This is a genomic window from Geobacillus lituanicus, assembly GCF_050994965.1.
In the GTDB taxonomy this organism is placed as follows: domain Bacteria; phylum Bacillota; class Bacilli; order Bacillales; family Anoxybacillaceae; genus Geobacillus; species Geobacillus stearothermophilus.
Map to the genome: position 1 here is coordinate 890857 of NZ_CP194773.1, position 230686 is coordinate 1121542.

Consider the following 230686-nt stretch of genomic DNA (forward strand, 5'->3'; position numbering starts at 1 on the left):
TGTCATTTGTTATGATTTTCAAGGAGACGGCCGCTTCGACCATACGACGATCGTGGTGGCGAAAGACAAAGACGGCATGCCGCTTGTAAACGCCCATACGACAAACAGCCGCATGCGTTACTGGTCGTATGAAGATTCAAGCGCCTATACGCCAAACATTCGGTATAAATTTTTTCACATCATTGACCGTAAATAAACGATGTTGCTGAGGTGAACGGAATGCCGCTTCATGTAGTACTGTACCAACCAGAAATTCCGGCTAATACCGGGAATATCGCCCGCACATGCGCGGCTACGGATACGGCGCTTCACTTGATTCGTCCGCTTGGGTTTTCAACGGATGATAAAATGTTAAAGCGCGCCGGCCTTGACTATTGGCCGTACGTCAACATTTCGTATTACGATTCGCTCGATGAACTGTTTGCCCGGTTTCCGCATGGCGAATTTTACTTTATTACGAAATTCGGCCGCCAATACTACGATTCGTTTGATTTCAGCGATACGGAAAAACATATTTTCTTTGTGTTCGGCCGTGAAACGACCGGGCTGCCGAAAGAACTGCTTGAAGCCAATATGGACCGTTGCCTGCGCATTCCGATGAACGACAAAGTCCGTTCGCTGAACTTATCCAATACGGCGGCGATTTTAGTGTACGAGGCGCTGCGCCAGCAACGGTTTCATGGGCTTTCGTAAACAAAAAAACGACCTTCGTTGCGGAGGTCGTTTTTTTGTGCCTTATTGTTTAACGCCCGGTTTGTCCTCGTAGCCGGCGGTGAAAATGGCCGTCAAAAACGCAATGATAACCCCTAACATAAGCAATGTGCGCATCGCTTTTCCTCCCTTGCAATGAAAGTGGTATGCGTTTCCCCTTTATTATAGCGAATATGGCCAAGCATGTGAATGAGAACAAGTTAGGACGGAGAGACAAAATTTTTTTTGCGGCGAATGATACGGGACATCCTCGCATAAATTGTAATAATCTTGCTGTTAGACATCCAAGGGTGAGGAGGTCCTTTATGGATATTTTACAAAAGATCGCACGGTACCGGGAAGAAGAAGAAAAGCTGAAATGGGAAGGGACGTTCGCGGAGTATTTAAAGATTTTAAAAGAAAAGCCGTGGGTGGCCCAATCGGCCCATTCGCGCGTTTATAATATGATTAAAGATGCCGGGGTCGAAGAGGTGAACGGAAGGAAACGATATAAGTTTTTTAGCCAGCACTTGTTCGGACTCGAAGAAGCGCTCGAACGGCTTATTGAAGAATACTTCCACCCAGCGGCGAAACGGTTGGATGTGCGGAAACGAATTTTGCTGCTGATGGGTCCGGTCGGCGGTGGGAAATCGACGCTCGTGACGCTTCTAAAGCGTGGCCTTGAAGAGTATTCCAAAACGGACCGCGGCGCGGTGTACGCGATTAAAGGCTGCCCGATGCACGAGGATCCGCTTCACCTCATTCCTCACCATTTGCGCGATGATTTTTACCGTGAATACGGCATTCGCATCGAAGGAGAGTTGTCACCGCTCAATATGATGCGGCTCGAGAAAGAATACGGCGGCCGTATTGAAGATGTGCTGGTGGAACGCATTTTCTTCTCGGAAAACCGTCGCGTCGGCATTGGGACGTTCAGCCCATCTGATCCGAAATCGCAGGATATTGCCGATTTAACCGGAAGCATCGATTTCTCGACGATTGCCGAATACGGTTCTGAGTCTGACCCGCGCGCCTATCGGTTTGACGGCGAACTGAACAAGGCGAACCGCGGCATTATGGAGTTTCAAGAAATGTTGAAATGCGATGAAAAGTTTCTCTGGCATTTGCTGTCGCTGACGCAGGAAGGCAATTTCAAAGCGGGACGATTTGCGTTAATCAGTGCGGATGAACTGATCGTCGCCCATACAAATGAAACGGAATACCGGTCGTTCATTGCGAACAAAAAGAATGAGGCGCTTCACTCGCGCATTATCGTGATGCCGATTCCGTACAACTTGCGCGTCTCCGAAGAAGAACGCATTTACGAAAAAATGATTCGTGAAAGCGATGTTGCCGATGTGCATATCGCCCCGCATACATTGCGGATCGCCGCTATGTTCACGATTTTGACTCGGCTGAAAGAGTCAAAGCGGCCGGATGTGGATTTATTGAAAAAAATGCGTCTATACGATGGGGAAATGATCGAAGGGTTCAACGAAGTGGACGTTGAAGAGTTGAAAAAAGAACATCCCGACGAAGGAATGAGCGGCATTGACCCTCGCTATGTCATCAACCGCATTTCGGCTTGCATCATTCGGAAAGAAGTGCCGTCGATCAACGCGCTTGATGTGCTTCGTTCGTTGAAAGAAGGGTTGGATCAGCATCCGTCGATCACGAAGGAAGACCGCGAGCGGTACTTGAACTTCATTTCGCTTGTGCGCAAAGAGTATGACGAAATCGCCAAGCAAGAAGTGCAAAAGGCGTTCGTGTACTCATATGAAGAGTCGGCGAAAACATTGATGGATAACTATTTGGACAACGTCGAGGCGTATTGCAACAAAACGAAACTGCGCGACCCGCTTACCGGAGAGGAAATGAATCCGGATGAGAAGCTGATGCGCTCGATTGAGGAACAGATCGGCATTTCGGAAAATGCGAAAAAGGCGTTCCGGGAAGAAATTTTAATCCGCATTTCCGCCTACGCACGCAAAGGGCAGCGATTTGATTACAACTCGCATGAACGGCTGCGCGAAGCGATTCAGAAAAAACTGTTCGCCGATCTTAAAGATATTGTGAAAATTACAACGTCGACGAAAACACCGGATGAGCAGCAGTTGAAAAAAATCAATGAAGTCGTCGCGCGTCTCATTGATGAATACGGGTACAACTCCACGTCGGCCAATGAATTGCTCCGCTATGTCGGCAGCTTGTTGAACCGCTAGGCATGCCTCGAGCGCCGGGGCATGCTTTTTTGCATCGATAATCGGGCTTGTCCGTCCGTTGTTCGCTTTTCTATTTTCGGCATTCATCTGTCAATTATTTTGAATTTTTGCATAGGATAAAATAAACAACTTGGCATAGTGATGGTCCGTTTTGATGACGCCAACATAAGTATATGCGGGAAAGTGAAAAGTGTGAGAACCATTTTAACAAAGGAGGGGAAAATATGAAAGGGAATTTCGTTGTATCGAAAGAAGACTGGTCCCTCCACCGCAAAGGATATGACGATCAAAAGCGGCATCAAGAAAAGGTAAAGGAAGCGATCAAAAACAATTTGCCGGATTTGATTACGGAAGAAAGCATCATTATGTCCAACGGACGCGATGTAATTAAGATTCCGATCCGCTCGCTCGATGAATACAAAATCCGCTACAACTATGAGAAAAACAAACATGTCGGCCAAGGAAACGGAGACAGCCAAGTCGGCGATGTCGTGGCCAGAGACGGAAGCGGGGAGGGGCAGGGGCCAGGGAAAGGCCAAGGGGCTGGGGATTTGCCGGGCCAAGATTATTACGAAGCTGAAGTGTCGTTGATGGAAATCGAAGAAGCTCTCTTCAGCCAACTGGAGCTGCCGAACTTGCAGCGGAAAGAATTGGATCAAAATGTCGTTCAACATATCGAATTTAACGACATTCGCCGCACCGGGTTGATGGGGAACATCGATAAAAAGCGGACGATGCTCGCCGCCTTCAAGCGCAACGCCATGAGCGGCAAACCAGGCTTTTACCCGATTTACCGCGAAGATTTAAAGTTTAAAACGTGGAACGAAGTCGTCAAGCCGGAATCGAAGGCCGTTGTCTTGGCCATGATGGACACAAGCGGCTCGATGGGCATGTGGGAAAAATACATGGCGCGCAGCTTCTTCTTCTGGATGACGCGCTTTTTGCGCACAAAATATGAAACCGTTGAGATCGCCTTTATTGCTCATCATACGGAAGCGAAAGTCGTCAGTGAGGAGGAGTTTTTCACGAAAGGGGAAAGCGGCGGGACGATTTGCTCATCCGCCTACCGCAAGGCGCTGGAACTGATCGAAACGAAGTATTCTCCGTCGCGCTACAACATTTATCCGTTCCACTTCTCCGACGGCGACAACTTGACATCAGACAATGCCCGCTGTGTGAAGCTTGTTCAAGAGCTGATGAAAGTGTCGAACATGTTTGGGTATGGGGAAGTCAACCAGTACAACCGTCATTCCACGCTCATGTCGGCGTATCGCAATATTAAGGATGAAAAGTTCCGCTATTATATTTTGAAGCAAAAATCGGATGTGTTCCACGCGATGAAAACATTTTTCCGCAAAGAAGAAAGCAAGCAGCTCGTTTGACCCTCTGGCAGCTGAAAAAAGGGGGTTTTTCTTTTTGGAAAGGGAGGGCAATCGCCCTCCCTAAAATAAGTTATTGCTTTTGCAGCGTCGCCGCCATGGCGAGCACGGCGCCAAGCACGTCTTCGTTGCGTGGAGCGTGCACGGTCAATAGCATTGGCGCTGGTTGGGCGCTGGCGATGACATGAACGGTGGCGTCGTCCGCTTGTGCAGTGTACCAAACCGCATCAGCGAACGGCTTAGGCAATCCGTTTGTTTGTTGGCGGGCGGCGTTGGCGTCAATCGCTTGGGCATGTTCTTTCGCCAGCTGCTCGTAGTTTGTTTCCCCCTCTGAAAGCAAGCGAATGCGGGCGAACGACTTACCGTGGAGCAATACATCAGCATGCGGCTCTTCGGCATCCAGCGTCCAACCGTCCAGCACGTAGAGGGAGAAATGCTGGTTGTCGCTTGTGGTCAACGTTGCTGTCCCTGTGACTGTTTGATTTCCGACTTGGTAAGACAAAGAAGTTGTTGGAAGGGAAGAAGCAGCTTCATCCCCTGTCGACCCACTTTGTCCGCTTCCTGCTTGATTTTGTTCGTCAGCAGGGGGAGTTTCTTGAGATGCTGGCTCTGTTGTTTGCGCGCTGGTGGGATTCTCGTCTGAACTTACCGTTTGTTTGGATTTCGCTTCTGTCTCTTTTGATGCAGGTGTCTCTGTACCGCAACCGGCAAGCAAGGCAGCGGTGACAGCGAGGGAAAATAACAGCTTCCCGTATCGATTCATGTCCATTCCTCCTTACGTTCCATATACCGCTCATTATACCAATTGAAACGGTGGAAACAAACAGACTCGTTTTCCTATTTTTTTCTGTTTGTTCGTTTTGGCTTGTTGTTTGGTGTGCAAGGCGACATGCGCCCCGCCCCAAATAGCAGCGACGAGTGGCGCTCCCCCATTTTACACTTAGGGAAAGAGCGTTTCATCTTCTTTACCATTGGCTGGAGACAGGAAATGTTCCGCGAAAACAAGAAGAGTTGCCCACCCGGTTAATCGTGCGGGCTATCGGGTAGGCTATAGTCGTTTCAACTGATAGCGGTTGACGGGGCGTCCGACGCCGCCGTATTGCACATCGAGTATCACTTGTCCCGTTTTCTCAAGGTATTCCAAGTAGCGGCGGGCGGTGACGCGGGCGATGCCGACGCCTTCGGCCACTTCCTCGGCGGAAACAGGGAAGCGGTGCTGGCGCAAGTAGGCGACGACTTTTTCCAACGTCACTTCGTTTAATCCTTTCGGAAGTTCAGGGAGCGAGGCGGCAGGTTGTTCAGCCGTTTGCCGTAGTGCATCGAGTTCTGCCTGGGTGAGCGATTCCTTTTCTGCAAGCGACTGGCGGAACGCCCGGTAATTTCCCAGCGCCTGTTTGAGCCGTTCAAATTTAAACGGTTTCACAATGTAATCGAAGGCGCCGTTTTGCAGGACGCGGCGCACTGTTTCAATGTCGCTCGCCGCTGTGATGGCGATGATATCAACTTCATGGCCGCGGGCGCGGATTTGCTTTACTGTTTCAAGGCCGTCTAGCTGCGGCATGTAAATATCAATCATCGCTAAATCGGGACGCAGCTCGTCGATGAGGCGGAGTCCTTCTTCACCGTTTCCGGCAAGGCCGACGACGGTGAAGCCGTCCACTTGTTCGATCATTTGCCGGTTCACTTCCTGGACCATCGGATCGTCTTCAATGAGCAGTACACGGTACATGCTTTTCCTCCTTTGCACGGATGGAGCCTGTTTACATGATGGAGAAAGACACCAGCGCTGTTTCGCTAGGCTTCCTTGCTATGTTACATGTCAAATGTGATCGTAAAGATGGTGCCTTTTCCTTCTTCTGATTGGACCTCGATTTGTCCGTTTCCTTTGTCCACGATTTGTTTGACTAAATATAAGCCGATGCCGCGGCCATCGCTCCCTTTTGTGGAGAAGCCTTCTTCAAAAATGCGGTCGAGATGTTCGCGGGCGATGCCTTGGCCGTTGTCTTCGACAGAGAGGGAGCAGACATCCTCATTTTGTTCGATGCTGACGTATACTTCCTTCTCGCGGCCGGCGACGTTGCGGAACGAATCAAATGCATTTTCGATTAAATTGCCGAGGATCACGACGAAATCATGGTGATCAAGGCGCGGTGGAAAACGGTGCAGACGGCTGTGCCGGTCGATCGTCACGCGAATGCCGAGCTCTTTGCCGCGGCGGATTTTGCTTAACAATAGCCCGGAGATGCTTTCGTCTTTGATGTTGCGGCTTAAAAACTGCGTCAGTTCTGCCTGTTCCTCTGTAACTTGGAACACGTACTCGAGCGCTTTTTCGATATGGCCGAGCTGGATGAGGCCGGCGATCGTGTGGAGCTTGTTCATGTATTCATGGTTTTGCACGCGCAGGGCATGGACAAACGCTTTCACTCCTGTCAGTTCTTCGGCCAGCCGCTTGACTTCCGTGCGGTCTTGGAAAATGGCAATGGCGCCGACTGTTTTCCCGTTGACCTTGATCGGGATGCGGTTGCTCCAGATCGTCAAGTTGCCGATTTGCAGCTCACGATTATAAATCGGTTTGTTTACCTCAAGAATTTCCGGAAGATGTGTATCCGGGATGACAGAGCGGATCGGCTGCCCGATGACATCTCCTTCGACGCCAAGCATTTGTTTCGCCCGATCGTTGAAAATCGTGATGCGTTCATCGCTGTCAATGGCGATGACGCCTTCATGCATGGCGTTGAACGCTTCCGTCCGTTCGATCAGCAGTTTGGCGATTTCATGCGGCTCGAGCTGGAACATTTGCCGCTTAATGTGGGAGGCAAGCAGCCAAGCTCCGCTTCCGCCGGCGAGCAGCGACAAAACGATCGCTATCGCAATTTCCTCTTTTACTGTGCTCATCGCTTCCCAAAATGTCGGCAGCCGGTAGGCGGCGATGACGACGCCGATTTGTTCGTGATCGCTGTTCATAATGGGGACGAAGGCGCGGATCACGGTTCCGATTTCCCCACGCGCTTTCGAGGTGTACGTATGCTCGGCAAATGCCGGCCCTTCATCGGCGCCGTGGGAAATGGTGCCGATCATTGCTGGGAGCGGGTGGGAGAGGCGAACTTTGTTCATATCGAGTACGACAATATAGTCAGCGCTGTGGATGACGCGCACCCGTTCGACGATCATGTTGACGAGCGCCCGGCTTTGCTTGTCGCCGACAATGTGGTGTTTGACTTCCGGCAGTTCAGACACTGTGCGCGCTGTCAACAAGGCGCGCTGGCTCAGTTCTTCTTCTTTTGTATGAAAAAAATCGCTGATGATAAACAAGCCGCTCAGCAGCATCGAAAAACTGACGATGACAAAAATTAAAATCGTGATTTTCCAACGGATCGGCAGCCGATTCATGGCGAGACTCCTCTTTTTTCGAAACAGTCATTATCATTTATTTTAGCATGATTCCTCTGATATGATAAAAGAGATGAAAAAATCAAGGACGAAAATGGTGTGGATGATGAGAAACAGTTGGAAATGGTGGCTGCTCCTTCTGTTCGCCGGCATCGGGTTGGCTGGATGGGCGGTGAGCCAGCAAGTCGGCCGGGAGCCGCTTGTTTATGATGATGAACAAAAGGGGCTGCAAAACCAAATTATTATTTACTTTAGCCATGTTGTTGCGGAAAACACGCCAAAAGGTTTGGCGGCGCAAAAGTTTGCCGAGCTTGTCGAACAAAAGACCGATGGCCGCGTCAAAGTTGAGGTGTTTCCGAACGGTTCGCTCTATTCGGACGGCGAGGAGCTTGATGCGCTGTTGCGCGGCGATGTGCAAATGATCGCGCCATCATTTTCAAAGGTGACAGAGCTTGTCCCCGAATGGCAAGTGCTCGATTTGCCGTTTTTGTTCCGCAACGATGACGATGTGCGCCGCGTCTTTACTGGAGAAATCGGGGCTGAGCTACTCGGAATGCTTGAGGCGAAGAAAATCAAAGGGTTGGCGCTTTGGAGCAACGGATTTAAGCAAATGATGAGCACCACCCGCCCGCTTATCGCACCTGATGACTTCCGCGGCTTGCGCTTTCGCATTATGCCGAGCGAAGTGATCGAAAAACAGTTTCGCCTGCTTGGCGGAGAACCGGTTGCTGTTTCATTTGACCGCGTTTATCAGGAGCTTGAACAGCATAAGTTTGATGGGCAGGAAAATACGATTTCTAATATTTATTCGAAAGGGTTTTACAAATTTCAACCGTATATTACAATCAGCAATCACGGGTATCTCGGGTACGCAGTCATGATGAATCAGTCATTTTGGGACAGTTTGCCGAAAGACATCCAGCAAAAAATAACTGAAGCGATGGCTGAAGCGACGCGTTGGAATTTAGAGCAGTCGAAAGAGCAAAACGAACGGGAGCTCAAGCAGCTCGAGCGGCGTGAAGATGTCTTCCTTTACCGGCTGTCGGAAGAGGAGAAACGGAAATGGGAGCAGAAGTTCGCCCCGCTGTACAACGAGTTTACGAGGCAGTTTGGTTCCGGGCTTTTTAATGAAATTAGAGGATCGTAATAGGCTTCCGCGGGCGGAAGCTTTTTTGTTTTTGAACAGCAAAAAAGGTCAAGACCAAAAAGACCAAAACGACCATTATCACCATAATATTTTGATTTTATGCTTTTTCCTTTATGATGATGTTGAAAGCGTTGTCAAGACAAAGAAAGGAGTGGGAGAAATGCGGAGCAAATTTAAAAATTTAACTGTGCAAGTCATTATCGGTATTATTTTAGGGATTATCGTCGGATTTTTATTCCCGGAATTCGGCACGAAGCTGAAAGTATTGGCCGATGGGTTTATTAAGCTGATTAAAATGGTGATTGCGCCGATCATTTTCTTCACGGTCGTCATCGGGATCGGCAATATGGGCGACTTGAAAAAAGTCGGCCGCATCGGCGGCAAGGCGCTCATTTATTTTGAAATTGTCACCACGTTTGCGTTGGCTATCGGGATTGTCGTCGTCAACCTAGTCAAACCAGGGGTCGGGTTTAACACCGATGCCGTAAAAGGCGGCGACATTTCACAATATACGAAGCAGGCGGAAGAAACGAGCCATGGGTTTGTCGACTTTGTATTAAGCATTATTCCGGATAACGTTGTTGCCGCAATGGCCAGCGGGGAGCTGCTTCCAGTGCTCTTCTTTGCCGTCTTGTTTGGACTGGCGGCGGCTGGTTTAGGGGAAAAAGCCAAACCAGTGCTTTCCCTGTTTGAGCGGATCGCTGAAATTTTCTTTGGCGTCGTCAACATGGTTATGAAAGTATCGCCGATCGCCGCATTTGGCGCGATGGCGTATACGATCGGCACGTTCGGCCTTGGCTCGCTCGTGTCGCTCGGAAAGTTGATGGGATCGGTATACATTACGATGGCGCTCTTTATTTTCGTCGTGCTCGGCGGGATTGCGAAGTTTTACGGATTTAACATCGTTAAGTTTCTTGCCTACATCAAAGAGGAGTTGTTGCTCGTTCTCGGCACGTCTTCGTCGGAATCGGCGCTGCCGCGGTTGATGGAGCGTCTCGAAAAATACGGCTGCTCGAAGTCGGTCGTTGGCCTTGTCGTTCCGACCGGGTATTCGTTTAACCTAGACGGCACATCGATTTACTTGTCGATGGCGGCGATTTTCATCGCTCAAGCATACGGCATTGACCTAACGATTTGGCAAGAGCTGACGTTGCTCGGTGTATTGATGCTTACATCAAAAGGAGCTGCAGGAGTGACGGGTTCCGGTTTCATTACGCTGGCGGCAACGTTGGCAGCGTTCCCGATGATTCCAGTTGAGGGCATTGCCTTGTTGCTCGGGGTCGACCGCTTTATGTCCGAGGCGCGGGCGATTACGAACATTATCGGCAACGCTGTGGCGACTGTGGTTGTTTCGAAAATGGAAAATGAGTTTCATCCTTCTGCTGGACAAAATCTAGCGGAAGGGAAGATGACAATCGCGAAGTGAGGAACGGGAATCTGCCCCTAAGGGCTGTATGAACAGCCTTTGGGGGCGGTTTTTTATTTTGGCAAAAAATATAGAAAAACGAGCCCCGAAACGCACTGCACATTGCAAATCGGCGGATGAAAAAAGGATGGAGCGAGACGGAGAGGGGATATTTTCCTCGTTTTTTGTGCATATATTTTGCTTTTTCCTGGCCGTTTTTCCATAATAAAGCTATACCGATGTTGGAGGGGGAAGCAGATTGAACAGTTTGCAAGACTGCGCTGTATTACATAACGGTGTGCAAATGCCGTGGGTTGGCCTTGGCGTCTACAAAGTAAAGGAGGGCGAGGAAGTAAAAAGCGCGGTGCGCACCGCGTTGGAAATTGGCTATCGCCATATTGACACGGCCGCTTTTTACGAAAACGAAGAAGGTGTCGGTCAAGCGATCCGCGAATCCGGCATTCCTCGCGAACAAGTGTTTGTGACGACGAAAGTGTGGAACACCGACCAAGGGTATGAGACAACGCTGAAGGCGTTTGACAAAAGTTTGAAAAAACTCGGGTTCGATTATGTCGACTTGTATTTGGTCCACTGGCCGGTGAAAGGGAAGTATAAAGAGACGTACAAAGCGCTGGAAAAGCTGTATAAAGACGGCTATGTGCGCGCGATCGGCGTCAGCAACTTCCAAATTCACCATTTGCAAGATGTGCTGGCTGACTGCGAAATTAAGCCGATGGTCAACCAAGTCGAGTACCATCCGCGCTTGACGCAAAAAGAGCTGCAGGCGTTTTGCCGGGAAAACGGCATCCAGCTTGAGGCATGGTCGCCGCTGATGCGCGGGGAAATTTTAACCGAACCGACAATCGTTGAAATTGGCAAAAAATACGGGAAAACGCCGGCGCAAGTCGTGTTGCGCTGGGATTTGCAGCACGGCGTCGTGACGATCCCGAAATCGGTGACGCCGGCGCGTATTAAAGAAAATGCCAACCTTTTCGATTTTTCGTTGACAGCCGAGGAAATGAAGCAAATTGATGCGTTAAACTTGAATAAACGGATTGGCGCCGATCCAGACAACTTCAACTTTTGATAAACAGGATCGGCCAAACAGCGCCCGTCGTCGGCGCTGTTTTTTCTATAAGAGAAATGAAACCAAGGTGGCATATTTGACGTATGAAATGATGAACAAGTACAATAAATAATAGTATACACAATTGGAAAAACGGAGGGTGCTGAGATGCTATTCCATCCGATGGATATTTTCATTTTTATCGCCTTCTTCATATCGCTTTGGGCGCAATGGAAGGTATCAAGGAATTTCAATGCCTGGTCTGAAGTTCCAGCCTCATCGGGGTTGACGGGGGCGGAAGTGGCGCGCATGATTTTGGACCGCCACGGCTTGCATCACGTGCCGGTTGAGGTCGTTCCGGGACGATTGTCCGACCATTACGATCCAATTTCCCGCACTGTTCGTTTGTCGGAACCTGTCTTTTACGGGCGTTCGATCGCTTCCATTTCCGTTGCCGCCCATGAGGTCGGTCATGCGGTTCAGCATCAGCAAGGGTATGCGGCGCTCGTTCTTCGCCACCGGATGTTCCCGGTTGTGAATTTGGCTTCCGGCGTGGCTCCGTTTTTACTGCTGGTTGGGTTTTTGCTCCATCAATTTTCATTGATCGGTCTCGGCATTTTGTTCTTCTCACTGGCGGTGGCGTTTCAAGTCATCACGCTGCCGGTCGAGTTTAATGCGAGCGCCCGGGCGAAACGGTTTATCTTGGCGGAAGGAATTATCGCTCCGGATGAAGTTCGCGGCGTGAACAAAGTGCTCGGCGCAGCGGCGTTGACGTATGTGGCCGCGACATTGATCGCCGTATTTGAGCTGTTGAAGTATGTGCTCATCTTTACCCAAGGGAACAATAACGAAGAGTCGTAATGCGTTGTGCCGCCTTAGGCTGTCCGCCGTTGGCGGCATGGCGAAACTTTTGCACGCAGGAGGTGTACCTGGGCGCTTCATCCGCGCTCGGAGATGAATTGGACATAGCCAGTTTGCTGTTAGTGGCGTTACTTATTGCCTGCACCGCCTTTTTTGTCGCTTCGGAATTTGCGATCGTCAAGGTGCGCAGCACGCGCATCGACCAACTTATCAATGAAGGCAATAAACGGGCGATCGCGGCGAAAAAAGTGATTTCGAACTTGGATGGCTATTTATCGGCGAACCAGCTCGGCATTACGCTCACCTCGCTTGGGCTTGGCTGGCTTGGGGAGCCGACGGTGGCGCGGATGTTGCTGCCGCTGTTTGAACGCCTCCATTTATCGGAATCCGTTTCCCACTTTTTAGCCTTTATTATTTCGTTTTCATTGATCACGTTTTTGCATGTTGTTGTCGGCGAATTAGCGCCGAAAACATTTGCTATTCATAAAGCAGAAGCGATTACGCTGTGGACAGCCAAGCCGCTCATTTGGTTTTACAGAATCATGTACCCCGTGATTTGGTCGTTAAATAACACAGCCCGATTAGTGACGCGCCTGTTTGGCCTCAGGCCGGTGGCGGAGCACGAAATTGCCCATTCTGAAGAAGAGCTGCGCCTGATTTTATCGGAAAGCTATAAAAGCGGGGAGATCAACCAATCCGAGTACCGCTATGTCAACAACATTTTCCGCTTTGACGATCGCATAGCGAAGGAAATTATGGTGCCGCGCAAAGAAATTGTCGCGCTCGACATTAACAAAAGCGTGAAGGAAAACTTGGAGATCATCCAGGAGGAAAAGTATACGCGCTATCCGGTCATTGATGGCGATAAGGACCATGTCCTCGGGCTCATTAACGTGAAGGAAGTGTTTACGGATTTCATCGCCAACCCGTCCCATGATAAACAGATCAAAGACTATATCCGCCCAATTATTCAAGTGATCGAATCGATCGCCATTCACGATTTGCTGGTCAAAATGCAAAAAGAACGCATCCATATGGCGATTTTGGTCGACGAGTACGGCGGCACATCCGGATTGGTAACAGTTGAGGATATTTTGGAAGAGATCGTCGGTGAAATCCAGGATGAGTTCGATATCGATGAAACGCCGCTCATCCAAAAAGTTGGCGATCGGTTCATTTTGGATGGCAAGGTGCTCATTAGCGAAGTGAACGACTTGTTAGGGCTTGAAATCGATGATGACGATGTCGATACAATCGGCGGCTGGGTGTTGACGAAGCATTATGACATCAAAACAGGCGATACTGTGGAAATCGACAACTATCTCTTTACGGTCAAAGAGATGGACGGCCATCACGTCAAGACGCTCGAGGTGGTGAAAAAAGAACCGGATCGAGAGGAGGAAAGCGAAACGGCGGACGTTGAAGAAGAGCAGCTGCGTTTGTAAGGCAGACGGGGAAACGTCTGCCTTTTTTGCGCCTGCCCTGGGGGCGCCTGCTTTGGCGTGCCGCGAAACGTTAACGGTGTTCTTTGCTGTCAACGGATGGAAGGGGAACGGGAAAGTCGTCCGTCGGCGCGAGGCAGACGACTTCCTCATTTGTAAACGGGTGGCGGAACGTTAGTTTAGCGGCATGCAGCGCATGGCGATGAAACACCGGCTGGCCGCCGTAAAGCGTGTCGCCGACGAGCGGATGGCCGAGATGGGCCAAATGGACGCGAATTTGGTGCGTCCGTCCGGTGTCAAGAGTAAGCTCTACAAGCGACGCAGCGGGGAACGTTTCGAGCACGCGATAGTGCGTCACCGCTTTTGCCCCCGTCTTCGAGACGCGCCGGCGCGTCGGATGATGGCGGTCGCGGCCGATCGGCGCAGAAATCGTTCCGGATTTGGCGGACAGGCGGCCGTGAACGAGGGCGATATACGTCCGCTTAATGGCGCGTTGGGCGAGCATCCGGTCGAGCGTTGCGCCGGCGAGCGGATGTTTTGCAAATAGGATGGCCCCCGATGTGTCGCGGTCGAGCCGATGAATGTGGCGCACTTTTGTCAAAATGGCCTGTGACTGCAAATAAAAGGAAACGGCATTCGCAAGCGTGCCGGTTTGCCCCGGTTCAGACGGGTGGACGTCGATGCCGGCTTCTTTGTTCACGACGAGCAAATGGTCGTCCTCCCATAAAAGCGAAAGCTCCCGGTATTCCGGAACGGTCAAGGAAGGCTCCGGCGCATACGCATGAAGCTGAAGCCGATCCCGCTCGCGCAGCACTGTCTGCCATGAGACCGCTTCGCCGTTTCGTTTGACGCCGTGTTCCATTCGCCATCGGTGGGCCAGTTTTTTGGATGCAGCCCATACATCTTTCAGGAGCTGTTCGACGGTCAAGCCGCTCCAAAAGTCCGGAATCGAACATTCAAGCCAATCGCCTTTTCTCGTCCACAAAGGTTGTCACACTCCCAATTGTTTGTTAGCTGTGGAAACACTTTCTACCCCTATCCTTGCGCGAGATATGGTACACTCATAGTATCGTCTTAGTGATGGAAAACGCAAGCATTGCGGCGAGAAAAGGTGGTATGAACATTGAAAATGATGTATGCGGCAACCCCAGAGCAAGAAAACTATATTCACTATTTGCTCAATTATTTTTACACCGATGTTTTCCCTTATTACTTCGATGATGAACAAATTCGCCAGTTTGAGGAATGGGGCATTCTTTCGCTGAACGATGACCATGTTACATATAATGGGACGATGAAAGAGGCATTCCAAATCATTTCCGCGTTGCAGTCGCTGATCACCGTCATCGAATATATCGGGGAACATGGAGAGTGCGACCAATACGAATGGCTGTTTGTCCGCAATCAAAAAATTTTGGCCCGCCATGGCATCACGTTCCCATTTCGGGCCAAGCAGTTTGCCCACAAGCGGGCGATGCCGTGCAGCATGTATGTTCCCGCTGCGAGCCAGTGGGTGATGTAGCGCAAGGGGCTGCGTCTTGTAAAAGGCGCAGCCCCTTATTTTTCTTGCATTGGCAACGAAGCAAACCATCGGCGGAACGTTTCCTCATCATGGTATCCCTCGATGCGTTTTGTCTCTTTTCCGTTTTCATAATGGACAATGGTCGGGGTTGCTTCAATATGGTATATGTCCCAACCGTCTTCAAATTCGAGCAAGTTGAACAGTTTTAAGTCGATGCCCAGCTGTTTCGTCAAAGGAACGACGATCGGGGTTGTCCGTTGGCAATGAGGGCATGTCGGACTGTAAAAGTAGACGGTGAGCGATTTGCCGGCGGAGAGTTGTCGTTGCAGCTCGGCGGGCAAAATAATGTTGCGGTAGTTCGGATCATCAAGCTGGTCAACCGTAGCCGGATGGAGCTCGCTTTTATGGTAAGGATTCTCCTTGGCCGCCTCCTTTTGTTCATATGAGGTGATGAAAGCGATGGCGGCAAACAAAGCGATAATGATTCCGCCTAACAGAAGCAGTTTTCTCAATATTTTTTCCCCTTTCTTTGCTGTTTTAGGATGGTCAGACTTAACCAACTGATGATAAGAAAAGCGGTTAGTGCCAAAAACGGGATGGTGATAAATCCGAACCAGTTAATATAGTGGCCGGTGCAAGGCACGCGGCCGCAACTTATGGCGTAATTTTGGAAAAAGGGGATTTTTTGCAAAGAATAATGATATAACGAGATGGTGCCGCCAACGATGGACAGCGCCAAACTATAACGGGCTGCGGCAAAATCTTTGCGCACGGCGGCGATTGCCAAAATGACGGTTTGCGGATACATGAAAATGCGTTGAAACCAACATAAATCGCACGGAACGAATCCGAGCACCTCGGAAAAATAAAGGCTCCCAAGCGTGGCGATGAGCGCCGTTGCCCAAGCAGCCAAAAGCATGTTTTCTTTCCATTTTTCCCTTCTCACGTGTCCACCTTCTTTCCTTGCGGGGGCCCGGCTCTTACGGCGCCCGGTTGCAAGCGCACGACTGTTTTGGCTCTGACAGTCCAGCCTAGCTCCATTATAAGGGATGGGAAGCGGCGCGTCTATTCGCGAGCGGCAAGGGATAGAACGGAAAACATTATTTTCTACCTATATCAAGCGATGAACGAGCCATACTAATCGGTGAAAGGGGAGGATCACATTGACGAACAACAGCGGAACGAAAGTGCAAGACATTATGACGAAAAACGTCGCGACCATTTCGCCGAACCAAACGGTGCAAGAAGCCGCGCAAATTATGAGCCAAAAAAATATTGGCGCGCTGCCGGTTGTGGAAAACGGGCAAGTGAAAGGGATGATCACAGACCGCGACATTACATTGCGCGTCTCGTCCCAAGGGAAAGACCCGTCGACCGTCAAAGTAGCGGATGTGATGACAAACCAAGTCGTCACCGGTGCGCCAAACATGAGCGTTCAAGACGCCGCCAATGTGATGGCGCAGCACCAAGTCCGCCGCTTGCCGATCGTCGAAAACAACCAGCTTCAAGGCATTGTCGCTTTAGGCGATATCGCGACGAACAGCGCATCGAACGAAGCGGCCGAACAGGCGCTGACGAACATTTCCGAGCCTTCGCAGCCGCAAGGGTAATGGAAGAAAAAGGATGTCCCTGTTTTCCGGGACATCCTTTTTCTTTCGGCAGGTATATTGTATGATGGTAGCGAATACATAAAAAGGGGAAATCAAGATAGGGGGGCAACTGATGGACTGGAGGCAAAAATACGAACAATGGCTTCATGCTCCGCAGCTCGATCCGGAGTTGAAGCAGCTGCTGGACCAACACCGCGACGATGAACGGTGGCTGGAAGACTGCTTTTACAAAAATCTCGAGTTTGGCACCGGCGGGATGCGCGGTGAGATTGGACCGGGAACGAACCGAATGAACATTTACACGGTTCGAAAAGCGTCGGAGGGGTTGGCGCGATACATACAGTCGTTTGGCGATGAGGCGAAGCGGCGCGGCGTTGTCATTGCCTATGATTCGCGGCATAAATCGCCGGAATTTGCCATGGAAGCCGCGAAAACGTTGGCGACGAACGGCATCCAAACGTACGTCTTTGAGGAACTGCGGCCGACGCCGGAACTGTCGTTTGCCGTCCGCCATTTGCGGGCGTTTGCCGGCATTGTGATCACCGCGAGCCATAATCCACCGGAATACAACGGCTACAAAGTCTATGGCGAAGACGGCGGACAGCTGCCGCCGGATACTGCTGATGAAGTGATCCGCTACGTCAATGGAGTTGAGAACGAGCTCGCCATTCAGGTTGATGATGAAACGACGCTAAAAGAAAAAGGACTGATCCGCATCATCGGCCCAGAAATCGACGAGGCGTATGTGAATGCGGTCAAAACGATTTCCCTTCATCCGGAGCTGGCCCGTGAAACAGCGATCAACATCGTATTTACCCCGCTTCACGGCACGTCAAACAAACCGGTGCGCCGCGCCTTGGCCGAGCTTGGTTACCAAAACGTCTTTGTCGTCAAAGAGCAGGAACAGCCGGATCCGAATTTCTCGACCGTTGCTTCGCCCAATCCGGAAGAGCATGCAGCTTTTGCCTTGGCGATGGAGCTTGGCAAACAAGTGAACGCCGATTTGTTGATTGCGACTGACCCGGACGCGGACCGGCTCGGCATCGCGGTCAAAAACGAGCAAGGGGAGTATGTCGTGTTGACCGGCAACCAAACAGGGGGACTGCTCCTCCATTACTTGCTGTCGCAGCGACAAGAAAAAGGTCTTTTGCCGAGCAACGGCGTCGTTTTAAAAACGATCGTGACATCCGAATTTGGCCGGGAAATCGCTGCATCATTTGGCCTTGAGACTGTCGATACACTCACTGGATTCAAATTTATCGGCGAAAAAATTAAGGAATATGAACAAACAGGGCAATATACGTTCCAATTCGGTTATGAGGAAAGCTACGGGTATTTGATCGGCGATTTTGCCCGCGATAAAGACGCCGTCCAGGCGGCTGTCCTCGCTGCGGAAGTATGCGCGTTTTACAAGAAGCAAGGGCTGTCGCTCTATGAAGCATTGCTGCAGCTGTTTGCCAAATACGGCTATTATCGTGAAGGGCAGCGGTCGCTGACATTAAAAGGCAAGGAAGGGGCGGAGACGATCGCCGCGATTTTAGCGTCATTCCGCCAGCATCCGCCGGTGGAAGCTGCAGGGAAAAAGGTGACCGTGATCGAGGATTATACAACGAAAGAGCGGACGAATACGCTGACTGGAGAAAAAACGGCAATCACGTTGCCGACTTCAAATGTGTTGAAATATATGCTCGAGGACGGCTCGTGGTTTTGTCTGCGTCCATCAGGGACGGAGCCGAAAATGAAGGCGTACTTCGGCGTGAAGGGGATTTCGCTGCAAGACAGCGAGGAAAAATTGGCGCGTCTTTCCGACGCGGTCATGCAACGGGTGCACGATGTGCTGCGAGCCGTTTCGCCTTCGTACATTCAATGAGAGAACAGCGGGGAGTGGGTTGAACCCATTCCCCGTTGTTTTTACGAATAGAAATACGCGTACTGCTCGACTCCCGTTTTTTGTTCGCTTACCTCAAGCGCATGGTCGATGTAGCGAAGCAAAGCCGTGAGCCGCTCTTGAATGACGGAGTAGTCATGTTCGAAATTATAGGCGTGGAGAAACTTCTCAATTTTTTTTGACAATATGTCATCAGGCGTGCGCACCATCAAGATCAGCAAATTGTCCCATTCGGAGCGATGCGTATAGTAAAGCGCCTTATCATAGTCGACGGTGTTCAAGCGGCATGCCTCCTTTATCAAGAAGGAGTCATTGTTAGTGTATGACGGTGGGGCGTTTTGTTGCCCTGTAAATGTTGCGACAGAAGGCAAAATATAAATTATAACCGAAATGAAAACGAAAAAGGAAAAATAAATGTTGCAATTTTGTGACAAGGGTAGTATCCTCAAAATAAGGGGATGATGAGAATGAACAAACGGCACGAAGGGCAAGAAATTACAAACATGTGCAAATGGATGGCCTCGGTCGGGCTGGTCGTCGGAACAGCGCTCTTTTTGCTCAGTTTTATTGCGAGCGCTTACAACAAAGACTTTTTCTTGACGATTGTCAGCCTTGGAATTATAGGGGCCTCGATGGTGATGTTTGGATTCGGTTTGTTTATGGGGCTGTTGACAGAAACGTATCACCGCGGCCCGCGCGAGAACGTATAGCGTGCATCGAGAAATGGAAAACACCGGGATTACCCCGGTGTTTTCCGCTTTTGTTGCATGTACCAATAAAGGATGGCGAAGCCAAGAGCGGCCAAAAAGATGGGAAATAAGAACGGACGGTAGGCGTGGATGTACTGCTTGACGGCCATCCAGCGGCTTCCGAAATAGGCGCCGATCGTTAAAAAGACGGCGACCCACACCATCGCCCCGCTGTAGGCAAACAAGGCAAACTTTCTCAAACGGTAGGCGTTTGTGCCGGCCCAAAAGGCGGCGAGATGCCGAACACCGGGGATGAAATAACAAATGAACAATACCGCTGGGCCAAGTTTTGAAAAAAGCGCTTTTGTTTGCTCGAGCCGTTTCTCGGTTAGATGGAATTTGGCACCGAATTTATGCAAAAACGGCAGCCCTAATGTGATGCCAAGGATATAACTGAGTGAAATGCCTGCGATCGCCCCGAACCAACAGGCGAGAAAGGCGAGCGGATACGAAAAGGCGCCGGTTGAGACGCGATAGCCGGCATACGTCAACAGCAATTCATCTGGAATCGGCAATCCGACGATGCCGAGCATGAGCGAAACCATAATGCCGACGTAGCCAAAATGTTCGATGAGATGATGCCAATATTGATGCAAACGATCACCACGCTTTATGGAAATATGTCGTGTACAACACAAATTATAACGGGCGGCAGGCCGAAATGGAAAGCACGGGCAATGATTCAATGTATCAAAACTTCTTTTCCCTCATACATTGTGGTAAGGGGAAAAGGGGGGATTTGGATGCGGCAGGACGAGCTGAAAGAGCTGGAACGGGCGATTGCGGAGATTACAGAAATCGCAGAAGGATTTGGGTTGGACTTTTACCCGATGCGCTATGAGATTTGCCCGGCTGACATTATTTATACATTTGGCGCTTATGGGATGCCGACGCGGTTTTCCCACTGGAGTTTCGGGAAACAGTTTTACAAAATGAAGCTCCATTATGACTTAGGATTAAGCAAAATTTACGAACTTGTCATTAACTCGGATCCTTGTTATGCATTTTTGCTCGATACGAATACACTGATCCAAAATAAGCTAATTGTCGCCCATGTGTTGGCCCACAGCGACTTTTTCAAAAACAACGTCCGCTTCAGCAACACGAAGCGCGATATGGTCGAGAGCATGGCGGCGACAGCAGAGCGGATCAAACATTATGAGCACCAATACGGAAAATGGGAAGTGGAAAAGTTTCTGGATGCCGTCTTAGCCATTCAGGAGCATATCGATCCGTCGCTGTTGCGGCCAAAGTTGTCATGGACGTGGGAAGATACGGAAGTGTACGAAGAGGAGGAGTCTCCGAAAACATCGACGCCGTACGACGATTTATGGTCGCTTGACGAGCGAAACAAACTGAAAACGCCGCCGCGAAAAAAACGGCGCAAGTTTCCGCCGCAACCGGAAAAAGATGTGCTATTGTTCATCGAAGAATACAGCCGCGAACTGGAGGATTGGCAACGCGACATTTTAACGATGATGCGCGAGGAAATGCTTTATTTTTGGCCGCAGCTGGAGACGAAAATCATGAACGAAGGATGGGCGACGTATTGGCATCAGCGCATTTTGCGGGAAATGGACTTAACGAGCGATGAAGCCATTGAATTCGCGAAGTTAAATGCCAACGTCGTGCAACCGTCGCGCACCGGCATTAACCCGTACTATTTAGGATTGAAAATTTTTGAAGACATTGAAGAACGGTGGAACAATCCGACCGAGGAAATGAAAAAATACGGTGTCAAGCCAGGCTCAGGACGGGCGAAAATTTTTGAAGTGCGTGAGCTTGAGTCCGATATTTCGTTTTTGCGCAACTATTTGACGAAAGAGCTGATCATGCGGGAAGATATGTACTTATTCCAAAAACAAGGGAAAGATTACAAAATTGTCGACAAGCATTGGGAACATATTCGCGACCAACTCGTCAGCATGCGGGTGAACGGCGGGTTCCCGTACATTACGGTGAACGACGGCGACTATATGCGCAATGGGGAACTGTATTTAAAGCATTGGTATGAAGGGATTGAATTGGATTTGAAATATTTGGAGAAAGTGCTGCCGTACATTTATCAGCTTTGGGGCCGGCCCGTCCATATGGAAACGGTCGTCGAAGAAAAGCCGATGTTGTTTACGTATGATGGGAAGACGGTGCATCGAAAATATTTATAATTTGAATAAAAAGCAGGGAAATCCTGCTTTTTTTGTTTGTTACGATGAATATGTGAAAAATGACACAAATTGTTCGAAATCATGGCGGATAACGTTCCCGATTTTATGAAATAATATGAAGTGGATAGTTTGTGATGGTTGTCACAATTTTTCATGATTGTCTAAGCGTCCGGGGGGATGAATATGTGGGAGCGGCACGAAAAAGCGCTTGTGTTCATTAGTTTTGCTGTCGCAGCAGTTGTCTTGCTTTCCTTGATTGGCCGCTTGTTTTCATAAGGGGGGATGACCATGACTAACTATGATCCGGTGCTGCTTAGCCGTGTTTTGACGGGATTGACGCTAACCGTCCATATTCTTTATGCCACAATCGGCGTCGGGATTCCACTGATGATTGCCATCGCCCAGTGGGTCGGGATCCGGAAAAACGATATGCATTATATTTTGCTTGCCCGCCGCTGGACGCGCGGCTTCGTCATTACCGTCGCCGTCGGCGTTGTGACCGGAACGGCGATCGGCTTGCAGCTGTCGCTTTTATGGCCGAACTTTATGCAACTGGCCGGCCAAGTGATCAGTTTGCCGCTATTTATGGAGACGTTCGCCTTCTTTTTTGAAGCCATTTTTCTCGGGATTTATTTGTATACATGGGATCGGTTTGAAAACCAGAAAAAACATTTGCTATTGCTTATTCCAGTGGCGATCGGTTCTTCCGCGTCGGCTATGTTTATTACGATGGTGAACGCGTTTATGAATACGCCGCAAGGGTTTGAGATGAAAAACGGCGAGCTCATCAATATTGACCCGATCGCCGCGATGTTCAACCCGGCGATGCCGACGAAAGTCGCCCACGTGCTGGCGACGGCGTATATGACGTCGGCGTTTGTGCTCGCTTCGATTGCGGCGTGGCATTTATGGAAGGGCAACCGTCATGTGTACCACCGCAAGGCGCTTCATTTGACGATGAAAACGGCGCTCATTTTTTCCGTAGCGAGCGCTCTTGTCGGCGACTTGTCAGGAAAGTTTTTAGCCGAATACCAGCCGGAGAAGCTGGCGGCTGCCGAATGGCATTTTGAAACGAGTTCCCATGCGCCGCTCATCTTATTTGGTACGTTGACGGAGGACGGGGAAGTGAAATACGCCCTTGAAATTCCATATGCGTTAAGCATTTTGGCGCACAACCACCCGGGGGCGGTTGTGACCGGGCTGAACGATATTCCAAAAGATGAGCGTCCACCGCTTTATATCCATTATTTGTTTGATGTCATGGTGACGATTGGTGTGTTTTTAATGATTTTATCGGCTGTTTATTGGCTCGGATCGATTTTTCGCTGGAAATGGACAGCGAAAAAATGGTTTTTTGGGCTGTTGATCGCAGGGGGGCCGTTGGCGATGATCGCCATTGAAGCCGGTTGGTATTTGGCGGAGGTCGGGCGGCAGCCGTGGATTTTGCGCGGCTATATGAAAACGGCGGAAGGGGCGACATCGTCCGCTCATGTTGATACGATGCTTGTTTTGTTTTGTCTTTTGTATATGGTGCTCGTCATTGCAAGCGCCACGGTGCTTGTCCGTATGTTTCGACGCAACCCGGTCGAACGGGAGCTGGAAGAGCGCGCCAATAACGGGGAGGTGACGCCATGACGCTCGAAGTCATCGGCATCTCGGTGTTATGGCTGTTTTTGTTCGGGTATATTATCGTTGCCTCGATTGACTTTGGGGCCGGGTTTTTCAGCGCCTACAGCCATTGGGCGAACAAACAGCATATTTTGCACCGCATCATCCAGCGCTATCTGTCGCCGGTGTGGGAAGTGACAAACGTCTTTCTCGTTTTTTTCTTTGTCGGGATCGTCGGCTTTTTTCCGAAAACGGCGTATTATTATGGCTCGGTGCTGCTCGTTCCGGCCAGCATTTCGATTGTTTTGCTCGCTATTCGCGGTTCATACTATGCGTTTCACACATACGGAGGGACGGAGCGGAACTGGTATTTGCTCGCTTACGGGCTGACGGGCTTATTGATCCCCGCTTCGCTGTCAGTCGTCTTGACGATTTCAGAAGGCGGGTTTGTCGAGAGGCGCGGAGGGGCCGTTGTGTTGGATTACGAAAAACTGTTTGCAAGTCCTTTGTCATGGAGCATCGTATTGTTAAGCGTCACAAGCGTCTTGTACATTTCCGCCGTGTTTTTGACGTATTATGCGAACGCGGCGGGGGACGAGCGGGCGCGAGAGCTGTTGCGCCGCTATGCTCTGCTTTGGAGCGGGCCGACGATGTTGTCAGCGTTGCTCATTATTTACCAACTCCGCTACCATAATCCAGAGCATTACGCCAACTTATGGCAGATGGCATGGATGTTGGTTGTTTCATTTTTGTTTTTTGCCGCCACCGTGTATTGGCTTTGGAAAAAGCAGCGGTTCGGCTGGGCGTTCATCGCGCTTTTGTTTCAATACGCGTTCGCGTTTTACGCTTACGGCATTTCGCATTACCCGTATTTGCTTTACCCGCATTTAACGATTTATGACGGGTTCACCAATGAAACGATGGCGATGGCGTTAATTGTTGCGTTTATCGCCGGGTTCTTGCTTCTCATCCCGTCTTTGTATTTGCTGATGCGCCTCTTTTTGTTCAATAAAGCGTACGTCAAAGGGAAATGGGAAGGAGGAAAAGGATGATGCAAACGTTTTTGATCATGTATGCGCCGCTGCTGATTGTTGCCCTTTCTGTCGTTGCCGCCTTTTGGGCCGGATTGAAAGATGCGCGGGTCAATGACTGAACGCGGCGGAGACAAGAATGCATAGTTTGCGGCGAATCGCCCACACTAGCGGATGACAACGAATAAAGAAAGGATGGGCGATCATGAAAGAAGTGTTGCAGCGTGTGAAAGAACAGTTGGAACAAGCGTTTGACGAACCGCGTTCGACGAGCCTTGACGGGGCGCTCCATGAGCTTGAACAATTGAAGGCGAACGCTGGGGAGAAGAGGCAAATGATTGAAGACGTCATTCGCGCTGTCACGCATGCGCGCAATGCGCGGGTCGAACTTGCCGCCGCCGGTGACGAATCGGCGACGAACGCCTTCGCCGAAGCTTACCGAGCGCTTGATCAAGCGATTGAATCGTACAGTGGCGTCGATAACGACCCGGTGTAAGACGGATGGGGATCCCTCGGTCTTCACCTGTCGGAAATATGCGGAAGGCGGATGGATTGCAAGCGTTTGGCTGATGTGTTATACTGATTAACAACAAGTAAATACAAGAAACGTTTTCTAGGGTTCCGCGGCTGTTTGGCAGCCGGCCTGTGACCGAGAGAAAACGCGCGGCGCGCCCGCGTACACGGAGGGACAAAAGCCCGGGAGGAGTATCATTTCGATATTTCCCGCGGCTTTTTTGTTTTGGAAAGGGGGAAATGATACATGGCGTGGGTATACTTATTTGTCGCCGGAGTGTTCGAAATCGTATGGGCCATTTCGCTGAAATACACGGCCGGTTTTACCCGTCTTTGGCCGTCTGTCGTCACTGTTGCGGGGATGGCGGCTAGTTTTTACTTTTTATCGATGGCAACGAAAACATTGCCGATCGGCACCGCCTATGCGGTTTGGACGGGAATCGGGGCGCTCGGAGCGGTCATCATCGGCATGCTGTTTTTAAACGAGCCGGTTAACGCGCCGCGAATTGTCTTTTTATTGTTCATTGTTGTCGGGATCATCGGTTTAAAATTCACAGCCGGACAATGAAAAAGCAGACGGGAATTGTTGCACTGTTTGAGAAGGGAGTGGAGGCGATTTTTTGCAATGGATGAAAAAATGGTATTGACAGGACGCGTGAACATTGAATATCATGAAAGTGCAAAGTGTGAATATGCTTTTATTAAAGGGGAGTAGCTTTTACAGCAAGGTCGTCAGTCCAGGGTGTACACCCTCGGCCTTGCTGGCAACGGCAACGTTGTTAGCGAGACCTTTACCTGCGGCGGTAAAGGTCTTTGTTTGTGAAAAGGCCTTTACCAAGAATGGTAAAGGTCTTTTTTCATTACCTGAAACGAAAGGGGGAAGATAATCGTAAAGGAAAATGAGCGTGGCTTCGGAAGAAGATCGTCAGAAGAATGGAGGGGAATGGCATGCGCAAGTGGTGGAAACGGCTTCGGTTCGTCGTTCACATCCGTCGGTTTCTTCCGTTTTTGTTCGAATTTTTTGTTTCGCGCGAGGTGCCAGTGCGGAAAAAGGCGGTCTCCGTCGGGTTGCTGCTGTTATATATAGCGTTGCCGTTTGACCTCATTCCCGATTGGTTAGCACTATTTGGTATTATTGATGATTTCGCCGTTTTCATGTTTATTTTGCAACAAGTTATTAAGATGGCTCCAGTTTCATTAAAGGAAAAATATAACTTATAAAGGGGGATCATTCCGTGGATTTGTTTTCTCCAGAGTTTTGGACAGCACTGCTGTCAATTATCATTATTGACCTTGTCTTGGCAGGGGATAACGCCATTGTGATTGGATTGGCAGCCCGCAATTTGCCGAAGCACCAGCAAAAAAAGGCCGTTGTCTGGGGAACCGTCGGCGCTGTTGTCATCCGGGCGCTGGCAACGATTTTCGTCGTATGGCTCCTTAAAATTCCGGGTCTCTTGCTTGTCGGCGGTGTATTTCTTGTCTGGATCGCATATAAGTTGCTCGTTGAGGAAAAAGGGCATGATGATGTTGAGGCTGGGGGAAGTTTATGGGAAGCGATTCGCACCATTATTATTGCCGACGCGTTGATGGGGCTTGACAACGTATTGGCGGTTGCCGGTGCGGCGCATGGAAGTTTTCTTCTCGTGATCCTTGGGCTGCTCATTTCCGTTCCAATCATGGTGTGGGGCAGCACGCTTATTTTAAAATGGATTGAACGCTTTCCGATTATCATTACGATTGGAGCCGGTGTTCTTGCTTGGACAGCGGCAAAAATGATCGTTGGCGAGCCGTTTTTGAAAGAGTATTTTGCCAATCCTGTGGTGAAATACGGGTTTGAGCTGCTTGTTGTTGCTGCCGTCATTACGATTGGGACAATGAAAAAAAGAAAAGCTGCCAAAGAACCGCAGCCGAAAGCCGCCAATGAATAATTGGCGGCTTTGTTCATTAAATGGCTACGGAACGGAGGGCCGCCTCCATCTTAATAAAAGAAACTGAAGCAGCCACCCGACGGCCAGCCCGGGGATGACCGACAAGATCGGCAGCCAAATCGGTCCAAAAAACACATCGCCAATCGTCACGTGCGCCGAGTACATCAAGCCGACCGTCACAAAGTAGGCGGAGAAGACAAACGGCAAAAACGAGTATGGCATCCGTCCACCGCCGGCGTCTTTAAACGCATCCCACATGGCGAAAAAGTATAAGCATGGGTAAAACATCAGCCATCCGATATCGACGATGCGGGCCGCCTCATCGGTGCGCCCGAGAAAACTGAGGCGGATGGCTTCATTGAATTGAGATTGGGTGTTAATCACAAATTCCAACGCAATAAACAAAATTCCTTTTATATACTTTTTGTTCAACAGTTGCCCAAATCCAGGCAAAGCAATGCTCCATAACAATGCTTCGATCGCCTTCACCTTCTCGAACCCTTTACTGAAATAGTAGTTGATCGTTGTTTTGTCCATTGCACCGTTAGATGGAGCTGGGGACAATCGATGGGTGCTTCATGGTCAGTTGCTGGTTAAGCCGATGGGTGCAATTACATTTTTTGCTCCAAAGACTTGTTTTATACTTTTGTGCAATAAGGAATGCGGGAAAACTCTCCTATAGAACCAAACTATACATTAGTTGAAGATGAAAAAATGTCTTTAAATTTTTCAGAATAATGAATATAATAGTGACGTAAAGAATTTTGACAAATAAAAAAGGAGGAAGCCGTGTGAAGGGGCTAAAATCGATTTTGTTATGGGGCCTGATTTCCGTCCTTGGGGCCGCCGCATTCGCTGTTTTGGCGTTAAGCCGCGGCGAGTCGGTCAACGCCATGTGGCTGATCGTCGCCGCCGTCTGCACGTATGCGGTCGCCTATCGTTTTTACAGCCGGTTTATCGCCCGCAAAGTGTTTGGGCTCGATGATAACCGGAAAACGCCGGCTGAAGTGTTTAACGACGGGAAGGACTATGTCCCAACGAACAAATGGGTGTTGTTTGGACACCATTTCGCCGCCATTGCCGGCGCCGGGCCGCTTGTCGGGCCGATTTTGGCTGCGCAAATGGGCTACTTGCCGGGAACGCTTTGGATCATCATTGGCGTTGTGCTCGGCGGGGCGGTGCAAGATTTCATCATCTTATTCGCGTCAATGCGCCGCAACGGGAAATCGCTTGGCGAAATGATCAAGGAAGAAATGGGGCCGGTGACGGGCTTTATCGCAGCGCTTGGCATTTTGGGCATTATGATTATTTTATTGGCCGTTTTGGCGCTCGTTGTCGTGAAAGCGCTTGTTGGAAGCCCGTGGGGAATGTTCACGATTGCTGCTACGATCCCGATTGCGATTTTGATGGGCATTTACATGCGCTTCATCCGTCCGGGGCGCGTTGCTGAGGCGTCGCTCGGGGGATTTGTATTATTGATTTTGTCGATCGTGGCCGGGCAATACGTTGCGGAGCATCCGACGCTCTCGGCAATGTTTACGTTAAAAGGCGAAACGATCGCGATCTTGATGATTATTTACGGTTTTGTCGCCTCGGCGCTGCCGGTGTGGCTGCTGTTGGCGCCGCGCGACTATTTGAGCACATTTTTGAAAATCGGCACGATTGTTGGACTAGCACTCGGCATTTTAGTCGTTACGCCTGATTTGCAAATGCCGGCTGTAACGAAATTTGTTGATGGAACGGGACCGGTGTTTGCCGGCGACTTGTTCCCGTTCTTGTTCATTACGATCGCCTGCGGGGCGGTGTCCGGATTCCATGCGCTCGTGTCGTCCGGCACGACGCCGAAGATGATCGAGCTGGAAAGCCATTCGCGTCCGATCGGCTACGGCGCCATGCTGATGGAATCGTTCGTTGCCGTGATGGCGATGGTCGCAGCTTGCATCTTGACGCCGGGGGTGTATTTTGCCATCAACAGCCCGGCGGCGGTAATCGGGGCGGATGTGGCGCAGGCTGCCAAAGTCATATCGTCGTGGGGGTTTACGCTCACTCCTGACATGTTGACGGAGCTGGCGAAAGATGTCGGTGAACAAACGGTGTTGTCGCGCACCGGCGGGGCGCCGACGCTGGCCATCGGGATGGCGGTCATTTTGTCGAGCGTCATTGGCGGCAAGGCATTGATGGCATTCTGGTATCACTTCGCCATCTTGTTTGAAGCGCTGTTCATCTTGACGACAATTGACGCCGGCACGCGCGTCGGCCGTTTCATGATCCAAGACATTATGGGCACGTTCTACAAGCCGCTCGGCAAAACGGATTCGCTCGTATCCAACTTGATTGCGACGACGCTTTGCGTCTCAGCTTGGGGCTACTTCTTGTATCAAGGGGTTGTCGATCCGCTCGGCGGCATTAACACGTTATGGCCATTGTTTGGCATCGCCAACCAAATGCTCGCCGGCATCGCCTTATTGTTTGCGACAACGGTCTTGTTTAAAATGGGCAAAAAGGCGTACGTTTGGGTCACGCTCGTGCCGACGACATGGCTTTTGGTCGTCACGTTGACGGCGGGATACCAAAAGCTGTTCCACGAAAACGTCAAAATCGGTTTCTTGTCGCATGCGAAAATGTTCCAAGACAGCCTGAGCCAAGGGAAAATTTTAGCGCCGGCCGCGAATGAGGCGCAAATGCGGCAAATTATTATAAACGACTACATTGATGCCACATTGTGCGCGATTTTCATGCTTGTGGTGATCGCAATGCTTATTTCCGCATTGAACATCTGGATCAAAGTGCTGCAAAACAAACATGTGCCGCTCAAAGAAGCGCCGTACGTGCCGCGCGATGGAGAAGGAGCGAAGCATTATGCCTAAATGGCTGCAAACCGTTTTGGCTTACCGCCGGCAGTTTCTCGACTTGCTTGTCGGCGTGCCAAACTATGAAAAATATGTCGAGCATATGAAAACCCATCATCCGGGCGAGCCGATCAAGTCGCGGAAAGAGTTTTTCTGCGAAGCGCAAGAGGCGCGCTATAACGCCAAAGGCGGCAAAGTATCGCGCTGCTGCTAGGAGTGGGAGGGAAGGAGGGGGTGCCCCTTCTTCCTTTTTTTCTTCAACGTCCGCATCGGGGAGATGCCCATTCAAGCTGGGACTGGGCAATAAACACGCGGGAAAAGGGGGATACATACATGCGCATTCTTGTAGTGGGAGCAGGGGCGGTTGGCGGCTATTTCGGCGGACGCCTGCTTGAAAAAGGCGTCGATGTGACATTTCTCGTCCGTGAGCGGAGAAAGCGGGAGCTTGAGGAGCGCGGGCTTGTCATCCGCAGCGTCCACGGCGATGCAGTGCTCGCGCCGAAACTGATCGCGTCCGGTGAACGGACGGAGCCGTTCGATCTTGTCGTGTTTTCAAACAAGGCGTATCACTTGGCGGGCGCCATCGCTGATGCCAAACCGTACGTCGGTGAGACAACGATGATTTTGCCGCTGTTAAACGGCATGGCCCATATGGATGTGTTGCGGGAGTCATTTGGCGATGACAAGGTGTTGGGAGGCCTTTGTTTCATCGAAACGACGTTAAACGAAAAAGGGGAAATCGTCCAAACAAGTCCGGCGCATGAAGTTCGTTTCGGCGAGTGGTCCGGCGAACGGACGGAGCGGGTTGAAGCGTTGGAATCGCTGTTTGCCGGCGCCAATGCCCGTTTCCGGCTGAGCGAACGGATCGTTTCGGACATGTGGAACAAGTATTTGTTTATTGCAACAATGTCAGGAGTGACGACGTTGTTTCGCGCTCCGATCGGGCCGATTCGTTCCGGCGAGTACGGGGGCGCCATCATCAGCCGGTTGCTTGGGGAAATCAAAATGATTATGCAAGCGCACGGCGCGCCGCTCACTGAGGAGATGGCCGAACGACAGCGCGTTCAGCTCGAACAGATCGCCCCGACGATGAAGTCATCGATGCAGCGTGATATGGAAAAAGGGCTGCCGATTGAAGCCGATCATTTGCAAGGGTATTTGCTGGAGCTAGCGAAACAGTATGACATCCACGCCCCGATGCTTGAAACCGTCTATCATAACTTGAAAATTTACGAAGCGGGCCGCACCGCTAATGAACGTTGATTATCGTTCGAATCGGCCGTTTGCCAGCATGTCGATCGTCTGGCAAACGGCTGTTGCTTTACGGGCGGCGAGTGAAAACAACAGCCTAAAAATATTCATCAATCATTTTTTCGCTAGTCTTGAAAAAGAGAGTTGTATATTGCCGTCATGTAGTGTACAGTGGATAGTGAAAACGTGTGCACAAAGGGGGAGGCAGCCTTGAAAAAAACATGGTGGAAAGAGGGCGTCGCCTATCAAATTTATCCGCGCAGCTTTATGGATGCCAACGGCGACGGCATCGGCGATCTTCGCGGCATCATCGAAAAGCTGGATTATTTGGTGGAGCTTGGAGTCGACATCGTTTGGATTTGTCCAATTTACCGGTCGCCGAACGCCGATAACGGATATGACATCAGCGATTATTATGCCATTATGGATGAGTTTGGAACGATGGATGACTTCGATGAATTGCTTGCCCAAGCCCATCGGCGCGGGTTGAAAGTCATTTTGGATTTGGTCATCAACCATACGAGTGATGAGCATCCGTGGTTTATCGAATCGCGGTCATCGCGCGACAATCCGAAGCGCGACTGGTACATTTGGCGCGACGGCAAAGACGGGCGCGAACCGAACAACTGGGAAAGCATTTTCGGCGGCTCGGCGTGGCAGTATGACGAGCGGACGGGTCAATATTATCTGCATATTTTTGATGTCAAACAGCCCGACTTGAACTGGGAAAACAGTGAGGTGCGCCAGGCGCTTTATGAGATGGTCAACTGGTGGCTGGATAAAGGTATCGACGGCTTTCGCATCGACGCGATCTCCCACATTAAGAAAAAGCCGGGTCTTCCCGATTTGCCAAACCCGAAGGGGCTGAAGTATGTACCGTCGTTTGCCGGGCATATGAACCAGCCTGGCATTATGGAATATTTAAGAGAGTTGAAAGAGCAAACGTTTGCGCGATATGACATTATGACGGTCGGCGAGGCGAACGGAGTAACGGTTGATGAGGCCGAACAATGGGTCGGGGAAGAAAACGGCGTGTTCAATATGATTTTTCAGTTTGAGCATCTAGGGCTATGGGAAAGGCGTGCGGATGGTTCCATCGATGTCCGTCGCCTAAAGCGGACGTTGACGAAATGGCAAAAAGGGCTTGAAAACCGCGGGTGGAATGCGTTGTTTTTGGAAAACCACGATTTGCCCCGCTCCGTTTCGACGTGGGGCAATGACCGCGACTATTGGGCGGAAAGCGCCAAGGCGCTCGGCGCGCTTTACTTTTTTATGCAAGGGACGCCGTTCATTTATCAGGGGCAAGAGATCGGGATGACGAACGTGCGGTTCGATGACATCCGTGATTATCGTGATGTGTCCGCTCTTCGCCTGTATGAACTCGAACGGGCGAAGGGGCGGACCCATGAGGAAGCGATGACGATCATTTGGAAAACCGGGCGCGACAACTCGCGCACCCCGATGCAATGGTCTGGTGCCTCAAACGCTGGATTCACGACAGGTACGCCATGGATCAAGGTGAACGAAAACTATCGTACGATCAATGTCGAGGCCGAGCGGCGCGATCCGAACTCGGTATGGTCGTTTTATCGACAAATGATTCAGCTTCGGAAAGCGAACGAGCTGTTTGTTTACGGAACGTACGATCTGCTTTTGGAAAACCACCCATCCATTTACGCGTACACAAGAACGCTCGGACGTGATCGCGCGCTTGTAGTCGTCAACTTGTCGGACCGCCCGTCACTTTACCGCTATGACGGCTTCCGCCTTCAGTCAAGCGATTTGGCGCTCTCGAACTACCCGGTCCGTCCGCATAAAAATGCGACGCGTTTTAAGCTGAAACCGTACGAGGCGCGCGTATACATCTGGAAAGAATAAGAAGGAATTTGCCTTTCTGTGTGGAATGAATGAATACGGAAGGGAGATGATCAACATGGGGACGGTCGATCCGATTCGCTACCCGATCGGAACGTTTCAAGCGCCGGCGCAGTTCCGGACGGAAGACGTGCAGCAGTGGATTGCCGATGTCCGCCGGCTGCCTGACGCGGTGCGGGCTGCTGTCGCCGATTTAAACGATGAGCAATTGAATACGCCATATCGCGACGGCGGCTGGACGGTGGCCCAAGTTGTCCACCATTTGGCCGATGCCAGCATGAACGCGTTTTTGCGCACGAAATGGGGATTGACGGAAGAGGCGCCGGCTGTTAAACCGTTTATCGAAAGCGAATGGGCCAAAACGGCTGATGCCCGCACATTGTCGATCGAATCGTCGCTTTTATTGCTTGACGGGCTGCATGCACGGTGGGCGACGCTGCTTGAGTCAATGACAGAAGCGGATTTTCATCGCCTTGTCCAGCCGGAAGGAGCGTTGCAGCCGATGCCGCTGTACGTATTGACCGCGCTGTATACATGGCACGGGAAGCACCATACCGCGCAAATTACATCATTGCGGGAACGGAAAGGATGGTAAAAAAGCCGCCAATTTGGCGGCTTTTTTACTCAGAAAGGGGGAAAGGAACGCATGCTGGAACTATTCGCCCCGCCGCTTCCGACATTTGTGGCTGGCGGGGAAATGACGTATCGGCCTGGACAATGTCATCCAGACCGGCGTGATATCGGTGTGTTTGATTTGCTTATCGTTATGTCAGGGCGCTTGTGTCTTGGCGAACAAGCGCAGCCATACGAAGTGGCAGCGGGGCAGTTTCTCTTTCTATATCCTGCCGGCCGCCATTATCCGACGCGCCCCTGCACGGAAGACACCCGCTTTTATTGGTTTCATTTTTTGGCGCCTGGCGGCTGGCAGCACATAGACGGGGGGGCGGAAAGAAAAAACGGGAGGGTGAAGCGGCGTCATTTGTTCGCTGAACAGCCGTTTTCGATTTACTTGCCGAAATATGGGGACGTACCGAATATCGAAGCGGTCGGCCGTCTTTGTGAGCAGCTTGTTCGCTCAATGGGAGAGACGGCGTTTTTTGCCGAATGGCGGCGCCATTTGGTTTTTCAGCAGCTGTTGCAGGAGCTATGCGCCGACCGGGCGGCTGAACCCCCTTCCCACGCCGCGGCGGTGGCTGCCGAGGCAGCAGCGTTTTTGCGAAAAAACTATCACCGGACCATTCGCTATCGCGACCTTGGCGAGGCGCTTCGCTTCCATCCGAATCATATCGCGCGCTGTATGCGGATGGTGTACGATTGCACGCCGATGGAATATTTGCAAAAGGTGAGGCTTGAGCAGGCGCGGCTTTTGCTTGTATCCAGCGATTTGACGGTTGAGCAGGTCGCGGAGCGGTGCGGATTTTCCCAGCTCGCCTATTTCAGCCGTATATTCAAGCGGCGGGAAGGAATGAGCCCGACCGAATTTCGCCGCCGCTTTACAAAAGATGGAATGTTACGATAATACAAATTCTTGTTTCGATTCCATCTATTTGTTTCGGGAATCGAAGAGTAAAATGGGGAAAGTAAATAGTTGCCCTGTTTGGAGGGGAGACGATGTGAGCGAACATTCGCCCGCAGAGTGAAAAAGCGGATGGGAAGGCAACCGGCAAGGGGAGGGGAGAGAATGTCCGTTTTCCGAAAATTAAAACCCTTTTACTTTCCGTATAAACATGACTTTATTTGGTCGTTGCTCTTGTTGCTCGTTGTTACAGGCATCACCGTGATTTATCCGATCATTTTGCAGCAGACGATCGACCGCGTCGTTTTAGGCGGCCAATATAGGCTCGTTCCGTGGATGGCGGCTGGGTTTGTCGTCATGATGGCGTTCAAGGCGTGGGCGGCGTTTGCACAGCATTATTTGGCGGATCTGTTCGGCATCAAGTCGGTGCGCGCTTTGCGCGATGCGCTGTATGAGAAACTGCAGCGCTTGCCGTTTCGTTATTACGATAACGCGAAAACAGGCGATTTAATGTCGCGTCTGACATCAGATGTGGAAGGGTTGCGCTTTTTTCTGGCATTCGGCTGTTCGGAAGCGCTTCGCTTTCTCATCATGGTCGGCGCCAGCCTGATCGTCATGCTATGCTATTCGCCGCGGCTGACGATGGTGACAGTGGCGGCGCTGCCGTTTTTGGCCGTCGCCGTCTATCGTTTTGACCGCCGGGTGCATCCGGCGTTTCGCAGCATTCGCCGGTCGTTTGCCGCTCTCAATACGAAAGTGCAAGAAAACATTAGCGGCATCCGGACGGTCAAGGCGCTCGCCAAAGAGAGGACGGAGCAGGAGCGATTTGATGACCGAAACGGCGCACTGCGCCAAAGCCAGCTTGACACTTCGCGCGTTTGGGCAAACTATTTTCCGCTTATGGAGGCGATCGGGAATATATGCGTCGTGTTGCTTCTGGCGTATGGCGGGCATTTGGTGATGGCGAATGAGCTGCGCCCAGGCGAGCTTGTCGCCTTCTACAGCTTAACATGGTATATGCTCGGCCCGATTATGCAGCTTGGGTTTACGATCAACATGTTTTCGCAGGCCAAGGCGTCGGGAGAACGGCTGTTGGAGATTTTGGAAGAAAAGGAAACAATCAACGACAGCCAGGCGGACGATTCCCTCACTGCCATTCGCGGCGAACTCGAATTTCGCAACGTGACGCTTCGCTATCGGGATGAATCGGCACCGGCGTTGCAGGACATTTCGTTTTATGCCCATCCAGGCAAAACGGTCGGGCTGATAGGGGCGACCGGGTCGGGAAAATCTAGTTTGACGCAGTTGATCCCCCGCTTTTACGAACGGAGCGCAGGAGACATTCTCATTGATGGGAGGCCGATCGAACAATATCCGCTTCGCGTGCTGCGGGCCGCCGTCGGCGTCGTCATGCAGGAAACGTTTTTGTTTTCCTCGACGGTGAAGGCGAACATTGCCTACGGGCGGCCGGAGGCGACGATGGAGGAAATTGTCGCGGCGGCGAAGCGGGCTGGGGCGCATGAATTCATTATGGAGCTGCCGGACGGGTACGAAACAGTGCTTGGCGAACGCGGCCTCGGCCTTTCCGGGGGACAGCGGCAACGGATTGCGATTGCCCGCGCCCTTTGCCAAAACCCGAGCATCCTGATTTTAGACGATGCGACGAGCGCAGTGGATATGGAAACGGAACGGCGCATTCAAGCGGCGCTTCGGGAAGCGATGAAGGGAAAAACAACGTTCATTATCGCCCACCGCATTTTGTCGCTGAAACATGCCGATGAAATTCTTGTGCTTGATGGCGGCAAAATTGCCGAACGGGGGACGCATGAGGAACTATTGCGGCACAACGGCATATATCGGCGCATTTACGATATTCAATACCGGGATCAACAGGCGGTATTGCATGAAGCGGCAAGGTAGGTGGATCGGATGAATAGGGCAGAACGACAGAAACTGGTGGCCGAACGGTTCCATTATCCGCAAGATGTGGCGATCGACAAGCCGTTCAACTGGCAGCAAATGTGGCGCTTGCTTGGCTATTTGCGGCCGTATGTCCGCAATTTGCTGCCGCTTTCATGTTTAGCGGTGATGACCGCAACGGCAGTGCGGCTCGTGCTGCCGATTTTCATCGGCGTCTATATGTTTGACCGGGCCATTAGTGAAAGAAATGAGGCGCTGTTTGCAAAGCTCATTGCCTTGATCGCCGGATTGTACATCCTTTTGTATATCGCCAACATGATGCGCATTCGTTGGATGAATATGCTCGGGCAAAACGTCATTTACGATCTGCGCCGCCATTTGTTTTCCCATGTGCAGACGTTGTCGCATCGCTTTTTTGACCAGCGTTCGGCCGGATCGATTTTAGTGCGCATTATGAACGATACAACGTCGCTGCAAGACTTGTTTACAAACGGGGTTGTCAATTTATTGACGGATGTGCTGCTGCTTGTCGGCATTGTGACGATTTTGTTTTCGCTCAATGTACCGCTTACGCTTGCTGTGATGGTCATTTTGCCGTTGATGTTTTTCATTTCGACAAACTTGCGCAAGCGCATCCGCGCCTCATGGCAACGCGTGCGCATCAAACAATCAAAGCTGAATTCTCATTTGAATGAAAGTTTGCAAGGAATGAAGGTGACGCAATCGTTCGTCCAAGAGACGGAAAACAGCGTTTACTTTCGCGGCGTCAATGAGGAAAACTTCTCGACTTGGAAAGAGGCAGTAAAGAAAAACGCCATGTTCAGCCCGTTCGTTGACATGACGATGGCGTTTGGGACGGCGATTTTAATTTGGTACGGCGCCGTGCTTATTGAGCGCGGCGACTGCACGATCGGCGAGTTTGTGTCGTTTTCCTTTTATTTAGGGATGTTTTGGGAGCCGATTTCCCGGCTTGGGCAAGTGTACAACCAAATTTTGATGGGGATGGCATCATCCGAGCGCATTTTTGAGTTTTTGGATGAACGGCCGCTCGTGAGCGAAGCGGAAGATGCCGTGCATCTTCCCGCCATGCGAGGCCGCATCGACTTTGAACAAGTGGAATTTTCGTATGACGGAAACCGGAAGGCGCTTGATGGCGTGTCGCTGACGATTCAACCAGGCGAGACCGTCGCGTTAGTCGGCCATACCGGGTCGGGAAAAACGACGATTGCCAATTTGATCGCCCGTTTTTATGACGCAACGGGCGGCATCGTCAAGGTGGACGGTTATCCGATTGGAAAAATTTCCCTTCCCAGCCTGCGGTCGCAAGTGAGCATCGTGCTGCAAGAGACGTTCATTTTTTCGGGAACGATCATGGAAAACATTCGCTTTGGCCGGCCGGAGGCGAGCGATGACGACGTGGTGGCTGCAGCGAAAGCCGTTGGCGCTCACGAATGGATTAGGAAGCTGCCCCGCGGTTACGAAACGGAGGTAGAAGAGCGCGGCAGCGTGCTTTCGGTCGGAGAGCGGCAGTTGCTGTCATTCGCCCGCACGCTGTTGGCCGATCCGAAAATTTTAATTTTGGACGAGGCGACGGCCAGCATCGATACCGAAACGGAGCTTGTCATCCAACGGGCATTGAAAACGCTGCTCAGCGGGCGGACAGCTATTATCATCGCTCACCGGTTGTCGACGATCCGTGACGCCGATCATATCATCGTCCTCGACCACGGTCGCATCGTCGAGCAAGGGGCGCACGAGGAGCTGATGAGGCGGCGCGGCGCTTACTACGAGTTGGTCAAGGCGCAATTCCAGGCGTTTGGCGCCCAATGAGAAGGATGTGGGCGGCCGCCCGCTTGCCGCTGTTGAGAGGAGCCGCCTTTGCGCGGCTTTTTTTGAAAAAACGTGCTGGAAAAACATTTTCGTTAAACGAAAGCATACAGTTATGTTATACTGACAAATATTAAGGGGCACGAAATACATATCGTACAAGGGGGATCGGTATGAATGCGCAACAAAGGCAAGTTGTTGCGGAACAAAAAGAAAAAATTTGGACGCGCAATTTTATTTTGATTTGCTTAGCCAACTTTTTCATTTTTCTTGGATTTCAAATGACGCTGCCGACACTGCCGCTGTTTGTCGAACACTTAGGCGGCAACGACCAGCTCATCGGCCTTGTCGTCGGGATTTTCACTTTTTCCGCACTTCTCGTCCGTCCGTTTGCCGGCCATGCGCTTGAGACGCGGGGACGGCGGTTTGTTTTTTTGCTTGGGCTGCTCATTTTTGTCATTTCGGTCGGTTCGTACAGTGTCATCACCAGCATGCTTCTTCTCTTTTTGATGCGCGTCGTCCAAGGAATTGGCTGGGGGTTTTCGACAACGGCGTCCGGCACAGTGGCGACGGACATCATTCCGGCCAGCCGCCGCGGGGAGGGAATGGGTTATTACGGATTGTCAGGAAACATCGCCCTCGCTTTCGGTCCGTCGCTTGGGCTTGTGCTGGCGTCTGCCATTCCGTTCAGCCATTTGTTTCTGATTTGCGCTCTGCTTGGCGTTGCTTCCGTATTGTTTGCGGCGGCCATCACCTATAAAAAAGTGGAGGGAAGGCCGCGCTATGAGACGAACAAGTGGGACCTTTACGAAAAAACGGCGCTCGTTCCGTCCGTGCTTCTCTTCTTTTTAACGGTGACGTTCGGCGGCATTGCTTCGTTTTTGCCGCTGTATACGGCGCAAAAAGGGATCGGCGGTTTGCAGCTGTATTTTTTGCTTTATGCGCTCGCCCTGATGGTGACGCGCACGTTCGCCGGCCAGCTGTATGACCGGAAAGGTCATCGGGCTGTCTTTCTTCCCGGCGCTGGGCTCATTTTGCTTGCGATGCTTATGCTCGCCTGGCTGCCGGGGGAATGGGCGTTATTGGCTGCGGCAGTGCTGTACGGTTTTGGGTTTGGCATGGTGCAGCCAGGGCTGCAGGCGTGGTCGGTGGAGCGGGCGCCTGTTCACCGGAAAGGGATGGCGAACGCGACGTTTTTCTCGTTTTTTGATTTAGGCGTCGGCATCGGAGCCATCGTCTTTGGGCAAATCAGCCATTGGTTCGGCTACCCGAGCATTTATCTAGCTGCCGCCGGTTCGGTGTTTGTTTCCATGCTCGTTTACTTGAGCGTGCTGCGCAAAGAACAACCTCTTCATCCGCGGCAAGAAAGAAACGCTTAAGGTTTGTCCTTAAGCGTTTTTCTTTAGCGCCGCGAGTGCACTTCGTAGATGGTAAATTTTAAATAGTCGCCTTCATCGGCGGCAAGCAGTTTCGGGTGGTCATAGCCGGCGCCGTTCCAGTACACTTGGCGAAGCACTTTTTTGGCGTCAAACGCTGCATCGGCGATCATCTCTTGGAACATGTGCGGGCGAACATGGTACGAACAGCTCGACGTGACGAAAAAGCCGCCGTCTTTGACGAGCTTTAATCCGTTTAAGTTAATGTCTTTATAGCCGCGCAGCGCTTTCGGGACCGCATGGGCTGATTTGGCGAACGCCGGCGGGTCGATGATGACGACATCCCACTGTTTGCCGGCTCGCACCGCTTCGCGCAAGTAATCGAATGCGTTGGCGACGACAAATTCTACATTTGTGAATCCGTTTAAGGCCGCATTTCGTTTTGCCGTCTCAATTGCATGCTCGGAAATGTCGACGGCGGTGGCATGCTTCGCTCCGTACAGGCAGGCGTTCAGCATAAATGAGCCGGTATGGGTGAAACAATCAAGCACCGTCGTCTCCGGGCCGATGAGCGGGCGGAGGGCGGCGCGGTTTTGCCGCTGGTCGAAGAAAAAGCCGGTTTTTTGCCCGTTTTCAATGTCGACAATGTATTTCACGCCGTTCTCCTCGATTTCCATCTCCGTCTCCGCTTCCCCGTACCAAAACCCTTTTTCCTGTTTGAGACCCTCAAGCTCCCGCACGGACACATCGTTGCGCAAATAAATGGCCCTTGGAGCGAACACGTCAAGCAAGCCGCGCAAAATCCACTCTTTGTGCACTTCCATCCCGAGCGCCAAAATTTGCACCACAAGCACGTCCTCATATTTATCGACGATGAGCCCCGGCAGAAAATCGGCCTCGCCGTAGACGGCGCGGCATGAACGGACGCCCGGGAGCATCCGTTCGCGATACGCCCAGGCGCGGCGGATGCGGTCGATGAAAAAGCGCTCATCGAGCTCGTCATCCGGGTTTTGCGTCAACACCCGGACGATGATTTGCGAGGCTGGATTGATGTAGCCTTTCGCCAACCAGTACCCTTGATGGTTATAGACATCGACAAAATCTCCCGGTGTGATGTCACCCTCGATACGGTCGACTTCGCTCTGAAAAATCCACGGATGGCCTTGTTCGAGCCGTTTTTTTCGCTGCCGCTTCAAGATCACTTTCGCCATCAGTTCCAACTCCCATCCGGTAATCAATCGTTGCGCTTTTATCATAGCGAATTGCGGAGCGCGGCGCAATGACAGCCGGAAAAAAAGGTTGACAACCGATGCGGCCGTGATATGATAAATGTAAAGAAAATTTCATCACGATCAGACATCCACTAGGGGGGCCTGTAAACAGGCTGAGATCAAAGTGTGACTTTGAGACCCTTAGCACCTGATCTGGGTAATGCCAGCGTAGGGAAGTGGAGGAGCTGCAGGCCGGCTTTGGCCGCATTGGAAAATCTGTATGCTCGCGCCGCTTTCTTTACGCGAATCGGTAAAGAAGGCGGCGCTTTTATTTTGGAAAAAGGGGGAATACGAATGTCGTTTGCAAGGCGCGTGCGCCAGGCGGCTGATCCGATCTGGCAGGCGAGTTTCCGTCACCCGTTTGTCAAAGAGCTTGGCGAAGGAACGTTGGATCGCGCAAAATTCCGCTATTATGTCATGCAAGATGCGTACTATTTGCGCCATTTTGCCCGCGTTCAGGCGATCGGGGCGGCGAAATCGCCGGATTTGGCGACGACGGCCCGGTTGGCGCACCATGCCCAAAGCACATGCGAAGCGGAATTGTCGCTTCATGAAACGTTTGCCGGACTGCTTGGCATCACCGAAGAGGAACGGGCTGCGTTCATGCCGGCGCCGACGGCTTACGCGTATACATCGCATATGTACCGGGCGGCGTATGAAGGGCATTTGGGCGATGTCATTGCCGCGATTTTGCCGTGCTATTGGCTGTATTACGAAATCGGTGAGCGGCTGAAAACGTGCCGGCCGAACGATCCGATTTATGAAAAGTGGATCAGTACATACAGCTCCGATTGGTTTCGCTCGCTTGTTGAGGAGCAGATCGACCGGCTTGACGCCATTGCCGCTGCCGTGACTGAGGAGGATCGGCGCCGGATGGAACAGCATTTTTTGATCAGCAGCGACTATGAGTATCAGTTTTGGGAGATGGCGTACCGACTGGAGCGGTGGCCATCGGCCGAGCTCGTGAAGAGCCGGTGAAACGGCGACAACACGAAAGGAAGAGTTTTCATGGGAACAACATCGAAAGGGTTGAAACTGGCCGATATTTTAACGACGATTGTGATTGCCGTTGTGTTCGGCGTCATTTACAAAGTGTGGGGGCCGTTGTATGAAGTGGTGAAAGTATTCGGGTTTCATGCCGATCAACTGATTTATGGCATGTGGTTTATCGCGTCGTCGCTTGCGTATTTGCTCATTCGCAAACCGGGGGTGGCGCTGCTTGCCGAGATCGCGGCTTCATCGGGCGAGTTGGTGATGGGGTCGCAGTGGGGGCTTGAGGTGTTGATTTATGGGGTTGTACAAGGGCTGTTTGCCGAGCTTGTCTTTGCGGCGTTCCGCTATCGGCGGTTTGACGTGTTTGTCGTGTCGCTCAGCGCCGTCGGCGCGACGGTCGGTTCGCTGATCATGGACTTTTACAAAGGATATATCGAGGCGCTCGCCCCGTGGAACATGGCGCTCTTTTTGCTGGCGCGTTTTGTCGGCGCCGTTCTTATCTCCGGCGTGTTCGCCGTTTCGCTGGCCAAGGCGCTTGAGAAAACCGGGGTGACGCAAATGTGGCGGCCGGCTTCCAAAGAGGACTACGATGCGCTGAACCGGTAAGGGGAATGACCGATGAAGCAAGCCATTGTCATCGAACAGCTGCGCCTGAAGTTTCCCGGGCATAGCGACTTATTGTTCCGCGATTTGTCGCTGTCCGTTGCTGCCGGGGAGAAAGTGCTTCTCCTCGGCCCGTCTGGATGCGGCAAGTCGACGCTTTTGCAAGTGATGGCCGGCATCATTCCCCACTCGATCGACGTGCCGATGAAAGCCGGGCGCCTTGAGCGGCCGGAACGATGGGGATATGTGTTTCAAGATCCGGATACGCAGTTTTGCATGCCGTATGCCGATGAGGAAATCGCGTTTGCCCTCGAAAATCGAAGTGTGCCGCGCCGCGAGATGCCCGCCCGCATCCGCTTGCTGTTGGACCAAGTCGGGTTGGCGATCGAACCGCACACCGACATTCATACGCTTTCCGGCGGGATGAAGCAGCGGTTGGCGCTCGCTTCTGTTCTTGCGCTTGAGCCGGATGTTTTGTTTTTGGATGAGCCGACGGCTTTGCTCGATGAGGAAGGGACGAAAGCCGTATGGCAGGCGGTGCGGGATGTGAGCCGGGACAAAACGGTCGTCATCGTCGAGCATAAAATCAGCCATGTTCTTGACTTCGTCGACCGGATTGTGTTGCTTGGCAGCGACGGGTGCATCATCGCCGATGGAGGAGCGAGGGAAGTATTTTCCCGATATAAGGACGTCATGACGGCGGAAGGCATTTGGCACCCGGACGTTTGGGAGGAATGCGGACCGATCGTGCGCCGGGAGGAAAGGCAGGAAGGCGAGGAGCTGATCCGCCTTCACCGTTTCCGCGGCTTTCGCGGCCGGGAGGTGAAAATCAGCGTACCGGAGGCGGTTGTGCGGGCGGGAGAATGGATCGCCGTCACCGGCCGAAACGGCGCGGGCAAAAGCACGCTTTTGCATGGGTTGATGCAACTGATTCGCACCGAAGGCGAATATACATTGTTCGGGGAGGATATCGAGCTCCGGCAGCCGCTTTACCGCCATATCGCGTTCGTGTTTCAAAATCCCGAATTTCAATTTGTCACCCATACTGTGCGCGATGAACTGGCGTATTCGCTGCGGCTTGAGGGGCGGCCTGAAGAGGAAATCAATGAGACGGTCACCCGCCTGCTCAGCGCGTTTGGCCTTGACGGAAAGGAAGAAGTGCATCCGTACCAGCTGTCAGTCGGGCAAAAACGGCGGTTGAGCGTGGCTGCTTCGATCGTCGCCGGCCAACGCCTCTTTTTGCTTGATGAGCCGACATTTGGACAGGATGCGAAAAACACGTTTGCGTTGTTGGCGATGTTGGAGTCATACCGCAGGCAAGGGGCGGCGATCATCATGGTCACCCACGACGAACAAATTGTCCGTCGTTTTGCGACGAGACGATGGGTGGTGGAAGACGGAGCGCTTGTTCGCGATGAGCGCCTCGCTGCTGTGGAGCCTGTATTGGCTGAAGGAGGAACATGGCGATGAACTGGGACATTCAGCGCCGTGAGACATGGCTTTATGAAGCGAACCCGAGTTTGAAGCTCATTGTGCTCGTCATGCTCTTTTTTGCGGTGTTGTTCATTCATAACCCGAACGTGCTCATCAATTTGTCGCTCGCCCTGTTCGTTTTGTTTTGCTTCGGCACCGGGTATCCAGCAAAGCTGCTTGTTTGGCTGTTTTTGCCGTTTTTCCTGATCTTTGTTTCCACTGCTTCATCGATGATGATGTTTGGCGAAGGGACGACAACGTGGTTTCGCTGGGGGCTCATCCACGTAACAGCGGAAAGCTTTTGGCGCGGCATGCATCTCGGATTTCGCGCCTTGGCGCTCGGGCTGTTAGGCTTGATTTTTTCCTTGACGACTCGGCCGGTGCAGCTGTTTTATTCGCTCATGCAGCAATTGAAGCTGAAACCGAAGTATGCGTACAGTTTTTTGGCGGCGGTCCGCCTGCTGCCGATCATGATTGAGGAGTTTCAAACGGTCCGGTATGCGCTGAGAGTGCGCGGCGTGCCAAACCGCGGCGGCCTTGGCAAAGTGAAGCGTTATGCCATCCCACTTTTGGCACAAAGCATCCGCCGCGCCCAGCGCATCGCCGTGGCGATGGAGGCGAAACAATTTTCCAACAGCGGCCAGCGTACGTTTTATTATGAAATCAAGTTTGGCAAATGCGATATTTGGTTTGTCGTCTTGACCGTTGCGTTGTTGGTTGCCGCTTATTATGCGGGCGTCCATTACCCGTATATTTCAGTCCATGATGTACGGTAGGCAGAAAGAAAGGGATTGTGATGGGGGCTCTTCACTTCATTTCCACCGGGCGGCAAACAGCCGACGAATTCGCGGCCATTTGTGCGCGTATCCATCCGTATGCGGATGCCATTCACATTCGCGAGAAAGAAAAAACGGCGCGCGAAGTGGCCGAGTTTGTCACCGCGCTGCTTTACGCCGGGGTGCCGCCGCAAAAAATCATCGTCAATGACCGTGTTGACGTCGCGGCCGTCTACGGTGTCGGCGGGGTGCAGATCGCGTATCACAGCTTGCCGGTGCGCGCCGTCCGCCGTTCGTTTCCGGACTTGACAGTCGGCTGTTCCGTGCACAGCCTGACGGAGGCGAAGCAGGCGGAAGAGGACGGCGCTCACTTTTGCCTGTACGGCCATATGTTTCCGACTGCCAGCAAGCCTGGATTGCCGCCGCGCAGCATCGATTCGTTGCGGGAGATGGCCGCGTCCGTCTGCATCCCGGTTATTGCGATCGGCGGCATTCATGCCGGCAACGCCTGCCGGGTGATGGAGGCCGGTGCCGCGGGAGTGGCGGTGTTATCGGCTGTCTTTTTAGCGCCTGATCCGGTTGTGGAAGCAAGACGTTTGGCGCAAATCGTGAGAGGGGAGAGGAAAAATGGGGGCACATTATGATGTCGTCGTTGTCGGCGGCGGGGTGATCGGGGCGGCGACAGCTTTTGAGCTCGCCAAACGGCGGCACCGCGTGGCGATTTTCGAAAAAGGAACAATGGCCGGCGAAGCGTCAAGCGCGGCGGCCGGTATGCTGGGGGCGCAATCGGAGTTCGCCGCGCCGAGTCCGCTCATCCCGCTCGCCCTGCAAAGCCGGGCGCTCATGCCGGCGCTCGCTGCGGAATTGCGGGAGAGAACCGGTATTGACATCGGACTTGTCGAAAAAGGGATGCTCAAAGTTGCGACGAATGCGGAAGAAGCGGAGGAGTTGCACCGCCATTATACATTTTGGAAGGAAATGGGTGAGATAGTTCACTGGCTGGCGGCAGAAGAAGCGCTTAAGCTGGAGCCGCGTCTTGCGGGCGAGGCGCTGGCCGGCGCCATGTACATTCCCGGAGACGGGCAAGTGAGCGCCCCGGATTTGGCTGCCGCTCTTGTTTCAGCCGCCGTCTCCGCCGGTGCGCATTTGTATGAGCATACGGAAGTGTTTGACATTCGTTCGGATGCCGGCGGGCATACCGTGGAAACAGCGAGCGGAACGTTCGCCGCTGCCGCTGTCGTGATCGCCTCGGGCGCCTGGGCGGCGCGTCTGGGGGCCGCGCTCGGGCTGCCGCTTTTTGTATTCCCGGTCAAGGGGGAATGCATCATGGTGCGTACGCCAACCCCGCTCGTGCAAATGACGGTGTTTGCGAAAAATGGCTGTTACATCGTGCCGAAGCGCGGCAACCGGCTGCTGATCGGTGCGACGTCCACGCCGGGGACGTACGACCGGCGCGTGTCAATCGCAGGGGTGATGAGCCTGCTTCGCCGTGCCGCCCGTCTGCTTCCAGATGTCGAACAGGCAGAATGGGTGAAGGCATGGAGCAGCATCCGACCGCAAACGAAAGACGGTTTGCCCTATATCGGCGAGCATCCAAAGCGGCGCGGGATATTTGTCGCTGCCGGCCATTACCGGAACGGCATTTTGCTTAGCCCGCTCACCGGCCGGCTGCTTGCCGACCTAGTAGAGCGGAAAGAGCCGGCGTTTGACTTGTCACCGTTTTCATTAACGCGTCACGCGGAAGAAAAGGTGGGGGTTGAATGAATTTAGTCATTAATGGCGAGAACGTTGCAGTGCCGGACGAAGTGAAAACGGTCAGCGATTTGCTCGCCCATTTTCGACTTGATCAAAAGCTGGCCATTGTCGAAGTCAATGTTCGCATTATTCAAAAGCATGAATACGCGGTGACGGCGTTGGCGGACGGCGACCGCGTCGAAATTGTTCATTTTGTAGGAGGCGGTTGAAATGCTGAAAATTGGTCCGTATGAATTCTCTTCGCGGTTGTTGCTCGGGACGGGCAAATATCCGAGCCTTGAGGTGCAAAAAGAAGCGGTGGAAGCATCCGGCGCAGAAATTTTGACCTTTGCCGTCCGGCGAATGAACATTTTTGCTCCGGAGCAGCCGAATTTTTTAGAGCAGCTTGATTTAAGCCGATATAAGCTTCTGCCCAATACCGCCGGGGCGAAAACGGCTGAGGAAGCGGTCCGCATCGCACGACTGGCCAAAGCATCGGGGCTATGTGATATGATTAAGGTAGAGGTGATCGGCTGCGACAAAACGCTTCTTCCCGACCCGGTTGAGACGTTAAAAGCAGCGGAAATGCTGCTGGAAGAAGGATTTATCGTCTTGCCGTACACGTCTGATGACGTCGTGCTCGCCAAGCGCTTGCAAGAGCTTGGCTGCCATGCCGTCATGCCGGGGGCATCGCCGATCGGGTCCGGGCAAGGCATCCTTAACCCGCTCAATTTGAGCTTTATCATCGAGCAAGCGACCGTGCCGGTGATCGTCGATGCCGGCATCGGCGGGCCGGCCGATGCGGCGCTGGCGATGGAGCTTGGCGCGGATGGGGTGCTGTTGAATACGGCCGTGTCCGGCGCAGCTGATCCCGTAAAAATGGCAAAAGCGATGAAGCTGGCGGTGGAAGCGGGACGGCTCGGTTATGAAGCCGGGCGCATCCCGAAAAAACGATACGCGTCAGCAAGCAGCCCAACGGAAGGAATGAGTGTTGTTTGAATGAACGGTATTCCCGGCAACAACTATTTGCGCCGATTGGCGAGGAAGGGCAAAAGAAAATACGGGAAAAGCACGTCGTCTTAATCGGCGCCGGAGCGCTCGGCACAGGAAACGCCGAAGCGCTCGTGCGCGCCGGCATTGGCAAACTGACGATCATTGACCGCGATTATGTCGAATGGAGCAACTTGCAGCGCCAACAGCTTTACAGCGAAGTGGATGCGAAAGAGCGGCTGCCGAAGGCGATCGCGGCCAAGCGGCGGCTCGAGCGAATCAACAGCGAGGTCAAGATCGACGCGATAGTCGGTGAGGCTGACGCCGAACAGTTGGAATCATTGGCTGTCGAACAGCGGCCCGACCTATTGATCGATGCGACGGACAACTTCGATGCGCGCATGATCATCAATGATGTTGCCTACAAATATGGCATTCCGTGGATTTACGGCGCCTGCGTCGGCAGCTATGGATTAAGTTACGCGTTTATTCCCGGACGTACCCCATGTTTATATTGCTTGCTTGAAACGGTGCCGCAAGGGGGATTGACATGCGACACGGCCGGCATTATCAGTCCGGCAGTGCAGATGGTCGTCAGTTACCAAGTGGCTGAGGCGTTGAAAGTTTTAGTCGAGGACTGGGCCGCGCTGCGCGGCAAGCTCGTTTCGTTTGATCTTTGGACGAATGAATACGCAGCGATTCGCATTGACGCGGTCAAAAGAGACGACTGTCCGACGTGCGGACATCGCCCATCTTATCCGTTTCTTTCTTATGAACATCAGACGAAGACCGCTGTGCTGTGCGGGCGCGACTCGGTGCAAATTCGCCCGTCTTCCCGGCGCCAGTACGATGTAAACGAATTGGCATCTCTTTTTCGCCGCCAAGGGCTCCGGGCCGAAGCGAATCCGTATCTCGTCTCCGTATCGCTCGGCGCCAAGCGGCTTGTCGTATTCGCCGACGGGCGCGCGCTTGTGCACGGCACAAAGGATGTGAACGAGGCGAAAACGATTTATTACCGTTATTTAGGATGAAAACGGGGACCTCTTTTTTTGAGTCCCTGTTTTTTTTTTCAGTCACAAAACTGTCAAAAAGCCGTCTTGTTTTCCCTGCTTTTCCCGCTATCCATATAGTACGATGAAGGCAAGAAGGCAAAGGGAGGGAAGATGGATGGCTGAGTGGTCCGTCACGTTGAACATCGCCTCGTTGGTAGTGCTTGTCTACTTTGTTGGCTCCTGCTGGATCGAATCGTAAAACGCGCCGGCGCACCTCGGCGCGTTTTTTGAGGTGGATTTATGGTAATATATGGAAAGTAATTCCTCCCGCTATAGTCAGCTGGCGAAAAATTTGTTATATTTAAGGTAAGGAACGGAAACGGCTGCCGATAGCCGCGCAGCCTCATTCCGCCCGATGCCGAAAGTTTTGCTTCAGCAGGCATGTTTTGGGAAAGGAATGGATATGAATAACATAGTCATGTTCCGATAGGAGTGTGAAGATTCGTTGGAAGAGTGGCCGTTAAGGTTGTTCGGGTGGTTTTTCCTCTCCCTGCTCGCCAATGCACTGGTCGCTTCAGCAGAAGCCGCGTTTTCTTCGGCAAGCAAGGCACGGTTGCGGCATTATGCGGAAGAGCATCTGCACAATAAGCGTCTCCAAGCGGTGATCGGTCAGCTTGACCGCGTGTTGTTGGCGCTTGCTGTGGCCAACCGCCTCACCAGCGTCGTGACGGTCGTGCTCTTTACGGACATTGCCGTTTCGTTGCTTGGGGAACAGATGGGCTTGTTTGCCACGCTGGCGGTGATGACAGTATTATTTGTCGTCTTCGGTGAAATTTTGCCAAAATCGATGGCGAAAGAGTACGCGGAGCCGCTCGCCATCCGGTATGCCGGCCTGGCCTATGGGCTGATGAAGCTCATGGTGCCGATTACGGCATTGTTTCAAGCCCTGAAAGAGCGTATGACCCGGCGATTCGCCAACGGGGCTGCCGTGCCGGCTGTTACGGAGGAAGATATTAAAGTGATGGTCGAGCTGAGCGAAGAAGAAGGGGTTATCGATAACAAGGAAAAAGAGCTGATTCAACGTTCGCTCGATTTTGATGAAATTTTAGTCGGAGAAATTTTTACGCCGCGCGCCGATATGGTGGCGGTCGAGGTCAACCAGCCGATTGAAGAGATTCGCGATGTATTTTTGGAGGAAAAATATTCCCGAATCCCGGTCTATGAAGGGGATATTGACAACGTAATCGGCATTTTGTCGGAAAGTGACTTTTTCAGCGAACTTGTCCAAAAGCGTGACGTGTGCGTCCGCGAGCTGTTGCGCCAGCCGCTGTTTGTCGTCGAATCGATGAAAGTGTCCGATTTGCTGCCGGAGCTGCAAAAAAGCAAAGTGCATATGGCGATCGTTGTTGACGAGTTCGGCGGCACGGCCGGCTTGATTACGCTTGAGGATATTCTTGAGCAAATCGTCGGCGAAATATGGGATGAGCATGATGAAGCGGTAAAAACCGTGCGTCAAATCGATGAACATAGTTTTGAATTCAGCGCTGAACTGCCGCTTGACGAATTTTGCGAAGTGATGAACATCGACGTGCCGGAAAGTGAATCGCATACGTTGGGCGGCTGGATTTTTGAAATGTTTGAGCGCATTCCGGCGGTCGGCGAAACGTTGCAATACGGCCCGCTGACGTTCACCGTCCGCCAAGTCGACAATCGGCGCATTCGCAAAGTGCTTGTCTCATTGAGCCAACCGCTTGCCGAGCAGGCGGGAGGCGCCTGATTCGCTCCCCGTTCCCATATGAAAGCGCCCCGGGCTGACTGCCCGGGGCGTTTGCCATCTATATGAAGTTGTTCGTTAAGGTGGTTATTGAATGTTTCCGAATTGGCCCCCAAGTTGTTGCTGAGCCATCGCTACAAGGCGTTTGGTAATTTCCCCGCCGACCGAACCGTTTGCGCGCGAAGTCGTGTCAGCGCCAAGGTTCACACCAAATTCTTGGGCGATTTCGTACTTCATTTGGTCGATTGCTTGTTGGGCACCAGCGACGAGCAGTTGGTTATTGTTGTTGTTGCGTGCCATAGTTGATCATCTCCCTTTAGAAATTTTGATGGCTGGGTTGGCTGGATTTGCACCAGCGCTGCACGCGAAGAAGCGTGCTGCCAAGCTTGGCTGAACCCAACGGCCCACCTGCTTTTGCGTTCGCCAGCGGAAGTGTTTTGGCAGGCGGCCTGTTTCGCTGGCGGTACTCATAGTTTGGAACGTTTTTTGCCCGTTATTCACTGCGATAATATGGTAATTTTTTACGTTTTATCGACGCCATCATTAGGAAATATGTAAAAGTAAGAAGCATCTTAGAGGAGGAAGCAGCATGAATGTGTGCCCGCTTTGCAACGGGCTGCGCCGGGTGACAGTGTATTGCAGCTATTGCCGGCAGCCGATGGAAGACCAAGGGAAAGTGACGGATTATTTCGATGACTACAGTCCGTACATGGATGCGGATGTGATGAAGCTTGCTGACGGTTACCCGCACACATATCGAACCCATGAATGCGTCCATCTGTTCTATTGCCCGCACTGCCGGGAGGAGGAGGTGCGGTTCATTAAAGAATAGGCTCTAGCGATGCGCTAGAGCCGAATAAGTCTATATACAAACAATGGGGGGAGCTTACTTCTCATCCGCCGCCCGGATGCGCCGCTCCGTCTCAACGTCGAAGAAATGCGCTTTGTTCAAGTCAAGCGCAAGATCGATGCGGTGGCCCGGCTTGATTTCCGTGCGGGCGTCAATGCGGGCGACAAACTCCTGGCCGCCGATGTTTGAATAAATCATCGATTCGGCGCCAAGCAGCTCAGCGACTTCAACATGCGCGGTAATTTTTGTCGTTGGCGATGCCTCCAAGAAGAGCGGCTCATCATGAATGTCTTCCGGACGGATGCCCAAAATGACTTCCTTGCCGACGTACCCTTGGCTGCGCAGCACTTTCATTTTCCCTTCTGGCACGCCGAATGTCGTCTGGCCGACGACAAACTTGCCGTCTTGCAGCGTTCCTCTAATAAAGTTCATCGCTGGCGAGCCGATAAAGCCGCCGACGAAGATGTTTTCCGGTTTCTCATACACTTCGCGCGGCGTTCCGACTTGCTGGATGACGCCGTCTTTCATGACGACGAGGCGGGTGGCCATCGTCATCGCTTCCGTTTGGTCATGGGTGACGTAAATCGTTGTCGTTTCAAGACGCTGATGGAGTTTGGCGATTTCCGAGCGCATTTGCACGCGTAATTTGGCGTCCAAGTTTGAAAGCGGTTCGTCCATTAAAAACACTTTCGCATCGCGGACGATGGCGCGTCCCAATGCTACGCGCTGCCGCTGTCCGCCGGAGAGCGCCTTCGGTTTGCGGTCCAAATATTGCTCAAGGCCGAGAATGCGAGCTGCTTCACGGACGCGTTTCTCGATTTCCGCTTTCGGGAACTTGCGCAGTTTTAAGCCGAACGCCATGTTATCATAGACGCTCATATGCGGATAAAGGGCGTAGTTTTGGAATACCATGGCAATATCGCGGTCTTTGGGCGGTACATCGTTCACTCGTTTTCCATCGATGTAGAGATCGCCTTTAGAAATTTCCTCCAGGCCTGCAATCATCCGCAATGTTGTCGACTTGCCGCAGCCGGACGGACCGACAAAGACGATGAATTCCTTATCTTGAATATGTAAGTTAAAATCTTTTACAGCCGTGACGTTGTTATCGTAAATCTTATACACATGATCCAACACGAGTTCCGCCATCACGAATCCCCCTGTATTGAAATCGTTTTCTCACACTCATATTATATAGATGAATGTGAATATTCGTAAATGGACAAGGTGCACAAAAAAAGCCGCCCGTTTTCGGCAACATGACGGGGAAGCGTCCACTGCTACGCACGGCGTTGGTGCAAAATAGCCAAATAGGCAGCCGCGGCGCCTTTAAACCGCTTGATGTCAATGCCGGTTTGCTCGGCCCATTTGTCGATCCGATATTGCAAGCTATTGCGGTGCATATATAGTTTTTTCGCCGCCATGGAGACGTTTAAATTGCACTCTAAAAATGTTTCCATGGCGCGCACTTCCTCTTCGCCCAGCCCATCGAGAAACGATAAAATTTGCCCTGTCTTGCCGTCGTCTGCTGCGCTTTCAAGGAGTGGAAGCGGAATGACGTCCTCCCATTCGTACACCGTCTGTTTCGGCCAAAAGCGCCGGGCGGCGGCAAAACATTGCTGCTCGAGAAGGAACGACTCGTACAGCTCCCCGTTCACCGGGCGAACGGGGCCGATCAGCAAATGCATCGTCGCATAAAAATCGGCGGCGAGCGCATCCGCCATTTCGGCCAGCAAGAGCGGCTCGGCCATCCGTTTTTGTTTGGCCTCAATCAGCAGCCCGCGCTTGTCTTCATTCCAAACGATCAGCACCCGCGAGGCAAATAGGTTGTGGATCGTTTCGGCAAATTCCTGTTTGTTGGCGATCGGGCGATTGACGAGAAAATGAATGAACCGGCAGTATGGGGCAGAGAGCATCGCAGGAGCGTCGGGGCGGCCGGTGGCCATCCATTGTTTCCACGCCCGTTCTTCTTCGCTTTCCGGCTCCCGCCGGCGGTTGGCTGGGGTCAATAACAGCGCCAACAGCTGCCGCTCTCGTTCCGTCAACCGCTCTTTGGCGATGCCCACCTCATCGCCCCCGGCGGTGTAAAACCATTCGTACGCCTCGGGATCGGCCGGTTGACCGTTGATGATAATGTCCCCTTTATAAAGTGATTCGAGCTCTTTTAACATCACGGCGCCCCCTTTTCTACCTTTTTTCATTCATTATAACAGAAAGGCCGATTTTCCTGGTGGACAGGAAAATCGGCTCCGTTTACTCGCCGGCGTCGTATGGCGGTTCTTCTTTGACCAGGTCGCGCGCTTCTTCGATGTTGACCTCATCGCCGCGGCCGTGCACGACGCCGCCAGCCATCCCTTCATTAATCATGCGGTCAATATCCATGTAATATTCATCGCGCCCCTCATATAAGGCGTCTTGGCGCCCCGCTTCGTTCCGCTCCATGGTTTCGCTCCTTCCTCATCGTTTTTTCCTAGTTTGTCCGAAACAGGCATAGACTATCCGCTTCGCTCATATGGATGAAAGAGGACTGGCAAGAAGGAGGGAAATAGGGTGGTTGCTGTGATCAAACAATTGCTGGAAACGACCGCTGCGGCTGAAGAAAAAGCTCGTCAGTTGGCGGCGCTTGAAGAAGACGGGCAAACATGGGAAACGTATTTCGCCGAGGTTCAGCGACAACGTCAACTTTGGCAGTATGTTCACCATTTGATGACCGGTGCAGGCTGGGGTGAGAGAAAGAAACAGCAAGAAGCGGCCAGCGCTGGCCGCTTCGAGTTGCTGCAAGCGCTGACCGCCGATGAGTGGAAAAAAGCGAAGCTGTGCCGACAAGTAAGTCAGCGTTTAAGCGGAGCCGTCCGGCAGGCGGCAGACGGTGTGCTGCAGCAGGCGCTTCGTTATAGCAAAGAATTTTTTGCTATGGCGCAAGATGAGCTAGTTCGGCAAACAGTCGATTGAGCCGCTGAAGCCGACGTGCTTCAATATCCGGCTCGTCAAAAGCCATCGGTTTGGCGTTTATTTCATAAATGTAAAGCTCCTGCTGTTTTCCGACGCCGATGTCGGCAGAAAATTCGCCGACAAGGCCGAACTGCTCGTTGAGGCGTTCGCCGCTCCAGGCGATGAGGCGCTCGAGCGCCTGTTCATCAATGCGGCTTTGAATTTCCGAATACGGAAGGATCGTTCCGCCGTGAAATACATGGGTTGTCAACGACCGAGGGCCGGCGAGGCGGACGCCGACGCCGGTGATCGTATGGCGATGGCGCTGCCAGTGGGCGAGCACGCGCAAATCGTAACGGCGCCCGTTCCATGTGTCTGTACAGGCGGCTGCTTGAACAATATAACGATGGGATTGGACAAGCGGCTCTAGCTCGTCGAGCGACCTTACCCGTTTTTGGCCGCGGGGGGATTCGCATATGGCTCCCGCCCCAGGCGAGGCGGTGAGACGGAGCAATCCGCTCCCCCTTGCCCCGTCGTCTCGTTTCAAGTAAATACAGCCGTATTGATGGAGCCAAGAGTGAATATCAGCCAACGAACGGACCGGCGCCGTTGGCAGCAGGTGAGGCCAAAGACGGCGGTCCGTCTGCAGCGCGCGGCAAACGTCCGATTTGCGGAAAAAAGAGCGGTTGACGAGCGGGATGCCATGGGAGGCAAGCCGGGCGGCTGCTGTTTGAAACGGCTCGCTCTGTTCTTCTTCCCGGCTTTTGACTCGGTTGTAGACGACGTCCGGCAACGGAGTGGACGATTCGACAAACCGTTCGAGCGCCGGGGCGAATACATAACCGGAGACCATGTTCTCGCCAATGCCGGCCGCGGTGCTGACGATGGCGATGCCGCCATCGGCATGAAGCGAGCGGATGACGGTCTCCACCCATGGTTTCCTTCCGCCAAGCAAAGCCGAAATGGATGATTCGCTCACCAATATGCCGACAAGCGGCCCGACCCGCCCGTTTTGCTCGTTGACCGCAAAGGTAAGATCGGGGAGGGAGGCGGCGGCGGCAAGCTCGCCGCGGCCGAACCGATAGAAGCCGTCCGGCCGCCTGCTCACCCATTCATTGGCGTCGCGCCGGTAACCGATCGTGATCATAGTCCAAACGCCTCTGGATCGATGATGGCCGTTTTGCTTAGATGGACCGCATAGGCAAGCGGCAGCAGCGCCGTCCGCTCATCAGCCTCCTTGAGGCCCGGGTGTTTAAAGATGGAGCGCCCCGGTTTGGAATTGGCTTCAAACATCCAAATGTTTCCCTGCTCATCTACCCCAAAATCAAAACCGATTTCGCCAATTAACGTGTCTGATGTTTCATCGAGGCAACGGCTAAGTGTCAAGGCGGCGTCGCGGAGGCGGGCGAGCACCGTTTCGCGCTTGGCGGTGTTTGGAAAAATTTCTTCCAATGTTTTGACTATGCCGCCGCTGTTCATATGGGTCGTAATGCTTTGCCGCCCGGCTATTTTGGCGGCGACGGCGCTTACTTGCCATTGGCCGTTTTCATTTTTGTTCGTATGGACGCGGAAATCTGTCGGCCGTCCGTTGATGGTGATGAGCGGGACGGCTTGCTGAATGACGTAACGATGAAGCGGGGCGTGGGCGAGCAAATGATGCCATAGCGCCATGGCGGTCGGAAACAGCGTTGTTTTCGTTTCGCCGTGTTCGTCACGAAAGCGGCATTCGTATGCATCCTTTTTTTTCACCAAATGGTAAATGCCGCGCCCGAGGCTGCCATCAGCCGGTTTCACATACGCTCCCGTATACCGGTTGAGAAACTGTTCGATCGTCTGCCGCGTGACATAGGCGGAGGTTTCCGGCAAATATGGCCGTGCGTCGCGATGGACGGCAAGCCGGCGGTACACCTCCCATTTATTGAAAAAGCGCCCGTTGAACACTGGAATGCCATAGGCGGTCTGCAGCGTTTTCGTCACGGTTTGGAACATGTCGTCATTTTCAATGCGCCGGTTCGGCAGGCGGTTGTAAATCACCGTCGGCAACGGAACCGTATGCCGTTCCCAACCGCGTTCCGTGTAAAAATAGCCGTTGACCGTTCCATGCTCCCAGTCGATATGAGGAAGGCCAAACAAGAAGGCGAACCCGCCGACTTGTTTTTCTTGCGCTAACAGTTTGGCGAAGAAAAAACTGCGCCCTCCGACCGGACGATGGGGCGACTTGGTAAATCCAGCGGTGAAAACGCCGACGAGCGGTCCGATATGGACGGCTTCGTCAGTCAAAAACACGTGCACCTTAGCGGCAAACGGGATCAACAGACGCTGGGCGACATCGCCGGCGACGATGATGCTGTCGGACGGTCCGGAAGATGAGATGATCGTGCACGGAGCGAGGAAGCTGCCAAAGGCAACGGCTGTTCGTCCGTCCGCTTTCAGTGAGGAGGGAAGGATAACTGTATTGGACTCGTTGTCATCAATGACCAATGGATAGATCATCGGTTGGCCACCTCGCTCGCCAAAAACCGGCAATACCGAAGCGGCGCTTCGTAAATATCGTTTTGCTGCTCTGGCGGAAGAAGGCTGATGATTTTCCTTCCCGGCTTGGAATTGACGTCCAAAATCCAAACCGCCCCGTTGTCAGCAACGCCGAGATCCAGACCGATTTCAAACAGCGGACCGAGTTCATTGTCCATATAAGCCGGCAACGTACGGATGATCGTGTCAATGCCATCCAGCACTAAGATGCGTTTCGAAGAAGGAAGGTGGTCGAACCAGTCAGCGAACGGGCGCATGTCTGCACCAGCACGGAGATTGGCCACCCACGTTCCAGGGCGTCCGATGCGCACAGCCCGCACCTGTTCAACCCAGCGTCCGGTTTCATCTTTTTGCAGCAGAAAGCGAAGGTCGAACGGTTCTCTTGCCTCGGTGGAGAGGGAGAGAAGCGGTTGAAGCGCATAGCCGTCCCGGCGCTGCAAGGAAGCGACGAATTGTTCAAGTTCGTTTCGGCGGGTGATCACGGCCCGCTCTTGGCCGCGCCCGTCTTGAACGGACAATGTCTTCCCTTTCTTTTGGATAATATAAATGCCGCGTCCGCCAGAGCCGTGCACCGGTTTGGCGACGATGGCTTGTTCATGGCGAAGGAGATCAAGCACGTGATCGGCGCGCTCAAGACGGACGGTCGGCGGCACATATGCCGACAACAGCGGATGGGCGGAAAGCGTCTCATAGACGCTCCACTTGCCGGGCAGGCCATAGCCTAAAAACGTGACATCCGGGCGTTGCTTCAGCCAATGCATAATCGGTTTCGCTTTTTTGGAACGGTCGTCGTGGCCGTAAAAGCAACGGTCGTACAAAAACGGCGGAATGGGAAAGACGGCATCGGTCCATTCCCCACTTTTGTCATCAAAGACGACACCGCGGACATTTTCCGTTCGCGGGTCGATCGCCAGCGGCGAAAAACGGTATATGGAAATGCCATACTGCTTGGCGCGGCGGGCTACCTCGGTGCAGTACGCGCTTTCCTGTTGCTCATCAAGGGTGACAAAACCGAGTGAAATCAATGTCGTTCACTCCTTTTCTTCCATCAATGTCAGGCAATAATCAATCACGGCTTTCGCGGATGGGCGCACCGTTTGTTGAGAAAACGTCATTTCCGCCTGTTTGGACGGTTTTGTATTCACTTCGATGATCCATGGCCGTCCATGGACGTCAATGGCCAGATCGACGCCAAACTCTCCATACAGTCCTTCCGCTTCCGAGGCGAGAACGGCAGCGGATTCCAGTGCGATTTCTTTCAGAAGCTGTTTCTGCTGGAACACGTCCGCTCTCGTATACCACTTCTGCAAGACATCATTGACTGCCATCAGTACTCCGCCGCGGGCAAGGTTCGCGACAAACTGCTCGGGAGGGGCCGCGCGGGCGACCGCTGACGTGACGCGCCAATCGTTGTGGCGGATGCGATGGCAAAGAAGGCGAAAATCGACAGGGCGGCCGTCAAGCGTTTGAAGTTCAAGGCCTTGCTGGATGATCATCGGCGTCCGGATTTGTGGCTGCAAGGCAGAAACGGCCGCGGCAACCGAGCGGTATAGCGCCGATGACGAAGAGGTGGAACGGCGGAGACAAATTCCTTCATCGGTGCATTCAATGCGGAAAATCCCCCGCCCTTGGCTTCCGTGCACAGGCTTGAGAAAGACGGACGGGAAGGCGGCGAGAAACGCCTCGAGTGAGTCTTGGCCGTCCCACAGCGCCGTTTTCGGCAAGTACGGATGCAAGTACTCATGCCGCTCCAAATAACGGTGCACCTCCCATTTATGCAAAAAGCGGCGGTTGAACATCGCCCCGTCTTCCTCGTCAAGCCGGGCGAGCAGCTGCTGAAAGGCAGGCGCATATTCAGACTTGCGGGAGTGAAGGCGGTTGTAGACGACGTTCGCCCGCGGCACGTCCCCCTTGATCCATTCGCTGCCGGTTAACCGATATCCGGTGTGCTGCAAATAGAGTGACGGCGATGTGACATAAACAAAAAGGCCGTGCGTTTCTCCATATTTTGCCAATTCCTCGCAAAAAAGGTGGATGGAGCCAAAAGAGGCCCGTTCCCGGTCTTCCTTTATTTCAGTCAATACGGCAATGGTTCGTTGGTTGATCATCGCAGTCCCTCATTTGCGCATTTGTCAGGCAAGTTCTATAATGAACAATTAGGCAAACGTTTATATCGTATCGTATGATGAGAGCCGCTGTTTGGTGACAGCGGCGCGGATGAAAGGGGAAGGCGATGGGGACGTTCATTTATTTGTCGTTTATGGTGGCGGTTGGAGCGCTTATCGGCGGGGTGACGAATTTGATCGCCATTGTCATGTTATTCCGCCCGCACGAGCCGATGTACTTGTTTGGGAAACGGCTGCCGTTTACGCCCGGCTTGATTCCAAAACGGAGGCGGGAACTGGCGGAACAGCTTGGGAAAACGGTTGTCGAGCATTTGGTGACGCCGGAAGGGCTCCGGCGCAAGCTCAACGATTCAGCCTTCATGGCGGGGGTGGTCGAGGAAGGACGGAAGTGGCTGAAACGGTGGCTGGCGCGCCGGGAGACGCCGGCGCAGTTGCTTGAGCGCCTCGGCATTCGTTCTCCGGATGAGCGTCTTGAGGCGTTGGCGGCCGGACAAGCCGCGCAGGCGTATGAGCGATGGAGCCAAACGTGGCGCACGCGGCCGATTCGCGATATACTGCCGCTTGAGTTGAAGGAAACGATGGAAGCGCGCATCGAGCAGCTGGCCGGCTACTTGGCCGACCGGGCGCTCGAGTATTTCAGCAGCGCGGAAGGAAAACAACAGCTTTCCGGCATGATCCAACGCTTTTTTCAAGAGCGGGGAATGGTCGGGGGCGTGCTGCAAATGCTGCTTGGCAATGTCAATTTAGTGGATAAAGTGCAGCCGGAAATCGGCAAATTTTTGCGCCATGCCGGCACAAGGGCGGCGATCGCCCGCCTCCTTTGGACAGAATGGAACAAATGGATCGACTATCCGCTGGCAACGGTGGAGGAGATGGTCGGACGAAGACGCATGAGCGAGGCGGTGCAGGCCGCAGCCCGCGGCCTCGTCCGGGGAAGCGGCTGGCTGCACCGCCCGCTCGCCGATCTTCTTGCGCCATATGAACAGGACGTACTCGACCGGTTCGTTCCGCAGGCGGCTGCCGCTGCTGTCCGCCTGCTCGGCGATCAGATGGAGTCGGTTGTGGCGCAGCTTGGATTGGCAGATGTCGTTCGTGATCAAGTCGAATCGTTTTCGCTCCGAAGGCTGGAGGCGATCATTTTGGCCATCGCCCGACGCGAGCTGAAGATGATCACCTATTTAGGCGCTGTGCTTGGCGCAATGATCGGCGCCGTCCAGGGCATGATCGGCCTATGGTTGTAGCAGCGAGTCATATGACCGCCGACTGGCGCATACGCTAGAACGTAAACGATATTGAAGTGGGAGGCTTCTTCTTATGTCCGAATCTCTTCGTGCGCTCGCAAGACAGCTTGAACAGGCGATCCGGGCGAGCGAGCCGTTTCAGCAGCTGAAACAGGCGTACGATCATGTCCGACACGACGACACCGCCTATCGGCTATTTGCTAACTTCCGTGACATTCAGCTTCGGCTGCACGAAAAACAAATGCGTGGAGCCGCTATTTTGCCGGATGAAATTGAACAGGCGCAAAAGGCGATGGCGCTTGCCCAGCAAAATGAGAAACTGGCCCGTCTGATGGCGCTCGAGCAGCAAATGAGCATGACGATCGCGGAAGTGCAACAAATCGCCATGAAGCCGCTTGAAGAGCTGCACCGTTCATTTATGGAAGGAAGGTAGGAAAAACACCCGGTCGGGTGTTCTTTTTTTGTCCGTTTCGTCATAGTCATAAAAATGATAAGGAATGCAAAGCCGCCCCCAGCTTGCTGGCGGCGGCAAGAGAGGTTGAGACGGACAAAAGGGGGAGACAGCCGTGTATAAGCTGTTGGCGCTCAACATTGACGGAACGATTTTAAAAAACAACGGCCGCCTGCCGCGCGAAACAAAAGAGGCGGTCGACTATGTGAAGAAAAAAGGAGTTTATGTTACGTTAATCACGAGCCGCAATTTGCTTTCCGCCCGCAAAGTGGCGAAAGCGCTGCGGCTTGATGGGATGCTCATTGCATTCCAAGGAGCGATGATTGCCAGAACGCTTGATGATAGGCTGTTTGACGCCGTGATCCCTGAGGAGCGGACGTTTAATATCGTGCAAATTTTGGAAAATTTCAACTGCAACATCCGCCTCATGCATGAGCGGTATTCGCTCGGCAATCGGAAGAAAGTGAAGAAAAACCTTGTCGTGCAAACGGTTCTCTCCTCAAGCGACCCGTTTTTCTATCCGACTCAATTTGTCGATTCACTTGGCGATGTGCTGATCGACGAACCGATCGCTGTGCCGAAAATTGATGTATATTTTGCTACAGACGAACAGAGGGATGCAGCGGCCGCTTTATTGACGAAATCGATTCCGTCCATTGATATGATTATGCAGCCAAACGGAAAAATGGAAATTGTCCCGCAAGGAGTGTCTAAACTAGCGGGGTTGCGCCGGCTGGCTCAACATATCGGCGTATCGTTGAAAGAAACGGTGATGATCGGTGACGGCCTTGACGATTTGCCGGCGATTGAAGCGGCTGGGCTCGGCGTCGCCATGGGGAACGCGCCGCTTGAGGTGAAGCGGGCGGCCGACTGGGTGACGCGTTCGAACGAACAGCTCGGCGTCGCCTACATGGTGAAAGAACATTTCCGCAAACAGCAACGGATCGAGTTTTTGCAAAAACTCAAAACGAAACAGTAAGAAGCTTGAGCGGGGAGCGAACCGTGAGCGGACAACTGGCGCTTGCCGTTTTCACGAAAATCATAAAAATGAGGCCGGAGCGAATGCCCGGCTTTTTTTTAATCTAGTTGGCCGGGTGAGAGTCATTTCCATAAAGTCGGCGGCAAAGGTGCATTCTTCCGCTTGACGAAGGAAACAGCCGTTCAGTACACTGAAAGAAGTTTGACAGAAAAGGTGATGAACGTGCGGATTGAAATTCAAGGACTGCCGAATCCGGAACGGTTTCAGCGCCCGCTTGAGGTGATGACCGAGCTGTTTTTCGAAGCGCCGGAGCTGTCGTTCGCGCCGCTTCCTGAGGCCGATATGGCCGCTATGTTTTCCGTCAAGGAAGACGGGGGCATCGCTGTTTCGGGGACGCTGCTTGACAAGACGTCGGGGCGCGTGGAGGAAGTAAGTCATGAACGCAGCACGCCGGCGGATGCTGACGGGAAAACGTACGAAAAACAGCTGAAAAACGCCGTTTTGCATGTCTATTTGACGTTGCTTGAGCGTTCTACCGGCCTCATTCAGCCGTGGGGCGTGCTGACCGGCGTCCGCCCGGTCAAGCTGCTTCATCAGCTTTTGCGCTCAGGCCTTTCGAAAGAAGAGGCGCATCGGAAGCTGGCCGAGGAGTACTTGGTGACTAAGGAGAAAATCGAACTAATGCAGGCGATCGTGGACCGCCAGCTCACGGTCGTGCCGGATTTATACGATTTGGCTCATGAAGTGAGCATTTATATCGGTATTCCGTTTTGCCCGACGAAATGCGCGTATTGCACATTTCCGGCGTACGCCATCAACGGCCGCCAAGGGTCGGTCGACGCCTTTTTGGCCGGCCTTCATTACGAAATGGAAGCAGTCGGCCGCTTTTTGCGCGAGCGCGGCATTCGCATTACGACGATCTACTACGGCGGCGGGACGCCGACGAGCATTACGGCCGACGAGATGGACCGGTTATACGCTCATATGTATGACGTATTTCCAGACGTCGACCGCGTCCGCGAAATCACGGTCGAAGCCGGGCGTCCGGATACGATTACGCCGGAGAAGATTGACGTATTGAAAAAATGGAAGATCGACCGAATCAGCATCAATCCACAGTCGTACATTCAAGAGACGTTAAAAGCGATTGGCCGCCATCATACCGTTGAAGAAACGATTGAGAAGTTCCACTTGGCGCGGCAGATGGGGATGAACAACATCAACATGGACTTAATCATCGGACTGCCGGGCGAAGGGCTTCCAGAGTTTACGTATACGCTTGAACAGACGGAACGGCTTCTGCCCGAGTCGCTGACCGTTCATACGCTGTCGTTTAAGCGGGCGTCGGAAATGACAAAGAACAAACAAAAGTACAAAGTCGCCAGCCGCGAGGAAGTGCAGGCGATGATGAAGGCGGCCCAGGAGTGGACAAAGGAGCACGGTTATGTCCCATATTACTTGTACCGACAAAAAAACATTCTCGGCAACTTGGAAAACGTCGGCTACGCCTTGCCGGGGCACGAGAGCCTATACAACATTATGATCATGGAAGAACAGCAGTCGATCATCGGCCTTGGCTGCGGGGCGTCAAGCAAATTCGTCGATCCGAAAACGCGGAACATCACCCGCCAGGCGAATCCAAAAGAGCCGAAAGTGTACAACGAACATTTCGCCGAATATACGGAAGAGAAAATCAATATATTAAAGGGAATATTTGGATAAATAACAACACCCCGGGAACAACCCCGGGGTATTTTGATTAGCGGTGAAATAAAATGAGCTTGCCGCTCGCATTGACGCAACGGTGTGTTTTGTCCCAACAGCCGCGCTCACGCAATTTTTGCTCGCCGATTTTTTTCGCTTCTTCATCATTGGCGGCTTCAAACGTTTCATCAAGCAATTTTTCCCCGTCGCGCTCAAACGCGGTCAACGTATACGTCGGCATGTCACCATCTCCTTTCTCTGAATCATCATTCATTTCTCTTTCATTTAGAGGTTGGATCGGCAAATTCCTGCTTTTATCTGAAACTTTTTTTGAGACTGCACGTTTTAATAATGTGGGTGGAAAATTTGTTTTACGTTGGGGGAATGTGGATGAGTTTAGAGATCATTGAGGTGACGAAACGGTTTGGTCAGGCGACGGCCGTCGACCATTTGACGTTGACGGTTCCAGAAGGGGAGATGTTCGGATTGCTTGGGGCGAACGGAGCGGGAAAAACGACGACCTTTCGCATGATTTTAGGCCTTCTGCTCCCGACGGAAGGGGTGATCCGTTGGCAAGGCGAACCGATTGATGACTCGAAAAGCCATCTGATCGGCTATTTGCCGGAAGAGCGCGGGTTGTACCCGAAGCTGAACGTGCAAGAGCAGCTTCTGTATTTAGGGCGGTTGCGCGGAATGAAAAAGACGGATCTTCTTCCGGAAATTGACCGCTGGCTCGAGCGCTTCCATATCCGCGATTACGCCAACAAGCGGGTGGAGGAGCTGTCGAAAGGCAACCAGCAAAAAATCCAGTTTATCGCTGCTGTGCTTCATCGACCGAAGCTATTAATCTTGGATGAGCCATTCAGTGGCCTTGATCCGGTGAACGTGGAACTGTTGAAAGAAGCGGTGCTTGATTTAAAACGGAACGGCACGACCATTGTCTTCTCGAGTCATCGGATGGAACATGTGGAAGAGCTGTGCGAACATGTCTGCATTTTGCGCCGCGGCCGCGCGGTGGTGGCGGGAGCGCTGCGTGAACTGAAACGTTCGTTTGGCAAGCAAATTCTTATCATTCAAGGAGACGGACCGTTTGAACAATTGGCGCGGTTTCCTGGTGTTTTGCAGTGGAAGCGGACGGCGGAAGGGGTGCGGCTGCAAATCGCCAATGAGGAGACGGCGCAAGCGATACTCGGTCATATAGCAGGAAAATTCGCGGTTCGTCTGTTTGCCTTGGAGGAACCGTCTCTGAATGATATCTTTATTGAAAAAGTAGGTGCGGCGTATGAATAAGTTTTTCCTTGTGGCGGTACATACGTATCAGACGAAGCTGAAGGCGAAAGCATTTTTGGTGACCACTGCCATCACTTGCCTGTTGATCATCGGGGTGGCCAACATTCAGCCGATCATTGAGTTTTTCACCGGTGATGAAAAGCCTCATGTCGCGGTCATTGACCGCACGGGATCTTTGTACGGTCCGCTTGCGAAGCAGGCAAACCATAATCAAATCGCGTTGACGAAAATTACGGATATGGAAAACGAAGCGAAAGAAGCGGTCAAAGAAGGCAAATGGGACGGATTGCTCGTCTTGTCGATGGATGCGAAAGGATTGCCGGCAGCGGTGTATTATGCCAATACGATTGTGGACAATCAGACGCCTGAGGAGTTGGAACGAGCGCTAAGCCAGCTGAAAACAGCACTTTCAGCCGCTAAACTCGGGCTGACGGATGAACAAATGGCGGAGCTTTCCAAACCGGTTCCGTTCCAAAAGGTGGCATTGGAAAAAAACGCGAAGACGGAAGAGGAGTTGAACCAAGCGCGCGCTCTTGTTTATGTCCTTCTGTTCGCGATGTATATGTTCGTTTTGATGTATGGCGGCATGATCGCGACGGAGGTGGCGACGGAAAAATCGTCGCGCGTGATGGAAATTTTAGTGTCAAGCGTCCCGCCAGTCCAACAGCTGTTTGGCAAAATCATCGGCGTTGCGCTTGTCAGCTTGACGCAATTTTTCGTGTTTTTCGCCGTCGCGTTCGCCGCGTTAAAAACGAGCGGGCAGGAAGTGTGGCGTTTCCTCGGATTGGATCACCTGCCGGCCTCGATCTTTGTGTATGCACTCGTTTTTTTCTTGCTCGGTTACCTCTTGTACGCGGTGCTGTTTGCCGTGCTCGGTTCGCTCGTCAGCCGGGTTGAGGATGTACAGCCGGCGATTATGCCGGTCATGATGCTGGTTGTCGCTGCCTTTATGATCGCCATGTTTGGCTTGAATGCCCCAGAGTCGGCGTTCGTGACCGGCGCTTCGTTCGTCCCCTTTTTCGCGCCGATGCTCATGTTTTTGCGCATCGGCCTCGTTTCCGTGCCGGGATGGGAAGTGGCGCTTTGCCTTGCGCTTTTGGCGGCGACGATTGCCTTGCTCATTTATTTTGGCGCCAAAGTGTACCGAGGCGGCGTGCTGATGTATGGACGAATGAACATTTTCAAGGATGTGAACTACCCCCACTTAATTTTCTAGCGAAAATTTGAAGTGGGGGCTTCCAAAGAAGTTTGACTGCTTCAAGCAATCCTTATTCTTTGAGGCGTGTCCACTTCGCCGCTAGAGCATAAGACACTCAGGTCTACAGCTTTACTTTTCTTTAAGATGTTTAATGCGCCATTGACATCAGCATTAATTAGTTTGCCAGACTTTGTTCGATACAAGCCGCGCTTAATACGTTTGCCGCTGAACTTATATTCTTTTGGATTGTCGGCATTATATTCAGGAATCTCATCGCCGTCAAAAAAGCTGGCTTGAGACGTATATGATTCTTCCTGTTTCAAGAATTCAATGCCGTAAAATTCACAAAGATATTCTAGTTTTTCTTTTATGTTACCGAGAGGAATATTGACAAAGTTTTGATTTGTCTTTTTTCCTAGATTCATATTGCGTTGCCATGTTTCCGCATAGCCAATGACAAGTTTGCCAATTTGATTTTCAATACAGTAGTTAATGATGTAACGGCAAGTCTTGTTGATATAATCATTCACTTTATTATTGCGATTCATAGCAAGCAAAGCCTGTTTACGAGTGGTGCCTTTGATTTTTTGCTTATCTTTTATGCTTTGAAGTCTGGCATTTTCTTTGTTAAACCATTGATTTATACTTTTTAATCTCCGCCCATCAATGATAAATGATCTGCCGTCTGATGTGACACAAGTGGCAAGATTGTTTAATCCTAAATCAATTGCCAGTGCTTTTTGGTCGTTTAATTCTCTTTGATCTTCAGGCATTTCATATTTGTACTGAATCTCAAAGAACCTGGCATGATGCTTAGGAATGATTTCAATCTGCTTAATCTTTTTGTCCAGTAACACAGGCGGAATCGTTATCGTGATAGGCTTGTGAGTCTTTTTAAATAGGCGAGAATACGGTATCGTGAATTTGTTGCCGTCTATACGAATCTGGCCAATGATCAGTGAATGAAAGCCATCTTTTTTAAGATATTTTGGAATACTGATAGCCTTGTAGTCATATTTTCCTTGTTTGGCAAGACTGATCAAACCAAAGAAAGATTTAAAGGCTTCATTGACCTTTTTTAAAATTTGCTGTGCCATGTTGCTGTTTAACAGCTTATAGTTTTCGTTAGTTTTTGCAAGATGATAATTTTTCTCATAATTAAGAAATTCCTTGTGTTCAAAATAGTATTGTCTGACATTGTACAATCCGACGTTGTACATGTTCTTGGCAATATGGCACAGTTCTCGAAGAGTCAAGTATTCTTCTTTGGTCAAACCATTTAGCTGTTGTTTGATACAAAAATACATTTTTTCACCTCCCATCTAACTATATTATACCATATTTTACTGAATCTATCCTATTTTCAGCAAAATATAGTTAAGGCGATTCATCTCCCACTTACTCCGCTTCGCTTCGTTGAAGTGGGAGTCTTCTCGCCTAATTAAGATAAAACGGGCCATTCAGCTAACAAAAAAATAAACAGTGGACGGGCCGTTTGGGCCAATGTTTCCTTGCCGTTTCGGCAAGGCTTTCTTTTTGCCCTTTGCCCGTTATGATATACTAGAAAATACGTACAGAGAAACGGAGGAGAACGAAGTGGCGAAAGGCATCATCCATTATGAGGTTGGGGAACAAGTTGATCTCTTTTTGCTCATCAAATCCGCAACGAAAGGCATCGCCAGCAATGGCAAGCCGTTCTTAACGTTGATTTTGCAAGATAAAAGCGGCGACATTGAAGCGAAACTGTGGGATGTCTCGCCAGATGATGAAGAGCGGTATGTGCCGGAGTGCATCGTCAAAGTGGCGGGAGACATCCATAACTACCGTGGCAAATTGCAGTTGCGCATCCGTTCGATCCGTCCTGCTCATCCGGGCGATGCGGTGCGCATCGATGACTTTTTGGAGACGGCTCCGCTCGGGCGCGAGGAAATGAAGGCGAAAGTGATGGAATACATATTTGCGATGGAAAATCCAAACATCCAGCGCATTACCCGCTATTTGTTGAAAAAATACGAAAAGGCGTTTTTTGAGTACCCAGCGGCGACGAAAAACCATCATGAATTCATCTCCGGACTGGCGTATCATGTCGTGTCGATGCTTGAACTCGCCAAGGCGCTCGTCCATCTCTATCCGTCGCTCAATAAAGACTTGCTTTATGCCGGCGTCATTTTGCATGACCTTGGCAAAGTGATGGAATTATCTGGTCCGGTATCGACGGTGTATACGCTGGAAGGAAATTTGCTCGGACACATTTCGATCATGGTGAGCGAGATCAGCAAGGCGGCGGAACAGCTCGGCATTCAAGGTGAGGAAGTCGTCATTTTGCAGCATCTTGTGCTCGCGCATCATGGCAAGGCGGAATGGGGCAGCCCGAAGCCGCCGCTTGTCAAAGAAGCCGAGGTGCTTCATTACATTGACAATTTGGATGCGAAAATTACGATGATCGACCGTGCGCTTGAGAAAGTAAAACCAGGTGAATTCACCGAACGCGTCTTTGCCCTTGACAATCGCTCGTTTTACAAGCCGGTGTTTTTATCTGTTTCAAAGCCAAAAAACGCGGGTAGTAAAGAGTAGGGGGCGGATCAAGGGAGGGATGGATCATGATCGAACCGATCATTGAAATCGTCCCGACATCCCAGCACGAACAGGCGAAAGAAACGTTGAGCGAACTGCGCCGACAGTGGAAGAAAGCGAAGAAGAAAACAAAGAAGAAGCGAAACGAAGCATAAGCGTTGTCCCGAGGAAAGAGGCGGTGTCCCCGCCTCTTTCTTCATGCATACAGCTGGCCGTTCACGCGTATAGTGTAGTAAGACAAGCGTACAAGGAGGGGATGGCGATGTTCAGTTTGCCATGGTGGATTTATTTGGTCGTGGCCGGCATTATTTTCAGCGGCTACATGACTGTAAAAACAGCGGCGCGCGAGCGGGAAATCGACGAGGCGTTTATAGAAAAAGAAGGCGAAATTTATATGGAGCGCATCCGTCAAGAACGGGAGCGGCGGAAGCAAGCGAAGTCCTTGCAATAGCCAAGGGCTTTCTTTTTTTGATTTTTGAAAACGCTTTTTTCAAAAAATTCTCTTTCTTTTTTTTTGAATCGTGTTAGGATAGTAATATCAACGGACTACCAGGAGGCAAAGTGAGGGATGACGATGAAACGAGCATACAACTTCAACGCCGGCCCGTCCGCGCTTCCGCTTCCGGTGCTTGAGCGGGCGCAAAAAGAGCTGCTTAATTTTCAAAACACTGGCATGTCGGTGATGGAATTAAGCCATCGAAGCAAGGAATACGAGGCGGTGCACAATGCGGCGAAAGAGCGGCTCAAGCGACTTCTAAATGTGCCGGACGGGTATGACGTTTTATTTTTGCAAGGCGGGGCGAGCTTGCAGTTTTCGATGGTACCGATGAACCTCCTCACGGAAGGGAAAATCGGCTGTTATGTGCTGACCGGGGCGTGGTCGGAGAAAGCGCTGAAAGAAGCGCAAAAAATCGGTTTGACAACGGTTGTCGCGTCGAGCAAAGAAGCGAACTACACGTATATTCCGCCGCTCGATGATGTGAAATGGCCGAAAAACGCCGCCTATGTCCATATTACGTCCAACAACACGATCTTCGGCACTCAATGGAAGGAATTTCCGGACACGCCGGTTGACCTGGTCGCGGATATGTCGAGCGATATTTTAAGCCGTCCGTTCGATGTCAGTCAATTTGCCCTCATTTACGCCGGGGCGCAGAAAAATCTCGGCCCGTCAGGAGTCACGGTTGTCATTCTCCGCAACGATTTGCTGGAGCGCATTCCGGACGGGCTGCCGACGATGCTGGATTACCGGACGCATCAGAAGAGCAATTCGCTGTACAACACGCCGCCGACGTTTGCGATTTACATGTTGTCGCTCGTGCTCGAATGGGTCGAAGAGCAAGGCGGTGTGGCGGCGATGGAAGAGCGCAACCGGCAAAAGGCGGCAGTGCTGTATGAGGCGATTGATGAAAGCGGCGGCTTTTACAAACCGCACGCCGAAAAGGGGAGCCGTTCGCTCATGAACGTCACCTTTACGCTTCCAAATGAGGAGCTGACGAAAACGTTCCTCGCCGAGGCGAAAGAACGCGGGTTTGTCGGGCTCGGCGGGCACCGATCGGTCGGCGGCTGCCGGGCGTCGATTTACAATGCGGTGCCGCTTGAGGCGTGCGAAGCGCTCGCATCGTTTATGAACGATTTTCGCCGCCGCTTTGCCTGAAACTTTCTTCTTCACTTTTGTACTGCAAAGTGATATAATAATAGAAAATTCTCGAGCATGAGAATAGATGAGGAGAGATGAGGAGAGATGAGCATGAATGCCAGAACATTAGTATCGATGGCGCTGTTAGTCGGAATCGGAGCCGTGTTGCACGCCGCCATTCCGGGGTTGTTTTTCGGAATGAAGCCGGATATGATGCTGGCGATGATGGTGTTGGCGATTTTGCTGTTTCCAAACGTCAAGGCAGCCGGTCTTGTCGGCGTCGCCACCGGGTTGATTTCCGCCATGACGACGACATTTCCGGGCGGGCAGCTGCCGAATATGATCGACAAAATCATCACGGCCTTCGTCGTCTTTGCCCTGATCTTTGCGGTGAAAAAGTACAGCCAGACCGTGGCCGGGGCGGCGGTGCTGGCGGCTGTCGGCACCGTCATTTCCGGGGCGGTGTTTTTAACCGCGGCGCTCCTTATTGTTGGGTTGCCGGGTGGAACGACCTTTTCTGCGCTGTTTGTCACGATTGTGCTGCCAACCGCGGCGTTAAATGCGGTGGCCATGGCCATTATCTATCCGATTGCGGCGTCCATTTTCCGGCGGATGAACGTCACAGCACACGTGTAAACGGCAAAAAACCCGATCATGGCTGGTCGGGTTTTTTGCTATCAAACAGGCGGAACGATGCTGGTTTGCAGCTCCTTCCCTGCCTTTATTTATTTGAAAATTCAAACAAACGCTAAGCGTAGCTGAGAAGCCAGGCGGCAAACAGACAAAGCGATGCTATTCCAATATAGCGCAAAGCTTGCTCTTTGAGCAGCGCCTTTGACGGGTACGCCCGCGCTTTCCATAAAGAAAAGAAAGTGTTTATAAAAAGACAGAAAAATACGAATCCGATTGCGGCAAGCATCCATTGTATATACATCATTGCGTTTTCCTCCTGTATGCGGCAGTCTCCTTAGGCTTATTACTATGAATATGCAAAAAAAATCATAAAAATAAATATTTTTGTCTTTATTCTTTTTTGTTTTATTGATATAATAGGAAATAAAAAATACAGTGAGGGAAAGAGTGGGTGGAACGATGAAGGGGACAGAACAGCATTATTCCGTTAAAGAGGCAATGCTATTTAGCCAACGGATCGCCCAGCTGAGCAAGGCGCTATGGAAATCGATTGAAAAAGACTGGCAGCAATGGATCAAGCCATTCGATTTGAACATTAATGAGCATCATATTTTATGGATTGCTTACCATTTTAAAGGAGCATCGATCTCAGAAATTGCCAAATTTGGTGTGATGCACGTTTCGACAGCTTTTAACTTTTCGAAAAAGCTGGAAGAAAAAGGGTTGCTTTCATTTTCCAAAAGGCAAGACGACAAGCGCAATACGTACATTGAGTTGACCGAAAAAGGCGAAGAAGTGCTGATGAAGCTGATGGAAACGTACGACCCGACGAAAAATGCGGTCTTTAATGGGGCGTTGCCGCTGCGCGAGCTGTACGGGAAGTTTCCTGAAATTTTAGAAATGATGTGCATCGTCCGCAACATTTATGGAGACGATTTTATGGAGATTTTTGAGCGGGCGTTTGAGAACATTAAGGAAGACTTTGTCGAGCAAGACGGCAAGCTCGTCAGGCGGACGGCGAAAGCGACAGAGCAGGAGAAAGAGCTGGCCAGCCAGGCTAATTGACGGTTTGAATGAGCATTTTCAGCTCGGTCATCAGCGGCACAAACAGTTGTTGGGCCAACATGGCGTCAACCGTTTGTTCGAGCGGAAGGTTCGGATGGAGCATCCCGGCAAACTGCACGAGCAGAGGGGTGAAAATCGTCAACCCTTCCGCTTTTTGCCGCTCATATTGCTCGGCGAGCTCTTGGCAAAACGATAGGAATGCGTCGACTTCTTCTTTGGTCAAATCAGCGCGGATCACAAGGGAGTAAAACGGTTTTTTCGTTTCATCGACCATTTCCAGCAACAATGACTGGTGAAATTCGAGCTTGGCCACTCGCTTTTCCAACGACTCCATACACCGTGCTCCTTTGGCTGGCATAAAGTGCAACCGTGTTTACGTATATTTTACCGGATTTGTGCGCATTCACCAATAGGGAAAATCGCTTCACCGTATTTTTCGAGAGAAAAAAGATTGATTTCCGGCGGCGGACGAGGTAAAGTTAAAGCCATGGACGGTGTTTGGTGAAGATGAGAAGGAGGGGAAGAGTTTTGGCGCTTTACTTTATCCCTCTGGCAGTGGCGGTTTTATTTTTTGTGAATCAGCTCACCCACTCGCTTTGTGCGCAGCGAGACATCCCGGAGGAGCAGCAGCCGGCGGTTTTCCGGACGATCAACGTACTGATTACGATTTTATTGATTTCTTCTTATTTTGAAGTGTTGTTTACATAACGAGGAGCCGGTGCGGCCGATCGGGAAAGAGGAAGAAAGAGGGTGCTCCCGGTTTCGGGGGACACCCTCTTTTGTTTAGTAGATGACACAGGCGCAGCCGACGATGATCAGCAAAATAAACAGCACAACGATTAACGCAAAGCCTCCGGCATAAGGTGCGCTCATCGTAACACCCCCTTTCGGCGAGAAGAAGCCTGCCGCGGCGCTTCATCTCCATCATATGTATGGCAAGCGTACATGTTATGGGCGGATGACTAAAGCGGAAAGAGGTTTTTTTTTCATTGAAAATATGGTATAGTTATTGTCGTGGCTGAAGAGGCGAGCATGTTGTTTCTTGGGCGAGCTTGGGCGCCATTCGATCTGCGCCGCTTGAAAGCGTGGGAACATTCAATCGAAAAAAGATGTAGGAGTTGTGAAGCGAATGAAAAAATGGATGATGGCCGCTGCCGTCGTTTCGCTCATGGCTTTGTCGGCCTGCAGCAACGACGGTTCGGAAGCGATTGTGGAAACGAAAAACGGCAATATTACGAAAGATGAATTTTATAATGAGATGAAAGAGCGCGTCGGCAAATCCGTCCTTCGTGATTTGATTGACGAAAAAGTGTTGAGCAAAAAATACAAGGTAACCGATGAAGAGATCGACCGCGAAATCGAACGAATCAAGGAAGCGTATGGAACGCAATATGATTTGGCCGTGCAGCAGAACGGAGAAAAAGTGATCCGTGACATGGTCAAGCTTGATTTGCTGCGGACGAAAGCGGCCGTTGAAGACATAAAAGTGACGGAGAAAGAGCTGAAGGAGTATTATGACAACTACAAGCCGAAAATTCGTGCCAGCCATATTTTGGTCAAAGATGAAAAAACAGCAAAAGAAGTAAAGGCGAAGCTTGATAAAGGCGAGGATTTCGCCAAGTTGGCCAAAGAATACTCCCAAGATCCAGGCTCGGCGTCCAACGGCGGCGATTTAGGCTGGTTTGGCCCAGGGAAAATGGTCAAGGAGTTTGAAGAAGCCGCCTATAAGCTGAAAGTCGGCGAAGTGAGCGATCCGGTGAAAACGGATTACGGCTACCATATCATTAAAGTGACGGACAAAGAAAAGAAAAAGTCGTTCAACGAAATGAAAGACGAAATTGCGTTTGAAGTCAAACGGAACAAGCTTGATCCTGCGACGATGCAGTCAAAAGTGGACAAATTGGTGAAAGATGCCGGTGTTGAGATCAAAGACAAAGATTTGCAAGATGTGATCGAGCAGCAAGGAAAACAGTAAAAAAACGGAAGCAGAACATCCCTGCTTCCGTTTTTTTATTTGTGGGCTTGACCTTTCTGCTGTTCAACAACGGGAGATCAGCCGAGCTGCTCGCGAATGGCGGCCGCGATCGCCTGCAGGTCAGCGGGCGTATAGTCGCTTGCATGCGACTTCCAGACCGCGCCAAACCCATCCCCTTTGCCGTAGCGTGGAATGAGGTGAAGATGGTAATGGAACACCGTCTGCCCCGCTTGCTCGCCATTGTTGTTCAATAAGTTGAGCCCGACGGGGGAAAACGCTTTATTCAGCGCGTTGGCGATTACCGGCACGGCGCGAAACAGACGGCCGGCTGCCTCCGGCGTAAGCGTAAAAACGTTTTCTGTATGTACTTTTGGGATGACAAGCGTATGCCCTTTCGTTACTTGGCTGATGTCCAAAAAGGCAAGCACATGCTCGTCTTCGTACACTTTCGCCGCCGGCAACTCACCGTTGACGATTTTGCAAAAAATGCAATCACTCATAGGAACGGTCACCCTTTCCTTTCGTTTTCTTCATTTTACCATAAAAAAACCGGGATGTAATCCCGCATGCGGTTACATCCCGGCTGGTGAAAAGGGGAGAGGATGATTCAATCAAATGTGCGTTTGATGAACACCCCATTTGCGACAAAGTCGTTTAGGCGTGAGCGCTTCCTTTGTTCAACGCGACCATCCCCTTTGGACAGGTTCGTTGCTTCTCAGCAACAGACAGATGGCCCTTGTTCATGAACGGTTTACAACGTCTTGCGGCTCACAACGGTGTCTTTGACGAACACCCCATTTCAGATGGATCGTTCATCAGCCTTTGCTTGGTGAATCCCCATCCCCTCTTCGCTATTTATCATGCCCGCAGAGGCAGTGTTTATGCAGGGAGGGGCAACAAACTTTTTTGGTAAAAACCGCTTCTCTTTGGTACAATGGGGGCAAAAGCCATTTCGCGGTGGAAGGGGTTAGCGGACGATGGCGCTTTTGCAAGTGGATCATATATCCGGAGGGTATACAGCGCAAAACGTGCTTGAGGATGTGACATTTTCGGTTGAGCGCGGCGAAATAGTGGCCTTGATTGGCTTGAACGGGGCCGGGAAAAGCACGACAATCAAACATATTATCGGTTTGATGGAGCCGCGCCGCGGGACGGTTTCGATCAACGGCTATACGCTCGCGGCCGAGCCGGAGGCGTACCGGAAGCAGTTTGCCTTTATTCCGGAAACGCCGGTGTTGTATGAAGAACTGACATTGGAAGAACACTTGCGTCTAGCGGCGATGGCGTACGGGTTGAGCGAGGCGGAATACGAACGCCGCCTTCCTCCCTTGCTTCGCGAGTTCCGCCTCGAGCGGCGTCTTTCTTCGTTTCCGGCCCATTTTTCCAAAGGGATGAAACAAAAAGTGATGATCGTTTGCGCCTTTTTGCTTGAACCGCCTCTTTATATGATCGACGAGCCGTTTCTTGGCCTTGATCCGCTTGCGATTCATGCGCTGCTCGAGCGGATGAATGAACAAAAGGCGAAGGGAGCCGGCATTTTGTTATCAACCCATATTTTAGCAACGGCCGAGCGGTATTGCGACTCGTTTGTCATTTTGCACCAAGGGCGCGTGAAAGCGAAAGGAACGCTTGATGACATCCGCCGCCAGTCCGGGTTGAAACATGCGACGCTTGATGAGGTGTACATTGAATTAACAAAGGATGATGCGCCATGATGGACGCCGGCAAGCTTTGGCAGGAGCGCTTTCGAGCGGAGGGGAGGCGAAGGCTCCGGTACTTGCGTTACATGTTCAATGACCATTTGCTTGTCGGCCTGTTCATCGTGTTGGGTTGGGCGGCGGTCGTGTATAAACGCTCGATCGAACAGCTCCCCCCTCATTTCCGTACCCAGCCATCGCTGCGGCGGTGTTTGGTTGGGCGGCGGCGTCAGGCTCGGTGCGCACCTTGTTTCGTGAAGCGGATATGGTGTTTTTGCTGCCGGCCGAGCGCCGGCTGCGTCCATATATTCGCCGGGCGTTTGTTTTCTCTGCAGTGTGGCACTCCTACGGCCTATGTTTGCTTCTTTTGGCGGCCGGACCGCTCCATGTCCGGTTTTCGCCGGTGCCGTGGCCGCTCTTTTTGCTCGGCATCGTCTGTTTAAAACTATGGAATTTATGGGCGAGTTGGAAGGGGAATTACATCGCTGAACCGTCGTTTCATCGTTGGAGCGCGCTTGTCCGCTTGGGCGCATCGGCGCTTGTCGTGTACTTTTGGCTGGCGGCGGCGCCGTGGCCGTTTTTCGGAACGGTCGCCGCGTTGATGGCCGCTCTTTCCGTCTGCTTATGGCGGTGGACAGAAGGGAAAACATGGAAGTGGGAGCGGCTCATCGCCGAAGAGCAGCGCGCAGCCCGATTGTTTTACCGGGTGGCCAACTTGTTCACGGACGTTCCGGAATGGCGGGAGACGGCGAAGCGGCGGCGTTGGCTCGACCCGTTGCTGGCCTTTATTCCGTACGGGCCGCGGCACGTCTTTTTCCATTTGTATGCACGCACGTTTTTGCGCGCCGGCGGGTACGCAGGGCTGTATGTGCGGCTAACCGCCATCGGATGCGTCGTGCTCGCGGCGGCCGACCATGAATATATGCGGGCGGCCACGGTGCTTTTGGTGTTGTATGCGACCGCTGTTCAATTGGCGGCGCTTCCTCATCGCCACCGTTATTCGCTATGGACGCGGCTGTACCCGCTGCCGCGGACGGAATCGCCCGCCGCTGCCATGCGGCTGTTCGCCATCTTGCTCATCGCGCAAAATACGTTGTTTCACCTTGTATTGGCTGCTGTCTCCCCCCGTTTTCTTTGGCTTGCCACTTGGGTGGGCGGAAACGCGTGGGGGATCTGGGCGGCCGGGCGCTATGGACGCCCGCGCCGGAGGGCCAACGCCGGCTATTAGCGCTTTTCGAGCCAAGGCCGGCGTCTTTCTTTTTTGAAAGGGGCGACGGAAAGCCCTTAACGTGCTGTTTCTGCTTGATGCTCTCCCAGCGCAGCGCTTCTTTTTTGTTTCACACCTTCTTTCCCGCTTCATATGCTGTAGTACACCAGCCCAGGCGCATGTCCGGCGGGCTGGGCTGGAAGTTGGGGGAAAGGGGATTGTGTATGGGTGTAGAGCTTGTGGCGCTGCACTGGATTTACTTGCTGTTTATCATGCTCATTATTGGGTTTATGATTGCCCGCAAAGATACATCGCTCGTTTGCATTGCTGGGATCTTTTTGTTGGCGGCGGTCGCTACCCATTCACTGAGCGCGGCAGTCAGCGGGGTGTTTAACAGTTTTATTTACGCCATTACCGAATTGCTGCCGCCGATTTTGATCATCTCAATCATTGTGTCGATGAGCAAAGTGTTGTCGGCGACCGGCATCAATGATGTCATGGTATCGCCGTTTGTCCGCTTGATCCGCACGCCGGCTTGGGCGTATTGGACGATCGGGATTTTGATGATGGTCATCTCCTGGTTTTTCTGGCCGTCTCCAGCCGTTGCCTTAATGGGGGCGGTGCTGTTGCCGGCAGCGGTCCGGGTGGGCTTGCCGGCGTTAGGAGCGGCGATGGCGATGAACTTGTTTGGGCATGGCATCGCGCTTTCCGGCGATTTCATCATTCAAGGGGCGCCGAAACTGACCGCCGATGCAGCCGGCCTGCCGGTTGGCGACGTCATCGCCGCTAGTGTGCCGCTCGTGTTTGTCATGGGGGCGGTCACGACCGTCACCGCGTTTTATTTGCTGCGCCGCGACATGGAGCAAGGACGTTTGGCGGTCGGCGATGCAGAAATCGCTGCTGCCACGGATTCGGCGCTCGAAAAAACGGAAGGACTGCTCGCCGAGACGGCGAAAAAATGGCTGGCGCTGTTGATTCCGGTGTTGTTTGCCCTTGACGTCATCGCGATGTTTTATTTGCGCTTGCAAGGCGGCGAGGCGACAGCCTTAGTCGGCGGAACCGCGATTTTTATTTTGATCCTCATTTCCGTTTTAGCCCACCGGCAAGAGAGCTTTGCTGAAGTGACCAATTACTTTATTGAAGGATTTCAGTTCGGATTTAAAGTGTTCGGTCCTGTCATTCCGATTGCCGCCTTTTTCTATCTTGGCGATGCCGGATTTGTAAAAATTATCGGCGACTACTTGCCGCAGGCGTCACAGGGCATTGTCAACGATTTAGGGGTCGCCTTGGCTCATGCAGTGCCGCTGAACAACGAAATCGGGGCAGTGACGCTCACGATTGTCGGGGCGATTACCGGTCTTGACGGCTCCGGGTTTTCCGGCATCTCGCTCGCTGGTTCGGTCGCCCATTTGTTTGCGGTCGCCATTGGCGGCGGGGCGGCCACGTTAACGGCGCTCGGCCAGATCGCTGCCATTTGGGTCGGCGGCGGCACGCTTGTTCCGTGGGCGCTCATCCCGGCCGCGGCCATTTGCGGCGTCGATCCGTTTGAGTTGGCGCGGCGCAACTTGATTCCGGTAGCGGTCGGTCTGGCGGTCACAACCGTTGTCGCCATGTTTCTGATCTGACGAAAAAAGCTGTCCTGTGCGGCCAGGGCAGCTTTTTTGGTATAATGGTCATAGGCTGAAAATCGGTCGATTTTTTGACAGTTTGTTTCCTTCTCTATACATAGAGCGGGGAAACCTGTATAGTGAAAAATAGATAAGCAAAAAATCGGAAACGGACAGCTCGATTGGGGAAAAGAAAGGCGGATGGAGATGACAAGACGGATCAACGATACATTTTTGCGCGCCTGCCGCGGCGAGAAAACGGATTATGTGCCGGTCTGGTACATGCGGCAAGCCGGCCGGTCGCAGCCGGAGTACCGGGCGCTGAAAGAAAAATACTCGCTGTTTGAGATTACGCATGAACCGGAGCTGTGCGCCTATGTCACGAGGCTTCCGGTCGAACAATACGGCGTTGATGCTGCGATTTTATATAAAGACATTATGACGCCGCTGCCGGCGATTGGCGTTGATGTTGAGATTCAGGGCGGCATCGGGCCGGTGATCGCCAATCCGATTCGCTCGCTTCAAGACGTCGAACGGCTCGGGGAGATCGATCCGGAACATGATGTGCCATACGTGCTGGAGACGATCCGGTTGCTTGTCAACGAGCAGCTTGACGTGCCGCTCATCGGGTTTGCTGGTGCGCCGTTTACGTTGGCGAGCTACATGATTGAAGGCGGACCATCAAAAAATTACCATAAAACAAAAGCGTTTATGTATGCGGAACCGAAGGCATGGTTTGCCTTAATGGACAAGCTCGCCGAGATGACGATCCGCTACGTGCGGTCGCAAATTCAGGCCGGGGCGAGCGCGGTGCAGATTTTTGACTCTTGGGTCGGGGCGGTGAATGCGGACGATTACCGGGCGTTTATTAAGCCGGCGATGGCGCGCATTTTTGCCGCTTTGCGCGAGGAAGGCGTGCCGCTCATTATGTTTGGCGTCGGGGCGGGCCATTTGGCGCGCGAGTGGAACGATTTGCCGCTTGACGTCATCGGCCTTGATTGGCGGCTGTCAATTCGGGAGGCGCGCCGCCAAGGCATTGTGAAAGCCATCCAAGGCAACTTGGATCCGGCGGTGTTGCTCGCTCCATGGAATGTGATCGAAGAGCGGGTGAAACGCATTTTGGACGAGGGGATGGAGCAGCCGGGCTATATTTTTAACCTGGGACATGGCATTTTCCCTGATGTGCAGCCGGCGACTTTGAAGCGGCTGACGGCTTTTATCCATGAGTATACTTCAGCAAAGTAAACGAGGTGCAACACAATGAAGAACATTGTCGGACTGCTTGTGATGGCGTACGGCACGCCGTACAAGGAAGACGATATTGAACGGTATTATACGCATATCCGCCACGGGAGGAAGCCGCCGCAGGAACAAATCGAGGATTTAAAAGCGCGCTATCAAGCCATCGGCGGCCTGTCGCCGCTGGCGAACATTACAAAAGCGCAGGCAAAGCAGCTTGAAAAACGGCTGAATGCTGTGCAAGAGGACGTGGAGTTTCGCGCGTATTTGGGATTGAAACATATCGAGCCGTTCATTGAGGACGCGGTTGAACGCATGCACGCCGACGGCATAAAAGAGGCGGTTGGCATTGTGCTGGCGCCGCATTATTCCACATTCAGCATCCGCTCGTACAACGAGCGGGCCAAAGCGGCGGCGGAAAAGCTTGGCGGCCCGGTTATTTATACGATTGACCAGTGGTATGACGAGCCGAAGTTTTTGCAATATTGGTCCGAACGAGTGAGAGCCATTTTTGATGCCATGCCGGAACAAGAGCGGGAACGGGCGGTGTTGATCGTCTCGGCCCATAGTTTGCCGGAAAAAATCATTCAAGCGGGCGACCCGTATCCAGAACAGCTCCAAGACACAGCCGAACGTATTGCCAAACAAGCCGGCGTCTCGCATTACGCCGTCGGCTGGCAAAGCGCCGGCAGCACGCCGGAGCCATGGCTCGGCCCGGATGTGCAAGATTTGACGCGCCAGCTCCATGAAGAGCACGGCTATACGTCGTTCGTTTATGCGCCGGTCGGTTTTGTTGCCGACCATTTGGAAGTGTTGTATGACAACGATATTGAATGCAAGCAAGTAACCGAAGAAATTGGCGCCCGCTATTACCGGCCGGAGATGCCGAATACCGATCCGCTGTTTATTGATGCATTGGCGACGGTCGTGTTAAAGCGGCTCGCAAAAGAAGGCGGTAAGCATGAGTGAAGGAAAACGGACGGTTGTGATTATCGGCGGCGGCATTACGGGTCTCGCGGCCGCCTACTACTTGCAAAAAGCGGCTAAAGAACAGCATCTGCCAGTGACGTGTAAACTTGTCGAGGCGACGCACCGGCTCGGCGGAAAAGTGCAGACGGTCGTTCGTGACGGTTTTGTCATTGAACGGGGGCCGGACTCGTTTTTGGCGCGGAAAACGAGCGCATTCCGCCTTGTGAAAGAAGTCGGGCTCGAACGGGAAATCGTTCATAATGCGACCGGAAAGTCGTACATTTTGGTCAATGGCAAGCTGCACCCGATTCCAGGCGGAGCGGTGATGGGCATCCCGACGCGCATCGCCCCGTTTGTGGCGACCGGGTTGTTTTCGCCGGCCGGCAAGCTGCGGGCGGCGCTCGACTTCGTGCTGCCGCCGGTGAAAACAGCCGGTGATATGCCGCTTGGCCGCTTTTTTCGCCGCCGTTTAGGCGATGAAGTGGTGGACAATTTGATCGAACCGCTGCTGTCTGGCATTTACGCCGGCGACATCGACGAAATGAGCTTAATGGCAACGTTCCCGCAGTTTTTTCAGCTGGAACAAAAATACGGCAGCCTCGTTCGCGGTGCGAAACGGACGACGCCAAAGGAACAGAAGGAGCGAAAAGGGGCATTTCAGACGTTAAAAACCGGCTTGCAGTCGCTCGTCGAAGAGGTGGAAAAGCGGCTTGAGCCAGGCAGCGTCGTCAAAGGGGCGCGCGTCGAGCGGATCGTCCGCGTCGGTTCAGCGTATCAGCTGCGGCTCAGCAATGGTGAAACGTGGGAGGCGGACAGCGTCATTGTTGCGGTGCCGCACCATGTCGTGCCGGATATGTTCGCTGATTATCCGTTTTTCGCCCCGTTTCGGTCCGTGCCGCTGACGTCGGTGGCAACGGTCGCGCTTGCTTTTCCAGAGGAAGCGATCCGTCAAGATATTGACGGAACTGGGTTTGTTGTCTCGCGCCGCAGTGATTACACGCTGACGGCGTGCACGTGGACGCACAAAAAATGGCCGCACACGGCTCCGCCCGGCAAAGCGCTGCTGCGCGGCTATGTCGGACGCCCGGGCGATGAGGAGATCGTCGATCAACCGGATGACGAGATTGTCCGCGTTGTGTTGGATGATTTAAGTAAAGTGATGAAAATTGACGGCCGGCCGGAGTTTGCCGTCATCTCCCGGTGGAAGCGGGCGATGCCGCAATATACAGTCGGGCATCGCGAGCGGCTGGCGAAAATTAAGCAACAGATGGCGGCTGAGTTGCCGGGAGTGTTTTTGGCCGGTAGCTCGTATGAAGGGCTCGGGCTGCCGGATTGCATCGACCAAGGAGAGAAGGCGGTCGGTGATGTGCTTGACTACTTGCGCCAAACGGAACAACACCAGCCGGCCGAGATGTACAGCCGCGCCCATTAGCGGGCCGCCTTGTACCGTTAGGCGGCCCGTGTATTCCGTTGTCCGGCCGCGCTGTTCCCTAGAACAAGGGGTGCCGCCGTTTCGAGAAGCTGGGCGGCGTTTTTAAGGGCTTTACGGGAAAACGGCCGCATAGTATAATGGATGCGAATTGACCAAATCGTTCATTTAGTCAAATTAAAGGATGAGGCCAATGGCAAGCGACCGTAAACGGCAAATTATCGAGGCGGCAACCCAATCGTTTGCGGCATTCGGCTACAAAGCGACGACGATGGAACAAATCGCCAAGCTCGCCAATGTCGGCAAGGGAACGATTTATACGTTTTTTAAAAGCAAAGAGGAGCTGCTTGGTGAAATCGTTTCTTCGTTGATCGTCGAAATCCAGTCAGAAGCGGAGCGGGCTATGGACCCGGCGCTGCCGTTTTCCGAAAACGTCCACCGCGCCTTATACCGCATTTTAGAGTTTCGCCAGCGCCATCAGCTGACGGCGAAGCTGCTCCAGGAAGTGCGCAGCATCGGCACCGCAGTGGTGCAGGATGTGCTGGCCAAGCTCGACCGGGCCATGGTGGAGTTCATTCGGAAAAAAATTGATGCAGCGGTGGAAAAAGGGGAAATTCGCCCGTGCAATTCGGAAATTACCGCCTTTTTAATGTTGAAAGTGTACATTGCCTTGATCGTCGATTGGGAAAAAGATCATGAGCCGCTGACAAAAGAACAGATTGCTGAGCTGTTTGCGCTTTACTTTTTGCAAGGATTATCGCAGTAGATGATCCTCTCTTTTTCCGTGAAAATAATGAATCCATGAGCGGTTATTTTCATGCTTGGGTGGCGAGTAAAAGCTTACTCATGGATGTTTTTTGTGTAAAAAAAACGCCCCGCACACGGGGGCATTAAAGCAAAAAAGGCAGGCTGCATCGGGGAACAGCCTATTGCCAGCGGGGCAGCCGGCATCGTGACGCAAGGGCAGCGTCCGCTCACCTAGTGGCGGTAAGCGGCGCCAAGGCAGTCAGAGCATGTGTTGCCGTAGCACTCGTGCTGCTCGTCGATCGTTTTGCCGCATTGCGAGCACTTTTTCGGTGGCAGGTTTTTGAAAAATTCTAACACTTTCATCAACATTGTGATCCCCTCCGTTGTCTTGGTGATTTTATTGTATTATAACACAGATAAAAATGTCAATAGGTGTTTTAAAACAAAATCAACAAAGATGAAAAAAAGGCAGCCGTCGTGTATGATGAAGACAAAATGGGTGGAAGGAGAGGAAAGGAAATGAAAGTGACAGTCATCGGCTATTGGGGAGGGTTTCCCGCCGCCAATGAAGCGACATCCGCTTATTTGTTTGAGCATGACGGGTTTCGCATGCTTGTCGACTGCGGAAGCGGGGCGCTCGCCAAGCTGCAAAACTACACGGCTGTAGAAAACTTGGATGCGGTTGTCGTCTCCCACTATCACTATGATCATATCGCCGATATCGGCCCGCTCCAATATGCGCGCCTCATTCATAAAAATGTAGGGGCGGATTTGCCGGTGCTGCCGATTTACGGCCACCAAGAAGATGAGGCGGCCTTCGCCCGCCTGACGCATAGCGGCATTACGGAAGGGATTCCTTATGACCCGGCCAAGGTGCTTGCGGTCGGTCCGTTTTCGCTTTCATTTTTGAAAACAGTCCATCCGGTTCCGTGTTATGCGATGCGCATCACTGCCGGCGGCAACACGGTCGTGTACACGGCTGATTCGAGCTACATGCCGGAATTTATACCGTTTGCAAAAGGAGCTGACTTGCTCATTTGCGAGTGCAATTTTTACGCCGGACAAAACGCGGCGCCGGCCGGCCATATGACGAGCGAGGAAGCGGCGGCCATCGCCGAGGGGGCGGGCGTTGGTGAACTATGGTTGACGCACTTGCCGCACATTGGCAGGCACGAACAGCTCGTTGAAGAAGCGGAGCGGACGTTCCGCGGCGTTATTCGCCTCGCCCGCACCGGCTTAGTGTGGGCGCAGTAGCGAAAAGCAGCGAAAAAAAAACGGCGAGGGAAGCGCTTTCGCTTGTCCTTCGCCGTTCTTTTTTTTATAATAAATTATAGTTCGAATTTTTTTACTTGAAAAATGAATGGTCATTCATTCATTTTTAAGGGGGAGATTGGATGAACTTAACGACGCGGTTGGCGCAAATCGCCAAACAACTACCGGACAAAGAAGCGTACGTGTTTATGGGGGAACGATGCACGTATCAACAATTGGACGCCGCGGTGTCGCGGTTTGCCGACGGATTGGCGCAGCTTGGCATTCGCCGGGGGGATCACATCGCCTTATTGCTTGGCAATTCGCCGCAATTTGTCATCGGCCTGTACGGGGCGCTGCGGCTCGGAGCGACCGTCATCCCGATCAATCCGATTTATACGCCGGAAGAAATTGGGTATATTTTGCTTAATGGCGACGTCAAAGCGGTAATCGGGCTCGATTTGCTCGCTCCGCTCTTTGCCGGGGCGAAGCAGCGCCTGCCTTTGCTGAAGCAGGCCATCGTTTGTGAAACGCCGCAAGGAAAGGAAAAAGGGATTTCGCTGTCCGATGAAATGAAATCGTTTGCAGAAGTGTTGGCTGCCGGCGATTCGTCGTTTGCAGGACCGGAGCTTGATGACGATGATGTCGCCGTCATTTTGTATACATCCGGAACAACCGGCAAGCCGAAAGGGGCGATGCTCACGCATAAAAACTTGTACAGCAACGCCCAAGATACGGCTGACTATTTAGGAATCGATGAACATGACCGCGTGATTGCCGCGCTGCCGATGTTCCATGTCTTTTGTCTGACCGTGGCGCTCAATGCTCCGCTTATGAACGGGGGAACGGTGCTCATTATGCCGAAATTCAGCCCGGCCGCCATGTTTGCCCTGGCCCGAGAGGAAAAGGCGACGATTTTTGCCGGCGTGCCGACGATGTACAACTTCCTTTATCAATATGAAGGAGGAACGGTCGCTGATTTGCAGACGCTTCGCCTCTGCATCTCGGGAGGAGCGTCGATGCCGGTCGCCTTGCTTGAAAATTTTGAGAAAAAGTTCAACGTCATCATTTCAGAAGGATATGGGCTTTCGGAAGCGTCTCCTGTCACTTGCTTTAATCCTCTCGATCGGCCGCGCAAGCCCGGTTCGATCGGGACAAGCATTAAAAATGTTGAGAACAAGGTCGTCAATGAATACGGTGAAGAAGTGCCTGTCGGCGAAGTCGGTGAACTTGTTGTGCGCGGCCCGAACGTCATGAAAGGGTACTACAAAATGCCGGAAGAAACGGCGGCTGCCTTGCGCGATGGCTGGCTGCACACCGGCGATTTGGCGCGTATGGATGAGGAGGGCTATTTCTACATCGTCGACCGGAAAAAAGAGATGATCATCGTCGGCGGCTACAATGTATATCCGCGTGAGGTCGAGGAAGTGCTGTACAGTCATCCGGGCGTCGTCGAAGCCGCTGTGATCGGTGTGCCGGATCCGGATTACGGCGAGGCGGTGCTGGCGTATGTCGTCGCGAAAAATCCGGAGTTGACGGAAGCAGAGCTCATTGCTTACTGCCGTGAGCGGTTGGCAAAATATAAAGTGCCGAGCGCGATTGACTTTTTGGACGAGCTGCCGAAAAATGCGACAGGAAAAATTTTGCGAAGAGCGTTAAAAGAGCGGCTCGCGTCTTCCCATGCTTGATGGTGCTGAATTTTCAGCACCTTTTCTTTTTTTTGAATAGTATATTGAAAACAAGTAGATAAATTTATATAATTTAACACATAAAAGTTTAAAAGGACTAAACTTCTCTACATAGGGGGATGGGATCATGGGCCAATCGATTCGGCGGTTCGCCGCGGTGTGTGCAGCCGGCTTTTTGTTGCTTGGCGGCTGCGGCGGCGCGAAAGAGACGGGAAGCAGCCAGGGAAGCGGCGGGAAGAGCGGGAAAGAAAAGACGTACAAAATCGGCGTGACGCAAATTGTCGAGCATCCATCGCTCGATGCGGCGCGCAAGGGATTCCAGCAGGCGTTAAAAGACAAAGGGCTGTCCGTTGAGTATGACGTGCAAATCGCCCAAGGCGACCAAAGCAACAACCAAACGATCGCCAATAATTTTGTTTCGGACGGCGTCGACTTGATTTTCGCCAACTCAACGCCAAGCGTGCAGGCGGCGCTCAATGCGACAAAAGACATTCCAATCGTGTTCACTTCGGTGACCGACCCGGTCGGCGCACAGCTCGTCCAATCGATGGAAAAGCCGGGCGGCAATGTGACGGGCACGACCGATACGCACCCGGAGGCGATTCCGAAAACGGTACAATTTATTGACAAATATATCAAGGGCAATCGTGTCGGCATGGTCTACAACGCCGGTGAACAAAACTCCGTCGCTCAAATCGAGCAGGTGAAAAAGGCGATGCAAGGAACCGATTTGCAAGTCGTTTCGGCGTCGGTATCGACCTCGGCTGAAGTGAAGCAGGCAACGGAATCGCTTGTCGGCAAAGTGGACTGCCTGTATATCATCACTGACAACACGGTGGTGTCCGCGTTGGAATCGGTCATTCAAGTGGCGAACGAGCATGACATTCCGCTGTTTGTCGGCGAGCTTGATTCTGTGAAGCGCGGCGGGTTTGCGGCGTATGGGTTCGACTATTATGACATCGGTTATGAAGCCGGGGAAATGGCGGCGCAAATTTTGCAGGACGGCAAAAAGCCGGCCGATCTGCCGGTTCAGTATCCGCAAAAATTGAAGCTTGTCATCAACAAAAAAGCCGCGCAAGAAATGGGGATTGAGCTCAATCCGGAATGGGATTCGATCGCTGAGTATATTGAATAAACGGCCGTCCCTCCTTCATTGAAGGAGGGATTTGTCACCAACAGGGGGGGTAGGCATGTCGGCAGCGATGTTTGGTTCGGTGGAAGCGGGGTTGATTTATGCGGTGATGGCGCTTGGCGTCTATTTGTCATTCCGCGTGCTGGATTTTCCGGATTTAACGGTTGACGGCAGCTTTGTCACCGGCGCTTCGGTCGCCGCGGTGCTCATCACAGGCGGAGCGGATCCGTTTGCTGCGTCGGCTGCAGCGCTTGCGGCCGGCTTTGCCGCCGGGGCGCTGACCGGGCTTTTGCATACGAAAGGGAAAATCAATCCGCTTTTATCCGGCATTTTAATGATGATTGCTTTATATTCCATCAATTTGCGCATCATGGGAAAGTCGAATGTACCGCTGTTGCAGCAAGAAACGGTCATCACGAAAATCACTGCCGCCTGGCGGCAATCCGGATTGGATGAGACGCTCAACAAGCTGTTTTCTTTCACCGGGTTTGCGCCGCGGACGTGGGCGGTGCTCGTTTCGATGGCCGTCGTCGCGCTCGTGGTGAAATGGCTGCTCGATTGGCTGTTGAAAACGGAAGTCGGAATCGCGCTGCGGGCGACCGGGGACAACAAACCGATGGTGGCCAGTTTTTCCGCCAACACCGACTGGTTGATCGTCTTCGGACTCGGGCTGTCGAATGCGTTGGTCGCCTTGTCTGGGGCGCTTGTTGCCCAGTATGGCGGATTCAGCGACGTCGGCATGGGAATCGGGATGATCGTCATCGGACTTGCGTCTGTCATCATCGGAGAGGCGCTGTTTGGCGCCCGTTCGGTTGCGCGAGCGACATGGGCGGTGATTGGCGGCGCCATTGTGTATCGGCTCATTTTGGCGCTTGCGCTGCGGGTTGAGTTTTTGGAGACGGGCGATGTAAAGTTGATCACGGCGGCGATTGTGATACTGGCGCTGATCGTCCCGAACGTGGCGGCGGCGCAAAAAGAAAAACAGAGGAAAAAACGGAAAGCAGCACAGCTTGAGAGGGGAGAGACGGTTGCTGGAGCTAAAACGAATTACAAAAGTATTTAACGAAGGAACTGCTGATGAAAAAGTCGCCTTGCGGGGGATTGATTTAACGCTGGCCCCCGGCGATTTTGTCACGGTCATCGGCAGCAACGGCGCCGGAAAGTCGACGTTGATGAATATCATTTCCGGCCGGCTGTCCCCTGATACGGGTGAAGTGTGGATCAACGGCCGCAACGTCACGGCGCTCAAAGAACATGCCCGCGCCCGCTACATCGGCCGCGTGTTTCAAGATCCGATGGCCGGCACCGCCCCCCATATGACGATCGAGGAAAATTTGGCGCTCGCTTACAACCGAACAAGACGGCGCACGCTGCGTCTTGGTGTAACAAGAGAAAAGCGAAAGTGGTTTCGGGAAACGCTGCAAACGCTCCATTTAGGGCTCGAAGACCGGCTCGCCGCTAAAGTCGGCCTTCTCTCCGGCGGGGAGCGGCAGGCGCTTTCACTGTTGATGGCCACATTCACAAAGCCGGATGTGCTTTTGCTTGATGAACATACCGCCGCCCTCGACCCGGCGCGGGCCGAGCTTGTCACCGAATTGACGAAGGAAATTGTCAGACAGCATCAGTTGACGACGCTGATGGTCACGCACAATATGGAGCAGGCGATTCGCCTTGGCAACCGGCTCATCATGATGGATGGCGGGCAAATTATTTTCACGGCCGAGGGAGAGGAAAAAGAAAAATTGACAGTCGAGCGGCTGTTGGAAGAGTTTCAGCGCATCCGCGGCAGCCGGTTTGCGAGCGACCGCGCTGTGCTCGGTTCATAAAACGAAACGAGGTGCCCCAACGTTGCGGGCGCCTCGTTTTCGGTGCAACGGAACGGGTCAAGCGGTTGGAAGCGGCTTGGTCGCCTTTTGATAGGCGGCTTGCAGCGCTTTCGTCACGTCCCCCGGTTCGCCGTTTCCGATCAATGTTTCTTCTACTTGGACGATCGGAGTGATCGCCGAGGTGGTGCTCGTCAAAAACAGTTCATCGGCTTCGGCGAGACTGCTGACGGAAAACGCCTTTTCGATGAACGGAATGCCAAGTTCAGCGCAAAATTCCTTCACTTTGGTGCGGACGATGCCGTTTAAAATCCGCTCCGTCGCTGGGTGAGTATAGACGGTTTTGTGTTTGACAAGGAAAATGTTCGATGAACTTCCCTCGGTCACGACGCCGTCGCGGTGGAGAATCGCTTCAAACGCTCCGCGCTCGACGGCTTCTTGTTTTGCAAGTACGTTCGGCAGCAAGTTCAAGCTTTTAATGCAGCAGTACTCCCAGCGGACGTCTTTGGTCAAAATCGCGCGCACGCCGCGCGCCATTTCCTCCGTTTTTCGCGCCATCGGCTGAATGTAGGCGTACAAATTCGGCCGGTTTTCGGCCGGAAATGCATGGCTGCGCGGGAAGCTCCCCCGCGTCACTTGCAAATACAAAATGGCATCTTCGCGCACATCGTTCATGCGGCGCAGCTGCTCGAGCCGCTCAGCCAACTCTTCATGGCTGAACGGAACGGCGAGGCGAATGGCCGCCGCCGAGCGGTATAGGCGGTCTAGATGTTCATGGAGCCAGATGTACGTGCCGCTGTATAGACGAACGACTTCGTAGACGCCGTCGCCAAACTGCAAGCCGCGTTCTTCCATCGGATAGGCGACTTGTTCGGAACGAAGGAAGCCGCGTTCGGTCAAAACATATGCTTTTACGGTCATGGACGTGCACTCCTTTTCTTGTGACAAATCGATCGTCAATCAATTTGATTATATCATAGAGGAAAAAAATTGTGATGGATGTTCGGGTTGCGAAACATCGTTCTTTTTTGCATAATGGAGCTATTAATCTAGCAAGACGGGGGGATGATCAGTGGAAACGACATGGGAAGCTGGCAAGATGGCGCCGTTTCGCCAAGGAGTGCAAGCGGGGGTGGCGATCGCCATTGGCTATACGCCGATTGCGCTCGCTTTTGGACTACTCGCCAAGACGACCGGGCTGACGCTTGGCGAAACGGTGCTGATGAGCCTTGTTGTCTTTGCCGGCGCTTCGCAATATATTGCCCTCAGTTTGATTGCCGCCGGCACCGGGGCGTTGGAAATCGTGTTGACGACGTTTATTTTAAATATTCGCCATTTTTTAATGTCCGCTTCCCTGAGCGAAAAAGCCGAGCCGGATGCATTTTGGAAAAAAGCGTTGTACGCCTTTGGCATCACCGATGAAACGTTTTCAGTGGCTGCGATGAAAGAGGGGACGGTCAACGCTTCGTATATGTTTGGATTGATTGCCATGGCGTACGGCAGCTGGGTGGTCAATTCCGGCATTGGGCATGCCGTAGGGGCGAGCCTGCCGGAAAGCCTGCAGGAAAGCATGGCGATCGCCTTGTACGCCATGTTTATCGGGCTGCTTGTGCCGGCGTTGAAAAAGCAACGGAAAATCGTATGGCTGGCGGGGCTGTCCGCTTTGTTTAATTCCATCGGCACGTTTGTTCTTCACTTGTCGAAAGGATGGTCGATCGTGTTGGCTACGTTGCTGTCGGCTGTCATCGTTCAATGGCTGGCGAAAGAAGGAGGAAACGGCGATGAATAGCACGATCGTCTGGATGATCATCGGCATGGGAGTCGTGACGTACTTGCCCCGCCTGCTGCCGTTTGTGCTGCTCGGCCGCATCCAGCTGCCGCCGTTTTGGCAAGGGGTGCTGAAAAACGTGCCGTATGCAGTGCTTGGGGCGCTCATTATTCCTGACGTTTTTTTCATCCAAGATGATGTTGTGTTCGGAGCCATTGGTTTTGCGGCGGCTGTCATCGCGGCTTGGTTCGGGGCCAATGTCATGGTCGTCGTTCTTGCCGCGGTTGCGGTCCTCAGTCTGTATTCGCTCGTCGTTTGAACGATGCTGTCTTTGGCAAGGGGGCAAAAGGCGCCGGATTTCCCTGGAACACACATCATCCAGAACAAACGGGGTTGACCCCATAGCCATCAAGTTAAGAAAACAGGAATAAATATATGCCTGATTTGACCATCCTTTTGAAGACCTCATAATGTCTTAGAAAGGGTGGTTTTTTTGAAGACGTCCTTATCTCTCCGAGAAGAATGGCATTGTTTTTTAGACGGATTAAGAAGCGTGTTATCGTGCGAAGAACTTGAACATATGGCCCGAGATCATCAATTTATTCAACGAAAGGGGAAATTACGCGCCCATGATTTTGTGGCACTTTGCACATTTCTCCAGGAAGGAGGCGGTCAAAAATCATTGGTGCAGCTTTGCAGTGCTCTAGCTCTCAAGCAAAACACCTTTCTGAGTGCGGAAGGGCTCAATCAACGGTTTAATGAAAAAGCGGTGAGTTTCCTCAAAGCGGTGTTTGAAAAACTGCTCATTCATCAGACTCAGGAAGCCCGTCACTTATGTCAAAGACATTCGCTGTTTCGCCGGATTCGCATTCTCGATTCCACGTCGTTTCAACTGCCTCCTGAAATCCGGGGGATTTACGAGGGATGTACGGGGCCTGGGGTGAAAATTCAGCTAGAATATGAATGGCTAGAAGGGAAGTTTCTCCATGCGGATGTCGAAGATGCCCGTCATCACGACGCCGCCTACGGAGCGTCCCTTCTATCGACCATCCAAGAGGGAGACCTTTGTTTGAAAGACTTAGGCTATTTTTCGCTTGAGGGATTGCAAGCCATTCATGACGCCGGAGCCTTTTATATTTCCCGGCTCAAACACAATGTAGGGATTTACCAAAAAGAAGGAGACCGATTTCGAAAATGGGAACCAGAGGATTTCCTTGCGGTGTTACAACCCGGAGAAACCATGGAACTGGAACATGCGTATGTCAGTGGAAAGAAAGTTCATCAACCGCGGCTCATTGTGTATCGGCTGACCGAAGAACAGGAGCGACAGAAGGAAGGACAATGGAAACAGAAGGCGAAACGAAAAGGGGCCGCGTACGTGACGCGACGCCCCCACTCAATATATGTATATATCACCAATATTCCAGCGATTTATACCTCTTTGCACGACATTCATACGCTGTATTCTCTTCGCTGGCAAATTGAAGTGGTATTTAAGACATGGAAATCCCTGTTTCACATTCATCGATTCAAACCGATGAAAGGGGCTCGCTTTCAGTGCCACCTGTATGGAACGTTGATTGCCTTATTGATCAGCTCCACTGTCATGTTTAAAATGCGGGAATGGCTCTATCGAAAACAGAAAAAGGAATTGAGCGAATATAAGGCGATGAGTATGATCAAGGAGTTCGGTATGGATTTCTTTCAAGCCTTATGGTGTTCTGAGGCGTTAGTTGTCCAACTCCTTTTAAAACTGTGTGACATCATCGCTCAACACGGAAAAAAATCAAGGCGTTATACAAAAAAGAGCGCTTTAGACATTATCGAGAGTTTGGTCATCATGCCGGTGTCATAAGAAATTCCCGCCTCATATACCATGAAAAAAACCTTCTATAGGGAAGGTGTATTTGGCATGCCTATCTTTATATATTCTCACGGTCACAGCCTCCAAAGATGAAAAGTGAAGCCTTGGAGCTACTCGCTCCAAGGCTTCACTTGATGGCTATGGGGACACCCTCTTTTTGTTGCGGCGATATTATGGCAACTCATTCATAATGGTTTCATATACGTCATCGACGTGAAACCGCGAAGTCCCCATCCCGACCTGCTCAATGACGCGGCCATCGCGGTCAAGCAAGTACGCGAGCGCTGTATGCACAATCATCCCGTTGCCCGGGTCTCGGTATTGAAAATCGAAGGCGTCGGCTGTTTTTTTTGTTTCGTCCTCGCTGCCGCGCAAAAATACCCAGCCTTGCCCGTCGCCGGTTACGCCAAACGTGCGGGCATATGTTTGCAGCTTTTCTTTCGTGTCGCGGGCCGGATCAATCGTGATGGTGATAAATTCGACATCCCGCCCAAATACACCGGCGCTTTCCAGCCGGTCGCGCAGTTTCGCCATTTGCATTGTCGTATTCGGACAAATATCCGGACAGTTTGTATAAATAAACTCAACGAGCCGCACTTTCGGCGGCAAGTCGCCGAACGCATACGGACGCCCCCAGGCAGTTTCCATTGTGACATCGTGGGGAAGGCGCGCGGCAGATGGCTTATAAACGGTAAAGTAAAAGATGCCGGCGCCGATTCCGAACAGTACGAGGCACGCTGCTATCGTATACCACTTTCTCATTCCCATCACTCCTCTATTCATGATCATACCAAAAGTACGGATAGGAAAACGGTGTTGTTTACGAACAGTTTGTGTCTATTTTCCTAATTCAAAAAAAGTTTCAAAAAAAGCTTGCATTTTTTTCTTTCTGTTATATAATAAAAACGTAAATAAAAATAATGTATTATAACAAAGAGATGGGGGAAGGAAAAATGGCGTCATTTGCTGAACGTGTCCGACAATTAGAGGAAAGCTGGAAAAATGAAGAGCGCTGGAAAGGGATCGTCCGCCCGTACAGCGCCGAAGATGTCATTAAACTGCGCGGCTCGATCGATATTGAGCATACGCTCGCTCGGCGCGGCGCAGAAAAACTATGGAAACTGCTCCATACCGAAGACTATGTCCACGCGCTTGGTGCGTTGACGGGGAATCAGGCCGTGCAACAAGTGAAAGCCGGGTTGAAAGCCATTTATTTAAGCGGATGGCAGGTGGCAGCCGACGCCAACCTCGCCGGGCAAATGTATCCGGACCAAAGCTTGTATCCGTCCAACAGTGTTCCGCACGTCGTCAAACGCATTAATCAGGCGTTGCAGCGCGCTGATCAAATTCAATATTTGGAAGGTAGTGGAGACATCGACTACTTTGTTCCGATCGTGGCTGATGCCGAGGCGGGGTTCGGCGGCCAGCTGAACGTGTTTGAGCTCATGAAAGCGATGATCGAAGCGGGAGCGGCCGGTGTCCATTTTGAAGACCAGCTGTCATCGGAGAAAAAATGCGGACATTTGGGCGGAAAGGTGCTTTTGCCGACGCAAACGGCGGTGCGCAACTTGATCGCGGCGCGGCTTGCCGCCGATGTCATGGGCGTCCCGACCGTGCTCATCGCCCGCACGGACGCCAATGCGGCCGACTTGATTACGAGCGACATTGATCCGCGCGATCAACAGTTTATTACCGGTGAACGGACGCCGGAAGGATTTTACCGCACGCGTGCAGGGCTCGATCAGGCGATCGCCCGTGGACTTGCCTATGCGCCGTACGCCGACCTTATTTGGTGCGAAACGAGCGAACCGAATTTGGAAGAAGCGCGCCGGTTTGCGGAAGCCATTCATGAAAAATTCCCTGGCAAGCTGCTGGCCTATAACTGCTCACCGTCGTTCAACTGGAAGAAAAAATTGGACGATGAAACGATCGCCAAATTCCAGCAAGAGCTCGGCAAAATGGGGTACAAGTTCCAGTTCGTTACTCTGGCTGGATTCCACGCGCTCAACTACAGCATGTTTGAACTGGCGCGCGGCTACAAAGAACGCGGCATGGCTGCATACGCCGAACTGCAGCAAGCAGAATTTGCCGCTGAAAAATATGGCTACACTGCAACGCGCCATCAACGCGAAGTCGGCACCGGCTATTTTGATGAAGTCGCCCAAGTCATCTCCGGCGGTCAAGCATCCACCGTCGCCTTGAAAGGATCGACGGAAGAGGAGCAGTTTACGACCGCTTGACGGCGGCTATTGCCGTATATCGACGGAAGCCCGGTTTGACCGGGCTTTTTTTGCGTATAAAAGGAAAAAGCTGGCGCACTCTATAGACGGAGGGAGGCGATGAAATGGAAAAGAAAAAAGATAGTCTGCCGGAGCTAATCCCTGCCGAATTCCGCGTCAGCACCGATCTCCATTTTGAACAATCGTGGATGAACGAGGAAACGTATGCAGGCGATTCGGTCGGCGAACATACGGCGCTCGAGCAAGCGAACGAGTATTTAGCAATGAAAGAAATCGGCCAGACGTTTGAAAACTCCTGACAATGCCCATGACGATCGTCATGGGATTTTTTGTGCAAAAAACCCGCTAACTTTTTTCAAAATATAGAAAAATATAACTATTAGTGGTATGATAGGAGTGGTGAGTTCGTTGAGAGGAGATGAGACGATGAAAGTAAATGAATTTATCATCCTAAACCATTTCGTCGTGAGCCGTTATACGATGGCGATTCTCCCTTATTTGTTGAACAATGACCTGTATGCAAAGGTCGTCGAGGAAGATGGCGAGTACATTGTCAAACAAACGCCCCTCGACATTATTAGACATAGCTGCGATTATTATGGCTGCAGCTTTCAAGGCAGAAAAGAGGGAACAAAGGCCGTGATCGGCATCACCCACAAAGCGCCGATCGCCATTGAACCGTCCAACGAAATTTACTTCTTTCCCACCGCTTCCCCGAAAGATTCCTGCTGTGTTTGGCTGTCGCATATGCATGTCTATCGGTATGAGCCTGCGAAATATGAGCGGACGGTTGTATACTTCCGCAACGGGAAAAGCGTTGTCCTCGATGTGTCCTGCAAATCTTTCATCAACCAATTGCACCGAACAGCCCAGCTGCGGACGAAACTGTCGGAGCGAATGGAGGCGAGAGAGCGCAAACTGCAATACATATATCGCATGCAGCAAGAAAAGCATGTGACGGAATAACCGCCATGATAAAAAAATGGGTTTTCACAAGCAAAAGTTCAAATTGCGCGGCCGAGCGTGTAAAATAAAAATATAAACGGCATTTGAATGGAGAAAGAACGATGAATATGGAAACTTTGAAACAATGGCTCACGCTCGACCACGTGCTTTCCTTGCTCGACCATTACCGTTCCTTCGGCATATTTCCCGGCATTGCGGCGACGCTGCTCGAGTCGTTTTTTCCGATTTTGCCGATGGTTGTGTTTGTGATGGCGAACGCAGCGGCATTCGGGTTGTGGAAAGGGTTTTTCATTTCTTGGATTGGCGCTTCGCTCGGCTCGCTCATCGTCTTTTGGCTGACGCGGAAGATCGGCCAGCAGCGTTTCTTTCATTTTGTCCGCCGCCATCCAAAAGTGCGCCAGTTTATGCACTGGATTGAACGGCACGGATTCGGGCCGCTGTTTTTGCTGTATTGCTTTCCTTTCACCCCGTCGGCGCTTGTCAATATCGTTGCCGGTCTGTCACGCATCAGCCGCCAGCAGTTTGTATTAGCGGTCTTGCTTGGAAAGATGATCATGATTTTTACGATCAGCTTTATCGGGTATGACTTGGTGGCGCTTGTCCGCCAGCCGTTGCGTACGGCGGCGATCGCTGTTGTTGTGCTGCTGCTTTGGTATGCGGGAAAACGAGTAGAGGCGAGATTTTCGTTGACGGAAAAACAACGCAGCGAGGAGGACGGGGAGTGACCAAACGGAAACAAGGAAAGAAGCGGGGACGCCGCTGGCCATGGCTCGCCGCTGTCGGGTTTGTCGCCATGCTCCGTTTTTTCGTTTTCAGCAATTATATGGTGGAAGGAAAGTCAATGATGCCGACGCTGCAAAGCGGCAATTTGCTGATCGTCAATAAGATCCGTTATGAAATTGCCCCGATTCATCGGTTTGATGTCGTCGTGTTTCACGCCAATCAAAAGGAAGATTACGTGAAACGGGTCATCGGGCTGCCGGGGGATCGGATCGAGTACAAAAACGATGTGCTGTATATTAACGGTCGACAGGTCGATGAACCGTATTTGCGGCCGTATAAGCAGCAACTCCTTAGCGAGAAACTGACAGGCGATTTTACCCTTGAAGAGGTGACGGGAGAAAAGCGGGTGCCGGCCGGCTGCATTTTTGTCCTTGGCGACAATCGGCTCAGCAGTTGGGACAGCCGCCATTTCGGCTTCGTCAAAATCAGCCAAGTGGTCGGCAAGGTAGACCTCCGCTATTGGCCGTTTCGGGAGATTGCTTTCCATTTTTGAGAAAATGGCGCATCGAGGTGCGGCGGCGGTTTTGCCTAAGGGAGCGGTTGCTTTCAAGGAAGGCAGTTTTTTCTTTACCAAATACGAACATATGTGCTAAAATAGAGGAGATAAAGGAAACGAATGGTGGTGATCGCCGTGTCGCTTCGCTTTTTTCTTGGACGATCGGGAAGCGGGAAGACGGCTATGTGTCTTGCGGAAATCCGCCGCAAGCTGCAGGAAGATCCGAGAGGAAAGACGATTGTTTACCTCGTTCCGGAGCAGATGACGTTTCAATGTGAATACGCCTTAATCCATACCGAGGGAGCAGGAGGAATGATCCGCGCCCAAGTGTTCAGCTTCCCCCGCCTCGCCTGGCGCGTCTTGCAGGAGACGGGAGGCATGAACCGCTACCACGTCCACGATGTCGGCGTGCAAATGATGATTCGCAAAATTATTGAACAGCGGAAACAGGAGCTTAAACTGTTTGGCCGCGCGGCGGACAAAAGCGGTTTTGTCGAGCAGCTGCATGAGATGATCGCCGAATGCAAGCGGTATTGCTTAACGCCGGACGAGCTTCGCCGCCGTGTCGAGGAGCTGGAAAGCGGGCCGAGCCGGCCGGGACGGCGCCTGCTGGCCGATAAGCTCAGCGATGTCGCGCTCGTTTATGCAGAGCTCGAGCGGAGCTTAAGCGGCCATTACCTCGATTCGGAAGATTATTTGCGCCTGCTCGCCGAACAAATCCCCCGCTCCTGCTATTTGCGCGATGCCGATGTTTATATCGACGGATTCCATCATTTTGCCCCGCAAGAATACATAGTGATTGAGCAGCTTCTTCGTCATTGCCGGCGGGTCACCGTTTGCCTGACGGTCGACCGCCCGTATGATGGTGCGATGCCGGACGAGCTCGACTTGTTTTATCTGCCGGCGCAGACGTACCGCCAGTTGCGCGAGCTTGCCTTGGCCAACGATGTTTTGCTTGAAGAGCCGGTCGTGCTCGCGGAAAACCGACGTCATCAAAGCGGGGCGCTCGCCCATCTCGAGGCGCAGTTTCATCGCCGCCCGCTGCCGCCTTACGAAGCGGAAGACGGTGCGGTCTGCCTTTATGAGGCGGCCAACCGCCGCGCAGAACTGGAAGCGGTCGCCCGGGAAATCATCCGCCTTGTCCGCGACGAAGGGGCGCGCTATCGCGACATCGCGCTCGTCATCCGCCAAACGGAGGCGTACCGCGACCTTGTGAAGACGGTGTTTTTTGATTTTGGCATCCCGTATTTTATGGATGAAAAAGAGCCGATGCACCATCATCCGCTCATTGAACTTGTGCGCGCTGCTTTGGAAACCATTTCCACAAACTGGCGGTATGAGGCGGTGTTTCGCGCTGTGAAGACGGATTTGCTCTTTCCGTTGGACGGTGACTTGGTCATGTGGCGCGAGGCAGCCGACAAACTCGAAAACTATGTTCTTGCTTATGGGATGAAGGGGGACAAATGGACGAGCGGCGAGCGCTGGCCGTATCGGCGCTACCGGGCGCTTGACGGGTTGAATGTGCCGCAGACGGATGAAGAACGGCAATTTGAGGACAAGTTGAACGAATGGCGGGAGACGCTGGCCGCCCCGCTCCGCCGCCTTGAGCGCCGTTTGCGCCGGGCTAAGGACGGGCGCGGGTATTGCACGGCGCTATATCTCTTGTTAGAAGAATTGCAGATTCCGAAAAAGCTGGAACAAATGAGCGCGCAGGCGGAAGCGGAAGGCCGCCTCGTGGAAGCGCGCCAGCATGAGCAGGTGTGGAACGCGGTCATCGATTTGCTTGACCAATACGTTGAAATGCTCGGAGCGGAACCGTTGTCGTTAGCCGAATTTGCCAAAATTATCGAGGCCGGGCTTGACCGGCTTGAGTTCTCCCTTGTGCCGCCGGCCATCGATCAAGTGATCGTCGCCCAGCTCGACCGTTCGCGCCTCATCGGCGTGAAGTATGCGTTTGTCATTGGCGTCAACGATGGCGTCATTCCGGCCAGGGCGAAAGAGGATGGGCTTATGGCGGAAATCGAACGGGAGCAGCTGCGCGAACTCGGTGTGGCGCTTGCGCCGGGGAGCCGGGAACAGCTGTTTTACGATCCGTTTTTTATCTACCTGGCGCTTGCCTGTCCAAGCGAACGGCTGTATGTTACATACCCGCTGGCCGATGGCGAAGGGAAAGCGCTCATGCCATCGCCGCTGATTAAACAATTGTCGGAGCTGTTCCCGAAGGTGAAGGTGCGCTTGTGCGGCAACGATCCGTTCGATGCCCCGGAAGAGAAGGCAGAGGCGTTTGTGACAGCGCCGCAGGCGACACAAACGTATTTGGTCAGCCAGCTGCGCGCATGGAAGCGAAACTATGGCATCGATCCGCTTTGGTGGGATGTGTACAACGTGTTCATCGCCCGCCCGGAATGGAACGAGAGGGTGCAAAAGGCGGTGTCGGCGCTGTTTTATACAAACAAAGCCGCGCCGTTGAAAAAACAATGGAGCCGGCGGTTGTACGGAAAAAAAATTCAGGCGAGCGTCTCGCGCATGGAGCAGTTTCAAAAATGCCCGTACGCCCATTTTATTTCACACGGGCTGCGCTTGAAGGAGCGAAGCATTTTCCGCCTCGAGGCGCCGGATGTCGGCCAGTTGTTCCATGCGGCCATTAAACAAATCGCCGACCGGCTGCGCGAACAGCACGTTGATTGGCGCGAACTGTCCCAACCGGATTGCGAGCGTCTGTCGGATGAAGCGGTCGAACGGCTTGCCCCCCTCATTCAACAGCAAGTGCTGTCCAGTTCGTCTCGCTATGAATATATGAAACGGAAATTAAAACACGTTGTCGCCCGCACGACCCACGTGTTGAGCGAGCATGCGCGGGCGAGCGGCTTTGTTCCGATCGGGCTCGAGCTGGCGTTTGGACCGGGCGGCGACTTGCCGCCGCTTCGCTTTCAACTTCGCGACGGGACGGTTATGGAGCTTGTCGGGCGAATCGACCGCGTTGACAAGGCAGAAAGCAGCGAAGGAGTATTTCTTCGCATCATCGATTACAAATCGAGCGCCAAAACGCTTGATTTGACGGAAGTGTATTACGGTTTGGCGTTGCAAATGCTTACCTATTTGGACATTGTGCTCACGTATGCTGAGCAACTTGTCAAACAGCCGGCGCTGCCGGCCGGGGTGCTCTATTTCCATGTCCATAATCCGATTGTGAAGGCGAAGCAGTGGCTTGACGATGAAGCGGAGATGGCGAAACAACTTCTTGAGCCGTTTCGGATGCGCGGTCTGCTGCTTGCCGATGTGGAGGCAATCCGGCTGATGGACAGTCAATTGGAAAAAGGGCAGCGGTCGCTGATTGTGCCGGTTAGGCTGACGAGCAGCGGGGCGATTCATTCGCAGTCTTCGGTCGCGAGCGCTTCTGATTTTGATGCGCTTCGCCAGCACGTCCGCCGTCTGTTTGCCGATATTGGCGGACAAATCGCTGACGGCATTGTATCGATTGCCCCGTACAAGCTGAAAAGCAAAACAGCGTGCGACTTTTGCGCCTTTAAGTCCATATGCCAATTTGACGAGGCGCTGTCCGGCAACGAATTCCGAAAGCTTGCCCCACAGACGGGGGAAGACGTGATGAAGAATATAACGAAAGGGAGGGGAGAGTCTTGAGCGTTGCGTTTCGCCCGAAGCCGGCCGGAAGCCGGTGGACGGATGAACAGTGGAAAGCCATCGTGGCCGGCGGCCGGGACGTTCTCGTCGCTGCGGCGGCCGGGTCTGGAAAAACGGCCGTTCTTGTTGAGCGAATCATCCAAAAAGTAACGGCGGAAGACGAGGCGACCGATATTGACCGCCTTCTTGTCGTCACGTTTACGAACGCTGCGGCGGCTGAGATGAAAGCAAGGATCGGCGAGGCGCTCGAGCGCGAACTCGCCAAGCGGCCGCATTCGCTCCATTTGCGGCGCCAGCTCAGCCTGCTCAACCGCGCCTCGATTTCGACGCTCCATTCGTTTTGCTTAGATGTCATCCGCAAATATTATTATTTGCTCGATCTGGATCCGTCGTTTCGCATCGCTGATGAGACAGAAATCGAACTGCTGAAAGAGGACGTCCTTGAGGAGCTGCTTGAGGAGGAATATGGAAAGGCGGATAACGAGCGCTTTTTTGCCGTCATTGATGCTTACACCGGAGACCGGAGCGATGCCGAGCTGCAAGACATGATTTTCGCGTTGCATGACTTCTCACGCTCCCACCCCGCGCCCGATGAATGGCTGAAAGGCCTTGTATCCATGTATGAGGTCGATGAACAGACGCCGCCCGAGTCGCTTTTGCCATCGCGCTATATCAACCAACATGCGGCGATGGAGCTGGCAGCGGCCAAACGGCTCATCGAAAGGGCGTTGCGTCTTGCGCAGGAACCGGGCGGGCCGCGGCCGTATGAGAAACGGCTACGCGAGGATGCCGCCGTTGTCGCTGAACTTGAAAGATGGCGGTCGCAATCGTGGGAAGGACTGTATCGTGCTTTGCAGTCGCTGGCGTTCGGCCGGCTTCCGGGCTGTCGCGGCGATGGCTATGACAAGTGGCTCGTCGATGAGGCGAAATCGCTTCGTGATCAGGCGAAGAAGAAACTGGAAGCGCTGCGCGACAACATATTTTCGCTGCCCCCGTCTGTCTGGATCCGCCATATGCGGGAGATGAAGCCGGCGGTTGAGACGATCGTTGCGCTTGTCCGCCGTTTTTCCGCTAGGTTTCAAGCCGTGAAACGTGAAAAAGGGATCGTCGACTTTTCTGATTTGGAACATTATTGTCTGCATGTTTTGCGGCAGCGCGACCCGAAAACGGGCGAATGGCGGCCATCGGCGGCCGCTTTGGAGTACCAAGCGCAGTTTGATGAAGTGCTTGTCGATGAGTATCAAGATACGAACCTTGTGCAAGAAGCGATTTTGCAGCTCGTCAAAAAAGGAAGCGAGCGGACTGGCAACTTATTTATGGTCGGCGATGTCAAGCAGTCGATTTATCGTTTTCGCCTCGCCGAGCCGATGCTGTTTTTGGACAAATACAAACGGTTTGCCGCTGATGGGGCCGCAGGGGGAATGAGAATTGATTTGGCGCGCAATTTCCGCAGCCGCGCCGAGGTGCTGGACGGCACGAACTTCCTTTTTGCACAAATCATGGGGGAAACCGTTGGGGAGATGGCGTACGATGAAGCAGCCCAGCTTAAGTATGGCGCCGATTATCCGGATGGGGCGGATACTGTTCCGGAAGTGATGATCATCAACCGGCAGCGCGCGGTGGAAGAAGAGGACGAAGAGGCGGCGGAGCTTGAGGGCTCCGAGCTGGAGGCGCGCCTAATGGCCGAGAAAATCAAAGAAATCGTGTCGCGGCCATTTTATGTGCATGACCGCTCAAGCGGGCAACCGCGGCGTGCCATGTACCGAGACATCGTTGTGCTCGTCCGTTCGATGACGAACGCCCCGCAAATGATCGAGCAGCTGCAGGCGCACGGCATTCCGGCGGCTGCCGATTTATCGTCCGGCTACTTTCAGGCGACGGAAGTTTCGGTGATGCTGTCGCTTCTGAAAGTCATTGACAACCCGCACCAAGACATTCCGCTCGCCGCTGTGCTCCGCTCGCCGCTGTTTCGCTTTGATGAAAACGAGCTGGCCATGATCCGCCTCGCCGATCCAAAAGGAACGTTTTATGAGGCGCTTCAGTTGTTCCGGCAAAAGCCGGCGGAAACGGATGAGGAGGAGGCCGCCAAGAAAAAAGCGGCCGCGTTTTTGGAGCAGCTCGGGCGCTGGCGCACGATGGCCCGCCGCCGCTCGTTGGCCGACCTCATCTGGCAGCTGTATCGCGATACACAATTTTACGATTTTGTCGGCGCGCTGCCGGGTGGAAAGCAACGGCAGGCCAATTTGCGCGCCTTGTATGATCGCGCTCGCCAATACGAATCGACGGCCTTTCGCGGGCTGTTCCGCTTTCTCCGCTTTATTGAGCGGCTGCAGGAGCGCGGCGATGATTTAGGAGCAGCCCGGCCGCTTGGTGAGCAGGAAGATGTCGTGCGGGTGATGACGATCCATAGCAGCAAAGGGCTCGAGTTTCCGGTCGTCTTTCTGGCCGGACTCGCCCGCCCGTTTTATACGCGGGATTTGCATCATCCGTACTTGCTGGATAAAGAGCTCGGCTTTGGCGCCCGTTTTGTCCACCCACAGCTGCGCATCAGCTATCCAACGCTGCCATTGCTGGCGATCCAAGTGAAAAAGCGGCTCGAGCTGCTCGCCGAGGAAATGCGCATTTTGTACGTTGCGCTGACAAGAGCGAAAGAGAAGCTTTATTTGCTCGCCGCGGTCAACGATGCCGATAAGGAGATCGAAAAATGGAAAGGCGTTGCGGGAGAACGCGAATGGCTGCTTCCCGACGATGTGCGGGCATCGGCCCGTTCCTATTTAGACTGGATCGGCCGGGCGCTCATTCGCCACCGCGACGGGCGCATTTTAGCGGGAGAGAAGGCGCCGGATGAAATCGCCTCCCATCCGTCCGTATGGCGTATTGCCATTGTGCCCGCGGCCGAGCTGCGCAGCGGCGAGGCGGCTGCCGGCCAGGCGGACGAGAGCATGCTCGCTGCGCTTGAACATGGCCGCCCTGTTCCGGCTGGCGGCGGCTGGAAAGAGGAAGCAGAGCGGCGTTTGTTATGGCGGTATCGCTATGAAAAAGGGACGATTGTGCGCGCCAAACAGTCGGTGTCGGAGCTGAAAGAGCAACGGGTGCTGTTTGGCGAGCTGGCGAGTGAATGGCCGCTGCGCCAAGGAACAGCGCCGATTTTCTCGCGGCCGCGCTTTATGCAGGAAAAAACGTTGACGCCGGCGGAAAAAGGAACCGCGCTTCATATCGTCATGCGCCATCTCGACTTGCGTGCGCCGGTCAGTGAAGCGTCCATCCGTGAGCAAATGGGTCGGCTCATCGAAAAAGAGCTGTTGTCGGCCGAGCAAGCCGAAGCGGTCGATGCGGCCGCGATCGCCGCCTTTTTCGCTACGGATATCGGCCGCCGCCTTTGCGCCGCCCGCGAGGTGCACCGGGAAGTGCCATTCAGTCTAGGGCTTCCGGCTTCCCATCTTTACGGGCATGACGGGATGGAAGACGACCGCCGGGTGCTTGTCCAAGGGGTGATTGACTGTGTGTTTGCGGATGAGCGCGGTTATGTGATGATCGACTATAAAACGGATGAGGTGACCGGCCGTTTTGCCGGCCAGAAAGAGGAGGCCGCCCGCTTTTTGCTCGGCCGCTACGGAACGCAAATGCGCCTGTATCGGCAAGCGATTGAGCAAATTTGGCGCGTGCCGGTAGCGGAGTGCTATTTGTATTCGTTTGACGGCCAATACATTATCGCGGTGGAATGACGCGGAGGGGGAAAGACGATGCGCATTTTGCATACGGCAGACTGGCATCTCGGGCGGACGCTTGAAGGCCGAAGCCGGTTGGCGGAGCAAGAGGCGTTTATCGACGAACTTGTCGAGATTGTAGCAAAAGAACAAATCGATGTCGTCTTGATGGCTGGCGATGTGTTCGATTCCGTCAATCCGCCGGCGGCGGCGGAGCAGCTGTTTTACGAGAGTTTGGCCCGACTGTCCGATAAAGGCCGGCGTCCGGTTGCGGTCATCAGCGGCAACCATGACCATCCGGACCGCATCAGCGCCGCCCGGCCGCTGCTTTCCGACTACAACATTTTCCTTTTTGGCCGCCCACAGGCGGAAGTTTGCCGAATTGACGTTCCGTCGTGCGGCGAGGCGATGATGCTTGCGCCGTTGGCGTACCCGTCTGAATCGCGGCTCGCTGAGCTATTGTCATCCGACCATAAGGAAACCGCGCTTCGCGATCGGTACGACGACCGCATCCGGGCGTTGTTCGCTGCGATGGCCGCCTCATTTGCCGATGAAACTGTCAATGTTGTGATGAGCCATCTATACGTGGCTGGCGGCCATACGTCCGATTCCGAGCGGCCGATTGAGGTGGGCGGCGCCTATACGGTGGCGGCTGCCAGTTTGCCCGGGGCGGCGCAATACGTGGCGCTCGGTCATTTGCACCGCCCGCAGGACGTCAGACGGGCGGAGACGGCGGCGCGCTACGCCGGTTCACCGCTTGCTTACAGCTTTTCCGAAGCTGGGCACACCAAGTCGGTGACGGTTGTCGACGTCCAGCCGGGCGGAAAGGCCAACGTGACGGAGATTCCGCTTGTTTCCGGAAAACCGCTTGTCCGTTGGAAGGCGACGGACGGACTTGCCCAAGTGTATCGTTGGTGCGAGGAAGGAAGAGACCGGTCGTGCTGGATCGATTTAGAGGTCCATGTAAACGAGCCGTTAACAATGGAAGAGATTCAACGGCTGCGCAAGCTTCATCAAGGGTTTATCCATATCCGCCCGGTGTTTCCGGAACGGGAGCGGGAGGCGGCGGCTGAAACAGACCGCAAACCGCTTTCCCTTGTAGAAATGTTCCGGCGTTTTTACGAACGTCAAACCGGCGGACAAACACCGGATGAAGAGCTCGTGCGCCTTTTTTTGGAATTGGCGGCCGAGGAGAAGGAAGGGGAAGGAGAAGAGGAATGAAGCCAATTTCCTTGACGATCGCCGGGCTTCATAGCTTTCGTGAAAAACAAACGATCGATTTTACGGCCCTTTGCGACGGCGGCGTATTCGGCATTTTTGGACCGACCGGAAGCGGCAAATCGACGATTTTGGATGCCATCACGCTCGCGCTGTTCGGAAGTGTCGGACGGGCGGCCAATCGGACACAAGCGATCATCAACCACGCTGAAAAGGAACTGTTCGTTTCCTTTACGTTCGAATTGGAAAATGCCGCTGGGGCAAAACGGTACACGGTGGAACGCAGTTTGAAAAGGGCGGATGAATGGCGGACGCGGAGCGCCGTCTGCCGGTTGATCGAACATCAGGCCGAGCCGGTCGTGCTCGCGGACAAGCTTTCTGATGTAGACAAGGCGGTCGTACAGCTGCTTGGTTTGACTATGGAAGATTTTACCCGCGCCGTCGTTTTGCCGCAAGGGAAGTTTGCCGAGTTTTTATCCCTCAAAGGGGCGGAGCGCCGGCAAATGCTGCAGCGCCTGTTCCATCTTGAACGATACGGTGACGAGTTGAATAAAAAGTTAAAAGAGCGGCTCGCCGCCGCGGAGCAGGAATGGCAAAAAATCGAAGCGGAAAAAGCGGGGCTCGGCGATGCTTCGAAAGCGGCGCTTGAGCAGGCAGAAGCCGAGGAGCGGGAGCTTGCAGCGCTGTTTGCCAAGCGCAAAAAAGAGCTTGAGAAAATCGAGGCAGACGTCGAACGGGCGAAGCAGCTTCGGGCGTGGCAGCAGGAAAAAGAAGCGGTTGAAGCGGAATTATCGGCATTGCGCCGGCGGGAGCCCGAAGTGCGGGCGCTTGAAGCGAAAAAAGGGCGGGCCGAGCAGGCGGAGCGCATTTGGCCGTACTGGGAGCAGTACGAACAGATGCGCCTCCTGCAGGCCGCGGCGCTGCAGCGGCAGGAGGCGGCGTTGCGACAGTTGGAGGCGGCCAAAGCCCACTATGAGGATGCCGTGCGCCGCTATGAGCAGGCGCGGCAGGAAAAAGCGCGGCGCGAGCCAGAGCTGTTGGTGCAAATGGAGCGGCTGCGGCAGGCGGAGCAGCTCGAACGGCAAATGGAAACACTCAAGGCGGAGCTCGCCGCCCTCCATGAGGAGTGGAACCGCTTGGCGGACCGGGAAAAAGCGGTGCAGCGTCAGTTCGAGGAAGCGGAGGCCTGGTACGCGCGCGGCTTGGCGCGCCAACAGGAGCTGAAAGAAGAGTTGCAGCGGCATGCCGTTGCGCTCGCTGGCAAAGACGAAATAGAGCGCGCCTGCGAAGAGAAGCGGCGCATTGAGCAAACGGCGTCCGCTCTCGCCCGCGTCGATGTGCAGCTCCAGCAAAAGGAAGCTGCCTGGCGCCAAGCCGAACGAGAGCGGGCTGAGCGGGAGCGCCGCGCCGCCGCTGCCGGCGCCCGCCTTCATCAACTGTTTCAGCTTGTTGAACAAACGCACCATTCCGTCTGCATCCGGCAACAAGATATCGAAAAGCGGCTGCATGTTTTGCGGCGACAGATCGAGGCGGAGCAGCAACGGATCGAAGAGGCACAGACGGCCGAACTGGCAGCGGTTCTGGCTGAGCGGCTCCGTCCCGGTGAACCGTGCCCGGTGTGCGGCTCGCGTGAGCACCCGCATCCGTCCGCCAGGCCGCAGACGGTAGCCTCTGGTCGGTTGTCTGAGCTCGAGCAAGAGCGGCAGCGTTGCGAACAAGATTTGCAGACACTGTTCTCATTCAAGGCGCAGCTTGAGCAGCTTGCCGCGCTGGCGGCCAGCCACGGGACACCCCCTGTTCAGGCGGCTGTCCGCCCGGCAGGCGAAACCGTCGATATGGCCGTTGAAGTCCGGGCGCTCGGGCAGGATGTCATTGAACGAAAAGAAGCGGTTTACCGGGCGTTGTCGCAGTGGAATGAGGCGGAAGCGGCGCGGCGTGAAGCGGAAAACGCCTGCCGATGGGCGGCAGCGGATATCGAAGCGCTGCAAGCGGAGAAACAGCGCCTTGAAGAGGAGAAACAGCAGCTTGAACGGCAGTGGCGCGAGGCGCATCCTTCCTTTTCACTGGAAACGATCGCGGTGGTTTACGAGCAGCTGCGCGAACAAGAGAAAATGTGGCGTGATGTACAAAAACGGCTTGAAGACAGCGTTCCATTTTTAGAAGAAAAACAAAGAGCAAAAGAACAGGCGGCTGAGGAGCGTCGCCGGCTTGAGGCGGAGCGGGTGCGCCTCGAATCGCTTATGAGCGCCAAACAGGAGCTGTGGAAAGAATATGAGCGGCAACGGCGCGAGAAGGCCGGACCTGGCCCGGCAGGTGTGCAGCTTCGGGAAGCGGAAGCCGAATGGCGCCGGCTGCAAAACGGCGAACAGCAGGCGTACGATGAATGGCAGCGCGCCCAACAGCAATACCAGGCGACAGAAAGTGAGGCGAAGGCAGCGAAGCAGGCGTGCGAGGAAGCGGCCCGCCGCGAGGAAGAAGCGCTCGCTCGCTGGCGCCGCGCCTTGGCCGGCACTGTGTTCGCTGATGCTGAAGAAGTGCGAATGTCGAGGGCGGCAAAAGCGCAATGTGATGAATGGGACGAAGCCATCCGCCTTTACTGGCGCCAGGTCGAGCAGGCTGAGCACCGCCGCGCCCAGCTGGCGGCTGTCATCGGCGAAGAAGCGGTGAGCGCTGAACAATGGGAGATGATGCAGCAAGTATACAACGAGTTGAAAGCGCACACTGAGATGATGACCGAGCAGCTTGGCGCGGTGCGCGGAAAAGTGGCGGAGCTGAGAAAAAAACATGTCCGTTTTGTTGAATTGGAGGCGAGGCAGGCAACTCTCGGCCGCCAAATTGAGCGGTACAAACAGCTGCAAACGTTGCTTCGCGGCAATAGTTTTGTCGAATTTATGGCGGAAGAGCAACTCGAACAGGTGACCATCATGGCGTCTGAGCGGCTGCAGCAGTTGACGCGCCATCGCTATGCGCTTGAGCTCGATTCGCAAGGCGGGTTTTTGATTTGCGATGATGCCAACGGGGGGGTGCGGCGGCCGGTGTCGACGCTGTCCGGCGGGGAAACGTTTTTGACATCGCTGTCGTTGGCGCTGGCGCTGTCGGCGCAAATTCAGTTGCGCGGTGAATATCCGCTCCGGTTTTTCTTTTTGGACGAGGGGTTTGGCACATTGGATGCCGAGCTGCTCGATACGGTCGTTTCTGCTTTGGAAAAGTTGCATACGCAGCAGCTGGCTGTCGGCGTCATCAGCCATGTCCAAGAGATTCGCAACCGGCTACCGCGCCGTCTCATTGTCGAGCCGGCGGAGCCGTCCGGCCCCGGCACGCGCGTCCGGCTTGAATGGATGTAACCTGTCTGTCGGGAGCAGTGCTTGGCGGATGCGTTGCCAGCGGCCGCTGCGCCGGCTGGTTAGTCCGGCCCACTGGATTGAAGGAACGGGGGGATAGGGGGCGGTCCTTGCCCCCATTTAGTTGTTGGCGGCCACGTTTTGGTCAGATACATCGGGATCAAACGCATTTGTAAAGCTGATTGCGTTGTTTGTCATGATAAAGTCGCCGGTGTTGAACCCGCCGGATCCAGCCTGCGTTTTCGTGGCGACTTTTGGTGCGATATACAAGCAGTCGCCCATTTGCACGACCGCGCCGCTGCCGACGCTGTTGATTTTGATCGGACCGACGAATGAAGGCATTACAGCTCTTCCTTTCTATATATATAAGTTGAAACTTTGTTTTACATCCAGTAGAGCGCCCGCTGCATTCTATCAAAATGACTTGTTATGAAGGAAAACAGAATCGAACAATCGGAAAATCTTTATTGCAACTTATATAGATGCAATTTGAAGATTTACCATTTGCAACTTTTACCGAGTATTTGATCGACTGTCGGGCGACCGAACAACGCCACTTCCAGACCCATTATATAGGTCTGTGAAGCAGGCGGTTGTTCGGTCCTCCGTCACGCCAAGGCGTGACGGAGGAGCCTGTGGCTTTCCCTCGACAGTCGAAAAGGGGCAAACCGTTTTTCCGTCAGGGGACATGTTAAACTTCCTCGTTTCCTCTATATATCTGCTGCTGACGGCATCGGGCCGGCCAGCTGGCGGATATGTTTGATGCGCGCTTCGCCTTCAGCGATGGAGGTTGAGCCGATGTGGACAACGGCCGAAGAGGAGATCCCTAGCACGCGGATCGACCGGACGGAAATGATCGGGGATTCGTGGAGCGTCTGTTGTGATGCAACCGGCGGCGGGGAAGACCAGCGTGGAATCGGCTTGGTAAAAATCGGGAATGTTTGTTCCCCTTCTGGCTCGAAAAACAGCTCGTATTGCCGCTGCACGGCTAAAGCGCGTGTGCGGGCGGAAATCCGTTCAGAGTCGCCGATTTGCAGCACAGAGCTAATAACCAACGTTTCGGCATGGAGCGCCTGAACGATCGATGTCCGTTTCACGATGCCCCACCCCGAGCCGGCACGAGCGGGACAAACGGGCCGATGATGAGCGATTCCGGCGGCGTATCAAACGCAGACGATAAGTTGATCACATCAGCATCGCCGATTAAAAACAGCGAGGCGCTGGCGACGGCTGTCAAGCGGATGTCCCCGACATGCACGTCGCGGTTAATGACGGTATAATTCACGTTGATTCCTCCCCTGAAGGCAAGTGTTTCAAAAACGCGTCGAGCGATTGTTCAATATCCGCTTTCACTTTTTGGAAGATCTCGTTTTCGACCGTTTCATCGCGATCGCCCGCGGGAACATAGCCTTGGTTTGCTTTCTCTTGCAAATAAAAGCGGATGCGTTCATCCGTCTGTCGGGCGATATCTTGCAAAATAAACTGCCGGTACGTATCATCAAGGCGGCGGTTGTATTGCTGCTCAAGCCGCTTCAATGTTTCTGCCGCCTCACTGTTTAAGTAGGCGGCTACTTTTTCCTGAATCGGGCGCATCAACACCGGCTCCGGCTTTGGGACGACGGTTTTCACCGGTTCGACAGCGAAATCTTCGATGGTGCCGCCGGCCCCCGGTGGGGCGATGCCGATATTGAGCGTTCCTTTGAGCGTTTCCACTTTCAGCTGGTCAAATTTGTATTCAATTCGCTCGATCGTAGTGCGCGGCTGCGATTCCAGCTCCCGCAGCCGGGCTTCGAGAACGGAAAGACGTCGTTCGAGTGTCCGTACTTTGTTTGTCTGCCATAATAAATAGCGGCGCAGTTGGACGAAATAGTCGTATATACTCATGGTGCACCATCATCCTCTCACATTCCCCTCTTACTTCAATATATGGACGGCCTGTCGTCCTCATCACTTTTTTCTCTGCATTTAGCGGGTGGCCGAATGGAGAGGAACGAGAGGAGCGGACGGCTGGGCGGCGGTGCCAAGCGGCACGGTCGCTTGCGAAGCCGGGCCAGTGAAACCGCCGGTGTTGGCAAGCGTTGACAATGCTTGGATGCTGCCGGCGCTGCCGATTTGCAAAACGGATGAGTTGGTGACGGAGCCAATCCGCAATTGATGGATGCAAATGCTTTGGCTGATGTAAACATTCAACCTCCTTCTCCTCCTTCATACGTTCCCGACGACATTTTCATCGGCGACATCGGCGTCATGCGTATTCGTATTGCTGTAATAGTTGTAGACATGAAGCCCGTCGCCGGTGTTGAACGAGCCGGCGCCGGCGAACGTTTTGGTCACGCTTTGCGGGGAAATCGCAAACACGTCGCCGATATGGAACACGCCGCTGCTTCCGATGCTATTCAGTTTCACGATTCCGACAAAAGCTGGCATGGGGCATGCTCCTTTCCCAGCTTCGCAGTTGCTGCTATAGTGTATAGGCGCAAGCCGGCTGACGTTCGCCCTAATTGTTCGCGGATTTGTTCGCGTCTATCATATCCGGATCGCCGGTGTTGGTAAAGCTGACAAATGTGTTCGTTTGCAGGAAATCACCGTTGTTGCTTCCCCCAGAGCCGGTGTGCGATTTGGACGTACTCTTTGGGGTGATTTGCAAAACATCGCCAAAATTGACCGTGCCATCTCCGCTCACATGAGTGATTTTAATCGGTCCGCTGATAAACGAAGGCACTCGCTCCTCCTCCTTTTGTTCCCATTGTTATAGCATATTGTATGAAAAAAACACGTAACTGGTTCAACGCGGGGCGGATGTCCAATCGGCGGTTAAGTTGTCAGCATATGCTAATGAGAAGGAATGGAAAGGAAGGGACAACCGATGCCAGCGATCGTCATCGGCGGGATTAAAGTAACGAGTGTAGGCGGCAACGGCACGGTGAACATGGGCGACGTGCTGCAAATCGCTCCCAAAAGCACCTCAAAGACGAATTCAGGCGCCGGCGGCGGCAATACGGGCGACTTTTTGCAGACGAATACGTTTTGCAGCGTCACGAATACGGTCGATCCGGATGTCTTGGACGCCGGGGTGAAAGGAAATAACTAGCTATTGTCGAGACGACTCCCCTAGCGTTCGTTTTTGGAAAAAAGAAGAAACCAGGTTCTTTTTTGGCGCAATGGAGTGGACTATCCAAGAAAGAGGGCTGACTTCAAAAGTCATTTTACGACTTTTGGGACGGCCCTCTTTTTCTTTATCTTAATTAGGCGAGAAGACTCCCACTTCAACGAAGCGAAGCGGAGTAAGTGGGAGATGAATCGCCTTAACTATATTTTGCTGAAAATAGGATAGATTCAGTAAAATATAGTATAACCCGTGGTGCTAGTTGAGCGTCAGCGCTCAACCAGCCCTAGTGTAACCAAGGAATAAGCCAACAAGATGCCATCGAGTGCCACTTCAAACCCGGCCATGGAATTCGCTCGAATGTCGGTGATCCGGTATTGGTCTACGAGAATCGAAAACACCGTCTCGATGACTTTGCGTTTTTTCCTGATCCATTCTTCCCATGCCTTGGATGGGCCGTGCTTTTGATTGTGTCGAGACGGTGTCCAGAACGCGGCTTGGTGTTCTTCGTACAGCTTTTCTCGAAGAGCGTGGCTGATGTACCCTTTGTCCCCAAAGTTGTAGGGATGAGGGATTTGAGTCATCACCGTTTCAGCGGCTTTGACGTCGTGGCAGGACGCTTCCGTCACGACATAGCCCATGGCCAGCCCTTGATTGGTCACTTGAAGATGCAGCTTGAAACCGTAGTACCATTGCTTTTTGGAAGCACAATACCCCATATCTGCGATCCCTCGAAATCGCTTGACGCGCTGCATTCTCACGGGATGGCACAACGGAAGAGGCAAGCTGTCGACGACCGCATAAGCATGGTGTTGGCCACGTTTCGCCAGCTCATGACGGATCCATTTGATGGCGAAACCAAGCGCTCGGCAGCGGCGGTTGTATCGGGAGCGTTCAAGAAACGAGCCGTTTGTGAACAAATTTCCCGTGACAAAACGATGCCAGGCTCGTTCGGAAGAAAAGCCCAGCAGCTTCCCCAAAAGGTGAACCGCCATGACCACTTCGTCTTCTTGCTTGACCAAGTGACGGTTGCGGCGATGAAGATACATTTGAATCAACGACAGTTGGGCAGAAACAAAACAGAAAATAGCGGCATATTGTTTTTGAAGTTTGGCTGGATCTGTAGTAAAATGAAAGTGCTCTTGCATGGGGGATCTCTCCTTTCGAATGTTGGGTGACACTTTCATTCTACTGGAGATCCGCCAGCAAGGGCTATTTTTATGCTTGATCAAGTTTATCTAGCACCACGGGTATAGAATATCTTTGTGAATTTTACGGCATTGAATTCTTGAAACAGGAAGAATCATATACGTCTCAAGCCAGCTTTTTTGACGGCGATGAGATTCCTGAATATAATGCCGACAATCCAAAAGAATATAAGTTCAGCGGCAAACGTATTAAGCGCGGCTTGTATCGAACAAAGTCTGGCAAACTAATTAATGCTGATGTCAATGGCGCATTAAACATCTTAAAGAAAAGTAAAGCTGTAGACCTAAGTGTCTTATGCTCTAGCGGCGAAGTGGACACGCCTCAAAGAATAAGGATTGCTTGAAGCAGTCAAACTTCTTTGGAAGCCCCCACTTCAAATTTTCTCTAGAAAATTAAGTGGGGGTAGTTCACCCAGGTGTACGGCATGACCGAATCGTCTCCGCTCAGCACGATTTCGCTCATTCGTCCACAGCTTGACGGACTGCCTGCCGAACAAAAGCAGCGGCTGAAAGCGAAAGCCGGCTATCCGATGATCGGCTGCGAGGTGAAAGTCGTCGACGAGAATGGAGAGGAAGTGCCGAAGAATGGACGGGCGATCGGTGAGGTGATTGTCCGCAGCCATGGCGTCATGAAAGGATATTGGAAAAACGAAGAAGCGACCGCCGCAACGATCCGCGACGGCTGGCTGTATACCGGCGATATGGCGACCGTCGATGAATACGGGCATATTGATATCGTCGACCGGAAAAAGGATATTATTATTAGCGGAGGGGAAAATATTTCGTCGATTGAAGTCGAAGGAGCGCTTTATGAGCATCCGGCTGTGCTTGAAGCGGCCGTCATCGCCGTGCCGCATGAAAAATGGGGGGAAACGCCGCATGCGTTTGTCGTCGTCCGACCAGGGGACAATGTGACAGAGGAAGAGCTGATTGCCTTCTCACGGGAAAAACTAGCCCATTTCAAAGCCATTACGGGTGTTACGTTTGTTGATGAGCTGCCGAAAACAGCCTCCGGAAAAATTCAGAAAGTACACTTGCGCCGCCAATATTGGGATGCAATCGGAAAATCGGGTCGCTATGTCAACTGATGATACAGGCATGTGTCTTCAGACGGACAGAGGAGAGCGCGCCGAATGAAATGAATAAGGCGGAGGGCGTGCCGGCAAGGCGGTAAGGCGCCGCCGATTGCGCAGACGACTAGGCAGTAGAAAGAAGGGAGAAAGCGATGATCAGATCGACCGAGCGAAACGCCGCGGCGGATGTGTTGCGTGGATTCGCCTTGCTCGGCATTTTGCTTGTCAACATGCGTTATGTTTCCTCGCCAGCGTTATACGACGAAAGCGTCAAGGGCGGTGCTTTTGACCGAGTTTTGGACGCGGTCGTCGACGTATTGTTTGAAGCGAGCGCCTATCCGTTGTTTGCGTTTTTATTCGGGTTCGGGGCGATGACCATGTTCCGCCGGATCAGCAGCCGCGGAAAGCGGCCGATTCCGATTCTGTTGCGCCGCTTCTTTCTTTTGCTTGGGATCGGCATGGTTCATGCGTTTGGCCTTTGGTTTGGCGATATTTTAATCCCCTACGCCCTCGTCGGGTTCATCATGCTTTTCTTTTTCGCCGCCCCGCCTCGTTGGTGGCGGACGGCGGCTGTCGCTGTCTTTCTTCTTTTTCACGGCCTTATGGTGCTGCTAATGGCCCTCAGCATGTGGACAGGAGGAACGAAACCAGTTGGCGGCCACGAGGCTGAGGCGGCCGCAGCGGTTCGTCATTATCAAAGCGGAACGTTTGGTGACGTGTTTTGGCAACGGTGGAACGACTGGATGTATATCAACGGCGATGGAGGGCTTTTGCTTACGGTGTTGACCGTGCTGCCGTTTTGTTTGCTTGGCGGCTATGCCGCCGACCAACGTTGGCTTGAAGCCGATCGTCACTCGCCTGCGAAGCTGCGCCGCCTGATGAGGTGGGCGCTATGTTTTGGTTTAGCACTGAAAACCATTCCGTATTGGGCTGGGGTCAACGACTTGACCATGTACATCCAAGACAGCTTTGGAGGCGCCGCATTGGCGGTGTTCTACGCGGCGGCCGCCGTGTTCGTCTGCGGGAAACGAAGTTGGCAGCGCGCTTGGCGGTGGTGGCAAGACGTTGGCAAAATGTCGCTCACTCATTATCTCGCGCAATCGCTCGTTTGCACGTCGCTGTTTTATGGTTATGGGCTTGGGTGGTACGGACGCACAAGCGCATGGCAGGAGATGTTGATTGCGTTTGCTTTGTATGCAACTCAAGTGTGGATAAGCCGCTTTTGGTTTGCGCGTTTTCATTATGGTCCGGTTGAGTGGATGTGGAGGTGGGGGACATACGGAACGCGGCCGCCGTTTCGCCGCCGGCCGGGGCAATAAAAATCCCCGCTTACTGAACGGACGGGGAAGGCGATTCCAACATTCTCGTGTGCTGCAAATATTGGTTGATCAATTGGTCAAGCTCTTGGCTGCATTCGATCGTCTCTTTGGCCGTGAACCCATACGTGAGCGCCAATTCAATCATTTGTTGTCGTTTTTCTTCAATTTGCAACAGAACCATTTCCTTCACCATCAATTGTTTGAAATGTTGGTTGAGGCATGCCGCGTCGATGCAAGACGTTTGTTGCATGACGAAAGTCGCAATCGACGCCCTAGTGGAAACTAAACATTATTATACATATCCCGACGAAAAAAGGAAGCGATTCGGGAAAATAAGTGATAAATTTCCTAATTTAGACAAAATTCTACAAAAGCAGGACTTTTTCGCCTCGATGGCGAATATCATCCTCAACGCGCCAAAATGACGAAGACGGGTGGAAGAGAAGAGTTCACGAAGCGTCCGCTACATAACAATGAAAGGGAGAGAGGCACGATGAAACTGATCACCGCACTTTTCGATGGAGAAACGTTTGTTGGAGTCGTGCCGCAAGGAGACGACCGGGCGGTTCATTTGCGCCGCGCCGAACGGGCGATGGATGGAACGGAGACGATGCCGACGACGATGGTTGAAGCGATTGCCCAAGGGGAGGAGTTTCTCGTACGGGCGCAAAAAGTGATTGACTGGGCGCTAGGCCATCCGACGCGGGAGTACGTTTATCGCCTCAACGATGTCCGTCTTTTGGCCCCGATCCCACGGCCGGCGAAAAACATTTTTTGCATTGGAAAAAACTATGTTGATCACGCGCTGGAGCTCGGCGGCGCCGATGTGCCGGAGCATTTGATCGTCTTCACGAAAGCGCCGACAACGGTCATCGGCCATGAGGAAACGATTTTGCGCCATGCCGATGTCACGGATGAAATGGACTATGAAGGGGAGCTGGCGGTGATTATCGGCAAACAAGGGCGGGCGATCCGCCGGGAAGAGGCGCTTGATTATGTGTTTGGATATACGATTATCAATGATGTGACGGCAAGAGATTTGCAGGAGCGGCACCAACAATATTTTCTCGGCAAAAGCCTGGATACATTTTGCCCGATGGGGCCATGGATTGTGCCGCGCCGTTTTGTCCCGAATCCTAATGACTTGCGCATTGAAACGCGGGTGAACGGGGAAGTGCGCCAGCGCGCGAGCACGAAACAGTTGATTTTTTCCATTGAATCGATCATCGAGACGATCTCCAAAGGCATTACGCTTGAGCCGGGCGACATCATTGCGACAGGAACGCCGGCTGGAGTCGGCAAAGGGATGAACCCGCCGCGTTTTTTGCAGACGGGTGATGTCATTGAGGTGACGGTGGAAGGCATCGGCATGTTGCGCAACAAAGTGGGAGAGTAAACGGCGAAAGTGAGGAAGCCCCCATTGATGCTCAAAAGGCGTCCTCTTGAAAGAAAGGGCGTCTTTCGTTTTCGTGAAGTTTGTCAACCGTCCGCCCGCCGTGCTATGATAGGAAGGAACAAGGAATGGTTGGAGGGATGGATGTTGACGCATGCCCATATTACGAGCTGGCTCATCACGATTGTTTTGTTTTTCCTTGCGGTGTCGATGGAGCGGCAAGGGGCGGGCAAAGCCAAGATCGTGCAAATGGTGTTGCGGCTGTTTTACATTCTCACGATCGCGACGGGGGGGCTTTTGCTGCATAGCATTGCTTCGATATCCGCGCTTTATTGGCTAAAAGCGCTTGCCGGGCTGTGGGTGATCGGAGCGATGGAAATGGTTTTAGCAGCTGTAAAAAAAGGAAAAAGCGCGGCGGCAGGATGGACGCAATGGGTCATTGCCCTTGTGGTGACGCTGTTCCTTGGACTGCTGCTGCCACTTGGTTTTGACTTATTCTAAAGCGAAGCGGCAGCCTTCTATTGGTTGCCGCTTTTGTCGAAGGCGAAAATATGATATGGTAAAACAAACAATGTTTTTTGAATTTTTCGACCTCGTTGGTCAGCGGGAGGGGGCATGATCGTTTATGCGTTGGTTCTGCTGCCGCCGTGCTGAGGAATTGGATCGTCTGTTCAGTGAGCATTGTTCTTCCTTGGACGAGCCGCAGTTTATCCAAATCGCCGGCCGCGATGTGGGTGAAGTGGATCGAATGGTTGCTGAACTGGCCTGCCGTTGGCCGCGCGCCCATATGATCGGAATGGCAGGACCTCTGCCAATGGCCGGTGGGCGAGATATTGCCGTTGGCATCGCGTCGATGCTGTCCTCCACCGTTTCATCGCTGGCGCTTCCGGCCGAGGAGTTTGATCGCCCGGACGAATTGGCGGAGCTCATTGCAGGGGCAGTCATTCACTGGGATACGGCGTTGCTTCTTCTGTTTTCTGACCGCCGTTTTGTTTTGCCGTCCTTGCTTCGCCGCTTGCCGCTTGCCAATGAACGGATGGTCATGGTCAGCTGTGCGCTTCCTGAGGGCAGTGCGTTGTTTTCGTCCGACGGACGAATTGTGAGCGGGGGCATGGCCGTTTCATTCAGTGGAACTGCGCTTCGCAGCCACTGTATGGCCCCGTTTTTATGGGAGCCTGTCGGACGATCCTTCTCCATTACGAAAAGCAGTGGCCAACAAATTGATGAGCTTGATGGACAAAAGCCGTCATGGTATTTGGAACGATATTTAGGCAAAGAATTTATGGACCGTCTGCCGCTTTCCGGAGTGGAATTCCCGTTTCTTATCGAACGAAACGGGCGCGATGTCTGCCTGCCGATTGTCGCTCTCCATTCAGACGGTTCCGTTGCCGTAAGAGGTCACGTCCATGATGGGGAAAAGGTTCGTTTTTCCTATGTTCATGCCCCGTCCCTTTACTGGAGCGCGCGCGACGCCGCCATGCATGCGGCCAAGCAATCGGCTGAGGGGATGTTCTTTTACTACAGCGCGGCGCTCAGTGGGTATACGCGTCCGCTATTTGACGGGGTTATGTCTGCTTTTGGACAGGCTGCATTCTTTCCGGCTGTCGAAGTATTCGTGAAAGACGCACATACAGCTACAGCGGTGCGGACGGCTGCGTTTGCCGCTGTGTCGCTGACGGAGACAGCGGCATCAGCGGAGAACAGTTTGTCGTCGCCATTGCCGGCGCCGCCGGAAGGAATCATGACGCTCGCCCAGCTCATGTCCACGTCCTCACGCGATATGGGGCGCCTGCATGTTCGCCTGCAAATGTCAGAGCAACGCTACAAATCGTTGTTTGAACATAACACGGACATTGTCTATTCCACAGATTTGCACGGCCGTTTGACAAGCGTCAATCCTGCCTTTGAACAAGTGCTTGGTTACAAAAAGGAAGAGATTTTGTATACGAATTCGCTCAAGTATATTCATCCGAATGATGTTCCCCGCGTCACCCGCTATTTTTACCGAGCGCTGCGGGGGAATATCCAAACGTATAACTTGGAGATTCCGACGAAATCGGGAGAACGGCTTTTGTTTCAAATGAAAAACATTCCCATCATTGTGGATGGCAAAAAGGTCGGCATTTACGGAATTGGACGCAACATTACCGAGCAAAAAAAAGCGGAAGAGAAAATCTCTTATTTAGCATATTACGACATCGATACGAACTTGCCAAATCGGACAAAGTGGATGGAATTGTTTTCTAAACAGCTGGATAAAGCCAAGCAGAAGCAGCGAACGATAGCGGTTGCTTTGATCGATTTGGACCGGTTTAAATGGATTAACGACAGCGTCGGCCATTACGCCGGAGATGACATTTTGCGCCAGCTTGTCGAGCGCATTCGCCGCGTCTTGCCGCCTAGTGCGGAGCTTGGCCGATTTCATGGCGACAAGTTTTGCTTGCTTTTTCCGCTCAAAACAGAGGCCCAGGCGGCGACGGAAGCGGCGCTCCGCATCGTGCGCGAAGTGGCGCGGCCGATTGTGTACGACGGAAAGGAATTTTTCGTTACGGCAAGCGTTGGTCTAGCGATGTTTCCAGATGATGGAGAGGACGAACATGCGCTGCTTCGGCACGCTGATATGGCGGTCAATATGGCGAAAAAAGGCGGGGGCAATCGCGTGGAGCGCTACTGCCCCGAAATGAATGCCGAAATGATGCACCGGCTTGAAATGGACGGCTATTTGCGAAAGGCGATCGAGGAAAACGAACTGTTCCTCTGCTACCAGCCGATTGTCGACGTACATACCGGCGCGGTCATCGCGACGGAAGCGCTGGTCCGTTGGCGGAATCCGAAGCTTGGGCTTGTGCGTCCGGACGAGTTTATTCCGTTGGCGGAAGAGACGGGCTTGATTCATGAAATCGGCCGTTGGGTGCTGCAAACCGCTTGCCGGCAGACAAAGCAATGGCAAAGGGAGACAGGAAACGATAAACTAGCCATTTTCGTCAACGTTTCTGCTGTGCAATTTCAGCACGAACGGTTCGTTGACGACGTGAAGCAAGCGCTCAAGCAGTCGAATTTGTTGCCATCATGTTTGCGTCTTGAACTGACTGAACATTCCATGCTCCGTCATCTATCGAGCACGATGCGCACTTTGGATGAGTTGAAGCGGCTTGGGGTCGGCATCGCCGTCGACGATTTCGGCAGCGGGTATTCTTCGTTTCATTATTTAAAGCAGCTGCCGGCGACGATTTTGAAGATTGACCGGGCGTTTATCGAACGTCTCCATACAAATGCGTCCGACGCCGCCATTGTCAAAGCAATCATCACCATGGGACGCGGGCTCGGACTGGAAACGATCGCCGAGGGAGTCGAGGCATTGGAGCAGCTCGAGCGGCTTCGCGATTTGCAATGCAGTTATGCCCAAGGATATGCGCTCTGCCCGCCGCTTGTCGCTGAGGAGATTGCCGCATACATGACCGGACGCCAGATGAATCAGTTGTAAAGATGCTTGCCCACCGCCTTGAAAAAAGGAGGCGGCAGCCTGTGGCACGAGGCGGAGACGTTCGGTCAACAGCGGGAACCCGCCCGGCCGCTTTTGTCCTCAGCCTATTTGGGCGCAAATCGCCCGTTCGCCGCTGTTGAATGTTATTTCAAATCGGTCGGCCGGCATCGGCCCGCGTTCATAGTAATGATGGACGCTGGCGATTTGCTCTGTATTGTCATAGATCATAAAATTGACGCCGGATGATTTGGCAAACAATAAGCCGTTGTAGCAGTACAGGCAGTCGTAAAGCGAAAACCCAAGATGGTTCAGCCATTGGACGTATTGAAAAAAGGACGGATTGGGAAGCGAGGCAAGCCATTGCCGGTACGCGTATGTCAGCTGTTTGCGGAAGCGGATGCGGTCGCCGTCAGTGAGGGGGAAGATGCCGAGGTCGGTCGCGATCGTGCCGTTTTCCTGCCACCGTCCGGACAGCCAATGCCCATAGCGGAACAGTTCAATCCCTTGCTGGGCCATCTCCTCGACTAACGCCGCTTCCTCTGCTTCCTCATCAAAAAACACCCATTCATTGTTGACAAACTCCGCTGTTCCTTGCACGTAAGCCCGCGGCTGTTCAGCAATGCAATGCAGGCGCTCTTCAATATTCAATGTCTCTCATCCTCCTTGTACTTCTCTTTTTTTCCACCTTTTCGTCCGTTTATTCACGTTATTGTTGACATCGGACAATTCATCGAAATGACCCGTGGTGCATAAAATGGAATCATGCCGATGCGGGGAGGGCTAGCGCCTTGGGGAAAATGGCGGCAGCCCACGAGATCCGCAAGAAAAAAGAACGGGCGATCCAAAGAACAATGCGAACAGTTCGGCGAAGAACAGTTGCCTGTCATTTTGATAAGGAAAGGATTGGTTCGTATGTGTGGCATTACTGGCTGGGTGCATTTCGGGCGCGATTTGCGCCGTGAGCGGAAAACGATTGCCGAGATGACAGAGACGCTCGCGAAACGCGGGCCGGATGATACAAATACATGGCTTGACGTCCATGCCGCGTTCGGGCATAAGCGGCTCGTTGTGGTTGACCCGGCTGGCGGCAAACAACCGATGATCCGGAACAAAAACGGACGGCGTTACACAATCGTTTACAATGGCGAGCTGTACAATACGGAAGACATCCGGAAGGAGCTGTTGCATAAAGGTTACCGGTTTGACGGCCACTCCGATACGGAAGTGCTGCTCGCCGCTTATATCGAATGGAAAGAACAATGTGTTGACTGGCTCAACGGCATTTTTGCCTTTGCCGTTTGGGATGAAGAACGGGAGCAGCTATTTATGGCGCGCGACCGGCTCGGGGTCAAACCGCTGTTTTATCGCCAAGATGCCAAGGAGCTTTTGTTCGGATCTGAGATCAAGGCGATTTTGGCCCATCCGGATGTGAAAGCGGAAGTCAATTATGAAGGCTTGGCGGAAGTATTCGGGCTGGGGCCGTCGCGCACGCCGGGGCACGGTGTGTTTGACGGCATTCGAGAGCTGCGCCCGGCACATGCGCTCACGTTCTCTCGCAGCGGGCTTCGCATTTGGCGGTATTGGAATGTCGAAAGCGACGTCCACCGCGATTCGTTCGAGGAAACGGTCGAAAAGCTGCGCTTTCTATTGACGGATGCGGTCACGCGCCAACTCGTTTCCGATGTGCCGGTCTGCACATTTCTATCCGGTGGAGTCGATTCAAGCGCCATTACAGGGATTGCCGCCAATGCTTTCGCGGCAGATGGAAAAGGGCCGCTGCACACCTACTCGATCGATTATGAAGGAAACGACCAGTATTTCAAAGCCAACGATTTTCAACCAAACACGGATGCGCCATTTATCGAACAGGTGTCAAACAAATTTCAAACGGTTCATCATCGCTGCGTGATCACGCAAGAAGAACTGTTCCGCCATTTGCATGAAGCCGTCATCGTTCGCGACGTTCCGGGCATGGCTGATGTCGATTCGTCGCTTCTTTGGTTTTGCAAACAAATTCGCGAGCAGTTTGTCGTCAGTTTGTCTGGAGAATGCGCCGATGAGATTTTTGGCGGCTACCCATGGTTTCATCGCCCGGACGATTTGGCGCGCAAAGGATTTCCATGGATGCGCTCGATTGAGGCGCGCATCGGGTTGTTAAAGGAAGAATGGCGGCAAAAGCTCCGCCTCGACGATTACGTGCAAATGCGCTATGAACAGACGATTGCCGAAGTGCCGCGCCTGGAAGGGGAAAGTGCGGAAGCAGCGAAGCGGCGCGAGCTGTTTTATTTAAATATGATTTGGTTTATGACGACGCTCCTTGACCGAAAAGACCGGATGAGCATGGGAGCAAGCTTGGAAGTGCGTGTGCCGTTTGCCGATCATCGGGTTGTGGAATATGTCTGGAATATCCCTTGGGAAATGAAAATGTACGGCGGCCGCGAAAAAGGCATTTTGCGCAAGGCGTTGGAAGGGCTGCTTCCGGAGGAGGTGCTCTATCGGAAAAAAAGCCCGTACCCGAAAACGCATCATCCATTGTATACGAAGCTGGTGAAGCAATGGCTTGAACAGCTGCTTCGCGACCGTTCTTCGATTTTACACGAGTTTTTTGACGCGGAAAAGTTGACGGCGCTCGTTGAATCGGAAGGGAAGTCATTCGAGGTGCCTTGGTTTGGACAGCTGATGACCGGTCCGCAACTGCTTGCCTACCTTGGCCAAGTGCACGTTTGGTTTGACCATTACGGCATTCATATTAAAGAATAAGAGCTGCGCTGATGCGCAGCTCTTATTTTCGTGGCGGGAGGCTTCATGCCATTTTCGCTTGCGGCGCCACCGTCTTTTTCATCCAGACGCGCGACCGCCAGCGCCGAAGCATCAACAGTCCGCGCAACCATTCGTCGGCGATGAACGACAGCCAAATGCCGACAAGGCCAAACCCAAGGGCAATGCCGAAGATGTATGCCACTGTGACCCCGACGCCCCACATCGACAAAATGCCCATATAGACCGGAAATTGCACATCTCCGGCTGCCCGCAACGAGCCGATGATGACGAGATTAAACGACCGCCCCGGCTCAAGGATGATGGTTAAAAGCAACAGTTTGCGCCCAAGCCCAATCATCGACGCGTCATCAGTAAAGAAGGAGAGCAGCGGTTCGGCGAACCAATAGGCGGCTGTAGCAAGCAACACGGACATGCCAATGGCGCTGTACAAACTTTTTAAACAACGGGCGTACGCTTCCTCATACCGCCCGGCGCCAACAAAATGGCCGACAAGGATTTGCGTCCCTTGGCTGATGGCGATGCCGAACAAAAAGACGAACATCATAATGTTTTGCGTATACACTCGTACCGTTAGCGCCTCGGCGCCCAGCCACGTAATCAAATAGGTGATCACCATTTGCGCTGTATTGTAGGAAAGGTGCTCGCCGGCTGACGGCACACCGATTTTCAATAGCGAACGAAAGTGGCGAAACGGCAGGGCGCAAAAGGCACGCGGCGCGAGTGCAATACCTGTTCGTTTGCGCAATAAGGCAACGAGCACAACAAAGCCGGCCAACCGGCTGGCTGCTGTTGAAATAGCAGCTCCTTCCGCCCCAAGAGGAGGAAGAGCAAATGAGCCGAAAATAAGGAAGTAGTTTCCGATGACATTGAGTACATTCATGCCGATCGTGACATACATCGTATCACGTGTAAAGCCGTAGCTTTTTAAGATGGCGCCGACCGTCATCATCAGCGCTTGGACGAACAAAAACCCGCCGACAATCGCCAAATAGCTGCTCCCCTCGTCAAACAGCTCAGCCGGCAGCCCCATCAGCCGCAAAATCGGCCGGCTAAACGCGGCGAGAACGGCGCTTAGCAGCAACCCAAACAGCAAATTGGCGGCAAGGGATACGCGCGACACGTCAATGGCTTCTTGCTCCCGCCGGGCGCCTAAGTATTGGGCGACAAGTACGGCGGTCGCCAAGGCAACGAAGTTGAACAGCACGATCGTTAACGCGATGATTTGGTTCGCCACCCCGACGGCGGCGACCGCATGATCCGAGTACTGGCTGAGCATAAGTGTATCAGCGTTGCCCATGACCATATAAAGCAACGTTTCAATAAAAATCGGCCACGTTAACGAGAACAGTGACCATGTTTTTGCCTCTTGGCGCATATTGAGACAACTCCTTTTTCAAATTCCGACTTGAACGATATACTCAGTTTAGCTAGTTTGCTGCATAATGGAAAGAGAAAGAAGCGATTTCACTTGCACATTTCCGACAAGGAGAGAGGGGACAATGCATTATGTTACGTTTTCGCTGCCACCGCTGCCGGTGTTTATTAAAGGGGCGGAAAGCGTATTTCCAAAAGGAAAACGGCATTTTCGCCGCACGTTTACCGTATTTGACTTGCTGTATGTGAAACAAGGCTGTTTGTATATGACGGAAAACGGGCGCGAGTTTGCCATCGGCAGCGGGCAATATTTGCTGTTGATCCCCGGCCGCGAACATTACGGACACCGCCCGTGTGAAGAGAAAACGGAGCTTGTTTGGCTGCACTTTTTGCTGCCGGACTACACGGTTGCTCCGGACTGCCCGGCGAGCCGGCAAACGGTGATGGAAAAAGAGGCGACGTACACTGAGCCAATCCAATACCGGCTTTCGATCCGTCAATATGGGGAGCTGAAACAACGGGAGCGCGCCGAACAGCTGCTCGCCCAACTTGTCGAGCCGAACGTGGAGCGGGATATGGACCGGCCGCTCCGACAGCTGCTTTTGTTTGTGGAATTTCTTTGGCACTTGCAAAAGCAGGAGCTGTCCGTCCCAAGTGCAGCGGAACAAGTCAGTGCGGCGGCGGTGGCGTACATCGAACGACATTTCAACGAGCCGATTACGCTCGAAATGCTTGCGAAAGGGCTCCGTTTTCATCCCGATTACATCACCCGCTGTATGCAAAAAACGATGGGCATGGGATTTAGCCGTTATTTGACGTATTACCGCCTGTCGAAAGCCAAGCAATGGCTTGCGGAAACGAATGAAACAGTCGAGGCGGTTGCCAAGCGGGTCGGCATTGATGATGGCGCGTATTTTTCGCGTGTATTCAAAAAGATGGAAGGGATGACCCCGACCGAATACCGGCGCATGGCTAGGCGTACATAAAACCGGCGCAGCGAACCGCTGCACCGGTTTGTGATCAAAGCAACACATGGCTGCGCCATCTTACCAGCTTTCAACTTTATAGAGCACAAACCCATACGGAGGCAAAGAGGCGCAAAGCGTTTCCGCCTCGGCCGCAAACCGCTCTCCGGTCAAGAGGTCAACAAGCCATTTTCCGCGAAGGTCGAGCGGGAGCGGAATGTCGGCGGCATCATTGCTTCGGTTGATGATGACGAGCACGGTTTCAGCGCCGTCAATTTTTTCATACACGAGATGGTTAGGGTTGTCGTCGGCGGAAAGAAAGGAGACATCTCCGCGCCGGAGCGCCCGATATTGCTTGCGAAGAGCGATCAGTTGCTTGACATGTTCATACAGTTCTTTGTTTTGCTTCTCTGGATCCCACACCATACATTTCCGGCACTCCGGATCGTTTCCGCCCGTCATGCCGATCTCATCGCCATAGTAAATGCACGGCGAACCAGTGAACGTCAGCTGGAACAAAAACAACAACTTCGCTTTGCGGACGTCGCCGCCGCAAACCGTAAGCAGCCTTGGTGTATCATGGCTGCCAAGCAAGTTGAATGCCGCTTCGTTCACCTGTTTCGGATACGAATGAAGAAGTCGGATCATGATATCGGCAAACTGGCGGGCGCTGATTTCCTCTTTCGCGAAAAAGCGAAGCGCCCCGTCCGTGAACGGGTAGTTCATGACGGCGTCAAACTGGTCGCCGCGCAACCACGGCATGGCGTCATGCCAAATCTCGCCGAGAATGTACACATCGGGCTTTAGCGCCTTCACTGCCTGCCGGAATTCGCGCCAAAATTGATGATCGATTTCGTTCGCCACATCGAGCCGCCAGCCGTCAATATCAAACTCGCGAATCCAGTACGTCGCGACATCAAGCAAGTAGCGCTTCACTTCCGGATGAGCGGTGTTGAGTTTCGGCATGTGCGGCACGAACGCAAATGTGTCGTAGTTCGGGCGCGGCTCGGTTTGGAGCGGAAACTCGCGAATATGGAACCAATCTTTATACCGAGAGGCTGCGCCGTTTTTCAACACATCTTGAAACGGGGCAAACTCATAGCCGCAATGGTTGAAGACTGCATCGAGCATGACGCGGATCCCTTTTTCATGGCAGCGCTTGACAAGTGTTTTCAACGTCTCTTTGTCCCCAAAGTGCGGGTCGATTTCAAAATAATCAGCGGTGTCGTATTTATGGTTCGACGGCGCGCGGAAAATCGGCGTCAAGTAAAGGCCGGTGATGCCAAGGTCAGCCAAGTAATCGAGATGGTCGATAATTCCTTGCAAATCCCCCCCAAAAAAACTTGTCGGCGTTGGGTCTTCGCTTCCCCACGGCCGCGCTCCTTCCGGACTGATGGCCGGGTTGCCGTTGGCGAACCGCTCAGGGAAAATTTGATACCATACGGTGTCTTTTACCCAGCCCGGCGCTTGGAACAGGTCGACCCGATGAAGAAAGGGAAAGCAAAAGTAGTAAGCGGTGTCGTCACTCGGAGCTTCATGGTAAAATCCTTTTTCCGTATAGACCAGTTGTTCGCCCCCAGCTCGAAGCACAAACCCATAGCGCAGCCGCCGATATGGCGGTCTGACCTCGGCGAACCAATAGTCAAATCGTTCGTCGCTTCCCGTTTTCTGCATCGGCATCGTTTGAAACTGCCAGGCGCCGTCTTGCCACTCGTACGGGTCGCCGTGCAACAGCTCCACCCGATCAACATCATCTTTTTTTGTCCGAAGCCGAAGATGAAGCGTTTCGCCATCATAGGCATAGGCGAAGTTGTCAGTCGGGCGGTGGTGAATGGCTTCTTTTTGCATCATCGTTCCCCCTCTTGAATCCAATTTGGGTGAAAGCAATCGTTTGCATGATAGACTTCCGTTAAACAAAGCGTACACCAATGTAAAAAAAAAAGTCAAATTTCATAGAAAATAAGCTTGTAAAATGAAAAATAGACGATATAATAGAGTTGAAAGGTGCAATCGTTTTCATCGGAGTGATTGCGATTTTAATGCGCAAACGATTTCGCTACGGTTGCACTGAAAAAGAGTCGATCAAAAGAGGAGGGAGAGCATGAAGAAAACATTGTCTTTGTTTCTCATGGCTGTGCTGCTCGTGGGCGTGCTCGCTGCCTGCGGACCGAAACGGGACATTCAACAGCCGAAAGAAAGTCAAGGAACAACCGAAAAGGCGGAAAAACCGGACAAACTAGTCGTTTGGGTGAACGACGACGAAAAGCAGAAACAAGCATTAAAAGATATTTTCCAAAAGTACACAGAAAAAACCGGAATCAAAATCGAGATGGTTGCGGTCAGCATGCTCGATCAAACGAAAAAACTAGCGCTCGACGGACCGGCTGGCAAAGGGCCGGATGTGTTCTACCAGCCGCATGACCGCATCGGCGACATTGTGCTGCAAGGATTGGCCGATCCAGTCGACCTTGGCGATGCGAAAGGCGAGTACAGTCCGACGGCCATCAACGCGGTCACCTATGACGGAAAGACGTATGGCGTGCCGATGGTCGTTGAAACATACGGCGTGTTCTACAATAAAAATTTAGTGCCGGAAGCGCCGAAAACGCTGGATGACTTGATGAAGATCGCCAAGGAAAAAACGAATGCGGCCAAAGACCAATACGGCTTTTTAATGGAAGCGACGAATTTCTATTTCGTTTATCCGTTCTTCTCCGGATACGGCGGCTATGTGTTTAAAAATGAAAACGGCAAATACGACACAAGCGACATTGGGCTCGCGAATGATGGAGCCGTCAAAGGAGCCGAGCTCGTCCAATCGTGGTTTAAAAACGGATACATTCCGAAAGAAATCAACGGCGATATTATGAACGGGCTGTTTACGAAAGGAAATGTGGCGGTTGCCATCACCGGACCATGGAACATCGCGCAGTATAAAGAAGCGTTGGGCGACAAATTAGCGACCGCACCGCTTCCGGTCTTAGACAACGGCGAGCATCCGAAATCGTTCGTCGGCGTGAAAACATGGATGTTATCAGCCTATTCGCAAAACAAAGAATGGGCGGTCGACTTCATGAAGTTTGTGACGAACGAAGAAAATTCGCTCCATTACTATGAAGTGGCAGGCGAAATGCCGGCGAACGAAAAAGCGTTGACGAATGAGAAAATTACGAACGACCCGCTGATCGCCGGTTTTGCGGAGCAAATCCAATACGGCGAGCCGATGCCGAACGTGCCGGAAATGTCGCAAGTGTGGGAGCCGATGGGCAATGCGTTGCAATTTATCGCGAAAGGCGAAAACCCGAAAGCGGTGCTCAGTGAGGCAGTGAAAACGATTCAAGATAAAATCGCTGCCAGCGGCGCTGGAAAATAACGAGTGATGTCGTGGTGGATAGGATCAGCCCTATCCACTATTCTTATCCATATGATAGGGGGGATTGGAATGCCGGAAGCAAACGTCCGCCATCGGCCGGCGGTGGCGATGGCGCTGTCTTTGTTGTTTGCCGGCCTTGGGCAGTTGTACAACCGCCGGTATGTCAAAGGCATCTTGTTCATCATCATTGAAGCTTCGTTTTTGCTGACGTTTTATAACTTTTTAAACATCGGGCTGTGGGGACTCGTCACGCTTGGCGAAATTCCGATGTTGGATCATTCGATTTTTCTCTTGATTCAAGGATTGGTTTCGGTCATCATCATCGCATTTGCGGCCGCCCTGCATATTGCGAACATCATTGATGCGCGCAACGACGCCCGCCGCCGGCAAAGGGGCGAACCGTTTCCGTCGCTGTGGGAATCGTGCCGCAACGCTTGGGATAAAGGATTTCCGTACATCTTTGTCACGCCCGGGCTTGTGATGCTGTTGTTTATCGTTGTGCTGCCGCTGTTGTTTATGGTGTCGCTCGCATTTACCGACTACAACTTGTACCACTCGCCGCCGCGGCATTTGTTGAATTGGGTTGGATTTGAAAACTTCAAAAACTTAGTCTCCATCCCGATTTGGAAAAGCACGTTTTTTAGCGTCCTCGCGTGGACAATCGTTTGGACAGTTGTCGCGACAACGATGCAAATCGCCCTTGGCCTGTTTTTGGCGTTGCTTGTCAACGACCCGCGCATCAAGTTTAAGCGGTTCATCCGCACGGTGTTGATTTTGCCGTGGGCCGTGCCATCGTTTGTCACGATTTTGGTGTTTGCGGCGATGTTCAACGACAAATTCGGCGCCATCAACCGCGAAGTGTTGAGTTTGTTTGGGGTGTCGGTCCCGTGGATGACCGATCCGTTTTGGACAAAAGTGGCGCTTATTTTGATTCAAACGTGGCTTGGCTTCCCATTCGTATTTGCGTTGTTTACCGGCGTTTTGCAAAGCATTTCCCGCGACTGGTACGAAGCGGCCGACATCGACGGAGCGACGCGCTGGCAAAAGTTCAAATCGATCACGCTGCCGCACGTCTTGTATGCGACCGCACCGCTGTTGATTATGCAATATGCCGGCAATTTCAACAACTTTAACATCATCTATTTGTTCAACGACGGCGGCCCGGCCGTGCGCGGGCAAAACGCCGGCGGAACGGACATTCTCATTTCATGGGTGTACGATTTGACGTTCACGACGAACAACTACAATATGGCAGCGGCGATCTCGCTCATCATCGGCTTGATCGTCAGCGGGTTTGCCATTTACCAGTTCCGGCGCACCCGTTCCTTTAAAGAGGAGGGGAACATTTGATGAACCGCAAATGGAAATCGCACGTGGAAGTAGCGCTTATTTATTTGTTTATCGCCTTCATGTTTGTCGTCATCGCCTATCCGCTTCTTTGGACGATCAGCATGTCGCTCAATCCAGGAACGAGCTTGTATTCGGCGTCGCTCATCCCGGAGAAGTGGTCGTTTGAGCACTATAAGTGGTTGTTTACCAGTCCGAACAGCGATTATTTGCTTTGGTATAAAAACAGCTTGTTTGTTGCGACGGTCAATGCGGTGTTGTCCGTCTTGTTTACGGCGCTCATCGCCTATGCGTTTTCGCGCTACCAATTCGTCGGGCGGAAAACGGGGCTGTATTTGTTTTTAGTGTTGCAAATGTTTCCGTCGCTCATGGCGATGGTCGCGATCTATATTTTGCTCAATATGCTCAATTTGCTCGATTCGCTTTGGGGACTCATTCTCATTTACGTCGGCGGGCAAATTCCGTTTAACGCCTGGCTGGTCAAAGGCTACTTTGACACGATCCCGCGCGAGCTGGATGAGGCGGCGCGCATCGACGGTGCCGGTCACTTCGGCGTCTTTTTCCGCATTATGCTGCCCTTAGCCAAGCCGATTTTGGCCGTTGTCGCGTTGTTCAACTTTATGGCGCCGTTCACCGACTTTTTGCTGCCGTCGATCGTGTTGCGCGACCCGGACAAATTTACATTGGCGGTCGGGCTGTTTAACTTCATCAGCGACCGGTTTGCGAACAACTTCACCCGCTTTGCCGCCGGCTCGATTTTGATTGCCGCGCCGATCGCCGTCGTCTTTTTGTTCCTGCAACGGTATTTGATTTCCGGCTTAACGGCCGGTGGCACAAAAGGGTAAGAACCGATGTCATAGAATAGTGGGCTTACCCGTTTCCGAATGAGCAAATGAATCGGGAAGGGAGGAATGGAAATGGGGAACCGGCTCTTTATGCTGCTCGTCCTTCCGTTCCTTCTTTTTTATGCCTGGCCGGTGCAGGCGGCGGAAAAAGAAGAACGGACGTGGCAAGATGAAGCGATTTATTTCATTATGGTCGACCGGTTTAACAATATGGATCCGACGAATGACAAGGGCGTCAATGTCAACGATCCGAAAGGGTATTTCGGCGGCGACTTGAAAGGAGTGACGGCGAAACTCGATTACATCAAGGAGATGGGATTTACGGCCATTTGGCTGACGCCGATTTTCGAAAACATGCCGGGCGGATACCACGGGTATTGGATCAAAGATTTTTATCGCGTCGATCCGCATTTCGGCACGCTGGATGATTTGAAGACGCTTGTCAAAGAAGCGCACAAGCGCCATATGAAAGTCATCTTGGACTTTGTCGCCAACCATGTCGGCTACGACCATCCATGGCTTCGCGACCCGGCGAAAAAAGATTGGTTCCATCCGAAAAAAGAGATTTTCGACTGGAATGATCAAACACAACTAGAAAACGGATGGGTGTATGGGCTGCCGGATTTAGCGCAGGAAAATCCAGAAGTCAAGAAATATTTAATCGATGCGGCCAAATGGTGGATCAAAGAAACGGACATTGACGGCTATCGCCTCGATACGGTGCGCCATGTGCCAAAATCATTTTGGCAGGAGTTTGCCAAAGAAGTGAAATCGGTGAAACAAGACTTTTTCCTTCTTGGCGAAGTGTGGAGCGACGATCCGCGCTATATTGCCGAGTACGGCCAATACGGCATCGACGGTTTTGTCGATTATCCGCTGTATGGCGCGGTGAAGCAGTCGCTTGCTAGGCGCGATGCATCGCTCCGGCCGTTGTATGACGTCTGGGAATACAACAAAACGTTTTACGACCGCCCGTACTTGCTCGGGACGTTTTTGGACAATCACGATAACGTGCGGTTTACGAAACTTTCGATTGACAACCGCAACAATCCGATTTCACGCATCAAGCTGGCGATGACGTATTTGTTCACCGCCCCCGGCATCCCGATCATGTATTACGGAACGGAAATCGCCATGAACGGCGGCGAAGACCCGGACAACCGCCGCTTGATGGATTTCCGCGCCGATCCGGAGATCATCGATTACTTGAAAAAAATCGGCCCGCTCCGCCAACAGCTGCCGTCTTTGCGGCGCGGCGATTTTACGCTCCTGTATGAAAAAGACGGCATGGCGGTGTGGAAACGGCAATATAAAGATGAAACAACGGTTATCGCCATCAACAACACGGGCAAAACGCAGCACGTTCACCTAACGAACGACCAGCTGCCAAAAAACAAGGAACTGCGCGGCTTTTTATTGGACGATCTCGTCCGCGGCGATGGCGACGGATACGATCTTGTGCTCGACCGCGAAACGGCGGAAGTGTACAAACTGCGGGAAAAAACAGGGATCAACGTTTCGTTTATCGCCGCCATCGTATCGGTTTGCGTGTTGTTTCTTTTGTTTTTGTATTTGGTGAAAAAACGGGCGAAGCGGATGCCGGAATAGAGGGAAAGAAGGGATCTTATGACCGTTACGATTAAAGATGTAGCGAAACGAGCGAACGTTGCGCCGTCAACCGTCTCGCGCGTCATCGCCGACAGCCCGCGCATCAGCGAGAAGACGAAACAGCGGGTGCGCGAAGCGATGAAAGAGCTCGGCTATCACCCGAACTTTATTGCTCGCAGCCTCGCGAGCCAAATGACGCAAGTGATCGGCATCGTCATGCCGAGCTCCGCCGACCAAGCGCTGCAAAACCCGTTTTTCCCGGAAGTCATCCGCGGCATCAGCAAAGCCGCCCATGAAAAGCGATATGCTTTGCAAATGTCGACCGGAGAGAAAGAGAACGACATTTACGAGCGAGTCGTGGAGATGCTGCAAGGACGGCGCGTCGATGGCGTTATTTTGCTTTACTCACGGCAAAACGATAAGCTCATGAAGTACTTGTTAAAGCATGGCTTTCCGTTCGTCGTCATCGGCAAACCGAACCAAAAAGCGGAACAAGTGACCCATGTCGACAACGACAACGTCCAGGCGGGGAAAGATGCGGCAAACTGGTTGATCGCTCGCGGGCACGAACGCATCGCGTTTGTCGGCGGCAATCCGCAATATTTGGTGACCGTCGACCGCCAAACCGGCTACGCCGCGGCCTTGCAGGAGGCGGGGCTTCCGTACCGGCCGGAATACGTCGTCCATGCAGAATTTTTGCAGGAAGGCGGCCAAGAGGCGATGAAGGAGCTTCTTTCGTTGCCTGAGCCGCCGACCGGGCTTGTCGTCGTCGATGATCTCATGGCGCTCGGCATCTTGAAAACGCTTGATGAAATGGGGCTTGGCGTCCCGGAAGATGTTTCGATCGTCAGCTTCAACAACACGCTGCTCGCCGAAATGTCGCGTCCGCCGCTCACGTCGGTTGACATCGGCATTTTTCAGCTCGGCTACGAAGCGGCGAAAAGTTTAATGGAGAAAATCACCAACCCGAATGAACCGATCAAACGCATCATCATCCCGCACCGGCTCGTGGAACGGGGGTCGTGTGCGAGGCGGTAGATCAAGGAAGCGCTATTGGGGAAAAGGTGTCCGTCGCATGGACGGGCATCTTTTTCTATTTCTACATAGAACTTAGAAGGCAGGTGAAAAACCGCTGATTCCCTTCATCAATGGGGAAACGCGTGAAAATTAGGATCGATGCAACATTTTCTAGTTGAGAAATGAGATGGAAAAGCCGTATCTAGGATTAAATCACCAGCCTCCTAGAAGGTTAATCCTTGTTTTGCGGGGAGGAGAGAGGGAATGTTCCCGTATTATCATTTAGTTATCGTTGGATCTTCCGGTCTTTTTTCATATAGAAAAAACTTACTATGACTCCGTAGAAAAGATGCCCGATTTGCCAGCAAAGGAGCGCCACGCCTGAGGTCAAGGGCGGCGTTCGCTCTGACAGCGCGGTTGTCGGATAAAGGAGCAGACCAAGCAAAAAGCAAACAATGGGAATGCGGATCAACATTTGCTTATTGGTCCACTGTTGCTTGACCGCAACATAGAAAAGGCCTACTGCCAATATGATCGATATAAGTAAATGAAAAGAAAACTCGACCGCTTCCGGAAAAGCAAAGCGATTGAAAACGGGGACATAGTCGATATTTAGAAGCAGCGTATACAGTTTGATGTTCCAATATGTCTCAAGCATTTTAAAAAACAAGCCAAGCCATATGCCTGACACCAGGCCAGCCACACTCCCTTTTATGACAAGCGAGCGACTCATGATTTCTCTCCTTTCAAACACTATATGGGCTGACGGGAAGAAGCTGTCATCAAAATGTATCGACCTTCTATCCCCCGTCCTTTGTGTGAAGGGAACTAGTCCTTTACGCATGGCTCATCTGTTTTACAGATATCGTATGATACAAATTATACAAAAAGTTTGATGACACCTTCATATCTCATGAATCAAGGAAGGCACAAGTTTTTCAAGATGTGGAGATTGGTACGTTATGTTTCTTTCGATTGATGATCCGATTTGCAAAAAATGAAGCCTCGGTCATAGACAACGTACACTCAAGGAGAGATGGGGACGATTCACAAAAGCTCAATTGGTCAGAGGCATTCTCCGTTCGCCTTTCACGGTCAAAGAAAACACCCGCCCCATTCGGGACGGGTGGAGAGAAGAGGGGCACCTTGTAAAGAAGTAGAGGAACATCGTAGCTTTATCGTACTCGTTTTTTTACAATCACGCCATATTTTTGTGAGAAAAGGTAACGCGATTTTGTTAAAAAAGTTTGGCGCCAGTGGCTGTCACGGTCAATCGCTGATGAACTTGCCGCCATTTACATGAAGCATTTGTCCGGTCATGTACGACGACTCATCGCTCGCCAAAAAGACGTAGCACGGGGCGACTTCGCACGGTTGGCCGGGACGTTTCATCGGCGTGTTGGCGCCGAATGTGGCGACTTGCTCGCTTTTGAACGTCGACGGGATGAGCGGCGTCCAAATCGGGCCTGGGGCGACGCCGTTGACGCGGATGCCTTGGCCGACGAGCGCTTTGGCGAGCGAGCGGGTGAACGCGACGATCGCGCCTTTTGTCGCCGAGTAGTCGATGAGCTGTTCGTTTCCTTCGTAGGCGGTGATCGAAGCGGTGTTAATAATCGCGCTTCCGTTTTTTAAGTGCGGGAGCGCCGCTTTCGTTAGGAAAAAGTAGCCGAATACGTTCGTGCGAAACGTTTTTTCCAGCTGCGCGGCGGTGATGTTGAGAAAATTCGGCTGCGGGTGCTGTTCAGCGGCGTTATTGACGACGATATCGAGCTTGCCGAACGCTTCGATTGTTTGTTTCACCGCTTCTTTGCAAAACGTTTCATCGCCGATGTCGCCGGCGATGGCCAAGCACCGTTTTCCTTCCTGTTCGACGAGCCGTTTCGTTTCGTCGGCATCTTCATGTTCGTTGAGATAGAGAATCGCCACATCGGCCCCTTCTTTGGCGAAATGAACCGCGACCGCGCGGCCGATGCCGCTGTCGCCGCCGCTGATGATGGCGGTTTTGTTTTTGAGCTTGCCGCTTCCTTTATAACTATCTTTGATCGTGACCGGCTGCGGGTTCATCTCCGTTTGCAGGCCGGGCTGGCGCGTCTGGTGCTGCGGGGGCAGCGTTGTTTGTTGCTTTGTGACCATGTTTGTTCCTCCTTAGCATGTATTGTCATCGTTAGTATGGGACGGAGGAGGGGAATTATGTGTGAAGAGGGGATGGACCGTGCTGTTGAATAGATCTGGAAATTTGGGAAACATGTTTTTCTCTTCTGTTTTTTCGTTTCTTGCCATAGAAGTCTTGGGGGATTAGACAATCTTTACTTTTTGATTAAGCAAAGATAAAATGATTAGCAAAGAGGGAAGGAGGATTTGTGATGAAGCCATCCTCACATGAAACGTATACGTATTACTCCACACTTTCTTCGAAACATCAAGTGACGATTCCAATGAAGATCAGAGAAGTGCTTGGGGCAGAACCGGGAGACCAAGTCGCGTTTGTTTATGGGGAAAATCAAGAGGTGACGTTAAAGGTGAAAAAGAAAGATGCGTTGCTATCTTTGTTCGGCACCATGCCGCCTAGGGGGGACAGTCGTCCGATGACATGGGAGGATATTCGCAAACAGGCGAAAGAGGAACGGATGTCCAAGAGGGAAAAGAACGAGGAGTAGATGATAGGGAGAAGAGGATGAAAGGTGTATATTTTAGATACGAACATCATCATTCGTTTTTTAACCAATGACGATGAAGAACAATCTTTGGTTGCCTATCGGGTATTTGAAAAGGCGGTCAACGGTGAATTTGCGTTCCTATTGCATCCTCTTGTCGTGGCGGAATGCTGCTGGGTGCTCGAGTCGAAACGGTACGGGTATACGAAAGGAGAAATCGCAAGTAAGCTGAAGCAAATCATGGAGGCTTCTTGTATTAAGACGATAGACAAAGAAGTTGTTGGAAAGGCATTGGACGATTACGCCCGTTGCAGTGTCGATTTTGCTGACGCGTATCTTTCGGCGCTGGCGCAGCACACTGCATCCATCCAAGGGATCATCACCTGGAACGAAAAAGATTTTCGTCGGCTTGGCGTGGAATGCTATATGCCTGAATCCATCATTTGAATCAATGATGGTTGACACTTGAACAAACATCGCGATTTTCCTAGATCGCCAATTCCTCGTCTTTTTTTGCTAAAAAACGGGAAACATCTCCGCGGCCAAGGATTGGTGCGTAAAAAGCAAACGAGCTGGCTCGCATAGTCCAGCTCGTTTCCCGCTTATAAGACATTGAAATACCGCGCTTCTGGATGGGCGAAGACGATCGCCGAAACCGATGCTTCGGGTTCCATCATATAGCCGTCGGTGAGGCGGATGCCGATGTCTTCTGGATGAAGGAGGCGGAACAGTTTCTCTTGGTCTTCCAAGTTCGGACAGGCCGGGTAGCCGAACGAGTAGCGCTGGCCTTGGTATTTGGCGGCAAAGCGCTCTTCCATCGTGAAATCCGGGTCGTCCGGGAAGCCCCAACGGTCGCGCATAATTTGATGGATTCGTTCAGCGAACCCTTCGGCAATCTCGAGCGCCAACGCTTGGATGGCATGGCTTTTCAAAAATTCGCCTTCGTCTTTCCACTGTTGGGCGAGTTCGCGGACGCCATGCCCGGCGGTGACGGCGAACAAGCCGACGTAATCCATTTCGCCGCTTTCTTTCGATTTCAAATAATCGGCGAGGCAAAGATACGGCGCCCGCGGTTGGCGCGGAAAGTCGAACATCTCGAGCACTGTTTTGCCGTCAGTCGGATCGTAAATGTAAACCCGGTTGCCGTCGCTTTGTGCAGGGAAGAAGCGGTAGACGCCGGCGGGTTGAATCCAGCCGCGTTCTTTCGCTTCGGCAACGAGTTCGTCGACGACCGCTTTTAACGCCAACGCTTTTTCGTCCCGTTCTTCAAGCAGCCGCTTCACTTTTCCTTTCAAGCCGAGGTGGTGGCCGAGCACCATTTGCCAGTTGACGTACGGCAACACATGGTCAAGCGGCACGTTTCGCAGCACGTGGCGCTCGAGGTCGGCCGGGATGTAGACGGGAACGTCGGTCGAGACGTTCGATTTGAACGCGGTGGCGACCGCCGTTGGCCGCGTCGGCTCGCTTTCGGCCGTTTCTTTTTTCTTGTAGTCAATCTCGCCCTGCTGGATTTGGTTGGCAAGGGCAAGCCCGTCCATGGCGTCTTTCGCGTACAAGACAACGCCGTCGTACTCGGGTGCGATTTTGTTTTCGGTAAATTTGCGCGTCAAGGCGGCGCCGCCGACTAAAATGGGCGTTGAGATGCCCGCTTGCCGCAAATCTTGGGCGGTGACGACCATCTGTTGAGCCGATTTGACAAGCAAGCCCGACAACCCGATGATGTCGGGCTGATGTTCGCGCACCGCTTCAATGAGTTGCTGCGGAGCGACTTTAATGCCGAGGTCGATCACCTCGTAGCCGTTGTTGCTTAAAATGATGTCGACCAAGTTTTTGCCGATGTCATGGACATCGCCTTTGACGGTGGCGAGAATGACTTTTCCTTTTGTGCTTCCTTCTTTCTTTTCCATATACGGCTCTAAAAAGGCGACGGCCGCTTTCATCACTTCCGCGCTTTGCAATACTTCGGCGACGATGAGCTGGTTGTTGTTGAACAGCCGCCCGACTTCATCCATGCCGGCCATAAGCGGACCGTTGATGATCGACAGCGGATCGGAGTAGGTCTCAAGCGCCTTCTCTAAATCGGGAATGAGCCCGTCTTTCGACCCTTCAATAACGTAGCGGGCGAGCCGCTCTTCAAGGCTCAAGTTCTCCTCAGCCGGCTTGGCGGCGGTGATTTTGCTTCGGTAAAATTCGATAAAGGCGTTTAATGTTTCATCGCTCGTGTCAAACAAAAGCGCTTCGGCCATCCGCACTTCCTCTTCCGGAATCGAGGCGAACCGCTCAAGCTTCTCAGTGTTGACGATCGCATAATCGAGCCCAGCTTGCGTGCAATGGTACAAAAAGACGGAGTTGAGCACCTCGCGCCCGGCCGGCGGCAAGCCGAACGAGACGTTGCTGATGCCGAGCATCGTCAAGCACTCCGGCAGTTGCTCTTTAATGAGGCGAATGCCTTTGATCGTTTCATTCGCCGCGCCGATGTATTGCTCATCACCGGTGCCGACCGGGAAGACGAGCGGATCGAAAATGATGTCGCGCGCCGGCACCCCGTAGCGGTTAACGAGCAAGTCATACGAACGCAAGGCAATTTCCAGCTTCCGTTCGGCGGTGACCGCCATTCCTTGTTCATCGATCGTGCCGACGACGACAGCGGCGCCGTATTTGTGCAAGAGAGGAACGACTTTCGCAAACCGCTCCTCGCCGTCTTCCAAGTTGATCGAGTTAATGATCGCTTTTCCTTGCGAGTAGGTGAGGGCGCGTTCAATGACGCGCTCGTCGGTTGAATCGATGACAAGCGGCACTTTCACTTTTTTCACGACTTCGCGGACGAACTGTTCCATGTCATGGAGTTCGTCGCGGTCTGGGTCGGCGAGGCAAATGTCGATGACATGGGCGCCGTTTTTCACTTGGGCGCGGGCGATTTCCGCCGCTTCTTCGTATTTCCCTTCGGCGATGAGGCGTTTGAATTTGCGCGAGCCGATGACGTTTGTCCGCTCGCCGACAAAGAGCGGGCGCATCGTTTCATCATAAATGAGCGCCTCGATGCCGGAGACGGCGTGGACGTCAAACGAAGACGGGATCGCCCGCGGCGGGATGCCGCGCACCGCTTCGGCGATGGCGCGGATATGGTCCGGCGTCGTGCCGCAACACCCGCCGACGATGTTGATCCATCCTTTTTCGGCAAAGCGGCGGATTTTCTCTGCCAACATCTCCGGCGTTTCATGGTAGCGGCCTTCTTCATCCGGCAGCCCGGCGTTCGGATAGCAGCTGACCGCCGTGTCCGCAAGCGAGGCGAGCGTGCGCAAATGGTCGGTCATAAACTCCGGGCCGGTCGCGCAGTTTAAGCCGACGGCGATCGGCTTCATATGGCGCACCGAGATGAAAAACGCATCGATCGCCTGCCCGGCGAGTGTCGTGCCCATCGGTTCGATCGTGCCGGAAATCATGAGCGGCACGCGGCGGCCGACCGCTTCAAACGCCTTGGAAATGCCGAGAAATCCGGCTTTTACGTTCAACGTATCTTGGCACGTCTCCAGCAACAGAAGATCGACGCCGCCCAACAGCAGCCCGCGCGCTTGTTCTTCATAGGCGGCGACGAGTTCCTCAAAGGTCGCGCCGCCTGTCACCGACAACGTCTTCGTCGTCGGCCCCATCGACCCGGCGACAAAGCGCGGCCAGTCCGGGGTGGAGAACGCCTCCGCCGCTTGTTTGGCGAGCTTGGCCGCTTCGATGTTCAGCTCAAGCGCCAAATGACCGAGGTTGTATTCATCGAGCACAATGCGCGTCGCCCCGAACGTGTTCGTTTCGATGATGTCAGCGCCCGCTTCCAAATACGCTTCGTGAATGCGGCGGATGACAGGCGGGGCGGTGAGGGTCAAATATTCGTTGCACCCTTCATACGCCTCGCCGCCAAAATCGGCGGCTGATAGGTTGGCGCTTTGGATCATCGTCCCCATCGCGCCGTCAATGACGAGAATTTTTCGCTGCAGCTGCTGTTCTAAGGTGATGTTAGCCATGAACAACCTTCCTTTCTTTGGCGGCCGCTTCTTTTTCATGGATGTAGCGGACGAGCTCGACTGTCATGTCATAGCGCAAAAACGGCGTGATCAAATAAATGCCGTTAAACAAATCAAACGCCGCGTCAATGAGCGATTTGGCGATGGCAATTCCTTCGCGCGCCGCTTCTACTGGGTCGCTGCCGCAGGCGGCCATGCGGGCGCGAATCTCGTCCGACAGAGTGATCCCCGGCACTTCATGGTGCAAAAACTCGGCGTTGCGCGCGCTCACAAGCGGCATAATGCCGATGTAGATCGGCGTGGCGAGATGTTTCGTTGTTTCGTATATTTGCACGATTTTTTCTTCCGAGTAAACCGGCTGGGTCAAGAAATAGTGGGCGCCGCATTGAATTTTTTTCTCCATTCGCTCAACCGCTTTATCCAAATGGCGGACGTTCGGATTGAAGGCCGCACCGATCGAGAAGTTCGTTTTTTGCCCAAGCGGTTTGCCCGAGTACGATAATCCCTCGTTGAATTGGCTGATCAGGCGGATGAGATCGAATGACGACACATCATACACGGACGTCGCTCCCGGGAAATCGCCGATTTTCGACGGGTCGCCGGTAATAGCGAGCACGTCGGTGATGCCGAGCGTATGCAAGCCCATCAAATGCGACTGCAGGCCGATCAAGTTGCGGTCGCGGCACGTAATATGCACGAGCGGGCGGACGCCGAGCCGCTCTTTCACGATAGTGGCGACGGCGGCGTTGCTGATGCGCGGCGTGGCAAGTGAGTTGTCAGCTAACGTCAGTGCGTCGATGCCAGCGTCATGGAGCGCTTTCGCCCCAGCGAGAAACTTGTCAATGCCGAGTTGCTTCGGCGGATCGAGTTCGACAATGACCGAGCGGCGCGTGCGGGCGAGCTCGGGAAGCGGAGTCGGCGCGGGCCGATCGGCTTGCACCGATACAGATGCCGTGCGCCGCTTCACCGTTTTTTCCGTCACCGGCGTCCGGTCGGCGAGCGCCTTTGCCATTGCCTCAATATGTTTCGGCGTCGTGCCGCAGCACCCGCCGATCAAGCGCACCCCTTGATCGCGGAACGCTTTGGCCGCCTCTTCAAAATATTCCGCGTTCGTTTCATAGACAAGCCGGCCGTCGCGGTAATCCGGGAGGCTCGCGTTCGGATACGCCGACAAAAATGCGCGATTGGGCAGGGGCACTTCCTCAAGCGACTGAATCATATAGTGCGGACCAAGCCGGCAGTTGAGCCCGACAACATCGGCCCCGAGCGCCTCCAGGCGGCTAAGGGCGTCCGCGAGCGGCGTGCCGTCTTGCAAAACGCCGACTTCATGGAGCGACACATGGGCGATAATCGGCAAGTCCGTCTCTTTGCGCGCGATGGCAAGCACCGTCTCCAACTCTTCCAAATCGTAATACGTCTCCAGCAGCACACCATCAACCCCTTCGGCAAGCAGCACAAACAGCTGCTCGCGAAACGTCCGTTTCACTTCTTCGAGCGTGACGACGCTTTTGTTTAACGTGCGCAGCCCTCCGATCGTTCCGAGCACGTACGCCCCCCCATTGGCTGCTTGCTTCGCCAGTCTTACAGCGGCGCGATTGATCGTCGGCACCTCGTCTTGCAAGCCGTAGCGCGCGAGTTTCACATAGTTGGCGCCGTATGTATTCGTCTGAATGACATCGGCGCCCGCCGCGATATACGCTTCATGAATATGAATGATTTCGTCTGGATTCGATAGATTCAATTCTTCAAAACAACGGTCGACGCCATGCGAATATAACAGCGTCCCCATCGCTCCGTCGGCGATGAGAATGCGTTGTTTCAACTCATCGAGCAGCCCCACGTTTGATTCCCCCATTTCGTTGTAGTAAAAGAAAAAAGCCTTCTAAGAAGAAGACTTTTCGTTCGCTTCTTCTTATCTTCCAGGCTGTTGCCTGTCTGGATTTAGCACCTTGGCCGCGGGCCAGGTTGCTGAGGGTTCACCGGGCCAGTCCCTCCCCCTCTCTTGATAAGAATGTCCGTATGCGGTTGTTTATTTCGTCTTGACTATTACTATATAATTTAATGTATTTTTTGAAATTATTCAATACGGTGAAGCAAGGAAATTTGAAAAAACGATCAATGAGACAGCGGCTTTCCGCATTGCGGGCAAAATTGGAAGCTGTTCTGCGGAATAGTCAGCCGCTTTTTGTTTTTTAGTCGCCGACATGGCGGAAAGCATATTTTTCCGTTGCACTTTCTACTCTCCTATGTTCTAATTAGGAATAGTGAACATCAAGAAGATGGGGGGCTGAAAGTGAACGGAGAAATCATCCGCTTCGAGCGAGTGACGAAGGAATACGACGGCGCAGCCGTACTGGATGATGTCAGTTTTGCGATGGAGCGCGGGAAGTTTTATACGCTGCTTGGCCCGTCAGGGTGCGGGAAGACGACGATTTTGCGGCTGATTGCCGGGTTTATCGAACCGACGGAAGGAACGATTTATTTCCACGGGAAGCCGATTCAAAACGTCCCGCCGAACAAACGGCAAGTCAACACTGTTTTTCAAGACTATGCGTTGTTCCCTCACCTCGATGCGTTTGAAAACGTGGCATTTGGCTTGCGCGTGAAAAAGATGAAAGAAGCGGACATCCGCCAAAAAGTGAGCGAAGCGCTCCGGTTTGTCAACTTGGAAGGCTATGAGCGCCGCCGCATTCAAGAGATGTCCGGCGGCCAACGCCAGCGCGTCGCGATTGCGCGGGCGATTGTGAATGAGCCAGAAGTGTTGCTCTTGGATGAGCCGCTATCGGCCTTGGATTTGAAGCTGCGCACGGAAATGCAGTATGAACTTCGCGAACTGCAGCGCCGCTTAGGGATTACGTTCATTTTTGTCACGCATGATCAAGAAGAAGCGTTGGCGATGTCCGATTACATTTTTGTTCTGAATAAAGGAAAAATTCAGCAGTTTGGGACGCCGAAAGACATTTACGACGAGCCTGTCAATCGATTCGTCGCCGATTTCATTGGCGAATCGAACATTTTGTCAGGGCGCATGATCGACGATTTCCTCGTCGAATTTGCCGGCAAACAGTTTGCGTGTGTTGACCGCGGCTTCGCGCCAAACGAACCGGTCGATGTCGTCATCCGCCCGGAAGATTTGGAGCTCGCGGCGCCGGAAGACGGGCAGATCGTCATCCGCGTCGATTCGCTCTTATTCCGCGGTGTCCATTATGAAATTTGCGGCTATGACGAAAACGGAAACGAATGGCTTGTCCATTCGACGAAAAAGGCCGAAGTCGGGGAAACGGTCGGCCTTCGTTTTGAACCGGAAGCGATTCACGTCATGCGACTCGAAAAGGAGGATGAGGACGCATGACGGAACGGGCGTGGCGGAACTGGTATTTAATCCCTTATGGCATTTGGCTTGTGCTGTTTGTCGTGGCCCCGATTGTCTTTTTGGTGTATGAATCGTTTTTGGATCTTGACGGCCATTGGACGTTGTCCAACTACAAATCCGTGTGGACGCCCATTTATTTGAAAATGATGGCGTATTCGTTTTGGTATGCGTTTTTAATCACGCTTGTGTCGCTGCTCATCGGCTATCCGACCGCCTATTGGCTGACGAAGACGCGGCACAAGCAGCTATGGCTGTTGTTGCTTATTTTGCCGATGTGGGTGAATTTGCTGCTGAAGGTGTATGCGTTTTTAGGGCTGTTCGGCACGTACGGGCTGGCCAACGATTTGTTGAAAGCGCTGGGCGTCGGGCCGCGGCAGCTGTTGTTCACCGATTTCAGTTTTGTCTTTGTGTCGGTGTACATTTTTATTCCGTTTATGGTGCTGCCGATTTTCAACGCGCTGGAGGAGCTGCCGCCATCGCTTGTCGATGCCGCCCGCGATTTGGGCGCTTCGGCTTGGACGACGTTCCGCCGTGTCGTCTTTCCGCTCACGCTTGGCGGAGTGAAGGCCGGCTGCCAAGCGGTATTCATCCCGGCGCTGTCGCTGTTTATGATTACACGCCTTGTCGCTGGCAACCGCGTCATTACGCTCGGCACTGCCATTGAACAGCATTTTCTTGTCACCCAAAATTGGGGGATGGGGGCGACGATCGCGGTTGTGTTAATGATCGCGATGGCGGTCATCGTCGTCCTGACAGGAAGCGGAAGAAAAGAGGGAAGCCGATGAAACGGATGCAGGCATGGGGACGTGTGTACTTGTTAGTCGTGTTTGCCGTGATGTATATGCCGATTGTGTATTTGATGTATTATTCCTTCAACAGCGGCGGGGCGATGCACGATTTTCAATCGTTCACGCTCAAGTGGTACCGCGACGTGCTGTCCGACGACCGCTTGCCCATCATCGTTTTGAATACAATCGTCATCGCACTGTTGTCGGCGGCGGTTGCGACGATACTCGGGGTCATCGGGGCGCTCGCCATTTACTATGTCAAGCGGCAACGGACGAAAAACGCTCTTCTCGCCCTCAACAACGTGCTGATCGTCAGCCCAGACGTCATCATCGGTGCTTCGTTTTTGCTGCTGTTTACAATCGCTGGCATCAAGCTCGGCTTTACATCCGTGCTGTTGTCCCATATCGCTTTTAGCGTGCCGATTGTCGTGTTAATGGTGCTGCCGAAACTGGAAGAAATGAGCCCGACGCTGATTGATGCGGCTAGAGATTTAGGAGCCAGTCATTGGCAAGTGCTGTCCGGTGTGGTGCTGCCGTTTTTGGCTCCGAGCATATGGGCGGGCTTTTTCATGGCGCTCACGTATTCGCTCGATGACTTTGCCGTGACCTTTTTTGTCACGGGAAATGGGTTCTCGACGCTGTCGGTGGAAATTTATTCGCGGGCGCGCCAGGGCATTTCCTTATCGATCAATGCGCTGTCGACGCTGCTATTTTTATTTACGATGCTGCTCGTCATCGGCTATTACGTGCTCAGCCGAAAAGGCGGCCGCTTGTACGGGATAGGGGGGCGAAAGTAGGTGAGACGGCTTGTCCAAGGATTTGCGGCTGTGTTCATCGCCGCGTTCGTCCTGATGTTTGTCACTCATCGGCTGAACGAAGCGGAAGGGTACGGCGGAGGCAAAACGGTGACGGTCTACAACTGGGGCGATTACATTGACCCCGCGCTCATTCGCGAATTTGAAAAAGAGACAGGGTGGAAAGTGATTTACCAAACGTTTGATTCCAATGAGGCGATGATGGCGAAAATCGCCCAAGGCGGGGCAACGTTTGACGTCGCCGTTCCATCCGATTACGCCATCAGCAAAATGATCGAAGAAAAGCTGCTTCTGCCGCTTGATCACCGAAAGCTTCCCAATTTGCAATATATCGAACCGCGGTTTCTCAACTTGCCGTTTGATCCGCACAACCGGTATTCCGTGCCGTATTTTTGGGGGACGGTCGGCATCGTCTACAACCGCGAGATGCTTGGCGGCAAGACCATCACAAGCTGGAACGACTTATGGAACCCGGACTTGCGCAATCAAATTTTGCTTGTCGACGGGGCGCGCGAAGTGATGGGGATGGCGCTAAACAGCCTCGGCTATTCGCTCAATGACACGAACAAAGCCCACTTGCAAGAAGCCAAGCGGAAGCTCGATCGGCTCATGCCGAATGTGAAGGCGATTGTCGGCGATGAAATCAAGCTGCTGCTTGCCAATGAAGAAGCAGCCATCGGCGTCGTCTGGTCAGGCGATGCGGCCGAAATCATTGCCAAAAACGACAAGCTCGACTATGTCGTGCCGAAAGAAGGTTCCAACTTATGGTTTGACAACATGGTCATTCCGAAAACAGCGAAAAACATCGAAGGGGCGCACGCGTTCATCAACTTTATGCTCGACCCGAAACACGCGGCGCAAAACGCCGAGTATGTCGGCTATTCGACGCCGAATAAAAAGGCGCTTCGCTATTTGCCAAAAGACATCGCGGGCGATCGCCGCTTCTACCCCGATTTGGATTCAGCAGGGCCTCTCGAAGTGTACGAAAACTTGGGAAAACACATGCTCGCCTACTACAACGAACTGTTTTTGCAGTTTAAGATGCAGCAAAAGTGAACAAGCGATGTCCCCTTTACCAACGAAGCGAGCGCCGTCTTCATTCATGAGGACTGGCGCTCGCTTTTTTGGCAGAAGGGCTGAGCGGCTTCTTTTTTCGGGATGGTCAGTGTCTCCCAGCGATCGGCGTTCAGATGTTTGATAATATAGACGATTTGTCTGATATGATATGAATAATGGTATGCTTACAGGTGGTGCGGTAACGGTAAAAGTGAGAAAGCCGTTGCGATGTACTAAAATGATGTGTCGGTGAATGTAGACGAGATTGTATTGGAACGACATTGAGAAGAACGAACATATCCGGGGTGTTGCGTCCTATAAAGGTCGGACAGTGTCAGGATTTTTGTTTGCAGGCAGTGCTCACCATGTTTGCCAAGTGTGTCATTAATCATAGAGGGATTTTCGTCTTGATCTCCCATTTCTCCTTCTCGTGCAGAAAATCAGGAGGATTTTTCATCCAGATGTCGAATGAGTGCTTAAAACATAAAGTTGTTGAGCAATAAAAAGAAGATGGCCAATAAGGGGGCACGAGGATGAACATTCATAAGTTCGTGATGCCCGAAGTGATTTTTGGCAACGGTTCCATTCATCAAGTAGGGGAAAGTTGTCTAAGGCTTGGTGCGACAAATGTGTTGATTGTCAGCGATCCAGGTGTTGCGGAAGCCGGTTGGCTCGATGTTGTCATTAAGAGTTGCAGACAGGCAGGATTAAAATACGCGACATTTTGTGATGTAACAATAAATCCAAAGGACGAAGAAGTAAAAAAAGGCTGTGAAGCATATCTTGAGAATGAATGCGATGCTATCATTGGAATCGGTGGAGGAAGTTCTATTGATGCCGCAAAGGCTGTCGCCATTCTTGCTACAAACGGTGGACAAATTCATGAATATGAGGGAGTGGATAAAATTCAATTTCCCCTTCCTCCTCAAGTGATGGTTCCAACAACAGCAGGGTCAGGATCAGAAGTATCCCAATTTTCTGTTATTGTTAATACAAAAGAGAAAAAAAAGATGACGATCATTTCCCGATCTCTTATTCCTGATATTGCAATTATTGATCCAGAAACATTGTCGACAAAAAGCGCTCATTTAACTGCCTCAACAGGATTAGATGTTTTAACGCATGGCATTGAGGCGTATGTAAGTCTAGCAGCTACACCGCTTACAGACGTTCAAGCTCAAAACGCTATTTCTTTAGTAGGAAAATATTTGCGCCCTTCTGTCGCCTCTAAAATCAACCAAGAGGCAAAAGCAAATATGGCAATGGCGAGTTTACAGGCAGGATTGGCTTTTTCCAACGCGATTTTAGGCGCTGTTCATGCCATGTCCCATGCTGTCGGGGGAAGGCATCCTCTTCTTCATGGGGATATAAACTCTATATTGCTTCCGCATGTGATGGAGTTCAATCTGTTGGCGAATCCGAAAAAATTTGCTGATATTGCTTATTTTCTCGGAATTGATACGCGCGGCATGTCCTATATGGAAGCGGGAAGAAAGGCGATTGAGTATGTAAAACGATTGGCAGAGGATATTGGGGTGCCGCAGCGATTATCGGATATAGGAGTGAAACAAGAAGAAATACGGAAAATGAGTTTGGTCGCCTTTCATGACGCATGTATGATCACCAACCCTCGTGATATCACTGTAGAAGAAATTGAGGAAATATTCAGAAAGGCGTGGTAAACAAAATGAATGACCGGCAACAACTCATTAGCCTTTTAACAGGAGTTCAATCTTCGAAAAAAAGTTATTACACAGAATTAAAAAAGATGGTTACAGAGTTAAAAAAGAAAAATATGCAGTTGGAGATTATTAATGATATTACAAAAAGCTTCAATATTGATATATCAATGGATGAAATGATGAAAAATAGTATGGATAAATTGAAAACAATTTTTCCAGTGGAACGAATCAGCTTATCGTTATGTGAAAATCATAAATTAGTCCTGAATCCGTGACAAAACATCTTTACAATGGTCGCAAACCGTTGATACGATAAGGGAAAACGACGTTGACGATTCTTCATCAAGTAGGTGATATGATGAAAGATTTCCCGATTCGGTTTGTATTGACAGATGAAGCGATTACCCCAAGTGCTGGGCTTGCTCTCGTTGGCTACTTACTCCATCGAACGAAACTGGATAAACGGGTAAACGCACTTCGGCTTCCAACGGTTCGTCGAGAAGTGCACATTTCCCATAGCGATGTCATTCGCTCGATGATTGGCTTGCTTGCCACAGGAAAAACGGATTTCGATCATATCGAAGCGTATCGTCAGGACGATATCTTTTCGGCATCGATGGGGATTCAGCACGTGCCTTCCTCTCCAACCTTGCGACAACGACTCGATCAGCTCGCTTGTCTTCCGATGACCGAAACGATTCTTTGGGAGGAGTCCATACGTCTGTTGATTCAACGACATGCCACTTTGTCCCCTTGTTGGACCAAAGGAAAGACGACATGGCTTCCCCTTGATATAGATGGTTCCCCATTTGACAACTCCGATACGAAAAAAGAAGGAGTCAGTCGAACGTATAAAGGATTTGACGGTTTTACACCGTTGTTTGCGTATGCAGGGAAGGAAGGGTATCTCGTTCATGCCGAGTTGCGTCCAGGGAAACAACATGTGCAAGACAACATGCCCTCGTTTTTAGTCACCGCTATCCGTCGAGCTCGTCAACTGACTTCATCTCGTCTGCTTGTTCGCATGGATGCAGGAAACGATGCAGAAGCGAATGTGCACGTATGCCTAAAGGAAGACGTGGACTTTGTCATCAAGCGAAACTTACGCCGAGAATCGAAAGCGCTTTGGTTCCAGATCGCTTCGCAAAAGGGCAGACGCGTCGATGATGGACAAAGCGAAGGAGTACAAACCTATGAGCTATGCCTTCCACAGAAGGCAGCGATCGATGGAAACACGTATACGTACGTTCAAGTCACCCAAGTGACGGAACGAACGATGGAACGCAATGGACAGCTGATGCTCGTTCCTGATTATGAAGTGGAAAGCTATTGGGTGCGGCTCAAAGGATACGAGCATGTTCGAATGAGCGATGTGCTCGCGTTGTATCATGACCATGCGACATGCGAACAGTTTCATAGCGAACTGAAGAGCGACTTAGATTTAGAGCGGCTTCCATCTGGGAAGATGAAAACGAATGCGCTCGTGTTGGTCATGGGAGCCTTCGTTTACAATCTTCTTCGTCTGATTGGACAAGATCTATTAAGCGATCCGAGACATCCGTTGCACCACAAAGTGAAACGCCGTCGCATCAAGACGATTATTCAGACGGTGATCACGATGGCAGGTCGACTCGTCCGCCGATCACGACAGATCTGGATGAAACTGACGCGAAGGAGTGGGTACAGTATACTCCTACTGAATGTGTATCAAAAATGGAAAGAGGCAAGATAACAAACAGATGTTCGGGTACTCATATCCATCACTCCCCCCTGTACTTTTTTTGTCTCTTTTTTGGTTTGTATCTCCATAAAAGAGGATTTATCTCGTTTTCAAACATGAAAGTGGTGCAGGGAATCATCAAAAAAAGGGATGTATGGATCATATATCCATAGAACTAACACCAAAATCAAAGTTGATTTCCAACCATCACGGATTCAGGATCGATGTGAAACTTCCAGATGCAAATGGTTTAAATTTATTAAAACAGTTAAAACGCTCATGTCCTTCTTGTAAAGCTGTTGTAATGACAGGCTATAGCACAGTAAAGACAGCGGTTGAAGCGATTAAACATGGAGCAAACGACTATATTGAAAAGCCGTTTGACGATATTGAACAGTTAGAGCGATTAATCGATGAATTATTAAGTGATGGTCCTCTTTCATCCCAAGATGATATGTATAAGCTGGCTGAGACGCTCGGTTTCATTGTTGGAACAAATAAAGAGATGAATGATTTGCTTAAATTAGCTTATAAAATTGCGAAAAAAAATGTGAACGTGTTGATTGAAGGAGAGACGGGGACTGGAAAAGAAGTGCTCGCTCATTTTATCCACAACGCGAGCATGCGCTATGACCAGCCTTTTATTGGGGTGAATTGTGGCGCTGTTTCGGAAACACTGTTAGAAAGCGAATTGTTTGGACATGAAAAAGGAGCGTTCACAGGAGCGGTAAAAGAAAAAAAGGGGATTTTTGAAATTGCTAACCGTGGCACGTTATTTTTAGATGAAATTGGAGAAGCGTCTCTCGCGACGCAAGTAAAACTGTTAAGAGTGCTAGAAACAGGGGAGTATATTCGCGTCGGGGGTGAAACGATCCGCAAAACGAATACACGCATTATTGCTGCTTCGCATGTCAATCTGGCAAAAGCAGTCGAGGAGAAGACGTTTAGAGAGGATTTATTATACAGATTAGATGTTGTGAAACTTACCATTCCTCCGCTTCGAGAACGGCTCGAAGATCTTCCAATTTTGATTGATTATTTTTTAAAAAAACTAAATACACCTCTATCGTTTTCAGAGGACTGTATTTCCCGTATGAAACAGTATCATTGGCCGGGGAATGTGAGAGAATTGTTTAATGTTGTTAAAAGGGCGGTAACTTTAGCGGAAGGAGAAACAGAGGTGATCACCCTTGACTATTTGCCGGAGAAGCTTAAGATTCCGTTGCATTTAGGGCAAGTATCGAATAGCGTGCGAAGTCCAAAAGATGGAGTAGAAGACTTAGAAGCTTATTTGCAAGAATGGATGAATGGTGTGCTAGCACTATGGAGAAACAGTGATCGGTTAGATCTTGAACATGTATTATCTTCAGTGAAAGAACTAGAAACGAAAATCGGCCGATCTTTTGTACTGAAAATGTTAAAAGAAACGTTAGGAAATCGTAAAGAAGCAGCAGAACGGTTAAATATCACCGTACGAACATTAAGATATTTATTAAAAGAAAAAGGAGCTGATCCAAAAGCGTAAATGGCTTTCGGATCAGCTTTTTGTTGCTTGATTGATCAGAAAAATCCTAATGGTTTTGGATTGTACTCACATTTCGCACCCTCCCAACGAAAATCGGGAGGATTTTTTCGTTCCGATGTCGAATGAATCCTTGACACACAAGGAAAGTGAAGGAGTTTTTCTCTCATGAACGTTCAAGTCAAAAAGGTCTATCGTAATGATTATTTGAATATAATAAGTGCCCTATTCAAGAAACTGGGCCTGCCCCAATTGATTGACCATCTCGTTCCCGTTGATCCACAGTGCCAGACTCGAGTCAGCGATGCCGTTCAGGCCATCATCTACAATCTGTTTGACGGCCGGCAAGCCCTCGTTCACGTGGAACGATGGGCTCAGGAGATCGATCTAGAGAAACTCATCCGTCCCGGTCTCCATCCTTCCTGGTTGAACGACGATGCCTTGGCTCGTCATCTCGACCGCTTGTATGAGGCCGACATTCACAAGGTGATCAGCACTTGCTTGATTCACATTTATCGCAAAGAAGGCCTTTCCCTCCGAGCCTTTCACGCCGATACGACGGACAAGACGGTTTACGGCGCGTATGAATCGGCCTCATTAGAGGCTTTGCAGATCACACATGGCTATAACCGCCATCATCGTTGGCAAAAACAGATCGGCTTCGGACTGGTCGGCAACGAGGACGGCATCCCGTTTTACGGCGATGTGCACGACGGCAACCTGCCTGACAAAACGTGGAATCCGGAGGTGCTGTCCCGTGTCCACGAACAGCTCAAACAAGCCAAGATGGAAGACGAATGGATTTACGTGGCCGATTCCGCCGCGATGACAAAAGACACTCTGGCGCAAACCAAAGCGGCCAACGCCTTTTTGATCACCCGAGGCCCTTCGTCGCTTCGGATCGTGAAACGGGCATTAGCGGAGGCCGATTCGCCTCACATCCCGTGGAGCGAACCCTTTACCCTGGCGGAGAGAAACGGCGCCACGTACCGGGTATGGGAAACATCCTCCACCTATGAAGGCCACCCCGTTCGGCTGATCGTCGTCGAATCGAGTGCGCTCGACCAGCGAAAAGGAAAGACGCTCGAAAAAGAACGAACCAAAGAAGCGGAGCTTCTTCGCGAGGAACAAGCCCATTGGGAGCGCCACCCTTTCTCCTGCCGGGAAGATGCCGAACAAGCCTTGGCGTCCCTCAAGGCGTCCCTTCGCCCCCGGTTTCATCGGGTTGAGGCCGCGGTCGAAGAGATCGTACGCCCGAAAAAACGGCGCGGACGGCCGAAAAAAGGGGCGGAACCCGAGGTGGAGACGCTGTATTTCTTGCACCTTGACGTCGAATTCGACCAAGACGCGTGGGAACAGGCGAGACGGAAAGCGTCCCGGTTTGTCCTTGTCACGACCGTTCCGAAGGAATGGAAGGGCCAACCCATGGATGCCCAAGAGATCTTGAAGCTATATAAAGGGCAGATCTCGGTGGAAATGAACTTCGCTTTTTTGAAAGATCCGTTTTTCACGGATGAGATTTACGTCAAAAAACCAGAACGGGTCGCAGTATTAGGCTATTTGTTTCTGTTGGCCTTGGCGATTTACCGCGTTTTTCAGCGCCGAGTGCGTCAGTTTATTACTCCAGAACACCCGTTGAAGGGTCCTGGAGGCCGCAAGCTGACCCGGCCGACGGGACAGGCGATTTTTCAGCTGTTTCAATATGTGAACGTCGTCCTGTTCAAGCTGCCGGATGGGCGCATCCAACGCTCACTGGATCGCTCCCTTACCCCTGATCAGCGAAGGATTCTGCAGGGGTTGGGGCTGGATGAGAGCATTTACGTGTAACGTCATACGGAACGACCAGCGATGGTAAAAAAAGGATTGCCATCGCTCGTTGTGTTGGTCAAAAAGTTATTCTGAAAAACTAAATAAAAAATCCTTTGTTTTGACCTTGTTAGGGTGCGAAATGTGAGATTGTAGCTAACGAGTAAATTTTTCGTTTGTTGATAGTGCGCTAACATCATATGATGGGTTTCACGACCGATCCCAGATTGTTTATATCCTCCAAAAGCAGCATGGGCCGGATAAGCATGGTAGCAATTTGTCCAAACTCTTCCTGCCTGAATGCCTCTTCCGAAACGGTAAGCCAAGTTGATGTTTCTCGTCCATACCCCGGCACCAAGGCCGTACAACGTATCATTAGCGATCTCCAAAGCTTCCTGTTCATCTTTAAATGTTGTCACTGAGACTACTGGACCGAAAATTTCTTCTTGGAAAATGCGCATTTTATTATGTCCTTTAAATACGGTTGGCTTGATATAATACCCGTTTTCGAATCCAGGGATTATGTTTTTTTCGCCGCCAATTAGGCATTCGGCGCCCTCTTGTTTTCCAATATCAATGTATGCAAGAATTTTTTCCATTTGTTCTGCTGAAGCTTGCGCTTCCATCATTGTGCTTGTATCAAGTGGATTTCCTGTTCGAATCTTTTTCACGCGTTCAAGAGCGCGCTCCATAAATTCGTCATAAATGGACTCATGGATGAGAGCACGAGAAGGGCACGTACAAACCTCGCCCTGGTTTAAAGCGAACATGACAAATCCTTCAATCGCTTTATCTAAAAAGTCATCGTCTTTTTCCATTACATCAGGAAAGAAGATGTTTGGGGATTTGCCGCCCAATTCCAGTGTAACAGGAATAATATTTTGTGAAGCGTACTGCATAATCAGCCGCCCTGTCGTTGTTTCACCGGTAAATGCGATTTTGGCGATACGTGGACTAGAAGCTAATGGTTTGCCAGCTTCTAATCCGAACCCGTTGACAACATTGAGCACTCCAGGCGGCAACAGATCACCAATCAACTCCATAAGCACCATAATTGATGCCGGAGTTTGTTCAGCTGGTTTTAGCACAATGCAGTTTCCGGCAGCAAGCGCAGGAGCAATTTTCCATGCTGCCATCAATAATGGAAAATTCCATGGGATAATTTGCCCGACAACGCCGAGTGGTTCATAAAAATGGTACGCGATCGTATCGTCATCAATTTGGCTGATTGTTCCTTCTTGAGCGCGTATGGCTCCAGCGAAATAACGAAAATGATCGATGGCTAGGGGTAGGTCGGCGTTTAACGTTTCACGGATCGGTTTGCCGTTATCCCATGTTTCGGCAACCGCTAACATTTCTAAGTTTTCTTCCATTCGATCAGCGATTTTATTTAAAATCAACGCTCTGTCAGCCGGTGATGTTTTTCCCCAAGCTTCTTTTGCCGCGTGTGCTGCATCTAACGCCAATTCAATATCCTCAGCCTGCGAGCGTGCTACTTCACAAAATACTTCTCCTGTTATGGGTGTAATATTTTGGAAATATCGACCCGAAATAGGCGGTATCCATTCTCCGTTAATATAGTTATCGTATCTTGTTTTGAATTGAACTTTTGCATCTTTTTCGCCTGGTTTGCTGTAAATCATTTGCATCCTCCTTGTGTCATAAAGTTTCAGAAAGATGTTTAAATTAAGCTATTTTCCATTCAGATATACTCTTATGGCCATTGCGTCTTATAAAGTAGCTGCTCTTAGGGGAGGGGGAATTGTCCCCTAAGAGCTTGATATAATAGGCACCGTAATGTTTTCTAGAAAGCAGATGATAGGCGTTGTGGTGGAACAGGTCGATTTCTCAAAATGGGAAACCTTATGATATCAATCCACTCCTAAACCAAAAACAGACAATGCCGAAAAAATCGCTATTTTCCATCGTTCCTCTAGGAAATTTAGGGTTGTTCTTCTGCTGCTTTGTGTTACATTGTTAAAACAACGCGGCCATTGATTTGACCTTTTTCCATCCGTTCAAATACTTCGTTAATTTTTTCTAATGGTACCGCTTCCACAATAGGGCGAACTTTTCCGCGTGCGGCGAAATCTAGAGCTTCTTGCATATCTTTTCGTGTACCGACGATCGAACCTTTTATCGTAACGCCATTTAATACAGTGTCAAAAATAGGAATCGGCAGTTCATCGTGAGGCAGTCCAACTATGACAAGGCAGCCGCCGCGTCGCACGGATTGATAAGCTTGTTCGAACGCTTTTTTCGTTACAGCAACGCTAATAGCCGCTTGTACTCCGCCTACTTTTTCACGAATGGCTGCTACAGGGTCTTCTTGCAATCCATTGATCGTAATATCAGCACCCAACTTTGCCGCAAGTTCTGCCTTTTCATCACTGATATCAACAGCAACAACATTTAATCCCATTGCCTTGGCATATTGAAGAGCAATATGGCCCAATCCCCCGATTCCATAAATAGCGACCCATTCGCCAGGCTTGGCATTTGAAACTTTTAATGCTTTATACGTTGTGACCCCAGCACAAAGAATAGGAGCAACTTGTACGGGATCGAGGTTTTTAGGAATTCGTGCGACATAATTGGCCGGGGCTTTGCAATATTCTGCATAACTGCCATCGACAGAGTATCCACCGTTTAATTGATGTGGACAAAGTGTTTCTTGACCGCTTAAACAATATTCACATTCACCGCATGCTGAGTATAACCATGGAATGCCAACACGGTCGCCAATTTGGATTGATTTCACTCCCTCACCGATCTCAACAACAATTCCTACCCCTTCATGACCAGGAATAAGTGGAAGTTTCGGTTTTACCGGCCAATCCCCATGAGCCGCATGCAAATCGGTATGGCAGACGCCACAAGCTTCAATTTTCACAAGCACTTCGCCATATCCTAGTTTTGGTTTCTCCACTTCTTCAATTTGAAGTTTTTGCTTGAATTTGTGAACAACGGCGGCTTTCATTTCTCACCATCTCCTTATAAAGTTTTTTGGTTTCGCCTACTATGAAACGCAAAAATCGTGCCAAGTAATAATGGTGAAGAAGAGGGGGGGGTGATAAAGTGAAAGAACATTTAAAACAAGCAAGTTCTCAATTTGAAAAGTCGACTTCCTCAGAATTTGCGAATAAACGGTTGGAAGAAATAAACATGCTTCAACAGCTCCTAAAGAGATTTGATAGGGGAAGCGTGCCAAGATTTCGTCCATTTTCTCCAAATGTTCGGCAATTTTGTTCGAAAATTCGAACTTATCAAATGAGTGTCCCAAAAGAGATAGGACACCTTTTCTTATTGCCGAATAACGCATGAACTCTCTGCTCGAAGATGATTGTGATGAGTGTTTGAATATTTGGAAAAAGGAAGAGGGGGAATGGAAAGAGAAGTATAAAATATTACCTCACCTTGATGAAAGGGGTCGAAAACATGCATAAACACTTGCCCATGGAAGAAGATGTGATGGATTTGCTCATTGGTGGTTTTTCCGGCGTGATGTTGGTCGCCATCATAACGGTTGTTTTTCTTTGGTGGAAGGACCGGCCGCGTCGTTCCGCATGGCATTGGATTTTTGCTCATTTTCTGCTGTTCTCTATTGCCGTCTACTTTGCATTGAGAGCAATCAAGTTTGATCTTACCCATGTGCAGGCATCTGAAGAAATCTCCCTCCTTCTTGGCAAGGCGGGGCTGGCGTGGGGAGTGGGGATGGTTTGTTTGTTGGTCGGCATTGTGAAACTTTCCAGACGATGACCACGATTTAGATCGGTATGATTGTAGAGAAACGCCAAGCTGCAAAAAAAAGCCATCCGCCTTTATCGACTGACGGTTCTGAGGGGCGGATGGCGTTTGCATGATCATTCGAATAAGGAGTTGCCTATGTTGTTTTTCGATTTCTTGGTATGGTCAGTGTTTTCCAGTTGTTTGCGTTCAGCTGTTTCGCGATATAGACGATTTGCCCGATATGATACGAATAATGGTACATTTGCCGCTCAATGGCTTCGATGACGGAATGGGGTTCGCCGCGGATCGTGACTGTCCGCAACAAATCCGTTTTCGCCGAAAGGGTGCGAAATGTGAGGGATAACGTCCGCTCTTTTATACGTAGCTTCCGATTTTTCCGTTTTTTCTCGCCCAATGCCATTGTTGCTTCAAGACTAATGAGCCCATGGCCAGCCATAATAGCGAGATGCCGAGAGCAGGAAAGAATACGGGCCATCCTTCATTCACTCCTTGCACGGCCCAAGAAAGAGGAGAAAAGCAGTTGAGAATATGAAACGCTGTCGGCAATACATTCGAAGATAGAAAAAATCCTGAGAAGATCAATAAATAATAAAGCAGCACCTCGGTAACCGCTCCCACTTGCTTTAAGCGAAGGGACAGCCCTAAAATCAACACGCCGATTCCCGTCATCCCGATGAGGCTGACGCCGCCAAATACGACGATCTCCGTTATCATGGATCCGATTCCCGAGAGAATTTCGGAAAATCCGATCATCAAAGCCGCACAAACGAAAAAGAGCGTCACCCACATGGACGATAACGCGATTTCAGCGATCACTACGCCGATCAAAATTTTCCATGGAGCAGTCTTGGTGGAAAGCACTTGCTCGGCGGTGCCGAGATATGCTTCTTCGATCACCGTGTTGCCGAGCTTCGAGATCAAATGAGCACTTAAGTACCAAAGGCTGAAACCGAATAGTTTGACCGTCGCTTCTTTTCCGGTCTGTATCGGGCTTGCGTACAGCGTGCCGAGAAAAAAGACAAATTTAATGATCAGCCCAACGGTAAAATCGAACCAATACCGACGATACTCTGCCCTTTTTTTCAAAAAGGACGCCCATACGACATTCAAAATTTGGGGGAACAACCGACTCACCTCCTTAGACGGATAGGTTGGAACGAACAGCGGCCAAAAAATGAGTTTCAAGGTCGGCTGGAGTTGAAAAATGTTCTTTCGTGCCGCTCCAAACGATTTTTCCGTCTTGGATAAAGACAAACTTATTTCCAACGGCGTGGGCAAAAGGAATGTCGTGGGTGGTGATGAGAACGGCTTTCCACCATTGGCTTTCTTCCGTTAACATGGTTCGGATATGATGCTGCGACTCAACATCAAGGCCAAGAGTCGGCTCATCAAGGAACAAAAACGGCGCTCCTTTCATTAAGGCGATCGCAAATGCCAGTTTTTGTTTCATCCCGCGTGAAAGGGTTTGGGTAAGACGCTCAGCGTATGGGGTTAGATTCAACACGGCCATCATTCGTTCGGCTCTTCGTTTTGCTTCAGCACGACTCCATTTGTTCAGCAAGCCGAAGTATAAGAGATTTTCCAAAACAGTTAAATAAGAATAGGAGTTGTCAGCTTCTTCAAATACGACCGCAATCGACTCGCGCGCTTCATCTGGATGGCGGACAACATCTACTCCATTGACATAGATGCTGCCGCTGTCTGGTGCAGTAAGCCCGATGATGCATCTTATTAAAGTAGTTTTTCCGGCTCCATTCGGCCCTAACAGAATAAGCCGATCCCCTTCAACCAGTTCGAGAGAGACATCATGTAATACTTGGCGGTTTGGCGGATAGATTTTGTTTACGTCTTGCACGGCAATCATTTTTTTCTACCCTTTCCATTTAATAAGCTAGGGTGGTCTTGAAAAATCTTGAGGACCACCCCAAAGGATTATTACCAACTCGCAGGGACTTGAGACGGAGCATGTTTTAGTATGTCGTCACTTGTAGGAATAGGAGGGACCACCGTAAGAGAACCATGTCCTTCCAGTCGATAGAAAAGCTCTGTAGAAATACTGGTGGAAAGTTCAATAGCTATATCAATTTTGCACCACATATTAAATGGTCTATGATTTTTTCCACCCATATTCTCTTTCCCCTTTAGTGTATTATACAAAAAAAACAAAAAAATGTAAATATTTAAAATTAACGTGACATTAGAAACCGATCAAAAATACACGCCAAGACAGGGATTCCGTGAGCTTGTGTAAAAAGAGGGGCGTTTTCCGTGAAGTCGTCGTCAACACCACGCTTTTTTGAGCAGTTTTACTCCAAGCTCAATATCCTCGAGCGACAAGCCGCTAAAACCGAGCTTGATCATGGGTCGGTCTGGCCGTTGGTTCACAAAATAGCGCGAAGTGGGATACACTTTTACCCCACACGATAGGGCGCGTTGAAGTAGCTGTTCTTCTGAACAATCGGAATGAACTTTGATTAACACGTATAAACCGGACTGTTCGCCAATAATGGAGATCATATCCCCAAATGCTTTTCGCAGTAGTGATGTTAAATGCTCCATTTTTCGTTTGTACACGAGGCGCATGCGTTTAATATGGCGGCCCCATTCCCCCTCCTCCATAAATTTGGCCATCGCCAATTGGCTGAGGATGGACGCAGTGCTTTCGAAAAGGCGAAACCGCTGCTGATAACGGTCCAAAAGCGACGGCGGCAACACCATGTAACTTAAGCGAATCCCGGGCAGAAACGATTTTGAGAAATTGCCCAGATAAATGACTCTTGACGAATCAATGGAGGAAAGAGCCGGAAACGGCTTTTGCGTGTAACGGAATTCGCTGTCGTAATCGTCCTCGATAATATAGCCATCGACGTTGTTCACCCATTGAATGAGCCTGTGCCGTTGCTGGATCGGCATGCTGACTCCCATCGGGCTTTGATGTGAAGGGGTGACATAGATGAGCCGCGATCGCCTGTTCTCGAGCGGTGAAAGATCGATGACGGTTTCGGAAACAGGCACCGTTTCCAGCTGAAAGCGGTGAAACAAAAACGCTTCTCTGGCGCCGTCATAACCAGGGTCTTCGACGATCACGCTGTTGAACTCATCTTTTAGAATATGGCCAAGGGAGAGAAGCATTTGCTGTGTGCTGCTTCCAATGATGATGGCGTTTGGCTCTGTGATCACCCCGCGGGATTCGAGAAGATAGATGGAGATTTGTTTGCGCAAGCATAATTCCCCAAACGGATCCCCATAGCAAAAACATCCTTTGGCTGCCAATACTTGATTGGAAATTCTTCTCCATGCTTTAACGGGGAAATGATCGGCATCGACGGTATCGGCGCGAAAATCGACAACAACGGACGTTGCTGCTTCCCTTGCCGATTGGCGTGCAGAAATGCGGGCTTTTGGAATGAAAAGAGGTTCCACTTCATTGGCAAAATACCCTTTTCGTTTTTCCGCGCGAATATATCCTTCCGCTACTAGCTGTTCGTAAGCCATTAAAGTTGTGTTCCGGCTGACATTTAATGATTCGGCGAGTTGGCGAATGGAAGGAAGCGGCTCATTAGCTCGAATGTCGCCTTGTTCAATCAATGATTTCAATTTTTCGTAGATTTGCTTGTATTTAGGCGAGCCGTCCTTCAAGTCAAAAATGATCGTCTTCATGTTCATCCTCCTGACATGTTTATTTTTTTGTTATTGTCACTTTTTTTATGTCAGTTTTGATTATATTATACATTGTGAACAATGGAATGCTGTAATTGAAAAGATGGGGGGAGAGGACTGATGTATATTCCGAAGTATTTTGTCATCAACGATATGTCTGTCGTCTATGAGGTGATCGAGGAGAACAGTTTTGCCACCTTGGTGTCGATGCATCAAGGGGAGCTGTTTGCCACCCATTTGCCGCTGTTGCTCGATCGAGAGAAAACGTGTTTGTACGGCCATTTTGCCCGTTCGAATCCGCAATGGAACGACATTCAACATCAGACGGTCTTGGCGATTTTCCACGGTCCGCATTGTTATATTTCTCCTTCTTGGTATGAAACGAACCAGGCGGTGCCAACATGGAATTATGTGGCCGTCCATGTGTATGGGAACGTGGAGTTGATCGACGATGAAGAAGAAATCATGCAGTCGCTGCACGATATGGTAGAAAAATACGAAGCACCGGGCAGCCGTTACCAGCTGTCAGAGGTCGATGCTAAGTTGCTTTCCAAGATGAGAAGCGGAATTCAAGCTTTTAAAATCCATATCGAGCGAATAGTGGGAAAAGCCAAATTAAGTCAAAACCATTCTGTACATCGGCAAGAGAGGATCATCAAGCAGCTCGAGCAAATGCCATTTGAAAACGAAAAGCAAATCGCTTTCTTGATGAAAAAGCAACAGCAGTGAAATAGAAAATGAAGGAGTGAGATGTGATGGATCTTGCGGCGATCGGTGTGTTTATAGTGGCAGCCACGGCGCTACTCATCGTCCCCGGACCGGCAGTATTGTACATCATGGCTAGGAGCATGAGCCAAGGAACGAAAGCAGGGGTTGTATCGGTGCTCGGCGTAGCTTTTGGGGGCGATATTTGTTGTTCTCGCCTTGCTGAATGACAGCTTGTATGCCATGTTGGCCGCGGGCATCCGCAAACGGCTGGCTGCCAAGAAAGGAAGTGTGAAGGTGATGAACCGGGTGGCGGGCTGTTGTTATATCTTGTTAGGACTATTCTCCGCCTTGGCGAACCCTTCGAAACCGTAAGGAAATGGAGGAGTGAATGATGACACGTTTTGTTGTTGAAGACGATGTTTGGGCCATATTTCCCCATGCCAAAATCGGTGTGGTCGTTGCCCAAGGGATTGACAACAGCATCAAGAATGCCAGTGTTTACGAACAAATGCTGCGGGAGGCGGAGAAAGAGGCGCGGAAATTCCTGGAGTTTGAAGAATTGAGCCGCAACCCCGTCATCGTTGTTTGGCGAGAGGCGTTTCACTAAACAAGAAAAGCGGATGGAGGCTTGCCTCATCCGCTTATCGATAATTCACAAACTGCACCTCAATCGGCAAATCGGCTTCGCGAATGGCGGCGATCACCTTTTGCAAGTCGTCTTTGCTTTTGCCGCTGACGCGGATTTGGTCGTCTTGCACTTGGCTTTTCACTTTCAAGCCGGTGTTCTTGATGATCGTGTTGATCTTTTTCGCATTCTCTTTGTCGATCCCTTGGACGAGCTTGGCGCGCTGGCGCACTGTGCCGCCTGCGGCCGGCTCGATTTTGCCGTATTGGATGTTTTTCGTCGCCACCCCGCGTTTAATGAGCTTGCCGATGAGCACATCTTTCAGTTGCTCAAGCTTAAACTCGTCGTCGGAGATGAGAACGAGCTCGTCTTTCTCGAGCGAAATATCGCTTTTGCTTCCTTTGAAGTCATAGCGCGTCTTGATTTCTTTCATGGCGATGTTGATGGCGTTCGCCACTTCCGCCAAATCGACTTTGGATACGATATCAAACGAACTTTCTTTCGACATACGTGACCTCCCGGGCGTGTGATGTACTTTCATTATAGAAAAAGGTGGGAGGAAAGACAACAATGACCAAAGGGGCAAGAAGGTTAGTTTCGTCCTTTATCCGGAAGAGGCCGGCATGTAGCACCATGCTGAAAGCGGGACTTGATGCAGGGGAACAATGTGAAAAAGGCGGTGTTTCGGCCGCCTTTTTTGTCATTTTGCTCACAAATGATCCGTCTTCTTCGAATACGCGAACTTCCCGGCTTCGCGGTTTTTTTCGCGCATCATGTTTTTCTCATGGCGCTTCGCTTGGTTGTCGCGCGCTTTTTTGTCATTGTCGCTCGTGTTTGGCATCGGTAGCCCTCCCTTGTTTCGATCGTCCATCATTAGTATGCGGCAAATGGAAATGAACTATATGGAAATAGGGGAAGGTAGTTTGTGGAAAGATAAATGGAGAATTTTTCTTCACAAATGGTTCGCCACAGAGTATAATTAAGTACAAAAATAGAGATAAATGTTTGTAATAGGGTAAATATAGGTGTTTAACGATCATTTTTTATCTAAAATGTTCGTAAAGGGGAATGAAAAATGAAACGAAAACCGTTTGTCCCCTTCAAGCTTCCTCTTAGCGAAGATGTCGTGAATCAAATGCGTTTTCTTCGCGAATTGATCGAAGCGAATAAGGCGATGGTTGAGTATCAAACGATGCTGCGGCATTCAAAGCTGCACCCGCGATTTCTGCTCAGACCGATCATGCTGAAGGAGGCGGTGCAGTCGACGAAAATTGAAGGGACACAAGTGACATTGGATGAAGTGATGGAGACTGAAGCACAAAGCAGAAAAGCGAACAGCGATGTGCGAGAAGCATTAAACTATTATGAAGCATTAGTCGCAGGGATGGATGCGCTGAAAGAGATCCCCATTTCGACTCGGTTGTTTAAGCAGTTGCATCGAATTTTGTTGTCAAACGATGTACGCGGATCCCATCGGTCGCCAGGGGAATTCCGAAGGGTGCAAAATTTCCTCGGTCCGGAAGGATGCACGATTGAAACCGCCACTTACATTCCTCCGGAGCCGCATCTTGTCAATGAGTATATGTCAAATTTAGAGAAATACATTCATGAACCGAACGATGATTATGATGAATTAGTGAGAGTAGCCATAATTCATGCGCAGTTCGAAACGATTCATCCGTTTCTGGACGGAAACGGTCGAATTGGAAGAATTTTGATTCCGCTCTATTTGTATAGTAAGGGTGTCATCGATTACCCGAACTTTTTTGTCAGCGATGTGCTTGAACGGGATAAGCACAAGTATTACCGCTATTTGAATGATACCCGCTACAAAGGCGACTGGACGCAATGGATTCAGTTTTTCTTGCAATGCGTCCATTTACAAGCGAAACAAAATGTTCGCTTGATTCAAAAAGTAAACAATTTGTATGAAGAAGATTTGGAAAAGGCAAGCGCGCTTGTGAACAGCCAGAATATTCGAACCGTTGTCAATGTCATGTTCCAGCACCCGATTTTTACTGCGAACATGATGGCGGCGTTGACCGGTTTGCCGGAAGCAACGGTTCGGCGCTATTTGAATCGGTTTGAGGAGCAGCAACTCATTTTCTCGGATGGCCGGATGCGGTCCAAAACGTACTACTACTACAACCTTCTTGATCAACTTCGGTAATGAGGGCAGGCGCCTGTGTTGGGCAGGCGCCTTTGTTTCGTCCGGCGGGAAAGATGTCAGATCTCAATATATTTGTTCAGAAAAAAGAGGGCAATCGTCCCCGGTCCGGCGTGGGCGCCGATGGTGCTGCCGATGTCGGAGAGGAAAAAGCGCGTGCAGCCGTGCGTTTCTTCGATCATTTGTTTCAGCTCCAAGGCCGTTTCTTCGTCATCGGCATGGCTGATGCCGATCGTTTGCTTTTGCAGATCATCGCCGCGCTCTCCCATCAACTCGACCATGCGCTTTAACACTTTTTTTCGCCCGCGCCATTTTTCGATTGGAATCAGCGCGCCGTCTTCGACATGGAGAAGCGGCTTGATGTTGAGCAAGCCCCCGAAGGCCGCCGCGGCTTTGCTGATGCGGCCGCCGCGCGCCAAGTAATCCAAGTTGTCAACGGTGAAAATGTGTTCCATATGGCGGCAATACGCCTCGATCGTTTCACAAAGCAAGTTGTACGGCGTGTTTTGCTTCGCCAGCTCGACCGCTTTCATGACGGCGAGCCCTTGGCCGAGCGAAGCGCATTTCGAGTCGATGATCGTCAGGCGAAACTCAGGGTATTCGTCAAGCAGTTCGCTGCGGACGGCCATGGCGGTCTGGTATGTACCGGATAATTTCGAGGAAAAGGCGATGTACACGCATGGCCGATTTTCTTTGGCGTACGGCAAAAACAGCTCCTTCATCGCCAGTGGGCTTGGCTGTGCCGTTTTCACCGTATGCCCTTGGCGCATGGCGTCATACACTTGTTTCGGCTCGATCGTCACCCCATCTTCGTAGTCTTGGCCGTTCCAATGGACGACAAGCGGCAAAAAGGCGATTTGATGCTCGCGGATGTACGACTGCGGCAAATCGGCTCCGCTGTCGGTGATGATTTGAATGGGCATGGTTCGTCCCCCTTTTTGTGAACAAAAATGAATATAGTATAGCTGCATCGAATGAACGGACGATTTTGGCCGGTGAACAGCGATTCATTATCTTCTCTTAGTGTAGCGGTTTTTAGCTCGGAATACAACGGAAAATCGGGAGCGGGCGAAAAAAAGAGCTGCGGGAAGCCCGCAGCGGTTATTGAGTGAGCTCATCAAGCTCGGCTTGAAATTGACGCAACTGCGCTTTTTCCGCCGTGTTGGAATGCGCATAGGCAGATGACAAGGCGTTTTTGGCGATGGCAATGGCGCGGTCGACGTTCATGTCGATTTCGCCGTTAGCCGCTTGTTTGGCCTGCGCGACCGCTTTGCGCGCCTCTTGGAACAGGCGGTTGCCCATCGCTACGCTCCTCCAAGCGACGTTTCCATCGCTTTTTCCGCTTTGCGCGCTTCCGCCTCGGCGTACGTTAAATGATAAGGGATTCGCTTGTCATGCCGTTCAACCGCATCGACGCTTTGTTGGACGAAACGCTTCGATTTGTTTCGTTTGCCCATGACGGATTCCCCCTTTAAAATATGAAGACGCGCGTTGCGTCACGTATAGTGTAACCGCACGGGGGGAACAGTAGTAAGGAAATTCGTTACAACACAAGTCGCTCTACAAAGCGGCAAGGCGGTTGGAGCAAGGTGAAAAGAGAAGCATCAGCCAGCGTTTAGATTGTAGGAAGCAGATAAGGCTGGTGATGGAACGCGGAAAACGCTCCAGCAAAGCGTTCGCCAACGGAGCAGCATCGAAACAGTTCTTTTTTCTGTTCATGAACATTTTGGAGAAACGCGCTTTTTCATCCATCTTAATGGACGGCGCCAAAAAAGGCGGCTCGGAAGCCGCCGCGATGGAAACTACAAACGAAGCAAATCCTGCAAATATGCACCGACGCCGTCTTCTTCATTGGTTTTTGCCACATCGTCGGCAATGGTTTTCAACGGTTCGATGGCGTTGCCCATCGCAACACCGAGGCCGGCCCAGTCGATCATCTCGAGGTCGTTGTCTTCATCGCCAAAAGCAATGACGCGCTCCCTTGGGATGCCGAAATAGTCGGCGACTTGTTTTAAGCCTGCAGCCTTATGGACGCCATGGCGGATGATTTCAATGACATGCCACGGTTCGCTCCAGCGCCGTTGGTGGATGACGTTGGCGTACACATTCGCTAAGTGTGATTGAATCCGCTCGATATGATCATCGTCCGTGTACACGAGCACGCTCGTCGGATCTTTGCCGAGCGAGCGGCGCAAATCACCGATTTCCACGGTCGGGTTGCCAAGGCGGACGATGTCAAGCAACACCTCGTCATGTTGGTGGAAATAGACATCGTCTAACACTTCGGCCATCATATTCTTGATTCCATAGGATTCGCTGATTTCAACAATGTCTTTGACGATCGCAAGCGGCAACGGGTAATGGTGCATGCCCCACGACGGCTGGCGCGGATGGTGGACAAACGCGCCGTTGAAATTGACGATCGGCGTTGCAAGGCCAAGTTCTTCGTAGTACATGGAGCTTGCCCGGTACGGGCGGCCGGTGGCGATGACAACAAAATGGCCGGCGTCGATGGCGCGGCGGATGACGTCTTTGGTAAATGGAGAAATCGTTTTATCCCCTTTGAGCAACGTTCCATCCAAATCCAACGCGATTAAATACGGCTTCATGTCCGACTCCTTTGCCCTCGTTATTCTTTACACTACATAGTGTAACTCTTTTCCAAAATCGCTGTCCATATGGTAAACTATACAGCGATGAAAAAAGAAAAGGGGTTTGTGCAACCATGGTGATCATTGAACAGGAACAGTTGGCCGGCGTGCCGGTTCTTCACGTTGTCAAGCCGGAAAAGCGGGACGAACGGCTGCCGCAGATTTTCTTTATCCACGGCTTTACGAGCGCCAAAGAACATAATTTGCATTTCGGCTACTTGCTCGCCGAGGCGGGCTACCGCGCTGTGCTTCCCGACGCGCTGTTTCACGGCGAGCGGGACGAAGGCTTGAGCGAACGGAAATTGCAGCTGTCGTTTTGGGACATTGTCGTGCGCACGATCACCGAAATCGAGGAGATGAAAAACGACCTTGTCAGCCGCGGATTGGCGGATCCCGAACGGATTGGGCTCGCTGGGACATCGATGGGCGGAATCGTCACGTTCGGCGCGCTCGCCGTCTATCCGTGGGTGAGGGCGGCGGTGGCGCTCATGGGTTGCCCGAACTACAGCGCCTTTTTTGATGAGATGATTGAAGAAGGAAAGCGGCGCCAAATCGACATTCCGCTGCCGCCGACGCTGCTTGCGCTCGAAAAAGAAAAGCTCGCCCGCTACGATTTATCCAAGCAGCCGGAAAAACTCGACGGCCGGCCGCTGTTCATCTGGCACGGGAAAGCCGACCAAGTCGTCCCGTATGCTTATACATATGAGTTTTACAAGCAAATTAAACCACTTTATGAAGGAAACGAAGACCGGCTGCAATTCATCGCCGACCCGCACGCCGGCCATAAAGTGACGCGTGAAGCGTTTTTGGAGACGGTGCGCTGGTTTCGCGAGCATGTGTAAGCAAAATCGGCAATGAGGAAACGAACATGTTTGTGGTCAGCTAAAGCGTGCTTCACAAGAGGGAATCCGCCTTTTAAAAACAAAAAAGGCGGATTTTTCGTTTGAGCACATTTTTTATTCAAATAACGGATGGATGACCGGGTGTTTTCGCCGACCGAACAGTTGGATCGGATTGCCGCGGGAGGGGCGATGAAGCGGGAAGCCCTCGATTGGCGAGGATTTCCCCGGTGGATTCGATATGTCGGATACATCGCCTTCGCCTTTTTTGTCATCGTTCCTTTGATGGCATGGTTGTGGAACGTGTTGCTTGAATAGCCGATCAAACGCCAACCGGAGGCGGGTCTCATGGAGGAGAAAAACAAACGACACGGAAATGCCCGTTGTGTTCCGTGTCGTTTTGTTTGCGCTCTGTTGTTAATCCTCCATCCCTAAAGCGTACAAGTAATGGCGCAAGCTTTCTTCGACACATGCGGCGATCAGTTGAATGAACGGAGTGACCTCACCTTTGACGCTCGCTTTTTCCAACGCTTCGTAATACTTCCGGCGCTGTTCCGGGTTTGCTTTCACAATAGCGGGCGGATAGCCATGCTGCATGAAAATGAAATTCATCATTAAGCGGGCGGTTCGTCCGTTTCCGTCAGCAAATGGATGAATAGATAGATGCAACAAAGAAGTTTAACATATCCTTGACAGAAAAGTGGTTTGCCCATTTTCGACTGTCGAAGGCAAGCGATGGCTCTCGTTTTTTCTATTATGATACAAAAATAAAGGGCGGGGAGTGTTCAGCAGTTGCAGAACAATGAAACAACCGCCCGCCCAACACGGGCGAACGGCGAAAAGGGGATGGAAAAGTGGACCGTTTCAGGAAAAATGCCCAAGCTGCCGGAGCGCTTCTTCGCTCATCCGCTCGGGCGTCCATGGCGGGTTCCATGTCACTTGGACGCGCACGTCACGGATGCCGTCAATGTGCTCAAGCGCCCGTTTGACGCCGCCGGCGATCGAGTCGTGAAGCGGGCAGCCGGGGGTCGTGAGCGTCATCAGGACATTGATATGCCCATCTTCGATTTTTAAGTCATAAATCAACCCTAAATCGACGACGTTAATGCCGAGCTCCGGATCAAGGACCGTTTTCAGCTGTTGAATGGCAAGTTCGCGGACATCCATCGTTCTTTTCCTCCTCATTCGCTTATTTTCGGAAGACCATTAAAATCGTTCCGGCAAAAGCAACGCTTAATCCAGCCAGCAGCGTTTGAGCGACGGCCAACAGCGGCACGCTCGCGACAGCCAGCGCCACGGCCGCCAGCGCGAGGGCGATGAGCCATAGGCGGCATTGGACGGTGACGGCTCGCTCATTCATCATTTGTTTTAACGTCGGCACGTTTTGTTGGCCGACTTTTTCGCTGTAGCGATGCGTCCACCATAAAAACGGCACGATTTTGAACAAATAGCCGACGATGCTGAAGAGAATCCAGCCGACAATGAATAGATAAACAATGATGCCAAGCAGCCGTCCGCTGCCGACGACGATGGCGACAAAGGCGGCAACGTGCAGTCCAAGACCGATGACGATGGCCGAAAGCGAAAAGCGGAACGGGCGGTCAAGCGTTTTTTTCATCCGCTTTTGCAAAATGGCGCGGATATGCCAGGCGAAAACAATGAATCCGCTCATGAGCAAGGCTGCACCGGCTGCAAGCCATGCGTGGCTTCGCAAGAATAAGCTGGCGAACGCCACCGCAATCCCGCTGATGTACAGCGCATAGACGTAACGCGCCGGCCGCAGCGAAAAGCCGTGGGCGAGCGAGAACATCGGCGCCATTTTGTACGAAAAGCCTATGATGAGCAGTGTGAACCAGCCGCACAGCCCGAACAGCACATGCAAGCCGAACACCGTTTCATGACTGTTGGCGCCTGTGGCGGCGAAAAAGTGAAAGGCAAGCAGCCCTCCGGCGGCGCCCGTCAGCAGCAAAAACAACAAGGAAGTCGCGACAAACAGCGTCATGATCGTTTTGTTTTTTTGTTGTTTTAATGTCATTGCCATTTGCCAGACAAACAGCACGATGCCGAACAGCAGAAGCAAGCCAGGGAGAAACGCTTGGTTTGGCGTAAACGCTAAACTGGCGGCAAAGGCGACGATGCCGAGAGCGGTGATCGCAAACTGCCAAAAACCGAGCTGCTCGCTCCAAATCGGCGTCAAAAAGGCGACCGGAACGAGCTGGTACATCGCCCCCATGGCCGTCATCAATGCAAAGCCAAGCAACGCCAGGTGGGCCGCCGCCCACACGAACGGCAGCCGGAACGCGCCGCTGCTAAGTGAGGGAATCGCTCCAAGCAACATAAGCTGCGACGCGGCGAACGCCAACACGGCGAACATGATAAACGAGAACGGAAGACGGACGTCTGTTTCCGTCCCCGTGCGAGTAGGAAACACGTTGCTCATCCTTTCGTAATGCGGATTTCAAAACTGCCGTCTTCGCGTGCGACCGTCTCGTGCCGGTAGCCAAGCTCGTCAAGCTGCTCGTACAAAAACATCGGGCGGCGGTCGTTAATGATCGTCAGCGTCTCCCCAGGATTCAGCTTCGCGAGGGCAGCGAGCGTCCGCATCATCGGCTGCGGCGGCTCGAGTCCGCGGTTATCGAGGATCATCGGTCATCCCCCCTGCTTCACAAACGTTACTTTCCAATGTTTTTTTTCGATTTGTTCGGCCTCGTACGTAAATCCTTTCGTTTTCATAATCGGAAACAGCGGCAGCGGCTTGAACGGAGCGTGCAAAATGAACGTATCGCCCGGTTTGAGCGGCTTAATGGCGTTCATAATTTTTTCAAACGGCTCACGTTTCTGCCGCAAATCTTCGCGCACATCGAGTTCAATTGTGACAGCCATGTGCACTCCTCCTTTTTGACTATTATGATAATCATTTTCAATGTTTGATGTTGTGATATGGCTCACACATGGACGTTAGAAAAAGATTTCTTTTTCCAATCCTTCCTGGTCGATCAAATAAAAGCCGTGTTCGTCGACATTGATCAACCCTTTCCGTTTCAGCTGGCTCAACGTGCGGCTCACTGTTTCCCGGGCGGTGCCGATCATGTTGGCCAGCTCGCGGTTCGTCACATGGGCGGTGAGCCGATGCCATTTCCCTTGCTTGACGGCGTTCGTGCGCGTCAACCGCAATAAGAGAAGAACGATTTGTTCGTACGTATTATGGAGCACTTGCGCCTCAAGCCGGTTTTGCAAGTCGACGATTTTTTCGCCCATGACGCGGAACAGTTTTATGCAAAGTTCAGGGCTCGCCATCAGCACTTGTTCGAAATCGTGGATTGGGATCGCGATCAATGTCGCTTCCTCGACCACTTCGGCGTGGGCCGGATAGGTGCCTTTTAAGAAAAAGCCGGCATGCGGAAACATTTCTCCCGTCTGCAAAATCGAAACGATTTGTTCTTTCCCGCTGAAGTCCGTTTTATAAATTTTCACCGTGCCGGAATGAATGAAATAGACACGTTCTAACGGGTCGCCTTGCATAAAGACAAACGTCCGTGGTTTGTAGACACGCACATGGGAAATGGCGACAAGCGAGTCGAGCTCGTAATCGGACAGTTCACGAAACAACGGAACAGCTTTTAAGCGGTCTTTCATCCAATGGTTCGCCATGGCGTTCTCTCCTTTGGAAATGTGACAAACGTGTGACAGCTGCCAACGGAACATCAATGCTTTTCTCTTTTTGAACATCTGCGCCGTTTGGCCTTTTCTGCCTTCATTGTATACATTCTCACGCCATAAAGCTGTGATATAAATCATAACGGACATTTGCCCCGGCTCACAAACCGGCCTCGATTCAGCACGCTACAATGGGGGCGAACAAACGAGAAGGAGGTTGTCTCATATGGAAGTTCATCGATCCGTTCGCCCCAACATGCGGCCGGGGCGGCAAACGACCAACAGTTTTCTCAAATCGATTCTCATTTTCACTATTGTGATCAGCTTTACCGTCCTGCTTGTCGGCGGGTATTGGATTTTTAAAGAAATGGCGCCAAGGCCGAAGGAAGTGCGCAGTGAAGACGGCCAAGTGTTGATGACGAAAGAAACGATCATCGGCGGGCAGGCCGTCTTCCAAAAATACGGGCTGATGGATTACGGAACCGTGCTTGGACACGGGTCGTATATGGGGCCGGACTATACGGCGGAAGCGTTGAAAATTTATACGGAAGGCATGCAAGATTACAAAGCAAAAGAGCGGTATCACAAACCGTTTGCCGATTTAACCGCCGATGAGAAAACGATCATCCGCGAACAAGTCATCAAGGAAATGCGGAAAAACCGCTACAACCCGGTTACGGATGTTCTCGTCCTGACGGATGCGCAAGTATACGGGTTGGAAAAAGTGCGCGACTATTACCGCGACGTGTTCACCAATGGCGACGGTTGGGGATTGAAAAAAGGATTGATCAAAGAAAGCGACATGCCAAAATCAGGCCGTGCTTGGGTCGCGGACGGCGACCAAATCAAGCAAATTGCCGACTTTTTCTTCTGGACGGCTTGGCTGTCGAGCACGTTGAGAATTGGCGACGAGATTACGTATACGAACAACTGGCCGTACTATGAGGACGCCGGCAATACGATGTCGTTTTCCGCGGTATGGTGGAGCGGCGTCAGCGTCACGATTTTGATTTTGTTTATCGGGATCATTTTGTACGTCTTCCACCGTTATCAACTAAGCATGCAAGAAGCGTATACAGAAGGAAAGTTTCCGGTCATCGATTTGCGGCGGCAGCCGCTGACTCCGTCGCAAGTGAAAGCGGGCAAATATTTCGTCGTCGTATCGGCGCTCTTTTTCGTCCAAACGATGTTCGGGGCATTGCTTGCTCACTACTATACAGAACCAGACAGCTTCTTTGGCATCAGATGGATCTATGACGCATTGCCGTTTAACATCGCCAAAGGGTATCATTTGCAGCTGGCGATTTTCTGGATTGCCACCGCTTGGCTTGGCATGGGGATTTTCATCGCGCCGCTTGTCGGTGGGCAAGAGCCGAAAAAGCAAGGGCTGCTCGTCGATCTGCTCTTCTGGGCGCTTGTCGTCCTTGTCGGCGGCAGCATGATCGGCCAATGGCTAGGCGTCAACGGCTACTTAGGGAACAGCTGGTTCTTGTTTGGCCACCAAGGTTGGGAATACATCGAACTTGGCCGCGTTTGGCAAATCATTTTAGTCGTGGGCATGCTCCTTTGGTTGTTTATCGTCTTCCGCGGCGTCAAACGCGGGCTGAAGCGGGAAAGCGACAAAGGCGGGCTCATTCACTTGCTGTTTTACTCAGCCATTGCCGTTCCGTTCTTCTACATTTTCGCCTTCTTTATGGAGCCGGATACGAACTTTACGATGGCGGATTTTTGGCGCTGGTGGATCATCCACTTATGGGTGGAAGGCATTTTCGAGGTGTTTGCTGTTGTCGTCATCGGGTTCTTGCTCGTACAAATGAGATTGGTGACGAAAAAATCGACGGTCCGGGCTCTCTATTTCCAATTTACGATTTTACTAGGCAGCGGTGTCATCGGCATCGGCCACCACTATTACTACAACGGTTCACCGGAAATTTGGATCGCCCTTGGCGCGGTGTTCTCGGCGCTCGAAGTGATTCCGCTCACGCTCCTTATTTTGGAAGCGTATGAGCAGTACAAAATGATGCGCGACGGCGGAGTCAACTTCCCGTATAAAGCCACATTCTGGTTCTTGATCTCCACAGCGATCTGGAACTTGGTCGGCGCAGGGGTGCTCGGCTTTCTGATCAACTTGCCGGCGGTCAGCTACTTTGAACACGGGCAATTCTTAACGCCGGCTCACGGCCATGCGGCGATGATGGGCGTGTATGGCATGTTTGCGATCGCCGTGCTCCTTTACTCGCTGCGCAACATTGTCAAACCAGAGGCGTGGAATGACAAATGGCTGAAGTTCTCATGCTGGATGTTAAACATTGGATTGGCCGGCATGGTTCTCATCACGCTTCTCCCGGTTGGGGTGCTGCAAATCAAAGAAGCGTTTGAACACGGCTATTGGGCGTCCCGTTCGCCTTCGTTCTTGCAACAAGACGTCGTACAAAACTTGCTACTTGTCCGCTTTGTTCCGGATACGATCTTTTTGATCGGCGTCGTCGCGTTGCTTGTTTTCGCCATCAAGGTGCTGTTCCATTTGCGCAAGCCAACGCACGGCGAAGGGGAAGAGCTGCCGGTGGCGAATTTGGCGGAGGAAGAATAACCAAAACGGGGCTGACCCAAAACGCGAATGCGTTTTGGAATTAGCCCCTTTTTTACACCAAAATATCGTTCGTTTTCTGGCAGAATAGAGTTACCATAACCACTATCACTAGAAAAGGAGCGATTCGTTTATGAAACATCATCATAATTTTTGAAGAGTGTACCGTCAACTACCCCCACTTAGCTAACGCTTGAAGTGGGGGCTTGCAACTCCCCAGAAGTACAAGCGGACTTCGTCCTCCTTCCTTGACTTGGGGTTGCATCAGGGCAGGTTGACAACTACCCAACGACGCAGGTCATGCCTGCATCGTTACCGATTCTCTCGGTGTGTCTGTTGGCAGTACTTGGCTTCCACACACAACAGACGGATCTACGCTCGATGTTTTACGGTTACAACGTTTCCTGTAACCAACTCCATACATCGAGTAGCAGTTATTGGAGTGCCTTTATTAAACGGTTTTCTCCACGCCTTTATTATATCATACACAAAAGAAAAGGGGAACGCGCATTCCTCTCCCACTTACTCCCTTTGGTCGTTGAAGTGGGAGTCTCCTGCGCGAAATAGGATGAATCATCTCACGTTGCCAGGCGATATCATTCCACTGGATCATATGGCTCATGTAGTTTACGAAATGGTCGAACGCATTCCGATGGAGATGTTTCTTCCTTTACTATAAAGGCGGCCGCACCTCAGAAAGGCAAGGAGAGATGCTTCCTCCTTGCTCATGTTGTCTTTATAAGACGAATGCTGGAAATTGCCGCTTCGTGTTCAATCGAACGCCTAGAAAGAAGATCTAAAATCCGTTCGTGCTTTTCCATGTTTTGTTCTATTTTCTTAACGATTTTATTTGTTTCAAGCACTGCTTGTTGGAGGAAAACAAATTCTTGCTTTGTGACCATATTGGCTTTGACATGATCTAATTCTTTCATTAGGTTGTTCTTTACGTCCTCAAGCTCCTGCTTGGTGGCCATGTTGGCTTTAATGTCTTCAAGCTCCTGCTTGGTAGCCATGTTGGCTTTGATGTCTTCGATCTCTTTTGTGAAACTATGCTTCACTTCTTCGAGTTCTTGTTTAGTGGCCATGTTGGTTCTAATATCTTCGAACTCTTTTGTGAAACGATTCCTCACTTCTTCAAGTTCTCGTTTCGTTGCCATGTTGGCTTTAATATCCTCAAGCTCTGTTGAGAAGTTTTTCTTCACTTCTTCGAGTTCCTGTTTCGTTGCCATGTTTGTTTTGATATCGCTTACTTCATGTTCGATCATTTGGAGCTTGTCCAAAATTTGGTTCAATATCGCTTCCAAGGAAAATCCTCCCTTCTTATATAGTAGCCATGGAAAAGTGGGTGATGATGAATCGCTCCTTTCTTTTGAGGATTGGGGAAACGAGCGTGTAGAGTAAGTGGTTGAGGAAAGGGATGGGATTGTAGCGCAGAACAAATGAGGACAATCGTTCCCCATTCATATTATAAATGATTCACAGAAATTTGAACATAACGTTTTGTGTCATTGTCGCTTTGTATCCGTCCAGGAAAAGGAGTGCGTTTTAGCCCGTACGGTCATGTTAATCCCGGCAGCGACATTGTTTTGACGAAAATTGAATTTCCTTATAAATAAAAGGGTTTGATTCAGAATCGTTCATGATCAATACACGGCTTACTTAATAAAGAAAGAGCTGGCTCCAAAAGTCCACTTGTTAGTGGATTTTTGGGTCAGCCCACTTTCATTTGTGAACGTTTTCAATCACTTGTGGCATTTGTCCGGCGTGGTGTGTTCGGTTTCCTTTTGCTTGTCATGGCATGGAAAGCAGTACAACGTCTCTGTTTCTCGGCTGACGACGCCGTTTAAAAACCCATGCAGACAATGGATCGGCTTGCCGCATTGCGCGCAAAAGCCAACAAGCTCTTCCAACCGCCATTTCTCCTTTCATGGGGATTGAACATGTTCACCTTCGGGCTGTGACGCTCGTCACTACCGCCCAAGGCTCAAGCGGTTATGATAAAGTATATAATTCATTATACTACAAAGGAGGCCAATGTTATGAACCAATTTGCTGCCAAAATCCACGCCCCGGACTATCCGCCGCGGGATCGCCATCCGGCGATTTTCCGGCTGTTTGACAATTTGAAGCCGGGGGAAGTAATGGAGCTTGTCAATGACCATGATCCGCGTCCGCTGCAATACCAATTCATGATGGAGCGTCCGGATCAGTTTACATGGGAGTACTTAGAGGAAGGGCCGGACGTATGGCGGGTGGCCATCGGCAAAAAATAAATCATCCGCTCCATAGGGATTTCCGTCGACAGGCGGAAATCTTTTTTTTCGCCGGTTCGTATGGTACGGTAGGGACAGATGATGTTCGGAAAGAGGGGATAGAGATGAAACGAGCCATTGCCGGAGCGGTGCTCGCCGGCGGCCAGTCGCGCCGGTTCGGGCGGCCGAAGGCGTTTGCGCTGCACGAAGGCGCCCCGTTTTTCACTTGGTCGGTCGCGGCGCTCGATCCGATCGCGGATGAATTGTATATCGTCAGCCACCCGTCGCTTGTCGATGAATTCCGCCGCCAAACGGATATCCCGGTGCTGCTCGATGTCGAGCGCTGCCGCGGCTGTGGGCCGCTGGCCGGCCTTTACACCGTTATGGAACAGAGCCGAGCGGATTGGGTGTTCGTCTTGCCGTGCGACATGCCGTACATGCGGCGGGAAGTGACAGAGCGGCTTGCTTCCTATATCGATCCGATGTTTGACGCCATCGTCCCGCTCCATGGCGTCCGTCCCGAACCATTGGTCGCCTTATACCACCGTCGGCTTCGCTCCGTGATCGCCGAGCTGCTTGATGCCGGCGAACGGCGGATGATCTCGCTTATTGACCGCGCCCGCGTCCGCTATGTTGACGCCCAACAGCTTGCCGCGGATGAAACCGTATGGCGCAATGTCAATACGGAGGGAGAGTACCGGTGAAGGGGGAATTGTGGCCGAAGCAGACATAGCATATACTTTTTTTCAATCAGAAGAGCCATCCTTGCTTTACTTTTTGGGCGTATGGCGGGTCAATAAACTTGTCCAAACGTGGTTACTCAAGCAATCCGAGCCTAAACGCTTTTCCGACTGCTCCCGCCCGCGATTTGACGTGAAGTTTTCGCAAAATGGAAGACACGTGGTGTTCCACGGTTCGTTTACTGATGTTCAGTTGTTCGCCGATTTCACTGTTTGTTTTGTCTCCAGCAATGAGGTCGAGAACGGCCAACTCCATGTCGGTCAGAGGCGAGCCATCATGGAAAGTAAGATCAGTCGGGAATGATTTCACCCCGCGATAGCTTTCCCGAATGGCGTGAATCAGTGTTTCGGCAGAATCGCATTTGGATACAAAAGCATAGGCGCCTGCCTCATGGACGGCATGTACATATTCTGCGCTGGCATCCCCCGATAACATGACCACTTTGCTTGCAGGGAATCGTGATGAGATGTTCTTTGTCCAAATGAGGTTGTTCTGCCTTTGGCTCGGAGCATCGATGACAATGATATCAGGCTGGAAGTGAGCGATCTCCTTCTCTAGTTCGGCTGGAGAGAAGACGGCTCCCACTACTTCCAAGTCGGGCTCGCGTTCCAAAAGCTGACGGATGCTATCCATGACAAGGCCATGATCCCCTATGATCAAAATGTTGATTTTCACCATTGTCTCTTCCCCCTCCCCCGTAAAACGCAGCGAGTAGCGACGCATTTGGTTGGAACACACGTTGCGGTGAAACATGGAGTTTTACATGGGATGAGTGATGTGCTGTTTTGATCCATAAGGCCATTTCTCTCAACTTCATTCGTTAAAATTTTACAATATAGATCAATCTCTGTAAACGAAACTTCAAAAAATAGGTATTTTCTGCAATGAAATTTGCGGAAAATACGGATGTTTTTTCGATTTTATTTTGGTACAGTAAGGGTGAAGCCGGCCGGTGATCTCTGAAATAATGAGGAGGATGATGCTCAATGAAGAAGAAATTTGCCGTGCTTGCTTTAGCAGCAGGGCTTCTTGCCGCAGGAGGAGTAGCTCAGGCGGGAACGAAGTATGATGATTATGACGTGATTGTTCCAAGATTCAATGATAATGCGTTTACTCCTCAACAAACCAAATCGACGACTAGCGCGTCAGCAGATTTGAAAGTATCGATACTGGGGAAAGCACTGGATGCAAGAGTGTATTCTTATAGCGGAGGAACTGGACCTTGGATCCGTATCGAAACGGTTGGGGGGCCATTCAAACTGCCTAATTCAATCAAAGCAGGCAAGGATGCGAGAGTGGAGTTTAGCTCAGATCTTACTCAATTAGTAGATGTCAGGGTAAAAGGGGAGTGGAGAAGCAATTGATTTTATCATGAGAATGGACCAAACCGTTTGGATGGTCCATTCTCTTTCAACATGAAAACAAGCTTGGGAAAGGGTGTAAAACATGTTGGGGCATCAAGTGAAAGTGGAATTTGTGAGAGTCTTTACGTGGCGTCAGTGCATTGTTTGGGCTGCATTGGTGTTGGTTCTGCCTGTCATCCAATTTATGATAATCAAGGATGGCTACGTTTACTATAGGCAATTGGATCTTTTTCTCCGCTTGAATTCGAATTTTGTGCCGCTGTTGTTTCCCATTATCATGGTTCTTGTGTATTCGATTTCCTTCCCGAGTGAACAAAAAAACTATTTTATTCCATATGTGCGTATCCGCATCCCTTTGACGACTTACTTCTTGAGCAAATTGATCGTCAATGCGATTCTATCTTTTTTGATTGCCTTTTTGATCGTATTCGTCCCTTTTGTATTTTCTATGTATATTGAACCTTATTTAGGAATTGTTCGCTTCTATCCAACTAATGGGAATCCTATCCCTTATACAACGTTTGAGCAGTTGCTTGTCCTTGGCACGCTGCCATATGGAGTTCTTTACTCACTATGGGTCGGGCTGAATGGAATGATGTATGCGACAATGGGATTATTGCTCGTCATGATTTTAGAGAAGCCTTTTATAGCACTTTCCATTCCATTTGTTTATTACTTGTTGGGAAACTTTATTACTCAAGTTTTGGGATATGACCAATTTTCCCCTACTTTTACGATTTTTCCTTTCAGTATATCGCAACAACCTTTGTGGACAGTATTCGTGCCATTTCTCTTCTTATGTTTTGTGGTGATGGTATTGATGTTCTATTTAAAGGAAAGGTTGCATAAGCACCATGACTAGGGTAGTAAACAAATGGAAGGATTTTGTGGATGAACTATTGGCATTCAAATGGATTCTCTTCGGAGTAGTGATTTACATATATGGATTAAGTGCTAAAGAGCATATGTATGTTGCTTCGTCGCAAACAAAATTATTGTTGAATAAATGGGATTTGTTGCATAAGTTTTTTGGTGATATTTACCTTATCTTATATTTTATCTTGCCGGTCTTTCTATACCGTTCTATTTCAATTATGATGTCTGATTTTGATTATGCAGTTTTGATACGGTTAGGTTCTTATCGAAGTTGGGTGTATGCGACACTAGTTCGATTGATTCAAAGTGCCAGCATATCGATAATCGTTTGGGGAGCAGTGAGCCTCGTTTTGTCAATCGGCGCCCCTTCTTTTGCTGGCTGGAGTCCGTTTAGTAGGCTGAATGCTTCTCTAAGCGAAACGCAAATATTACAAAAATTTATAAACAGTCCCATTTTAGCGTTGGTGTTGCATTTAGCTTTGCTTGTTTTCAGTGTCAGCTGTATTCACCTTGTTTTGGCCATCCTTTATGTAAAGTGGAAAAACAAGGGCATTGTCGTGTTTGTTGCGGTGTTCATATGGGTGTATGGCGTAGTGTCATTTAAACTTCTTTCTCCTCATTCCTTGTTTAATTTGTGCCATTACTTGATTTTGCATTCGGGGGCTGCTCAGTTCAGCAATATATGGGGATCTTTTGCGATGGTTATAGGATGGATGATCCTGCTCATATGGATTGTCAATCGACTGGATTTGAATGTGAAAAGGTACAATGGGAAATATACCGCTTTTATTGTCTTGGTTGTCCTAGCATTATGGTCTGGAATGCGAGAAAACGTGGGACAAACTGTTTGGGACCAGTTTCTTTTCATGTTTATAGGCGGTTCCAGACAAGCGTTTTATTTCAAGTCGTTTTTATGTTATTGGGTTCTTTATTTTGGGGTCATCTATTTGGTCCAATTGCATTTGCAGACGGAATTGTCGGAAATGGGGTATTACAAGTTAGTGCGTTATCAGTCGATCAGCCGATGGTTTTGGGCGTGGTATCATAAGACCATGCTATACATTGGATTATACTTATTTGCTTTAGCATTGCTCGCTTTGTTCATTTTGTCGTTGAAACGTTTTTCTTTTGATTTCCATGTTTCTATTGACCGTTCAGTTACATTGCTTGATATGTTTTATCATTTTTTTGTCAACGGCTACCTTCAAGTTTCGTTTTATGTCCTATTTGTGTTTCTGATCTCTTGGCTGAGCAAAGAAACGTTTTATAGCTTCGTAGGGCTCGCTATACTTTCATTTTTTATGTTCCCGGGCCTTAATAACTGGGGGATTATTCCGTCTGGATTGAATAGCATGGCGTATTTATTGACAAATGATTCGATTTACCGCATCACGATCGTTCTATTCTTATGGAATGTTTTCTCCATTGTTTTTTTGCTGTATGTCTTTTCTAAACAAGATCTCGATTTCTAAAAAGGAGTGAGTAAGTTGCCGCATATCCTGTTAGATCAAGTCAGTAAATCATTTAAAGGAGCAACGATTTTTGAAAACGTGAATTTTGCAGTGGAAAAGGGGAAAATTTATGGAATTATTGGTCCTAACGGTTCAGGAAAGTCTGTCTTATTCAAACTAATATGCGGATTTCTATTTCCGGATCACGGCAGAGTGATCGTGGACGGGGAAGAGTTGGGGGTCAATAAACGATTTCCCAGTGATTTTGGAATTATCATTGATCGGCCTGGATATATAGCGGGAAAGACAGGGTTTGATAATCTAAAAGCATTGGCTCTCATTCGAAACAAAATCAGTGATGACAAAATAAAGAAAACGATGAGGTTGGTCGGTTTAAATCCAGAGCTGACGCAAAAGGTCAAACATTACTCACTTGGAATGAAACAAAAGCTGGCTATTGCTCAAGCCATTATGGAAGATCAACAAACGCTTATTTTAGATGAACCATTCAATGCTTTAGATGCTGACAGCGTTGAAAATATCCGAAACTTGCTTCGGAAATTCAAGGAAGAAGGGAGGACGATTTTGCTCACTAGCCATAATCAAGAGGATATTGATGTTCTTTGCGATGAAGTGTACAGGATCAACCGTTTCAAACTTGAAAAAGTAAAAAAATAGGCTCTACAGGGCTGGTGATTTAGTGGAAAATGCTGCTGATCCCAGCCATTTTTCAATTTGCGAAGAATGGTGAAATCCGCTGTTTTTTGATGAAAGGCCGCTCATAGATGCGTGAAAGCTATCAGATTTTTAAATGTTCCATAGTCCGATGACGTCTATAAGGCTGGTGATTTAGTGAAAAGTCGCAGAAAATGGATTCCCTTCTCAAATTGAGAAATCCTTTAAAATCAACGCTTTTCGTTCATCCAAAACAACTGGTTCGGCGAAATCAGTCGTTTTTCGCCGGCCTTCTATGAATGATAATCGAATTTGAAAATAATCGATCGTTTGATTGAGAACGTTTCTTTCATCTGTTCCGAGCAAGATGAGAGTTTTCTTTTCCTGACGGATGATGGATGAGGGAAGGAATGAGGCTCATGCATAAAAAAATCGTGGTCGCTGTTTCCGCTGTGCAGTTTCTTCTCTTAGCTTTGATGGCGGTCGTTGTTTCGGATATCCATGACCGCTTTTTTCCGGAACAGCTGGATGTGAAAGCGAAAGTGACATTGGATTTTAGCCAGTCTGATTTGCGTCAGGAAGATGTGTTTCAACAGTTGGGGGCGATGAGCGATCGATGGGAACTAGGATTGATGAAAATCGCGCCAGATTTACGGGGGGATCAGTCGGGACAGATCTTTGTTCAAGTGGGGGAGAAAGGGGATTTTCCAAAGAGAATTCAGCGCTTTGGCCATGAGCCAGATGCGGAGATCCGCGATCGCCGCGCGTTGGCCCATTCGTTTGCCAATGGCGATTATTTGGTGACAGGGAAAACCGATCATATAGACGAGTTGAAACATTGGCTGGCGTCGCATCGGGTCGATCAGAAGTGGAACGAAGAGACTCTGTTGACCATTCTCCAATTTTTGATCGTGCAAAGCGATTTTGGTGTGGCGCTGTTGGCTGTTTCGGCGCTGATGGTGTCATTAGCTTTATACTGGCTGGCGGTCAAAGCGAAAGGGCGCGCGTTGCGTGTGTTGGCGGGAGTTCCGACGTCGCGCATCCAATGCGAGGATTTCAGCCACTTTTTGCTGGCTATGGTTTTGGCCGCCGCTATATTGGACGTCTTGGCCGCTCTTTATGTCGGCTTTGTCTATGGATGGGGATTCGTGCCTTACTATAGTAAAGTGTTGCTTTTGGCTGAGGCGATGGTGATCTCTTTGACAATGGCTTGCGCGTTGATTTTTTCTGTTGCCTCATGGCCGAATCCAGAGATGTTGGCGATGCGCGAACCTGCTGTCAAGCGTTTGGCCAGAAGTTCGGCTGTATTGAAACTCGCTGTATTTGCTTTCGTCCTTTCCGCTGTCTCACCGGCGGTTTCAGCTTATACGAATGCTAGAAAAACAGCACAGGAACAAATCATGTGGAAGTCGTTGGCTGATCAAGCGGTGTTGGTGTTCCCGTCCCGTCCAGGAAGAGCGGGGGGAGCGGAAATCGAGCAGTTGTTTCAGATGTTGCAACCATCGGTGGGGGACATGGTTCGACAAGCGGAGGCCGACGATCGCGTAGTGTTATCGAAAGCGTGGACGGAAGACGATTTCGCCATCGATGGCATGACCATTGCGCCGTATCGTTACATGGTTATCGTGAATGAGCGATGGTTGGATATCGTTCGCAAAAAGAACAAAGGGCTATCTTTGGTTCCTCTTGCGCTGGAACAGATTCCAAAGGACGTGAGACAATTTGTCGAACTCTCCATCCCGTTATATGTAAGAAACCAGCAACAGGCTCAAGCCATATGGCATGAGGTCAAGATGTGTCGTTTGACCGGATCGTCCCCTTTTCCATTTGTCCGCTTTGGCGGACAGCTTGAGTTTGCCCGGCCGAAGGAGGTGTTATTGTTGGTTGCCCCTCATGTCCATTCATTATTCAATGACAACTTTTTGATCTCTGTCGCTTCTTCGTCGGAGTTGAGTTTTGTCGGACTAGAGGAAACACAGAAACTCGTATCTGAACGCGGCCTTCAGAACCGGATCCGCGTCAACTATATGGCGGAGGAAGGAATTTTGCGCGCGCAGCTTTATGCCTATTTCGTGTGGCTTAGAATTGGATCGATTGTTGGTCTTTTAGCGGCCTTGGCTATTGCCTCCGCCCTTAGTGCGTTTATTATGGCTGTGTTAAAAGCAAAACGCGATTTTCCTCTTCGGCTTGCTGGGGCATCTTGGTGGGCGGTGTCGCGCGGGCGAATCGTGAAAGAGTGGGTGTTAGGGGGAATCGTGGTCATGCTGATTATGCTGTTGCAAGGAATAAACGGCTGGTTGCCGGTTTGTCTAACGGGGGCGCTTGTGCTGCTTGCTTTGCCGCTCGTACATATTGGTGCGGCAGCTTGGGTGTTTGCGAAAAACTCCCTGCGTCAGTTGTAGAAAGAAGGAGGAAGGCTTGACTGCCATGAGAATTGAGGCCGATCAAGTGACGATGATTATCAATGAGCGAACGATTATGGAGAACGAAAGTGTCGTATGCTCCCCTGGAGCCTTGACGGCGCTTGTTGGTCCAAGCGGAGCGGGCAAAACGACGCTTCTCCATGTGCTTGGATTGCTTTTGCGGCCGACAAACGGTCGTGTATTGATTGATGGTGTCGATACAACGAGTTGGGGAGCGAAGCAGCGGCGGCTGTTTTGGAAACACCATGCGGCATTCATTCTCCAAGATTACGGAATTATGGAGGAAGAATCAGTTGCGTTTAATATCACGATGACTTCGAGTTTGTTTCGTTCGAAAGTTGTCGGCGATGAGGAGCGGGTGCGCAAAGTGTTATCGGAAACAGGATTGGATGGAAGAGAACGAGAACTGGCCGCCCGTCTAAGTGGAGGCGAAAAGCGACGCTTGGCGATCGCACGCGCTCTCTATAAAGACGCACAAGTCATTTTGGCGGATGAGCCGACGGCTTCTCTTGATGAGGCCAATGGCGATCGCGTCATTGAGCTGCTTCAATTATTGGCGAAGCAAGGGAGAACGGTTATTGTCGCGACCCACGATGAGAAAATGATGCGAGCCGCCCATGCTGAGCATGCGCTAAAGGGAATGCGGCATGGCAGATGAGAAGAAAGGGGGCGAATCAAGATGACGAAAAAACGATGGTGGGGCATTGGCGTTGCCATTGTGTTGGTCGGCGGACTTTTAGTAGCGGGAGGGGGGATTGGTTTGTCGCTTATCCCGTTCCCAGGCAAACAGGACGTTGCTCGTCCTGAATGCGGAAAACTGCCGAGCCGATCGGAAGTGAGAGAGGCGTTGAGTCAGCATCGGGATCTCGCAGCTCGCTTGGAGCGCGTAGGAAAGGGAGTAAGCGTGAAGGTGGAGGCGCCGTGCGGAGATCAAGCGGATGAAGCGCTCATCCGCATTGTTTATCATACAAAGGAGGAACGGGATGCAGTTTCCTCCATTTTGGCTGACCACAGTTTCGGAGTTCCAGTTGAGCTAATCGAAAGATAAGATGAGCGCTGAGGTCTAAATGTGATCCATATCACATAACGCGCCTGAATGTTGCGGTACAATGGAGGCCAAGGAGGGGGCCGCAATGCGCGATTTTAATGAAAATCCGTTTATTGTGATTTGGGAATTGACGAGAGCTTGTCAACTCAAGTGCCTTCATTGCCGCGCTGAAGCGCAATACCATCGCGATCCGCGCGAGTTGACGTTTGAGGAAGGGAAAAAACTGATCGATGAGATTTACGCGATGGATCAGCCGATGCTCGTCTTTACGGGCGGCGATCCGCTCATGCGCCCGGATGTGTACGATTTAGCGAAATATGCGATCGATAAAGGATTGCGCGTGTCCATGACGCCGAGCGCGACGCCGAACGTGACGAAAGAGGCGATCCGCAAAGCAAAAGAGGTCGGCCTGTCGCGCTGGGCGTTTAGCCTTGACGGGCCAAACGCCGAGATTCACGACCATTTCCGCGGCGTGAGCGGATCGTTTGATTTGACGATCCGTGCGATTCACTACTTGCATGAGCTCGACATTCCCGTGCAAATCAACACCGTCATTTCGCGATACAACGTTCATGTGCTTGATGAAATGGCGGAATTGGTTGAGAAGCTGAAATGCGTCCTTTGGAGCGTCTTTTTCCTTGTGCCGACAGGCAGGGGGAAGGAGGAGGACATGATTTCCCCCATCGAGCATGAGCGGGTGTTCCGCTGGTTGTATGAAACGAGCAAGCGCGTTCCGTTTGACATTAAAACGACAGCCGGCCAGCATTACCGCCGCGTTGTGCTGCAGGCGAAAATACGCGAAGGAAAAACGACAAAAGGCGGCATCCGTTACGAAGATGTGTTGAACCAAGGGTTGACCGGACAAGTCGACGGGCTCGGCCGCGCGCCGAAAGGAGTAAACGACGGCAACGGCTTTGTTTTTATCTCCCATATCGGCGATGTCTACCCAAGCGGGCTGCTGCCAGTCAAAGCCGGGAACGTCCGGGGAACGCCGCTGGCGGACATTTACCGACACTCGCCGATTTTCCAAGACTTGCGCAATCCGGACAAATATAAAGGAAAATGCGGCGTCTGCGAGTTCCGATATGTGTGCGGCGGCTCACGCTCGCGGGCGTACGCGGTGACGGGAGACTATTTGGAAAGCGAGCCGTATTGTGTTTACATTCCAAAGGCGCTGCGGACAAAAGAGCGAAGCCAACGGTAAGAAGGCGGTGAAAAACGGCCGCTTAAAATGACGGCGCTACGGCGTTCGTGAGACGGTTGCCCGGGCGCATGCGGCGGATGTTGGATGTGTGTTCAAAACATACGGGGGAGGAGCAGGCGCCCTTCCCCGTTTTTGTTGAAAGATCATTCGTGGTTCAATTCGACTATAAAGGTCTCGGGCCCGGTCGGCGCCGCGCTTCCCCCTTTTGGTGTTTGTCGCTGCGCTGTTGTTGAATGCTGTTTTGTTTCTTTCGCTCGGCCTGCTCGTGATGGCATTGGGCATTTTGATCTTGGGCATTCCACCCACGTTCGAGGAATTTGCCCGCATCATATGCTTTTTGTTGTTATGCCTTGTGTATATCGCCTTTTGGCTGAATCTCGGCATTTTGTTTTCCGTCGTCTTCCGCCAGGCGGCGACATCCGCGTTGTCGTCGATGGCCGTTTGGCTGTTTTTCAATCTTTTCTACTCGATGATCGTGGAAGTGTTTGCGAAACCGTTTTTGCAGTCTGACGCCATTACGTCCGTCGAGCAGGCGGTCGGCCGTCAAGAGTTGGTGCTTGGTCTCATGAGATTGTCGCCGAGCTACTTGTTCAATGAATCAACAACCGCCTTGCTTTCGCCGGACGTCCGAACGCTAGGGATCGTCACGGTGGAGCAAACGGCCGGCGCTGTTGCGGCCCCCTTGCCATTCTCGCAAAGTTTGCTGCTCATTTGGCCGCAGGCGACCGCGCTCATTGCCGCCACTCTCATCTGCTTTGCGATCGCGTATTGGTTGTTTATGAGGCAGGAGATACGAGCGAGCGGGTGAGAAAACAAGTTGTTTGCCGTAGACGGGGCGGAAGAGATGTGTGCGCCCAACAGCGTTTCTTATCGTTCGGATGTGAAAAACGTTCTGCCAAATCGTGTCCGTTCCTTTTGGGGACGGGCTTTTTCTTTTTTTGGATGTGACAAAACCGTGACAACGCTTGTGGCAAAATGGTGACAACAGGCAAGAATGTGATCAACCTCACAAATCCGTTTCCTTCTCCTGCGTATGATGGAAGTACAAACAACGTCACAAATTTTGAAAGTTTGGGAGGGGCTTTTCATGAATAAACAAAAGGCGCTGCTGCCGATTACGACGTTCGCCATGATGTTTTCATTCGCCGTGTGGGCCGTGTTTTCGCCGCTTGCGAGTACGTTTCAGCAAATGTACGGGCTGACATCGACGCAAAAAAGCATTTTGGTCGCCATTCCGGTGCTGCTTGGCTCGATCATGCGTTTGCCGCTTGGCATTTGGACGGACCGGATCGGCGGGCGCAGGCTGTTTTCGCTGCTGCTCTTGTTTCTTGTCATTCCGCTTGTTGGCGCAGGGTTTGCAGATTCGTATGCGATGCTTCTGTTTTGGGCGTTTTTCATCGGCATGGCCGGAACGTCGTTCGCCATTTCGGTGACGTTCGTTTCCCGCTTGACTCCGCCGGAAAAGCAAGGGACGGCGCTTGGGATTAACGCGATGGGCAACTTCGGCACGGCGGTTGCTTCGTTTTCCGTTCCATCGATTGCCGCAGCGTTTGGTGTGCCTTGGGCTTTTTGGGGGATGATCATTCCGGTTGTCGTCATGCTCGTTCTCGTTTGGTTTTTCACACCGGATATGCCGAAACCGAAACAACAAAAAACGGTGCGTGAATCGCTGTCGGTATTGAAATATAAACATACGTGGACGTTGTCGCTCTTTTACTTTGTTACGTTCGGGGCGTTTGTCGCTTTCGGCATTTACTTGCCGTCGCTGCTCGTTGACTTGTATGGGTTGACGCCGGTGGATGCTGGGATGCGCGCGGCTGGGTTTACTGTACTCGCTACGCTCGCACGGCCAGTCGGCGGCTATCTTGGCGATAAAATCGGCGCTGAACGGGTGTTGACGTTCGTCTACGCTGGAATGACAATCGGCGCGTTGGTGATCGCGTTTGGAATGGAAAATATTTGGGTGATGACAGCGGCTTGTTTGTTTGTGGCCGTGATGTCTGGGCTGGGCAACGGTGCGGTGTTCAAACTCGTGCCGCAGCTGTTCCCAGCCGAAACGGGCGCCGTCACCGGCCTTGTCGGTGCCTGGGGCGGACTTGGCGGCTTTTTTCCGCCGATTGTCATGGGGATCCTGAAAGATGCAACAGGTTCGTACGTGCTCGGTTTTCTGCTCCTTAGCTTGTTTACCCTTATTTGCTTCTTGCTGAACCGGCTCGTATTTGGCAAAAAAGCCGGCGAACCGGCGAAGCGGTTCGCTTCTTGAATGGAATACCGTATAGAGAGGCTGAAAGCTTGTTCGCTTTTAGCCTCTTTTTTTATTTGGGCGTGTTTTTCTGTTATTCAATGTGAGTATGCGTTTCACTATTGTTACATGATTAAAATATATTGCTCATTATTTCACAAATCATTCAAACATGTCTGTCTGTTGGTGATACAAATCACCAGGGAAGAAGTGAAAATGCCGTACGTTAAAGGTGTAAATCAAATCATCTAAGGGGGGAGAACGATGAAACAAAGGATGTCTTCGTTATTGTCCGTCGCGTTAGCCGCTTCGCTTCTGGCCGCATGCAGCAACGGGGGAGGAGGAGAGGCAAAGGCGGAAAATAAAAACGGAACAGCGGCAACTACGCAACAGTCTGCTGCGAACATGTTAGCGGCGCACAAAGGGGTGAATCAAGCACCGGTGCCGTTAAAAATGGAGCGGGTCGGCCCTCATGATGTCCACATCGAAATGACAGCGCAAATCACCGACATTGAAATTGACAAAGGGAAAACGTATTATACGGCGGTGAAAAGAAAAAGAAGTGATTCGCATCACAATCGAAAAAAAAGAGCGTCCGGCAGGCCGCGAACAACGGTCGGTCGGGCGTTCTTCTAATCAGCGCGCCAAAATGGCTTGGTCGTTGCTGTGTATCGAAGGGGAACGATCAGACAGACCCCTAACTACGGTGCACCGCTCACTCAATGCAACAAATATCCGCCGGACAGTCTTCGCATTGAATTTCCGTTTTCAAATAGTTTAAATCATGAACCGTAATTTTCCCCCGCTTCATCGAGATAATCCCTTCCTGTTTTAACGCATTGAGCATCCGGTTGACGCTTTCGCGCGTCGTGCCGCAAAAGTTGGCCAAGTCTTGGTTTTTTAACGTTACGTCAATGAAGATGCTTCCATCTTCAAGCGGGACGCCATAACTGTTGCATAAACGAATGAGTGTTGAATAGAGCGCCCCTTTTTTGCCGTGCATGATGAGATCGCGAAACTTCGTCTGCGTCCGCCGGACATGCTTGCTGATCCAGAGCATATATTCAAGGGTAAGGGGCGGATTGATCAGCAGCTGCTGTTCCAGTTCCTCTTTGTTTATGACTGCCGCTTCGCCTGGCTCTATTACCTTGGCCGTCAACAAGTAGCGTGCATCGTTCGTAAACAGCGTCAGCTCGCCGACGATTTCCCCGCTTCCGCAAATGCGGAAGCACATTTCTTTTCCGTCCGGGCAAATTTTGCTCACTTGCACTTTGCCGGAAAGAATCAAGTACAGCTCATTGGCCGGCATCCCTTCTTGGAACAAAAAAGAGTGCTTGCGAAGTGGAATCACTTTTTTCGACGATTGCAACAAAGAACGCAAATGGGGAAAATATCCATTCACTGCAGCTTTCATCGATAGCACCTCCATTCATTCAGCTATTTCTATTGTAAAAATCATCACAGCGGGAGAGAGTGAAAAAAATCACCGGTTACTGTTTTTTTGTGCGAGGCGTCACAATTTTTTCTAAATTGGTTTTTCCTTTTTCTATGTTACAATGTGAGTAGCATCACAGCATTCTACTGTTTGTTTTCGTATGGTAAAAGGGAGACGGAACAGAGAGAGGCTCGTCGATGGAAGAGTTTTGGTCACCGGTATGGTTATCGATAAACGTATCGCTTCTTGCCGGCGTGATCGTCGCAATCCTTGGAACAGCGGCGGCGAGGTGGATGGCGCGCCGCCGGTTTCGTGGGAAGACGATCGTGGAGACGGTGTTTATGTTGCCGCTCGTGCTGCCGCCGTCGGTTGTCGGTTTTTTGCTTGTTGTGCTGTTTGGGCGGCATAGCCCGATCGGACAGTTGATGGAAACGTGGTTTCACACAACGGTGCTGTTTACACCCGGCGCGGCGGTGATGGCGGCGGTTGTTGTGTCATTTCCGCTCATGTACCAGGCGGCCAAAGCGGGTCTGGAAGCCGTTGATCCAACCGTTGAAGGAGCGGCGCGCATCGATGGGGCGAATGAGCGCCAAGTGTTTTGGCATATTTCGCTGCCGCTGGCCAGAAACGCCTTGTTGTCCGGGGCGGTGCTGTCGTTTGCCCGCAGCCTGGGGGAGTTTGGCGCGACGCTCATGTTTGCCGGGAATATTCCGGGAAAAACGCAAACGATCCCCACCGCTGTCTATATGGCGATGGAGTCGGGGCGGATGGAGTTGGCGTGGGCATGGGTGGCGGTCACGATTGGATTGTCATTTAGTTTATTGTCCTGTGCGGCGAAACTAGGCCGTTGGCAGCGATAAGGAGCAGGCCGTTGGAACATCACGCGGCCCATGAAAGGGAAAGGAGGGAGCGACATGGAAGAGCGCGACCGGGTGAAGATCACCGACCGCCTCGCCCGCCCGCTTCGCGATTTGCGGTTGTCGGTCATCGATCAATGCAATTTTCGCTGCGTCTATTGCATGCCTGCGGAAGTGTTCGGGCCGAATTTTCGCTTTTTGGCGGAAGACCAGCTGTTAACCGTTGACGAAATGGCGCTTTTAGTGGAATGTTTTGTCGAGCTTGGCGTTGAAAAAATCCGCCTGACCGGCGGCGAGCCGTTGCTTCGGCGCGACCTCGCTGCGCTCATTGAGCGGCTGTCCGCGCTCCCTGGCCTGCGCGATATTGGATTGACGACCAACGGCGTTCATTTGGTGAAATGGGCGCAGCGGTTGAAAGAAGCCGGGTTGAAGCGCGTCAACGTCAGTTTGGATGCGTTGGATGATGACATTTTCCGAAAAATGAACGGCATTGGCATCGGCTCTGCTCCGGTGTTGAAAGGCATTGAAGCGGCGCGCGAGGCGGGGCTTGGAGTAAAAGTGAACATGGTCGTCAAAAAAGGGTGGAACGACTCGCAAATCGTGCCGATGGCGGCTTACTTTAAAGACTTGGGCATCCCGCTCCGCTTGATTGAATTTATGGATGTCGGCACGACGAACGGCTGGGATTACTCCCATGTCGTGACGAAAAAAGAGATGTATGAACAAATCAACGCCATGCACCCGCTTGAACCGGTTGAAAAAGCGTACTTCGGCGAAGTGGCGAGCCGCTATCGCTACGTCGGCACGGAGGTGGAAGTCGGCTTTATCGCCTCCGTGACGGAAACGTTTTGCCGAAGCTGCACACGGGCGCGCATTTCCGCCGACGGCAAGCTGTACACGTGTTTGTTTGCTTCTGAGGGCGTGTCGTTGAAAGACAAACTGCGCGCCGGCGCGGGGAAAGAAGAGCTGAAGGCGCTGATCGCCGCCATTTGGAGCGAGCGGACAGACCGCTATTCGGAAGAACGGACGGCAGAGACAGCGAAACAGCGCCCGAAAATTGAAATGTCGTATATTGGGGGATAACAAAGAAACGGGGCTGCTCTTTTCGTCAAAGAAGCAGCCCTGCTTTTTATCGCTCGTTGCGCCTGCCTTTGCCTTAGAAATGGGGGAATGGTTTTGCTTGGTTATGCCTTCACCGCCGCCAACACGCGCGGGAAGAGGATGTTGTTTTCCAAATGGATGTGGGTAAACAAATCGTCTTCGAGCGCCGCGAGTCGGTTGTAGACGAGGCGATACGTGCCGCACGCGTCTTCTGGCGGGGTGAAGTCGTTTGTGATTTCACGAATTTCTTTCATCAAATCGCCGGCTGCGTCATGTTCATTGACCAGTTCGCGAACGGCCCGCTCGACCGCTTCCCGGTTTTCCGGCGATGGGTTGTCGGCAAATTGCAAAATGAGCGGGAATGCGCCCGTTTCCTCTTTAATGAGATGTTGCTCAAGCTCCGTTTTTAACTCATGGAACCGTTTATGCACGTGGGACAGATGCGGATGGTGCATACCGTGCACGCGCAATACTTTCGTGACATACGGGCTGAGCTGCGGCAGCTCCTCGTTCAAATAGCGGTGGTGCGTGTTGATGATATGATCGACCAAATCGGCTAGCGGCGCTTCGCTCCAGTTTCCGGTCGGCTTGTTTTGCGCCTCCGCGTAAAGGGTGTTCAGCTCGCGAAGGAGCGCTTCGCCATCGAGTCCGCGCTCTTCGATGGCTTCTTTTAACGGGCGCTGCCCGCCGCAGCAAAAATCAATGCGCCGCGCTTTAAACAAATCCGCTGCTTTCGGAAATTGAGTGACAATATCGCCGATCAACGATTGTTCGGTAAACCGCTGTTCCATTTCGGATCCCTCCATCGTCAAATCGTTGCAGCTTCAGTATACCTTGTTTTCCATGTCAACGTTGTGATGCATCTCACACAAGCAAAAAAAGCGGACAACAAGGAAATGTGATCAACATCACAACGTTGTCTCTCTTCTTTCCTGTACAATAAAAGAGACGAAATCAGCTGATCGATCGAGTCGAAAATCGGGCTCAAGACGTGCTAAACTATATTCAAGAACAATGCCGCTATGCGGATGAAGTGATGCAAGAGCTCGAACAGTCCGCTGCTTTGTTTGGCGAAACGCGGGAGATGATTTTGCGGCATATTGCCGATGCGAGCGTCGTTGATGAAAAGTTGGCAGAAGGCATAAAACAGCTGCAACAATGGCAACAACGTTGAAAGAACGATATGGTTGCCGCCAGCCGTATGATCGAAAGGAGAGGGAGAGATGGTCGAAAGACGAACCCCGATTCCTGTAGCGGAAGCGATCGATCGGGTGATGCGTTATGCCGGAGTGGGAGAAGAGGAGACGGTGCCGCTTCGCCAGTCGTATGGCCGCTATTTGGCCGAAGATTTGCGTGCTGACCATGACGTGCCGCCGTTTGACCGCTCGCCGTATGACGGATTTGCCATTCGCGCCGCCGACTCGGAAGGAGCGGGACTTGACCATCCGGTCGAGTTTGAAGTCATTGAAACGATCGGCGCCGGGCAAGTGGCGAAGCAGCCCGTCGGTCCGTTTCAAGCGGTGCGCTTGATGACCGGGGCGCAAATTCCCCAAGGATGCGATGCGGTCGTCATGTTGGAGCTCGCCAAACAGTACGAGCGGGATGGAAAAACGTATATGGCCATTAAACGCCCGTTCCGCCCTGGCGACAACATTTCGTTTCAAGGGGAAGATGCGAAAAAAGGGCAGCCGCTTGTCGAAAAAGGAACGCGCATCAATCCCGGGGTGGCGGCGCTCTTGGCGACGTTCGGCTACGCCGAAGTGAAGGTGGCGAAAAAGCCGCGGATTGGCATTTTTGCGACTGGAAGCGAACTGCTCGACGTCTCGGAACCGCTTGTGCCGGGAAAAATCCGCAACAGCAACGCCTACATGATCGAGGCGCAGGTGTTCAAAAGCGGCGCCGAGCCGATTTATTTCGGCCAGTTGGCCGACGACCTCGATGCGTGTTTTCACGCTGTGCGCCAGGCGCTCGATCAAGTGGACATGCTCATTACGACCGGCGGCGTCTCGGTCGGGGATTTCGATTATTTGCCCGCCATTTACAAGCGGCTCGGAGCGAACGTGTTGTTTAACAAAATCGCCATGCGCCCGGGGAGCGTGACGACCGTCGCCGAGATTGATGGCAAGCTGCTGTTCGGTCTATCCGGAAACCCGTCGGCGTGCTACGTCGGGTATGAGCTGTTCGTCCGCCCGGTCGTGCGCACGCGGCTGTTTTCGGCCAAGCCGTATTTGAAAAAAGCGAAAGCCACCCTTGGCGCCGATTTTCCGAAGCCGAACCCGTTCACCCGCTTCGTGCGCAGCCGGGTCGAGGCGGTCGATGGTCGTCTCATCGTCAAACCGGTCGGCATGGACAAGTCGAACATCGTCACCTCGCTTGCCTTTGCGAACGCCTTGATGGTGCTGCCGGGCGGAACGAGAGGGTTTGCGGTTGGCGATGAGGTCGACGTGTGGCTTTTGGATGACGATGAGGGGTCAAGCGAATGAACGTCTGGCAAGTCGTCGGCTATAAACATAGCGGCAAAACGACGCTGATGGAAAAATGGGTGGCGGCCGCGGTCCGGGAAGGATGGCGCGTCGGGACGGTGAAGCACCACGGCCATGGCGGCGAGCCCGCACGGCCCGAAGGCGTCGATTCCGTCCGCCACGAGCGGGCCGGGGCGGTGGCAACGGCGGTGGAAGGAGACGGGCTTTTGCAGCTTCATCTCCGCCGCCCGTTGTGGCGGTTGGATGATGTGTTGGCGCTTTATGCGCCGCTTCAGCTCGATCTCGTGTTGGTCGAAGGCTACAAACAAGAGCGGCACCCGAAAGTCGTGCTCGTGCGCTCCGAAGAAGATTGGGCGTCGCTTCAGCACCTCGCCGACATCCGCGCCGTCATCGCCTGGGTGCCACTCGAAGGGCCGCTAGTGCATCCGGTGTTTTCGCTGGCCGATGATGACGAATATATTCCATGGCTCATGAACGAGGTGAGAACACGAACATGACAGAACCGTTGTTTGCCATTACCGACCGGCCGATTTCGGTCGAGGATGTGATGAAAAAAGTGATGCGTCCGGAAGCGGGGGCGGTCGCTGTCTTTGCCGGCACGGTGCGCGAATGGACGAACGGCAAGAGGACGCTCTTTTTGCAATATGAGGCGTACGTGTCGATGGCCGAGAAAATGCTCGCGCAAATCGGGGCGGAAATTGCGGAGAAATGGCCAGGGGCGAAAACCGCCATCACCCACCGGATCGGGCGGCTTAAGATCGGCGACATCGCCGTCGTCATCGCGGTTTCCTCGCCGCACCGCGCCGAAGCGTATGAGGCGAACCGCTATGCCATTGAGCGGATCAAGCAAATCGTGCCGATTTGGAAAAAAGAGCAATGGGAGGACGGAAGCGCCTGGGTGGGCGACCAGCTTGAAACAACGGCGTATCCGTCCGGAAAACCGGAGGTGAAAGAGGAATGATCCGTCTATTGTTTTTCGCCCATTTGGGCGAGCAAATCGGCGAGCGGGAAGTGATGTGGCCGAATGTTCCGGAAACGGTGAAAAAACTGAAAGACGAAGTGGAAGAGCGCTACGGCATCTCGCTCGGGCGCGTCATGACAGCGGTCAACGAGGAGTATGTCCTCGACGAAGCGCCGCTTCATGCCGGCGACACGGTCGCCTTTATTCCACCGGTAAGCGGAGGATGAGACGGATGGCGAACAAAAGCAAATGGGTGATGCCAAAACAACACGGCGCCTGGGCGATGCTCATCATCCCGTTTTGGCTCGGGGCGTACGCCGGTGGGCTTTCGTGGATTCACGCGCCGCTCTTTGTCGCCTGGCTTGCGCTCTATTTGGCGACGTATCCGCTCTTGATGGCGGTGAAAACGAAGCGGAAAGAGCCGTACGTGCCCGCCGCCGCCCGCTATGGCGCCATCGCCGCCGCGGCGCTTGCCGTCTCTCTTTGGCAACAGCCGGCGCTTTTCTACTTCGGGCTCGCCATGGTGCCGTTTTTCTTGGTGAACACGTACTACAGCAAGAAAAAGAACGAGCGCGCTTTCTGGAATGATGTTGCGGCCATCGCGGCGTTTTGCATCGGCGGCCTCGCCGCCTTTTACGCCGGACGCGGGGAGTTGACGCTTGAAGCGTTTGAACTCGCCCTGTTTTCCTTCCTCTTTTTCATCGGCAGCACGTTTTACGTAAAAACGATGATTCGCGAAAAGAAAAACGAGCGGTACAAATGGCTGTCATGGGGCTACCACGCCCTGTTGATCGTCGGCCTCATCGCCATCGGCGAGCCGTTCGCCGTCTTGGCCTATGCACCGAGCGTCATCCGCGCCGTCTATTTATATGGCAAGTCGCTGCCGATCATGAAACTGGGCATTTTGGAAATCGCCAACGCGGCGTACTTTTTCATCGCGATGATCGTGCTCTATTCTTGAGCGAACCCCAAACGGGAGGCATCCATGACCGTTTGGGGTTTTTTCTTTTGGTTAGGCGGTATTGCTTTTTCATTGCACAAGCATGATGTGAAATGGGCATGAATTCCTTGTAACGGTTTTGCAAAGGGTCGTTTCAAAAGCCTACCTCTTCTTCTATGCTCGTTCTCAAATAAATAAAAAAGGGAAACATCTCAACATTCATTATTAGGATTATAGACGTTCCAGCCCAAAGCCATGTCGAACTTTGTCTGTCGAAAATGATGGATGGCAGGGAGCAGGAAAGATACAATTTGATTGTAAAAGTAATGGAAATCGGGAAGGAGAGCATATGAGAAACATTCGTTTGCGACGATGGTTGGTTTGGATGGTCGTATGGGCTTTAGTGATGTCAAGCGTCCCGACAAAGGGACTTGCCGAAACGATCCGATCAGGGGTTGACCGTGTAGAGCCAAAAGAGGAGCCGCCAAAGGTGCCGGAAGCTCTGAAACGTGATCTCAAGCCAGGGGAAATCATAGAAGAAAGAACTGAGAATACAAAGGTTTACTACAACGGTGACGGCACGTTTACAAAGAAGATCTACTTTGAGCCTATTCATGTGAAGAAAAAGGGGCAAAAACTATTTGAGGAAGTATCTTCTAGCCTAACGGATAGCACCAATAATACGAATTACGTTGAAACAGAGAATACCATTTTGGAGACAAACTTTTATAAAAAGATGGTCGATGGAGAATACGCCACGTTCCATTACAATGGATATTCGATTTCCTATTCTATTTTAGAGGCAGCAGGTAATGACGTACAACCGATAAAGGCGAAGGATGTTGCTGCTACCTATAAGAAAAAAGACAACAAAATTCTTCATAAAAACATTTTTCCAAGTATAGACCTGCAAAATATTACATTTAACGAGTCAACGAAAGAAGATTTAGTTCTTCATTCTTTTACTGGCTATCATATTTTCAAATTCCGTCTGAAAACGAATTTACATGCAGACATTCAAGACGATGGCTCCATTTTATTTACAAATAAAGAAAATGAAAGGGTTTTTGAGCTGCCGAAGCCGTTTATGGTGGATTCGAATGTCGATGAACGCTCTGGCGAGGTGCAGCGCTCAGAGAATGTAACGTATGAATTACAACAGGATGATCAAGGATATATTTTAACGATCAAAGCCGACCCGGAGTGGCTGAAGGATCCTAAACGTGTATACCCTGTTTATATTGATCCGAGTACTTCCATTAATGTGTCTACCGATGCATTTGTAATGAGTGCTTATCCGACAACCAACTATAGTTCCTCATCAAGTAAGTGGGATTCGGCGCAGGGACAATACGTTTTAAAGGTGGGGTATTATGATGGAACAACAGGTACTTGCTATGGCTTTTTGAATCAAGATCTATCGAGCATCAAGAATATGAATGTGACGAGTGCCACATTCAATGTATATGTCACCCATTCGTATTATGCAACAACACCAACAGGTCTATGGCTAGATGTTGTCAACGGTCCATGGTCCGCGAGCACGTTAACGTGGAATAATAAACCTTCCTCCACCAACATTGGCAAGGTTGATGTCGCAAGAGACCAATGGGCGCAATTTGATGTAACGAATACGGTAAAAGAATGGGCATCCGGGACAAAGCAAAATTACGGATTTAAACTTCATACGAATGGCAATGGACAAACGTATTGGAAAAAAGTTGTTTCCACTACGAATAGCAGTTATAAACCATATTTGTCTGTTACGTATACGATACCAGTTCCAAATACGCCGACAGGAACGGCCTTCAGTAATGGGGATGGCACAGGATATATCAATTTATCATGGGATCCGGTTCCTGGTGCTACGGGTTATAAAGTTTGGATTTATAACGGGAAATCATATGAAGCGTTTGATGTAGGCAATGTCACTTCCTGGAGTACAAAGGGGAAAAAAATCTGGCCGACCCCTTCTGAAATTAGCGCTGGAAGATACGACTTGCACCAAGATCAGTTAGGGACGGAGCTTGCTGTCGATCCTTCCCCGGTCTATCGAAATTCAGGAGGAAGTTATCCGAATAGCAAGAACTACTGGTTCCGAGTCAGTGCGATTTTTCCTCAAGGCGAAAGCGCCATGTCAGGCGCGTATATGCCGACCATTCCGAATTTGGCAAAACCATCTGCTCCGACGGGGGTAAGTTATACAAACGGAAACGGAACAGGATATATCGATTTCAAATGGAATCCTGTGAGTGGAGCGACGGGGTATAAAATTTGGATTTTTAACGGTTCCTACTATGAATCGTTAGATGTCGGGAACGTCACTTCTTGGACAACGAAAAACAAAAAGTATTGGCCAACATCCACGGAAATTAATGCAGGTAGATATAAGTTGCATTTAAACGATGGTCTTGGCACAGAATTAGCTGTTGACCCGTCCCCGGTCTATGCCAATGCAGGAACAAAATACGCAACGGCTACCAACTACTGGATTCGAGTAAGTGCCTATAACTCTCAAGGGGAAACCGTCTTTTCTGATGCGTATATGCCTAGTATTCCAGATTTGCCAGTGCCGCCAGCACCTTCTGGATTTGCTTACAGCAATCAATCGGGGAGCAACTCTGGCTATGTCATGTTAAACTGGGATAAGATTCCTGGAGCGACAGGGTATAAAGTGTGGATTTTCAATGGACTTTACTATGAAGCATTTGATGTAGGAGACGTGGACCATTGGACGACACAAAACAAAGGAATTTGGCCAACTCCGGAGGAAATCCAACAGGGGGATTCCAGCACCTTAACGTTGCATCATGATGGAAAAGGATTGGAACTTCCGAAAGATCCTTCCCCAATGTATGAGAAAATGGGGACAAAATACGCCACAAGCACCAATTACTACTTCCGACTCAGTGCATACAACGCGGATGGAGAAACGGTATTTTCCAGCAATGCATTGACAGTGAAAATTCCGGGGGCGAATGAATATTTAGGAAAAGAGGAGTACTGGTCCATCATTGATGTTCCGTATGGCAGCGTGAATGCCGCCACCGGTAATCTCATTATAGACGAAGACGATGTTTCGATTTCCGGAAGAGGACCGGGGCTTGAAATCACAAGAACTTACAATAGTTTATCCACATCGGTTGGATTGTTTGGAAAAGGATGGCATAGCGATGCGGAAATGAACATCGTTGCCCAAGGAAATGAAGCGAGATTTACGGATGAAGATGGCACGCTCCATATATTCACGAAATTATCCGATGGAACTTATAAAGCCCCGACAGGTGTTTACTTGGAGTTAAGCGAAACAACCGATGAATATATACTGACGACAAAAGATCAAACGAAAATCCACTTTCAAAAAAGTGACGGCAAGTTAACTAAAATCGTAGATGGACATGGGAATGCCACTACCTACAGTTATTCTAACGGAAAGCTAGTGTCGATTACCGATGCGTCGGGCAGAAAACTGAGTATGGAGTACAACGCAAGCGGCAGAATCCAGAAAATTACCGACCCAATGAATCGGACAATCACGTATGAGTATAACAACGACTTGTTAACAAAAGTAACCCAGACGGGCGGGGAAGTAACGAGATACCAATATAATGAACTTGGTCGATTAGAGAAAGTATTGGAACCGACGCATACGGAAGCAAAACCGGTCGTTAATCAGTTCATTTATCATGGCGACAGGCTAAGCCAAGCGATTGATCCTGAAAACCGCATCTATACGATGAACTATGACCAAACAAAACGACAACTTGTCGTAACGCAACCGAATGGCCGTAAAATTCAGTATAAATTTAATGAAGCAGCGAACCCAATTCAAATTATCGAAGACGTAGATGGCTTAAACATTACGACAAGCTATGTTTATGAGGGAAATAATCTAGTAGAATCACGGGATCCGAATGATCAAAATGCAGCGAATCCTACTGAATCATATACGTATGACGCCAAGGGGAATGTGTTAACGGCGAAAGATAGTTATGGTACGGAAACATACGAGTATAACAAAAATAATGATGTCATCTCCATGACAGATACGGAAGGCGATACAACCACGATTGCCTATGATGGCTTAAATCCTGTATCCGAAACGGATCAATCGGGAAAAACGTCTTCTGTATCGAAGTACGATGCCTATGGGAATATCATTGAAGAAAGCGATACATTAGGCAGTGCCACGAATTTGCTCTCTAATAGCGGCTTTGAACAAGGAATCACAGCTTGGAATCTTCTCAGTCATTATGATTCTGGGCAATTACTGGAAGACACGAATGTATATAATGGATTGACAGGGAGAAAAACGTTAAAAATCGTCGCTGACTCTACTTCTCCTAATACAGAACTTGGCTATGTAGCGGCTACCCAAGAAATCACAGTGAAACCAAATACCACGTATACGTTAAGCGGGAAGATCAAAACGAATTTAACTAAAGCCAATGCCTTTTTCAATGTTCAATTCATGAATAGTCAAAATCAAACGATTTCTTGGGCGGATCATCGTTATAGCCAACTTACAGGCACAAGACCTTGGACAGAGCGGCAAGTTACGTTTACTACTCCTTCGAATGCAGCCAAAATTCGCGTCTATTTAGAGGTCGATCATAAGTCTCCAGATGCTTCCGGAGAAGCCTGGTTTGATAATGTTCAATTGGAAGAAGCGCAGGTTTCTTCCAGCTACAACCCAGTTGTAAATAGTAGTTTTGAAGGAACCACCACGAATTGGAGTGGAACAGGAGGAAGCGTAGATTCTACACAATCATTTGATGGAGGGTACTCACTAAAAATATCTAGAACAAGCACCACGCAATCGGCAAGTGAGTATAAGCAGACCATCATCGTTGGCCAAACATCTGGTGATGCACCAATTCACCTTACGCTTACTGGGGTTTCGAAAGCTGAAAATGTAAAAGCCAATGGCACAGTGAGCGCAAGCGATTATTCCATTACGGCTAAAGTATACTTTGTGGATGGAACGACCCAAACGTATATCGCCGATTTCCCTACTGGCAATCAAGATTGGAACCGTGCCGCCGTTTCGATTCAACCTTCCAAGCCAATTGATAAAATCGACATATCCGCTGTCTTCCGTGGCAATTACACGGGAACGGTATGGTTTGACGCGATCCGTTTAATGGAAGGAAACGTGGTGACGAAAAACAAGTATGATGCAAGCGGAAATTATGTCACGGAAGAAGTGGATGAAGAAGGCTATGTGGCGAAAAAGAATTATGATGCCGTAGGAAACCTGTTAAGCGAGTACGATAAGAAAGGAAATAAGAAAGAGTACAAGTATGACGCATCAAATCGTTTAAAACAGCTCCTATTGGCGAATGGAACGTCCGTCAACTATGATTATGACTTGAACGGCAACATGACTTCCAAAGTCATTCAAACTAGTGGCGGTCAGTCACAAGGATTTAGTTATTCTTATGATAAGACTGGAAAACTCATTAAAACGGTTGGTCCGCTCAATGATGTGACAACGAATGAATATGATGCCAACGGAAATAAAATCAAAACCGTCTTGCCGAAAGGAAACACGATTCAATGGACGTATGACGGAACGGAACGGGTCAAAACGATTTCTTACAACAACGTTCCGTATTACGAATTTAGTTACGATAAAAACGGAAATGAACTTTCTGTAAAATACTTAAAGGACGGCACGACCAAGACAAGAAAATTTGATTCCGCGAATCGTGTCATTGAACAATCCGACCGTGGAGGGGTACAAAAGTGGACCTATCCGACGACATCGGATAAATTACAACAGTTTATGTTCTCACATGGGTCCTTTAGCCAAACGATCAATTACCAATATAATGCATTGGATCAAAATACGGTCGTCCAAGACGGAACGTATACGTACCGCTTTGACTATGACGAGAGAGGAAACGTTCGCACCTTCACGACAGGAAACGGAGCCGGTTCAACCTTTACGTATGATGACCGCGGCTTAGTGGAAAGCGTTTCGATCGGTACGGCGGACGGAAAAGAAATTTTATCGGAAACGTACCGTTACGATGAAAGCGGCAACCGGACGAAAGTGGAATCCCCAACGGGGGAAACGACCGTCTACCGTTACGATACCCTAGACCAATTAGTGGAAGAGCAGCTTCCAGATGGCACGAAAATCGAATATGCCTATGACGGATTCGGCAATCGGAAGCAAATCGTGAAAACGAAAGATGGGCAGTCGACGACGACCAATGCCGATTATAACGCTGCCAATCAGCTCATTCGTTTTGGAAACGAATCGATCACATATGATGCCAACGGCAACCGTCTCGAAGATGGAAAATATCAATACGAATGGAACGAAGCGGACCAATTGGTTTCCATTACAAGAAAAGGAGAAAGCACTCCTTTTGTGACGTACAAATATGATGAAGACGGCCGGCGCATCCAAAAGAATGTAAATGGCGTCATTACGAACTACCATTACCAAGGGGATAGCCTAAACGTTCTGTATGAAACCGATGCGAGCGGAAATGTGGTAAGATCGTATATATACGGAGAAAACGGGCAACTCCTTGCCATGAAAAAAGGCAATGCGACGTATTTTTACCACTATAGCGCCCATGGCGATGTCATCGCCCTAACGGATGCGCAAGGAAACATCGTGGCCCGTTACCAATACGATGCGTGGGGGAACATTCTTTCCCAATCCGGCGCCTTGGCGGACGAAAATCCATACCGATATGCGGGATACCAATATGACCAAGAAACGGGTCTGTATTATCTGATTGCCCGGTACTACCATCCGGTGCATGGCGTGTTCCTTTCTCTAGACCCAGATCCAGGGGATGCGGATGACATTCTCACGCAAAACGGATATACGTATGCGAACAACAACCCGGTGATGTTGGTGGATCCGGATGGGCATTGGGTATGGCTGGCTATCAACGCGGGATTTGCGGCGTATGATGGGTATAAGGCATACAAGTCAGGAAAAGGATGGAAAGGCGTCGCGGCTACGGCAGCTATTGGTTTTGTTGGTGGAGGAAAATTTAAACTTGTTAGAAATACAGGTAGATTTATTATAAAGGGTACAGGCAAAGCTTCTAAATATGTAGATGTGACTAAATCTGGTAGTCGTTATGCTAACAGAGCGACTGATGTATCTAAAGCACAGTTCGAAAAAAATCTACTTAGAGATGGATGGAAAAAATCAATATCTAAAGACGGAAAAACAATAATACTGACAAAAGATGGCGCAAAATATGTTCTTCGCGACGGTGCTAAATCCACAGGTGGTTCAACCGCTGACTTTTATCCAAAAGGGAGCAAAAGAATGACTTTAAAAATTAGGTTAAAATAGGGGGAGTCCAATGAATTTAGAAACTTTATTTGTTAGGGAAAAAAAAGAGTTTAATAAATTAATAGGAATAGCTAGTGATACGTTTTATATAGAAAATAGATTGCCTGAACAGGTATTCCGGGAACAATTCAATTATTTTTTGTTTGAAGAGTTTGACTGGGCAATGGACAAAGATTTTTGGAGCACAATCCAGCAATTATCTATAGAAACAAAAGATGATTATGTCCTTACCGCAGTGTTAGACCCTAATCCAGTAGAATATTTTTATAAAGAGTTTAATTATTATAATTGGATGAAACTCCCTGTCAATTTATCACCTGATGAATATTTAGATGTTCTTGAATTAGGACCTGAGGAAAGTCCAGCGGATGCAGTGCTGTACAATTCTTATACTGTTATTTGGCTACCTCCTTCAATGAAATGGGCAATATGGGGAGAAAGAAGTTATGGGGTTTGTGTTTTAGGGATTCAAGATGTAAACAATAGTGCGGATTTATTGCCGATTTTAAAAAATTGGCGCTCTATTGATGAAACAGTTTTATCGTGGGTGGGGCTCAATTTTGTAAATCAACAACTTCCACAAGAAATTGCTGATACTTTCTTCTTAAATTATTCTAACGGTGTTAAGTAAATGTAGATGTCTATTCCGAACACAAAAATAAAACAAAGAGAACCTTGATTGGCTATAAGCCTTTCAAGGTTTCTTTTTTAGAAGGGGTGTAGTGGCGAATAAACGACAAGAGCAACAATCTATACACATAACCCACGAAACTCCTGCAAGATATTTTTTTCGTTACATTGTACGCCAAAATCAGTTTGAAAAAGATGTCCTGTTTTATGATTTTCGTTAACTATAAACAACTGAAAAATCATCAGTTACTACCGTTTTTATCTTCTAAAACTTTATATTTGCTTCTCCCTGTTTTAAAAATTTTTTTCGCAACTTTTCTACCCCTTATACCAATTGCTATAGTGAGTGGATTACTCTACTTCTATTAACTCTTGAATGCACGCCGTTTGTGACGTACAAATATGATGAAGACGGCCGGCGCATCCAAAAGAATGTGAATGGCGTCATTACGAACTACCATTACCAAGGGGATAGCCTAAACGTTCTGTATGAAACCGATGCGGATGGAAATGTGGTAAGATCATATATATACGGAGAAAACGGGCAACTCCTTGCCATGAAAAAAGGCAATGCGACGTATTTTTACCACTATAACGCGCATGGGGATGTCATCGCCCTGACGGATGAACAAGGAAACATTGTTGCCCGCTATCAATACGATGCGTGGGGGAATATTCTTTCCCAATCCGGCGCCTTGGCGGACGAAAACCCATACCGATATGCGGGATACCAATATGACAAAGAAACGGGTCTGTACTATCTGATCGCCCGGTACTATCATCCAACGCATGGCGTGTTCCTTTCTTTGGATCCAGACCCAGGGGATGAAGATGATGTTTTAACTCAAAATGGCTATAATTACGTAAGTAATAATCCTGTAATGCTAACGGATAGTGATGGGCGTAATCCTTACCTTATAGTTGCTGCTTATGTTATTGTTAGAGTAGGTACTAAGTATGTTGTTAAAAAGGTTATTAAAAAGAAAATACCTAAAAAAATAAAGGTAAATAAAGGAATTTACAATCGTAAAAAACATTACGGAAATGGTACTAGAAAGAGTGTAAGAGATGCAGTTTTAAAGAGAGATAATTATACTTGTCAGTATTGTGGTAGAAAAGGGGGTAAACTAGAGGTCGATCATAATCCATCATTAAAGCAGCATTATTATAAGAAAGGGTATGCCATGTCTAGAAAGGCACGTATAAAATATGCCAATAATCCAAAATATCTAAAAACTGCTTGTCAAAGATGTAATCGTAGTAAACAGGAAAGATATTATCCTGATGAATGGAGGCCATGATAATGAACGACTATGAAATACTTTTTCAAAAATATGTAAAAGAATTAAAAGAGGCAATTGAAGAAGAAAAGGAATTTTTAGATCCGAATCTTGACAAAGAGAGATATGAATACGAATTAAGTATTAGCGGAAGAGTAATTGCCGTATTTAGGAAATATTGGTTTGAGTGTGACAAGTTAAACGATAATGAGGAAAATGAATACTATGTAAATCCAAAAGATTTTTGTGTTGATTGGTTGTCAGGTGAACATGAGGAGCTATTTAGAATTATTGAAAAAATGCCATATTATCCAATAGGAATAGACGAACATGGAAATTATGTTTAAAAAAACAGCTGTAATATGGGCTATCTCATGATTTATGAGATAGTCTTTTTATTTTTATGTGAAAAAAATGAATAGAAAACAAAGAAAAAATTTAGGTATATAGGTTGTAATAAAGAATTTCCGATCTCCATGTCCCGTCTTTATCACCTGACAAGCTGGCACGGTGACAAGAAGAGCGAACAATGCCATGTAAAACAAAATTGCAACTTATATAGTTTCTCATCACAAAAAAGTACTTCCATGTATTTTTACCACTATAACGCCCATGGCGATGTCATCGCCCTAACGGATGCGCAAGGAAACATCGTGGCCCGTTACCAATACGATGCGTGGGGGAACATTCTTTCCCAATCCGGCGCATTGGCGGACGAAAATCCATACCGATATGCGGGATACCAATATGACCAAGAAACGGGTCTCTATTACCTAATTGCCCGGTACTATCACCCGACGCACGGTGTGTTCTTGTCCTTGGATCCAGATCCAGGGGATGCGGACGATATCCTCACGCAGAACGGATATACGTATGCGAACAACAACCCAGTGATGTTGGTGGATCCGGATGGGCATTGGGTATGGCTGGCCATCAATGCAGGGTTTGCGGCGTATGATGGGTATAAGGCGTATAAAACCGGAAGAGGATGGAAATATGTCGCTAAAAAAGCGGCCTTAGGTGCGATTGGTGGAGGAAGGTTTAAACTTGTTAGAAATACGGCTAAGTATATTATTAGAAGTAAAACATATACAAAATCTAGTTTAAAACTTGGCCGACAGATGCATAAACAATATATGGCTCATTTGCATAATCCAACAAAAGGAAGGTATAAAGAATATAATGAGATACCAGGAATTCGTCCAGATTTTGTGGACTTCAATACAGGAACAATCTATGAATTAAAGCCTTATAATCCTAGAGCAATCGCTCAAGGAAAGCGACAGTTAAAAAAATATAAGCGAATATTTGAACAAGAACGTGGAGGAAAATGGAAAACAGTTTTGCATGTTTATTAAGGGGTGATAGAATGGATAAATCTGAATTTATAAAATATTTAGATGATTTGTTTAAATCTCATTCTTTTAAAAAGAGGGGAAATCAGTGGAGCTTTAGTAATGATGAGATTATAAAAATAATTAGATTATCAAAATCAAGATACGGTAATTTTTACTATATTTATTACGGATTTATTATAAAAAACCTTGAGCTTGGTCGTTCTATGATGCATGTTTCCCATGGGCTAGGTTCCTTGGATGATAAAGAAAATGCAAGAATCATGGAGTTATTAGATTTTGATCTTTCTATACCTGACGAAGATAGAAAGAATGAACTAAAAAAGTTTATTGAAAGAGAGATATTTGGAATGTTCAACAAGATTCATACGGAAGAAGATCTGTTAATGGAACTAAAGAAACGCGACCATTTAAATGATATTCCATTACGCGTGAAAAAATATTTTAAGTTAGAAGATGTCGATGAATGTTAAGAGTGTTTTATTTCGAGTTAGAACGAAGTAACAGATGTATTTTAGCTTCCTAGCCTTAGGAGAGTATATGCCTCTCTTAAGGTTTTTTTCTTTTTAGGAGAGGCTTTCCAAAACCGAGCTTAAGAAAGGAAATCTGCGGGTGGCAAACAATCGCATTGTTGTTAAAAATGAAATTTATAATTTAGAAAAAGTGGAAAAGAGTTGATTCGACGATCTCGGATCAATGACAACAGTTCCTGTTCTCTCACGGATCGTTTCGCCAAACGGTCACCTACCAATACAACGCCTTGGATCAAAACACGATCGTCCAAGATGGAACGTATACGTACCGATACGTACCGTTTTGATTATGACGAGAGAGGCCACGTTCGCACATTTACGACTGGAAACGGAGCCGGCGCTACCTTTACGTATGATGACCGCGGCTTGGTGAACAGTCTTGTGGTGGGGACGGCAGACGGAACCGAACTATTATCGGAAACGTACCGCTACGATGAAAATGGCAACCGGACGAAAATTGAGTATCCAACAGGAGAAGCGATCGTTTATCGCTACGATGCGCTTGATCAACTAGTGGAAGAACAGCTGCCGGATGGAACGACGATCGCGTATACGTACGATGGATTCGGCAATCGGAAGCAAATCGTGAAAACGAAAGACGGGCAGTCGACGACGACCACGGCTGATTATAATGCGGCGAATCAGTTGGTTCGTTTCGGTGACGAAACAATCACGTACGATGCGAACGGCAACCGATTGGAAGACGGTCAGTATCAATATGAATGGAACGAAGCGGACCAGCTCGTTTCGGTTACGAGAAAAGGCGAAAGCACGCCGTTTGTGACGTACAAATACGATGAAGACGGCCGACGCATCCAAAAGAATGTGAATGGCGTCGTTACGAACTATCATTACCAAGGCGATAGCCTCAACGTCTTGTATGAAACCGATGCAAGTGGAAATGTGGTAAGATCATATATATACGGAGAAAATGGGCAACTCCTTGCCATGAAAAAAGGCAACGCCACGTATTTTTACCACTATAACGCCCATGGCGACGTGATCGCCCTGACGGATGAACAAGGAAACATTGTTGCCCGCTATCAATACGATGCGTGGGGGAACATTCTTTCCCAATCCGGCGCATTGGCGGACGAAAATCCATACCGATATGCGGGGTACCAATATGACCAAGAAACGGGTCTGTACTATCTGATCGCCCGGTACTATCATCCAACGCATGGCGTGTTCTTGTCGCTCGACCCCGACCCAGGCGATGCGGATGACATCTTGACACAGAACGGCTATACGTACGCGAACAACAACCCAGTAATGTTGGTGGATCCGGATGGGCATTTCTTCTGGTTTGCGGTTAACGCTGGGTTTGCGTGTTTATTGCAAAATAAAAATACAGAGTTCTGCAACGAAAAGTGCAGAGCTGAAGGCAAAGAAAAAAGGCTTGCCAGCCTCTAACATTTCCTCTACTGTGGAAGTTGTGAACACATAACCAAACAGTGGAGGAGCGAAAGGATGCTGGCAATGCCCGAAATTAATCGTATCAGAAAACTGCGTGAAAAGAAAGGGTTATCGATTGCGGAAATTTCCCGTGAAACGGGATATAACTGGAGAACGGTCAAGAAATACGCAGATGGAGACATTTCTGTCCAACCAACCATCAAACGCAAAAAGGGGATGATGGAGGAAGAAGGGTACGGGCAAATCATTGATGACTGGTTGGAGGAGGATGCCAAACTGCCGAGAAAACAACGGCGAACGAACAAGACGATGTTTGAAGCGCTTTGTCGTGACCATGGATTTCAAGGCTCGTATCGCACCGTTTGCGCGTACGTGCAAAAACGAAGACCGCAGCTCAAGCTCGAGAAAGAACAGCGCTATGAACGACTGGAGCACCCGCCAGGCGAGGCGCAGGTGGATTTCGGGAAGATGACGGTTGTGACGAAGGAGGGGAAGGAAGAAGAGCGATCGGTTTTGATCATGAGCTTTCCCTATAGCAACGCTGCGTTTGCTTATCCGCTGCCGGCGGAAAACAGTGAATGCTTCCTCCATGGGTTGACGCAGCTGTTTCGTCAGGCTGGGGGAGTGCCAAAGGCATTGCGCATTGACAATTTGTCCGCGGCCATTGTGTCGATTCGAAAAGGGGGAGAACGCCGATTCACCGAGGCTTTTGAGAAATTTCAACTCTACTATCGGTTTGATGTACAAGTGTGCAATCCATACAGTGGACATGAGAAAGGAAATGCGGAGCGAAAAGTCTATTACACTCGCAACCTTTGTTTCATCCCCGCTCCATTGATGGAGTCGGATCCGGAGCTGGTGGAGTGGCTGCATCGCAAGATGGTCGAGGACCGAAACCGTCCTCATTATGAAAAGGGGCGGTGGATCGAGGAACTATGGCAGGAAGAGCAACCGGAGCTGTTGGCGTTGCCGGAACAAGATCTTCCGATCTTCTCCCTCGATCACGCTTACGTGAATAAGTACGGAGAAGTGATGGTGGATGGGAAGGCGTTCGTCGTCCATGGCCTGTCCGTCCCCAACCGGGTGTTGGTGAAGAAAGAATGGAATCGTTTCGTTGTGTTCTCTTCCGATGGAGACGTCCATCTTGAAGCGCCCAGGCCGTATACGAACGTGAAACGCGAAATCCCTTGGAAAGAGATTTTCGCTGAGTGGGAGACCAAACCCCGGGTTGTCGGACATTCCCGCTACCGGACGTACTTGCCGGAGGCGATCCGAACGTATTCTGGCTGGCCCCCCGCCCCAGGTGGTGGCCCGTTTGAAAGGACTGCGAGCGCTGTTGGATCGGCACACGCTTTACGAAATCGCCCAGTGGCTCGAGGAGAGTCAGCGATGGGACTTGGCTCCTCATGAAATCGGCGTGTTGATGGAAGCGAAGCACTCCTATTACCCGGACAAGTGGGAAGAATCATACACCCCTTCCGTTCTAATCGACTATGAAACGGATTTAACGGTGTATGATCAACGTCTTCATCCCGCTCGGGAAGGGGGTGTCCAGAGATGAGAGCAGAGGTGAAAGAGATTTGTAAAGCGCTGCATTTGGCCTATATCGCAGATCGATTCGAGGAGGTGAGATTCGAAACGAAAGAACAGTTTTTGCGGGATGTATTGGCGCTGGAACTGTCGTGCCGCCAAGAAGCGAAACAGGCTCGGCTGATCAAGAAAGCCAAGTTTCGGGAGTTGAAATGGCTGAAGGATTACGAATGGTCGGGTCATATCCATTGGCCAGCCACGACATCGAGGGAGGAACTGTGTGACCTTCGCTTTTTGGAGCGAAAGCAAAACGTTCTGCTTTTAGGTTCACCTGGAACGGGGAAAACCCATCTCGCCACAGCACTTGGCATTCAGGCGTGCCAACAAGGCCATGAGGTTCGGTTTTTCCGCGTCGCGGATCTTGTCGCCCAGCTGGAAGAGGCGTTGAAAAACGGCACGCTCGGACGGCTGAAACGAAGCCTCGACCCATGCGAACTGTTGATTTTGGATGAACTCGGCTATGTGCCGTTTCAAAAGCAAGGATCGGAACTGTTGTTTCATATTATCGCCGACTGTTACGAGCGAAAAAGCGTCATGGTGACATCGAATCTAGAATTTGGACAGTGGAATCGGGTGTTTGGGGACAACCGTTTGACGGCAGCGTTGGTGGATCGCTTGGTTCACCACGCCCACATCTTGGCCTTTACGGGAGAGAGCTATCGACTGCGGAACGCTCTCTCCGCGATCCAGCCGTCCTCTGCCTCCGGTCTGGAACCTTAAGTCTTGAGCTGGCAAGCCTATGTATTTTTTCTTGCACTTCTCTGCATTTTTTGCTTGCAAAAAACACCTAGGGAAAGTCCACGTGTGAGTAAAATATTTGTGGGTGGCATTCCGGAATGATTCCCCGACGAGGGTTGCGAACTTTTGTTCGCGACGCTCGTCGGGGCCACCAAGCGAAGCGCGGTAGAAAAAGCAAATGTCATGCAAAAAGGACTCTCTCCCTGCTATGATGGTGATGACCAACATCCATAAAACAGGAGGGAGAGAGTCCATGAAACATCTTACCACAGAATGGCCTTTATTAAAAGAGCTGGAGGAGCAATTAGTCAGAACTCTTCAAAAGGTGTTCGCTGTCTTGTTGGCGGCCCTTTTGGAGGAGATCGATCAACAACTGGCGGAAGCGCGGGACAAGCGCCGGCATCAGCTGAAAGACAAACGGCCGACTACGATCCAAACGCTGTTTGGAGAAGTGACGTTTCGACGGAACTACTACTATGACCGGCAAACGGGGAACTATACCTTCTTGCTGGATGCCGAATTAGGCTTTGATGGGGCCCAATCGATCAGTCCTTGCCTCGAGGAAACGGCGGTCGAGTTGGCCGTAGAGTGCTCTTCCTACCGCAAAGCGGCTCGCACGCTGGAGTCGATCGTGGGGTATGCGGTCCTCAGCCACGAGGCGATTCGCCAACTGGTGCTGGAGGGCCCCTGTCTCGCTGCATCACCCTGTTTCCAAACGGCACGGCCGGGTGCTGTTTGTGGAGGCGGATGGACTGTTTATTTCCCGCCAGGGGAAAGGGAAACGGGCGAAAGAAGAGAAAATCCTGGCGGTTCACGAGGGATGGAGACGAAACGGGTCGCAGCTTGAGCTGGTGAACCGGCGCCACTACCTCCATGAAGGGGCGGGAGACGTGTGGGAACGGTTTGAAGAGTGGCTGATGAACGAATATGCCTATGATCCGTGCCGGGACCTTTTGATCATCAACGGCGACGCGGCGTCGTGGATCACGGCCTGCCGGGAGTATTTTGGGAAGCGGGCGTGCTTTCAGCTGGATCGATTTCATGTGGCGCGGGAGCTGCGTCAGTGTCTGTCCGGCCATCCGCGTTGGCGGGAGGTGCGGAAGAAGCTGGCGAAACAAGACGAAGAAGGGCTTCTCGTGGAGCTGAACAGCGCGGTCGGCACGTTGGAGGACGAAGCGAAAGAACAGCAGCTGGCTGCCATGATCCGCCGGATCGAGTCGATGCCGGGATGCATCCGGGACTATCGGGGGTGGCTGTCGGAGCAAGGGGTGGAGACGACCGGCATGCGTTCGATGGGCCATGCGGAGAGTGTGATGAGCCGATTTGCGCATCGGGTGAAATCCCGCCGCAGCTGGAAAGACCAAGGGCTTCGGGCGTTTCTGAGGGTGATGGCAGCCCGAATCGACGGGATCGGGTGGAGAAAGGGACGGTGGGAGGAGCAAGAGCCCCAGTCGGCCGTCTCGGCCTCAACAACGTCCAAGCGGATCGAACAGGCCAAACGGAAGGCAGGACGGTTGTGGACAGATGTGGTGCGTCAGAATATACCGTGTCTGCAACAGTCATCCGGGACGCCGATCCATCAAGCGTTGTCGGCGCTCCGGGATGGTGGTTGGGTGTAAAAAAATGGAATATCGTATCATCGTCTCAAGATGAGGGATGAGAGTCGGAAAGCGCTTACGATATTAATTCCTGAAAATGGTTCGATAACTAGTGATTGACAACGCCCGTAGTGAACCGAAAAAATGTTCTCCACAAAGTCTTGACTGACTCGAATGGTAATTTACAGTTGAAAAAAAACTTTTTTTATATTAAAATAAATAAAAAAATAAGGTTCATCACCAAATTTTGTGATTTAGTGACAAAAAAGAGAAAGCACTGACGAGATCCTGGCAATAATGTTAGCGGTGAAATCAACATTAAGGAGGTCTCGTAAGTGCTTTCGATACCACTAGGATTGCCAGAATTTAAAGTGATTAAACAAGAACTTCTTTCCTATGGTTATGCGATTCATGTAGAGAAAACAGAGACACAGGAACGCTGCCCTCATTGTGGGTTTGCCACTTCCTCTGTCCACGACAGACGGACAAGAAAAGTACGGGATTTGGCGATTTTCCATCAACCGGTGTACTTGTTCGTAAAGGTAAAGCGCTATCGGTGCTGGAATTGTTCCCAAGTGTTTTCCGCCTCTTTGGAATCGATTCAACCCAATCAACACTACACCAATCGATTTTGTGAGTACTTGTATGAACTTTGTGAAGGCTCCACCATTCAAGAGGTTAGCCGAAAGCACCGCATCCCATATACGACATTGGAGCGCATCTATTACTTCATTGCATCGAAAAAAGCAAAAGAGCGTCAAACAGCGATAGAAGCATCTTCTCAAGAAGAGATGGTGCTTAGCTTAGATGAAATCGCGGTAAAAAAGGGACATCAGTATGAAACCGTATTGATGGATGCCAAAGCCGGATCGGTCATGGGAATGCATGCCGATCGCCAATGTGACTCCGCCCTCCACTTGTTGAGCCAAAATGTCCTGTCGAAAGAAAGGGTCCAAACGGTGATTCTTGACATGTGGGAACCTTATCATAAGGCGGTTCGCGCCCTGTTTCCATCTGCTTCGATTGTCATCGATAAGTACCATGTGATTCAAAAAGTGACACAAGCCTTGGATCAAGCAAGAAAGGAATTTCCTCCATTGAAAAAGGCTCGATATCTTCTCTTAAAAGGCTGTGAAAAGCTTCGTAAGGACCAACGGCTTCGATTGGACGATATCTTGGAGGAGTATCCGGTACTTTCCATTGCTTATTATCTGAAAGAGTTGTTTCGGGATTTTTACCGAACCGATGGATATAACGAAGCAAAGGAACGCTTGGAAGAATGGATTCAGTTAGCCAAACAGAGCCCTTTTGCTTCTTTTCAGAAAGCAGCCAACACGCTTGAAAGGTGGAAGGAGCCGATTCTTTCCTACTTTTTGTGCCCATATACCAATGCCCGAATCGAGGGGACGAATCACAAGATCAAAAACATCAAACGCCGGGCATATGGCTATCGAAATCGAGAACGGTTTCGTTTGCGTGTATTTCTGGAGTGTACAGGGAACACTACAGGTAGTCAGGCTGCTTAAGCGCTCTCTTCTTCCGCTATCGGTATGATAGTTGGTAGAATGGAACCCGTCAAGGAAAGCACTTGACTGTTTCCATTCTACCAACTTCGTGGTCTGTATGCGGAAGAAGGATCCTGACTGATGAACCGATTTCATCCAGCTAACATATTTCTGGGGTTGAGTGGAAATCACAGAAAATGGTGAAGACCCAGAATACTTTTATGAAGAATTTGGTTACTATAATTGGGTGAAACCCCCTGTTCATTTAACATCTGATCAATATGTAAATGTCCTGGAATTGGGGCCTAAGGAAAGTCCAGCTGATGCAATGTTATACAATTCGTATACAGTTATTTGGTTGCCTTCTTCCATGAAATGGGCTATATGGGGGGATAGAAATTACGGCATTTGTATTTTAGGACTTCGAGATGCGAACCATCGTGTGGATGCATGGCCGATTGTAAAAACTTGGCGTCCAATGGATCAAACGGTTCTATCATGGGTGGCGCTTAATTTTGCCAATCAACAGCTTCCGCAAGAGGTTGTCGATTCTCTTTTCTTGCATTATTCTAACGAAGCTAAGTAAAGAAGCCTCGCCTTGAACGCTAGGACAGAACAATAAGGATCCTTGATTGGCAACAAGCCTTTCAAGGTTCTTTTTTCGTGACCATTCAAGGAAGGGCAAGCACGAACGGCGATGTTATCTCCCTGACAGATGTGCAAGGAAACGTCGTGGTTCGCTACCAGTACGACACATGGGGCAAAATTCTTTCCCAATCCGGCGCCTTGGCGGAGGAAAACTCATACCGATATGCGGGGTATCAATATAACAACGAAACAGGTCTGTATTATCTGATCGCCTGGTACTATCATCCAACGCATGGCGTGTTCCTATCCCTAGATCCGGATCCGGGGGATGCGGACGATATCTTGACGCACAATGGATACACGTACGCAAATAACAATCTAGTGATGTTGATAGATCCGGATGGGCATTTCTTCTGGTTTGCCGTCAACGCGGGGGTTGCGGCGTATGGTGGATGCCAAGCCTTTAAAAAAAGGTGGTTGGAAAGCCGTGGCGATGGTTGCAGGTGCATCGTTGATAGGCAGTGTAGCTTTCAACAGCAGGGGAGTGTTTGCTTCAAAAAAGCAAAGGCCGCCCCTGAGCGCCGAGAACGGCCTTCCCTTTTATTTGCCGCACTTGCCCGTCAGTCAATGCGGCACAGCTCGGGCGGGCAGCCTTCGCAGGCGATTTCGTCGCGCAAGTATTGCAAGTTGTGGACGCAAATTTTTCCTTTTTCCACGGAGATGACGCCTTTTTTCCGCAAATCGCTGAGCATGCGGTTGACGACTTCGCGGGCGGTGCCGCAAAAGTTGGCGAGCTCTTGGTTCGTCAGCGGCACGTCGATCAAAATGCCGTCTTCTTTCATGACGCCGTAGCTGTTGCATAAACGGATGAGCGTTGAATAGAGCGCTCCTTTTTTGCCGTGTAAAATCAAGTCGCGGAACTTCGTCTGCGTTTTGCGGAAATGGAGGCTCATCCATTTCATAAACTCAATCGCCAGTTTCGGGTTGTTGGCCAGCTCTTTCTCGAGCGTTTCACGCCGAATGGCGGAAACGACGCCGTCTTCCAGCACTTTCGCCGTCAGCATGTAGCGGGCCCCAGGACAAAACAGCGTCAGCTCGCCGATCAAATCGCCTTGGCTGCAAATGCGCAGCGTGAGCTCCCGTCCGTCCATGTCCATTTTGCTGATTTGGATTTTCCCCGATTGGATATAGTAAATATCGTCTGCTTTTTCCCCTTCTTGAAACAAGTACGTTCCCTTCTCAAGGCGAAGATCGCGTCCGAGCGATGTAAGTCGCTTCAGCCATTCACGAGATTCCATCTCGTTCATCCGATCACAACCTTACGTAAAATGTATCGCTATCTAAAAGTGTACAGGAAAAAAGAGGGAAGTCAATATAAGGATAGTGAAAAGATTGAAAACTTGTTGAACATCGATGGAATCGTTTGTGAAAGTCTTTGCATCCCGAAGACATGAGGACAATGGAGTCAAGGATGCACCTTGGATGCGGGGACAAATCGGTATTCGTTTCCCATAGACGGAGGGAGGGGCAAGAAAAAAATCCTCAAAAATTATTAAATATACATTTGATTTTATTTTTATACAGTATTATAATGAGAACTACATGAGGCATACGGGTGAGGGGGAACGTCATGAAAGTGGCAATCATCGGGGCGACGGGATACAGCGGCGCGGAGCTGTTCCGCTTGCTATACGGGCATCCGCACGTGAGCCAGTGCGACGTGTTCTCGTCGTCGCAGGATGGAATTCATTTATCGGAAAGTTTCCCGCACGTCGGCGCGGTCGATGGTGCGGTGTTGCATAAACTTGAAATCGAGGCGCTTGCCAAGTATGACGCGGTCTTTTTCGCCACGCCGCCCGGGGTGTCGGGGGAGTGGGCGCCGGCGCTCGTGGATCGGGGAGTGAAAGTGATCGATTTATCGGGCGATTTCCGGTTGAAAGACGGCGCGGTGTACGCACAATGGTATGGGCGCGAGGCGGCGCCATCTGCGTATTTAGAGCGGGCGGTGTACGGATTGACCGAGTGGAACCGCGAGGCGGTGCGCGGAGCCGTGCTCCTATCCAATCCGGGCTGCTATCCGACAGCGACGCTGCTTGGCTTGGCGCCGCTTGTCAAAGAAGGATTAATTAAGGAAGACTCGATCATCGTGGACGCCAAATCGGGCGTATCGGGCGCGGGACGGAAAGCCGGGCTCGGGACACATTTTTCCGAAGTGAACGAAAATGTGAAAATTTATAAAGTGAACGCCCACCAGCACATTCCGGAAATTGAACAAGCGCTGCAGACGTGGAATGAAGCGGTGGCGCCGATCACGTTCAGCACTCATTTGATTCCGATGACAAGGGGCATTATGGCGACGATTTATGCGAAGGCGAAACAATCGATTTCGCCAAACGACTTGGTAGATTTGTATAAAACAAGTTATGAAGGTTCGCCGTTTGTCCGCATCCGTCAACTTGGACAGTTTCCAGCGACAAAAGACGTGTACGGCTCAAATTATTGCGACATCGGCCTCGCCTACGATGAGCGGACGGGACGGGTGACGGTCGTGTCGGTGATCGACAACTTGATGAAAGGTGCTGCCGGGCAGGCGGTGCAAAACTTCAACTTGATGATGGGTTGGGATGAGGCGGAGGGCCTCCGATCCTTGCCGATCTATCCGTGAGGGAAGGGGAAAAACGATGACGATCACAAAACAAACGGGGCAAGTGACGGCGGTCGCCGATGGAACAGTGGTGACGCCGAAAGGATTTCAAGCGGCCGGGGTGAATGCCGGGCTGCGCTATTCGAAAAACGATTTAGGGGTTATTCTATGCGACGTGCCCGCTTCGGCAGCGGCGGTGTATACGCAAAGCCATTTTCAGGCGGCGCCGCTCAAAGTGACGCAGGCGAGCCTCGCTGTAGAACAAAAATTGCAGGCGGTCATCGTCAACAGCGCGTGCGCGAACGCCTGCACCGGTGCGCAAGGGCTCAAGGACGCTTATGAAATGCGTGAGTTGTGCGCGAAACAGTTTGGCCTGGCGCTGCACCATGTGGCCGTCGCTTCAACGGGCGTAATCGGGGAATATTTGCCGATGGAAAAAATTCGCGCCGGCATCAAACAGCTTGTTCCAGGGGTGACGATGGCGGATGCGGAGGCGTTTCAAACGGCGATTTTAACGACCGATACGGTGATGAAGCGCGCTTGTTACCAAACAACGATCGACGGGAAAACGGTCACCGTCGGCGGAGCGGCGAAAGGGTCGGGGATGATCCATCCGAACATGGCGACGATGCTCGCATTCATCACGACGGATGCCAATGTTTCGTCGCCGGTGCTGCACGCGGCGCTGCGGTCGATTACGGACGTTTCGTTTAACCAAATTACGGTCGACGGCGATACGTCGACAAATGATATGGTCGTCGTGATGGCAAGCGGTCTTGCTGGAAATGATGAGCTGACGCCGGATCATCCGGATTGGGAAAACTTTTATGAGGCGCTGCGGAAAACGTGCGAAGATTTGGCGAAGCAAATCGCCAAAGACGGCGAGGGGGCGACGAAGCTCATTGAAGTGCGCGTGCGCGGCGCGAAAACGGATGAGGAAGCGAAAAAAATCGCCAAGCAAATCGTTGGCTCCAACTTAGTGAAAACGGCCGTTTACGGCGCGGATGCCAACTGGGGGCGGATCATCGGCGCGATCGGCTATGCGGACGCTGACGTTGATCCGGACAATGTTGATGTCGCGATCGGGCCGATTGTGATGCTGAAAGGAAGCGAGCCGCAGCCGTTCTCGGAAGAAGAAGCGACGGCGTATTTGCAACAAGAGACGGTCGTCATTGAGGTGGATTTGCACTTGGGCGATGGCTTCGGCGTCGCGTGGGGCTGCGACTTGACGTACGATTATGTGAAAATCAACGCCAGCTATCGGACGTAAGGAGAGAGAACGATGGGGAAAACGGTCGTCATCAAATGCGGCGGCAGCGTGCTCGATGAGCTGTCTCCCGCCTTTTTTGCCAGCGTCAGAACGATGCGGGAACAAGGGATGGATGTCGTCATCGTCCACGGCGGCGGGCCGGAAATCGGGCAAATGTTGAAAAAACTGGCGGTGCCGAGCGAGTTTGTCAACGGCTTGCGGAAAACGACGAAAGAGGTGCTTGCCGTTGTGGAAATGGTGCTCTCCGGCAAAGTGAACAAACAGCTTGTGGCGATGCTCAGGCAGAACGGCTTGCCGGCGGTCGGCGTTTCCGGCGTGGACGGGGGGCTGCTTGAAGCAGAACCGATCGACTTGGCCAAACTCGGCTATGTCGGCCGTGTGAAAACCGTTCGTTCCCAGCTGTTGCGCACGCTGCTTGCGGCGGGCTACATCCCGGTCATTTCCCCGCTTGGCATCGACCAAAACGGGCAAACGTACAACATTAACGCCGACACGGCCGCCGGGGCGGTCGCAGCGGCCATCGGCGCCAGCCAGCTCGCGTTTGTGACGAACGTGCCCGGCATTTTGCGAGACGGCGCGCTCGTGGCCGAGGCGACGGCGGAAACGATTGAACGACTGATCGAAGACGGCGTCATCACTGGCGGGATGATTCCGAAAGTGAAAGCGGCGCTGTCCGCCCTATCCGATGCGCTGCCGGAAGTGATGATCGTCAGCGGCAAAACGACGTTTTATCAGAACGGAACATGGCACGGCACAACGATTCGCAAAGAAGTGGGGGTATATTTATGAGCGCGCTGTTTCCGACTTACAACCGTTGGAAGATCGCCGTCCAGTCGGCCGAAGGGACGGTGGTGACCGATGTAAACGGAAAACAATATCTCGACTTTGTCTCCGGCATTGCCGTCTGCAATCTCGGCCATCGCCATCCGCACGTCCAAAAGGCGATTGAAAAGCAGCTGAATCAATATTGGCACGTATCGAACTTGTTTACGATTCCCATTCAAGAAGAGGTCGCGTCCTTGCTTGTCGCCCACAGCGCCGGCGACTGCGTCTTTTTCTGCAATAGCGGAGCCGAGGCGAACGAAGCGGCGCTGAAGCTGGCGCGCAAACATACTGGGAGACACAAAGTCATTACGTTCCACCAGTCGTTTCACGGCCGGACGTTCGCGACCATGGCCGCGACCGGGCAGGAGAAAGTGCATAGCGGTTTTGGTCCGCTGCTTCCGGAATTCATTCACTTGCCGCTGAATGATGTCGACGCTCTCAAGCAGGCAATGAACGAAGAAGTGGCCGCGGTGATGCTTGAGGTCGTCCAAGGGGAAGGCGGCGTCCGCCCGGTGGATCCGGCGTTTTTGCAAATAGCGTCGGAGCTGTGTCAACAGCACGGGGCGCTTCTGATCATCGACGAAGTGCAAACCGGCATCGGCCGGACCGGGAAGCCGTTTGCGTACCAGCACTTTGATGTGGAGCCGGACATCATCACCGCAGCGAAAGGGCTTGGCAGCGGCATTCCGGTTGGGGCGATGATCGGCAAAGCGTTTTTGAAAGAATCGTTTGGACCTGGGGTGCACGGGTCGACGTTTGGCGGCAACCCGATCGCGATGGCCGCCGCCAAGGCGACGCTTGAAGTTGTGTTTGATCCGGCGTTTTTGCAAGATGTGCAGGAGAAAGGCCGCTATTTGCTTGAGCGCCTCCATGACGCGCTCGCCCCGCTTGACATCGTCAAGGACGTGCGCGGGCTCGGGTTGCTGGTCGGAATCGAGTGCCAAACGGACGTCGCGCCGCTGTTGCCATTGATTCATGAAAACGGCTTGCTCGTCCTTTCGGCGGGGCCGAACGTGATCCGCCTGCTGCCGCCGCTTGTCGTGACGAAAGCGGAAATCGATGAAGCGGTGGACATTTTGACAAACGTGTTGAACAACGCCAACGCCTCAGCCGTCTTGTAAACGGACGGCCGGCGGCTTAATTTTTATTCCTGTTCATGCATAAAAATTCCTGAACGGTTATAAAAACTCAAACGATGAGGTGGCGCCAATGAAAGCGTATTTGCATGTGGCGAGCGGAAAAACGTTCAGCGGGGAGCTCGCCGCTCCGCTTGAAGAAAAGGTGAGCGGGGAGATCGTTTTTTTCACCGGCATGACCGGGTATCAAGAAGTGTTGACCGACCCGTCGTATAAAAACCAAATCATCGTTTTTACGTACCCGCTCATCGGCAATTACGGCATCAACGAAAACGATTTTGAAAGCAAGCAGCCGCACGTCGAAGCGGTCGTCGTCTACGAAGCGAGCCGAGAAGGGTTTCATTACGGGGCGAAATACAGTCTGGCGGAATACTTGCAGCATTGGAACATTCCGCTTCTCACGCACGTGGACACGCGCGCCCTTGTGAAAGAAATCCGCACCGCTGGAACGATGATGGCGGAATTAAGTTTGTCGCCGATTTCAGCCGTTGGAGGCGTGGAAGCAGTATTTCCCGTGCGCGCGGTGTCAACGAAAACGATCGAAACATACGGCGAAGGCGGCCCGCATTTGGTGCTCGTCGATTTCGGCTATAAAAAATCGATTTTGCAGTCGCTTCTTGCGCGCGGCTGCCGGGTGACGGTTGTGCCGCATGATACGGCGCCGGAAGCGATTGACGCGCTGAAACCGGACGGGCTTGTCCTCTCGAACGGCCCGGGCGATCCGAAACAGTTACGCCATCAGCTTCCCGCTATCCGTCAGCTGATCGACCGGTATCCGACGCTTGCGATTTGCCTTGGCCATCAGCTCGTTGCCTTGGCGTACGGGGCGGATACGGAAAAACTCCGCTTCGGGCATCGCGGCGCCAATCAACCGGTGTGGGACGCGGTGAAACAAAACGTGATGATGACATCGCAAAATCATAGTTACGTCGTCAAAGAGGAAAGCTTGGCGGGCAAGCCGTTTGACATCCGCTTCATCAACGTCAACGACGGCTCGGTCGAAGGCATCGTCCATCGCCATAAACCGATTTTGTCGGTGCAATACCATCCGGAGGCGCATCCGGGGCCGCACGATACCGGCTATATTTTCGACGAATTTTTGCAAACCGTGTTCAAGGGAGAGAACGTGTATGCCTAAAGATTCTTCGCTTCAGTCGATTCTCCTGATCGGGTCGGGGCCGATTGTCATCGGCCAGGCCGCCGAGTTTGATTATTCCGGCACACAAGCGTGCATCGCCTTAAAGGAAGAAGGATATCGCGTCATTTTAGTGAACAACAATCCGGCGACGATCATGACCGATGAAGTTCATGCCGATGCCGTGTATTTTGAACCGCTCACCGTCGATGCGGTCGAAGCGATTATTGCCAAAGAACGCCCGGACGGGCTGCTCGCCACGTTCGGCGGCCAGACAGGGCTCAACTTGGCGTTTCAGCTGCATGAAGCCGGCGTGCTTGAAAAGTATGGGGTGAGACTGCTCGGAACACCGATTGAAGCGATCAAGCGCGGGGAAGACCGCGAAGCGTTCCGCGCGTTAATGCATGAGCTTGGCGAACCGGTGCCGGAGAGCGAAATTGTCACAAGCGTTGAGGAAGCGGTCGCGTTTGCCGAACAAATCGGTTTTCCGATCATTATTCGTCCCGCGTATACGCTCGGCGGGACGGGCGGCGGCATTGCCGAAAACATGGAGCAGTTTCTCGCGCTCGTGGAAAAAGGGCTGGCCGAAAGCCCGATCCGCCAATGTTTGATCGAACGGAGCGTCGCCGGGTTTAAAGAAATTGAATACGAAGTGATGCGCGACCAGTCGAATACGTGCATCACGGTTTGCAATATGGAAAACGTCGATCCAGTCGGCATCCACACGGGCGATTCGATCGTCGTCGCACCGTCGCAGACGTTGACCGATGAGGAGTACCAAATGCTCCGTTCGTCGGCGGTGAAGATCATTTCCGCATTAGGGATCATCGGCGGCTGCAACATTCAGTTCGCCCTTGACCCGAACAGCAAACAATATTACTTAATCGAAGTCAACCCGCGCGTCAGCCGCTCGTCAGCGCTCGCCTCGAAAGCGACCGGCTATCCAATCGCCCGCATTGCGGCGAAGCTCGCGGTCGGCTATACGCTTGCGGAACTCGTCAACCCGGTGACGAAAACGACGTACGCCAGCTTTGAACCGGCCTTGGACTATGTCGTCGTCAAGTTTCCGCGCTTGCCGTTTGACAAGTTTCCGCATGCGGATCGGAAACTCGGCACGCAAATGAAGGCGACCGGGGAAGTGATGGCGATCGACCGCAACATGGAGCGGGCGTTTCAAAAAGCGGTGCAGTCGCTCGAAGGCAAAAACAACGGACTGTTGTTGCCGGAGCTTTCGGTGAAAACGAATGATGAGCTGAAACAGCTGCTTGTCGACAAAGACGACCGCCGCTTTTTCGCGATTTTGGAACTGCTCCGCCGCGGGGTGGCGGTTGAAGCCATTCACGAATGGACGAAAATCGACCGCTTTTTCCTTTGCTCGTTCGAGCGGCTTGTCGCCCTTGAAAAACAGGCAGCGGCTGCAACGTTGGACACGATTGAGGAGCAAACGTTCCGTTTCTTGAAAGAAAAAGGATGTAGCGACGCCTTTTTAGCCGAAACGTGGGGCGTGCCGGAGCTTGACGTGCGCAACAAGCGGAAGGAACTTGGCATCGTGCCGTCATACAAAATGGTCGACACGTGCGCGGCCGAATTTCATTCAGAAACGGATTATTACTACTCGACTTATTTCGGCGAAGACGAGCGAAAACAACCGAGCGGCAAAGAGAAAGTGCTGATCATCGGAGCCGGTCCGATCCGCATCGGCCAAGGCATTGAGTTCGACTACAGCTCTGTTCATAGCGTGTTCGCCTTGCAAAAAGAAGGCTATGAAACGGTGATGATCAACAACAATCCGGAAACAGTGAGCACCGACTTTGCCGTCGCCGACCGTCTGTACTTTGAACCGCTGACGCTTGAGAGCGTCCTCGATGTTATCGAAGCGGAACAAATCAAGCATGTCATCGTTCAATTTGGCGGACAGACGGCGATCAATTTGGTCAAAGGGCTTGAAGAAGCCGGCGTGCCGCTGTTGGGCGTCACGTACGATATGATTGACCAGCTCGAGGACCGCGATCGTTTTTACCAGTTGCTTGAGGAGCTTGACATCCCGCACGTACCGGGCTTGATGGCGAACAACGCCGAGGAGCTCGCCGCCAAAGCGGCTGAGATCGGCTGCCCGGTGCTGCTTCGTCCGTCGTATGTCATCGGGGGCCGCGGCATGTTTATCGTCCATAGCGAGGCGCAGCTCGCTGCTTTGATCGAGCAAGGCGAGTTGACCTATCCGATTTTGATTGATGCGTATTTGGACGGGAAAGAGGCAGAAGCGGACATCGTGACGGATGGAACAGACATCGTGCTGCCGGTCATCATTGAACACGTCGAAAAAGCCGGCGTCCACTCCGGTGACAGCTATGCTTGGCTGCCGGCGCAGACGCTCACAGACGAAGAAAAAGCGAAAATCATCGACTATGCGGGCCGGATTGCGAAAAAACTCGGCTTTAAAGGAATTATGAACATTCAATATGTCATTGCGGACGGCAATGTATATGTCCTGGAAGTGAACCCGCGCGCGAGCCGGACGGTGCCGATCGTCAGCAAAACGACCGGCGTGCCGCTGGCGCAAATTGCGACAAAATTATTGCTTGGGAAATCGCTTGTCGACATCGTGGACGAAAAAGCGCGCGGCTTGGCGGTCATGCCGTACGCCGTGTTAAAGTATCCGGTCTTTTCGACCCATAAGCTGCCGGGGGTTGACCCGGTGGTTGGGCCAGAGATGAAATCGACCGGCGAAGGCATCAGCATCGCCGCAACGAAGGAGGAAGCGGCGTATAAAGCGTTTTATCCGTATTTGCAAAAGAAAGCGAACGCGAACGAGGTCTATGTCATTGGCAACATCGACGCCGAGCTGGAGGCAGAGATGACGGCGAAACAGCTGACCATCGTCGCTGATGTCCCGTTTGCCGATTGGGTGAAGCGCGACACGGCGCTCGCGGTGATCGACTTGGGCAAAGAGGAAGGCGAAGCGAACAAACGAATGACTGCGTTGTCCCGACAATTGCTCGTCTTCACGGAACGTGAGACATTGAAGCTCTTCTTGCAGGCGCTCGATGTCGATCATCTTGATGTGCAGCCGATCCATGGCTGGTTGGAAAAGAAAAAACAGGCAGAACAGGCGGTGATCGCATGAATGCAGTGATGTCATTAAAAGGGAGAGATTTTTTAACGCTTCTTGATTTCTCGACAGAAGAAATTTTGGACTTGCTGGCGTTAGCAACTGATTTAAAAGCGAAACAAAAAGCCGGTGTATCGTATACGCCGCTTTCCGGGAAAACAATGGCGATGATTTTTGAAAAGCCGTCAACGCGCACGCGCGTGTCGTTTGAAGTCGGCATGATTCAGCTTGGCGGCCAGGCGATGTATTTAAACGGAAACGATTTGCAGCTTGGCCGCGGCGAAACGATCGCCGATACGGCCCGCGTCTTGTCGCAATACGTCGATGTCATTATGATTCGCACATTTGCCCATCAAAAAGTCGAGGAGTTGGCCGAATATGCGTCCGTTCCGGTCATCAACGGCCTGACGGACGACGATCATCCGTGCCAGGCGTTGGCGGATTTGCTGACGATTTATGAAGTGAAGAAAACGTTCCAAGGCGTCAAGCTCGCCTATGTCGGCGACGGGAACAACGTCGCCAACGCCTTGCTTGTGGCCGCGGCGAAAGTCGGCATGGATGTCGCCATCGCCTGTCCGCCGGGCTATGAGCCAAAGAAAGAATATGTCGAGGCGGCGTGCCGAATCGGTGAACAGACAGGCGCCGCCGTCACGGTGACGCACGACCCGCTTGTGGCGGTGGCGGGGGCGGATGCGATTTATACGGATGTCTGGACGAGCATGGGCCAAGAAAGCGAAAGTGCTGAGCGGCTGCAAGTGTTTCAGCCGTATCAAGTCAACGAAGAGCTCGTCAAAGCGGCAAAACCGGATTATCTCTTTTTGCATTGTCTGCCGGCCCACCGCGGCGAAGAAGTGACGGCCGGCGTCATGGACGGCCCGAACTCGGTCGTATTTGAGCAGGCCGGCAACCGGCTTCATGCCCAAAAAGCGATTTTAGTGTCGATCCTATAGGAAAAAGGAATTCCCGTTTCGGGAGTTCCTTTTTTGTTCTTTGCAAGGAAAAGGATTTTCATGAGAAAAAACGTTTTTATTGTGAAGGCTTGACGCTCCGTGTGCGGCGGCCCCATCATTTCCCTTCTTATGAACAGCGGCAAAACCGGGAATGCTAACAAATGCAATCGAAGCAAGGGGGATGAAACAAATGGGCCAACCGCGCCATTTCAAACCAGGGGATAAAGCGCCGAACAACGGCGTGTACATTGAAATCGGCGAAACGGGCGACAATGTAAAACACCCGAAAAAGCTGAAACTGAAAGCCGGCGATACGTTCCCGGAAACGTCGAACCATAATCGGCATTGGACGTATTTGCGCAAACCGTGAAGTACAACAAAAGCCATTCCAAGTATGGAGTGGCTTTTGATTTGCCGTGTGCTTCGCGATCGGCTATAATGATTTATGGTCAAAGAAGGTCAAATGGAGGGAACGGCATGGACGCAAGCCGTTTGACGGAAAAACTGCAAGAGGCGCTGATGGCGGCGCAGTCGCTCGCCAAAGAACGACATCATCAACAGCTTGATGTCGAGCATCTCCTGATTGCGCTGCTCGAACAAGAAGGCGGCCTGGCGCCGCGGCTCGTGGAGCTTTCCGGCGCCGACAAGGAAAAGGCCGCTGACTGGCTTCGCAGCCAGCTTCGCCAAAAGCCTGAAGTGCATGGGGCGGACGGGCAGCTGTATGTTGCGCCCGCCTTAGCGCGGCTGCTTGAGGAGGCGGAAAACGAAGCGAAGCGAATGCAAGACGAGTACATATCGGTCGAACATGTGCTGCTCGCGTTGCCTCATGGCGCCGAGCCGGTCGCTCGGCAGCTGGCGTCGTTTGGACTGACGAAGGAAGCACTATTAGCGGCAGTGAGAAACGTAAGGGGGAATCAACGCGTGACGAGTCCACATCCGGAAGCAACCTATGAAGCGTTGGCAAAATACGGGCGCGACCTTGTCGCGGAAGCGAAAGCGGGAAAAATCGACCCGGTCATCGGCCGCGACAGTGAAATTCGCCGCATCATCCGCATTTTGTCGCGGAAGACGAAAAACAACCCGGTGTTGATCGGCGAGCCGGGCGTCGGGAAGACCGCTATTGTCGAAGGGCTCGCTCAACGCATCGTGCGCAAAGACGTCCCGGAAGGGCTGAAAGACAAAACGATTTTCGCTCTTGATATGAGCGCGCTCGTCGCCGGAGCAAAGTTTCGCGGTGAATTTGAAGAACGGCTGAAAGCGGTGTTAAACGAAATCAAAAAAAGCGACGGCCGCATCATATTGTTCATTGACGAGCTGCATACGATCGTCGGCGCCGGCAGAGCGGAAGGGGCGATTGACGCCGGCAATATGCTCAAGCCGATGCTTGCCCGCGGCGAGTTGCGCTGCATCGGGGCGACGACGCTTGATGAGTACCGGCAATACATCGAAAAAGACCCGGCGCTCGAGCGCCGCTTCCAACAAGTGCTTGTCCAAGAGCCGAGTGTCGAGGACACGATTTCGATTTTGCGCGGATTGAAAGAACGGTATGAAGTGCACCATGGAGTGAAAATCCACGATCGCGCGCTCGTCGCGGCCGCCGTTTTGTCCGACCGTTACATCTCTGACCGCTTTTTGCCTGACAAAGCGATCGATTTGGTCGATGAAGCGTGCGCGACGATCCGGACGGAAATGGAATCGATGCCGTCGGAGCTGGACGAAGTGATGCGCCGCGTCATGCAGCTGGAAATTGAAGAGGCGGCCTTAAGCAAAGAAACGGATGAAGCGAGCCGCGAGCGGCTTGCGGCATTGCAAAAAGAACTTGCCGATTTGCGTGAAAAGGCGAACGCCATGAAAGCGCAATGGCAAAAAGAAAAAGAGGCGCTTGACCGCGTCCGCCGTTTGCGCGAGGCGCTCGAGCGGGCAAAACGCGAACTGGAAGAGGCGGAAAACGAGTATGATTTAAACAAGGCGGCGGAGCTTCGCCATGGCCGCATTCCGCAGTTGGAAAAGCAACTCAAACAGCTCGAGCAAGAAATCAGTGAGCAAAGTGAAGGGAAATTGCTGCGCGAGGAAGTGACGGAAGAAGAGATTGCCGAAATCGTGTCACGCTGGACGGGCATTCCGCTCACCCGCCTTGTCGAAGGGGAGCGGGAAAAGCTGCTGCGGCTTCATGAATGGCTCCATAAGCGAGTCATCGGCCAAGACGAAGCGGTGGAGCTCGTCGCCGACGCCATCTTGCGGGCGCGGGCCGGGATGAAAGACCCGAACCGTCCGATCGGCTCGTTTTTGTTCCTTGGACCGACCGGCGTCGGCAAAACGGAGCTGGCCAAAGCGCTGGCCGAGGCGCTGTTTGACAGCGAGGAGCAGCTCATTCGCCTCGATATGTCCGAATACATGGAAAAACATGCTGTCTCCCGTTTGATCGGGGCGCCGCCCGGCTATGTCGGCTATGAGGAAGGCGGCCAGCTGACCGAGGCAGTGCGGCGCAAGCCGTATTCCGTTCTATTGTTCGATGAAATCGAAAAAGCTCATCCGGACGTGTTCAACATCCTGCTGCAGCTGCTGGATGACGGACGGCTCACCGATTCGCACGGGCGGACGGTCGACTTTAAAAACACGGTCGTCATTATGACATCGAACATCGGATCGCCGCTGTTGTTGGAAAACAAACAGGGCGACATCGATGAACAGACGCGCAGCCAAGTGTTTGACCAATTGCGCGCCCATTTCCGCCCAGAATTTTTAAACCGGATCGACGATATCGTCTTATTTAAGCCATTGTCGATGAATGAGGTGAAAGGCATCATCGAAAAGTTCGCCCGCGAGCTGTCGGCCCGTTTGGCCGATCGGCATATCGAACTCGTGCTGACCGAAGCGGCGAAGCAATACATCGCCGAAGCGGGCTTCGATCCGGTCTACGGCGCCCGCCCCTTAAAGCGGTTTATGCAAAAGCAGATCGAAACGCCGCTTGCGAAAGAGCTGATCGCTGGGCGGGTGAGAGAGTACGGCACCGTCATGGTCGATGTTGACAACGGGCAGATCGCCATTCGTCCGTCGGCGTAAACGAGCTGAAGGGGGCGCCGACGACGCGGAGAGACGTGCTTCTTGTCTGCCGGGGTTGGTCGCATTGTTTGAGCATGGGCGGAAAACACAAGCCCAGATCAATATGGATGGAATGCTCCTCCACTTACACCTATATAGATGCAACGAAAAAGTTTAACATATCCTTGATGGAAAAGTCGCTTGTCCATTTTTCGACTGTCGAAGGCAAGCCACAGGCTTGCCTCCGTCACGCCAAGGCGTGACGGAAGACCGAACAACCACCCGCTTCACAGACCCATACATGGGTCTGAAAGCGGCGTTGTTCGGTCGCCCGACAGTCGATCAAATGCTCGGTAAAAGCTACAAATGTTAAAGCTTCAAATTGCATCTATTATATAGGTGTTGAAGTGGGAGGATTCTCGGTTAAAGATGACAAAAAACAACGCCTTGGGACTTTCACCCCAAGGCGTTGTCTTATGAAGCGAATGATCAATGATGGTGATCCCCGGCCGGCTCGTCCGGAATCAAGGCTGCAATCACGAAGACTAAGATCGTCACGATCACGCCAAGCAAGGCGCCGGTTGCGAAATCATAGCCGATCCCTTGCATCGAGCCCATGACGTACGTTGCCATTTGCACGAGCAAAAACGTCCAAAAAAACGTCCAAAACAAGCGCATCTTTGTTCCTCCCATCTTCTCGTCATTCCTTTTCTTATCTTATCACAATTTGTCGCGTAGGCATATACCCGGACGTTTTTTTTGGCCGCGCATATCGTATACTGTACCATTATGCATTGCCAAACAAGGGTGAATGGAAACGATGGCAGGACAACGGCGGTTTTTTCAACTCGATGAGCAATGGTGCATCGTTCACGTGCCGGAGCGCCCAAATGGGTTTGCCCTTTTTTTAATGGGCGACGGCGACCATTTTGTGAACGAACAGACGAGTTTTTGGCTCGAGCATCCGGGGCGGCGCCAATGGCTGGAAGATTGGTTGGAACGTGGGTATACGGTCTTTTCGTCCCATTTGTACGGCCGGCATTGGGGAAGTCCGAAAGCGGTCCGGCTGGCGCGCCAGCTCATTTACTCGGTGTTGAAAAGCGAAATTGTGAACCAGCGCATCTATATCGTTGCCGAAGGAATGGGCGCGCTCGTTGCCTTGCAACTGCTTGGCGCCATGCCAAGTCAAATCCGCGCCGTCGCCATGATCAACCCTTGCCTTGACGTACGCGCCCAGCTTGACTATGAACAGGAACATCCATTCGTGTACCGGCGGATGGTGAGGGAAATCGCGACTGCCTATGGCTTGAAAGAAGAGGAGGTGCTCGAGGCTGTTCCGTCCCTCTTTCTCAGTCCTCATGACGTTCCGGTGACGATTTGGCAGCTGGCCGGAGTGGGCCCGTATCCATCCGCCTTGCATAGCCGTAAATATGAACAATGGATGAAAACGACAAACAACCGGGTGCGCGTCGTTTACGAGCTGCCGGAGAAACGGCGCCAACTGGCTCGGCAAATCGGGCAATTTTTCTGCCAATACAATGAACTCCCGTAAACGACAAGGGCAGACGCATCGACCGGTGCGTCTGCTATTTTTTCAATAAGTCGACGAGCGAGGTGATCTTTTTCACGAGCGGTTTTAATTGTTGCAATGAGTCGGCTAGCGTATTGACGTTTTCAAACAGCTTCATGAAATCGATGTTCGGCAGTAAAGGCGGTTCTGCCACGCTCCCTTGATCTTCGCGCTCGCCGGTTGCGCGAGAAGGAAAAGATCCGAACATTAGGCGGGAAAAACGGTCTTGCCGTTCGCGATGTTGTTCTTGTGCTTCGCCGTTGGCCATGGGCGATCCTCCCTTTCATGCGATGGTCGCTCGTATTTGTATTGTATGGCAGAAAGGAAAAAGCGGTTTGGACAAATGCCTTAGGGGAACGGAAAGCGCTGGTTCAACTTTCGTTTTCTATTGCGCATCCACGCTCTTTCGGCTAAAATTAGTACCAAGTAATAATAATTGGTGATGTAGACTGATTGTACATTCAAGTTTGGTTGTCAGCGTGAGCGTTTTTTTGCCATTTTGGGAAAGAAAGAGGAGATGAATGATATGGGAGCAGGAATTATCGGGGTCGGCCGCTATGTGCCGGAAAAAGTGTTGACCAACTTTGATTTGGAAAAAATGATGGATACATCGGATGAATGGATCCGGACGCGCACCGGGATCGAGGAGCGCCGCATCGCTCCGGATGACATCGATACGTCCAATATGGCGTATTTTGCCGCAGAAAGGGCGCTTCAAGACGCTGGCATGGAGGCGAAGGATATTGATCTCATTTTAGTTGCCACCGTCACCCCGGACCGTCCGTTTCCGTCGGTCGCTTGCATGCTGCAAGAGCGGCTTGGCGCCGTCAACGCCGCTGCGCTTGATATTAGCGCTGCCTGCGCGGGGTTTATGTACGGGATGGTCACGGCCGCCCAATTTATTGACACAGGCGCCTACAAGTATATATTAGTAGTGGGGGCAGACAAACTATCGAAAATCACCGATTGGACCGACCGCAACACGGCGGTGCTGTTCGGCGACGGCGCCGGAGCGGTCGTCATGGGTCCGGTGTCGCCCGGGCGCGGGATTTTATCTTTCGAGTTGGGAGCTGACGGAACAGGAGGAAAACATTTATACAAAGACGAATATATCGTCATGAACGGCCGTGAAGTATTCAAGTTCGCCGTCCGGCAAATGGGAGAATCAAGCGTGCGTGTGCTTGAAAAAGCCGGGCTCACGAAAGACGATGTCGACTTTCTCATTCCGCATCAAGCGAACATTCGCATCGTCGAAGCGGCCAGACAGCGGCTCGAGCTGCCAGAAGAGAAAATATCGACAACCATCCGTCGATATGGCAACACGTCGGCCGCATCTATTCCGATTTCGCTTGTAGAAGAGTTGGAAGCGGGCAAAATCCATGACGATGATCTCATCATTATGGTCGGGTTCGGCGGCGGGCTGACGTGGGGCGCGATCGCTTTGCGCTGGGGCCGTTGATGTTCTGTATCCCAACATCATTATCCAGAATAAAGGAGAGGCAGAGGAATATGGAAAAAAGACGAGTCGTCGTGACCGGAATAGGCGCCGTCACCCCGCTGGGGAATGACGCAGAAACGACGT

Annotated in this window: 214 protein-coding genes, 17 pseudogenes and 3 riboswitches (2 of these 234 running past the window's edge); of the genes and pseudogenes, 160 read left to right on the forward strand and 71 right to left on the reverse strand. The window is 51.4% G+C overall.

Features of this window, described 5'->3' with window-relative positions:
- From ACR1UW_RS04485 to yhbH, 4 genes are all read left to right on the forward strand, one after another.
- Positions 1-196, forward strand: partial view of an amidase domain-containing protein gene (locus ACR1UW_RS04485; protein ID WP_047817818.1) — the 3' end only. Its footprint begins 668 nt before the window's first position; 196 of the gene's 864 nt are visible here — the last part of the coding sequence; the start codon falls outside the window, past its left edge; it ends in the stop codon at positions 194-196.
- Positions 197-219: 23 nt separating this feature from the next.
- Positions 220-693, forward strand: a complete 474-nt coding sequence (trmL, locus tag ACR1UW_RS04490; RefSeq protein WP_100663956.1) for a tRNA (uridine(34)/cytosine(34)/5-carboxymethylaminomethyluridine(34)-2'-O)-methyltransferase TrmL — start codon at positions 220-222, stop codon at positions 691-693.
- Between the two features lie 323 nt (positions 694-1016).
- A complete protein-coding gene (locus ACR1UW_RS04495; RefSeq protein ID WP_498934692.1) occupies positions 1017-2912 on the forward strand; it encodes a PrkA family serine protein kinase in 1896 nt (631 codons plus the stop codon).
- A gap of 224 nt (positions 2913-3136) precedes the next feature.
- Positions 3137-4294 (forward strand): YeaH/YhbH family protein, encoded by a 1158-nt coding sequence (yhbH, locus tag ACR1UW_RS04500; protein WP_498934694.1) that lies wholly within the window; start codon positions 3137-3139, stop codon positions 4292-4294.
- A 70-nt stretch (positions 4295-4364) separates the two neighbouring features.
- Here the strand turns inward: yhbH and ACR1UW_RS04505 are convergent, their stop codons facing one another.
- The 3 genes from ACR1UW_RS04505 to ACR1UW_RS04515 all read right to left on the reverse strand — a co-directional run bounded on the left by ACR1UW_RS04505 (position 4365) and on the right by ACR1UW_RS04515 (position 7681).
- On the reverse strand, positions 4365-5054 hold the full coding sequence (locus ACR1UW_RS04505; protein WP_498934696.1) for a DUF8580 domain-containing lipoprotein: 690 nt from the start codon (positions 5052-5054) through the stop codon (positions 4365-4367).
- A gap of 285 nt (positions 5055-5339) precedes the next feature.
- Positions 5340-6020 carry a response regulator gene (locus tag ACR1UW_RS04510; RefSeq protein ID WP_044744883.1) on the reverse strand — a complete coding sequence of 227 codons (681 nt, stop codon included), beginning with the start codon at positions 6018-6020 and terminating at the stop codon, positions 5340-5342.
- An 83-nt stretch (positions 6021-6103) separates the two neighbouring features.
- Positions 6104-7681 carry an ATP-binding protein gene (locus ACR1UW_RS04515; protein ID WP_050368247.1) on the reverse strand — a complete coding sequence of 526 codons (1578 nt, stop codon included), beginning with the start codon at positions 7679-7681 and terminating at the stop codon, positions 6104-6106.
- A 106-nt stretch (positions 7682-7787) separates the two neighbouring features.
- Between ACR1UW_RS04515 and ACR1UW_RS04520 the strand changes: the two genes are divergently transcribed.
- From ACR1UW_RS04520 to ACR1UW_RS04540, 5 genes are all read left to right on the forward strand, one after another.
- Positions 7788-8828: a TRAP transporter substrate-binding protein gene (locus ACR1UW_RS04520; RefSeq protein WP_498935253.1), complete on the forward strand. Its 1041-nt coding sequence runs from the start codon at positions 7788-7790 to the stop codon at positions 8826-8828.
- A 160-nt stretch (positions 8829-8988) separates the two neighbouring features.
- Positions 8989-10254: a dicarboxylate/amino acid:cation symporter gene (locus ACR1UW_RS04525; RefSeq protein WP_289651873.1), complete on the forward strand. Its 1266-nt coding sequence runs from the start codon at positions 8989-8991 to the stop codon at positions 10252-10254.
- 238 nt (positions 10255-10492) lie between these two features.
- Positions 10493-11320 carry an aldo/keto reductase gene (locus tag ACR1UW_RS04530; protein WP_498934699.1) on the forward strand — a complete coding sequence of 276 codons (828 nt, stop codon included), beginning with the start codon at positions 10493-10495 and terminating at the stop codon, positions 11318-11320.
- Between the two features lie 147 nt (positions 11321-11467).
- Positions 11468-12160, forward strand: coding sequence for a zinc metallopeptidase (locus ACR1UW_RS04535; RefSeq protein ID WP_033009347.1), 693 nt, complete (start codon positions 11468-11470; stop codon positions 12158-12160).
- A gap of 98 nt (positions 12161-12258) precedes the next feature.
- Positions 12259-13605: a hemolysin family protein gene (locus ACR1UW_RS04540; protein ID WP_498935254.1), complete on the forward strand. Its 1347-nt coding sequence runs from the start codon at positions 12259-12261 to the stop codon at positions 13603-13605.
- A 70-nt stretch (positions 13606-13675) separates the two neighbouring features.
- Here the strand turns inward: ACR1UW_RS04540 and ACR1UW_RS04545 are convergent, their stop codons facing one another.
- Positions 13676-14587, reverse strand: coding sequence for an RluA family pseudouridine synthase (locus tag ACR1UW_RS04545; RefSeq protein WP_498934701.1), 912 nt, complete (start codon positions 14585-14587; stop codon positions 13676-13678).
- 138 nt (positions 14588-14725) lie between these two features.
- On the opposite strand from ACR1UW_RS04545, the gene ACR1UW_RS04550 reads away from it, so the two are divergent.
- Positions 14726-15124, forward strand: a complete 399-nt coding sequence (locus ACR1UW_RS04550) for a YhcU family protein (protein WP_498934703.1) — start codon at positions 14726-14728, stop codon at positions 15122-15124.
- Positions 15125-15159: 35 nt separating this feature from the next.
- Here ACR1UW_RS04550 and ACR1UW_RS04555 read toward each other — a convergent pair whose 3' ends face one another.
- Together ACR1UW_RS04555 and ACR1UW_RS04560 are read right to left on the reverse strand one after the other, a co-directional pair.
- Positions 15160-15636: a thioredoxin family protein gene (locus ACR1UW_RS04555; protein WP_429880383.1), complete on the reverse strand. Its 477-nt coding sequence runs from the start codon at positions 15634-15636 to the stop codon at positions 15160-15162.
- Positions 15633-16043, reverse strand: coding sequence for a disulfide oxidoreductase (locus ACR1UW_RS04560; RefSeq protein ID WP_498935256.1), 411 nt, complete (start codon positions 16041-16043; stop codon positions 15633-15635). Before ACR1UW_RS04560 ends, ACR1UW_RS04555 begins: the two co-directional genes overlap by 4 nt.
- A 244-nt stretch (positions 16044-16287) precedes the next feature.
- Here ACR1UW_RS04560 and ACR1UW_RS04565 point away from each other — a divergent pair, with 244 nt between their 5' ends.
- On the forward strand, positions 16288-16734 hold the full coding sequence (locus ACR1UW_RS04565; RefSeq protein ID WP_498934705.1) for a CBS domain-containing protein: 447 nt from the start codon (positions 16288-16290) through the stop codon (positions 16732-16734).
- Between the two features lie 112 nt (positions 16735-16846).
- Positions 16847-18604, forward strand: coding sequence for a phospho-sugar mutase (locus ACR1UW_RS04570; protein WP_498934708.1), 1758 nt, complete (start codon positions 16847-16849; stop codon positions 18602-18604).
- A 41-nt stretch (positions 18605-18645) separates the two neighbouring features.
- Here the strand turns inward: ACR1UW_RS04570 and ACR1UW_RS04575 are convergent, their stop codons facing one another.
- Positions 18646-18903 carry a YhdB family protein gene (locus ACR1UW_RS04575; RefSeq protein ID WP_050368250.1) on the reverse strand — a complete coding sequence of 86 codons (258 nt, stop codon included), beginning with the start codon at positions 18901-18903 and terminating at the stop codon, positions 18646-18648.
- Positions 18904-19083: 180 nt separating this feature from the next.
- On the opposite strand from ACR1UW_RS04575, the gene ACR1UW_RS04580 reads away from it, so the two are divergent.
- Entirely contained in the window at positions 19084-19332 is a 249-nt protein-coding gene (locus ACR1UW_RS04580; RefSeq protein WP_033009365.1) for a hypothetical protein, read from the forward strand.
- A 29-nt stretch (positions 19333-19361) separates the two neighbouring features.
- On the opposite strand, the gene ACR1UW_RS04585 is transcribed toward ACR1UW_RS04580, so the two are convergent.
- On the reverse strand, positions 19362-19967 hold the full coding sequence (locus ACR1UW_RS04585) for a DedA family protein (RefSeq protein WP_033009338.1): 606 nt from the start codon (positions 19965-19967) through the stop codon (positions 19362-19364).
- A 147-nt stretch (positions 19968-20114) separates the two neighbouring features.
- Between ACR1UW_RS04585 and ACR1UW_RS04590 the strand changes: the two genes are divergently transcribed.
- The 9 genes from ACR1UW_RS04590 (at position 20115) to ACR1UW_RS04630 (ending at position 26616) form a co-directional block, all read left to right on the forward strand.
- Entirely contained in the window at positions 20115-21536 is a 1422-nt protein-coding gene (locus ACR1UW_RS04590) for a SpoVR family protein (RefSeq protein ID WP_033009335.1), read from the forward strand.
- 288 nt (positions 21537-21824) lie between these two features.
- Positions 21825-23171 carry a cytochrome ubiquinol oxidase subunit I gene (locus ACR1UW_RS04595; RefSeq protein WP_033009334.1) on the forward strand — a complete coding sequence of 449 codons (1347 nt, stop codon included), beginning with the start codon at positions 21825-21827 and terminating at the stop codon, positions 23169-23171.
- Positions 23168-24196, forward strand: coding sequence for a cytochrome d ubiquinol oxidase subunit II (locus ACR1UW_RS04600; RefSeq protein WP_033009333.1), 1029 nt, complete (start codon positions 23168-23170; stop codon positions 24194-24196). Before ACR1UW_RS04595 ends, ACR1UW_RS04600 begins: the two co-directional genes overlap by 4 nt.
- Positions 24196-24297 (forward strand): cytochrome bd oxidase small subunit CydS family protein, encoded by a 102-nt coding sequence (cydS, locus tag ACR1UW_RS04605; protein WP_371810108.1) that lies wholly within the window; start codon positions 24196-24198, stop codon positions 24295-24297. Before ACR1UW_RS04600 ends, cydS begins: the two co-directional genes overlap by 1 nt.
- Positions 24298-24380: 83 nt before the next feature.
- Positions 24381-24671: a hypothetical protein gene (locus ACR1UW_RS04610; protein ID WP_033009332.1), complete on the forward strand. Its 291-nt coding sequence runs from the start codon at positions 24381-24383 to the stop codon at positions 24669-24671.
- Between the two features lie 106 nt (positions 24672-24777).
- Positions 24778-24880, forward strand: a riboswitch (guanidine-I (ykkC/yxkD leader).
- Positions 24881-24935: 55 nt separating this feature from the next.
- A complete protein-coding gene (locus ACR1UW_RS04615; RefSeq protein ID WP_033009331.1) occupies positions 24936-25256 on the forward strand; it encodes a DMT family transporter in 321 nt (106 codons plus the stop codon).
- Between the two features lie 94 nt (positions 25257-25350).
- Positions 25351-25575 (forward strand): hypothetical protein, encoded by a 225-nt coding sequence (locus ACR1UW_RS04620; protein WP_289643683.1) that lies wholly within the window; start codon positions 25351-25353, stop codon positions 25573-25575.
- Positions 25576-25636: 61 nt separating this feature from the next.
- A complete protein-coding gene (locus tag ACR1UW_RS04625; RefSeq protein WP_033009330.1) occupies positions 25637-25909 on the forward strand; it encodes a YkvA family protein in 273 nt (90 codons plus the stop codon).
- 14 nt (positions 25910-25923) lie between these two features.
- Entirely contained in the window at positions 25924-26616 is a 693-nt protein-coding gene (locus ACR1UW_RS04630; protein WP_033009328.1) for a TerC family protein, read from the forward strand.
- Between the two features lie 24 nt (positions 26617-26640).
- Here ACR1UW_RS04630 and ACR1UW_RS04635 read toward each other — a convergent pair whose 3' ends face one another.
- Positions 26641-27105, reverse strand: coding sequence for a hypothetical protein (locus ACR1UW_RS04635; RefSeq protein ID WP_063210591.1), 465 nt, complete (start codon positions 27103-27105; stop codon positions 26641-26643).
- A 302-nt stretch (positions 27106-27407) separates the two neighbouring features.
- Between ACR1UW_RS04635 and ACR1UW_RS04640 the strand changes: the two genes are divergently transcribed.
- From ACR1UW_RS04640 to ACR1UW_RS04680, 9 genes are all read left to right on the forward strand, one after another.
- The gene (locus ACR1UW_RS04640; RefSeq protein WP_033011029.1) at positions 27408-29483 is read left to right on the forward strand and encodes a carbon starvation CstA family protein; all 2076 of its coding nucleotides are present in this window, start codon (positions 27408-27410) and stop codon (positions 29481-29483) included.
- The gene (locus ACR1UW_RS04645; protein WP_020958757.1) at positions 29476-29679 is read left to right on the forward strand and encodes a YbdD/YjiX family protein; all 204 of its coding nucleotides are present in this window, start codon (positions 29476-29478) and stop codon (positions 29677-29679) included. Before ACR1UW_RS04640 ends, ACR1UW_RS04645 begins: the two co-directional genes overlap by 8 nt.
- 119 nt (positions 29680-29798) lie before the next feature.
- Complete coding sequence (panE, locus tag ACR1UW_RS04650; protein ID WP_033011030.1) at positions 29799-30728, forward strand: 2-dehydropantoate 2-reductase; 930 nt, start codon at positions 29799-29801, stop codon at positions 30726-30728.
- A 198-nt stretch (positions 30729-30926) separates the two neighbouring features.
- On the forward strand, positions 30927-32594 hold the full coding sequence (locus tag ACR1UW_RS04655; RefSeq protein WP_033011032.1) for a glycoside hydrolase family 13 protein: 1668 nt from the start codon (positions 30927-30929) through the stop codon (positions 32592-32594).
- Positions 32595-32649: 55 nt separating this feature from the next.
- Positions 32650-33186 (forward strand): YfiT family bacillithiol transferase, encoded by a 537-nt coding sequence (locus ACR1UW_RS04660; RefSeq protein WP_033011034.1) that lies wholly within the window; start codon positions 32650-32652, stop codon positions 33184-33186.
- A 51-nt stretch (positions 33187-33237) separates the two neighbouring features.
- Positions 33238-34110: a helix-turn-helix transcriptional regulator gene (locus ACR1UW_RS04665; RefSeq protein WP_033011036.1), complete on the forward strand. Its 873-nt coding sequence runs from the start codon at positions 33238-33240 to the stop codon at positions 34108-34110.
- A 162-nt stretch (positions 34111-34272) separates the two neighbouring features.
- Positions 34273-36027: an ABC transporter ATP-binding protein gene (locus tag ACR1UW_RS04670; RefSeq protein ID WP_033011037.1), complete on the forward strand. Its 1755-nt coding sequence runs from the start codon at positions 34273-34275 to the stop codon at positions 36025-36027.
- Between the two features lie 9 nt (positions 36028-36036).
- Positions 36037-37857 carry an ABC transporter ATP-binding protein gene (locus ACR1UW_RS04675; RefSeq protein WP_033011038.1) on the forward strand — a complete coding sequence of 607 codons (1821 nt, stop codon included), beginning with the start codon at positions 36037-36039 and terminating at the stop codon, positions 37855-37857.
- A gap of 170 nt (positions 37858-38027) precedes the next feature.
- Positions 38028-39233 (forward strand): MFS transporter, encoded by a 1206-nt coding sequence (locus tag ACR1UW_RS04680; protein ID WP_289643686.1) that lies wholly within the window; start codon positions 38028-38030, stop codon positions 39231-39233.
- Between the two features lie 23 nt (positions 39234-39256).
- On the opposite strand, the gene ACR1UW_RS04685 is transcribed toward ACR1UW_RS04680, so the two are convergent.
- Positions 39257-40441, reverse strand: a complete 1185-nt coding sequence (locus ACR1UW_RS04685) for a class I SAM-dependent rRNA methyltransferase (RefSeq protein ID WP_289643687.1) — start codon at positions 40439-40441, stop codon at positions 39257-39259.
- Between the two features lie 144 nt (positions 40442-40585).
- A riboswitch (TPP riboswitch) is annotated at positions 40586-40693 on the forward strand.
- Between the two features lie 102 nt (positions 40694-40795).
- Between ACR1UW_RS04685 and tenA the strand changes: the two genes are divergently transcribed.
- The 10 genes from tenA (at position 40796) to ACR1UW_RS04735 (ending at position 49839) form a co-directional block, all read left to right on the forward strand.
- Positions 40796-41479 carry a thiaminase II gene (tenA, locus tag ACR1UW_RS04690; RefSeq protein ID WP_033011043.1) on the forward strand — a complete coding sequence of 228 codons (684 nt, stop codon included), beginning with the start codon at positions 40796-40798 and terminating at the stop codon, positions 41477-41479.
- 30 nt (positions 41480-41509) lie between these two features.
- Complete coding sequence (locus ACR1UW_RS04695; RefSeq protein WP_044745052.1) at positions 41510-42100, forward strand: ECF transporter S component; 591 nt, start codon at positions 41510-41512, stop codon at positions 42098-42100.
- A gap of 12 nt (positions 42101-42112) precedes the next feature.
- Positions 42113-43567: an ABC transporter ATP-binding protein gene (locus tag ACR1UW_RS04700; RefSeq protein WP_063210556.1), complete on the forward strand. Its 1455-nt coding sequence runs from the start codon at positions 42113-42115 to the stop codon at positions 43565-43567.
- The gene (locus tag ACR1UW_RS04705; protein WP_033011047.1) at positions 43564-44346 is read left to right on the forward strand and encodes an energy-coupling factor transporter transmembrane component T family protein; all 783 of its coding nucleotides are present in this window, start codon (positions 43564-43566) and stop codon (positions 44344-44346) included. Before ACR1UW_RS04700 ends, ACR1UW_RS04705 begins: the two co-directional genes overlap by 4 nt.
- A 20-nt stretch (positions 44347-44366) precedes the next feature.
- Positions 44367-44990, forward strand: coding sequence for a thiazole tautomerase TenI (tenI, locus tag ACR1UW_RS04710; RefSeq protein WP_289651883.1), 624 nt, complete (start codon positions 44367-44369; stop codon positions 44988-44990).
- Positions 44974-46110, forward strand: coding sequence for a glycine oxidase ThiO (thiO, locus tag ACR1UW_RS04715; protein ID WP_498934717.1), 1137 nt, complete (start codon positions 44974-44976; stop codon positions 46108-46110). The genes tenI and thiO overlap by 17 nt, the downstream gene beginning before the upstream one ends.
- Complete coding sequence (thiS, locus tag ACR1UW_RS04720) at positions 46107-46310, forward strand: sulfur carrier protein ThiS (protein ID WP_033011052.1); 204 nt, start codon at positions 46107-46109, stop codon at positions 46308-46310. Before thiO ends, thiS begins: the two co-directional genes overlap by 4 nt.
- Before the next feature lies 1 nt (position 46311).
- Entirely contained in the window at positions 46312-47079 is a 768-nt protein-coding gene (locus ACR1UW_RS04725; RefSeq protein WP_033013859.1) for a thiazole synthase, read from the forward strand.
- Positions 47076-48101 carry a thiazole biosynthesis adenylyltransferase ThiF gene (locus tag ACR1UW_RS04730; protein WP_033013858.1) on the forward strand — a complete coding sequence of 342 codons (1026 nt, stop codon included), beginning with the start codon at positions 47076-47078 and terminating at the stop codon, positions 48099-48101. The genes ACR1UW_RS04725 and ACR1UW_RS04730 overlap by 4 nt, the downstream gene beginning before the upstream one ends.
- 466 nt (positions 48102-48567) lie before the next feature.
- Complete coding sequence (locus tag ACR1UW_RS04735; protein ID WP_289643693.1) at positions 48568-49839, forward strand: hemolysin family protein; 1272 nt, start codon at positions 48568-48570, stop codon at positions 49837-49839.
- A gap of 84 nt (positions 49840-49923) precedes the next feature.
- Here ACR1UW_RS04735 and ACR1UW_RS04740 read toward each other — a convergent pair whose 3' ends face one another.
- Positions 49924-50136, reverse strand: coding sequence for an alpha/beta-type small acid-soluble spore protein (locus ACR1UW_RS04740; RefSeq protein WP_011230133.1), 213 nt, complete (start codon positions 50134-50136; stop codon positions 49924-49926).
- Between the two features lie 289 nt (positions 50137-50425).
- Between ACR1UW_RS04740 and ACR1UW_RS04745 the strand changes: the two genes are divergently transcribed.
- Entirely contained in the window at positions 50426-50668 is a 243-nt protein-coding gene (locus ACR1UW_RS04745) for a hypothetical protein (protein ID WP_237419851.1), read from the forward strand.
- Between the two features lie 54 nt (positions 50669-50722).
- Here ACR1UW_RS04745 and ACR1UW_RS04750 read toward each other — a convergent pair whose 3' ends face one another.
- The 3 genes from ACR1UW_RS04750 to ACR1UW_RS04760 all read right to left on the reverse strand — a co-directional run bounded on the left by ACR1UW_RS04750 (position 50723) and on the right by ACR1UW_RS04760 (position 53128).
- Positions 50723-51835, reverse strand: coding sequence for an ABC transporter ATP-binding protein (locus ACR1UW_RS04750; protein WP_095858906.1), 1113 nt, complete (start codon positions 51833-51835; stop codon positions 50723-50725).
- 131 nt (positions 51836-51966) lie between these two features.
- Positions 51967-52857, reverse strand: a complete 891-nt coding sequence (locus ACR1UW_RS04755; RefSeq protein WP_498934721.1) for a PucR family transcriptional regulator — start codon at positions 52855-52857, stop codon at positions 51967-51969.
- Between the two features lie 82 nt (positions 52858-52939).
- Positions 52940-53128 carry a hypothetical protein gene (locus ACR1UW_RS04760; RefSeq protein WP_033011064.1) on the reverse strand — a complete coding sequence of 63 codons (189 nt, stop codon included), beginning with the start codon at positions 53126-53128 and terminating at the stop codon, positions 52940-52942.
- A gap of 108 nt (positions 53129-53236) precedes the next feature.
- Between ACR1UW_RS04760 and ACR1UW_RS04765 the strand changes: the two genes are divergently transcribed.
- Positions 53237-53638 carry a hypothetical protein gene (locus ACR1UW_RS04765; RefSeq protein WP_033011066.1) on the forward strand — a complete coding sequence of 134 codons (402 nt, stop codon included), beginning with the start codon at positions 53237-53239 and terminating at the stop codon, positions 53636-53638.
- Here the strand turns inward: ACR1UW_RS04765 and ACR1UW_RS04770 are convergent.
- Genes ACR1UW_RS04770 through ACR1UW_RS04785 form a run of 4 tightly spaced genes read right to left on the reverse strand, consistent with a single transcriptional unit; the run spans position 53598 to position 58257 of the window.
- The gene (locus ACR1UW_RS04770; RefSeq protein ID WP_047817843.1) at positions 53598-54764 is read right to left on the reverse strand and encodes a YheC/YheD family endospore coat-associated protein; all 1167 of its coding nucleotides are present in this window, start codon (positions 54762-54764) and stop codon (positions 53598-53600) included. The genes ACR1UW_RS04765 and ACR1UW_RS04770 overlap by 41 nt on opposite strands.
- The gene (locus ACR1UW_RS04775; RefSeq protein WP_498934723.1) at positions 54761-56110 is read right to left on the reverse strand and encodes a YheC/YheD family endospore coat-associated protein; all 1350 of its coding nucleotides are present in this window, start codon (positions 56108-56110) and stop codon (positions 54761-54763) included. Before ACR1UW_RS04775 ends, ACR1UW_RS04770 begins: the two co-directional genes overlap by 4 nt.
- Positions 56107-57174 (reverse strand): YheC/YheD family endospore coat-associated protein, encoded by a 1068-nt coding sequence (locus ACR1UW_RS04780; protein ID WP_289651887.1) that lies wholly within the window; start codon positions 57172-57174, stop codon positions 56107-56109. Before ACR1UW_RS04780 ends, ACR1UW_RS04775 begins: the two co-directional genes overlap by 4 nt.
- A 6-nt stretch (positions 57175-57180) precedes the next feature.
- On the reverse strand, positions 57181-58257 hold the full coding sequence (locus ACR1UW_RS04785; protein WP_289651888.1) for a YheC/YheD family endospore coat-associated protein: 1077 nt from the start codon (positions 58255-58257) through the stop codon (positions 57181-57183).
- 125 nt (positions 58258-58382) lie between these two features.
- On the opposite strand from ACR1UW_RS04785, the gene ACR1UW_RS04790 reads away from it, so the two are divergent.
- The 4 genes from ACR1UW_RS04790 to ACR1UW_RS04805 all read left to right on the forward strand — a co-directional run bounded on the left by ACR1UW_RS04790 (position 58383) and on the right by ACR1UW_RS04805 (position 62668).
- Positions 58383-59516, forward strand: a complete 1134-nt coding sequence (locus ACR1UW_RS04790; RefSeq protein WP_289643697.1) for a DUF445 domain-containing protein — start codon at positions 58383-58385, stop codon at positions 59514-59516.
- A 73-nt stretch (positions 59517-59589) separates the two neighbouring features.
- A complete protein-coding gene (locus ACR1UW_RS04795; protein ID WP_033011567.1) occupies positions 59590-59949 on the forward strand; it encodes a YlbF/YmcA family competence regulator in 360 nt (119 codons plus the stop codon).
- Positions 59950-60082: 133 nt separating this feature from the next.
- Positions 60083-60946, forward strand: a complete 864-nt coding sequence (locus ACR1UW_RS04800; RefSeq protein WP_063210548.1) for a Cof-type HAD-IIB family hydrolase — start codon at positions 60083-60085, stop codon at positions 60944-60946.
- Between the two features lie 216 nt (positions 60947-61162).
- Complete coding sequence (locus ACR1UW_RS04805; RefSeq protein WP_033011660.1) at positions 61163-62668, forward strand: coproporphyrinogen III oxidase; 1506 nt, start codon at positions 61163-61165, stop codon at positions 62666-62668.
- 37 nt (positions 62669-62705) lie between these two features.
- Here ACR1UW_RS04805 and ACR1UW_RS04810 read toward each other — a convergent pair whose 3' ends face one another.
- Complete coding sequence (locus tag ACR1UW_RS04810) at positions 62706-62891, reverse strand: YhzD family protein (RefSeq protein ID WP_015374028.1); 186 nt, start codon at positions 62889-62891, stop codon at positions 62706-62708.
- Positions 62892-63040: 149 nt separating this feature from the next.
- Between ACR1UW_RS04810 and ACR1UW_RS04815 the strand changes: the two genes are divergently transcribed.
- Together ACR1UW_RS04815 and ACR1UW_RS04820 are read left to right on the forward strand one after the other, a co-directional pair.
- Complete coding sequence (locus ACR1UW_RS04815) at positions 63041-63940, forward strand: ABC transporter ATP-binding protein (protein WP_050368276.1); 900 nt, start codon at positions 63041-63043, stop codon at positions 63938-63940.
- The gene (locus ACR1UW_RS04820) at positions 63933-65156 is read left to right on the forward strand and encodes an ABC transporter permease (RefSeq protein ID WP_498934727.1); all 1224 of its coding nucleotides are present in this window, start codon (positions 63933-63935) and stop codon (positions 65154-65156) included. The genes ACR1UW_RS04815 and ACR1UW_RS04820 overlap by 8 nt, the downstream gene beginning before the upstream one ends.
- Before the next feature lie 41 nt (positions 65157-65197).
- Here ACR1UW_RS04820 and ACR1UW_RS04825 read toward each other — a convergent pair whose 3' ends face one another.
- The gene (locus ACR1UW_RS04825; RefSeq protein WP_047819116.1) at positions 65198-66445 is read right to left on the reverse strand and encodes an RNA-guided endonuclease InsQ/TnpB family protein; all 1248 of its coding nucleotides are present in this window, start codon (positions 66443-66445) and stop codon (positions 65198-65200) included.
- Between the two features lie 289 nt (positions 66446-66734).
- Between ACR1UW_RS04825 and yhaM the strand changes: the two genes are divergently transcribed.
- The 5 genes from yhaM (at position 66735) to ACR1UW_RS04850 (ending at position 69987) form a co-directional block, all read left to right on the forward strand.
- Entirely contained in the window at positions 66735-67712 is a 978-nt protein-coding gene (gene yhaM, locus ACR1UW_RS04830) for a 3'-5' exoribonuclease YhaM (protein ID WP_033013845.1), read from the forward strand.
- 26 nt (positions 67713-67738) lie between these two features.
- The gene (locus tag ACR1UW_RS04835; RefSeq protein WP_033011579.1) at positions 67739-67867 is read left to right on the forward strand and encodes a hypothetical protein; all 129 of its coding nucleotides are present in this window, start codon (positions 67739-67741) and stop codon (positions 67865-67867) included.
- A 107-nt stretch (positions 67868-67974) separates the two neighbouring features.
- Positions 67975-68163: a sporulation YhaL family protein gene (locus ACR1UW_RS04840; RefSeq protein WP_033011581.1), complete on the forward strand. Its 189-nt coding sequence runs from the start codon at positions 67975-67977 to the stop codon at positions 68161-68163.
- Positions 68164-68286: 123 nt separating this feature from the next.
- A complete protein-coding gene (serC, locus tag ACR1UW_RS04845) occupies positions 68287-69369 on the forward strand; it encodes a 3-phosphoserine/phosphohydroxythreonine transaminase (RefSeq protein ID WP_498935259.1) in 1083 nt (360 codons plus the stop codon).
- Between the two features lie 93 nt (positions 69370-69462).
- Positions 69463-69987, forward strand: a complete 525-nt coding sequence (locus ACR1UW_RS04850) for a tryptophan transporter (protein WP_237419864.1) — start codon at positions 69463-69465, stop codon at positions 69985-69987.
- Between the two features lie 112 nt (positions 69988-70099).
- Here the strand turns inward: ACR1UW_RS04850 and yhzF are convergent, their stop codons facing one another.
- Complete coding sequence (yhzF, locus tag ACR1UW_RS04855; RefSeq protein WP_498934731.1) at positions 70100-70288, reverse strand: membrane protein YhzF; 189 nt, start codon at positions 70286-70288, stop codon at positions 70100-70102.
- Between the two features lie 155 nt (positions 70289-70443).
- On the opposite strand from yhzF, the gene ACR1UW_RS04860 reads away from it, so the two are divergent.
- Positions 70444-71049, forward strand: coding sequence for an HTH-type transcriptional regulator Hpr (locus ACR1UW_RS04860; protein WP_199170442.1), 606 nt, complete (start codon positions 70444-70446; stop codon positions 71047-71049).
- Here ACR1UW_RS04860 and ACR1UW_RS04865 read toward each other — a convergent pair.
- Positions 71042-71383 carry a YhaI family protein gene (locus ACR1UW_RS04865; RefSeq protein WP_033013839.1) on the reverse strand — a complete coding sequence of 114 codons (342 nt, stop codon included), beginning with the start codon at positions 71381-71383 and terminating at the stop codon, positions 71042-71044. The genes ACR1UW_RS04860 and ACR1UW_RS04865 overlap by 8 nt on opposite strands.
- Before the next feature lie 194 nt (positions 71384-71577).
- Between ACR1UW_RS04865 and ACR1UW_RS04870 the strand changes: the two genes are divergently transcribed.
- The gene (locus tag ACR1UW_RS04870) at positions 71578-71757 is read left to right on the forward strand and encodes a hypothetical protein (RefSeq protein ID WP_033011590.1); all 180 of its coding nucleotides are present in this window, start codon (positions 71578-71580) and stop codon (positions 71755-71757) included.
- A gap of 75 nt (positions 71758-71832) precedes the next feature.
- Here ACR1UW_RS04870 and ACR1UW_RS04875 read toward each other — a convergent pair whose 3' ends face one another.
- A complete protein-coding gene (locus ACR1UW_RS04875; RefSeq protein WP_020958800.1) occupies positions 71833-71922 on the reverse strand; it encodes a YjcZ family sporulation protein in 90 nt (29 codons plus the stop codon).
- Between the two features lie 256 nt (positions 71923-72178).
- On the opposite strand from ACR1UW_RS04875, the gene ACR1UW_RS04880 reads away from it, so the two are divergent.
- A complete protein-coding gene (locus ACR1UW_RS04880) occupies positions 72179-73024 on the forward strand; it encodes a peptidylprolyl isomerase (protein ID WP_050368280.1) in 846 nt (281 codons plus the stop codon).
- A gap of 77 nt (positions 73025-73101) precedes the next feature.
- Here ACR1UW_RS04880 and ACR1UW_RS04885 read toward each other — a convergent pair whose 3' ends face one another.
- Positions 73102-73524, reverse strand: a complete 423-nt coding sequence (locus tag ACR1UW_RS04885) for an HIT family protein (RefSeq protein ID WP_033013836.1) — start codon at positions 73522-73524, stop codon at positions 73102-73104.
- Between the two features lie 477 nt (positions 73525-74001).
- On the opposite strand from ACR1UW_RS04885, the gene ACR1UW_RS04890 reads away from it, so the two are divergent.
- The 7 genes and pseudogenes from ACR1UW_RS04890 to ACR1UW_RS04920 all read left to right on the forward strand — a co-directional run bounded on the left by ACR1UW_RS04890 (position 74002) and on the right by ACR1UW_RS04920 (position 81938).
- Entirely contained in the window at positions 74002-74739 is a 738-nt protein-coding gene (locus tag ACR1UW_RS04890) for an ABC transporter ATP-binding protein (RefSeq protein ID WP_033013835.1), read from the forward strand.
- Between the two features lie 71 nt (positions 74740-74810).
- Positions 74811-75949: pseudogene (locus ACR1UW_RS04895) on the forward strand (ABC transporter permease).
- A gap of 203 nt (positions 75950-76152) precedes the next feature.
- Complete coding sequence (locus tag ACR1UW_RS04900) at positions 76153-77553, forward strand: hypothetical protein (protein ID WP_063210517.1); 1401 nt, start codon at positions 76153-76155, stop codon at positions 77551-77553.
- A 189-nt stretch (positions 77554-77742) separates the two neighbouring features.
- Entirely contained in the window at positions 77743-78780 is a 1038-nt protein-coding gene (gene hemE, locus ACR1UW_RS04905) for a uroporphyrinogen decarboxylase (protein WP_055358340.1), read from the forward strand.
- Positions 78781-78795: 15 nt separating this feature from the next.
- On the forward strand, positions 78796-79743 hold the full coding sequence (hemH, locus tag ACR1UW_RS04910; protein WP_498934735.1) for a ferrochelatase: 948 nt from the start codon (positions 78796-78798) through the stop codon (positions 79741-79743).
- Positions 79736-81175 (forward strand): protoporphyrinogen oxidase, encoded by a 1440-nt coding sequence (gene hemY / locus ACR1UW_RS04915; protein ID WP_498934737.1) that lies wholly within the window; start codon positions 79736-79738, stop codon positions 81173-81175. Before hemH ends, hemY begins: the two co-directional genes overlap by 8 nt.
- A 190-nt stretch (positions 81176-81365) precedes the next feature.
- Positions 81366-81938, forward strand: a complete 573-nt coding sequence (locus ACR1UW_RS04920) for a TetR/AcrR family transcriptional regulator (protein WP_044746239.1) — start codon at positions 81366-81368, stop codon at positions 81936-81938.
- A 212-nt stretch (positions 81939-82150) separates the two neighbouring features.
- On the opposite strand, the gene yhfH is transcribed toward ACR1UW_RS04920, so the two are convergent.
- Positions 82151-82288, reverse strand: a complete 138-nt coding sequence (yhfH, locus tag ACR1UW_RS04925; RefSeq protein ID WP_020958812.1) for a protein YhfH — start codon at positions 82286-82288, stop codon at positions 82151-82153.
- Between the two features lie 150 nt (positions 82289-82438).
- On the opposite strand from yhfH, the gene ACR1UW_RS04930 reads away from it, so the two are divergent.
- From ACR1UW_RS04930 to ACR1UW_RS04950, 5 genes are all read left to right on the forward strand, one after another.
- Positions 82439-83173 (forward strand): MBL fold metallo-hydrolase, encoded by a 735-nt coding sequence (locus tag ACR1UW_RS04930; protein ID WP_044746238.1) that lies wholly within the window; start codon positions 82439-82441, stop codon positions 83171-83173.
- 140 nt (positions 83174-83313) lie between these two features.
- Entirely contained in the window at positions 83314-84858 is a 1545-nt protein-coding gene (locus ACR1UW_RS04935) for a fatty acid--CoA ligase family protein (RefSeq protein ID WP_498934740.1), read from the forward strand.
- Positions 84859-84985: 127 nt separating this feature from the next.
- Positions 84986-85993 (forward strand): ABC transporter substrate-binding protein, encoded by a 1008-nt coding sequence (locus ACR1UW_RS04940; RefSeq protein ID WP_095858927.1) that lies wholly within the window; start codon positions 84986-84988, stop codon positions 85991-85993.
- 55 nt (positions 85994-86048) lie between these two features.
- Positions 86049-87053, forward strand: coding sequence for an ABC transporter permease (locus ACR1UW_RS04945; RefSeq protein WP_033011615.1), 1005 nt, complete (start codon positions 86049-86051; stop codon positions 87051-87053).
- The gene (locus tag ACR1UW_RS04950; protein ID WP_033011617.1) at positions 87019-87816 is read left to right on the forward strand and encodes an ABC transporter ATP-binding protein; all 798 of its coding nucleotides are present in this window, start codon (positions 87019-87021) and stop codon (positions 87814-87816) included. Before ACR1UW_RS04945 ends, ACR1UW_RS04950 begins: the two co-directional genes overlap by 35 nt.
- 57 nt (positions 87817-87873) lie before the next feature.
- On the opposite strand, the gene dat is transcribed toward ACR1UW_RS04950, so the two are convergent.
- Entirely contained in the window at positions 87874-88734 is an 861-nt protein-coding gene (gene dat / locus ACR1UW_RS04955; RefSeq protein ID WP_033011618.1) for a D-amino-acid transaminase, read from the reverse strand.
- Between the two features lie 151 nt (positions 88735-88885).
- Between dat and ACR1UW_RS04960 the strand changes: the two genes are divergently transcribed.
- From ACR1UW_RS04960 to ACR1UW_RS04970, 3 genes are all read left to right on the forward strand, one after another.
- Complete coding sequence (locus ACR1UW_RS04960; RefSeq protein ID WP_100663930.1) at positions 88886-89602, forward strand: AzlC family ABC transporter permease; 717 nt, start codon at positions 88886-88888, stop codon at positions 89600-89602.
- Positions 89595-89900, forward strand: a complete 306-nt coding sequence (locus ACR1UW_RS04965) for an AzlD domain-containing protein (RefSeq protein WP_033011622.1) — start codon at positions 89595-89597, stop codon at positions 89898-89900. Before ACR1UW_RS04960 ends, ACR1UW_RS04965 begins: the two co-directional genes overlap by 8 nt.
- A gap of 174 nt (positions 89901-90074) precedes the next feature.
- On the forward strand, positions 90075-91436 hold the full coding sequence (locus ACR1UW_RS04970; RefSeq protein WP_429902050.1) for an IS4 family transposase: 1362 nt from the start codon (positions 90075-90077) through the stop codon (positions 91434-91436).
- A gap of 180 nt (positions 91437-91616) precedes the next feature.
- On the opposite strand, the gene ACR1UW_RS04975 is transcribed toward ACR1UW_RS04970, so the two are convergent.
- Entirely contained in the window at positions 91617-92207 is a 591-nt protein-coding gene (locus ACR1UW_RS04975; protein WP_033011623.1) for an SCO family protein, read from the reverse strand.
- A 191-nt stretch (positions 92208-92398) separates the two neighbouring features.
- On the opposite strand from ACR1UW_RS04975, the gene aceA reads away from it, so the two are divergent.
- The 9 genes from aceA (at position 92399) to ACR1UW_RS05020 (ending at position 107841) form a co-directional block, all read left to right on the forward strand.
- Complete coding sequence (aceA, locus tag ACR1UW_RS04980) at positions 92399-93685, forward strand: isocitrate lyase (RefSeq protein ID WP_047819222.1); 1287 nt, start codon at positions 92399-92401, stop codon at positions 93683-93685.
- A gap of 104 nt (positions 93686-93789) precedes the next feature.
- Positions 93790-93984 (forward strand): hypothetical protein, encoded by a 195-nt coding sequence (locus ACR1UW_RS04985; protein ID WP_033011626.1) that lies wholly within the window; start codon positions 93790-93792, stop codon positions 93982-93984.
- Positions 93985-94111: 127 nt separating this feature from the next.
- Positions 94112-94651, forward strand: coding sequence for a competence protein ComK (locus ACR1UW_RS04990; RefSeq protein WP_033011628.1), 540 nt, complete (start codon positions 94112-94114; stop codon positions 94649-94651).
- 101 nt (positions 94652-94752) lie between these two features.
- The gene (locus tag ACR1UW_RS04995; RefSeq protein WP_033011630.1) at positions 94753-95376 is read left to right on the forward strand and encodes a TVP38/TMEM64 family protein; all 624 of its coding nucleotides are present in this window, start codon (positions 94753-94755) and stop codon (positions 95374-95376) included.
- Complete coding sequence (gene lepB, locus ACR1UW_RS05000) at positions 95373-95927, forward strand: signal peptidase I (protein ID WP_044746232.1); 555 nt, start codon at positions 95373-95375, stop codon at positions 95925-95927. Before ACR1UW_RS04995 ends, lepB begins: the two co-directional genes overlap by 4 nt.
- A gap of 138 nt (positions 95928-96065) precedes the next feature.
- Positions 96066-99572 carry a helicase-exonuclease AddAB subunit AddB gene (addB, locus tag ACR1UW_RS05005; protein ID WP_498935261.1) on the forward strand — a complete coding sequence of 1169 codons (3507 nt, stop codon included), beginning with the start codon at positions 96066-96068 and terminating at the stop codon, positions 99570-99572.
- On the forward strand, positions 99569-103297 hold the full coding sequence (addA, locus tag ACR1UW_RS05010) for a helicase-exonuclease AddAB subunit AddA (RefSeq protein ID WP_498934747.1): 3729 nt from the start codon (positions 99569-99571) through the stop codon (positions 103295-103297). Before addB ends, addA begins: the two co-directional genes overlap by 4 nt.
- Before the next feature lie 18 nt (positions 103298-103315).
- Positions 103316-104500 carry an exonuclease SbcCD subunit D gene (locus tag ACR1UW_RS05015; RefSeq protein WP_047817861.1) on the forward strand — a complete coding sequence of 395 codons (1185 nt, stop codon included), beginning with the start codon at positions 103316-103318 and terminating at the stop codon, positions 104498-104500.
- Positions 104497-107841, forward strand: a complete 3345-nt coding sequence (locus tag ACR1UW_RS05020; protein WP_498934749.1) for an AAA family ATPase — start codon at positions 104497-104499, stop codon at positions 107839-107841. The genes ACR1UW_RS05015 and ACR1UW_RS05020 overlap by 4 nt, the downstream gene beginning before the upstream one ends.
- Before the next feature lie 117 nt (positions 107842-107958).
- Here ACR1UW_RS05020 and ACR1UW_RS05025 read toward each other — a convergent pair whose 3' ends face one another.
- From ACR1UW_RS05025 to ACR1UW_RS05055, 7 genes are all read right to left on the reverse strand, one after another.
- Complete coding sequence (locus ACR1UW_RS05025; protein WP_033011644.1) at positions 107959-108180, reverse strand: spore germination protein; 222 nt, start codon at positions 108178-108180, stop codon at positions 107959-107961.
- Positions 108181-108548: 368 nt separating this feature from the next.
- Positions 108549-108935 carry a spore germination protein GerPE gene (locus ACR1UW_RS05030; RefSeq protein WP_498934752.1) on the reverse strand — a complete coding sequence of 129 codons (387 nt, stop codon included), beginning with the start codon at positions 108933-108935 and terminating at the stop codon, positions 108549-108551.
- On the reverse strand, positions 108932-109123 hold the full coding sequence (locus ACR1UW_RS05035; protein WP_033011648.1) for a spore germination protein GerPD: 192 nt from the start codon (positions 109121-109123) through the stop codon (positions 108932-108934). Before ACR1UW_RS05035 ends, ACR1UW_RS05030 begins: the two co-directional genes overlap by 4 nt.
- The gene (locus ACR1UW_RS05040) at positions 109120-109722 is read right to left on the reverse strand and encodes a spore germination protein GerPC (protein ID WP_237419883.1); all 603 of its coding nucleotides are present in this window, start codon (positions 109720-109722) and stop codon (positions 109120-109122) included. The genes ACR1UW_RS05035 and ACR1UW_RS05040 overlap by 4 nt, the downstream gene beginning before the upstream one ends.
- An 81-nt stretch (positions 109723-109803) precedes the next feature.
- Positions 109804-110028 (reverse strand): spore germination protein GerPB, encoded by a 225-nt coding sequence (locus tag ACR1UW_RS05045; RefSeq protein WP_033011652.1) that lies wholly within the window; start codon positions 110026-110028, stop codon positions 109804-109806.
- Positions 110029-110043: 15 nt separating this feature from the next.
- The gene (locus ACR1UW_RS05050; RefSeq protein ID WP_094239649.1) at positions 110044-110265 is read right to left on the reverse strand and encodes a spore germination protein; all 222 of its coding nucleotides are present in this window, start codon (positions 110263-110265) and stop codon (positions 110044-110046) included.
- Between the two features lie 70 nt (positions 110266-110335).
- Positions 110336-110560: a spore germination protein gene (locus ACR1UW_RS05055; protein WP_096225734.1), complete on the reverse strand. Its 225-nt coding sequence runs from the start codon at positions 110558-110560 to the stop codon at positions 110336-110338.
- A gap of 144 nt (positions 110561-110704) precedes the next feature.
- Between ACR1UW_RS05055 and ACR1UW_RS05060 the strand changes: the two genes are divergently transcribed.
- Positions 110705-110929, forward strand: a complete 225-nt coding sequence (locus ACR1UW_RS05060; protein WP_096225733.1) for a spore germination protein — start codon at positions 110705-110707, stop codon at positions 110927-110929.
- 284 nt (positions 110930-111213) lie between these two features.
- Here the strand turns inward: ACR1UW_RS05060 and ACR1UW_RS05065 are convergent, their stop codons facing one another.
- Positions 111214-112092: an IS982-like element ISGsp1 family transposase gene (locus ACR1UW_RS05065; RefSeq protein ID WP_014195574.1), complete on the reverse strand. Its 879-nt coding sequence runs from the start codon at positions 112090-112092 to the stop codon at positions 111214-111216.
- 104 nt (positions 112093-112196) lie between these two features.
- Between ACR1UW_RS05065 and ACR1UW_RS05070 the strand changes: the two are divergent.
- The 3 genes and pseudogenes from ACR1UW_RS05070 to ACR1UW_RS05080 all read left to right on the forward strand — a co-directional run.
- Positions 112197-112496 (forward strand): annotated as a pseudogene (locus ACR1UW_RS05070) (zinc ribbon domain-containing protein); the annotation flags it as partial.
- Positions 112497-112559: 63 nt separating this feature from the next.
- Positions 112560-113240: pseudogene (locus ACR1UW_RS05075) on the forward strand (AMP-binding enzyme); the annotation flags it as partial.
- Positions 113241-113377: 137 nt separating this feature from the next.
- A complete protein-coding gene (locus tag ACR1UW_RS05080; RefSeq protein ID WP_498934756.1) occupies positions 113378-114544 on the forward strand; it encodes a DUF418 domain-containing protein in 1167 nt (388 codons plus the stop codon).
- A gap of 10 nt (positions 114545-114554) precedes the next feature.
- On the opposite strand, the gene ACR1UW_RS05085 is transcribed toward ACR1UW_RS05080, so the two are convergent.
- A complete protein-coding gene (locus ACR1UW_RS05085) occupies positions 114555-114737 on the reverse strand; it encodes an aspartyl-phosphate phosphatase Spo0E family protein (RefSeq protein ID WP_080706486.1) in 183 nt (60 codons plus the stop codon).
- Positions 114738-115037: 300 nt separating this feature from the next.
- Here ACR1UW_RS05085 and ACR1UW_RS05090 point away from each other — a divergent pair, with 300 nt between their 5' ends.
- The 3 genes from ACR1UW_RS05090 to ACR1UW_RS05100 all read left to right on the forward strand — a co-directional run bounded on the left by ACR1UW_RS05090 (position 115038) and on the right by ACR1UW_RS05100 (position 119421).
- On the forward strand, positions 115038-115940 hold the full coding sequence (locus ACR1UW_RS05090; protein ID WP_237419885.1) for a fumarylacetoacetate hydrolase family protein: 903 nt from the start codon (positions 115038-115040) through the stop codon (positions 115938-115940).
- 144 nt (positions 115941-116084) lie between these two features.
- Positions 116085-116438 carry a YisL family protein gene (locus ACR1UW_RS05095; RefSeq protein ID WP_025950975.1) on the forward strand — a complete coding sequence of 118 codons (354 nt, stop codon included), beginning with the start codon at positions 116085-116087 and terminating at the stop codon, positions 116436-116438.
- A 124-nt stretch (positions 116439-116562) separates the two neighbouring features.
- Positions 116563-119421 carry an EAL domain-containing protein gene (locus tag ACR1UW_RS05100; RefSeq protein ID WP_498934759.1) on the forward strand — a complete coding sequence of 953 codons (2859 nt, stop codon included), beginning with the start codon at positions 116563-116565 and terminating at the stop codon, positions 119419-119421.
- A gap of 99 nt (positions 119422-119520) precedes the next feature.
- Here the strand turns inward: ACR1UW_RS05100 and ACR1UW_RS05105 are convergent, their stop codons facing one another.
- Positions 119521-120069 carry a DUF2777 domain-containing protein gene (locus ACR1UW_RS05105; protein WP_033011704.1) on the reverse strand — a complete coding sequence of 183 codons (549 nt, stop codon included), beginning with the start codon at positions 120067-120069 and terminating at the stop codon, positions 119521-119523.
- Between the two features lie 264 nt (positions 120070-120333).
- Here ACR1UW_RS05105 and asnB point away from each other — a divergent pair, with 264 nt between their 5' ends.
- On the forward strand, positions 120334-122181 hold the full coding sequence (gene asnB / locus ACR1UW_RS05110; protein WP_033011703.1) for an asparagine synthase (glutamine-hydrolyzing): 1848 nt from the start codon (positions 120334-120336) through the stop codon (positions 122179-122181).
- A gap of 43 nt (positions 122182-122224) precedes the next feature.
- Here the strand turns inward: asnB and ACR1UW_RS05115 are convergent, their stop codons facing one another.
- Positions 122225-123577 carry an MATE family efflux transporter gene (locus ACR1UW_RS05115; protein WP_033011702.1) on the reverse strand — a complete coding sequence of 451 codons (1353 nt, stop codon included), beginning with the start codon at positions 123575-123577 and terminating at the stop codon, positions 122225-122227.
- A 124-nt stretch (positions 123578-123701) separates the two neighbouring features.
- Here ACR1UW_RS05115 and ACR1UW_RS05120 point away from each other — a divergent pair, with 124 nt between their 5' ends.
- Positions 123702-124562: an AraC family transcriptional regulator gene (locus ACR1UW_RS05120; RefSeq protein ID WP_011230205.1), complete on the forward strand. Its 861-nt coding sequence runs from the start codon at positions 123702-123704 to the stop codon at positions 124560-124562.
- A 60-nt stretch (positions 124563-124622) separates the two neighbouring features.
- On the opposite strand, the gene ACR1UW_RS05125 is transcribed toward ACR1UW_RS05120, so the two are convergent.
- A complete protein-coding gene (locus ACR1UW_RS05125) occupies positions 124623-126389 on the reverse strand; it encodes an alpha-glycosidase (protein WP_276521843.1) in 1767 nt (588 codons plus the stop codon).
- A gap of 253 nt (positions 126390-126642) precedes the next feature.
- Here ACR1UW_RS05125 and ACR1UW_RS05130 point away from each other — a divergent pair, with 253 nt between their 5' ends.
- From ACR1UW_RS05130 to ACR1UW_RS05150, 5 genes are all read left to right on the forward strand, one after another.
- The gene (locus ACR1UW_RS05130) at positions 126643-127914 is read left to right on the forward strand and encodes a sugar ABC transporter substrate-binding protein (RefSeq protein ID WP_498934763.1); all 1272 of its coding nucleotides are present in this window, start codon (positions 126643-126645) and stop codon (positions 127912-127914) included.
- Between the two features lie 69 nt (positions 127915-127983).
- A complete protein-coding gene (locus ACR1UW_RS05135; protein ID WP_237419892.1) occupies positions 127984-129264 on the forward strand; it encodes a carbohydrate ABC transporter permease in 1281 nt (426 codons plus the stop codon).
- The gene (locus ACR1UW_RS05140; RefSeq protein WP_498934766.1) at positions 129264-130106 is read left to right on the forward strand and encodes a sugar ABC transporter permease; all 843 of its coding nucleotides are present in this window, start codon (positions 129264-129266) and stop codon (positions 130104-130106) included. The genes ACR1UW_RS05135 and ACR1UW_RS05140 overlap by 1 nt, the downstream gene beginning before the upstream one ends.
- Positions 130107-130178: 72 nt before the next feature.
- Positions 130179-131714: an alpha-amylase family glycosyl hydrolase gene (locus ACR1UW_RS05145; RefSeq protein WP_033013805.1), complete on the forward strand. Its 1536-nt coding sequence runs from the start codon at positions 130179-130181 to the stop codon at positions 131712-131714.
- 18 nt (positions 131715-131732) lie between these two features.
- Positions 131733-132752, forward strand: coding sequence for a LacI family DNA-binding transcriptional regulator (locus ACR1UW_RS05150; RefSeq protein WP_498934769.1), 1020 nt, complete (start codon positions 131733-131735; stop codon positions 132750-132752).
- A gap of 265 nt (positions 132753-133017) precedes the next feature.
- Here the strand turns inward: ACR1UW_RS05150 and ACR1UW_RS05155 are convergent, their stop codons facing one another.
- Positions 133018-133575 carry a hypothetical protein gene (locus ACR1UW_RS05155; RefSeq protein ID WP_498934771.1) on the reverse strand — a complete coding sequence of 186 codons (558 nt, stop codon included), beginning with the start codon at positions 133573-133575 and terminating at the stop codon, positions 133018-133020.
- Between the two features lie 425 nt (positions 133576-134000).
- Positions 134001-134864: an SDR family oxidoreductase gene (locus ACR1UW_RS05160; RefSeq protein ID WP_498934773.1), complete on the reverse strand. Its 864-nt coding sequence runs from the start codon at positions 134862-134864 to the stop codon at positions 134001-134003.
- 230 nt (positions 134865-135094) lie between these two features.
- Between ACR1UW_RS05160 and ACR1UW_RS05165 the strand changes: the two genes are divergently transcribed.
- Together ACR1UW_RS05165 and ACR1UW_RS05170 are read left to right on the forward strand one after the other, a co-directional pair.
- Complete coding sequence (locus tag ACR1UW_RS05165; protein ID WP_013523104.1) at positions 135095-135388, forward strand: AbrB/MazE/SpoVT family DNA-binding domain-containing protein; 294 nt, start codon at positions 135095-135097, stop codon at positions 135386-135388.
- Between the two features lie 24 nt (positions 135389-135412).
- The gene (locus ACR1UW_RS05170) at positions 135413-135832 is read left to right on the forward strand and encodes a type II toxin-antitoxin system VapC family toxin (RefSeq protein WP_020754586.1); all 420 of its coding nucleotides are present in this window, start codon (positions 135413-135415) and stop codon (positions 135830-135832) included.
- A 155-nt stretch (positions 135833-135987) separates the two neighbouring features.
- Here the strand turns inward: ACR1UW_RS05170 and metH are convergent, their stop codons facing one another.
- The 3 genes from metH to ACR1UW_RS05185 all read right to left on the reverse strand — a co-directional run bounded on the left by metH (position 135988) and on the right by ACR1UW_RS05185 (position 141631).
- Positions 135988-139398 carry a methionine synthase gene (metH, locus tag ACR1UW_RS05175; protein ID WP_498934776.1) on the reverse strand — a complete coding sequence of 1137 codons (3411 nt, stop codon included), beginning with the start codon at positions 139396-139398 and terminating at the stop codon, positions 135988-135990.
- Positions 139391-141238, reverse strand: a complete 1848-nt coding sequence (locus tag ACR1UW_RS05180) for a bifunctional homocysteine S-methyltransferase/methylenetetrahydrofolate reductase (protein WP_498934778.1) — start codon at positions 141236-141238, stop codon at positions 139391-139393. The genes metH and ACR1UW_RS05180 overlap by 8 nt, the downstream gene beginning before the upstream one ends.
- Before the next feature lie 69 nt (positions 141239-141307).
- Positions 141308-141410: riboswitch (SAM riboswitch) on the reverse strand.
- A 68-nt stretch (positions 141411-141478) separates the two neighbouring features.
- A complete protein-coding gene (locus tag ACR1UW_RS05185; RefSeq protein ID WP_157807507.1) occupies positions 141479-141631 on the reverse strand; it encodes a hypothetical protein in 153 nt (50 codons plus the stop codon).
- A gap of 60 nt (positions 141632-141691) precedes the next feature.
- Here ACR1UW_RS05185 and ACR1UW_RS05190 point away from each other — a divergent pair, with 60 nt between their 5' ends.
- Genes ACR1UW_RS05190 through ACR1UW_RS05205 form a run of 4 tightly spaced genes read left to right on the forward strand, consistent with a single transcriptional unit; the run spans position 141692 to position 145430 of the window.
- Positions 141692-142750, forward strand: coding sequence for an ABC transporter ATP-binding protein (locus tag ACR1UW_RS05190; protein WP_498934780.1), 1059 nt, complete (start codon positions 141692-141694; stop codon positions 142748-142750).
- A complete protein-coding gene (locus ACR1UW_RS05195; RefSeq protein WP_033010565.1) occupies positions 142747-143556 on the forward strand; it encodes an ABC transporter permease in 810 nt (269 codons plus the stop codon). The genes ACR1UW_RS05190 and ACR1UW_RS05195 overlap by 4 nt, the downstream gene beginning before the upstream one ends.
- Positions 143553-144356, forward strand: a complete 804-nt coding sequence (locus ACR1UW_RS05200; protein WP_050368316.1) for an ABC transporter permease — start codon at positions 143553-143555, stop codon at positions 144354-144356. Before ACR1UW_RS05195 ends, ACR1UW_RS05200 begins: the two co-directional genes overlap by 4 nt.
- Positions 144357-145430: an ABC transporter substrate-binding protein gene (locus ACR1UW_RS05205; protein WP_050368317.1), complete on the forward strand. Its 1074-nt coding sequence runs from the start codon at positions 144357-144359 to the stop codon at positions 145428-145430. It abuts the gene before it with no gap.
- Positions 145431-145474: 44 nt separating this feature from the next.
- Here ACR1UW_RS05205 and ACR1UW_RS05210 read toward each other — a convergent pair.
- Positions 145475-145600: pseudogene (locus ACR1UW_RS05210) on the reverse strand (DUF1572 family protein); the annotation flags it as partial.
- Between the two features lie 363 nt (positions 145601-145963).
- Between ACR1UW_RS05210 and ACR1UW_RS05215 the strand changes: the two are divergent.
- From ACR1UW_RS05215 to ACR1UW_RS05235, 5 genes and pseudogenes are all read left to right on the forward strand, one after another.
- Positions 145964-147112: an iron-containing alcohol dehydrogenase gene (locus ACR1UW_RS05215; protein WP_498934784.1), complete on the forward strand. Its 1149-nt coding sequence runs from the start codon at positions 145964-145966 to the stop codon at positions 147110-147112.
- A gap of 5 nt (positions 147113-147117) precedes the next feature.
- A pseudogene (locus ACR1UW_RS05220) lies at positions 147118-147378 on the forward strand (histidine kinase); the annotation flags it as partial.
- Positions 147379-147470: 92 nt separating this feature from the next.
- Positions 147471-148844, forward strand: a complete 1374-nt coding sequence (locus ACR1UW_RS05225) for an IS1380-like element ISGsp2 family transposase (RefSeq protein ID WP_012748994.1) — start codon at positions 147471-147473, stop codon at positions 148842-148844.
- Between the two features lie 142 nt (positions 148845-148986).
- On the forward strand, positions 148987-150357 hold the full coding sequence (locus tag ACR1UW_RS05230) for a sigma-54-dependent transcriptional regulator (protein ID WP_498934786.1): 1371 nt from the start codon (positions 148987-148989) through the stop codon (positions 150355-150357).
- A 165-nt stretch (positions 150358-150522) separates the two neighbouring features.
- Positions 150523-152181 carry an IS1634 family transposase gene (locus tag ACR1UW_RS05235; protein WP_011229657.1) on the forward strand — a complete coding sequence of 553 codons (1659 nt, stop codon included), beginning with the start codon at positions 150523-150525 and terminating at the stop codon, positions 152179-152181.
- A gap of 128 nt (positions 152182-152309) precedes the next feature.
- Here the strand turns inward: ACR1UW_RS05235 and adh are convergent.
- Positions 152310-153803 (reverse strand): annotated as a pseudogene (gene adh / locus ACR1UW_RS05240) (aldehyde dehydrogenase); the annotation flags it as partial.
- 326 nt (positions 153804-154129) lie between these two features.
- Positions 154130-155140: an alcohol dehydrogenase AdhP gene (gene adhP, locus ACR1UW_RS05245; RefSeq protein WP_011230234.1), complete on the reverse strand. Its 1011-nt coding sequence runs from the start codon at positions 155138-155140 to the stop codon at positions 154130-154132.
- Between the two features lie 98 nt (positions 155141-155238).
- Here adhP and ACR1UW_RS05250 point away from each other — a divergent pair, with 98 nt between their 5' ends.
- Positions 155239-155484, forward strand: a complete 246-nt coding sequence (locus tag ACR1UW_RS05250) for a phospholipase D-like domain-containing protein (RefSeq protein ID WP_128082655.1) — start codon at positions 155239-155241, stop codon at positions 155482-155484.
- A 114-nt stretch (positions 155485-155598) separates the two neighbouring features.
- Positions 155599-155919 (forward strand): hypothetical protein, encoded by a 321-nt coding sequence (locus ACR1UW_RS05255; RefSeq protein WP_289643714.1) that lies wholly within the window; start codon positions 155599-155601, stop codon positions 155917-155919.
- A gap of 124 nt (positions 155920-156043) precedes the next feature.
- On the opposite strand, the pseudogene ACR1UW_RS05260 reads toward ACR1UW_RS05255, so the two are convergent.
- From ACR1UW_RS05260 to pdxR, 4 genes and pseudogenes are all read right to left on the reverse strand, one after another.
- Positions 156044-156262: pseudogene (locus ACR1UW_RS05260) on the reverse strand (DUF1572 family protein); the annotation flags it as partial.
- Positions 156263-156264: 2 nt separating this feature from the next.
- Complete coding sequence (locus tag ACR1UW_RS05265; protein ID WP_232721981.1) at positions 156265-157044, reverse strand: ABC transporter permease; 780 nt, start codon at positions 157042-157044, stop codon at positions 156265-156267.
- 4 nt (positions 157045-157048) lie between these two features.
- A complete protein-coding gene (locus ACR1UW_RS05270; RefSeq protein ID WP_289643718.1) occupies positions 157049-157774 on the reverse strand; it encodes an ABC transporter ATP-binding protein in 726 nt (241 codons plus the stop codon).
- A gap of 416 nt (positions 157775-158190) precedes the next feature.
- Positions 158191-159570: an aminotransferase-like domain-containing protein gene (pdxR, locus tag ACR1UW_RS05275; protein ID WP_498934791.1), complete on the reverse strand. Its 1380-nt coding sequence runs from the start codon at positions 159568-159570 to the stop codon at positions 158191-158193.
- Between the two features lie 120 nt (positions 159571-159690).
- On the opposite strand from pdxR, the gene ACR1UW_RS05280 reads away from it, so the two are divergent.
- The 3 genes and pseudogenes from ACR1UW_RS05280 to ACR1UW_RS05290 all read left to right on the forward strand — a co-directional run.
- Positions 159691-160299, forward strand: a complete 609-nt coding sequence (locus ACR1UW_RS05280; RefSeq protein ID WP_498934793.1) for an FMN-binding negative transcriptional regulator — start codon at positions 159691-159693, stop codon at positions 160297-160299.
- 26 nt (positions 160300-160325) lie between these two features.
- A pseudogene (locus tag ACR1UW_RS05285) lies at positions 160326-160650 on the forward strand (hypothetical protein).
- 19 nt (positions 160651-160669) lie between these two features.
- Positions 160670-160879: pseudogene (locus tag ACR1UW_RS05290) on the forward strand (B3/B4 domain-containing protein); the annotation flags it as partial.
- Positions 160880-160919: 40 nt separating this feature from the next.
- Here the strand turns inward: ACR1UW_RS05290 and ACR1UW_RS05295 are convergent.
- Together ACR1UW_RS05295 and ACR1UW_RS05300 are read right to left on the reverse strand one after the other, a co-directional pair.
- A complete protein-coding gene (locus tag ACR1UW_RS05295) occupies positions 160920-161411 on the reverse strand; it encodes a YajQ family cyclic di-GMP-binding protein (RefSeq protein WP_055357917.1) in 492 nt (163 codons plus the stop codon).
- 201 nt (positions 161412-161612) lie between these two features.
- Positions 161613-161744: a DUF3941 domain-containing protein gene (locus ACR1UW_RS05300; RefSeq protein WP_008879040.1), complete on the reverse strand. Its 132-nt coding sequence runs from the start codon at positions 161742-161744 to the stop codon at positions 161613-161615.
- A gap of 234 nt (positions 161745-161978) precedes the next feature.
- On the opposite strand from ACR1UW_RS05300, the gene ACR1UW_RS05305 reads away from it, so the two are divergent.
- Positions 161979-163073, forward strand: a complete 1095-nt coding sequence (locus ACR1UW_RS05305) for a Fic family protein (RefSeq protein ID WP_498934795.1) — start codon at positions 161979-161981, stop codon at positions 163071-163073.
- A 56-nt stretch (positions 163074-163129) separates the two neighbouring features.
- Here the strand turns inward: ACR1UW_RS05305 and ACR1UW_RS05310 are convergent, their stop codons facing one another.
- The 4 genes from ACR1UW_RS05310 to ACR1UW_RS05325 form a co-directional block, all read right to left on the reverse strand.
- The gene (locus ACR1UW_RS05310) at positions 163130-163993 is read right to left on the reverse strand and encodes a DegV family protein (RefSeq protein ID WP_498934797.1); all 864 of its coding nucleotides are present in this window, start codon (positions 163991-163993) and stop codon (positions 163130-163132) included.
- A gap of 178 nt (positions 163994-164171) precedes the next feature.
- The gene (locus ACR1UW_RS05315) at positions 164172-164372 is read right to left on the reverse strand and encodes a DUF3813 domain-containing protein (RefSeq protein WP_033024857.1); all 201 of its coding nucleotides are present in this window, start codon (positions 164370-164372) and stop codon (positions 164172-164174) included.
- A 2-nt stretch (positions 164373-164374) separates the two neighbouring features.
- Complete coding sequence (locus ACR1UW_RS05320) at positions 164375-164527, reverse strand: hypothetical protein (RefSeq protein ID WP_011230248.1); 153 nt, start codon at positions 164525-164527, stop codon at positions 164375-164377.
- Between the two features lie 345 nt (positions 164528-164872).
- Positions 164873-165679: a Cof-type HAD-IIB family hydrolase gene (locus ACR1UW_RS05325; protein WP_044743368.1), complete on the reverse strand. Its 807-nt coding sequence runs from the start codon at positions 165677-165679 to the stop codon at positions 164873-164875.
- Between the two features lie 116 nt (positions 165680-165795).
- On the opposite strand from ACR1UW_RS05325, the gene ACR1UW_RS05330 reads away from it, so the two are divergent.
- Positions 165796-166563 carry an alpha/beta hydrolase family protein gene (locus ACR1UW_RS05330; protein WP_498934800.1) on the forward strand — a complete coding sequence of 256 codons (768 nt, stop codon included), beginning with the start codon at positions 165796-165798 and terminating at the stop codon, positions 166561-166563.
- A gap of 414 nt (positions 166564-166977) precedes the next feature.
- Here the strand turns inward: ACR1UW_RS05330 and ACR1UW_RS05335 are convergent.
- From ACR1UW_RS05335 to ACR1UW_RS05360, 6 genes and pseudogenes are all read right to left on the reverse strand, one after another.
- A pseudogene (locus ACR1UW_RS05335) lies at positions 166978-167217 on the reverse strand (Fic family protein); the annotation flags it as partial.
- Positions 167218-167424: 207 nt separating this feature from the next.
- Complete coding sequence (locus tag ACR1UW_RS05340) at positions 167425-167727, reverse strand: metal-sulfur cluster assembly factor (RefSeq protein ID WP_011230255.1); 303 nt, start codon at positions 167725-167727, stop codon at positions 167425-167427.
- Between the two features lie 22 nt (positions 167728-167749).
- On the reverse strand, positions 167750-169000 hold the full coding sequence (locus ACR1UW_RS05345) for a hypothetical protein (protein ID WP_050368332.1): 1251 nt from the start codon (positions 168998-169000) through the stop codon (positions 167750-167752).
- Positions 168997-169206, reverse strand: coding sequence for a DUF2249 domain-containing protein (locus tag ACR1UW_RS05350; protein ID WP_013146125.1), 210 nt, complete (start codon positions 169204-169206; stop codon positions 168997-168999). The genes ACR1UW_RS05345 and ACR1UW_RS05350 overlap by 4 nt, the downstream gene beginning before the upstream one ends.
- 3 nt (positions 169207-169209) lie before the next feature.
- A complete protein-coding gene (locus ACR1UW_RS05355; RefSeq protein WP_050368333.1) occupies positions 169210-169443 on the reverse strand; it encodes a DUF2249 domain-containing protein in 234 nt (77 codons plus the stop codon).
- Between the two features lie 75 nt (positions 169444-169518).
- Positions 169519-170211: a Crp/Fnr family transcriptional regulator gene (locus ACR1UW_RS05360; protein WP_050368334.1), complete on the reverse strand. Its 693-nt coding sequence runs from the start codon at positions 170209-170211 to the stop codon at positions 169519-169521.
- 232 nt (positions 170212-170443) lie between these two features.
- Between ACR1UW_RS05360 and ACR1UW_RS05365 the strand changes: the two genes are divergently transcribed.
- Complete coding sequence (locus tag ACR1UW_RS05365; protein ID WP_050368335.1) at positions 170444-172807, forward strand: nitric-oxide reductase large subunit; 2364 nt, start codon at positions 170444-170446, stop codon at positions 172805-172807.
- Between the two features lie 722 nt (positions 172808-173529).
- Here ACR1UW_RS05365 and ACR1UW_RS05370 read toward each other — a convergent pair.
- Together ACR1UW_RS05370 and ACR1UW_RS05375 are read right to left on the reverse strand one after the other, a co-directional pair.
- Positions 173530-174108 (reverse strand): hypothetical protein, encoded by a 579-nt coding sequence (locus ACR1UW_RS05370; RefSeq protein ID WP_498934804.1) that lies wholly within the window; start codon positions 174106-174108, stop codon positions 173530-173532.
- Between the two features lie 438 nt (positions 174109-174546).
- Positions 174547-174714 (reverse strand): hypothetical protein, encoded by a 168-nt coding sequence (locus ACR1UW_RS05375; protein WP_011230263.1) that lies wholly within the window; start codon positions 174712-174714, stop codon positions 174547-174549.
- Positions 174715-174843: 129 nt separating this feature from the next.
- Between ACR1UW_RS05375 and ACR1UW_RS05380 the strand changes: the two genes are divergently transcribed.
- Together ACR1UW_RS05380 and ACR1UW_RS05385 are read left to right on the forward strand one after the other, a co-directional pair.
- Entirely contained in the window at positions 174844-175077 is a 234-nt protein-coding gene (locus ACR1UW_RS05380) for a DUF2249 domain-containing protein (RefSeq protein WP_011230264.1), read from the forward strand.
- Positions 175078-175181: 104 nt separating this feature from the next.
- The gene (locus ACR1UW_RS05385; protein ID WP_033013777.1) at positions 175182-175760 is read left to right on the forward strand and encodes a molybdenum cofactor guanylyltransferase; all 579 of its coding nucleotides are present in this window, start codon (positions 175182-175184) and stop codon (positions 175758-175760) included.
- Positions 175761-175872: 112 nt separating this feature from the next.
- Here the strand turns inward: ACR1UW_RS05385 and ACR1UW_RS05390 are convergent, their stop codons facing one another.
- Positions 175873-176475 carry a response regulator transcription factor gene (locus tag ACR1UW_RS05390; protein ID WP_160268857.1) on the reverse strand — a complete coding sequence of 201 codons (603 nt, stop codon included), beginning with the start codon at positions 176473-176475 and terminating at the stop codon, positions 175873-175875.
- A gap of 308 nt (positions 176476-176783) precedes the next feature.
- On the opposite strand from ACR1UW_RS05390, the gene ACR1UW_RS05395 reads away from it, so the two are divergent.
- From ACR1UW_RS05395 to ACR1UW_RS05445, 11 genes and pseudogenes are all read left to right on the forward strand, one after another.
- Positions 176784-177161, forward strand: a complete 378-nt coding sequence (locus ACR1UW_RS05395; RefSeq protein WP_050368336.1) for a hypothetical protein — start codon at positions 176784-176786, stop codon at positions 177159-177161.
- 82 nt (positions 177162-177243) lie between these two features.
- Entirely contained in the window at positions 177244-178023 is a 780-nt protein-coding gene (locus tag ACR1UW_RS05400) for an ABC transporter permease (protein WP_033012619.1), read from the forward strand.
- Entirely contained in the window at positions 178016-179509 is a 1494-nt protein-coding gene (locus ACR1UW_RS05405) for a hypothetical protein (protein WP_020279212.1), read from the forward strand. Before ACR1UW_RS05400 ends, ACR1UW_RS05405 begins: the two co-directional genes overlap by 8 nt.
- 15 nt (positions 179510-179524) lie before the next feature.
- On the forward strand, positions 179525-180166 hold the full coding sequence (locus ACR1UW_RS05410; RefSeq protein WP_033012622.1) for an ABC transporter ATP-binding protein: 642 nt from the start codon (positions 179525-179527) through the stop codon (positions 180164-180166).
- 416 nt (positions 180167-180582) lie between these two features.
- Positions 180583-182565 carry a bacteriocin-associated integral membrane family protein gene (locus ACR1UW_RS05415; RefSeq protein ID WP_289643724.1) on the forward strand — a complete coding sequence of 661 codons (1983 nt, stop codon included), beginning with the start codon at positions 180583-180585 and terminating at the stop codon, positions 182563-182565.
- Positions 182566-182590: 25 nt separating this feature from the next.
- Positions 182591-183244 (forward strand): ABC transporter ATP-binding protein, encoded by a 654-nt coding sequence (locus ACR1UW_RS05420; RefSeq protein WP_041468528.1) that lies wholly within the window; start codon positions 182591-182593, stop codon positions 183242-183244.
- A 21-nt stretch (positions 183245-183265) separates the two neighbouring features.
- The gene (locus ACR1UW_RS05425) at positions 183266-183634 is read left to right on the forward strand and encodes a hypothetical protein (protein ID WP_013146110.1); all 369 of its coding nucleotides are present in this window, start codon (positions 183266-183268) and stop codon (positions 183632-183634) included.
- An 85-nt stretch (positions 183635-183719) separates the two neighbouring features.
- Positions 183720-184838 (forward strand): TIGR04053 family radical SAM/SPASM domain-containing protein, encoded by a 1119-nt coding sequence (locus ACR1UW_RS05430; protein ID WP_289643725.1) that lies wholly within the window; start codon positions 183720-183722, stop codon positions 184836-184838.
- Positions 184839-185049: 211 nt separating this feature from the next.
- Positions 185050-185646: pseudogene (locus ACR1UW_RS05435) on the forward strand (ABC transporter permease subunit); the annotation flags it as partial.
- 279 nt (positions 185647-185925) lie between these two features.
- Positions 185926-187101, forward strand: coding sequence for an MFS transporter (locus ACR1UW_RS05440; RefSeq protein ID WP_063210198.1), 1176 nt, complete (start codon positions 185926-185928; stop codon positions 187099-187101).
- Positions 187102-187344: 243 nt separating this feature from the next.
- Complete coding sequence (locus tag ACR1UW_RS05445) at positions 187345-187716, forward strand: hypothetical protein (RefSeq protein ID WP_063210196.1); 372 nt, start codon at positions 187345-187347, stop codon at positions 187714-187716.
- Between the two features lie 79 nt (positions 187717-187795).
- Here ACR1UW_RS05445 and ACR1UW_RS05450 read toward each other — a convergent pair whose 3' ends face one another.
- Complete coding sequence (locus tag ACR1UW_RS05450) at positions 187796-188494, reverse strand: Crp/Fnr family transcriptional regulator (protein WP_063210194.1); 699 nt, start codon at positions 188492-188494, stop codon at positions 187796-187798.
- Between the two features lie 218 nt (positions 188495-188712).
- On the opposite strand from ACR1UW_RS05450, the gene modB reads away from it, so the two are divergent.
- Both modB and moaA read left to right on the forward strand, forming a co-directional pair.
- Complete coding sequence (gene modB / locus ACR1UW_RS05455; protein WP_033845516.1) at positions 188713-189375, forward strand: molybdate ABC transporter permease subunit; 663 nt, start codon at positions 188713-188715, stop codon at positions 189373-189375.
- A 54-nt stretch (positions 189376-189429) separates the two neighbouring features.
- Positions 189430-190455, forward strand: coding sequence for a GTP 3',8-cyclase MoaA (gene moaA, locus ACR1UW_RS05460; protein WP_063210191.1), 1026 nt, complete (start codon positions 189430-189432; stop codon positions 190453-190455).
- A 101-nt stretch (positions 190456-190556) separates the two neighbouring features.
- On the opposite strand, the gene ric is transcribed toward moaA, so the two are convergent.
- On the reverse strand, positions 190557-191264 hold the full coding sequence (gene ric, locus ACR1UW_RS05465) for an iron-sulfur cluster repair di-iron protein (protein ID WP_063210189.1): 708 nt from the start codon (positions 191262-191264) through the stop codon (positions 190557-190559).
- A gap of 200 nt (positions 191265-191464) precedes the next feature.
- Here ric and ACR1UW_RS05470 point away from each other — a divergent pair, with 200 nt between their 5' ends.
- The 19 genes and pseudogenes from ACR1UW_RS05470 to ACR1UW_RS05560 form a co-directional block, all read left to right on the forward strand.
- Positions 191465-191647 carry a hypothetical protein gene (locus tag ACR1UW_RS05470; RefSeq protein ID WP_014195104.1) on the forward strand — a complete coding sequence of 61 codons (183 nt, stop codon included), beginning with the start codon at positions 191465-191467 and terminating at the stop codon, positions 191645-191647.
- Between the two features lie 49 nt (positions 191648-191696).
- A complete protein-coding gene (locus tag ACR1UW_RS05475; RefSeq protein ID WP_063210188.1) occupies positions 191697-192956 on the forward strand; it encodes a molybdopterin molybdotransferase MoeA in 1260 nt (419 codons plus the stop codon).
- Positions 192953-193453, forward strand: a complete 501-nt coding sequence (gene mobB / locus ACR1UW_RS05480; RefSeq protein WP_063210185.1) for a molybdopterin-guanine dinucleotide biosynthesis protein B — start codon at positions 192953-192955, stop codon at positions 193451-193453. Before ACR1UW_RS05475 ends, mobB begins: the two co-directional genes overlap by 4 nt.
- Positions 193450-193917 carry a molybdenum cofactor biosynthesis protein MoaE gene (locus ACR1UW_RS05485; protein ID WP_033027975.1) on the forward strand — a complete coding sequence of 156 codons (468 nt, stop codon included), beginning with the start codon at positions 193450-193452 and terminating at the stop codon, positions 193915-193917. The genes mobB and ACR1UW_RS05485 overlap by 4 nt, the downstream gene beginning before the upstream one ends.
- Positions 193914-194144, forward strand: coding sequence for a molybdopterin converting factor subunit 1 (moaD, locus tag ACR1UW_RS05490; RefSeq protein ID WP_289643727.1), 231 nt, complete (start codon positions 193914-193916; stop codon positions 194142-194144). Before ACR1UW_RS05485 ends, moaD begins: the two co-directional genes overlap by 4 nt.
- 5 nt (positions 194145-194149) lie before the next feature.
- Positions 194150-194878 carry a YwiC-like family protein gene (locus ACR1UW_RS05495; protein ID WP_498934814.1) on the forward strand — a complete coding sequence of 243 codons (729 nt, stop codon included), beginning with the start codon at positions 194150-194152 and terminating at the stop codon, positions 194876-194878.
- Between the two features lie 328 nt (positions 194879-195206).
- On the forward strand, positions 195207-202190 hold the full coding sequence (locus tag ACR1UW_RS05500; protein WP_498934816.1) for a DNRLRE domain-containing protein: 6984 nt from the start codon (positions 195207-195209) through the stop codon (positions 202188-202190).
- Positions 202191-202200: 10 nt separating this feature from the next.
- Positions 202201-202821, forward strand: coding sequence for a hypothetical protein (locus tag ACR1UW_RS05505; RefSeq protein ID WP_074042954.1), 621 nt, complete (start codon positions 202201-202203; stop codon positions 202819-202821).
- A 373-nt stretch (positions 202822-203194) separates the two neighbouring features.
- A pseudogene (locus ACR1UW_RS05510) lies at positions 203195-203749 on the forward strand (RHS repeat-associated core domain-containing protein); the annotation flags it as partial.
- 374 nt (positions 203750-204123) lie between these two features.
- Entirely contained in the window at positions 204124-204447 is a 324-nt protein-coding gene (locus tag ACR1UW_RS05515) for a hypothetical protein (RefSeq protein ID WP_006324135.1), read from the forward strand.
- Between the two features lie 225 nt (positions 204448-204672).
- A pseudogene (locus tag ACR1UW_RS05520) lies at positions 204673-205458 on the forward strand (RHS repeat-associated core domain-containing protein); the annotation flags it as partial.
- Positions 205459-205469: 11 nt separating this feature from the next.
- A complete protein-coding gene (locus tag ACR1UW_RS05525) occupies positions 205470-205928 on the forward strand; it encodes a DUF4304 domain-containing protein (protein ID WP_498934819.1) in 459 nt (152 codons plus the stop codon).
- Between the two features lie 242 nt (positions 205929-206170).
- Positions 206171-207308 (forward strand): annotated as a pseudogene (locus ACR1UW_RS05530) (RHS repeat domain-containing protein); the annotation flags it as partial.
- Between the two features lie 150 nt (positions 207309-207458).
- Positions 207459-208965: pseudogene (istA, locus tag ACR1UW_RS05535) on the forward strand (IS21 family transposase).
- Entirely contained in the window at positions 208962-209714 is a 753-nt protein-coding gene (gene istB / locus ACR1UW_RS05540; RefSeq protein WP_011230286.1) for an IS21-like element helper ATPase IstB, read from the forward strand. The pseudogene istA and the gene istB overlap by 4 nt, the downstream one beginning before the upstream one ends.
- Positions 209715-209985: 271 nt before the next feature.
- A pseudogene (locus ACR1UW_RS05545) lies at positions 209986-211351 on the forward strand (ISLre2 family transposase).
- A gap of 314 nt (positions 211352-211665) precedes the next feature.
- Positions 211666-212856 (forward strand): ISL3 family transposase, encoded by a 1191-nt coding sequence (locus ACR1UW_RS05550; RefSeq protein WP_289643738.1) that lies wholly within the window; start codon positions 211666-211668, stop codon positions 212854-212856.
- A gap of 160 nt (positions 212857-213016) precedes the next feature.
- A complete protein-coding gene (locus ACR1UW_RS05555) occupies positions 213017-213421 on the forward strand; it encodes a hypothetical protein (protein ID WP_227412674.1) in 405 nt (134 codons plus the stop codon).
- A 146-nt stretch (positions 213422-213567) separates the two neighbouring features.
- Positions 213568-213771: pseudogene (locus ACR1UW_RS05560) on the forward strand (RHS repeat-associated core domain-containing protein); the annotation flags it as partial.
- Positions 213772-214043: 272 nt separating this feature from the next.
- On the opposite strand, the gene ACR1UW_RS05565 reads toward ACR1UW_RS05560, so the two are convergent.
- A complete protein-coding gene (locus tag ACR1UW_RS05565) occupies positions 214044-214730 on the reverse strand; it encodes a Crp/Fnr family transcriptional regulator (RefSeq protein WP_062898468.1) in 687 nt (228 codons plus the stop codon).
- Between the two features lie 323 nt (positions 214731-215053).
- Here ACR1UW_RS05565 and argC point away from each other — a divergent pair, with 323 nt between their 5' ends.
- The 9 genes from argC (at position 215054) to clpB (ending at position 227555) form a co-directional block, all read left to right on the forward strand.
- On the forward strand, positions 215054-216088 hold the full coding sequence (argC, locus tag ACR1UW_RS05570) for an N-acetyl-gamma-glutamyl-phosphate reductase (RefSeq protein WP_062898469.1): 1035 nt from the start codon (positions 215054-215056) through the stop codon (positions 216086-216088).
- Between the two features lie 16 nt (positions 216089-216104).
- Positions 216105-217337, forward strand: coding sequence for a bifunctional ornithine acetyltransferase/N-acetylglutamate synthase (argJ, locus tag ACR1UW_RS05575; protein ID WP_498934823.1), 1233 nt, complete (start codon positions 216105-216107; stop codon positions 217335-217337).
- A 12-nt stretch (positions 217338-217349) separates the two neighbouring features.
- Positions 217350-218126 carry an acetylglutamate kinase gene (gene argB, locus ACR1UW_RS05580; RefSeq protein WP_429893663.1) on the forward strand — a complete coding sequence of 259 codons (777 nt, stop codon included), beginning with the start codon at positions 217350-217352 and terminating at the stop codon, positions 218124-218126.
- Positions 218123-219283, forward strand: coding sequence for an acetylornithine transaminase (gene argD, locus ACR1UW_RS05585; protein WP_498934825.1), 1161 nt, complete (start codon positions 218123-218125; stop codon positions 219281-219283). Before argB ends, argD begins: the two co-directional genes overlap by 4 nt.
- Before the next feature lie 88 nt (positions 219284-219371).
- Entirely contained in the window at positions 219372-220436 is a 1065-nt protein-coding gene (locus ACR1UW_RS05590) for a carbamoyl phosphate synthase small subunit (protein WP_498934828.1), read from the forward strand.
- A complete protein-coding gene (carB, locus tag ACR1UW_RS05595) occupies positions 220429-223557 on the forward strand; it encodes a carbamoyl phosphate synthase large subunit (protein ID WP_498934830.1) in 3129 nt (1042 codons plus the stop codon). The genes ACR1UW_RS05590 and carB overlap by 8 nt, the downstream gene beginning before the upstream one ends.
- On the forward strand, positions 223554-224492 hold the full coding sequence (gene argF, locus ACR1UW_RS05600; protein WP_498934832.1) for an ornithine carbamoyltransferase: 939 nt from the start codon (positions 223554-223556) through the stop codon (positions 224490-224492). The genes carB and argF overlap by 4 nt, the downstream gene beginning before the upstream one ends.
- A gap of 190 nt (positions 224493-224682) precedes the next feature.
- Positions 224683-224862, forward strand: coding sequence for a YjzC family protein (locus ACR1UW_RS05605; RefSeq protein WP_011230299.1), 180 nt, complete (start codon positions 224683-224685; stop codon positions 224860-224862).
- A gap of 107 nt (positions 224863-224969) precedes the next feature.
- Complete coding sequence (gene clpB / locus ACR1UW_RS05610) at positions 224970-227555, forward strand: ATP-dependent chaperone ClpB (RefSeq protein WP_498934835.1); 2586 nt, start codon at positions 224970-224972, stop codon at positions 227553-227555.
- A 468-nt stretch (positions 227556-228023) separates the two neighbouring features.
- On the opposite strand, the gene ACR1UW_RS05615 is transcribed toward clpB, so the two are convergent.
- Entirely contained in the window at positions 228024-228212 is a 189-nt protein-coding gene (locus ACR1UW_RS05615; protein ID WP_025039308.1) for a YjzD family protein, read from the reverse strand.
- A gap of 133 nt (positions 228213-228345) precedes the next feature.
- Here ACR1UW_RS05615 and ACR1UW_RS05620 point away from each other — a divergent pair, with 133 nt between their 5' ends.
- A complete protein-coding gene (locus ACR1UW_RS05620; RefSeq protein WP_498934837.1) occupies positions 228346-229086 on the forward strand; it encodes an alpha/beta fold hydrolase in 741 nt (246 codons plus the stop codon).
- Positions 229087-229120: 34 nt separating this feature from the next.
- Here ACR1UW_RS05620 and ACR1UW_RS05625 read toward each other — a convergent pair whose 3' ends face one another.
- The gene (locus ACR1UW_RS05625; protein ID WP_021321875.1) at positions 229121-229372 is read right to left on the reverse strand and encodes a hypothetical protein; all 252 of its coding nucleotides are present in this window, start codon (positions 229370-229372) and stop codon (positions 229121-229123) included.
- A gap of 258 nt (positions 229373-229630) precedes the next feature.
- Here ACR1UW_RS05625 and ACR1UW_RS05630 point away from each other — a divergent pair, with 258 nt between their 5' ends.
- Entirely contained in the window at positions 229631-230563 is a 933-nt protein-coding gene (locus ACR1UW_RS05630; RefSeq protein WP_021321876.1) for a beta-ketoacyl-ACP synthase III, read from the forward strand.
- A gap of 50 nt (positions 230564-230613) precedes the next feature.
- Positions 230614-230686: the 5' portion of a beta-ketoacyl-ACP synthase II gene (gene fabF / locus ACR1UW_RS05635; RefSeq protein ID WP_033009311.1), read on the forward strand. The gene runs 1169 nt beyond the window's last position; 73 of the gene's 1242 nt are visible here — the first part of the coding sequence; its start codon is at positions 230614-230616; the stop codon falls past the right edge of the window.

What these genes read in the sequence shown, in the direction of transcription:
- trmL (WP_100663956.1), top strand. Translation starts at nt 220, where the DNA reads ATGCCGCTTCATGTAGTACTGTACCAACCAGAAATTCCGGCTAATACC.
- ACR1UW_RS04495 (WP_498934692.1), top strand. Translation starts at nt 1,017, where the DNA reads ATGGATATTTTACAAAAGATCGCACGGTACCGGGAAGAAGAAGAAAAG.
- yhbH (WP_498934694.1), top strand. Translation starts at nt 3,137, where the DNA reads ATGAAAGGGAATTTCGTTGTATCGAAAGAAGACTGGTCCCTCCACCGC.
- ACR1UW_RS04505 (WP_498934696.1), bottom strand. Translation starts at nt 5,054, where the DNA reads ATGAATCGATACGGGAAGCTGTTATTTTCCCTCGCTGTCACCGCTGCC.
- ACR1UW_RS04510 (WP_044744883.1), bottom strand. Translation starts at nt 6,020, where the DNA reads ATGTACCGTGTACTGCTCATTGAAGACGATCCGATGGTCCAGGAAGTG.
- ACR1UW_RS04515 (WP_050368247.1), bottom strand. Translation starts at nt 7,681, where the DNA reads ATGAATCGGCTGCCGATCCGTTGGAAAATCACGATTTTAATTTTTGTC.
- ACR1UW_RS04520 (WP_498935253.1), top strand. Translation starts at nt 7,788, where the DNA reads ATGAGAAACAGTTGGAAATGGTGGCTGCTCCTTCTGTTCGCCGGCATC.
- ACR1UW_RS04525 (WP_289651873.1), top strand. Translation starts at nt 8,989, where the DNA reads ATGCGGAGCAAATTTAAAAATTTAACTGTGCAAGTCATTATCGGTATT.
- ACR1UW_RS04535 (WP_033009347.1), top strand. Translation starts at nt 11,468, where the DNA reads ATGCTATTCCATCCGATGGATATTTTCATTTTTATCGCCTTCTTCATA.
- ACR1UW_RS04560 (WP_498935256.1), bottom strand. Translation starts at nt 16,043, where the DNA reads ATGCTTTTGGCTGCTTGGGCAACGGCGCTCATCGCCACGCTTGGGAGC.
- ACR1UW_RS04570 (WP_498934708.1), top strand. Translation starts at nt 16,847, where the DNA reads ATGGACTGGAGGCAAAAATACGAACAATGGCTTCATGCTCCGCAGCTC.
- ACR1UW_RS04580 (WP_033009365.1), top strand. Translation starts at nt 19,084, where the DNA reads ATGAGAATGAACAAACGGCACGAAGGGCAAGAAATTACAAACATGTGC.
- ACR1UW_RS04590 (WP_033009335.1), top strand. Translation starts at nt 20,115, where the DNA reads ATGCGGCAGGACGAGCTGAAAGAGCTGGAACGGGCGATTGCGGAGATT.
- ACR1UW_RS04595 (WP_033009334.1), top strand. Translation starts at nt 21,825, where the DNA reads ATGACTAACTATGATCCGGTGCTGCTTAGCCGTGTTTTGACGGGATTG.
- ACR1UW_RS04600 (WP_033009333.1), top strand. Translation starts at nt 23,168, where the DNA reads ATGACGCTCGAAGTCATCGGCATCTCGGTGTTATGGCTGTTTTTGTTC.
- cydS (WP_371810108.1), top strand. Translation starts at nt 24,196, where the DNA reads ATGCAAACGTTTTTGATCATGTATGCGCCGCTGCTGATTGTTGCCCTT.
- ACR1UW_RS04610 (WP_033009332.1), top strand. Translation starts at nt 24,381, where the DNA reads ATGAAAGAAGTGTTGCAGCGTGTGAAAGAACAGTTGGAACAAGCGTTT.
- ACR1UW_RS04615 (WP_033009331.1), top strand. Translation starts at nt 24,936, where the DNA reads ATGGCGTGGGTATACTTATTTGTCGCCGGAGTGTTCGAAATCGTATGG.
- ACR1UW_RS04625 (WP_033009330.1), top strand. Translation starts at nt 25,637, where the DNA reads ATGCGCAAGTGGTGGAAACGGCTTCGGTTCGTCGTTCACATCCGTCGG.
- ACR1UW_RS04645 (WP_020958757.1), top strand. Translation starts at nt 29,476, where the DNA reads ATGCCTAAATGGCTGCAAACCGTTTTGGCTTACCGCCGGCAGTTTCTC.
- panE (WP_033011030.1), top strand. Translation starts at nt 29,799, where the DNA reads ATGCGCATTCTTGTAGTGGGAGCAGGGGCGGTTGGCGGCTATTTCGGC.
- ACR1UW_RS04660 (WP_033011034.1), top strand. Translation starts at nt 32,650, where the DNA reads ATGGGGACGGTCGATCCGATTCGCTACCCGATCGGAACGTTTCAAGCG.
- ACR1UW_RS04665 (WP_033011036.1), top strand. Translation starts at nt 33,238, where the DNA reads ATGCTGGAACTATTCGCCCCGCCGCTTCCGACATTTGTGGCTGGCGGG.
- ACR1UW_RS04670 (WP_033011037.1), top strand. Translation starts at nt 34,273, where the DNA reads ATGTCCGTTTTCCGAAAATTAAAACCCTTTTACTTTCCGTATAAACAT.
- ACR1UW_RS04675 (WP_033011038.1), top strand. Translation starts at nt 36,037, where the DNA reads ATGAATAGGGCAGAACGACAGAAACTGGTGGCCGAACGGTTCCATTAT.
- ACR1UW_RS04680 (WP_289643686.1), top strand. Translation starts at nt 38,028, where the DNA reads ATGAATGCGCAACAAAGGCAAGTTGTTGCGGAACAAAAAGAAAAAATT.
- ACR1UW_RS04685 (WP_289643687.1), bottom strand. Translation starts at nt 40,441, where the DNA reads ATGGCGAAAGTGATCTTGAAGCGGCAGCGAAAAAAACGGCTCGAACAA.
- tenA (WP_033011043.1), top strand. Translation starts at nt 40,796, where the DNA reads ATGTCGTTTGCAAGGCGCGTGCGCCAGGCGGCTGATCCGATCTGGCAG.
- ACR1UW_RS04695 (WP_044745052.1), top strand. Translation starts at nt 41,510, where the DNA reads ATGGGAACAACATCGAAAGGGTTGAAACTGGCCGATATTTTAACGACG.
- ACR1UW_RS04700 (WP_063210556.1), top strand. Translation starts at nt 42,113, where the DNA reads ATGAAGCAAGCCATTGTCATCGAACAGCTGCGCCTGAAGTTTCCCGGG.
- ACR1UW_RS04705 (WP_033011047.1), top strand. Translation starts at nt 43,564, where the DNA reads ATGAACTGGGACATTCAGCGCCGTGAGACATGGCTTTATGAAGCGAAC.
- tenI (WP_289651883.1), top strand. Translation starts at nt 44,367, where the DNA reads ATGGGGGCTCTTCACTTCATTTCCACCGGGCGGCAAACAGCCGACGAA.
- thiO (WP_498934717.1), top strand. Translation starts at nt 44,974, where the DNA reads ATGGGGGCACATTATGATGTCGTCGTTGTCGGCGGCGGGGTGATCGGG.
- thiS (WP_033011052.1), top strand. Translation starts at nt 46,107, where the DNA reads ATGAATTTAGTCATTAATGGCGAGAACGTTGCAGTGCCGGACGAAGTG.
- ACR1UW_RS04725 (WP_033013859.1), top strand. Translation starts at nt 46,312, where the DNA reads ATGCTGAAAATTGGTCCGTATGAATTCTCTTCGCGGTTGTTGCTCGGG.
- ACR1UW_RS04740 (WP_011230133.1), bottom strand. Translation starts at nt 50,136, where the DNA reads ATGGCACGCAACAACAACAATAACCAACTGCTCGTCGCTGGTGCCCAA.
- ACR1UW_RS04745 (WP_237419851.1), top strand. Translation starts at nt 50,426, where the DNA reads ATGAATGTGTGCCCGCTTTGCAACGGGCTGCGCCGGGTGACAGTGTAT.
- ACR1UW_RS04750 (WP_095858906.1), bottom strand. Translation starts at nt 51,835, where the DNA reads ATGGCGGAACTCGTGTTGGATCATGTGTATAAGATTTACGATAACAAC.
- ACR1UW_RS04755 (WP_498934721.1), bottom strand. Translation starts at nt 52,857, where the DNA reads ATGTTAAAAGAGCTCGAATCACTTTATAAAGGGGACATTATCATCAAC.
- ACR1UW_RS04760 (WP_033011064.1), bottom strand. Translation starts at nt 53,128, where the DNA reads ATGGAGCGGAACGAAGCGGGGCGCCAAGACGCCTTATATGAGGGGCGC.
- ACR1UW_RS04770 (WP_047817843.1), bottom strand. Translation starts at nt 54,764, where the DNA reads ATGATCACGATCGGTTACCGGCGCGACGCCAATGAATGGGTGAGCAGG.
- ACR1UW_RS04775 (WP_498934723.1), bottom strand. Translation starts at nt 56,110, where the DNA reads ATGATCTATCCATTGGTCATTGATGACAACGAGTCCAATACAGTTATC.
- ACR1UW_RS04785 (WP_289651888.1), bottom strand. Translation starts at nt 58,257, where the DNA reads ATGATCAACCAACGAACCATTGCCGTATTGACTGAAATAAAGGAAGAC.
- ACR1UW_RS04790 (WP_289643697.1), top strand. Translation starts at nt 58,383, where the DNA reads ATGGGGACGTTCATTTATTTGTCGTTTATGGTGGCGGTTGGAGCGCTT.
- ACR1UW_RS04795 (WP_033011567.1), top strand. Translation starts at nt 59,590, where the DNA reads ATGTCCGAATCTCTTCGTGCGCTCGCAAGACAGCTTGAACAGGCGATC.
- ACR1UW_RS04805 (WP_033011660.1), top strand. Translation starts at nt 61,163, where the DNA reads ATGAACGTGCGGATTGAAATTCAAGGACTGCCGAATCCGGAACGGTTT.
- ACR1UW_RS04810 (WP_015374028.1), bottom strand. Translation starts at nt 62,891, where the DNA reads ATGCCGACGTATACGTTGACCGCGTTTGAGCGCGACGGGGAAAAATTG.
- ACR1UW_RS04815 (WP_050368276.1), top strand. Translation starts at nt 63,041, where the DNA reads ATGAGTTTAGAGATCATTGAGGTGACGAAACGGTTTGGTCAGGCGACG.
- ACR1UW_RS04820 (WP_498934727.1), top strand. Translation starts at nt 63,933, where the DNA reads ATGAATAAGTTTTTCCTTGTGGCGGTACATACGTATCAGACGAAGCTG.
- ACR1UW_RS04825 (WP_047819116.1), bottom strand. Translation starts at nt 66,445, where the DNA reads ATGTATTTTTGTATCAAACAACAGCTAAATGGTTTGACCAAAGAAGAA.
- ACR1UW_RS04835 (WP_033011579.1), top strand. Translation starts at nt 67,739, where the DNA reads ATGATCGAACCGATCATTGAAATCGTCCCGACATCCCAGCACGAACAG.
- ACR1UW_RS04840 (WP_033011581.1), top strand. Translation starts at nt 67,975, where the DNA reads ATGTTCAGTTTGCCATGGTGGATTTATTTGGTCGTGGCCGGCATTATT.
- serC (WP_498935259.1), top strand. Translation starts at nt 68,287, where the DNA reads ATGAAACGAGCATACAACTTCAACGCCGGCCCGTCCGCGCTTCCGCTT.
- ACR1UW_RS04850 (WP_237419864.1), top strand. Translation starts at nt 69,463, where the DNA reads ATGAATGCCAGAACATTAGTATCGATGGCGCTGTTAGTCGGAATCGGA.
- yhzF (WP_498934731.1), bottom strand. Translation starts at nt 70,288, where the DNA reads ATGATGTATATACAATGGATGCTTGCCGCAATCGGATTCGTATTTTTC.
- ACR1UW_RS04860 (WP_199170442.1), top strand. Translation starts at nt 70,444, where the DNA reads ATGAAGGGGACAGAACAGCATTATTCCGTTAAAGAGGCAATGCTATTT.
- ACR1UW_RS04865 (WP_033013839.1), bottom strand. Translation starts at nt 71,383, where the DNA reads ATGGAGTCGTTGGAAAAGCGAGTGGCCAAGCTCGAATTTCACCAGTCA.
- ACR1UW_RS04875 (WP_020958800.1), bottom strand. Translation starts at nt 71,922, where the DNA reads ATGAGCGCACCTTATGCCGGAGGCTTTGCGTTAATCGTTGTGCTGTTT.
- ACR1UW_RS04880 (WP_050368280.1), top strand. Translation starts at nt 72,179, where the DNA reads ATGAAAAAATGGATGATGGCCGCTGCCGTCGTTTCGCTCATGGCTTTG.
- ACR1UW_RS04885 (WP_033013836.1), bottom strand. Translation starts at nt 73,524, where the DNA reads ATGAGTGATTGCATTTTTTGCAAAATCGTCAACGGTGAGTTGCCGGCG.
- ACR1UW_RS04890 (WP_033013835.1), top strand. Translation starts at nt 74,002, where the DNA reads ATGGCGCTTTTGCAAGTGGATCATATATCCGGAGGGTATACAGCGCAA.
- ACR1UW_RS04900 (WP_063210517.1), top strand. Translation starts at nt 76,153, where the DNA reads ATGGGTGTAGAGCTTGTGGCGCTGCACTGGATTTACTTGCTGTTTATC.
- hemE (WP_055358340.1), top strand. Translation starts at nt 77,743, where the DNA reads ATGACAAGACGGATCAACGATACATTTTTGCGCGCCTGCCGCGGCGAG.
- hemH (WP_498934735.1), top strand. Translation starts at nt 78,796, where the DNA reads ATGAAGAACATTGTCGGACTGCTTGTGATGGCGTACGGCACGCCGTAC.
- hemY (WP_498934737.1), top strand. Translation starts at nt 79,736, where the DNA reads ATGAGTGAAGGAAAACGGACGGTTGTGATTATCGGCGGCGGCATTACG.
- ACR1UW_RS04920 (WP_044746239.1), top strand. Translation starts at nt 81,366, where the DNA reads ATGGCAAGCGACCGTAAACGGCAAATTATCGAGGCGGCAACCCAATCG.
- yhfH (WP_020958812.1), bottom strand. Translation starts at nt 82,288, where the DNA reads ATGTTGATGAAAGTGTTAGAATTTTTCAAAAACCTGCCACCGAAAAAG.
- ACR1UW_RS04930 (WP_044746238.1), top strand. Translation starts at nt 82,439, where the DNA reads ATGAAAGTGACAGTCATCGGCTATTGGGGAGGGTTTCCCGCCGCCAAT.
- ACR1UW_RS04935 (WP_498934740.1), top strand. Translation starts at nt 83,314, where the DNA reads ATGAACTTAACGACGCGGTTGGCGCAAATCGCCAAACAACTACCGGAC.
- ACR1UW_RS04940 (WP_095858927.1), top strand. Translation starts at nt 84,986, where the DNA reads ATGGGCCAATCGATTCGGCGGTTCGCCGCGGTGTGTGCAGCCGGCTTT.
- ACR1UW_RS04945 (WP_033011615.1), top strand. Translation starts at nt 86,049, where the DNA reads ATGTCGGCAGCGATGTTTGGTTCGGTGGAAGCGGGGTTGATTTATGCG.
- dat (WP_033011618.1), bottom strand. Translation starts at nt 88,734, where the DNA reads ATGACCGTAAAAGCATATGTTTTGACCGAACGCGGCTTCCTTCGTTCC.
- ACR1UW_RS04965 (WP_033011622.1), top strand. Translation starts at nt 89,595, where the DNA reads ATGAATAGCACGATCGTCTGGATGATCATCGGCATGGGAGTCGTGACG.
- ACR1UW_RS04975 (WP_033011623.1), bottom strand. Translation starts at nt 92,207, where the DNA reads ATGAGAAAGTGGTATACGATAGCAGCGTGCCTCGTACTGTTCGGAATC.
- aceA (WP_047819222.1), top strand. Translation starts at nt 92,399, where the DNA reads ATGGCGTCATTTGCTGAACGTGTCCGACAATTAGAGGAAAGCTGGAAA.
- ACR1UW_RS04985 (WP_033011626.1), top strand. Translation starts at nt 93,790, where the DNA reads ATGGAAAAGAAAAAAGATAGTCTGCCGGAGCTAATCCCTGCCGAATTC.
- ACR1UW_RS04990 (WP_033011628.1), top strand. Translation starts at nt 94,112, where the DNA reads ATGAAAGTAAATGAATTTATCATCCTAAACCATTTCGTCGTGAGCCGT.
- ACR1UW_RS04995 (WP_033011630.1), top strand. Translation starts at nt 94,753, where the DNA reads ATGAATATGGAAACTTTGAAACAATGGCTCACGCTCGACCACGTGCTT.
- ACR1UW_RS05015 (WP_047817861.1), top strand. Translation starts at nt 103,316, where the DNA reads ATGCGCATTTTGCATACGGCAGACTGGCATCTCGGGCGGACGCTTGAA.
- ACR1UW_RS05020 (WP_498934749.1), top strand. Translation starts at nt 104,497, where the DNA reads ATGAAGCCAATTTCCTTGACGATCGCCGGGCTTCATAGCTTTCGTGAA.
- ACR1UW_RS05025 (WP_033011644.1), bottom strand. Translation starts at nt 108,180, where the DNA reads ATGCCTTCATTCGTCGGTCCGATCAAAATCAACAGCGTCGGCAGCGGC.
- ACR1UW_RS05040 (WP_237419883.1), bottom strand. Translation starts at nt 109,722, where the DNA reads ATGAGTATATACGACTATTTCGTCCAACTGCGCCGCTATTTATTATGG.
- ACR1UW_RS05050 (WP_094239649.1), bottom strand. Translation starts at nt 110,265, where the DNA reads ATGCCAGCTTTTGTCGGAATCGTGAAACTGAATAGCATCGGAAGCAGC.
- ACR1UW_RS05060 (WP_096225733.1), top strand. Translation starts at nt 110,705, where the DNA reads ATGCCAGCGATCGTCATCGGCGGGATTAAAGTAACGAGTGTAGGCGGC.
- ACR1UW_RS05065 (WP_014195574.1), bottom strand. Translation starts at nt 112,092, where the DNA reads ATGCAAGAGCACTTTCATTTTACTACAGATCCAGCCAAACTTCAAAAA.
- ACR1UW_RS05080 (WP_498934756.1), top strand. Translation starts at nt 113,378, where the DNA reads ATGATCAGATCGACCGAGCGAAACGCCGCGGCGGATGTGTTGCGTGGA.
- ACR1UW_RS05085 (WP_080706486.1), bottom strand. Translation starts at nt 114,737, where the DNA reads ATGGTGAAGGAAATGGTTCTGTTGCAAATTGAAGAAAAACGACAACAA.
- ACR1UW_RS05090 (WP_237419885.1), top strand. Translation starts at nt 115,038, where the DNA reads ATGAAACTGATCACCGCACTTTTCGATGGAGAAACGTTTGTTGGAGTC.
- ACR1UW_RS05100 (WP_498934759.1), top strand. Translation starts at nt 116,563, where the DNA reads ATGCGTTGGTTCTGCTGCCGCCGTGCTGAGGAATTGGATCGTCTGTTC.
- asnB (WP_033011703.1), top strand. Translation starts at nt 120,334, where the DNA reads ATGTGTGGCATTACTGGCTGGGTGCATTTCGGGCGCGATTTGCGCCGT.
- ACR1UW_RS05115 (WP_033011702.1), bottom strand. Translation starts at nt 123,577, where the DNA reads ATGCGCCAAGAGGCAAAAACATGGTCACTGTTCTCGTTAACGTGGCCG.
- ACR1UW_RS05120 (WP_011230205.1), top strand. Translation starts at nt 123,702, where the DNA reads ATGCATTATGTTACGTTTTCGCTGCCACCGCTGCCGGTGTTTATTAAA.
- ACR1UW_RS05125 (WP_276521843.1), bottom strand. Translation starts at nt 126,389, where the DNA reads ATGCAAAAAGAAGCCATTCACCACCGCCCGACTGACAACTTCGCCTAT.
- ACR1UW_RS05130 (WP_498934763.1), top strand. Translation starts at nt 126,643, where the DNA reads ATGAAGAAAACATTGTCTTTGTTTCTCATGGCTGTGCTGCTCGTGGGC.
- ACR1UW_RS05135 (WP_237419892.1), top strand. Translation starts at nt 127,984, where the DNA reads ATGCCGGAAGCAAACGTCCGCCATCGGCCGGCGGTGGCGATGGCGCTG.
- ACR1UW_RS05140 (WP_498934766.1), top strand. Translation starts at nt 129,264, where the DNA reads ATGAACCGCAAATGGAAATCGCACGTGGAAGTAGCGCTTATTTATTTG.
- ACR1UW_RS05145 (WP_033013805.1), top strand. Translation starts at nt 130,179, where the DNA reads ATGGGGAACCGGCTCTTTATGCTGCTCGTCCTTCCGTTCCTTCTTTTT.
- ACR1UW_RS05150 (WP_498934769.1), top strand. Translation starts at nt 131,733, where the DNA reads ATGACCGTTACGATTAAAGATGTAGCGAAACGAGCGAACGTTGCGCCG.
- ACR1UW_RS05155 (WP_498934771.1), bottom strand. Translation starts at nt 133,575, where the DNA reads ATGCGTAAAGGACTAGTTCCCTTCACACAAAGGACGGGGGATAGAAGG.
- ACR1UW_RS05160 (WP_498934773.1), bottom strand. Translation starts at nt 134,864, where the DNA reads ATGGTCACAAAGCAACAAACAACGCTGCCCCCGCAGCACCAGACGCGC.
- ACR1UW_RS05165 (WP_013523104.1), top strand. Translation starts at nt 135,095, where the DNA reads ATGAAGCCATCCTCACATGAAACGTATACGTATTACTCCACACTTTCT.
- metH (WP_498934776.1), bottom strand. Translation starts at nt 139,398, where the DNA reads ATGGCTAACATCACCTTAGAACAGCAGCTGCAGCGAAAAATTCTCGTC.
- ACR1UW_RS05195 (WP_033010565.1), top strand. Translation starts at nt 142,747, where the DNA reads ATGACGGAACGGGCGTGGCGGAACTGGTATTTAATCCCTTATGGCATT.
- ACR1UW_RS05200 (WP_050368316.1), top strand. Translation starts at nt 143,553, where the DNA reads ATGAAACGGATGCAGGCATGGGGACGTGTGTACTTGTTAGTCGTGTTT.
- ACR1UW_RS05215 (WP_498934784.1), top strand. Translation starts at nt 145,964, where the DNA reads ATGAACATTCATAAGTTCGTGATGCCCGAAGTGATTTTTGGCAACGGT.
- ACR1UW_RS05225 (WP_012748994.1), top strand. Translation starts at nt 147,471, where the DNA reads ATGAAAGATTTCCCGATTCGGTTTGTATTGACAGATGAAGCGATTACC.
- ACR1UW_RS05230 (WP_498934786.1), top strand. Translation starts at nt 148,987, where the DNA reads ATGGATCATATATCCATAGAACTAACACCAAAATCAAAGTTGATTTCC.
- ACR1UW_RS05235 (WP_011229657.1), top strand. Translation starts at nt 150,523, where the DNA reads ATGAACGTTCAAGTCAAAAAGGTCTATCGTAATGATTATTTGAATATA.
- adhP (WP_011230234.1), bottom strand. Translation starts at nt 155,140, where the DNA reads ATGAAAGCCGCCGTTGTTCACAAATTCAAGCAAAAACTTCAAATTGAA.
- ACR1UW_RS05255 (WP_289643714.1), top strand. Translation starts at nt 155,599, where the DNA reads ATGCATAAACACTTGCCCATGGAAGAAGATGTGATGGATTTGCTCATT.
- ACR1UW_RS05270 (WP_289643718.1), bottom strand. Translation starts at nt 157,774, where the DNA reads ATGATTGCCGTGCAAGACGTAAACAAAATCTATCCGCCAAACCGCCAA.
- pdxR (WP_498934791.1), bottom strand. Translation starts at nt 159,570, where the DNA reads ATGAAGACGATCATTTTTGACTTGAAGGACGGCTCGCCTAAATACAAG.
- ACR1UW_RS05280 (WP_498934793.1), top strand. Translation starts at nt 159,691, where the DNA reads ATGTATATTCCGAAGTATTTTGTCATCAACGATATGTCTGTCGTCTAT.
- ACR1UW_RS05295 (WP_055357917.1), bottom strand. Translation starts at nt 161,411, where the DNA reads ATGTCGAAAGAAAGTTCGTTTGATATCGTATCCAAAGTCGATTTGGCG.
- ACR1UW_RS05300 (WP_008879040.1), bottom strand. Translation starts at nt 161,744, where the DNA reads ATGCCAAACACGAGCGACAATGACAAAAAAGCGCGCGACAACCAAGCG.
- ACR1UW_RS05305 (WP_498934795.1), top strand. Translation starts at nt 161,979, where the DNA reads ATGAAACGAAAACCGTTTGTCCCCTTCAAGCTTCCTCTTAGCGAAGAT.
- ACR1UW_RS05310 (WP_498934797.1), bottom strand. Translation starts at nt 163,993, where the DNA reads ATGCCCATTCAAATCATCACCGACAGCGGAGCCGATTTGCCGCAGTCG.
- ACR1UW_RS05315 (WP_033024857.1), bottom strand. Translation starts at nt 164,372, where the DNA reads ATGGGCAACCGCCTGTTCCAAGAGGCGCGCAAAGCGGTCGCGCAGGCC.
- ACR1UW_RS05320 (WP_011230248.1), bottom strand. Translation starts at nt 164,527, where the DNA reads ATGGGCAAACGAAACAAATCGAAGCGTTTCGTCCAACAAAGCGTCGAT.
- ACR1UW_RS05325 (WP_044743368.1), bottom strand. Translation starts at nt 165,679, where the DNA reads ATGAAGCCGTATTTAATCGCGTTGGATTTGGATGGAACGTTGCTCAAA.
- ACR1UW_RS05330 (WP_498934800.1), top strand. Translation starts at nt 165,796, where the DNA reads ATGGTGATCATTGAACAGGAACAGTTGGCCGGCGTGCCGGTTCTTCAC.
- ACR1UW_RS05340 (WP_011230255.1), bottom strand. Translation starts at nt 167,727, where the DNA reads ATGGATGTCCGCGAACTTGCCATTCAACAGCTGAAAACGGTCCTTGAT.
- ACR1UW_RS05345 (WP_050368332.1), bottom strand. Translation starts at nt 169,000, where the DNA reads ATGAGCAACGTGTTTCCTACTCGCACGGGGACGGAAACAGACGTCCGT.
- ACR1UW_RS05350 (WP_013146125.1), bottom strand. Translation starts at nt 169,206, where the DNA reads ATGATCCTCGATAACCGCGGACTCGAGCCGCCGCAGCCGATGATGCGG.
- ACR1UW_RS05355 (WP_050368333.1), bottom strand. Translation starts at nt 169,443, where the DNA reads ATGGCTGTCACAATTGAACTCGATGTGCGCGAAGATTTGCGGCAGAAA.
- ACR1UW_RS05360 (WP_050368334.1), bottom strand. Translation starts at nt 170,211, where the DNA reads ATGGCGAACCATTGGATGAAAGACCGCTTAAAAGCTGTTCCGTTGTTT.
- ACR1UW_RS05365 (WP_050368335.1), top strand. Translation starts at nt 170,444, where the DNA reads ATGGAAGTTCATCGATCCGTTCGCCCCAACATGCGGCCGGGGCGGCAA.
- ACR1UW_RS05380 (WP_011230264.1), top strand. Translation starts at nt 174,844, where the DNA reads ATGAACCAATTTGCTGCCAAAATCCACGCCCCGGACTATCCGCCGCGG.
- ACR1UW_RS05385 (WP_033013777.1), top strand. Translation starts at nt 175,182, where the DNA reads ATGAAACGAGCCATTGCCGGAGCGGTGCTCGCCGGCGGCCAGTCGCGC.
- ACR1UW_RS05390 (WP_160268857.1), bottom strand. Translation starts at nt 176,475, where the DNA reads ATGGTGAAAATCAACATTTTGATCATAGGGGATCATGGCCTTGTCATG.
- ACR1UW_RS05395 (WP_050368336.1), top strand. Translation starts at nt 176,784, where the DNA reads ATGAAGAAGAAATTTGCCGTGCTTGCTTTAGCAGCAGGGCTTCTTGCC.
- ACR1UW_RS05400 (WP_033012619.1), top strand. Translation starts at nt 177,244, where the DNA reads ATGTTGGGGCATCAAGTGAAAGTGGAATTTGTGAGAGTCTTTACGTGG.
- ACR1UW_RS05405 (WP_020279212.1), top strand. Translation starts at nt 178,016, where the DNA reads ATGACTAGGGTAGTAAACAAATGGAAGGATTTTGTGGATGAACTATTG.
- ACR1UW_RS05415 (WP_289643724.1), top strand. Translation starts at nt 180,583, where the DNA reads ATGCATAAAAAAATCGTGGTCGCTGTTTCCGCTGTGCAGTTTCTTCTC.
- ACR1UW_RS05420 (WP_041468528.1), top strand. Translation starts at nt 182,591, where the DNA reads ATGAGAATTGAGGCCGATCAAGTGACGATGATTATCAATGAGCGAACG.
- ACR1UW_RS05425 (WP_013146110.1), top strand. Translation starts at nt 183,266, where the DNA reads ATGACGAAAAAACGATGGTGGGGCATTGGCGTTGCCATTGTGTTGGTC.
- ACR1UW_RS05430 (WP_289643725.1), top strand. Translation starts at nt 183,720, where the DNA reads ATGCGCGATTTTAATGAAAATCCGTTTATTGTGATTTGGGAATTGACG.
- ACR1UW_RS05440 (WP_063210198.1), top strand. Translation starts at nt 185,926, where the DNA reads ATGAATAAACAAAAGGCGCTGCTGCCGATTACGACGTTCGCCATGATG.
- ACR1UW_RS05445 (WP_063210196.1), top strand. Translation starts at nt 187,345, where the DNA reads ATGAAACAAAGGATGTCTTCGTTATTGTCCGTCGCGTTAGCCGCTTCG.
- ACR1UW_RS05450 (WP_063210194.1), bottom strand. Translation starts at nt 188,494, where the DNA reads ATGAAAGCTGCAGTGAATGGATATTTTCCCCATTTGCGTTCTTTGTTG.
- modB (WP_033845516.1), top strand. Translation starts at nt 188,713, where the DNA reads ATGGAAGAGTTTTGGTCACCGGTATGGTTATCGATAAACGTATCGCTT.
- moaA (WP_063210191.1), top strand. Translation starts at nt 189,430, where the DNA reads ATGGAAGAGCGCGACCGGGTGAAGATCACCGACCGCCTCGCCCGCCCG.
- ric (WP_063210189.1), bottom strand. Translation starts at nt 191,264, where the DNA reads ATGGAACAGCGGTTTACCGAACAATCGTTGATCGGCGATATTGTCACT.
- ACR1UW_RS05475 (WP_063210188.1), top strand. Translation starts at nt 191,697, where the DNA reads ATGGTCGAAAGACGAACCCCGATTCCTGTAGCGGAAGCGATCGATCGG.
- mobB (WP_063210185.1), top strand. Translation starts at nt 192,953, where the DNA reads ATGAACGTCTGGCAAGTCGTCGGCTATAAACATAGCGGCAAAACGACG.
- ACR1UW_RS05485 (WP_033027975.1), top strand. Translation starts at nt 193,450, where the DNA reads ATGACAGAACCGTTGTTTGCCATTACCGACCGGCCGATTTCGGTCGAG.
- moaD (WP_289643727.1), top strand. Translation starts at nt 193,914, where the DNA reads ATGATCCGTCTATTGTTTTTCGCCCATTTGGGCGAGCAAATCGGCGAG.
- ACR1UW_RS05495 (WP_498934814.1), top strand. Translation starts at nt 194,150, where the DNA reads ATGGCGAACAAAAGCAAATGGGTGATGCCAAAACAACACGGCGCCTGG.
- ACR1UW_RS05500 (WP_498934816.1), top strand. Translation starts at nt 195,207, where the DNA reads ATGAGAAACATTCGTTTGCGACGATGGTTGGTTTGGATGGTCGTATGG.
- ACR1UW_RS05505 (WP_074042954.1), top strand. Translation starts at nt 202,201, where the DNA reads ATGAATTTAGAAACTTTATTTGTTAGGGAAAAAAAAGAGTTTAATAAA.
- ACR1UW_RS05515 (WP_006324135.1), top strand. Translation starts at nt 204,124, where the DNA reads ATGAACGACTATGAAATACTTTTTCAAAAATATGTAAAAGAATTAAAA.
- ACR1UW_RS05525 (WP_498934819.1), top strand. Translation starts at nt 205,470, where the DNA reads ATGGATAAATCTGAATTTATAAAATATTTAGATGATTTGTTTAAATCT.
- istB (WP_011230286.1), top strand. Translation starts at nt 208,962, where the DNA reads ATGAGAGCAGAGGTGAAAGAGATTTGTAAAGCGCTGCATTTGGCCTAT.
- ACR1UW_RS05565 (WP_062898468.1), bottom strand. Translation starts at nt 214,730, where the DNA reads ATGAACGAGATGGAATCTCGTGAATGGCTGAAGCGACTTACATCGCTC.
- argC (WP_062898469.1), top strand. Translation starts at nt 215,054, where the DNA reads ATGAAAGTGGCAATCATCGGGGCGACGGGATACAGCGGCGCGGAGCTG.
- argJ (WP_498934823.1), top strand. Translation starts at nt 216,105, where the DNA reads ATGACGATCACAAAACAAACGGGGCAAGTGACGGCGGTCGCCGATGGA.
- argB (WP_429893663.1), top strand. Translation starts at nt 217,350, where the DNA reads ATGGGGAAAACGGTCGTCATCAAATGCGGCGGCAGCGTGCTCGATGAG.
- argD (WP_498934825.1), top strand. Translation starts at nt 218,123, where the DNA reads ATGAGCGCGCTGTTTCCGACTTACAACCGTTGGAAGATCGCCGTCCAG.
- ACR1UW_RS05590 (WP_498934828.1), top strand. Translation starts at nt 219,372, where the DNA reads ATGAAAGCGTATTTGCATGTGGCGAGCGGAAAAACGTTCAGCGGGGAG.
- carB (WP_498934830.1), top strand. Translation starts at nt 220,429, where the DNA reads ATGCCTAAAGATTCTTCGCTTCAGTCGATTCTCCTGATCGGGTCGGGG.
- argF (WP_498934832.1), top strand. Translation starts at nt 223,554, where the DNA reads ATGAATGCAGTGATGTCATTAAAAGGGAGAGATTTTTTAACGCTTCTT.
- ACR1UW_RS05605 (WP_011230299.1), top strand. Translation starts at nt 224,683, where the DNA reads ATGGGCCAACCGCGCCATTTCAAACCAGGGGATAAAGCGCCGAACAAC.
- clpB (WP_498934835.1), top strand. Translation starts at nt 224,970, where the DNA reads ATGGACGCAAGCCGTTTGACGGAAAAACTGCAAGAGGCGCTGATGGCG.
- ACR1UW_RS05615 (WP_025039308.1), bottom strand. Translation starts at nt 228,212, where the DNA reads ATGCGCTTGTTTTGGACGTTTTTTTGGACGTTTTTGCTCGTGCAAATG.
- ACR1UW_RS05620 (WP_498934837.1), top strand. Translation starts at nt 228,346, where the DNA reads ATGGAAACGATGGCAGGACAACGGCGGTTTTTTCAACTCGATGAGCAA.
- ACR1UW_RS05625 (WP_021321875.1), bottom strand. Translation starts at nt 229,372, where the DNA reads ATGGCCAACGGCGAAGCACAAGAACAACATCGCGAACGGCAAGACCGT.
- ACR1UW_RS05630 (WP_021321876.1), top strand. Translation starts at nt 229,631, where the DNA reads ATGGGAGCAGGAATTATCGGGGTCGGCCGCTATGTGCCGGAAAAAGTG.